Below are 212,256 nucleotides of genomic sequence, written 5' to 3' on the forward strand. Positions count from 1 at the left end.
GCCTAGTATTTGCTTAAACCTAATAGGGTCACCAATAACCATGCGGTTATCGACTAAATGTGTTTCCAATAAAAGTTCAAGGCCCTTATCATGAGCTGCATGGGCATGCGTCTTTATCAAAGCGGCACCTTGCTCGACAACATCAAATTCAACTTTATCGATTTCCAACCGACCAGCTTCTATTTTTGAGAAGTCTAAAATATCATTTATCACGACCATTAACGCATCTGCACTGGACTTAGCGGTTAAGACGTAATTTAGCTGAACTTCCGTGAGGCCCTCTTTTTCAACGAGATCAAGCATGCCTATGACACCATTCATTGGCGTTCTTATTTCGTGGCTCATATTCGCTAAAAACTCGGACTTATGCCGCGAAGCCTCCTCCGCTTTTTTCTTGGCAAGCCCGAGTTCATAGTTTGAATTAAGTAATGCCTGCCTAGATTGTTTATTCGCGAAGTTGTGTAGCTCCCCCACCATAATTGCAAAGCCAAAATTAAAAATGAGTTGAGCAACCATAATAGTTATAAAGAACAGTTGGATATAAATACTGGTATCATCAAGAATACTTGAAGCGTTTTGACTAATCGGCGCACTTACTCTGAAAATACCTGCCGTATTTAGGCAACCAAGTCCCAATACGACTAAAGCACCAGAAACCTCAAACCGGTTTCTGCGATGCTCGACCAAAATAGCCACAATCCAAGCTGAAGTAATAAAGATCATTGATACAGCAAGCTTCAGTCGATAAGTATAGGAGTCGTGCCAATAAGTAAATAAAGACAGCAGTATGAGAAAGGCGGTCAAATAACCAGCCAATACTCGCCACGGAGGTCGCCGCTCTACGGCATAATAAAGACCAATAAGCATCATGATTAAAGAGAGTTGGCCACAGAAGTTCGACGCTATATGCTTAAAAAAATAAGGCAGTGATTTTTGAGCAGCAAACAAGCCAAAGTTTGCGACTAGTAACCATGGACCAACGGCCCAAAAGACCGTTGCTTTTATGTCCCTGTTTGCCATCCATAAAAAAGTCAAGGCAGTTGCTGACGCTACAATCCCCACGGCACACATAAGAAGTATTGTCTGGGTTGAAAGAACTAACATCGCCACCTGCTTATTTTTTTCATTGCAAACCTCTGGATTTTCCTTACTAAAAAGTAGGAGACAGGTGCTTTAAAGTAAAGTGTGAACACCTGAAACTTCAATAAATTAGTGGTCTTCAGTCCTTCAAGTTAACTTACGTAAAATCGAAACATATCCCAGTTAATATAGGTATCGCGCAGCCCGAAAGTCTCTAACAATATGATCTACTGGCGTCCAAACTGTCACCCTTTGAATTGGGTATGTCCACTGACTGCTGGGACATTTCAAGGCACCCACCTAACTATATCGACAGCTTCATAGCCTCTTGTTACTCAAACTAGTCCGCCAACAACCTCGTTGCATAACTGTGCATAATCCTAAATTACGCACTATGATAATTTGACAACTGCGTTAGCAAACTTAAAAAATGGACCTAATTGAACTTATTTATATTAGTACTGTGACTAAGCCCCTTTGCGATGAAGAGCTAGAGCTTTTACGTAGGCAATGTGCAGCAGCTAACCAGCTACAAGGCATTTCTGGGATGCTGCTATATGACAGACATCACTTTATGCAGGTTATTGAAGGAGATAAACAAAAAGTTGACGACTTGTTCGAGCGAATAAAAAAAGACCACAGGCATAGTGACGTTTCTGCGTTGATTTGCAACCCGATAGAAAAGAGAAACTTTCGGCGCTGGGCGATGGGTTTAATCGATTTGGATAAAAATGAAGCATACCGAAAAGTTCGGAAAAGCCGCCCACATAGAAGACTTCCGTTAAGTTATAAATTGCTAAAATCTTTTCGCAATCACGAATTTGAAATAGAGGATCACATCGATAAATCCTTCGGAAACTAGCGATGCTTTTCCTTAATGAAACCTTAGAAACTGTCGCGATTATTGTTCCAAGCACAAGACTAAAAGTTGAACTAGTGTAATTGCCTGTAATGGAAAAACATGAGTTTTAGGAGAAAAACACATATTTCGTCCATTTTTGTGGTTTCTAATCTAATCCGTACATTTCCCAACTATTTTTCTTTTATGAACAATATTTATTTAAGCATCGCAATAATTGTTGCAGCGATGAGCTTCATCGCACTGATAAGGACCAATCAATTACGTAAAAAGGATTTGAAGGTCTTAAATGAAATCAAAAAAGCTAAAGATGCGCTGAGCAAGTCGGTCCTTTATCATGGCAAGAGTGATATACCTAACTACATGTTTTTTATGCAGAGGTTGATGAAAGTAGATCGCAAATTTTCTCGCTTTCATGTCTCACTGATAAAGTTAGGACGTACACCTGTGTTTGATTCAATCGAAGGGAACATTGATTCACTTTCGGAGTTGTTTAAGGACATAAGCAAGGCTTGTCAGCCGTTTGCTTTGGCATTACATGACTCAGAATACCTTGTTATGGCTTTTGTAACGCATGATACCGACTCGAGCCAACAAGAGGCACAATCAAAACAACTTGAGATTTTAGACAAGTTACCTAAACAAGTGTGGGTCAATAACACTCAAGTACCTATTGATTATGCGATTTCTTCTATGAGCTTGACTGGTCAGTCATCCCTGTACGGCATCGACAAAGTGCAACGCCGATTAACCTTCTCAATGAAGTTTGCACTCGAGTCTGAAAATGGCGCTTTTAACCACAATGAAAAGCTGTACCAAGCAGAAATGTATCGAAAGCATGTACTTTTGAAGCTAATGAACAGTATTTCTTTTAACCCTGATGATTTTTATCTCGTATTTCAACCTATGTTTAAAACCTCAAACCTCGATCAACCCAAACGTTATGAGGCACTTGTGAGGTGGAGAAATACTAAAAATGTGGGACCTAAAATGTTTATGCCAATGATCCAAGATAAACCAGAGCTGCAAAGTGAGCTAACCAGGATTGTTGTTAATCAGGTTTACTCAATGCTAAAAATTAAGCTAGATGCACAGGAAAAGCTAAAACCCATCCACTTGAATATTTCCGTTGCCATGCTTGAAAACGAGCAATTGCTAGATTATTTGAAAAAGGTCATTCGCGATACACCATCCCTCGCAGCTTTTATAACTTTTGAGATAACCGAAGGAAGTGACCTTAATTTAAGTGCCAATGCTCAGAATACACTCAGAAAAATGTCAAACTTAGGGTTTAGTTTTGCTATTGATGATTTCGGGAAAAGTACGTCTGACACCGAAATACTAAATAGCAGATATTTCAACTCTGTTAAAATTGATAAGGCGTATATTTCGGACGTTCAAAGCAAGTCAGATCAAGCACCAAAACTAGACGCAATAGTCAAACTAGCTAAAGCAAGTAAAAAGACAGTAATCGTGGAAGGCATTGAAAATCGTCATCAATATGAATATGTTAAACGATTTCCGAATATTTACTTACAAGGTTATTACGCATCAGTGCCGCTGACAATGAATGAGTTTCTTTCAAACGAGGCAGCTTAACCCTTCTCTTGCTTCCTCGCAGTCATTACATGCGAGGAAAGCAACCATATCAGTCACTTGACTTAAGCCAAAATAAACCACCATTAACAGAACACCATGCCTTTTTTCCACCTCGATTAATATATTCATTAACCGATTCTGCACACAATTTGGAAAAGCCTTCCTCACATCCCTTATGTGGGTCAAATAACAATTCAATAGCTGGATATGTGGCCTTCAACTCTGTTTTTAACTGTCGTGCACTGTGTGTGTCTCCTTCTTTTGCAAAGGTCAACAATGCGCGTGTCGCCAAATCCCCAAAACTGCCCTCACTTTTGGACATCAAGAGTTCATCTAAAGAGCACCAACTTTTTTGTTTAATATAACAATTATAAAGTTGATATCTATTTTTATATGTATCGTTTAATGTAAGTGTTAACAGAGTCTCTAACTCATCTGTCGCGGCTTCAATATCTCCCATATTGAAATGTATTTGTGCTTTTCGACTACGCAAAATTAAATAAGGCTGAGTTTCATACAACTTGTCAAACTCAGACATATGCTGAACCTTGAATTGCTCTGTAATTAGCTCTCGTTCAATAACTAAAATCAGATCATTTATCAATGACAGCGTAGATTCATCATCTCTATTGAGGATACTTTGCAGGTGCGATTCAACTTCTTCGCGGTTCACCTCTTCAATGTTCGCCGAGTTCTGTGCTTGCGCTATACATTCATCAGAAAACCGCATCTCATGTATCGTGCTACTTAGCCTCTTTGTTAAGGCTTGCTCAGCTTTTTGGGCTTCTTTTTCAAAATCACACGGACCATGACCGAACACATTGCGCGCATTTATATAACTGCTGAACCCTTTCAAAATAAGGCACAACCAATCGAGCTCTTGTAATTGTTCTTGTCTCAGTGCATCTCTGTCAATAAAGGCTAACGCTGCAAGCATCCCTTTGCAATAACTTGGTAATGGCATATGGTCTTGAAGTGCCGCTTGAAGATCTGATGATGGCAATACACATTTTTTAGGTAATTCAAATGTATTACACATTATGCGATCCATACATAAATTGTAGAAATCCATCAGAGACTTAAGCTGTGCGTCATGCTCTGCTGACATTTCACCGAACAACCTATTTATCCATAAACTAGGGAGAACTGTTTGAGGTGTGACTCCAAGCCCCATTATATAGCCTTCAATAAAAAACATATTAGGCTGGAGCTCTGACTGGAATGAGAGCTGTGTTATGATTTTTTTAATGCTCTGCAATAGTACAAACCACTATATTCTATGTATATATTAATAGCATACATGATCCTTAATAAGGTTCATACATAAAAATAACGAGGGAAGTTTATTTATATTCATTTTTTTTACACGAAATCAAAAAGCATACATAAGAAAAAAAACGAAAAAAGCGAAGTCTAGAAAAACAAAAGCAAATACACATCAAATAGTTAAAAAAGATTCAAAGGTAAACTCCTAACCTAGCACCATACTTTATTTCTGAAAAACGATTTGATGATCAAAGATAATCAACATTACCCTCTTAAAATAAACGCTTTAAGAAATTAGTTTAATCCACAGCCTGCTTAACTATTCTATTTTTGTAAACACTGACCCCATCATAAATAGCAAAAACACCGCACATGAGTCGTTTTTTTGTATTTTAGTAACAGTAAAAAATCTGGTAACTTACTAATTTTAATTGTATAAAATTATTTAAATAAAAATAAATAACAACATAAACATATAAGCTTGTTTGGTATCAGGTATTATTTTTATTTAAAACAACTGAAAAAAGCGGTTAATTTTCGTACGAAAAAACGGAGGCGCTCTCTTCCAATTCCATCATTGCAGCCTCATGGCCGCTCAGTGCGGCCTCTTTGAGCCATTTAGCCGCCTCTGGCGTTAATTGATTACTATTTTGTTTTTTAAGCAGCATAGCAAGTTGATACATACCTTCAGGTAACCTGACATCGGCCGCCAATTGCAGCCACTTTGCCGCCTCTATTTGTGATGCACTGTTAGCACTATGGCTCGCATAATATTTACCAAGTAATAGGAAACTTTGAGAATAATTCTGATTTGCAGCTTTTAATAACCATTCCAAACCAATTGAAGTTTGATCTAACTGCAAGTTTAAAGCTCCGAAGTTATACATTGCATCTGCAAGCCCTAACTCAGCAGAGCGTTTAAAGTAATCAAGCGCACGAGCTGTATCCACTTTTACTCTCAATCCGTCACGATAAATGACACCTAGGTTATTCAACGCGATATCATCATTTTGTTTTGCGGCTAGCAAAAAATACTGCCGCGCTTTACTAATGTCCTCATCTATATTGACCCCATAGTAGTAATGCTCACCAACAAACGATGCCACATTGTAATTTCTCGCTTCAGCCAATTGCGAGATAGCTTGCACTGCACTTTGTTCGTCGCGACTAGTACCTTTACCATACCAATGAAACTCAGCAACCTTATTTAGTGCATCCACTTGCCCGTTTTTTACGGCTTGATGATACCAATATAGCGCTGTTTTATACTCTTGCTCTATTCGTCCACCAGCTTCGTATAGTTGTGCCAGCTTAACAGATGCTTCTGCATTACCCTGTTCGCTTGCTTGTTGTAAAATTTGTATCGCATCTTGTTCAGTTTTATCGTCAAGTTTCCCAGCAAGTACGATTTCTGCTTGCTTGACAACACATGCATCGCACCCTTTTTGCAACCCTCCTTCAAGCAGCCTGTAAGCAGCTTGCGGGTCTCGGTCTAATTGAGTTAAACACTGGCTATATTTCGTTATCACGTCATCATAATTCAGTGCATAGGCTTTTTTGTATAGCTCACATGCACGTTGAGACAGTGCATGTGACTTTTTCTCCCAAAAAATGTCCGCGAGATTCACCATCGCAAACACATTGCCGCCATTGGCTGCGAGTTCATAGAGTTCAATGGCCTTGGGAATATCTTGTTCAAACACGATTCCTTTTGAGTAAAAGGAGGCTAAGTTATTTTGCCCTAACGCTGACCCCTGTTCGACGGATTTAACATACATAGACGCTGCAATTTGAAGATCCTGAGCAACGAGTTTACCTTCTTCATAGATATAGCCTAAGTTGGCATATGCCATCCCCTCACCTAATTCACCAGCACGTAGGTAATTCTCTTTGGCCTTCAAAAAATTAACTTCCTCTCCAAACCCGCCATAGTGGTAAATAATACCCAACTCACGATATGCCAGCGCAATTCCCCTATTCGCAAGGGAGATGAGCAAAGTCACTATTGGTAGATCTCGTTCGTTTCGAATACGCATGTAGTTTGTCAATTTTTCAGCGCATATGCCTGCACCTAACTTTGCGCCTTCAAAGTAATAGGACTTTGCTTTTGGCCAGTCATTTGCTAACTCCAAATCAGCCACTTGGCAAAAAGCCGCCGCATACCCCTGATTTGCTGACTTTAAATAATACTCTATCGCTCGCTCATTGCTCTGCTCTTTACCCTCACCATAAAGATAAGCATTCCCTAGATTGAATGCAGAAAAGCGGTTACCTCGCAAAGTCGCTTGCTCAAAGAGCGCTAGCGCTCTTTGACGGTTTTTTTCGACGCCACTTCCTTCATTAATCATACTGCCTAAGTTATGCATCGATTGAGCATCACCAAGTTCAACGCCTCGCTCGTAGTACTTAATCGCTTGTTCAATGTCTTGCTTGACGCCCTTGCCTTGCTCATACAAACGGCCTAGGTTTCCAAAACTCAAAGCGCTGCCAAATTCAGATGCTTTTTTGAAGTATTGCTGAGCTTTTACAAAATCTATCTCCGCTCCTTCACCATTGTTGTGCATCATACCTAGATTATTCAACGCATCGGCAGAGCCAGCAGAAGCCGCTTTGCCATACCAATGGTGCGCCAGCTCAAAATCAATGGCCACCTTGTGATACAAATAACCTAATTCAAATGCACAGGCTTTATACCCTCTAATATAACTGACCTCAAAGTACTCAGCTGCTTTAACTATATTTTTTAACTTGCTGGCATTTTGATAGACTCGCCCAAGGCCACACAACGCTTTGGCCTCGCCGTAATATGCTGCATTTGCAAGTAGCGCCTGTGCTGTCTCATATCCTTTATCGGTTCTCCAATGATTGAGAAAAATATAACCCAGCTCGGTCGCTGCACTGGGATCTCCCAAATCAATTGCTTTTGCATAAAGCTCCATCGCTTTTATCAGGTCGGCTTCAACGCCTTCCCCGCCATGTTGGTACCATTTAGCTAGATATAAAATTGCTGGGATATACTCGTTGTCAACAGCCTTTTGAGCCCACTCCAGTGCGGTGCCATCTACATATTCAGCACCATGCCCTGAAATGAGTTTTTTGGATATTGCTAGTTGTGCTGGCGCGTATTGATGCTCGGCCAGTTCGTTTAAAAGTGCAAATTCCTGATCATGGTTGTTTAGGCGATTCGCTTCTTGAGATAACAACAGGTAGCTCTGTGCAACTAAAGCATCACCTGAAATGTCACTTTCTTGAACAAACATCAAGTCAGGCTCAACATGATTAGATAGCGATTTACAGCCTGAAAAAAGGACAATAACTAAAGCTAAGGTGAAGAATTTCATATAAAAATCTAATAAGTGCACAAAAAACAAAGACTGCCAGCAATAATATAACCTTGCAAGTCACCTCACTAAATTCTAGTCAAGACCTTCAACATTAGCAGCCCTTTTTATAACCTGATAGACAATTTGCAGGAATAGACAATTTGATTACAATGGGATTAGTGTTCAACACTTGGACAATTAAATGGATTTTTCTATAAAAATAAACGCTAAAAGACCGTACAAAGAGCACGATAACTTATTTATAAGTGTAGAAAGCGACCGTGGGCGAATACTAAATTGCGCGGCGCTTCGCAGGCTGCAACAAAAAACTCAGGTATTCCCGCTGGAGAGAAATGCCGCTGTTAGGTCGAGGCTGACACACTCTCTAGAAGTACAACAAAATGGCCGCTTTATCGCTCAGTCGATTATTAGAGAGCTCAGTCAACAAAGCAATCAACCTCAATTGCTAGACTCCCAGCATGCCGATGCACTAATAAGTTTGGTCGAAATGGCGTGTATCATGCACGATATCGGTAATCCGGCTTTCGGCCACTTTGGTGAGGCTGCGATTAATGATTGGTTTAATAATTACTTTTCAACTCATCCAAGGTTTTCATCAGCATACAAACACAGTCAACACAGTGAATATAACGGTAAAGATTTTGCGCCTTTTTTAATTCGAGATTTATGTCAATTTGAAGGTAATGCACAGGCTATCCGTATCATAAAAACCCTGTCCAACCTTAACTTAACTTATTGCCAAACAGCTTCAATCTTGAAATACACGCGTTGCGGGATAGAAGCTAAACCATCAAAAGCGCGAGAGAAAAATTACCTTAAAAATAAGGTTGGCTATTACTATAGTGAGCAAAGCTTTATAGACGAACTTTGTGACAAACTGAATATAACGCAGGGCAATCGACACCCTATTGCTTATATCATGGAAGCCGCTGACGATATTGCTTACTGCCTAGCGGATATCGAAGATGCCGTTGAAAAAGGGTTGCTCAGTGTAGAAACAGTGATTAATTTACTTAAAGATGAATACATAAAACAATTACATAGCTTTCAAATAGAATTGCACGAGGACTTTCTCGTTAAAGCATGTCAATCAGCTCAAAAACGCGCATGGACTAACCCCGATAACTACGCCACTGAGTTTTTTATCTATCTTCGTGTCGAGCTCATCCACCCTCTTGTTAAGCATGCGACAACACGCTTTATCGATAATATTGAGGCGATATACCACGGTAGTTTTAATGCCGCACTGTTAGAAGATAACAGCTATCAACATGCAATTACCAACGCATTAAAACAAGTGGCATTGAAGCATGTTTTCTGCCACGGGGAAGTCGAAGAGCTGGAGCTGCAAGGATACAAAATTACTTCAGGTATTTTAAATGAATACCAACGACTATTGGATTTACCAGAAGAACAATTTAAATATATTTTGAGCTTCAGTCGTCACTACCCAATTGAAGTCAGGCTATTGAAGCGAATTCCTGGCCAATTTATCGGGGCTTATAGCAAGTCTGTAAATCAGCTTACCCGCGCGCAATCAGCACAGCCAATTTACGAGTTTTATTATCGCTGTCGCCTAATACAGGATTTTATTAGTGGGATGACTGACCAACTCGCATACGATACCTACAGAACTTTGTTGGTCATTGATTAAGGCCTTTTAGTGCAAACGCTATCTCAAATTTTAAAATACAGAGGTAGTATGCATTGCACGGTGAACTCATCGTCGTATCAATGGCGACGCACCAAGTGTTTTTAGTGCATACCAAAATCTCAGTTGCACTACGTACTTGTTATAGGTACATTTGGTTGCCGCCTCAGTATCTCCGAAAAAAGTCGGTAATACTGTTATGCTTGGGAAGCGACTCAAAAAAGCAAAAATGTTTATAAGGAAAATTATGATAAAACAGACAGCAATAACATGCGTACTGCTCGCAACGCTGAGTGCTTGCACACAAACCAATCAATCGGCAAACGAATCGGGCTACACACAGCCAGTAGCAAACTTCAACACATACTCAGCTGAAACCTTTTACAACACCACCAGCATCGTTGGCAGCGCGTTCAGCCCTGATGGAAAGCGTATTCTAGTAAGTTCAGACAAATCGGGCATATTTAACCTATATGAGGTCGATGTAAAAACTGGCGATAAAGTGCAATTGACCGATGCGTCGGACTCCATCTATCCACTTAGGTATTTTCCTAACGATAACCGTATTTTATTCACGCAAGACAAAGGCGGCAATGAGTTGATGCATGTCTTTGTTCGTCATGAAAACGCTAAGGTACAAGATTTAACACCGGGTGAAAATGTCAGAGCTCGCTTTATCGGCTTCTCTAAAGATGCCAGTGCTTTTTATATACTGAGCAACCAGCGTGATCAGCGCTTTATGGACCTCTATCGCTATGATGCGAAAACACATGCCAGTGAGCTAGTCTACAAAAATGATAAAAATCTAAATGTTCAAAGTGTGAGCGAAACTGACCGGTATCTCGCCCTCATCAACTCGCAAGGTAATAAAGACAGCGACTTGTTCTTGCTCGACTTAACAGATCCCAAAGCTCAACTTATTGAAATTTCAAACGTGTCTCACGAAGCTAACTTCTCAGCCTCTGCGTTTTCTAAAGATGATAAATACCTATATTACGGCACTGACGCCCATGGTGAGTTTTACCAAAATTGGCGCTACGAAATTGCAACGGGTCAACACACGCCATACATTGAAAAAGACTGGGACGTTCGATTTTTATATTTTTCAGACTCAGACAGGTACCGAGTAATCGGGGTAAATGAAGACTCTAGCATCAAAGTGACAGTCACGGACTTGAGAACCAATCAAGATATACAGCTCCCGAAGTTACCTGCTGGCAGCATCAAACGCGTCGATTTCTCTGACGATGAAAAGCAAATGTCTTTTTATCTCAATTCAGATACCTCTCCAAATAACCTCTATGTGTGGCAGGTTGGTTCAGACTCAGTTAAACAGCTAACCTCAACTTTGAGTGACAAAATCAATCCAGATCATTTGGTTGAAAGTACCATTGCTCGATTTAAGAGTTTTGATGGCCTAGAAGTACCTGGCGTGCTATACAAACCCAAGCTAGCAAGCTCTGCCACTAAAGTTCCTGCTTTGATATACGTACATGGCGGTCCAGGTGGGCAAAGTATGACAGGCTATAGCGCACGCGTTCAGCATTTGGTGAATCAAGGATATGCTATTTTTGCAGTAAACAATCGTGGCAGCTCAGGTTATGGTAAAACATTTTATCATTTAGATGACAAACGCCATGGCGAAGATGATTTGCAAGATATTGTTTGGAGTAAAAAATATCTTCAAGAGTTAGACTGGATAGATCCTGATCGTATCGGCATTATGGGGGGCAGTTACGGAGGCTATATGACAGCCGCGGCGCTGGCTTTTGAACCTGACGAATTTAAAGTCGGCATCAATGTGTTTGGTGTCACTAACTGGGTAAGAACCTTAGAGTCTATTCCACCTTGGTGGGAGGCATATAGAAAGGCGCTGTATGAAGAGCTTGGTGACCCAGCCGTAGATGGTGAGCGTTTACGTCGTATCTCTCCTCTTTTCCACGCGAAAAATATAACTAAGCCACTCATGGTTGTTCAAGGCGCTAATGATCCTAGAGTGCTTCAAGTTGAAAGTGACGAGCTAGTAGAAGCAGTACGCTCAAACAATGTGCCTGTTGAGTATGTTTTGTTTGAAGATGAAGGACATGGTTTCACGAAAAAAGAAAATCGCGTCGAAGCATCGCAAGCGTATTTAGACTTCCTTAGAAAACATCTCTAGTCATGCATTAAAATCAATATGACAAAGCACAGTTCACAATTTAATTAAGGATCTGTGCTTTTTAACTCATTGATTATCCAGTTTCTGAAGGCCTTTATTTTTGGCCATTCGAAATGCCGCTCTGGTGCAACTAAGTAGTATCTATACTCACATTTCCACGCAAACTCGGGATGAATTTCTAACTGGCCTAACGCTAGCGATTGCGCCACCAAGCGCCTGCGTACTAGTGAAAACCCCTGCCCAGCAACAGTGGCCTGTTGGACTAGTGCCGCATTATCTATTTTGAGATTGCTAGATGCTTGGCCACTTAGCCCCAATTGATCACAAAGCTCAAACCAAGCTAATTCGTTATCTCGACCTTCGTCATAAATAAAATTGTGCTTGGACAGTTGAGCACGCAAGGGTTTGTTAGGGTCGATTAACCCTGGCTGATAGGCAATCACGAGCTCATCTTCGGCAATTAACTCGCTTTTTAAACCACTATAGTCACCAAGACCAAAGCGGATCCCTATATCGATATCATCTTCATTGAAGTCAGCCAATTGCTCGGTTGGGTCAATGCGTAGCTGGTAGTCTGGCAACGCATTATTAAATTGAGCAAGCCTTGGTAGCAACCAACAAGAGGCAAAAGAAGGTAACACCGAAAGGCTAATCGTACTTGGATTTGGGTCTGCTTTTAGCGTCGACAGGCCCATATCTATTTGTCCAAATGCTTTGTGTAAATAAGGCAGTAGATCTTGCCCTTGTTGTGTCAGTACCACTTTTCTCGTTTGTCTTTCAAACAGCGTACAGCCAAGTTGTTGCTCTAAAATTCGGATCTGCTGACTCACTGCCGCTTGCGTGATAAATAACGCCTCAGCAGCTTGCTTAAAACTACCTAACTGCGCGGCAGTTTTAAAATACCAGAGTCCTTTTAATGGTGGTGATTTCATGACATTTATACTTAATAAAAACTTAACTATAAGCCAGATTTTCTCGTTTGTCAGTTTTCACTAAGCACACAATACTTAGCGATGAATACAGACACACAAGGACTATTTATCATGAAATATGCAATTATCTTCGCTTTTTCCACTATCGCATTTACTTCATCAGCTCAGCAGGTACAAACAGAAAAAGTATTCACTAATGCAGGATACCCCTATAAAAACTTAATTATGAAGGCGGAGCGAGTCGAGCTAATTTATTCAGAAGATGAGGATAAAACAAGCTGCCGAGTGAAAGTTTACAAATCTGGAAATCTTCATGAAAGTGCACCTATTGAAGTATCCACTAAAGCATTTTCTAGTGATCCTGTTCAAAGTTGCTTGGCGAGACAAAATGCGAAACAGATATTAAGCCAACTGTGAATTTTTCGCTCTGAATTTTCGGCTGTGTATCAACCAAAAGCTTTTACTTGTTCATGTACAAAGCTTTTGGTCAGATACTACAACCGCTGAGGCTTGGCCTGAGCATTTAAAAACATGGCGTATGCGCTTTGCATATTTGGGTAACTGCCGTTTAAAACACGCTTAACATTGGCGTAATCCAATGAGCTACATGGCTCTTTTTGCTCCTGTAGCATCAGCGCTTTGAGACTTTGTTTTCCATGACTAGAAGACATTAAAAAGTGTACAAAAGCCCAGCTGCTTCTATATAGGGTGGCAGGGTCTGAGGATTGCCATGTGTCCTCGGCTCCAATAAGTTGGCTTGGTCTAAGCACTTGACCTTTGATGTATCCGCTCTTTGCAATGTGATTATTCGGTTTAACTTCCCCTACCTGCATCGATACTTCTACGGTTTCAAAGTATTCAGCGAGTCCTTCATTCAACCAACGTGGTGAAAAACCTATCACCGCTTGATTGATAGCATGTACGGCCTCGTGTATTGCGGTCTGCATTGTGGCTTCATATGAGGTTTGCTCGACAAAAGCGGTATTCTTAGTCCCGAAATACACTCCAGCCGTGCCGCTTGGCTCTCCACCATAGGCTTTAACCGTCCGCTCATAAAGCCCTCGTGAAGGCAGTACCTGAATCCTAAGTGTGACTTTTCGCATCGCTTTAAGTCCAACAATGCCGGTATAACCTCTAAAAATGGCGTTCAGCCTAGAGCTAAGCGTATTTTTGAACTGGTTTGAAATGGTTTGTCCGCTTATTTCAAGATCAAAGTAGTCCAATACTCGACTACTGCGTGGTTGATACGTTTTTGCTCCGCGGGCAGGCTTTTGATCTGAGTAATTTGTGACGCCATTACTGTCAACCCAAGTGTAAATCCCTTGCTCAACTCGGTATTTTACGCGCTCTCCGACGTGAGGCTGGCATCGACCGAAACGCCGAAGTGCATGTTGGTGGTCACCACGTGCTTGGTGCGTATATTGATCAGCTTGCTTTTGAGGCGTCCTAGATTGTACTTTCGTATAAGATGAATCAGTCTGGCTATCCGGCTTTGATGCTGTGTTCGCTTGTTGTGACAAATAAGGCTTAACCTCTTCTAACCAAAACTGCCGTCCATCAAAAAAGAGGTATAATAATGCTGAAAATACAACCAAACACGCCTTAAAAATAGGCCCCGTCCATGTGTTCCTACTGTGTTTCATTCCTTTACTTTTAATCCTTTATTTAACTTGTATTCACGCGCACATCAAATTAAGTCTTAATTAAAGTTTTTATGCATGCTGCGACAATGTAAGCGGTGAACATTATCACTTTTAGCAGACCAAAAACACGACCTAGCGCAATATTTCTCCAATATGCTTTTTATGCCAAATGGTGCATGCCATGAGCGTGAGCAGCCCGCTCGTATAGGTGATATACAACGGCAGTGACGTCGCGGCATCTTCTGCATACATAAATACACTCGACAACACCCATGCGGTAATCGCGCCGACAATCAGCCAAATTGCGGCTGACAACAGTTTAAATCGAGGCGCACTCACATAAGCAGAGAAAACCACGCACGCTGCGGCAACAGCACCAATCATCGGCTTTTTCCAAAGCCCAAGCGTCTCGGCAAATAGTCCCGCCGCAATAGCAGATACAATGAACACGATAATGACAATAAAAATTGAGATCAAAAAGCCAAGTGTCTGATTCATATAAAGCCCCATAGTTAAATACTGGTATTAGTCATTTAGATTTGACACTCGCCTAGTAAAAAGCGGATATCCCTTAGTTAATATAGTCAACAACCGATACTGATCTGAAATTAAGATGTTTTTCTTGATGTTGCCGCGACTCCATCACCACTGATAAATACGGTGCTAACCGCATTTTTTCATCTGAAGACAATGCAAATTCCAGCTTAAACTTGCGTTTACTGCCCAAAGGCACAGTAAAATAATCTGAAGTTCTAAAACTATACCGTTGCTCACCAATATAAAATGCGTTTACTCTGGCATGACTGTCTTTGTGATCAATTGCATAGCTATCTGAGTCAATTCTAAACTCATTGTCTTTGGGCAGCAGGTTAATCGCATAAAATGAACAGGTGAGATTTTTACCGCGCTTCTCGCACGCCTCCTGCTTTACTTCAAACCCCGCATAATTTTGAAATGTTCGCACCGGGCCATGGTATTCATCATTGAGCATTGAAAGCGACAACCAAGGGTCTTTTAGAAACATACCAGCAGTAAAAAACGCAATGCAGACACTAGCCGTAAAGATTGATTTAAACATTTTCTTTAAAGTGCTATCTGTCGACTTTTCATAACGGTAATATAAATAGCCCACGAGGCTTGTACCGAGTAAAACGATTGGCAAAAACCTGATCACACTACTCCCAGAATAAAGCACATACGCTTTGAGTGTTTCGACAATGTCTGTCGCATACGCGCCAATAATGATGCTGATTGTAAAAACGCTCAGTGCCAAAAGCTTTTTAAATGAAAACAAGGCCGCTTTTTTAATTTGACTAGGTTGTTGCGGTGCTGACTCTTCCATAGGTTTCCTTCCTAAGTGTAACGCCCTATTTAGACCTGCAGGGTTGAATTGGGACAGTAAATTTACATTTCAATTACATTTAGTGCAAGTAGGTTGATGGATTTATACCATCGCCATTCCATAAATATTGGTACAAATCGGTGGATAAGGACCTGGTTCAAAATAACAAAAAGCGCTAAGATACAATGGCTTTCATAGACTTAAGAATAAAAACAACAGGACTTGGCCATGCAGCAAATTGGCATTTATGAACAACTTATAACGCAAGTTGTTGAGCAAAATTTAAATCGAGAGCAGTTTTACATTGGTGAACGCCAACTTGAGGTGGCTGAAGCTTCGATTTGGCTCTCTCGATTTTTATCCAAACTCATTTCTCATGCGATTGATGCCATACCAAGCTCAGACGACAATCGCATTGCCAAGCAAATTGAGCTGGCCAACAAACTGGTATTTTGGCTCAAAGATCACATCAAAGACGAACAACTTATTGATGAAAACCTTATCGATTCTCAAGGCCGTATTCTGACTGCGCTCTTTGATAAGCAAAACCCTATTTCTAGCGATCTGCCAACTTATAGCAAAGACATTTTTCCTCAAACGGGCCTCAGTCAAAGTGAGCTGTTTTCTGGCGCTAATGCGGGCATTTCGCTCGAAAGCGAATTGAAACGAGAGATTCTCTCTAGCGATACAATTTATTGGCTGGTGTCTTTTGTGCGTTGGACTGGCCTGCGTATATTCAAAGACGAGTTAAAAAGGTATGTGCAGAGCGGGAAAAAGCTCAAAGTCATAACGACATCTTACATGGGGGCGACCGAGCAAAGAGCAATCGACTTTTTAGCAAGCCTGCCAAACACACAAATTAAAATTAGCTACAACAATAACAGTCAGCGATTGCATGCCAAATCCTACTTGTTTCTGCGTAACAATGGCTTTCATACCGGTTATATCGGTTCGTCAAACTTGTCAAAAGCTGCGCTTTCCAACGGCCTTGAGTGGAACCTAAAAGTCACAAATCAAGAGGTCCCGCATATAATTCAAAAAGCCTTGAGTACCTTTGAGACCTACTGGGAGTCTGACGACTTTGAGCTATATACAGGTAAGCAGGAGTGTCAAAATAGACTAGGTCAAGCGCTTAATGCGGCAAAAGATAAGCCGGCGGATAGCAATCACTTTTATCTCGATATTCAACCAAAACCGCATCAAAAAGCCATGCTTGAGCAGCTCGTAGCCGAGCGAAACGTTCATGGTCGATACAAAAACCTAGTTGTAGCCGCAACAGGCACTGGCAAAACCTTGATATCTGCATTTGATTTTGCGCGCTTTATTAAGCACAACCCAAATGCCAAATTACTATTTGTTGCACACCGAGAAGAGCTTTTAAAACAAGCGCGAGCTGCATACCAAGCCGTACTCAAAAATAACCAGTTTGGCGAACTTTGGGTTGGCCAGCATAAACCGAGTAACTTCAATCAACTGTTTGCATCCATTCAAACGCTTAATAACAATTTGAATGCGCTCAACCTGACTCATGACTTTTATGACTACATCGTTATCGACGAAGTGCATCATATTGCTGCAAACAGTTACCGGGGAGTAATTCAACACTTCAACCCGCGTATATTACTCGGGCTCACTGCAACACCTGAGCGCCAAGATGGAGGAGATATTCTCAGTGACTTTGATAATGTTATCGCTGCAGAATTGCGCCTGCCGGAGGCCATCAACAATCGTTTCCTTATCCCGTTTCAGTACTTTGCGATTGATGACGATACTGACCTTAGCCGTGTTTCGTGGCAACGTGGCCGCTACGACATCGGTGCACTCACTCGAATTTACACACAAAGCGATCACCGAGCATTTAAAATCATGCAAACATTGGCTGACATTGTCACAGATGTGCACGCCATTAAAGCACTGGCCTTTTGCGTGAGTAAACAGCATGCAGAGTTTATGGCTAAGCAATTTAACATAAAAGGGATCAGCAGCGATGTATTGACCAGTGACAATGCCAAAGACCGATATGATAAACAGCTAGCACTTAGACAAGGCGAGATACAAATACTCTGTGTGGTAGATATTTTTAACGAAGGTGTCGATATTCCAGAGGTCGACACCCTACTATTTTTACGCCCAACAGAAAGCTTAACTTTGTTTTTGCAGCAGCTTGGTCGCGGCTTGCGTCTAACTCAAGACAAAGAATGCTGCACCGTCTTAGACTTTGTGGGTAATGCACGACCAGAATATGACTTTGCCAATAAGTTTCGAGCCCTTGTCGGTAAAACCAATACTTCAATCAGCCAAGAGATTGAAAGCGGATTTGCACATCTGCCTTTAGGGTGTCGCATTGAATTACAAAAGCAAAGTAAAGACATCATTCTTAAAAATATTAAAGGTGCAATTAACAACAAACGTCGATTACAAGCGCTGCTCAACCGCTATCATCAAGACACTAATTTACCGCTCACACTCGCTCACTTTTTACAGGTTAACCCCAGCGTGACCTTGGAGGATGTATATAAACTCTCTCAAGGTAAATTAGGAGGATGGCATTGGCTAACCAATCAATGCACCGTAATGACGGAGCTTGAGCAAGTCCAAATACAAGCCTATTATCGCGCCATCAACACCCAGTTAATTACATGCAACTCGCTCAGTTACTTGCAGTTTTTACAGTCTTTATGTAACCATGATTTTGATTTGACTGAGCTTAAAAGCACGTCAAACAGCGCTGCATTTACCTTAATGACGCACTATAACTTTTGGGAAAAATCAGGTAAGCAAACAGGGCAAAAAGACATTACCACCAGCTTAAAAGCACTTGCCAATAAGCAACTACAAGCTGAGCTCAGCGACGTGCTCAACATTTTAATAAACCGTATTCATCACCAAGAGCAATCACTGTCGGGCTTACCAAATACAGCCTTACAGTTACATAGCCGATATTCCCGTGAGCAAATACTCGCCGCGATTGGCGCAAGCACCTTTGAGAAAAAATCACCCGCGCGTGAAGGCGTATTAGAGCTTAAAAGCCACAATATCGAGCTGTTATTTGTGACCCTCACTAAATGCGAGAAAACCTATTCCCCAACCACACTATACAAAGACTTTGCCATCAGCCCCACTCGCTTTCATTGGCAGTCACAAAACAGCGCAAGGCCGGAGCGAGGTAAAGGCTTGAGCTATATTACCCACCAAAAAACTGGCAAGCGCATCTATTTATTTGTACGAGAGCAAAACAAAGACGAAAACGGTCGCACTATGGGCTTTGTTAATTTCGGTGAGGTGCAATATGTGACGCATACAGGCAGTCAGCCAATGGACATTACGTGGGATTTTCACCACCCCATGCCAAGTGAGTTATGGCATGAGGCTGGGAAGTTGGCGGTTGGTTAAGCTAACATTGAAAATTACCTAAGATTTTAGCTGCGCTGATTCATCGCGCGCAAACACAAAACTGTACTGCAGATACCAGTACACTAGATTCAAAGTAACCCTTATTAGGCAGATCACTAAGAAGTACAAATTGGCAATAACCTAAAAAAGCCCACATACGTGGGCTTTGCGACATAACATCTAATTGCCAGATTAGATTAGTTGCATGAGATGGTGTTACCGTCTTTGTTGTAACATTGCTGGCTTTGGCCGATTTGCCAAACGCAACTATAGGCAACGTTGTCCTCCATACAGTGAGTGTATGTACCATACACGCCATTACCTGGATTAAACGACACTTTCCACTCGTAATATGACCAAGGCGTTGTGGCACGATTGTCTAACCAGCGGTAAAACACCGATGATGAAACGATATCGTACAGGGCGTGAGGCTTTTGGTTTTCCTTGTAGCTACGCCAGCCGTTTTTAAAACCAGTGTGTGAACCGTCCATTTCTACTACAGCATCGGCAGCGTCAAAGTATGGGTTTTTAAAGTTACTGCGCTTATCCACTTTTGACAGCAAGCCTTGGTAGTCATCTACCCAAGTTGTGCCTTCGCATTTATCTAGTAAGAACATGCCCTTGTCATTGCCTTGACCGCACGAACCTTGTGGTGCACTGTCGCCAGTCCAAATGTAGTCGCCGTTTTTGCCGCCTTCAATTTTGGCATCATACCCAGTTGAAAGCGCGATGATCACATCGTTTCCTTTACCCCCTTCTTGATCGGAGAACTCGCCGTTGGTCACGAGGATATCGTCTCCGTCATTACCCCATGCTTTGTGCCAACGCTTGTTGTTTGAGTTGCCGTCGCCATCTTCAAACAACGCATCATCGCCGTCGCCACCATGCAAGCGGTCTTCACGGCCTTCGTTGCCCGCTAGGTAATCGTCGCCGTCATCACCATATAAAGTATCACTCCCTCTACCACCGCTTAGCACGTCATGACCATTACCGCCGTAGAGTTTATCTGCGCCATCTTTGCTGTGGTCACAGTGCGGTGCGTCGTAAATGTCGCCGCCATTGGCGTTCTCAAGCACGCAACCACCACCAATGTAGTCGTTGTCATTGCCACCATAAAGCCGGTCTTCACCTTGACCACCCATGATTAGGTCGCCGCCGTTGTCACCTAAAATCGTGTCATTGTTGTACGAGCCCAGTAGTTTGTCATGGCCACTGCCACCACGAATGGAGTCGTTGCCATAGCCACCATCCACTTCGTCATTACCATTGTCACCTAAAATAGTGTCGTTGCCGCTGTTACCAAAAATCGTATCGTTATTATTTCCACCGCGAATATAATCGTTCTGACGACCTGTGGTAATGTGATCATTCCCATCTCCGCCATAGACTTTTTGAATGACGTTCACGTCTTTACCATTGTAGGTATCGTTACCACTGTTAAGCACGGCATAAATATCGTCAATTTGGCTCAAATAAAAACTATCGCAGCTACTGCTGTTGCCAACTCTTCTTGTTACTTTTAAGTTGTCACCGGACACACTCAATGTAAATTTCTCGCTGCTGTTTGTACCATTGATCTTAAGCGTGTCGCCATCAATGTAAGCCGATGCTCCATCGCTTAGGCCACCGCATCCCGCCATTGCATAATTAGACAGCCCAAGAGCTAAAGCCGCGCAGAGTGCACTTTTATTAAATGTCATTTTTATATCCTCAAAGTGATTGATTAAAAGGCACTTTTACTCCTTCATATGCCCGTCTTTGAGGAGACTAGAAAGCAAATAAGTAAGAAAAGTGGAGAGACTTTGCGTGCAAGAGAGGTTGGCACCATCGGTATGCATTTTGGCGCGATGGGCTGGTTTAGCCCCTATTTTACTGCCTGTTTTGATTTTGCGAAAAGCCCTTTCTATTTTGCAAATTGCGAATCAAATCGTCGTTTTGCGCGTTTGCAAAATGCAAAAACTGTTCAATTTATAGCTGTGCCTTTAATTAAAGCTAATTATTAATATCTGTTTTTACGGGCATTTAAGCTTAAAACTCGCAATAAACTATGATTTGGAGTCATTCTTGCAGCGTATGAGTAAATAAACTCAAGACGCGTGGCTATCTATGGTGGAACAAGTAACAGACAAAGCAGTTTCTCTACTCGAAAAAAAGCTTCAGCGAGCGCTTGCAGGAAAAGCGCTTGCAGAGAATTTATTAGAGTCAAAATCACGCAGTTTGTATAAATCTAACGACGAACTGTCTAATGCAATCAAGTCGTTAAAAAGCCAGGAGGCGCAATTGATACAACAGGAAAAAATGGCTTCACTCGGTCAGCTATCTGCTGGTATTGCACACGAGCTGAACACGCCCGCGGGTTACGCTCGGTCTAACATTGAAACGCTCAAAATGTATTTAGTTACGCTATTGGCTTATCAAAAAGATTTAGAAAGCATGGTCAGTGATGAACAAGCCATGCTTGATTTGAAGTCCAGCTATGATGTTGCAATTATTCAAGAAGATATACCCGCATTAATGGATGAATCTATCTGCGGATTAAACAAAATCGCCTCAATTGTCTCAGAGCTCAGAAATTACACCCACGTCGACAACGAAGATATGGAGCTTGAAGATTTAAACTTAGTACTAGATCAGGCAATAAACCTTGCCCACAGCAGCTTTAAACATCATGCAACTTTAGACACCAATTTGAGCCAACTGCCAAAGTTAATGTGTAATCCAAATAGGCTTTGCCAAGTGTTTGTAAACCTCTTAGTAAATGCTGGCCAAGCCACTGAGAAAAACGGGAAGATCACTATCACCAGTGCTTATGACGACAACTACATTTACTGTACCGTTGAAGACAACGGTGCTGGCATATCGCCAGTTAACATGCGCAATATCTTCGATCCTTTTTTTACCACTAAACCGGTTGGCAAAGGCACAGGCCTCGGGCTTTCTATTTCATACAAAATCATTGAGCAGCACAATGGCCATATCTCAGTTGAGAGCGAGGAAGGCTGTGGCACGACTTTTACCATTACTCTGCCAAGAACAACGGAGAGCAATGAATGAAGGGGCACATTTTTATGTTACTAGAAGACTTCATCTCTGAAGTGGCGGGGGATGAGGTTTTGTATGAAGCTTTAGAAGAATGTTCGTTTGATTCGAGTAAAGGGTTTGTGCGAACGGAAAACTACCCCGACGAACAGCTTGTAGAGCTGGTAAATATTGTTGTGGGCAAAATGGGCATTTCAATATCAGAGGCGCATTTTAGTTTTGGCCAGTGGCTATATCCAAAACTCTCTAACCTACTACCGTCTCAATTTACACAATACCCTCACCCGGCACATGTACTTAAACAATTGGATGACCTTCATCACGTCGAGTTAAAAAAGCTCTACCCTGACGCGCAACCACCTGCTTTTCAATATAACGTGACCGGTCCCTACACAGCACAATTGATTTATACCTCACCTAGAAGGCTCTTTGATTTAGTAAAGGGGGTGCTTGCAGGAATGAGTAGCTACTATGCTGTAAACATTGAAGTTGAGGTACAACACAATTGGCAAGGCAACAACAACTGCGCAAATTTTTTGCTGAAATATAGCGAAAGTTGTGACCTTTAGGAGATCTGTGGTCTTCTATTTGCTTTTTTAATTCTCTGATAGACAGACTTAACAGGGAAAGAGACGAATATAAAACAACATATTGTTGCGTAAAGGCTGATCATGAATCTAAAGTTTTCAGACGTTATGAGCGTTACATCATAATAGCCCCGTGAAATCAGTTGGATCAAATAGAGCGTTATGGGTATCAACCCCAGACAATAAGCACTGCGTGTTATCATCGAGAAAGAACACCCACGCATTACATGCAAAGCATACAGTGATACGTACAGTAAAATGAAAAAGAATATTTTACTTAAATAAAACAGCTTTCTTCGCAGCAGGTAATCTGTATCTAGCGAGATAATTAAGCCTGTCATTATCGTATCTATATAGTTAAACAGTGTGTAAACGATCAGTGTAAAGCACCAAGAGATAAAGTCATGATCGCGCTTACTTTTTAGCTTATATCCACGATGATAAAACACGCGAATACCTGTTTCTTTGACACGAAAGACAAGATAAACAAATGATATGAATAAAACAACATCAACAGCTATGTAGGCCACATTTGCATATAACTCAACTAACGACTGCATCAACTACCTACCGCAATATACTACGTCCATTAAGAACTAGATCTTAAGGTCTCACTGTAAACTATTGATCGATATTAACTAAAAAAGGTAAACAACACATCATTAACTCAAAATAAATTTAACTTCACCCCTATAAGTCCTCATTTATGGATAGGTTCGGAGCACGTCTCAATTCTCACGAATTATTTGGACACAATAACCAACAATCTTCAAACGCAGGTGCAATGCCTTTAATTTTTTCACCCGAGTCAACGGAATCAAGACACGTTAACTGATAGTCTGGCCTGTAATATTTCCCAATCGTAATTTCATCGATGGAAAACGGTGGACCGGGCACTAAGCTCTGATCATAGCGATACCCTACCAAAAGCTGAGGTGCTGTCTGAGAAAGCGCCATAAGCTTGCGACTGTAATTACGCAACATGGAAGCAGGTAACGCAATAAACGCGGCTCTGTCATACACCGCATCTACACTATGAACATGCGCAGTCGTTAAGTTAAAATAATCACCAACATATACCGTTAAGTTTAAACTTTTATAAACCTTAAACCCAAGAAAATTATCAACTAAAGGCTCAACATGTAACTCTTCAAAAAGCTCTTTAACTGCCTCTTCACTTAATTCAGCACCCGTAACTTTGTACCCCTTATGCAATAGCCAAGCAATGTCTTTTGTTTTTCCACACAGTGGCACAAAAACATGTGATCCATCTCGTAATTTTAAAGTGTCAATATGCTTTTCAAGTAGCTTATTTACTTTGCCTTCATGGAATGCGATATCTCGTGCCTGCCATTTTTCAAACCAAAATGATGCTTTCATAATTAGACCTGTTTAACTAAAACTCCTCGCCAGCTTACTACTTAAAGTCGACTTTAAGTCAAGCTTTTAGTTGAGTTACTTAGATACTTAACAATGCTTAGTTTATATGCCAAGGTAAAGATGGAAGACAGGCTATTAATCAGGTAGGTAACATGCTCGACATTGGAAAAGTAACAAAAATGACTGGAATAAACGCTTCGGCATTGCGTTACTATGAATCTAAAGGACTAATTCAACCGGCAGGGCGTAACGGTATTCGGCGTTACTATAGTGAGGATGTCATCGAGCAACTATCTATTATTGCTTTGGGGCAACTCGCAGGTTTCTCTCTCGATGAAATAGCCACTATTTTTACAAAAGATGGCGTAAATATTAGTCGAGAAAAGTTAATAAAAAAGTCCCACGAAATAGAAACAAAAATTAAACAACTCCAAGCTATACAAAATGGTTTAAAAAAGGCTGCAAACTGCCCACATTCTAACCACTTAGACTGCAACAACTTTAGAAGGTTAATGAAAGTTGCCATTAATGGTAACAGTTAATAAAAGAATTTATTGATAAAATTAAAATTTGTGATAAGTTTATTACAGAAGTAAATAAGGATATGAGTATGAAAATAAAGATTATAAAAAAGTCCACAAGGCTCCTATCACCTCGGACTAAACATCTTCCTGTATTTCAGACTCCCTATGTTGGCAGCCGTATATGCATAATCAAATCAATCAACACGATGCTTGGACTGAGTAGCCCCAAGCTAAAATTTAACATATCCTTATTTTATTCATGACCTTACAACCCCACTCCCTGGAATGAGTGCCCCAAATCGCTGGTGGTATGGGGCACTTGTTTTTCCTTTTTTATTCTTATTTGGAGTCAATACTCATTGTCTTAGATATTTTAAATATCACCAATGAAGAGTAAAAAACTTAATTAGTTCAATTTTCAACCACACCTAATTTATAATTACGTATATTAAACGTATGTTTATATAAATTCATTAACATTACAGTTTAAAAAAACAGCTGTAACATCCTGTTTAGCGTGATTAATCTGCTCTCCTTAATTTATTTAAACCTGAGCAAGCTTTGCGCTTTTTCATCAACCAATAACAACTTGGTACAAAGAAAAAAGACAATACTGTTGTCAGTACTGTTCCTCCCGCAATAGCAATTGCAAATGGTGGCCAGAAACTCCCGCCAGCTAAGATCAAAGGCAAGAAACCGCCAACGGTCGTGATTGTTGTCGAGGTGATGTGTCTCGCGCAGGTCATTACAGAGGTGACAATCTCTTCCATTTCAGTGGCATCGTTAGCTCGTAATTCCGATAAAATTACAATTGCCGCATTAATCGCCAGCCCCATTAAACCAAGCAAACCAATGATGACGGTAAAGCCAAATGGGTGCCCAGCGATGTAAACACTTAAAATCCCTAACATAGCAGATTGAAAAGCTGTAATTAAAATCAGCCCGGTCGTGGTAAATGAATTGAAAGTTAAAACTAAAACTGTGATAAGCAACACGAAAATCACCCCAACTTTACCCAGTAAACTGCCTACTGCCTGATCCCTTTGTTGAGATTCTCCCCCTATTTCCAACCTATAACCTACTGGCAATGAAAGTTGCGACAGCTCTAGTTGCTGCTGAATATCTTTCAGTACTTTAGCTGGCAAGACATCGGTGCGCAAAAAGGCTTCAACCACATTCACTCTCTCACCATTTCGGCGATGGATCGTACTTTGTTCAGGCACGATTCTGCTCGTTGCAAACGCAGACAACAACAGTGGTTGACTACCCATAACTTCTACATCTGCCAATCCGTCTAAATCTGCACGGTAATGGTCATCGAATCTGACTCTAACTGGCACAGTTTCCGTCCCCTCCAGCACGCTTGCTACATCAACACCCTGAGACTGTGCTTGCAACTGCGCAGCAACACGTTGCGCTTGAGCGCCTGCATGCGTTAATTGGGACTCCAATGCAAGCACTTCTACTTTCGCTGCGCCAGATTGTAAGGTCGTTCGTGTGTGTGTTACATCTGGATGAGCAATCACTGTTTGCTTCACTTTTTTCCCAATCTCCGACAGCTGATTTAGTTCAGGGCCAAAGATCCGGATCTCGATAGGTGCGTTGAATGGTGGGCCTTGCTCCAGTTTTCTGACTAAAGTTTGTGCCTCAGGAAACGCCCTGTCTAATTCAATCTGCAAGGTTTTTATTAGTTCATTGGCGCGCTCAAAATCAGTTACTTTTACCATTGCCTGCGCGTAGTTTCGTGCGCCTTTATCTCTTTGCAATAAGTTGTAGTAAAAAATGGGAATATTGCGGCCAACCATCCAATCAAGCCTCTCAATCCCCTCATGCTTGAGGATCTGCTGCTCCATTTTTTCTACTAATCTTTTAGTCGCCTGAATACTCGCATTGTCTGACAATCGGACTTCAATATGGAACATGTCTCTATCAGCTGGTGGGAAAAATTGCTCAGTCAGCTGCCCCGCACTGATAAACCCCAGTACAGGTAAAACCATCACGCCCACAATTGTGACCAATGGTCTTTTAAGCGCCCGTTTCAAAATGTTCTCAAAACCAGAGCTTAGCTTTGAAATTGTGAGTCCTTGTGCTAATAAACCATGGTCTTTCGTATCTCCAACTATTACATATTTACCAGCAAACACCGCAATCAAAGTATGTGAAATCAAATAGGAGCCTATCAAAGCGAAAATTACACTTAGGGCAATCCCACCCACAAACTCACCAGACGGTCCTGGCATTAACACAATCGGCATAAATGCCAAAATGGTCGTCAAGGTAGAGCTCATTAAAGGCATCCAAAAGTGATTAACCGCTTTTGTTACGGCCTCTAGCGCTTTCATACCCTGTTGCCGATACCGTTGCACCGCATCGGTAATAACAATAGCGTTGTCCACCATAATACCTAATGCCACAACAAGCCCAGTGACTGATATTTGATGGATCGGTAGCCCATATATATTCATGCACGCTAACGTAAACATCACTGTCAGTGGCAATGCCAAGCCAACAATGAGTGCTGCACGTAACCCTAAAGTCAAAAACAGCACCGCCAATATGAGCCCAAAGCCAACTAAAATGTTGTTGAGCAATCCACCGAGTCTTTCTTCGGTATATCCTTTTTGGTCAAATAAACTATGCAATTGAATATTGTTGGGCAGCGTTTGACTGAATTTCGTTAATTCTTCATCAATCTGATCCGAAAACTTATCAATACGTACATCTGGCAGCATCCTAATACCTAAGTACGCTCCGGGCATGCCATCTATCCAAGCAATCTCAGGCTGAGGGTCAACCAAGGTACGCTCTATGGTAGCGATATCCCTTAGGAGCACTTGGCCAAAATGCACATCGCTTTGGATTGGAATAGCAGCTATTCTTTGCACAGATGTGAACTCGCCGCTTAGCTCTACTTGCATCTGAATTTGTTGATTACTCAGTATGCCCGCCGCCACTTTCGCGTCTGCATTTTTAATCGCTTGCGCAACTTGCTCAAAAGAAAGGCCTGCTAATTTTAGCTTGGCAGGTTCTAGCGTGATCCTGATTTCTTCGTCAGCCACCCCAAACAAGTGTACGACCTCAACGCCCGACTGATTTCGCAGCCGATTGCGCAACTCTTTTGTATATCGGTTAACCGCCACTTGTTTAGCTTGCTGAAGTGACATTGAACCAGCCTCTTCGGGTTCAATGGTCAATGCCACAATCTTGGTGTAAGCATAACCTCTATCATCCTCTAACAGCGGAGAAGAGGCTTCTTGAGGCAATTCAATTTGCACATCTGCCAGTAAGTCTCTCAACCTTGACCATACTGGTAAACTATTAGTGATATCATCGCCTAACTCGATGCTAAGCACAGATATACCCGAGCGAGACATGCCGACAAGCGTTTTAATTTCCGACTGCTGCTTTAGTTTTTGTTCAATTTTTTCTGTAATTTGCGCCTCAACACGCGCAGCAGATGCACCGGGCAAATAAGTGGTCACAAACGCAAAACGATTATTGATTCTGGGATCTTCTGTTCTTGGCAAACTATTTAACGCGGCGAACCCAGAGACCAACAATAAAGCGACAAGCAGCGCTTGAAATCGCGCGTTGTTCAGCAAGTACGAAATCATCGTTGCTCACCTCGGGTTGCCACCGATTGTACAATATCCACTTTTATATTCGCAGCAACCTTATGTGTGCCATTGGCTAGAATCGGCATTCCATTTTGCAAATCGCCGTCGATATACGCATATTGGCCGTCACTATGTAACAACTCAACGGCGGTTGGCCTAAGGTGTCCAGATACGATTTGATATACCTGCCAAGTACCTCGGGTACCGTTCGTCAATGCGCTCATCGGGATCCAATACCCCGCTTTATCTTGTCTTTTTGAAATGGTCATTAATGCCATTTGTCCAGAAAAAACCCGCGCATCATTTGGCAGGGAAAAGCGCAATTGTAGTGTTCTAGAGATAGGGTTTAAATTGGTGCCACCTGAGCGCTTAATCGCCTTGTAAACACGGCCTCCAATGTTTATTGGCATCTCATCTTGAATATTTGCCAACAACCCCTGCGGTACACCAATTTTTACTTCGGAATTTCCTTGCTCTAATACGCGAATTGCGATTTGTCCGGGTCCAACAATTTCACCTACAGCAATCTCTCTTGAAGCAATTACCCCATCAAAAGGCGCTTTTAACTGAGCTTTATCTAAACGTACGTCCATTCCTCTCAACTTAACGTTTAAAACCTGTTGCTCCGCTTTCAATACAGCGATTTGAGATCGATTCTGATCCAGTTGCTGCTGAGCTGAATAGTTAGATTTACTCAACTTTACCAGTCTTTCACTGTCTTGCTGCGCAAGCGTTAGCTGTGCTTTGACCTTATCAAGATTGGCCAATAATTCTAACTTTTCTATTTCCAACAGCTGAGTATCTTGTTTTGCGAGCACTTGTCCACGCTGCACTGAATCCCCTTGATCAACGTAAAATGACGCGACGACGCCATTAAACTCGAACCCGATCTCAGCCTCTTGACGTTTAACAACTTGACCGGTTACTTGTCTCGTTTGATAAAAACCAGTGGCTTGTTGCAAGCTGTACGCAGCAACAGGCAAGCCCTTACTCTGGGCATCATCATTGCCCTGTGCCAATACCCCTAAGGCATTCACCAGTAGAAACAAACTCAAAAACACTTTCATACAAAATCCTTGCGATCTTCTTTACCCTTTATACTTCTGTAACCAGCCAAAAGTTCGTATTTGGCACAATCTCACTCTAGAAACACTTAGCGTACTGTAATCAAAATGAATAAAGCGGGCTAACCAAACAGCCCGCATTTTATTCCAGCGTTTTTTTTAGTCTAGAATAAATACCCTAGCTTTCATTGTAACGCTGTACAGCTTATATACTACAAATATCTATTAATAAGACTTTAGATTATTTCATTTTTCCACCGGCAGACTGACATCTCCTTTAGAAAAACGCTTTAATGCGGCCCCCAATACCCAACGCCAGCGAATCATTTTTAATGATTTACTCAGCGTTTTAAGGTGAGCTTTGTTTGGATAAGAATAATAGCTGCCCGCTTCACTTTGCGGCAAAGCAACACCGTCCCCAACAGCGATTTTGCCGATTACACAATCATACATCTTTGGTAGCCAGTTACTTACCTGCCTATCTATGTCTAACAAGCAGGTGGCATGTGGCACTTCAATCTGTTGCTGAGCAATAATAGGGCCAGCATCTATCTCTGTATTTTCTATCCAGTGTGCCGAGATACCGTATTGTCTATCGTTATACAAATAACTGAACATGATCGGAAATAGGCCTCGACAACTAGGTAGTAATGCAGGGTGAAAGTTCACGACCCCTTTACGGGGTGCCGCTATCACATCCGCTTGCAGTATTTGGTCGAAGTAAAAAATAGTCAACAAATCGATTTTTTTACTTTTCAACATGGCGACAACTTCACTGGTATTGATATCTTTAACGTGAATATAGCTAATGCCAAGTTCTTCGCAGCGCTGCTCAATACTCGGCAACACTTGCAATCCAAATAGCTTGAGTAAAGGCCTAAACACATTTAAGAACACCATTTTCACAAATAGGTACTCCGTAAACCGATAACCACGAAAACATATGTTTTGGTAAGCTTGGCGCAAAAATCCTCCATTTTTTGCTGAGTACGGGTTACTGGTGATCACCAGTGAAATCGCGTCTTTATGATTTTCAATCACTTCTAAAATAGCCGGCTGAGTTGCCATATTTTCGATATTGCACAGCGCTAAACGCATTACACCATCTCCAACTGTTCGCCACTAAAATACTGATTTAACGGGCTATACATTGCTTGCTTAGCTGGAGGGTGAAAATTGAAAGCATGCACAATTTGGGCAATGGTGCCGAAATACCCCTCGTTTATGTAGTTAATCCCCCCCACTAAACTGAGCGTACTTTGGGTTACCTGTGCGAGCACATCTTGCAGTTGATAGCGTATAGCTAAAATCTGCGCTAACGTATCTTGTGTTTGATTGTCCATCTCACCTGCGACAGCCTTCAGTGATAACGCACTGGCCTCTAACTGAATATACGCTCGAGCCATATCGTCTCCGCTCAAACGTCCTTGGTCACACGCTCTGCTCACCAGTCCGTACACCATGCCCAGATATGATGCGCACGTGACCAGTTCAAACCACACAAATCCAGCAATATGCGATTGGTAAGCTGATTTTTCGTCTACATTAACGATCATTGAATGGGGAACAAACACATTATCGAGTATGACAGCCTCACTTTGACTCGCTTGCAAAAACGGCGCTTGCCAGAACTTTTCAACTGAGATCCCTTCAGTGGCTTTATGGATCATCGCCACCGCGAAATAAGGCTCCCCGTGCTTAGGTTCTACTTGGACACTGGCCGTTAATAAGTCCATGCAATACGCCAAACTACACGGTTTTTTTATACCTGATATGACGTAACCTTTGTCCACTTCTTTAGCTTTGATTTGACTTTTCAAAATGCTCTTTGAAATTTGACCTTCACTAAACGCAGAAGAGACTAATAAATTAGAACGAGAAATACCTTCAAGCATCAAAGATTCTAAGCCGTTGCCAACTTTGGCCATTTCTTGCAAAGTCGCGATTGAAAACTGATGCATTCCAGCCGCTATGGCAAGTGACGGAGACGCGCCACCGATAGCTAATTGCAACAGCACACCTTCCCACGCTGAAAGCCCTTTCCCGCCGTATTTTTCTTTGACAAGGGTTGCAACCCCGCCTGCATCACGAAACACGTCTATCGCCTTACTTTGCGCCCCTTCCAACACCTCAAAAGGCGTTTCTTGCAAGTAACAAGCTAAATCGGGCAAAGTATCTCGTAACAGCTGTTGCGCATGTTGATAAATACTCATGCCACAGCCTTATCATTCGACGTAAAAAGCTCACTCAACATTTGCTCTACGTTCTGTTTTATCGCCGACTCCGCAATGGGTTCTAAAATATCAGCGAGTGTTGGGATCCCCATGCAAAAGCGTGCATCAAACGTCACCTTAGACTCAGACTCATTCACAGTTTCAATCGTCCAACGGCCCTCGAATACATCAGCATCTCCCTCAATTTGGACAAAGTCGATGGTGAGCGCTTGCACATCAAAGATATCTCGCTCGCTCCAAGACATCTTGCCATCGTGAAAATGTACAAGCCAGGTTGATTCAGACTCATTGTCTGAAATGGCTTTTACGTCTACAGAAATGACCGCTTGGCAATGACTCTCAAACGATTTAAAGTCCGCTATTTTCTCGAAAGCGACTTGTGCTGAGGCTGCAACAGTTTGTGTGTAGTTAACTTGTCTCATGATATTTCCTTAAATTTTTTCCAGAGCGACTGCAAACGCGTCATATAAATGGGTCAATTGTTGGTCAGATAAAAATGCACATGGCGTCAACCTTACTGTTGATGCATTGCTAAGGGAGTGGCTAGTTAAAACATGCTGACTCAGCAGAGACAATGTGAGTTGACCTGCCCGAGAGGGTGTTTGAACATCAATCCCAATCAATAACCCTTGAGCCCGAATAGTTACTTTTTGCGGATGTGTTGTATTATACTTTTCGGCGATTTGGGTTAACCGAGCTGCGATTTTTTTACCCAATGCCTTCACGCGATCTGTGACTTTTTCATTAACAAGCACATCAATGGTGGCTTCAGCCGCAGCCAGTGCGATGGGTGAACCACCGAATGTACTGGAGTGGAGCATAAAATCCTGATTGAGAGGCGCAAAAGCGGCCTCTGTAGCGACAACTGCGGCACAAGGTACCACACCACCGCTTAACCCCTTGCCAACCAACATCACATCTGGCGTGATATCAAATTTATCAATCGCCCACATAGAGCCCGTTCTAGCCAAACCTGATTGGATTTCGTCACAGATAAATAGCCCCTGAGATTGTACGCAAAGTGCTTTTGCTTTATGCATAAATTCATAACTCAGCGCATAAACACCGCCCTCCCCCTGCACAGGCTCCGCGATAAAAGCCACTTTCCCCGTACAGCTATCAAAAGCCGCTTCAAGTGCGCTTACATTGTCTCTTTCTACAAATCTAACATTGTTAAAGAGAGGCATAAATGGCGCTCTAAATTCATCTCGATGCGTGACAGAGAGCGCACCCAAAGATTTTCCGTGATAGCTGCCTGTAACTGCAATAACATGTTCGCAGCCATTAGCACGCGCTAATTTCAAAGCAAGTTCTGTTGATTCAGCCCCTGAGTTTGTAAAAAAAGCATACTCCAGTGAGTCAGGGCAAATATCCACCAATTTCTTACTTGCGCTGGCCAGTACTGGGTTAATCAAGGTGCGCGAGCTCATGGGCATACAATCAATTTGCGCCTTAACGGCAGACACCACTTGGGGATGACGATGACCCAGAATGAAGACGCCAAAGCCACCACAGTCTAAGTACGCTTGGCCGTTTTCATCAATTATTTCAGCACCTTTGGCACTTGTCTCGATTGGCAAATTCATTAAACTAGAAAGCCTTGCCTTGGATCGATTACTATGCGCTTTTAATATTTCTAATGTTTCAGATCGCACCTCAACACTCTCCCTCTAGCGCTGCAATGAGCGGGTGTTGATGGTCATAAGCAACCAAGTTTTTCGCCAAAGTATGGCGAATGTCATAGTGATAACTTTCTCCAGCTACTTCCGCGAGGGTGTTAATATCAGATTGGAAGCCTTCTGACATATCAAGGTATTTAAGATAGATAGATGTTTCCTCAAACATTCGTTTGAAACGTTTGGGTAACGCTGGCATAAAGACTGGTTTTACAAGCCTTTCAAAAGTCGTGGGACTCATTAGCTTGGGCGCTTTAAAACCAATGTCATAGAGGGATTTTAGCTCTTCATCTTCTCCTAATGTCAGTAAATCGCCGAGCGTTTTTGCCAAACCACCCGCAGTTAACCAAAACTCACCTTTTAGATTTTTATCTACCACTGTCAAAATGCATTTGGCTACAATATCTCTTGGGATTACATCCACTAAAGTATTGGCGTCCCCTGGTACAATTGGTATGACTTCTTTCGTTGCCAGTTTTAGCATGTTGTGGATCCCTTGCTTTTTCGGCATTAATCCAGTGACACTATCACCGACAATCACCGAAGGACGGATCACGGTAATATTATCACTAAGACATGCTTCGGCTTCGCGTTTACTCTGCTCATAATTGTTAAAATCATGGCCGTTACGCCCCTTTACAAAAGCAGTGCTAATATGGATCAGAGGGACATTGAGTTGTTCAGATAAATCAATGGCATGTTTTAAGCCGGCCACATTGATTTCAGCCAAGACTTGTGGATCAGCAGTAAAATCTGTCAGTGCTGCACTGTGTACTATGCACTGAATCCCCTTTAACGCTTCAATTTGGTCTGCGTCTAATCCAAACTTTTCTTTACGAATATCGCCTTGAATTTGACGACTCACTCCAACTGGTAACTCTTTGAAAGATCGTTGATTAACTAGAATAACAATCTCATCATTGGGTGATAAAAGCTCTATCATTGAGAGCCCCACGACACCAGTCGCGCCAGTCAATAAAAATCTACGAGACATAATTACTCCTTAATCATTAAACGTATAAGCGTCACTTAAAATACCAAAAGTACCTTATACAGGTAATAATGATAATGATTTTCAATTTGATATCAAACAATTAATTTACTAAATTTTAACCTTGGTAATTCGTTTAATATCAATACGGGAAATTGTGTGTAAACGTTTGCCTAAACGTTTTACGCAAAGAAAGTGCAAACTTTATGTATAAGGGAGAAAAATGAGATGGGAATTTTGTACCAAGCAAATCGGTTACTGAATACCAATATGTCGCTAAAAGTGGACCAGATAATGGGTTATCAGAGTCCACTTTTTGATTGTGAGCTTTCTGTCTGGTTATTTGTTCACAACTAATGTGTAATCACCTGCGCCAGAATAAGAGTATACGATGATGCGATAGTAGCCACTTGTTGCGCTGTAAGAAATAGACTCTACCGATGTAGGAGTCTCAGAAATAGCGACTTGCTGCCACGACCCACCCTGCCAGCGTTCAAGTTTTAAATCGAAGTCGGCTGAACTTGGACCTGTAAGATCCAATTTGAGCTGCCCTCCGCCATACTGAAACCAACTACCATTCGGCTGAATTTGTTGCGCTCTATTTGCGAGTGTGCCTTTATATATATCTCCTTTTGGTGGCTCAATAACAGAAGAATCGAGGTCGAAATATATCGTCTTCGCAGGATCCGAAACGCCTGAAATCGACAACCCAGAATCACTGCCATTCCACCAAAGTGCGTTAGTTCCTCGAGACGTCAGCGCATTGGGTAACACACTGCTAAACTCTCCATTAACGCCGTAAAGATCTGTACTATCGCCGCGATTTCGGTCATATTCAGGATCGCGATTGCCATCCGCATGTTCCATTTGAATATAAGGGTACCACTCGTTTGAGTTGTTGCCGCGACTATCAACATGCCAAATCGCGAGGCCTTGGCCTGGCTGCTCTGAATGTTGCCCTGATTTATGAATCGCCTCAATGTAAAAGGCTTCATTATTGTTGCTTGGATTCGTCCATTTGTATGACGTATGTGTACCAGAGGTATGACTCAATCGCCCTGTCGGTGCGTTGGAATTAATTGCAGGGTTGAGTTCAGTTACCGTATCCCAACCAGCGACGGCTCTAAAATGAGCAACAGGTGGCGTTGGTCGAAACTTATTAGTTGCGCCAATTGCACCAAAGCCCATAACGCCATAACTCGCGACAGAACCTTCTGAACTGCCATCATAATCATACAAATCAGGCCAGTTTGTAATCAAGTGCCCAGACTCGTGAACAAAAGTCCCGATGGACAAACTCGCTCGCATATCTGTGATCTGATAACGGTCAGTACATACCCCGTCGGCACAAAACCGTGGGCTCAATCTCGCCATATGAGGCCAGAGACCCTTCGACCATGAACTATCAGAATTACCAGCATAAAAAATGTTAAGTCCACGAATCTGACCGCTACTATTTGTCGTCAGTGTTGAGAAATTAAAGCCTTGCTGATACTCGAGCCAATCCAAAGCTTCTTTGATAAGCTCCTGAGACCGGACGGTAGAGCTCAAGCTGGAGTCTGCATAATACGCTTTATTTTTCTTTGCCGTATAATATGCTGTCACTGTATTTGTATAATCTAATTTCTCGCCTGACACCTCTATAAAGTAGCCCCTCACAGACTGCGCATTGCCAAACTCAGTGTAATCCCTATCATTTAAAAAGCGCTCAACTTGAGATTTTGAGATTGTGCCTCGCTCATCTGGAAAGTCGATGATGATCGTCAGCCCTTTAACCTCTCCGCTAATTTGCGTATTTACAGAGCTCGTCTGCATACGGGTCATTAATGGGGTTTCTATGGCTGGCATCAACTCTTGTTGTTTTTGTAAAACCAGTGATTGAACTGCTTGTTGTGAGAGGCCTTGTTGCTTTATCACAGCAGCGTTTATGGTATTCGCTTGAACAGCACTTAGTTCAGAAGCAAGTTTGCCTGTTGACACAAGATGTGTACCATCATCGCTGACTTTCGCATAAGCCATCCCTTTGAGCTTCGCATCAAACACCAATAACGCGCCTGATTTAGTTCTTTGTTCAGCATAATAGGTATTACCATTCAAATATACAGAGAGCACTTCACCGTTCGGCTGAGTAAACTGATACTCTTCGTTTTGATATGGAATTGCAGCTTGCGAAAGCATCGGGAGGGTTAGCGTAGATATCGCCAACATGGTTTTTATTAACTTCATTATAGTTTCCTTTACAAGTTTTCCTGATACGGAAACTGAAGTATTGACCTTTTTTTAACCAAATACAAATAAATTTAATAATCTGAAAAATATTTTCTTGCTACCGAGTTGTTAGAACACCATTTATCTAACCGCACTCTTATGCCTGTAGGATTTTTTATATCTTTGATATTTGGTGTTTTTTCTAATTGTTCTTGAAGAGCTTTTTGAAGTTGTTGGTTTTTATAAAGTCTTGTGTATAACTCTAAAGAAGGACCCAATTCACTCTTTAGCAATAATGGTATTGACTCAATTAATTGTTTTGCAATTTCACCTGAAAGTTCAGTACCATTTTGAATAAAATCATATAGGTGCCACTGCCACTTATAAAACGCGTTAAACACAGGCTGATTACTCGACTTAATTTCTAGTGCCACAGAGCTTTTATATCTCATAAAGCTTTGCCAATCTCCTAAAAATATTTGAGTATTAAGCAAATTTAGACCTGTACCAGCAGCATAGCCTGATTGACCTACCTCTGAATGAAACCGAAACGCTCGCCGATACATGAGTTGTGCATTGCGATATTTCTTTTGATCAAAGTAGATGTTACCTAGGTTATTCTTTATATTCGCGACGATTTCTCGATCATCTGCCAATAACAAAGACTCTTTGAGAATTTTACTGGCTTTCGGCAGTTGGTCACTGTACCGATAGACAACAGCCATATTGTTTGCAACTCTCGCGAATTCTTTGGGATCTGTCGCATATGAAATCGCGCATTCATTCAGTATTTCGGCTTGCTTATAGTCATGGATACGTCGATGATAAATTGCAACTGAACTGACAATATCAAGTTCCCCACCCTCGACCACACTTTGCCAAGGAGTTGAAGCAAGAACAGCAACGATACCACTGACAATGTCAGGGTCTTGAACACGCACACCAGATTCCAAGCCAATTCGATATAGCTCGTATAATCCCCTACTGGGCTTCCTAGGTAACCGCTTTTCAACAGAGCGATACAATTCAGCGGCTTGAAGAGGGTTTTTAATGTTAAGGTCTTTTAGCTGGTTTAATGTTTTAAACATCTCACTTGGCGACAAAGCCACTGTGACTGAAAACCAAATCGCTGTTAGCATATCTTTGAAATCTTTCTAACTCCCGAGTAAGCATGGTATATAAAGTGGTTTATTCCAAGCTAATCAAAACGGAATTTTGTGGGTGCGACATGATCACAGCCTAGATTTTTTAGTTTGTTTCTCGGACTCCGCTCATTCCCCCCAAGAAAAAATAAACACATTTCATTAACATTTAAAGTGATTAGTAGAACGAAATCAAAATTCAGCAAGAAAACGATACACACATAAACATCTAATTTTTTTGAATATTAATTTCTTACCAATAATTTGGATTGATAAAGGTACAAAAATAATCACCTTTACGAAATCACTTATCTAACTGTAAGTATTAAGTTTTAAAATCATTATATGAATTAATACATATAAAGTATTATTTTGAACACATTTTATACATATAAATTACATGTGAACTTTTTTACCCCAAAAGTATTTACAAATAAAAAACATAAGTGTAGGATGGCGTTGTTCCTTTGGAGAGTACACTTAGTTTCAAGTACCTCCTAGAACTCCCGAGAAGTAGAGCTTACTGATAAGGATGTTGGTTTATTGGGTATTTCCTTTGCACAGAATGTTGCTATTGGAGATTGGGCAGGCGTTTTGCCTGCCTTTTTTTTGCCTATCATTCAGTCTCTTAATAACTTCACTTCAAACTAATCAAAAAACAACGCGCTTTCGTACCAATTTGGTACACTATATTTGATTTATAAAACTACCGGGATTGGACTATGCTACGCCAACCAGCTTCTGTGCTAGTTGTTATTTACAATGAAAATAGACAGTTTTTGCTATTACAAAGAAAAGACGACTGTGAGTTTTGGCAATCTGTAACTGGGGGGATAGATTTAGGTGAATCCTCAATAGAAACCGCATACAGAGAACTAAAGGAAGAAACAGGCATTGATGCCAAAGCACTTAATATCGAGATAAAACAGCACCATACAGAAAATCACTACGAAATCAGGCCGCAGTGGCGACATAGGTATGTAGAAGGTGCACTTATAAATACAGAGCATGTATTTAGCGTGTGCGTGCCGACTCAAATTGAAGTTAAACTGTGTGATGAAGAGCACACGGACTTTGTATGGTTAGAGCAAACAGAAGCTGCTAAGAAAGTTTGGTCAGATAGTAATCGCCAGGAAATATTAGCCATTTGACCTGCTAGTGGTACTAAGCGTGCACCGCACGCCTAGCAGCATGACGTTAAATTGGTCTAAATAATATGGTTTGCCACTTAGTGTGATGGCGGCCTTGTGCGTCATCTTCTTTTGGAGTGATCTCATAGCAGATCAAATCCGCACTCTTTGCCATCTCATCTAATCGTTTGGCTTCTATATTGACTAAACCTCTTTTTTGCAACTCAGCGTCATCTTCGCAGTGACGCAATTTCACTATAAACAACCCTTTGGGCTTTAATAAATTGCGTATTGTTAGCAATGCCTGAATGCTGGCGTGTTCATCTAAATAATTAAATACTGAGCTTACGAGTATGACATCAAACTGTTCACAGTGCTTTTTTACTTTATATAGGCACGGCAACTGATCTCTGTACCAATCAATTGGTAAATCTCTTGTGTAGGCTTGGCCAAGACGATTTAAGGAACTGATCGGCTCTACGGCTACCACCTTTGCTTGTTCGACATTTTCCGCAATGAATTTTGCATCTCGGCCTGCACCTGCTCCAATGTCGAGAAAGGTCATTCCTTTTATAGATAAGAAAGGTTCTAAATGGGTAAGCCAATTCGCGTGTAAAGATTCAAAACAGTGAGACTGGTAAATTTTTGCCAGCTCCAACGCATTGTTTTCATAATATTGCGTTGCCATAGTGCCAATGCTTCCTTTTTTAGGTTTGCTCACTGTACGCATGATAGGTAATTTGGATAACAATAATATGACAGTTAAATATCTTAAAATTATAACCAGTCCAAGATTTGTTATTAGCAATATTAGTACAAAATAACTGAACAGTTAGTATTCTTTACCTAACTACATTCTACTCTCAAACACAACGTGCTATGTTAGGCATTCACAAGCATTAAATGGAAATTATTAACATGGACCCAATATCCTCAATCCTAGAGCTGCTCTTCTCAGTAGAAGCCGTACTATTAATTTTTGTCGTCGTCATTTTAAAAGGCTCAATCAAATTTGTTCCGCAAAACCGGGCTTGGATTATTGAAAGGTTTGGAAAATACCAGTCTACAAAAGAAGCAGGCCTTAATTTCATAATCCCATTTATCGATCGCGTTGCAGCCGATCGCAGTTTAAAAGAGCAAGCTACAGATGTGCCCTCTCAATCGGCTATCACCAGAGACAATATCTCGCTTGTAGTTGACGGCGTATTGTATTTTAGAGTGCTCGACCCCTATAAAGCCACTTATGGCGTCGACGACTATGTTTTTGCGGTAACGCAACTGGCACAAACCACGATGAGAAGTGAGCTTGGTAAGATGGAGCTTGATAAAACCTTTGAAGAAAGGGATATGCTCAACACCAATATTGTGACTGCAATTAACGCTGCCTCAGAACCTTGGGGTATTCAAGTATTACGCTATGAAATTAAAGACATTGTACCGCCTAACTCTGTTATGGAAGCAATGGAAGCACAGATGAAAGCCGAGCGTGTAAAGCGTGCTCAAATTCTTGAATCTGAGGGTGATAGGCAAGCCGCTATTAATGTAGCCGAAGGTAAAAAGCAGGCGCAAGTACTCGCAGCGGAGGCAGAAAAAGCAGAGCAAATTCTTAGCGCAGAAGGTGAAGCCAAGGCCATAATCGCGGTTGCAGAAGCCCAAGCAGATGCACTTAGAAAAGTTGGTGAAGCAGCGAATACCGAAGAAGGACAAAAAGCAATTCAACTTGATTTAGCCACCAAGGCAATTTCTGCAAAAGAAGCCATTGCAAAAGAATCATCGGTTGTTTTACTCCCTGACAATGCGACCGATGCAAGTTCTCTTGTTGCTCAAGGCATGTCTATCATTAATACATTAAATAGCAAAAAAAGTGGTAGCTAAACATGGAGCTTTTATCTAGCAATTTACCTCAAACACTCATTGTCATGGGCTTAATAGCACTCTGTGTGGAAGTCATTGTTTTAGGTTTTGCCACTTTTGTACTGTTTTTCCTTGGTTTATCTTTAATCATCAGTGGTACATTCATGCATTTTGGGGTTTTCGAACCAACGTTGCTAAACGCACTGTGGATTAATGCGTTAATTACGTCTGTGCTCGCTGCAGTTTTATGGAAACCTCTAAAAAATATGCAAGAGCAACAGGAGTCAAAGTCTGTAAACAGTGATTTTGCCGACCTGCAATTTACGCTGGAGCAAAACCTGAGCACAGACAGCCAAGTCTACTATCAATATTCAGGTATTGAATGGCAGCTCAAAAGCAAATCAGACATTCCAAAAGGCACACACGTCAAGGTAGTCGAAAAGTCAGTAGGAATATTATGGGTTGAAAAATCAGAGTAACGCACAGCCCAAAATTAATTTAACTGCAACCTTTCAATAAGATGCGAGCAAGATATACAGCTCGCATCTCGTCTACTCACCTCATAAGCAAGCTTTAAGAAAAACTGAAAGTGCCATTTTAAGTTTCTGGAAAACACCTCGTAAATGATTACCGTATTCCCCGACTTACCTTACTCAATCACATTTAACACCAGGGATTCATTTTAAATTTTGACTTTATTTGGTCATAAAACAGAGACAAAATAACGACTCGCTTAGCACTTATAAAGCTAGCTCACCCAAATTACAAATGTGAACTTGAAATTAATTAAATGATAATTAATTGTAATTCATTTTGGCTTTAGTTACATTAATAGCCGTCAAATCGACATTATATTTTAAGGAAAAAGTAAATTATGAAATTGACATCTATAGCTATGAAACTATTCACAAGCGCCGTCATTTGTGCAGCTTCTTTATCTGCACACGCAGGATATAAACAGACTGGTAATGTAGAAGTTTCAAGTACCACAATCAAAGGCTCGTTTGGTTCTGCTAGAAATTCAAGTGATAGCAAACAAATCTTATCGATATCTGACTACGGTAATTTTGTGCTGATTTTTGCTAAAAATTCTGCAGGTTCAATTAAAACTTGTACGACAAGTGACCAAACTAAAAAAGAGCAATTACGTGGAGCTACTTCTGATTCATATTTGATCATTGGTTTATCTGGTAGCACGTGCTCAAGCGTTTATGTGGACAATTCTTCTAAACATGAAGCAAAGCGGTAATCACTTTATGCAACGTTCATTAATCGGTTTATATCTGGGCGTTGGATTTATTGCTGGACTACAGGTGTTTCACCTGTGGTCCGGTTGCAATAGCCACAACTCGAATCAAATCGCCACACCGCAAAGTCAGGAACAAAATAATATAGTTAGCTTGGCAGAGCCAGCCAACGATAACAGTAAAGACCTCCCATCCAATCAATTGTTACAAGAATATATCCAAGCGGAAATCGCACATCAGTTTGCTCTACAAACGGAAGAGATCAAGCACTTAATTAGTCAGTTAGAAACACGGCCAGCATTAATTCCCGGACAAACGTTTGAAGAAAATGAAGCGGATGCTAGGCAACAAGAGACATACATACTCTCCGTCAATACCTTAGACGCCAGCATTGCAGCCGAGTATTTTGACGAAGCAACAGCCACTGAGGTTATGTCCGGCTTTAATAGCCTTTCGGATGATCAAAAGCACCAACTTATCACCATATATTCAGATGCAATAAATGCTGGAAAAATATATTTCGAAAAGCCATTAATTGAGTTTATAAACTAAAAACAGGTTAGATCTTAATTGCATAACCCAGCTGAACTGCAGCAAAACAACACTTCTTGGCCAATATCACTTTACAGTATCCAACAGTGAAATTGCAAGGTAATATCAATTACTCTAATAACTCATGCTGACTAATAAATTTACTGAGCTTAGTCGCAATATCTAAGTGCTCTGCACGTGTTGGATGCCAAATACACCCTTCTAGAGGAGAAATAAACGTATGGGAATACAGCTCCTCAATACCGGCTTCTTCTAATTTCGTTTTGGCTTCTAAGGTTGCAGGTATAATAAAGTCATAAGGGTATGCTGGTCTTGGCATAAAAACGATTGGCGCATCAGGATAACGATAGCGAAGCTTACTGGTAAACTCTATCATTGTATTTATCCAGTCAGCTTTTACATCTTGAATCGTGTCCCATGGCTCATGAGGCTGCGGATCGGTACTAAAATCGTTGGTCCCTACCTCCAATACAATCAGATTGGGGTGAGTATCTTCAAATCCTTGATTATCTCCAAATACTGCCGAAACTTTGTCGTAGTAAGTACGTAAATCATGGTGGCTGTCGTTGCCGTTCCAATTGCGGATGAGGCCAAGACCCGAGTAAGAAACCTGAGTGAAACTCGCATTAAGTTGAGTCGCAGTGACATATGGAAAAGCCACTCGAGCATTACTACTATTTACAATTTCGGGCCATGTACATTGCCGCTTAGTTGACTCACTGCCAAACCCTGCACTGATAGAGTCACCGATAAATAAGATGTGAGGCTGTTGCTGCCAAATACCTTCTATTCGACCATCAGCACTGAAACTCAGTACTTTCGTGTTGTTGCTGTAGTTTTCCCAGCGTTTAACAACCTCAATTGTTACTGCTTTAGGCTCGTTTTGCTGGTAAATAATATGCTCTTCAAAATTACCGCTTTGACTCGTAACTAAACGTTTATGTAGTTTGCCATCCACTAATACGTCAAATTGGTCACCAAACCCAGCCATTGTCATTTTTAAAGACTTACCAATGAGTTTTGTTTTCAGTTGGGTACCGGGCCAATTGAACTCAACTTGCCCTTTACCATAATGCTTGCTGACTCTGCCTTCATACACAATAGCATGGTGTGTCGCCTGATAATTTTTACCTATAACTGTGAGTGGAAAAAGTGCGCCGATAATACTCGTTATGAATACTACCGTAGATAGCTTGATTGAAAGTAACCTTAACATGTGTCATTCCTTAATGTTGTTGTATCCAAGACTGTACTTTTTCTTGCCACTATGGGGGCGAAACCTAAACGCTCGCCGCTTCAATACAAATTCATTACAACTACATTAGCGACTAGGGTTTGAAATAAATTCATACAACACACATCGGTTCATTTCTCGACCATGTCACTATTGTAAAGACAAGAACGATGGCTATAAAATACAATCATTCTCATTTTAGAAGACCCTTGCCAGTGAACAACCATATATTAGTCGTAGAAGATGACATCACGCTCAACCAACAAGTTTGTGCATTATTGAGTAATAGAGGCTATCAAGTGGATTGTATCCACGATGGAGAGCAAGGGCTTAGCCAAGCACTGGCTGTTGACTACGACTTAATCATCCTAGATATACGATTGCCAACAATGGAAGGGTACGAAATTCTAGCACAGCTCAGAAAAGTGAAGCACACACCTGTGCTTATTTTATCGGCGTGTGGTGCTGAGCAGGAACGTATTAAAGGGCTCAGTTTAGGGGCTGATGATTACTTATCTAAACCCTTCAATCTAGATGAGTTAGTACTTCGAATTGAAGCAATATTGAGACGTGTGCATGCACTGCACACTCAAGCCAAAACACCATTTGAAATAACACTATTAGACCTTCATTTAAATAGGCTGCAGCAGCAAGCCTACTTTAAATCAGAACCTGTGGACATTACTGCAATTCAATTTAAATTGCTGTGGCAACTGGCGCAAAACCACAAAGAAACCCTGAGCAAAGCCTTTTTATATCAAAGCGTGTTAGAACGTCAATTTAGCCGCTATGACAGAAGCTTAGATATGCACCTAAGTCGGCTGCGTAAAAAGCTGGTTGCCGTTGGTTTAAGCGCAGAATCAATCAGTACTGTGCACGGAAAAGGCTACAAGTTACATGTTTCAGTTTAACGCTTCTTACTTTTTTCGCCTCTGTACGTTAGTGATAGTGGGATCAATCATTTTATTTGGGGTAATTGACTACCTAGTTAATCACACCGAAATTAGAATGAGTCAAATCAAAGCGGAAGACCAGCAAACGCTTATTGAGATTGGCGCTCAAGCAGAACAATTGTATCTAGCAGGCGACATGGAGGCTCTGAGCAATTACATCAAGCAAATTGAGCAGCAACATAATACATGGATTGCCATTGTTAAACGGGAGTTAACACCTCTAGCCGGCACGCACTTAAAGCAATACTATTTGGATGAGTTCGTACTTGGCCGTGATGTAAGGTGGAAAATCCACCTGTATTTTGCACGAAACCCCGTGATGGACATTCCTTTTGCTGAAAATGGTACCCACTTTATCATTCAATTACCGAACAGCATGCGCCCAGGTAATTACTGGCAAATCACTTACCTCATGTTACAGTTTGGGATCCCTTTAATTGTACTCGCTGGAATATGTTTAGTCCTGTACCGTGCAATCATGAAGCCACTCAAACAACTAGAACAAGTCACTCGCGCATTTGCTGAGGGAGATTTGGATAGTAGGATTGGCGATCGTATCTCAAGTAGAGACTTTGAATTTAAACAAATTGCCGCAACCTTTGACAAAATGGCCGACTGTACCGCAAATACCATCCGTGCACAAAGGCAGTTTATTGCGGACTTTTCCCATGAAATACGTACCCCAATAGCACGTATAGAAACCGCCATTGATTGTCATAAGTCTGGGTTATCAGAGACCGAAATGTTAGAGCGCGTTGCAAAAGACACGGCGACGATGCGTGAACTCGCCGAAAATACCCTGACTTTAACATGGCTTGAGAATGAACGGTTCTGTCCAAACACAGATACAGATAACGCCGACTTTGACGTAGTCGATTTGGTAGAGTGCATTGTTGATGAGGTTAAATTTGAAGCACCTCACATAGAATTCAACTTAATGCTACCGGATACACAAGGAATAACCTCAGATGCAAGAGTGTTAGGACAAGTAATTGAAAATGTTCTAAGAAACGCAAGCCGTTACGCGACACAACACATCAATATTCAATATCAAAATAACCAACTTTCGATTTGGGATGACGGGCCCGGTGTGCCAGACGGCGAGCTTAAGTGTATTTTCAATCCATTTTATCGCAGCCATGGATATTCTCACACACAGCCAGACAGTCACTCTTTTGGACTGGGCTTGGCGTTGTGCAAAAGGCAAATGGAGCGAATTAATGGCGGGATATACGCGCGCAATATGCCTAAAGCAGGACTGTGCATTTTGATCCAACTTTAGGCCTTTCAACCTCAATTCAATTAAGTGTCATACGAGTGAAAATCAAAGTGTCACTGTAAATGTAACAGTTGTAAAAGTACTTTGGTTTCCACAGATTTTGTGAATAATACGCATCGTATTGATAACTATTTTCATTTAAGATAAAGGAACACACCAATGCAGTTTGGTTTTTCTCGCTCAGCAATCGCACTTGCCGTGGCTTGCGCAACGGTTAGCTCACCAATCGTTTTTGCAGACGATCAACAACAAAAAATCGAAGTCATCGAAGTACATGGTAAAGTGTCTGATGCAGACATGATCATCGACCAAACTGACCTAACACAGCTTCAAGCCAATGACTTGTCAGATATTTTTAGATCTCTGCCTCAAGTCTCAGTTGGAGGGTCAAACCCGATTGCACAAAAAATTTATGTGCGAGGCTTAGAAGACACTATGCTCAATGTCAGCATAGACGGTGCACTGCAAGCGGGTTATTTGTTCCACCACCAAGGTCGTTTATCAATTGAACCTGAGCTCTTAAAACAAGTAGATGTTGTCGCAGGCGCTGGTGATGCAACGTCTGGCTCAGGCGCTTTAGGGGGTGCGCTTAGATTCAAAACCAAAAGTGCTGACGACCTACTTGCACCAGATGAGCGTTTCGGAGCACTTTTCAAACTAGGTTACTACGGAAATAGTGATGGCTTCAAAGCGAGTTCAACTCTATATGGACGAGCCACCGACGACATTGACGTCCTGTTATCTTTAATCAAGCGCGATACTAAAGACATGGAAGATGGTCATGGTCAGGAAATTCCATATTCGGCGTCCGAACAAGAAGTTGGTTTTGCCAAGATAAGTGGAGACTTAACTGGCACACAATCGTTCAGTTTTAGCCACGACGTACGCCATGATGATGGAACTCGCTTATTGCGTGCTCATTGGCACCCAAGTAAAAAGAACTTCCCACTGGCTCAAGAAAGCGAACGCAATACGAGCACATTGAATTATTACTATGCCCCAAAAGGCGATTTAATCGACCTTGAAGTAAGTGCTTACAGAACACAGAATTCGATCACACACACTCACCCTAAAGGAACAGACCGAGCAGGTAATGTTGCCCAAAACACTTACTTTGCAGAGTATGACTCAACAGGGTTTGATGCACGCAACACGTCTATTTTTGACGCGCATAAAATTGTTGCGGGGCTTGATTATCGCAGTGACGAAGCAATGCTTGAAGACCAAGGACTCGTATATGAGCTTTCAGGTGTAGAAGAAGGTAAAGTATACGGGGTTTACATACAAGATTACTTCCAAGTAACCGAACAGTTTCAGCTTAGCGCTGGTGTTCGCTATGATAAATATGAACTGACTGACGATGATAAACAGGATTTTGACTCTAGCGGATTTAGTCCTAATTTAAACTTAACATATGAGATTACTCGCGAGTTTTCAGTAAATACAGGCTATGCAAAAGCCATTCGAGGCCAAAAAGTAAAAGAGTTATTTGTACTTGGTTACTATGACAACGATAAAAATATGCGCAAAGAAGTCGCAGAAAACGTCGAACTTGGTTTCAAGTATTTGGGAGATAACCTCGTTGTTCAAGCAGATATATTCCAATCTACCATTGATGATGCAGTATCAACGGCTAAAAACCTAGAAACACAGTCACCTTATTTATTTAGCAATGTCGGTGATTTAGAAAATAAAGGTTTTAACATTAACGGTCGTTATAGCTTTGACCAAGCAGCTGTTTCTTTCGCTTACAATAGCAGCAGACCAAAATGGAAGTCACACATCAACCCAGCGCTTGTTGGCACTGCAATCTCTGACCAGGATTGGTCTATTGGTACCTCTGTGGGTGACACGCTGACACTTGGCGTTGATTACTCGCTGACTGATGCACTGGAAGTAGCATGGCAAGCTCGTTTCGTTAAAAGGCTAGATGACGCAGGCACATATGTATGGGACAACACACAGCTTCCTGAAAAAGCTGGCTATAGTGTGCATGACTTGAAAGCCACTTGGTACATAACGGATAACGAAAAGGTCAAACTGGACGTTGCTATCAAAAATATCTTCGACAAGTTTTACTACGATCATGCGACTTACGCAGCACTTGGACCGATTGATACCGGAGTTGCTGAGCCTGGTAGAGATATTCGTGCCACAATTACTTGGCAACTATAAACCATCACTTAGCGGGACTCGTTAATGAGTCCCGCTCGCCATTTCACCCTTTTGCATTTTCAAGGTCTTCAAGTATCTATGAATTCTTAAAATAACATCGCTTTACTTTTTGCTGTAATACGTTGAAAGATACTTTTCTACTAGGGCATACTAAAATTCCTTTTGGTATTTTAGATAAAGGAACACATTACATGCGGCACAAAATTCACGTCATTAACAATAAAAAAGTCCTCGCACAGTTTTCATCTGTCGCCTTCGGAGTTTTAGCTCTGTCAGCATGCTCATCTATCAATTTAACATCTCATGAGATTGCAAGTCAGCACGTCACTGCTCAGTGTAGGGGTCAGATTGAACAGCACGCTGAGTTGCAACTTCTCCCCAATGCACAAATACCACAAGGTGTCGTTCAGCCAGTCGGCAAAGGCGGTTTATGCAAAGCACAGGTCTTTATTGCTAAAGAAGATATCACGATATGGCGTGCTTGGAACAGTGAATACAGTGGTTCAAAACTTGGAAAGTGGTGGACTTTTAATAAGCCACTAGGCTCTATTTCAAAGTACCGCAGAGAGAATGTAATTTGCCCAAGTTATTCTCCTTTAGATATGTTGGTGAGCTGTAAATTGAAAGCGGGTACTCAAGTTGTTATCGGCCCCGGTCAAAGTGCACAATGTAGCGAATATTTTACCTACCCAGCCTCAAAAACAAATCAAATCTATGTCGCGGATGCAACAAATGTAGTGTCAGAGTGCCAAACCTATGACGGGCGATTTTCTTGGCAAACCGAACCCACACAAAAAGTACAAGCAACGGACTCACAACTACAATAAGCAAGTCTGGTGCTGCACTTTTGTTTCGGCCCCAATACAGCGAGTAACCCATAAAAGTTACTTGCTAATCAAGCTCGCAAATCAGCTTAGTGCAAGATTTACGCACAAACATTGTCCATAAGTTCACATGCCAAGCGTCGTCTTTATGTCCACTTGGTAATTATGACTTACATGCAATATTTAATTTATTCAGTTAAAACTCATGGTTGATGAATTATTTTTGTGTTTTACAATTAAAGAAAGCTACAAATTCATAACTATACGGCCAATCTCAACATTGAAATTAAAAGAACGTTTTGGTGCTTTGACTAAAGCACAACCTATCCTAATCAATCGTTACCCTATGTACGCGGCATATCTCTTGCTGCTGACTTCTGCATTCTTGTGCTACTACCCAATCCATTATGTGATGCAACAAAAATATGCATTAGGTATGGCTGTGGTGATTGTCATTGCCGTTCTGGTTTTAACAGCAGCAAGATTAATTCAAGGTAAATTGAGTGTTTGGAAGTGCTTTTTGATTTGTGCCGTTGAAGGCGCAATGTTGATATACCTATCCATACAATCACCACTCATTTCCGTCATTTGGCTACCAGCCTTTCTGGTCGGCATGTTTATGATGTTTCCTTTTAAAATGGCTTGCGTTATCACTTCTGGGTTTTGGCTAGTACTGACCTATCTGGGCTTTTTACAACTAGATGTTGAACTCGCACTGCGATCTGCGATGTCATCTTGTCTTGTCATGATGCTGTGCGCGGTGATAGTAAAAACCTACAATGATGCCATAACGATAGCGGAGAGCGTGGCTGTGAAAGATCCGCTCACAGGCGCACTTAATCGAAGAACCTTGGTTGAACAAGTCGAATTAGAATCAGAGCGTGTCAGCCGCTATGCACAAGTGTGTTCAATCATCATGATAGATCTAGATAACTTCAAGACTTTAAACGATAAGTTAGGACACGGTGTCGGTGATGAAATGCTCGTTGGATTTGTAGAGCTTATCAATGAGTATACACGCCGCAATGACAAGCTGTTTCGCTTAGGTGGCGACGAATTTATGCTTTTATTACCGGGTATGAATGAAGAAAACGCCAATGCATTTGTCGCACGTCTACAAAATTTAGTTCCTAGTAAGTTAACAATGGATTCGGTTTCTTTAGGAATGAGCTTTGGTGTATGCGAGATTACCGCAAATACTTCAGTAGAGGCACTGTTAGAAAAAGCAGATAAAGCCCTTTATGAAAATAAACACCAAAGAAAACAAGAAAAATAAATTTTCAGTTTAAAGTTAGATACCCATGAATTTTATACTTTTAATTTTCAATCATGAAACTTAAATTACAAAGATAAATAACATATAGAATTTTTTAGTTTACTTTCAAAAAACATAGTTCTAACCTGAAAGAGCAGTTTATCTTGCATAAGGAAATAAAAAATGAAAGTACAATTAAAAAAGAAAAGCCTAAAAAAGCTCAATGAAAATAACCAACTCGGCAATCAAGCAACACCGCAAGTTGCTGGCGGCGGTACCGAGTACTCTGTATTCCCACAATGTAGACCATCGAACCCAGTTATCTGCTATACCGAAGGCGGTTGGCAAGGCTGTGTTCCAAAATAAGATACTATCGCTTCTAAAAGCTTAACCAAGGGAGTGATACTCTGTATCGCCCCCTTCAACCAAGCGCTTTTACTCGTTAAATTCGGTTCTGTTTTCCTAAACGCAATTCTTGATTTAACTGCTCAAACCCTATTTCACTTATTTTAAGTACCAGACTTTGACGCTTAACACTTAGCTGAGATACTTGCCTTGAAACTACATCGTAAATACGCCATTGACCTGCTTCACTTTGCCTGAACTTTAGGATCAATTGAGCATCGCTCTGATTAGCCCTATTTATTTTTATTGCAGCCTCCGCAAACTTGCGGCCTTTATTGGTTTGTAATGTGCTGAGTGCAATTTTAGAATCTTTATATTCAATTAAAATTTTTGCATACATTTTAATAAGTTGGTTTTCTATTAACCCCGTAAACTCATCCATCTGTTGCTTATCTAAGTGACGCACATGTTTACCTAGTAACTTTAAAGATGAAAATCGCAAATCTAAATAAGGGGCAAGTTCATTGCTCACGATTTGTCGGGCTAACGCTTCTTGTTCAACTTCAGGCGCTAGATTTAAATCTTCGATTCCATTCATAAGCTGTGAGCTCAGTTTGTGAGCCAATACAGAAAACGGCTCTTGATCGTGCGTTTCAACGGGTTGCTGAGCAAACACCTTTGCGCTTGTAGCTAAACTCCACAGTAACAAAGCAGTAATAATCAACTGGCTGTTCATACGCGCCTTCCTATTCAATAAGCTTTTTATGATTTACATCATACAGCGTAATTAACCATTAAAAAGACATCAATTAGCACATTATTGATTCCTTTTAGGCACCAATAAAATTCGTTAATAAAATCAAAAAGCTATTATATAAGTGCCAAATTGACACTAATGAATTGAGTTTTTATATACATAAATCAACAGAAAAACGAAGGAGAATACGCAAAAACATTAGGTACGGCCAATATGAAAAAGATCTCTGCTATTATTCTTTCATTGCTAATCTCAAGTTCTGCAGTGGCGTCAAACAGTCATGGTTATGGCATACATTATATTCATGGTGAAGGGGATGTTCGTGGTATAAAACTCGCCTACGAATACCATGCTGCTGAATTATTACCAAGGGACTGGCACAATCTCAGTCTGTACTTTGAATCAAGCGTCAACTTTTGGCGGTTTGGAGACAGTGGTGACTATGACCAAAATCTTGTATTAGCTATGTCACCTGTATTCAGATACCCAATCGCAATGTATCACGACAGGCCTTTACAAGTTGAGTTTGGAATCGGCGTTGCCCTACTTGAAGATACGCAATTTGCTGGGAAGAATGTCAGTACCCATTATCAATTTGAAGACCGAGTAGGGTTAGTTTATGAACTCGGCCAAGCTAATGTGGCACTTAGGTATATCCACTACTCTAATGCAGGTTTTAAAAGCCCAAATCCGGGACTCGACTTTTTATCCCTTTCATACTCTTCAAAATTTTGATGTCACTGTTGGAATGAAAATGAACGTATAAGCTGTCAGCTCCCTCAACTTTTTTGTGCTATCAAGTCTAAACGCCAAAACCTTAAGAACGCACCTTCAAAGCGACATACCGCACGCAACTTTGGGGTACCGGCAGCAAGTAATGAATACACAGTGAGCGAAGATGGCTCAGATAATGAGCGCTGCTAATTTCAGCAAATTGAAAAGTTAGAAGACGATTCCAAAAAGCTGAACCGTTAGCATTCAATTAAAAAGCCACATTAATATGTGGCTTTTTAATTGAGCTATTTATGCTCTATTTTGATGACTGGTCGCTTCTGCCTTGCACTTGTTAACAGTGAAGCCAATGCCTCTTTGACACAGTCAGCATCAAACTCAATTAGCTCTATATCTGGTACTTTAATTTGCCCAGAGGTAACATCCGCCAGCAACTTTTGCCCCATAAAACTTAAGTGCTGTTGCGCGCATAAACTGTTTGCAAGCCAAGCACCACCAATTGAAACAACCCCAATATTAGGCGCTTTTTCAAATAAAAGATCCTCAGGAATATGGCCAAAACCATTAAGGCAAGCCATACGGCCGCAAAATCTTAGATGCTTCAAATCTTCTATAAATGACTCGCCACCTGGCGTATTGAGCATGCAATCAAATCCACCTGCACCGATTTCGCGCTTAACCTGATCACATACATTGTCTGACTCACAATCAAATGCGAAGTCTGCACCAAGCTTACGCAGCCTTTTGTGATGCTGTTTTTGAGCAAAAGCAAACACTTGAGCACCTTTTTGCTTCGCATACTGAATCGCAAAATGGGCAACAGCGCCTTGTGCACTATTAATCGCCAGCGAGTCCCCTTCTTCTAGCTTTAACTTTTCTATTGCTAATAGTGCTGCCATTCCTGCATTGGGTAATATAACGGCCACTTCTGGCGCGATATCATCAGGCAACTCACACACCGCATGGTTTGGTACTACAGCGAACTCTTTTAACATGCCTTTTTGTGCCAAATTAGCATTAAAAAGCACCCGACTACCTGCTTTTGGAAATACACCTTTGCCCGCTTTCATTACGGTGCCAACTGCATCGAGGCCAAGAATATGAGGATATTCCCACTGACTAAAACCATCTCTAGCCATACGTGCATCCAAGTGATTCAAAGCAACGTACTCAATCGCCACAAGCAATTCATTATTGCTTGGCTCTGGCATAGCGTGCTGGGTCATGACTAAGTTAAACTCAGCACCCGGTTTTAGTAATTCTATTGCCTTCATACTCGCTTTTTCAATAGACATAATTACACGTTTCTCCGCAATTGGCGCAATGTGCGAGTATTAAATACTCGCAATAAGTGCCTGTGACCATTGACCGTTGAGCTCACCGTATACGTCAACCGATGCATTCAGTAGCTTATTTCGAATGGCCATTTGTGATTGTTGCGCTATTAAAACATCTTGACGCGCATCCAACAACTCAAGATACCCTAACTGCCCTTCTTGGTAGCCAGCACTCGCCTGTAAATACGCCTTATTTGCTGCATTCACTTGAGCATCAACATACCTAAGTTGTAACTTTGTTTGTGCCAATGCTCGAAGAGAATACTCGGTCTGAGCGAGCACCTTGGTCAATGTCTGACGGTACTCATAGTAGCTCGCTTCTGTTATCGCTTCTTGCCTATCCATTTGCGCTAACAACTGAGGATAGCTAAACAATGACCAGTTTAAGCTAGGCGTAACTTGCCAGCTAGACTGCGTATCATTGAAATTCGCACCTGTCGGGTTAAGTACGCCAGCAAACGCAGAAAAACTGATGTCTGGATATAAGGCACGTTCAGCACTTTGCGTTAACAAGCTCTGCTGTTTTAAGCGTGCAACCGCACTTTTAACATCACCCCGTTGCATTAATGCATCTGAGGCAGATTTTACACTGACCGATATAGACAACTCTTCAAACTGCGGCTTAGTCAGTACCACTAAATTTAGTGCGTCAACTTGCTTGTTAACTAACACCGCAATGGTTTGCTCCACAGCAGCAAGTTCAGTTGCAATTTCTGGCAACCTCTGTTTATGCTCAAAGTACTGGGATTTAGTCCGATTGAGTTCAAGTTCAGTCGCGACACCTTCTGCCACACGCACTTCAATGATTTTTATCGACTCTTCTAAAGCATTTAACTGTTCAACAGTTAGTTGACGAGTTTGCTGTAACGCCTGCCAATTTAAGTAACTTTGAATACTGGCGGTAACCAGCTCTCCAACCAACGCTTGGTACTGCGCTTGACTAGACTCTGCGCTGGCTGCGGCGGCATCTGCAAGCTTGGCAATACGCCCTGATAAGTCGACTTGCCAACTCAGCTCGCCTCCCGCAGTGATTGATTCCTGCACACCGCCTTGAGGTGTTAGGAGACTTGGGGTATTTGTGCGCTGCGCACTTACATTCAGGTTACCTTGTGGCAATCTTGCGCGCTGCGCTTCAGATAACCCAGCTGCGGCGGCGCGCAACCGCGCCGCTGAAGCCTTTAAATTTTGATTCTCGGTTAGCACTCCTTTAACCAAATTATTAAGCGCAGCGTCTTCGAGCTGTTGCCACCACAGGGCTTCGTCCGCTTTTGCTACTGACGTTAAACGCGCCATGTTGATTACTTGGTTGTTAAACGAATTTTGGCTTAGTGCTACTTGTCGCTCATAAGAAGTACTTGTACATCCAATTACACTCGCCATTGCCAGACCTAGCATTGAGATTTTAATCAGTTGCATTTTATTGCTCCTTTGGTGTGACTAGGCGATAAAAAACAGGTGTAAACAGCAGACCGAATACGGTCACACCAATCATGCCAAAGAATACGGCATTACCCATTGCCTGACGCATTTCTGCACCCGCGCCCGATGCTAATACTAGCGGTACGACCCCTGCTGTAAATGCAATGGAAGTCATCAGAATAGGACGCAATCTCAAACGACATGCTTCAATAATGGCTTCTAGGTGTGTTGCACCTTGTACATGCTTGTCTCTTGCAAACTCCACCATTAAGATTGCGTTCTTCGACGCCAATGCGACCAGTACAATCAAAGCAATTTGCGTAAATATGTTGTTGTCGCCACCTAACATATAAACCCCTGCGAGTGCTGAGAAAATAGTCATAGGCACAATCAAAATAATCGCCAGTGGCAAACGCATACTTTCATACTGTGCCGCCAGCACCATAAATACTAAGACCACAACCAGAGGGAACACATAAACCATTGTATTACCGGCTAAGATTTGCTGATAGGTTACTTCTGTCCACTCAAAAGCCATGCCGTCAGGCAGTGTTTTTGCCAGTACTTTCTCAATCGCTTGCTGCGCTTGATCTGAGCTGTAACCCGGAGCTGGGCTGCCATTTAATTCAGCCGTAACATAACCGTTGTAGTGCATAACTCGGTCAGGACCCGTTGTCGCTTCAACCGTCACTACCGAACCTAGCGGTACCATGTTACCAGCAGCATTGCGGACTTTTAGGTTATTTATTTGTTCTTTCTTGGCTCTAAATTCTGCGTCAGCTTGCGCTTTAACCTGATAGGTTCTGCCAAACAAGTTGAAATCATTTACGTAAACCGAACCTAGATATACTTGCAGTGCATCAAAAACCTCTTGAAGTGGTATGCCTTGTATCAGCGCCTGTTCACGGTCGATATTAATGTCCATTTGCGGTACTTGAACTCTAAAGCTTGAGTAAATACCCGTTAATGCAGGGTCCTGCTGCGCAGCACCAATGGTTGCCTGCAATGCTGCGAATAACGCTTCGAACCCTTGGTTTGCACGGTCTTGAATTTGCAATTTGAATCCACCCGTTGTACCCAAACCTAGGATTGGTGGCGGCGGAAATACCGCAACAAACGCTTCATCAATGGCCGCAAAGCGCATGTTTAACTGCATGGCAATTGCCTGAGCCGACAAGCTTGGATCATTACGTAGCGCAAAGTCATCCAATGGCGTAAATACAATGCCGCTGTTAGTACTGTTTGTAAAACCGTTTACTGACAGCCCTGGGAATGCCACCGTATTTGCAACACCCGGCACTTCAAGAGCAATTTCTTGCATTTGACGTATCACTTCTTCAGTTCTGTCTAAACTTGCTGCATCAGGAAGCTGAGCTACTGCCACCAAATACTGTTTATCTTGCTGCGGAATAAACCCACCCGGAACCGAGTTAAACAAACCAATGGTTGAGCCAACAAGGCCTAGATACACCACGCCCACAAGGACGCTCATGCGGATTAGCTTTTTAACAAGCGCTTCATACCCTTTTGCACCTTTGTCAAACATACGATTGAACGGTTTAAACAACCAAGCGCCAAATAGCTTGTCTAACACGCGTGTTAGTCGATCTTTCGGTGCATCGTGTGATTTAAGTAAAATGGCTGACAATGCCGGAGATAGCGTCAATGAATTAAATGCTGAGATTAAAGTCGAAATGGTAATCGTCAACGCAAATTGCTTATAAAACTGACCTGATAAGCCGGTGATAAATGCTGTTGGGATGAATACCGCACATAATACAAACGCAATGGCAATGATTGGGCCAGTAACTTCAGTCATGGCAATTTTAGTGGCCTCATATGGGCTGTGGCCATCGGCGATATTACGCTCAACGTTTTCAACTACAACGATGGCGTCATCAACGACGATACCGATCGCAAGTACTAAGCCAAATAGAGACAGTGTATTAATGGACACACCTAATAGTTGCATCACTGCAAAAGTACCGACTAAAGAAACAGGCACCGCAATTAATGGAATAATAGACGCACGCCATGTTTGTAAGAATACAACCACGACCACAACCACAAGCAGAATGGCCTCAAGCAGCGTTTTAATTACCGCATCAATTGAACCACGTACAAATACTGTTGGGTCGTAAGCAATCTCGTAAGTCATACCTGCAGGGAAGCTTTTTTCAAGACGCTGCATCGTGTCACGTACATCGTCCGAAAGCTCTATCGCATTGGTCCCCGGACGCTGAAATACCGGCATCGCAAGTGCAGGCTGATTATCTAACATCGCACGCAGTGCGTAGTTTTCTTGGCCAAGTTCAACACGCGCAATGTCTTTTAAGCGAGTTAGCGCACCGTTTTCACCAACTTTAATGATGACTTTTTCAAACTCTTCGATGCTTTCTAAACGACCCTTTACATTTAGAAGAATCTGAAATTGGTTTTCTTCCGGCGTAGGCTGTGCACCTAATGAACCCGCCGCAACCTGTTGGTTTTGTGTACGCAGGGCGTTTACGACGTCTGATGCAGTTAAGTTGCGCGCAGCAAGTGCGTCTGGATCAAGCCATACACGCATCGAGTACTTCGCGCCACCAAATAGTTGTAAGTCACCAACGCCAGGTAAGCGTTTTAACTCATCTTTAATGTAAAGATCAGCATAGTTTGCCATATACGCCGTGTCTTGCTCACCATTAGGAGATACCAAGTGTACAACCAATGCTAAGTTTGGAGAGGATTTTTGGGCAGTCACACCTAAACGTTGTACCTCTTGTGGTAAACGAGGCAACGCATTGTTTACACGGTTTTGAACCTGTACCTGAGCTTGGTCAAGATCTGTACCTAACGCAAATGTCACAGTCAGTGTTAAACGGCCATCACTGGTTGCTTGCGAACCATGGTATAGCATGTTTTCTAGCCCATTGAGCTCTTGCTCAAGCGGGGTAGCCACAGTTTGCGCAATGACTTTCGGGTTTGCACCAGGGTATGTTGCATTCACAACAACCGTTGGCGGTACAACTTCTGGATATTCGCTGATCGGTAATTGAAACAGTGAAATCGCGCCGGTGATGATAAAAATCATCGACAGCATGGCCGCGAATATCGGCCGATTTATAAAAAAGTGGGAAAATTTCATGACGTTCTCTTAGTTTACAGCGCTTAATAAAACAGGTGAAGAATCAGACTGCTTCAGTACAAATTGCGTATTTTCAAACGCTAGGCTCACAGAGTTTGGCGTGATAGGCATACCAGGTCCTACTCTTGCTGGGCCATTTACCGCAATACGGTCGCCTTCCACTAAGCCGGCTTTAATAGCGCGATATGCACCGTATCGCTCGCCAAGCTCCACTAAGCGATATTGCAATACGTTGTTTTCATCTATGGTCAATACAAAACGATTTTTAAGATCTGTACCAATGGCACGCTCTGGGACAATTGCCATGATTTGTGGGTCTTGTGCACCAATAGAAATACGCGCAAACGCACCCGGTTTTAGATTATGTTGCTGTGCATCGAAAACTGCTCGCACGCGCAAAGTGCCCGTTGTCGGGTTGATTTCGTTATCGATGAAGTCTAACTTACCTGCGATTTGCTTTGTTTCACCTAGACGTTGTAGCTGCACCGTCACTTCATCTTGCGCAGTGACGCCAGCAAATTGGCGGCTCCAAGTGCGCTCATCCACATCGAAATAGGCGTAGATCTCTTCATCCGAAACAATCGTCGTTAGCTCAGTCTCGCCGCCTTTGACATAGTTACCTTTGGTGACAACTGCGCGCGAGATTTTACCTGTGATTGGTGCTGAGACTTGGCTGAACTCTAGATCAAGCAACGCGTTTTGCAGCTGTGCCTCAATGGCGTTTTTGTTGGCGATTGCACTGCGTAGTGTTGCATTACGCTGCTCCGCTTCTTCTGTAGAAATCGCCTTTTTTGTAACTAAACGATTAGCACGCTGCGCTTCGCCTCGCGCCTGCTCTAACGTAGCTTCTGCGCTGCCAAGCTGGGCTTTAAGCGTGTCAATTTGCGCTTCAAAAGGCCTAGCGTCTAGACTGAACAATAACTGGCCTTTATTAACTCTTTCACCTTCGGTGAACGCCATTTTTTCAATTTGGCCAGATACGCGAGGTTTCAAAACAACGCGCTCGGGGGCTTCTAAACGTGTAGTAAACGTGTGCCAAGACTGAACTTGTTCCAATTGTACATTGGCAACATCAATGGTTAGCGGTGGCGGCTGCTGTCCTTGCTGTGCATTAGACTGACCACAACCACTTAACACAAGTGCGAGGGCCACTGCACTTAGAGTAAAACCTAACTTTTTCATTTTTTGCTCCGCTGGGAATTTGGTATATAACGATCCTACAGCGGTAATTAATGTCGAAAAATAGTAGTTTTTTAAAAACATTAATGCCAATATGGCACCAATAAAACACAACTTAATGTCAATCCATGGATACAACTAGTCGCTTAATCATGCTTTTAGAAGTGGTTGAACAAGGCTCTTTTTCCAAAGCAGCAGAACTTAGAAATATAGATCGCTCTGTAATTTCAAAACAAATCAGCAAGTTAGAAGAAGAGTTGGGTGTGAGGCTACTTAACCGAACTACACGCTCTTTTTCGCTGACAGCGGCTGGCGCTGAAATGGTTAAAAAAGCGGCTGAGCTGAGATTGTTACTTCAAGATACTGTGCAGATGGCAGAGAATTATCACCAAGAGCCAAGAGGCTTATTGAGGATCACTTCATCTAGCTACATTGGTAAATACTATTTGCTTCCCGTGATCAATGATTTTCAAAAACGATTTCCGCAAGTAAATATTGAGCTGAGATTAGATGATAGGGTCATAGACATGGTCTCGGAGGGGTTCGATCTGGCGTTTCGAGTTGGTGAACCTAGGGACTCTTCGCTTATTGCACGCAAAATTGCACGCAACCGAATGCTCATTTTAGCCACACCTCAGTTTATCGAGACCTATGGTGAGCCCCGAACAATGTCTGATCTAGCTGAGCTTCCAGCAGCGGCTTATACCAGTAACCATATTCGCTTTGAATCCATTAGTTACATTGATGACAAAGGCAAGCATCAAGAGCAACCGATTAACCCAGTATTTAGGTCCAACGACGGAGAAGCTTTGCTAGAGAAAGTGCTCTCGCACACCGCCTTTTGCACATCGCCCGCATTTTTCTTTGCCGATCATATAGATCACACACAATTGGTACCGCTGCTCACGCATGTCAACTTACCTGACTACAGCGCCATGTATGCGGTCTATCCGCATAGGGATTTACCCGTTAGAACAAGATTATTTTTGGATGCGGCGAGACATTACATTGGCGAATCAGTACCGAGGTGGGAGCACAATATCCCCGGAATTAATGAAATTTATCAACCGTCAAAATAGATGCTGTGCTGTATTGACGTTTTATATAAATTTTAACGTTTACGAACAAAGCGATTTTGGCAGATCCCATTGCCATATACCTCAGATGAGATGCAAGCAAAACGCAACGACTGGCCCATTTCACCAAACAAACTTATTCCCCCACCTAACACGATCGGGATGGTTGTAATGATCATCTCGTCGATTAAATCTTGCTTTAAGAAGTTTTGAATTGTGATACCACCATCTATATATAACTGCTGAAATCCTTCATTATTCAGTTGTAGTACAATCTCTTTTAAATCTCCTCTCACTAAATTCACTTTTCCTTCGTAGCCCTTAGGTATTTCAGCCATTGTATTACTGAGCAAAAAAACAGGCTTGGTATAAGGCCAGTCGCAGTCAAAGCTGCAAACAAGTTCAAAAGTATTGCGCCCCATTACTAATGCATCAGTTGACGCTATGTGTTTGTCGTACCCTAAGTCCAAACCTTCCGTTTCTGGGATTGAGTGTAACCAATCAACACCATTGTTTTTGTCTGCGATATAACCATCTAAACTAGTTGCAATAAATACGATATTGGACATAGTAACCTCATGATTGAATAGAATAACGAAAACAATTATTCTACACCGTAGAATTAATTCGTCAAATAATGAGTTTTTAAATGACTAGCGAAGTTAAAAAGCGCGGCCGCCCACAAAAAGTGCAAAATGGCTTGAACAAGTCTCTAATAGTCACAACCGCAAAAAAAATGATGGCGCAAAATGGGAGCATACCAAGTATCCGAAAGTTATCGGCACAATTAAATGTCGATGCTATGGCTATTTACTATTATTTTAAAAATAAAGATGCATTGCTCGAGGCAATCACGACTTCATTGATTGAGGATATCCACACACCAGCAGACTCAGGAGATTGGAGAAAAGAGCTATTGACTCTATCTAAAAGTTACTTGGCAACACTGAGCAAATACGATGGATTACTTCAAACGCTGTTAAGCATGAAATCCGACAGCCCAGCCGAGGTATTTATTGGTAGATTCGAGAAAATTATTACTCCATTAAAACTTGAAAAAAAGCAACAGAAAGCTTTTTTAGACCTGCTAGTAGACTATTTGCATGGCTTCTCTTTGGCTATGAGTTGCGACAAGTCGAATACACTCACCATCGATGATATCGATATATCTATTTCGTTTTTATTTAATGGATTGGATTTTCAGAATGACTGAAAACATAGGTGCTGGTTAGATATTGGAACCAACAAGCACCTATGCTAATAGACTTTAATCGTTTATAACAAGGTAATTAAGCGTCTGCAAGCCAATGCCACAACACGGTTTTTTAGCAGGTCTAACTGATAGATACTTTAACGATGCCTAGCTTTATAAGCAGAAAATAGACCACCTCACTCACCACAATTAGGGGTAGTACAACCTTTAACCAATATCCTTCAATCCCATAAAAGGCATACAGTATCAAACCTATCAAAGCGAATATGATTGCCACCGCTACCCAACCAGTCACACCATGAATTTTTATACCTTCTTTACAATTACTGCACTTAAGCCTCAACGGATTTGGGGAATTCAGCACGGACATAAAAGTGATATTTGCATCACATTTGCTACATTTACTCATTATTTACTCTCAACATCATTAAAGAAATCCTTTGCATCACTCATATACAGCCCCCACGCAACGAGTAGTGGGAAAACAGCTTTATCAAACACAATTTTAGATGTGAGTAAGAGTTCTCCGCCCTCGAAATAAGTTACAAGTACATCACTCAACCATAGAATGACATGTAATGCCATGATACTAAAAAAGATATTTAATCCTTTGAGCCTTCTTTTAAAAATGTGCCACATCGCATATATCTGCACAATCACAGCAATTCCCCACAAAGTTGTTGATATTGCCGCTGTTGATTTATCTTCTGACAACCAAAGTACAATCGCGGACAATTTAAAGGGCAAAGCCGTGTATAACCAAAAACACACAGGTACAATCATTAGTACAAAAAGTTTATTCATTTAGATGCTCTACTACAAAGTTCAATACTCACGTAAACTTTCAGCCGAAAAGGTGATTTAAATAATCTTGACGAAATTTAAAGTCATAAATATCAGAGGTGTTTTAGATTTCTGATTGCTCTTATTCAGGTCTATGGAAAGCTGTACAAATTTCAGTCGTACAGTATATCGAAAATAGTAATGTAAAAACACGCAAAGCGGGGCTTGCGCCCCTTTTTATTTAGTAACTAGCATGTATAACCATTCACTGAACGTGGACAAGAGTAGTCAGGATCTGAGATCGGGCCACAGCCATAAGCTGAATAACCACCCGCGATTTGGCGCGTTTTATCTTGGTTTAGCATGTTTGAGTTTTTAGATAAGCTTTTAACGCTTTTTTTGTTGAACTGAAGTTTCATGATTTTTCCTTTACAGTGTTGAACCAAAATTGGTTACACTGAGTTTGTCTCGATTTTAAGGATAAAAACACTAGACAAAAGTATAAAAAATATACAACTTCATAAATGTGTCATATTACGTATTGCTAGATAATGAAAGGTTTGCTTTGTTCTGATGACACAACTCCCTGTGATAATTCCATGCACTAAATACGAATAATAGTGGCATGTAACCTCCTTTAAACCTCAGACCTCGTAACAATAGTTTTCTTGTTCATTTAGGTGATAATGAATGGTGATTTAATTATCTGATTTATCACTTATAGAGAGAAAAAAGAGCCAGAAAGCTGGCTCTTTGGTCCTATTTCAAAGGGAAATTATTTACACTCACCAAGGTGCTTCCACACAGCCCAGCGACTTGAGTATTGCGCAGGGTTTTGATTGCGAGTCCACCATTTTGCTTGGTATAACTGACCGTCAAGGCTCGCCTGCTTACCAGCTGTATACACTCGACTTGCCTGCCACGCTTCTACCTCACAACTAGGCTTACTGCCGGTAACTTTGAAGCTGTGAGTTTGCGATTGTGTGCTCAGGCCTTCTGCATCTGTTGCGATTGCAAAGATACTGTAGTTGCCGCTTTTAGCTGTATAAGAGGCGCTATAAGGGACGGAGCTCGAAACAGCAACTTGTTTACCATTGACGAAATACGCCACCTGTTTCAGATCATTGTCTTTATCACTGGCGATCACTGAAAGCGTAATTTTATCACCGCTACTAAAACTACTGCCATTCGCTGGGCTGGTTAAATTCACGCTCGGTGCTTCTGGTGTAGGCTGTGGCAGCGGCTCATTCACTGTAATCGTACGGCTCACTTTGGCGGATTGTGCACCGTCATTATCAGTTGCAACCGCGCTCAAGTGATACGTTCCAACTTCTAATGGCTGATAATTGAATGCATACGGTGTGCGCGTTAATTCTGTGAGAGACTTACCATTAACACTCACATTAACCTTGGCAATCTCACCGTCACTGTCATTGGCAACAAACCTTACAGATACTGGTTGTCCAAGTTCAATCGAAACATTGTTGGTTGGTGCGGTCATACTCAAAGTCGGTGCTTGGTTTGGCTTATCACTAGCGCCACCACACTCAAGCCCTTTTTTCCATACACCCCAAGATCCCGAGTTGCTCGCTGGGCTTTGATCTCTGTTCCACCACTTGGCTTCATATTCAAACCCGTCAAATGCCACCTTGTTACCTTGGGTATAAACCTTACCACCCTGCCATGGTGCAGTTTGACACTGGCTCGGATCTATAAGGTTAAAAGATATCGCCGAAGCGTCTGTTGATGCCCCTTCATTATCAGTAACACGTGCAGTCACTGTGTATTTGCCAGTATTTTTGCTATTAAATCTAGCTTCAAAAGGCGCAGCTAACACAGTGTCATGCAGCTTGTCATTGATGAAAAACTCGACCTTTTCTACGGCACCATATTCATCCTGTGCATTCGCTTTAAGGGTAATGTCTGTGCCAATCATATAACGGCCGTTATTGTCTGGGCTGGTAATCGAAATCGTTGGCGCTTTGTTCTCAGTACACGCAAATACCCCTACGACTTTGAATGCCTCACCAACAGCTTTGGTATCATAGCCTAAATCCGCAGCCGCATCTGTCACACCACATGCCAATGATTCAAATTTTCCGTTGTATACCCAAAAGTTTTTATTGGCGTGAAGCATCACTTCATAGGCTTTTTTTACACCCCAGCCTTCAGTATTAGCAAGTGTATAAAAAGCTCGGTTAAATACACCTGAACTGTGGTGTACACCCATACCTATTTCAAACTTGCTTGCATGACCAATCGAGCGTCCATCGCGCTCTGGGTTTTCCATGTAGCGCAGTGCTGTTCGATTTTTGAAAATGCTCGCGCCGATTAACCAGTCGACTTCACAAGTGCCGTCTGGCTTTTGATTCATGAAACACTCGAGCGCCTCTGAAGTCATATCTGAAAATGACTCGTTCACACCACCCGACATGTTGCTGTACACTAACTTTGAATTTTGATGCGTAACACCATGACCGATTTCGTGGGCGACAACACCCAGTGAAGTGAACGGGTAAACACCGTATTTATCGAGATCACCATCGCCAAACGTGACTTCTTTACCATTCCAAAAGGCATTTAAGTAGTCTTTTCGGTAATGAATTCGCATGACTAAGTCACCAGACAATGCACGGCTGTCAAACCAATCATTGAACATATCTATCGTCGCTTGACCATAGAACATCGCATCATTGAGCGGCGAGTAAGCCCCATTCACATGTTTGTGCGTATTCTCGTGACATGGAAACTGATAAGTCTCTGTATTTGTTGTGCCATGTTCCATATCTATCACACGAATATCTGTATGTGACATTTCACAATTACCATTGCCCAGCTCCTTTGCATGAAACTTTGGCATGTCCTCACCATAATAGTGCTTACCTATTTTCTCGTTGCCACCTGGGCCCATCCCTATTTTCGAGTGGTTAAGTGTTTCAACGCGCGAAAGTACTTCACCCGTATGCGCATCGATAGCAAATTCCGGACGAAGTGGTGCATGCTCGGTTTCAGCAAAAAGCGTGACCAAATAGGCCAACTTCGGAGTACCATTGTGTGGGAAAATCACAAGTTCAACGTGCTCATCTGACGATGAATGCAACTCGGCAATTTGCTCCTTTGCAAATTCAATGGCTTTTTTCTCTGAAAAACTTGGCTTTACCGTATCCAAAGATAAGTTGGGTACGACCGAGCCACTCATTGAGGTTATTTCTCCTTCTGGCTTAAACCAGACACTTAGAAAACTTTGCTCGTCATGATGCGTGACGATTTCACCGCCATATACTCGTACACCTTTATAAAATTGGCTACGACGCATATGTCTACCATCTTCAGTTTTATGGTGGGTCCTAAACTCCAGTTCTGACTGTGCGTCAGTAGCAGTAGACCTGAAAATACTTTGATTTTGAGACAGCTGTGATTTAATTGTCGCCTTCAGTTGTGCGTTGTTATGCAAACTCACCGGTTCTTGTGCTAAAGCTGCAATACTCGAAAACACACCAACACTTGCTGCGACCAATACAGCGATTTTTTTTGCTCTTAACATGGATATTTACTCTGTACTTGTTGTTTTTTTCGTTGTTAGAAAGGTGCCTCCATGCACCTGATTTGAACTTTTTTGATTCAGTTTGTTATAGCTTGCGCCACACAGAACTGCTGCCCGGTGCTTGGCCACGCGTCCACCAGCGGGCTTGATACGTTTCGCCGTTATGCACGACTTTGTCACCACCGGTGTAAACTAAATCACTGCGCCAATCGCGTACCTTGCCATCATCTGGAATGATCTCAGCCCACACGCCGCCATTGCTTGGAATAGCACCACGGGTCCACCAACGCGCTTTGTATTGAACACCCTTGTACCAAACAGTATTGCCGCCGGTGTAAACCTTGTTGGCATCCCATGTTGTTTTACCATCGCCCGGTGTTGGCTCAGGACTCGTCTCAACATTTTTCACCGTAACGTTGAATTGACGCGTCACACTGTTCACGCCGTCAGAAACCACAACCGTACCAGTAATTGTTTGTGTTTTTGTCACCTCAGCCGCTTTTATAGTCACCGTACTGCCTCTGCCAACCACTGTGTGGCCTGGCACTTTCCAAGCAAAACTCAGCGTTTTTCCTTCAGGGTCGGTCGCTGAAATACTGACTGATTGACTGGTGTTTTCGTCTAGAGAGATTGCAGAAATGCTGCCCACTACCGGCGCTTTATTTTCAACAACAGGTGCTTTTACAACCACTTTAACTGTGCGATTTACAGTGTTCACACCATCGCTTACTGCTAGGTTTACAGTATAAACGGAGTCGTTTGTCACACTCGGCGCAGTGACGATAACGCTGTCATTTTCACTTTGAAGATTTAATGCAGCATCACCTTGCCATGAAAATGAAAGCGCTTTACCTTCAGGATCAGACGCTTGCGCCGTTAAAACATGAATATCACCGGCATTTAACGTAATCTCACCAGCCACAGATACCACGGGTGCCTTGTTTACTGGTTTAGGAGGTGTCACTTTGCCAGCCAGACCTTCGTGCATCGCATTGAGAATGTCACCGTTATCCGCGTCAATTTCCCATGCGAATAGGCCACCTAAATTATGCTCACGTACATAACGACCTTTTGCACGCACAGAGCGAGGGCTATCGTAGGTAACCAAGGTGCCTTTTTGGCGATTCCAAACATATGCAGCTTCAGCTTGTTCATCGTACCCTACTTCAAAACCGTTAATGCCTTGCTCATCATGACCTATCATATGAGCCTTAAGTCCCTTGTAGTCGATAACGCCTGCTTCCCAAACACCCTGAGACGTTGACCCGCGCAGCTTACCATTGGCGGGTGCCGTCATTGGGTTGTCCGCAATTTGTGCGTTTTGTGGGTAAACGCCTTCCCAACCTCGACCGTACATCGCAGTACCAACAACGAGCTTTTCACTTGGTACACCCTGTGCGAGCAGCAATTTGATTGCATTATCGAGCGTGTAGGCTGGCCCTTTTCTCGCCTCACCATTTTCGTCAACACCTGTTCCGTTGCATTCATCTGTAGACATATGCGTGCCACAGTAAATTGCCGTTTGGTGCCCTGTTACATTGTTCCAGCCGCCAGCAAAGTCATAAGTCATGGCAAAGATGTAATCCATGTACTGAGCTGCTTGCTGGTAATCAACGTCTTCTATTTTGTCGTAGCCTGTTCCAATCGCGGATGTCAGCTCAAACTCACGACCCATTTCAATTTCAAGCTCGTCTAGCATCGCGCGGAGCTCTTTCATTAGAATGATATAAACTTCGCCATCTTTGTCTGAGCCCAAGTTTGGATTTGCGCCATCACCTCCTGGGAATTCCCAATCAATATCAATACCATCGTAAAACTTCCACGTCTTTAAGAACTCACGCATTGAATTAACAAACGTGTCGCGGTTCTCTTTTACATCAAAGTCAAAGAACGGGTCTGACAGAGTCCAACCCCCTACCGAAGGTAAGATCTTCAGATCAGGGTTACGCTGTTTAAGTGCCATTAGCTGTGCATAAGTCCCACGAATTGGGTCTTTAGCGCTGATCCCTGGCAGTGCTTTTTGCACGGCTGCCCATGGGTCATGTATCACAACTTCATAATCTTTTGAGCTACCACACGCTAATTTAAGCGCGCGTAAGCTATTGCCATTTTCTATCTCTGCAAGAGAATCATTGGGACCACATACTGGGATAAATCCGTATAGTAAATGCGTTAGATTGTCCGCAGGGATCTGAGTGACATCGAACTTACGACCGTAAATGCCCCACTCAACAAAATAAGCACCAACCACTGTATTTGGATCTGTTTCAAACTTTTTGTTGTTTGGATTCACGTTCAGTTTGAGTGGCTCTAAATGACCGCCATCCGTATCTGCAATTACAATTGGTTTAGAGGCTGACATTGCGCAACCTGACGCATCACATAAGGCTATTTTTAATTCGTGACGTCCTGACTTGTGATAAGGAAAGCGGATTGTGCCACCTGTGGTGCCTTCTGCCAGTGTGCCTTCATTGACGACTTCATTGTCAAAATACACTTTATAGCTGTTGCCGCCTTTTCCGGACCATGCATTCCACTCAATTTGAATGTCTACAACGTCTTTTGCCTGAATTAACTGTTTGTATGAACCTCGACCATAGATATTCACGTCTACAAACGAATAGTTCTGCGGTTTCCAGTTAATACTCGGTGTTGAAGGTGCTGCGACCGCAGCGACACTTGCAAGCGCAGCACCGACCGCTGCAGCAGTTGTTAAATACTTAAACATGATTAGATTACCTCTTAGATTTATTTATAGTTTTTTCCAAACCGAGTGTTGGTCTGGTTGTTGATTACGCGTCCACCAGCGGGCTTGATATCGCGCGCCATTAAACGTGACGATTTCACCGCCTCGATAAGCTTTATTCGCCTGCCATGATGTGTTGCCTGCATCTGAATCATCGCCCGTTTTTACAAGCTCCCAAGCATGACTTGATGTTGGTAATTGACCACGCACCCACCACTTGGCGCGATACGTTTTACCTTGGTACACAACGGTGTCGCCTGCTGTGTATACTTTGCTAGGCTCCCAAGTATCATCGTTTGGCGTATCTGGGCCTGTTTCGATGTTTTTCACATTGATAACCAACGGTACCGATTTGCTTAGGCTACCGTCAGACACGGTCACTTTGCCGTCAAAGCGCGTATCAATGTCCACCTGAGGCGCGGTTATTGTGATGGTGGAACCCACTCCAGAGAAGCTCAGCGCACTGGGTAATTGCCAGTCAAATTCCAGCGTTGCTTGCTCATCGTCAAAGGCATGTACATGTAAATGTTTGTTTTGGCCTTCATCAATTGTCAGCGGTGCAGGCGTGTGTACTGTTGGCGCTGTGTTTTTAGGTTTAGAAATGACCGTTAAGTTATAACTGTTGGCTTTATCAGCTAAAAACACCTGATTACTGCTAATCGTATCTGGGTCAAAAACAATATTGCCTTGCGCATCTTTGACACCAATGCGAACCGTTTCTGCAAATTGTTGGTTTAGTCTAGAAGCAAATAGAGACTGCCAATGTGTTACATTGCTATCAGTAATATCCAGTTTCTCTTGAACAATTTCGTTGCCATTGCCGTTAAAGACACGTACCCAAACAGTATCACCCGCTTTGGCGTCTTGCCCTTGATTGACAAAGTACCCAGCTGAGTGCCATGTATCAGGCGTAGGAGCAGGGTCCGTGCTGCGTAGAATGGTCACGTCGCTACAGTTATAAAACCCTTCCCCGACCACATCATCACGCTGCCAGCGGCTATATAAAATAGCGTCGCCGTTGAACTTTTCAGGAATTGCAACTTCCATTTCATAGTAGCGCTTGCCATCTGGTGCCATAAAAAATGGGATGTTGCCATGTTCTTGCACGAGCTCTAGATCATGCCAAGCAAGTGGGTTTTGTTCGAAATCCACACCTGGCTTAGTTAAATAAAACTGCCAAAAACTTGGGTTATGCGGGGTTGTTGCACGATAACGGATTTTCACTTTGCCATCGGCATTTGGTGTGATTTCCGTTTTTTGCCAATCTTTGGAAGGTATGTTCATACCTGCTTTTTGAGCGTCGCCTGCACCACATAATGTGCCATTTGGAATATTTGCTTCTACCGCTGTTTGATTGCGAAAGTCTGCGGTATTTGTTGCAAACTCATGTTTTTGAATAAACTGCACATGTTCAGATTGCACATACGCTGCGCGGCACGCAGTATTTGGGATTTTAGAACCATCTTTTGGCCACCAAAATCCACCCTGCTCCTGACAAATTGCCTGCCTCGCCTTTGGAAAATCCATGTATCCATGTGCGTTCACTTTGCCAATGACGCCCACGCCTATGGCTACGCCCAGCGCGCATAAGGTTACTTGTTGTCTCATAGTTTTCTCGTTTATTGATTGTATGAGTGATCCGCAGATCACTCTGGTTGGGAATATTGAACCTAGTTACAGGCTACATACCTTTTGCCATGCACCACCGTCACTCGGAGTGCCATTAGTCCACCACTTAGCCTTGTAAACCGCACCGTTGTGGATCAGCATATCGCCACCTACAGCATGGCTAGGGTCGCCAGCCCAGTTAGTGCGCGGCCAATTTGGATAGGTGTTGATGTTTTCAATTTTTACGCCTTCACACTGCGTGCCGCTTGGCGGGGTTTTGTCACCATCTCCGGGGGTTGGAACGTGTTTTTTAGCCACGGGTAGTTCAGGGTATTCAAACGTAAACGCATACTCTTTACCGTCTTTTTCAACGACAAAGTTCACAGGGCCCGTGATCGGCATGTAGTACATCACTTGCGCATTGACGGTCTCACCAGGTTTAAATGACTCAAGCTGGCCGCCCCATTCATTTTTGAAGGTGATAGAGAAACGGTGAAATTCGTTCTCGAAGCCACCAATATTGTTGCCTGCACTGTTAGAAGCATCATGTGTCACTTTCATACCGAGCTTCTTGCGCGCATTCCAATTTGACTTAAAGATGGCAGACGTTGAAGTTGGCACATTGAACGTGATCGTGGCACCAGTTAGGTCAATCTCAGAGTTGTTGGTAAAGGCAAACGTCGGGCGAATTGGGTAGTTTTGGTCACCCACTGGAAAATCTTTTGCTTCGAATGCAATGTCCACCGCTTCGCTTGGTACAGCAAACTCATCGTCACCAATATGTGCATCATACACCACACCACTTTGGTTAAATGTGTCATATGCCAACGCTGTCATTGTCGAGCCCATGAAGTACTCGCCTTTGTCAGCGTGGTAGTCAAAATCACCCGCCAGCTCCCAGAACATTACGCCACCAAGTCCCTTATCAACTACGTAATTTAACTTGGTTTTCATAGACTCGGTGTCTTCCATTGATAGGAAAACCTTTTTCTCGGCGTTATATAACCAAGGCGCGACAGCAACTTCATCGTAGTGTCGAACATAATCACCGCGAAGTACGTCGTCTGCATCAGTTTCAGGGGTTAAACCATATACTTCTAAATAGCTTGGATTAATTCCGTGTTCCAAGTTTTTAGCGTGCCAAAGAGGGTTAGAGCCCGCCGCTACCTCTTGACCATTTTCTATGTCATGCCATAGGTTATCGATACCAATTGCGCCGTTACCACACTTGTTCTTTTCCCCAATACCTGTGCCTTTTGGACAGTTATTTTGGTTAGGCAGTGGCGCACGTCCCCAAAGGCCATTTTCACCGCCGCGCACATCTCTAAAACCACGGGTATAGTATGGAATACCAATATTGATTCGGCCCGCCGGCAGTGCACCTCGGAAATAGTTCACAGCCCAATCGGTATTCAAATAGCCAATTCCGCCAAACTCTTTAGTCCCGTATACATTCCAAACTTTAAGCTCGGTATCTTTGCCGGTGTCGTAGAGCGGCGCGTTGTGACCAACATGATCGTTCCATGCACCGTGAAGGTCGTACGACATGATGTTCACAAAATCTAAGTACTGAGCAGTTTGAAAGGTTTCCATACCACGCAGCAGGTAACCTGATGACGGAGACGCGATAGTCAGCATGTAATGCTTACCATCTTGTTCACCCGCCTTATCAAGTGCCTCGCGCAGATCTTTCATTAAGACTTGGTAAGATTTATTCAAGCCTGCTCGTCGTGCATTACTCACAGGAAAGTCTTCTGGGTGGCCAGAATCTTTCATTGAAGAAGGATATTCATAGTCAACATCCAAGCCATCAAACCCATAAGTTCTTAAGAACTCAACAGAGCTTTTAACGAACTGATCGATGCCTGCTTGATTTACGCTGCCATCAGCATTTGTGGTCATCGTATAAAAACCACCACTGTTTACACGTTTACCGCTCTCATCAAAGTAGCCACCAGTTTCGGCCCAGCCACCTACGGAAATCATGGTTTTTACATGCGGATACTGTTTTTTGTATTTATTCAGTAGGTTGAAGTGACCTTTATATGGCAAGCTTGGGTCCATCTCTGCACCAGCAACACCCGGCCAAGTCATATTTGTCGCTGCGTTACCTTCTGCATTTGGGTTGCCAATGCTAATTTCATTTTGGCTGTTGACATGGGCAAACGCATAATTGATATGGGTGATTTTGTCCCATGGAATGTCTTTAACGAGGTAACTAGGTTGATCATTTTTACCATGACGCCAGCTGGTGAAATAACCGATCACACGCCTTGGATGATCAGCCCCCATTTTTTCTCGACCTTCGCTATCATAAATATCACAGTAAGCAGGTGTCACACCGGGCGTTTGGTATAAGCCCGCAGGCCGACAATCTTCATGGCTCGTTTGCGTGTCATCTGTCGCCTTCACTGTGAACGTACGAGTGACGGTTTCAGACTCTAGGCCGTGCTCATCTTTCGCTACCAAAGTAAATGTTTGCTGACCTTTTGCTTTTGCCGTCCACACAAATTCGTATTCATTTTGTACGGTTGAGACTAGCTCCACACCATTCAACGAGAGTGATTGAGTAAGCTGATCCGACTCTTTGTCATTGGCTATTAATGTAAATACGATTTGGCTACCCACTTCCAGCTCACTGGGTAATTGGGCCGCTAGTCGCGCAATTGGTGCTGTATTAACATCAACAGGGGGTAGCGCTTCAACGCGCACTTTTCGGCTCACCGACTTAGCCGTCGCACCGTCATCGTCGAGTGCCACTCCATGAAACTCATGGCTACCCTGCTTTGCTTGCCATGTGAATCTATAAGGTGCTTCATTTAAGACTTTAACTAATTGATCATTATGATAAATAGCCACATGCCTTACTTCACCGTCGCTATCCTGTGCTGAGAAATCGATAACGACTTCTTCATTTTCAACTACCGTGATATCCGCAATGGGTTTAAGCAGTTTAATCGACGGTGCTAGGTTTACGGGTTCTACTCCTTTACACTCCCCGAGTTTACTCCACTCTTGCCACTGGCCAGAACGAGCTTGCGGTGAGGATCTATTCCACCAGTTAGCTCGGTATGCAACGTTATCTTGTTGCACCTTGTTGCCGCCAACATATATTTTTCCTGATTGCCACTGGGCAAGATTACTACAATCAACATTTGCAAGTGCTGATGCACTGAATAGACCCATAGTTATGGCACTGAGTTTAAGTGCTCTATTGGGTAGGATTGACACGCTCATTATTATTTTCCTAACTTATTTGATTTTATATTCACAAAATTACATTCGGTAACATATGTACCTAATGCAATACTGAGCGAAAGCGATTGTACCGATCCAAAAAATCACCACAAGGGATTGGTTGAAATTTAAAAACACATACTAAATAACCATAAAAATAGCTAACGGTAAGAAAGGTAAGAAATTGTAAGCCATTGATACACCTGTACTTGTTGATTTAAACACAACAAATATCACGCTATATATATTAACAAAATTAACACTCATTTTGTTTACCTTCGTTTACATTACAAAAAGGTCCAACCAGAAAATACAAACTTTATAATTGGCTATTTTTTAATTGATAATACTTTTTCATCTAAATAAACATCAAAACCCAATGTAAAACGAGGCGGAACTATAAAATAAAAACACCAGCATTAAGTTCATAAAATTGAATAAATTAGTAAAAACAGTAGATTGGCAATCAATAAAGGAAAGGTAGAGTTGCAAAAAAGAGAATTAAAAATATCAATACGAATTTTTACCTACTTACAGCGTGGTTTTTTTAAATAAATGTGCCACACAAATGAATTTAACAAAAATAAAACATTCTTAAGTTGACACGACTATTTGCCACGCTAAGGTTAGGAAAATAACTTCAGATTAGAGATCCGTATTTCATGCGATTTTTGTTTAAATTAATGTTTACAGTGTTGGTTTTTTGTTTTGGGTTTGCGATGGGCGTCTATTCTTTGCCCATTATGATGGCTCCACCAGCGCCAACTCAAACTGCGCTTTCGGATGTGGCGAATGGTGCAAAATTTACCGCGCAGTTTACAAAAGACTTGCAAGGATCTGACTTTTTGCACTTTGGAGAAGGTGACGTATTTATAGGGGATCAGAGTATAGGCTTTGAAGGAAGACTTGCACCAGGGCCAGATTATCGCCTCTATTTATCTCCTACTTTCGTCGAAACTGAGCAAGAATTTGAAAAACACAAAAGCTCGATGCAGTTTGTCGCTCCGATTTCCAGCTTTAACGGCTTTATTGTTGATGTACCCCAATCTATCGAGATAGACAGATACTCGACGGTGGTGGTCTGGTGTGAGTCATTTGGTGAGTTTATTACTGCCGCAAAATATCAGTAACGACTTATTCTCATAAAGTGTTAGTGTAGACCTCCCTCAGTGCATAGCTTAGGGGGCTCAGCATTTCTTGACAACCATTGCGCTAGAGATGATAGCATTAGTAGTTAGCCCCTAAGCTATTGGCAATATCATTATCACTGCTTTTGTATAGTCTTCTTGAAGTATATTGGTTGTGCCCATCGTAGAAGCTGTGTACGGATCCCCAATCACAGCTTCATAGTAATTTCATTACTCGTACTAAAGTAACAAACTACAGTAGCAGTCTAAGGGAGTGCAAAGTAATACTCCCGATTTATGCTAGATGGGTTTAATACTGGCCCAAGTACGAAGCACAGCCTTCTAACTCATACGCTTCCATTCCTTTGTAATAGGCTCGAATATCCCCGACTTTCTCTTTGCCACGTTGTGCTTCGCCATAGAATTCAAAACTCGACGTATCATTGCCTTTAAATAGAGTAATTCGCTCTACTTTAGACTCTTTGTAATGCTGTAGGTTTAGCTTCAGAACCGCATAGTCTTTTGCCCCTTGATAGCTCGCTTTATAGGTGCCCTTACCCATGAATTCAATACCTTTGTACATTCCATCATAAAGCGAGTTGGAAGCAATCACAATGCGCTTAGTCGACTTTACACACACCTTAAGGTATTGCTCAAATGTTCCAAAAAATGGATTGTCGCTCTTTTCGATGTATAACACACCTTGATGCATTCGATTGCCATTAATTGGGTTCAAGTCCGTTGTAGGGAATGGAACAAAATCAGAAGGTCGCCCGTCATTTGGAGCGCCGGCATCACTTGAATCACCTGCACCGAATGAATCACCTGCACCGAATGAATCACCTGCACCGAATGAATCACCTGCACCGAATGAATCGCCTGCACCGAATGAATCGCCTGCACCGAATGAATCGCCTGCACCGAATGAATCACCTGCACCGAATGAATCGCCTGCACTTTGGAAGCTGTTAAACTCTGAACTATTAAAGCCTTGACCAACTTGGGCTGGTTTTTGGTCGTCAGTGTAGTATTCAATCGTTTGTGAAATCGCTTTGCCCGAGTGAGCTGCAACTAACGCGATTGGCAAAACTGTTTTTAAATTAAACTTCATTAATTTCCCTTAATTTAAGTTACTATTGGAGAGAGTTTTTGTAGGACTTCAGCAAGCATAGTGTCTATGTAGTCACGCGTTTTTGATACATACTGAGGCCACAAATTAGTAGGCAAATGATTGATATGACTGGCAATCGTTGCCGCTACATATTTAATTGTTCCGCTTAAAAGTAGCTTATTTATTTGATTATGACTGGTATATAAGGCTTGAACGGCCAAGTTCAACTCATTAAGAATGTCAACAATGGACAGCGCTGACTGAACAGTGTTTTTCAAAGCTTTTATGAACAAAATCGCTTCCCCAAGCAAATCAATATCACTTGTGCGAGCCCTTTCAGCAGTTTGAGTATAAGTGAAAACATCATGCATAACTTTATGTTTTTCAGATGCTTCGATGGCTATGTTGTCATAATCTAAAGGCTTAGCACCTATAATTAAAGCGCCATCACTGGTATTAGACACATCTAATGTCGGGGTTAATTTAATTAACTTTTCCTGAGCAAGTCTAGCTTCATTAAAAATACGAGAGGAATATACATATTCTCTGAAATTGCCCTTAACTTTTAATTCAGCATCAAATTTAGCCTGAGATAAATCACTAGCACTATTAAAATAGTCTGACAACTGACTATGGTGCGCACTTGGATCAACGTAGCCATAATCACACCCCAGTAAAACTAGCTTATTAAACCCTATGCGCGACAGTGCAGCGGCAGCCATATTCGTAACTGTAGGGTTGCAATGAAAAAGCGGTTTAATGGCCGTTAATCCATTTGAAAATAGCTCACTACCCAGATCATTACCTTTGGTAAATACTATTTTATGTTGAAACTGGTTGATAAGCTTTGGAAAGACAGTGCTTAAAGTAATCAAGACCACGTCTTTTAGCCTAGGATCCGTTAACTGGCGCTCTTTCAAATAATAGTTTGCTGGCGTCCGTTCCATCTCTATTTGAAAGTCGGGAATAATTCCCTCTTTCAACAATACACCGAGTGCAGTACCACATGACGCGATAATCATATTCGCTGAGTCTTGTCGTAACTTTTTTAGGTTTTTGTCTAGTGACGGGCCATTTCCAATTACAGCGACCGGTATATTTGAATGGCTATCGAACACATTTTCATGACTACTTACTGCACAGAGCTTGCTATTTTCTATGCTGTGGGTAAGGCCCAATAATTCATCTTCGAAAAAACCCCACATGCTCGCTAAATTATTGCGCCACTGCTTAAATTCTGTATATACCTGATCGAATAAAGGCGTGCTGTAATGCCGATATAAACTGATGTCTACTAATGTATGAGCCCCCCTTTTAATGACATACGCTCTTAATTGGTCAATGAGTTGCTCATAACTAGTCGGGTTGAAAAAAGTGAGAGAGCCATGACGTTTTTTACATTCACGCTCAATGCTGTTTAGATCGATATTTGCACACGCTGTTGCATACTGCTCTATATTAGATTCAACAACGATCACATCCGTATAATGAATTAAAGAAAGCAATTTATGAATATGATATCCAGCGCCAAGCCCGAGCACTATCAAAGTTCCCCTTTGCGGCTTAGAGTTGGGGTTGCAACCTAGTTCTTCTGCAACCAAATTGAGCGCATTGATACATTTTTGATGCGCATTCTTTGTCGCATTATCTGAAACGTAATTTAATCTTAGATGGGTTGGGTGCTTTAAAAAAAGTGAAACTTGCTCTTCGCAGCTTTTTTTAGCGTCCGAGCCATAAAAATTATTTTGAAAGACTTGAGTGTCATTAGTATTTTGGCACAACAGCTGGCGATAAAAATCATGCGACAAATGTTGTTTTAATAATCCATAATTATGATTAATAAATTCCATATCCTTTATTTATTGTAACGCAATTAACGTTGCGCATTCTTCCATAACCATTTTGTATCGTCAATCAGCAAAATCTATTAAAAACAATAAATTGACAATTACATAGTAACCAAATAGTTAAATTTGATAGTAATAGGATATATCTTAGCTAGCTATTATTAGATATAAAATAACTTACGTGAAAATATAAATTATTTCATCAATTGCATTTATGAACTATATAAAAAAAGCCACGCATAAAAGCGTGGCTGGAGACACATTGCATGGGTGTATTGCAATGAATTAAGTCGGGCAAGGTGATGCACCTTACCAAAGGGAATATTTAAGCTGCTTGATTGACTGAATCCTGTGTTCGGATCAAGTAATCAAAGGCACCTAAGCTAGCTGTCGCACCACTCCCCATTGCGATTACAATCTGTTTGAAAGGGCTAATCGTTACATCACCAGCAGCAAATACGCCTTGCATACTAGTAGACCCCTTATTATCAATTTCTATTTCACCAAATCGATTTAATTCTACATCCGAACCTTGTAACCACTCCGAGTTTGGCACCAAACCAATTTGGACAAACACACCTGCAACCGTAATTGAGCGCTGTTGACCTGAATCACGCTCTAGATAGTGAAGCCCTGTTACTTTTTGGTCATCACCCGCTATTTCTGTCGTTTGTACATTGGTATGAATCGTAATGTTAGGGAGACTCTTTGCTTTATCTATCAGAACTTGATCGGCTTTTAACTCACTTGCGAACTCCAAAACCGTGACGTGCTCTGTAATATTTGCGAGATCTATCGCCGCCTCAATACCTGAATTACCGCCACCGATGACTGCCACCGGCTTTCCTTTGAACAAAGGCCCATCACAATGTGGGCAATAAGCAACCCCTCTGCCTTTATATTCTGCTTCACCGGGCACATTCACAGACCTCCAACGCGCGCCTGTGGAGATAACAACGGACTTTGCTTTCAAAGTTGCGCCATTTTCTAATTCAATATCCAAATACTCATTACGCTCGATATTGGCAACCTTATTACTCCCCATAATATCAACGTCGTATTGTTTAACGTGTTGCTCTAACTGCGCGACCAATTTAGGCCCTTCGGTCTCTTTAACGGAAATAAAGTTTTCGATACTCATCGTATCAGCCACTTGACCACCGAATCGCTCTGCTACAACGCCGGTGTTTAACCCTTTTCTTGCCGCATACACGGCCGCAGATGCACCTGCCGGCCCACCACCTATAACCAGCACATCAAAAGGCGCCTTGTCATTGAGCTTTTCGACTTCTTTTTGAGCCGAATTACCATCCAGCTTTTTCAGGATATCAGATAGACTCACTGCACCTTGGCTGAATAGTTCACCATTCAAATACACACTGGGTACCGCCATGATGCTGCGTTCGTCCACTTCATCTTGAAACAGTGCGCCATCTATCATGGTTGTTGAGATGTTGGCATTATTCGCGGCTAAGGTATTGAGTGCTTGAACAACCTGAGGGCAAGTCTGGCAACTAAGTGACACATACACCTCAAAATTCATTGGCTGGTCAATGAAGTGAATAACATCGAGTTCATCTTTACTTAGTTTACTCGGATGTCCACCAGCGTGTAGTAGAGCCAGCACCAAACTGGTAAATTCGTGACCCATTGGCACACCTGCAAAACTAATTTGCGTATTAGTGTCCTTCGCGTTGATAACAAGTGAAGGCCGTCTAGCATTCATATCGTAGTTTTCGACCACCGAAATATGCGCACTCAACGAAACAAGGTCTTGAGCAAGCGAGTTTAGTTCATCGGACTTATTACTGTTATCCAGTGCGATTTTAAGCTCTATGGGTGATTTAATTTGTTTAAAGTGCTCTTGTAATTGACTTTTAATTTGCGCGTCTAACATTTTTAAAATTCCTCATTGAAACGCTAAGCACATGCTTGCTTTGTAACGGAGATGCAAATTTCGCATGGTAGCCCGCTGGTAAAACCAGCAGGCTAAAGGCAATTAGCAAATTAGATTTTGCCAACTAAATCAAGAGAAGGTGCCAATGTCTCTTCGCCCGGCTGCCATGAGGCTGGGCATACTTCACCGTCATGTGTGGCAATGTATTGTGCTGCTTGAACCTTACGAACAAGCTCTTTAGCACTGCGACCAATACCTAAGTCATGCGTTTCTACAACTTTGATCTCACCCTCTGGGTTGATAACAAACGTACCACGTAGTGCCAAACCTTCTTCTTCAATCATTACACCGAAGTTGCGAGTAATTTTGCCCGTAGGGTCGCCAATCATTGGGAATTCGATTTTTTTAATTGTGTCTGACGCATCATGCCAAGCTTTGTGGGTAAAATGCGTATCCGTTGATACTGAATATACTTCTACGCCCATTTCCTGGAGTTGAGCATAGTAATCAGCTAAGTCGCCAAGTTCAGTTGGGCATACAAATGTGAAGTCTGCTGGGTAAAAGAAAACAATGCTCCACTTACCTAACAAGTTTTGCTCAGACACATCTACAAAGTCACCCTTGTGATAAGCTGTCGCGTTAAATGGTAAAAGTTTAGTGTTAATCAATGAAGTGCTCATAACTTTCCTCTTTAAAAAGTATGTAATTTTGTCTACAGCCTTAGCGGCTTTGCTTGAACACAAAGATATAAGCTTGGATGAATTAAATAAAATTGATTAAAACTATCATTGCTATCGAATAATTTGATTGAATAATCTGAACAGCAGATTAAACCTTAGGTATAATCAACACGTAAGAATGAAGGTAACTGTAGAAAACAACAGCTTGCCCGAACAACACGATTGTGCACAGCAAAGAAATTAACCCATATAAGAAAAGAGTATTTATGCATCCATATTTTAACCACATACAGCTAGGCTACATGGGATTTATTCCATTTTTATTGTGTATCGCCTGCACGCTCATGCTAGGCAGTTCTGAAACCTTAGTTGGCGTGTTTAGTTATTACAGTATGGGTATACTTGCGTTTATGGCGGGCACATTATGGCGCGCAGGAGATCAACCAAAGTCACACGCAGTGTTTGCAGTCGCAACGGTAATACCATTTCCATTGCTGTCACTTTTATCTCCAACGCTTATGCTTACCTACTTAGCAATTTGTTTTTGGGTCGTGCTATGGACAGAAAAAGCCATGCCCAAATGGCAAGAAACACACAAAGACTATAAACAAATGCGCTTTATTTTAACATCTGTGGTGTTTGTGTCTCACCTCTTCATGATATCTCAAGCAATTGAATTAACTAGATAGAATAAATCCAACCAAAAGAAAAGAGTTTTACATTTCGACTATTCCTTTAATCTAATGTAAAAAAGCTACAAGTTCTCAACTTGATAGATTACCATGACTGAATAGTAACAGGCATGTGTACCTTGTGGTTGATCACTCACAGGCCACTGAAATAGCCCTAAGCACTCAATTAGGGCTTTCCTGAAATAAAAATAATTATTTTAAGCGACTGAATAATTGTAGTAAGTTTATTTGCAGGCGAGCAAATCAAGGCGATAGCTGCTATAAGTTAGAAAGTAGCGTTGGGAGTGCAATTTATGTATCAAAAGCTGCTTTATGCCGCGATTTGGGTCTTTGTTTTGGGTTTCTATTTCTGGATGCAGGAACAGCCGGGCAACTTACTCGACTCACTGGAAGAGTTATTTTGGTTTAGCATTGCTTCAACCATGATCGTGTATTCTGCCCCCCACCTAAAGAACCGAGTACTTATTTGTGCTTGGGTCATATATTGCTTAGGTCTGTTACTGGATCTACTTGATGACTTTATTGCTGTGGATATACTGCCTGTCATTGTACTTGATACGTCCTTCAAACAACTTGGCTTTCTGCTCATTTGCTATGCACTGTACACCATGATAGTGCGAAAGCGTGAAACCATAACTCAGCTTAATAATGAAATACACCAGCGCAAACAGCTTGAAGACAAACTGAAGTTTGACGCAACACACGATGAGTTAACTAAAATAGGTAATCGCAGAGCCTGTTTTACACAATTTAATAAGCTATGTCAGCAGCACCCTACTCTCTTTTATTTTGATTTAGATGACTTTAAGTACGCGAATGATAAGTTTGGACACAATTGCGGTGACACCATCTTAAAAAAAATAGCGACCTCATTAAACGATGTTTTTGGCAAAGATAACTGCTTCAGAATTGGTGGTGACGAATTTGTCGCGTTTGGCTCTTTGAAGCAGAATAATGATGAGCAACTGAGAAAAAAGCTACTTGAAGAAGTGTTTGAATATGGCGTAGGGATCAGTATCGGGCATACGGAGACTGATCCGCAAACCGCACCTGACAAGCTGCTACATTTGGCTGATGCAGCAATGTACAACAATAAAAGCTTAAAATCGGTGCGCTCACGGCCTCGGCAAAGTTAAATAGTGTACCTCACTATAACCACATGCTTTAGCAACATACCTTATCGACATACCTAGTTGATATACTTTAAATTAAAGAAAATAGTTCTACACCATCACATATAAAATACTTCATAAAAAATTTGTGTCACAATAGCAATCAATGCAATGTATACATTGTTTGAAAATTTGAACGAGCTGTGTAATAACTTTTTGCGACACACTCACGCATAATAAGCGAAAATATAAAGGGGACTAAATCTGTGTTTAATAACTTATTCTCTAACACCGATTTTAAGGAAGAGCTACACCGCACAAAATCAGAGCTTGCTGCACAAGTTCAAGAAAATCAGAGATTGGAAGCTGAGAATCAACGTCTTCAAGAACAACTCGTCGAAGCTCAAGAACAACTCAATGACAACACCGATAACCAACTATTACAATGTGCTTTGTCTGGTATGAACCAAATTCAGGGGATCCGAGAAACCGTACTTCAGAGCTTTTTAAATATTGAACAAGACAGCTCTGCAATTTCAGAGGTCAATCAATCTTTTGAAACATCAGAAGAATCTTTAGCTAAGATACTTACAGGTATGGGTAAACTCTCTGAAAATATGTCTAGTATGACAGACAATATATCGGGTTTATCTCATATGGCAGACAACATTCACACGTTTGTCTCAACCATATCTAAAATCTCAGACCAAACAAATTTATTGGCGCTCAATGCGGCAATAGAAGCAGCAAGAGCCGGTGAAGCTGGGAGAGGATTTAGCGTAGTGGCAGATGAAGTACGTGCGCTGGCAAACAATACCAATGCCTCGGCCAATGAAGTTTCTGATCTTGTGACTAAAATAATCGATACGACTCAACTCACAGTTAAGGATGTATCTGTAATTCAAGACTCTAATAAAGTACTTTCAAGCAGTATTGAGCACTTGAATGATGAGTACGGCCAAATCGTCACAAGCTGCGGTTCAATGAGAAACACTATCTCTAATGCTACACAGCAAACATTTATTCAAACAGTAAAACTTGACCATGTAGTTTGGAAAAGCGAAGTGTATAACGTTATCACTGGCAGTAGTCATAAGGCAGTGACTGATTTTGCGGATCATACCTCATGCAGACTGGGGAAATGGATTTCGGGCGAAGGGGCAAAATTATATTCCGACAACTCTGCTTATCGACGCTTAGAGCAACCACACCGAGAAGTGCATAAAGCAGGTGTTGAAGCCGTAACTAAATTTAAGAATGGCGACAAGCAAGGTGCTGTACAACAACTAAATAGAATGGAGCAAGCGAGTATAGACGTGATGCACCTGCTGGATGAGTTAAAGAACGCATAACCAACACTACTGCGCTGTTAAAATATATAAAGATCACCTAAACAGCGCTTCACCATATAGTTTGGTTTGATATAATCTCTCGTTTTAAATTACCAGTAGTTTTTTATGAAGCTGAACTCACAGTGGCGAATTCTAACAGTAGGAGATGGCGACCTTAGCTTCTCCTATTCCATCCATAAACACCTTAAGCCCAAATCACTCGTTGCAAGCATCTATGACAGTGAATCAGCATTACGTGAAAAGTACCAAGATCATGCTTTGGATAAACTACTTGGCTCTGATGTACCCGTGCTCACAGAGTTCGATGCTACCATTGCGCACTCTTGGCAGCGACTAAAAGGGCAACAATTTGATGCGGTTATTTTTCAGTTTCCTTTAATTCCCGCATTTGCTTCTCATGACGAGTTTAAACAAAATCAGCTAAGTATTAATACACTCAACCGACGTTTGTTACGTTACTTTTTAGTTCACTCCCAACTGTATGCGCTAGATAAACAAGGCCCGATGCTCAGCATAATTACATCAAAAGACGTCAAACCTTATTGTGAATGGAACTTAGAACAAACCTTGAATCAGGGGCTAGACATCAACTACTTGGGGCAAATGGACTTTAAGATAGACCAATTTCCCGACTATAAAATAAGGAATGTAGATAGAGACAAACACGTAAAAGATACTCGTGGTGTAAGCTATTTTTGGTCGCCTAAAGCAAACACAGACCAAACGCTAATATTGGGATTACCAGACTACCTGTCAGATTCACATTGTAGTATGTGCCGAGCTGGGCCATTTTTGACGGAGCAAGATAAAAAAGCGCACTATTCATCAAAAAAGCATAAGCAGATGTCCGCCCATGAAAAATCTTGGCAAGCGTTTTTATCCGCTGAACAAGATTAAACACCAGCACAATTCACTTACCATAATGTTGCAAAAACCAGGATTACAAAACACAAAATCAACCTAAAAAGCACATAAAACACACAAGTTAAACATAAAAAGATGGAAAAAACGCGATAAAGGAATAATGTATACAAAACCATTGAGCGCGGTAGCCTAAAGCATTAGACTACCGCACTCTTAAAGCCAATAGGTGTATCAATGCAAATTCTGGATAAGCGTTTTTTGTATGCGATTGCATGCCTTCTTTTAGCCATGGTGACTATCCAATCTGGCGCATCAATCGCAAAGCAACTATTTCCTTATGTCGGTCCTGAAGGTACAACCGCTTACAGGCTAGGTTTTTCAGCGCTCATTTTGTGTCTCATTTTTAGGCCTTGGAGAAAGCTGCCAGCCAACTGGAGGCCGGTCATCCTTTATGGTTTGTCGTTAGGTATAATGAACTTGACCTTTTATTATGCTATCGAACGAATTCCATTGGGGATCGGGGTTGCACTTGAGTTTACGGGACCATTGGCTGTTGCACTCTTTTCCTCGAAAAGAAAACGAGACTACCTATGGGTGCTACTCGCAATTGCGGGCATTTTGTTACTATTACCAGATATGAATGAAGTTGACGGACTAGATCCTATTGGCGTAATCCTAGCGTTAGTTGCTGGCGCATGTTGGGCAGGTTACATCATCTTTGGAAAAAAGAGCGGTGGGCAAGGTTCCGGCGGTATGACCGTCGCTTTAGGGATGAGTGTAGCCGCTTTTGCTGTTGTGCCTTTTGGTATTGCTTCGCAAGGAATGGCATTATTGGATTGGCAACTAATCCCATTGGGGATAGCAATAGGTCTACTTTCCAGTGCGTTACCTTATAGTCTAGAAATGGTCGCGTTGCGTAATATGCCAGCCCAAGGTTTTAGCATTATGATGAGCCTAGAGCCAGCTATAGCAGCCTTAGCAGGTTTAATGATCTTAGGAGAGCTACTGACACTCTGGCAATGGTTTGCAATCTTTATGGTGATCGCAGCTTCTTTGGGCAGCTCCATCACGCAAAAAGAATAGTTTTAGAGTTACTTAACGTTGACGAGAGGCCCAAAAGGGCCACTCATTATTAATTCCAAGGAGAAGGATATTGAAACTCTTGTTGAGGCTCTGGCAGTTCAAATCTCAAAATCTCAGGTACTGAGTCGGTTTCTTCAACAGTTGGGAGTGGTTCAAAGTGCAGCTTGAGCCATGTTGACTGTTCATAAAGCATATGTAGCACTTCATCATTTTCAGCGTAAATATGGCCACTTTGCGGCAGCATCACCAACTTTACTGATTTACCCAAATCATTCATTGCGCTAAACAACCTCTCCGATTGAACGGGAAAGCTGGCTTCTCCTCTATCTTGATAACCGTGCACTAATAATAGCGATCCAGTCACTTTATCTGCCTTGAATATAACTGAATTATTTAAATACTTCGATTGGTTCTGCCACAAGCTATTGCTGCCTTTACCAAACGCAAATGGCGTAAGCGTAAAGTTGTAAGCACCACTTCTTGCAATACCCGTGACAAACAAGTCCGTACTAGCGAGTAAATTCACAACATTTGTTGCGCCTAGGCCATGTCCGCCAATCGCAATCTTCTCTTTGTCAGCAATACCTTGCGCAATCAGCGTTGAAACAATGGCTTGAGCACTATCACGCAACTGTTTTGTCAGCTCCTCCCCCTGTAGTTTCTCACTAAGTACCGGTAAGTTATGAATATTCAAGACAGCGTAGCCATCATGGACAAAGGGCACTCCACTTAGCGCATCTTGCTGATTAAAACGATATGGTGACCTTAACCCCTTGGTGTTCTTTGGCTCCTGCGAATTAAACCAAATAAGTACAGGGAGTCGTCCATTACTGGGGTCAAAATCATTAGGTAAATAGAAGTCTCCCTCGATGACACGACCGCCACTCACATTGAAGCTCATAAGTTCTTTGCTTATGCTACGCATACTTGGGTATGGATGCGTATTTCTTGTCAGCTGTTCAATCGTGTCAAAAGTTAGGTTTCTCGAAAAGTAATTCGCAGGGTTATCTTTGGACTCTTTTCGCGTGACGAAGCGCATGCCGTCATCAGAAATTACATCGATTACCTGTTCAAAATAGGGTGCGCTAGATTGCCAAATAGAAGTAAATAAATTGCCTTTGGCATCAAATCTGGACAAATAAGGTGTCACTTGGCCATTGTCATGATTGACACCTTTAACAAACAGATATCGGCCCCCTGCGACTTTTAAAACATCAACACCGAGGTCGTTTTTAGTGAAAATTAATTCACGTTTATCACCCGGCTTTAAGTCATCGAATAATTGTAGTTTCACTCGTGAACGATCGGGAGTTAATGGAGAAAAAGCATAATAGGTTTTTTGACCATTTGTTTCGTTCATAACTAAAACGGCTAACTGGTTATCACCCCACAGGATTTGGGATACTCGACCTTCTGTAACAGCATAGAGTCTAGGTGCACGCTTAAATGGTGCAGATATACTGTATAAGCTTTCGTTTTCATCACTGTCTGACGACTCAGCCCAGACCAGCGTAGCGCCTTTGTCTGCGCGCCATTTAAAAGCTCTTTTTATAGTCGGTTGCACAAATGGTTGAGAGAGCCTATCTGTATTTTGTAATGTGTGTTGTGGACGGTAAACTTCATACAGAGGCACGCCGCGCATTCCCCAAATCTGCCAAACGCTATTTCTTTGTTCAATAAAGTCGTCTTTTTGCATTTTCGAAAGCGTTCCTATATCCATCATGGCTACCAATAGATTGGTGGCATCTGGAGAAACTTTGAAATCACTAAAGTAGGCGGGTTGGCCTATCGCGACTGCGTTACCTTGCAGAGAGAGTTTGTACAGCTGCGCCAAAGCATAAGATTTAAACTCATCTTGTTGAACTGGCCCAAACTGTATTTCGTTTACGCTGGCAATACCCGCTGTAGAACTTACGACCAAAGGAGCTTGAATAATTGGGGTACGTTTGCTCGCTTGATCCACACTAGGACGAGTGACTTTGATATTTGCAATTAAGCCTGAACCATCAGCCAACCACTCGAAAGGCTTTTTTTGCGTGAACCCATTTAAAGGGAATTGAGATAAAATACGGCTCTTTTTTTGTTTAATATCAAAAACCCATAAATGGGCTGCCTGCTCTGTTTCCAGTATAAAAGCAAGGTGTCTGCCACTTGCGCTCCAAGAGGGGTGCAGGATTTTACCCTCGGGAATACCTCTCGGCCTAATTACCGCGCCTGTGTCGATGTGCTTAAAAGAGACATGAGCATATCGCGGAATATCTGAATGTAGGGTGCTGAGAGGGTTAAACTCAATGCCCAGTATGCTTTTGGTAACAGCAGGCTGAGATGGTCCGTTTTCTAATAAGGCCATCCAGCGGCCCTTAGGGTCCACCACTGCATCGGGCACACTATATTCATTTACAAATTCAGAAATTGCGTCTGACGGTTGCTTATAGTCCGATGCATTTGCATTGGCACTGTGAAACATGGAAAGTGCAAACCCAAACAGTATTGCTTTAAACAGTAATGAACCGGCAGTATTTATCACTTCTGAAAACCCTATTCTATTTCCCATAGCAGTCCATGATATAATGATTTTATGCTAAGTGCAGTATTTTAGAGACATTTGGCGTTCAAAAATATGATTTTTAGGCTATTGTTTTAGAGAAATGGGGCGCAATTGAATTGTAAGTTGCAGAGTCGAAGATTAAAAGTTTAAACTATGCAACCGTCATCAGCACAATGTATTCGATCAGGCACTTATGAATAACGACAAAAAGCCAGAAAAAATAACAATTTTTGATGTTGCCAAAGAAGCACAAGTCTCCAAATCTACCGTTTCGCTTGTATTAACTCACTCAGATAAAGTCAGCGATAAAAGCAAAGAAAAAGTCTTAAAAGCAATAGAAAAGCTTGGTTATGTCTACAATCGTGACGCCGCAGCACTTAGAAGTAAAAAATCGAACTTAGTTGCAGTTGTCATAAACGACTTAACAAACCCCTACTCAGCACAGTTAGCTGTGGGCTTAGAAAAACACATTTATGCGTTAGGCATGGTCCCAATGCTGGTGAATACCGGGGAAGACTTTCAACGCCAACAGCAAGTCGTTAACACGCTAAAAGAATACAACGTCAGCGCTTTTGTTATGGTGCCTGCACCTGGCACAAGTAAAGAATGGGTCAATCAATTAGTGCACTCTGGTTTTCCCGTAATAAATATAATGCGTGAAATTCAGTTTGCTGATGCACCGTGTATTCTCCCTGATAACCAAAAGGGAACACATTTAGCCACCGAACATCTATTAGAGAAAGGGCTTGATAAGTTGGCATTCTTGGGGGGAACCACTGAGATTTCTGACTATCATGAACGTGTAGCTGGTTTTCGCTCAGCAATTGCAGCGCGCAACTCTGCTTCGCAAACTCATGAGATCACAGCCCCAACAAACCGCCAAGGCGGTCGTGATGCCTTTCACCAATTGTATAAGGTGGCGCCTGATACACAGGCAATCGTTTGTTTCAGTGACGTAATCGCATACGGCGCTATAGAGGCAATGCGTGAACACAACCTAGTTCCAGGTAAAGACATCAAAGTGATCGGCTTCGATGATTTAGCCGACTCTAGGCTTATGCGCCCAGCACTGTCTTCGGTTCGAATTGACGCTGATGACATAGGTAAACGCACCTGTCAGGCACTAAGCGAAATACTTAACAAATCCCAGCCTCCAGTTAGGACACTGGTAGATATTACATTACAAATAAGAGAATCATCTTCTTAATTGCACAAGCCTCTGTGATTAGGTATGTCTGTTCTCTATCCCATTTGGAGCAGACAAAAAAGGGGGTCGCAAAACAATGCTCATGACTCCCCTGTGCCAGACGCTGTCACCACAGCAGAGATAAATACTTCATTGCTATAGCATGGTTTTATCGTACTAATCGAAAAAGAACACGTTTAGGCTGTGGGAGCTTTTAACCTGGCAACACATGGGCGAGAAAGCCTAGAAAAGTGGCTTTATTTTGATGCAAGCAAGTTATAACCACGTCTGGTTAATAGAACAGTTACAAAACAAAATCACTCATAACAGAATACACTCCTGTACAAAGCTGAATAAACAACTTTTATGACTGAATGCTTGGATAACGCACGCTGCGCAGTACTCAATACATGTTACCGAAGAATGAAGAAAAAAACGCAAACAAAATGCGTTGAAAATACAGCAAAACTGGTTAGAATGCGCGACGTAACTTATTATTGATTTTATGGAAATTTGCACCGAGTATGTTCTGGGCAGTTTCTATAAAATTAAACCACTGTTCAATCGTTAAAAATTTAGATTTGGCAAAGTATTTGTCTTTCTTAATTTAATCGTTCAGATTTGTAACATAATTGAGCAGTAACATTACATCATTAAAGTCACGGTATTCAGTGTATTTTGGGGTTTAAGCACTAACGCTTAAATTTTGGGGCTTGGCCCTTAACTACTCAACTAATTAGGTATTGCTCAGTTGAACTCAGCGACGTTTACGCAAAAGCGCAAGTTTATTGTTAAGCTTGGCAAAATGCTTCACCAATATGGCACACCAGCTTTTCGCTTAGAAGCACATTTAATGGAAGTTGCCACACACCTTGGATTAAAATCATCCTTTGTTATGTCACCTACTTCTGTCACTTTTGTGATATGGACTGATGGACATGAAGAAGAATACACGCACGTAGCACGAGTCGAGCCGGGCGATCATGATTTAGGGTCACTGGCAAATACTGATGACGTGGTGAACCGAATGCTGGCAGGTGAGTTGACTATCATTGAAGCCGACGAGAATTTAGACCAAATTCAAACCGCTGAATCCCCATACTCTAGATGGCAAATGGCACTTGCATTTGCCGTTTCTGGTGGGGCTTTTGCCATGCTAATGGGCACCAGCTGGGGCGATGTCATTTGGTCGGGTATCATCTCCATCTTAGTTTATCTCTTTATCTTGTGGTCTGAACACTCAAAGCGTGTCACCCACATGTTAGAGCCAATGGTTGCCATTGCATCCGCTATCGCTGCGTGCGCCGTATCCGCATATATTGATCCGCAGTTAAACATCCGCTTAGTCGTATTGTCTGCCATTATTGTGTTTATCCCAGGCCTTGCACTGGCACTGGGTTTCGCAGAGCTTTCAGCGAGACACCTAGTGTCTGGAACAGCGCGCGTGATGGACGCATTTATGCTGTTGTTTAAACTATACTTCGGTGCTTTTTTAGGCATTAGTATTGGGTTTTATATATTTGGCCAAGCAGATTTTGTTGAACCTGACACGATCCCAAAATGGACAGCGTGGCTGGCGGTATTCCTACTTTGTCTGAGCTTAGTTGTTATATTCAAGACCAAGCTAAAGCATGTTCCTTGGTGTATTACATCTGGATTTATTGCATATGCAGTTTCTGTAAGCGCGGCAATCTACTTTGACTATGCGCTGGGAACATTTGCAGGGGCGTTCGCTGTGGGTATTTTCAGCAATATATTCAACCGAGTTGAAAATGCACCAGCCTCAATCGTAACGATGAAAGGCCTCATTGTTTTGGTCCCTGGTTCCAAAACATATATAGGTCTCAACTCACTTATTGAAGGACAAAGCTTCGTTATGGCGGATCACATCGGGCAGCAGACATTCTTAATATTTATGTCACTCGTTGCAGGTTTGATATTTGCAAACGTTGCACTTCCCCCTAAAAAGAGCCTCTAACCCGGCTCTTTTAATAATATCAATCTATATTAATGCTCAGCGTTAGCAGCGAACTTGCGCTGAGTTTTCAATGCACACACTGTGCGCTCCCCCCCTTCTTCAATTAGGTAAAAGCCCTTTTCTGCAAATTGAAATCGATTTTGTAACCCCCAGCGAGGTCAATTGATAATAATGACTGTTCATTAAAGATCAAAAGCAGCACACATCATTTCCTACCTTATGATTAAATTCCAAACTTTAAACCTTAACCTAAGCGTTATAAGTTGTGAATGTAAACATAATTTTAATAGATGAGCTATAAGTAAATTTACTTTAGTCAGCTAATTTATAGACAAAATTATTTTTATATCATTTAAATACAATGAATTATACTTAACAACTTTTTTGTTTTTACGTTTCACATCAATTCATAGCCATTCAAGATTTAACATTCCTCTCTGTTGTTAAATCTTCACTGCACTAAAGCGATTACGCTTAATTAACATCCAAGGGGATTGGTAAGATGTTCAAAAACAAAAATAGACTCGCGGTAGCTGTTGCCTCGGCACTGATGGGGTCAGCTTTATACACACCTGCTGCTGTTTACGCGGCCCAGAGCAATGCATCACAAAAAGAAGTCGAAGTAATACAGGTTCGCGGTATTAGAGGAAGTGTTGTTAAATCGCTTAATACGAAGCGATACGCAGACGCCATTGTCGATGCAGTAACGGCCGAAGACATCGGTAAGTTTCCTGATCAGAATGTAGCGGAGTCTTTGCAACGTATTACCGGCGTATCATTGACTCGAAATTTTGGTGAAGGTGAACGGGTCAGTATCCGAGGTACTAGCGAAAGTCAAAATAGAACACTATTAAATGGTCAAGCGGTAGGCTCTGCGGATTGGTGGACAAATTCAGCAGCAAGTCGTGGTTTTAATTATACGATGCTTCCCTCTGAAATTGTTGCAGGCCTAGAGGTTTACAAATCACCTGAAGCCGATATTGACGAAGGCTCCATTGGTGGTACCATCATCGTAAAAACCAGAAAACCTCTTGATTTAGAAGCAAATAAAATTGCTGGTTCACTTCTAGCCCAATACAGTGAAGTATCTGGCGAAACAGATCCTCAAGCATCTATCATGTACAACTTTAAAAATGAAGATGAGACATTTGGTGCACTCTTCTCAGTAATTCGACAAGAGCGTAATCTACGTCGGGACGGTATTGAAGCGTGGAGCTGGGCTGATAGAACAATCACAATGAAGGATGGGACTGTTCATGAAGACGTTTATAGTCCTGGTGGTGGAGGTTCTGCTATGTTCTCTCAAGAGCGCGTCAGAACAGGGATCACTTTAGCACTCCAATACCAACCAAGTGATACCACTGACATCACTTTAAATTTACTAGATTCAACTCTCGATGCCGACAATGAAAACCAAAACTTCCTTTGGTTACCAGAGCGAGGCAATTCTAAATACACCGACATCACCATTATTGACCATAACAAGGTTGGCAATATGGTTGTCGGTGGCACTTTAGGACTTTCTCCAGACAGTACAAATATTCTTGATGAGACCAAAGTCAGGAATTCACAGCTTAAAACGAAAGCTTATGACCTAAAAGTCGAACACGAAGGCGAAGTATGGCAGTCCTCTTATCAATTAGGTTATACCGAAGGTACCGGTGGCTCTCAAGCTGACCGTTCAGTTGGCTGGGTTGGCAACTACGTCCATTCATTTGACGCTTCACAAGCTGAAGATATCAAAACGTCATACGGCGCGGATCCTACTGACGGGACTAAATGGGACCTTGGATTCTTGCGCTATGACAGTAATGACGCAAAAGATGACGAAACCTATATTCAAGCAGATTTTAAACGCCCTATCGATATTGCTGTCTTTAGCGAAATAAAAATGGGTGTAAAATACCGAGATCACAGTCGATTCAATACGAAGCATACGACGGATAACCGTACCGACTTAGGCTGGAGTCTTGCTGATTACTCGCTCGCAATGCCAAGTGATTATCTTTCAGGGTTAGGTTCTTCAGGTACATTAAGAGCGTATGCAATCACTGACTCAGATAAAGTTCGTCGCGATGGAGACGCCTTAGCATGGGATTACAGAGTCTTAAAAGCCAGTACTTTTGACATCAACGAAAAAATATTGGCAGGTTATGTTAAAACGACGATAGATGCCGATGGTATGCGTGGTAACTTGGGTGTTAGGCTAGTACACACCAAACAAGAATCTTCAGCATTCTCAGGTGAAACGGGTGCAGAAGTTTGGACAACCCAAGACAAAGACTACTTTGATATTTTACCCAGCATCAACTTGGCCATTGATCTGAGTGATGATCTTCTCATGCGATTCAGCGCAGCAAGGGTTATGTCTAGGCCCGATTATGCCAGTATGACAGCTTCTACATCTTACAATGTGGAAACACAAACAGGCACTGGTGGTAACCCAGATATCGATCCATTCAGAGCAACGCAGTTTGATACCGGTATTGAATGGTATTTTAATGAAGCGGGTTTATTCTCGGCCGTGTTTTTCTATAAAGATATTCAATCATTTTTAGATAGCACACCCGCATTTGAAATACACGACAACACTCGTATTCGCATTAGTCGTCCAAGCAACGGCCGAGCGGGACGTATTCAAGGTTTAGAGTTTGGTTATCAACAAGAGCTACTCGAAGGCTTTGGTGTTTCGGCAAACTACACCTATGTTGATGGCGAAGCAAAAGATAAAGATGGTAACGACGTTACCATCCCAGGAAACTCCGAGCACACCATAAACTTAAGCGCTTATTATGAGAACGACGACTTTAGCGGTCGAATTTCATATAACCACCGTTCTGGTTACGACTCAGGAAACGACTGGCCTGGATACATTGATGCCTATGGACAAGTGGATGCCAACCTCACCTATAACATCAATGAAAATCTTGCAGTTGTACTAGAGGCAATTAACCTAACTGATGAACATACCTTTAGTTATCAAGAGGAAGGCGTTGAGCAAGCACTCACTGGCGTCTACGCTGACGGGCGTCGCTTTGTCGCTGGTATTCGATTCAATTTTTAAGTAGATCCTTGTTATAAATTGCTAGCACAGGATCCACATGGCTATGGATGGCCTCTCCCTGCCCAGGAGACACAAGCTGAAGGCGGTATTGCTGCCCTTCAGCTTTTCTTTTTATCTGTTATCAATATGGTAATTGTTTGTAAAAGCTGTAGAATCGGTCGTTTAGGTGTTGGTTTTAACACTGTTCATTTGGTTATTTAAGGCCTACTTTTTAAGTTTGGTTATCGATACAAGGTGACGTATTAGTTAGCATGTTGCATTTTAGGACTTTTCGAATTCTTTTATTACTTTTGGCTATTTTGCCCAAGGTAAGTTTTGCAGATCTGTTCACCGCGACCCAACACTACCAGCAGGAAAATTACACAGAAGCTTACAATGAGTTTTATAAACTTGCTGAAGTCGGCAATGGCGACGCAATATATAATCTTGCAGTGATGTCACTCTATGGACAAGGAACCGAAAAAAACCTCACCCTCGCCTATGCTTATTTTACAATTGCTGCAGAGTACGGTATTGCAGAATCACAAAAAACAGCACAGCTCATTGCAACTCAATACCAAGATAAACAAGCTCTGAAACAAGTTCTCGAGCAAAAAAGAGCGCTCTTTGGCTACCCGTTCATGAGCCAAAAATACTCCCCAAATTTTACAGAGCTGGCGTTTTCAAATGACCCGATAGAGAAAGTTTATGAAAAAGTACCGGCTTATCCTGAACAAGCTGCAAGGCAAGGATTAGAAGGCTGGGTATGGCTTGAATTTGACGTTGGTGTTACGGGTGCTGTGAAGAATATCAAGGTCATAGATAGCTACCCTAAAAATATTTTTACCAGTGCGCTCCTCAATGCCGTAAGCATTTGGCGTTATAAGGCCAATCACCCAAAAAAGAATCACTCTCTGGTGTATCACTTCACTACTTTCAAAGGCAAGGAGTATCAACGCACACTAGGGTTCCAGCAAAAAGATTATCGCAATGAAATCAAAAGACATATTGACGCAGCTGAACAAGGTAATGCTCAAATTCAATATTACGTTGCCAATTGGCTAAGCTCTGACAAATATAATGCGAGCCAATTGCTAAAATACCACTGGCGTGATGACACTGCACACTTAACAATGCTGTTGGCAGCAGCCAAAAATAACTATCCAATCGCCCAGTACAAACTTGCAATTGAGCTATTATCTAACACCCCTTCGACACACCAATTCAATGTCGCGGTGAATTGGCTGTACAGAAGCGCCAAAACATTTGCACCAGCCCAATATAAACTCGCCACGCTCTATGCAGATTCAAACAACGAAATATTCGCTCCCCATAAAGCGACCAATTGGTATAAACAGGCCGTTGCTCAAGACAATCGAGCCGCAAAAGCGCTTTCTCTGCATCTGTTTAAGTACTCTCCAAATTCACCACAAATCACCAAGTGGCTGGAAACCGCATTAGGAAGGGACCGTGGTGACCCCGAGCTATTGCTACTGAAAGCGAAATTGAGTAAATCAAACGATCCCCAAAAGGCACTGCGCCTCGCAAAAACCGCTTTAAGAAATGCCAAAGAAAGAAACTGGGATGCATCCCCTATTCAAACATTTTTACGCCGGGAATAACGCATAAAATCGCCCTATTTGGTCAGTGTAAAAATTCAGCGAGCGATCGAGTGATTATGAATAGGCGAATTGCAGTGATGAATGACTGAAAAATGCAGTAAACAATCACATTGACCAATAGATGACTAGCTAGACGGTTGCTCTGAAAAGTATCGCTCTAATCGACTTTTTTTAGCTCAATTTGGTTTTCAAGTAATTCAGACCAAGGTATATAAAACGCAGTTTGTTCACCAGTATCCGATGGCAATAAAGCCACTTTTGCGATTTGATGCCCAAAGTAACAATCGAATTCCAAGCTCTCTATAGACTCTACTTTCACCCCCCTAAACGCGTTAACTCTGCCAAATAAAAGCGTATCACCCTCGATTCTTGCGCGACAGGGAACAGTAAAACTTTCAAAAGGAATTGCTGCCATCACACTTTCAGCTGCATATAAAGAACTACTGTCAACAGAAGTGCCTATTTTTCGTAAAAATAGGCTGTATTTTGTTCTTCGGTATACTCCGCCCAAATAGCTAACTAACAAAACAAACAAGCATGAGATAATCACAGCGCTAGTTAAAGAAATGTGTAAGCCAAAGCTTAGTGAAACAGTTGAAAAAACCAACGTTATCAACGATTTAGACATCTTCAATATTGAGAGTTTTACCTTAGGAAAGTTAATCAAATACAAGCCCTTATACATATTAATTTGGTGCTTTTAAACAGGGGAAAAAGCTCAGTGCCTTTTGCAATAAATCACCATTATCATATGTTCATGTCGACAACACAAACTTAACGCTTTCTCACCGCACAGGTGTATTAACGATCGATTTCTCACAATGCACACCCTCATTCAATTGAGAGCCACAGAGTGCCGTATTTATAAAGCCGACATCAATTACGAGGGCACTTATATCTATATTAGGGTACATGCGACTTAGCAATGTTTGGTCGTGTTTCGAATTATCAAAAATTGATAAGCCTATGACGGCTTCGCTCTTCTGCGCTTTTTCAGAAAAATGAAAGCGACCTATGTAGTTTACGTCACCACCTTTACTTAAAAACGTACTGCCGACTTCACTCACGGAGGTAGATGAATAAAGGGTACTTACTTTCCAACCCGTAAGTGTGTATGAACCAGTAGGTAAAGAAAGCGCAAAAATTCCCCCTTTGGCGCCTTCAATTTTAACGAGTTCAGCTCTAACAAAACCAGTTTCACCAGTATGGTTATTTTTATAGTGTAACTGGTAGTCCGCAAACTGACCTTCATATGAAATCGTGCCCCAAACCACACCACGGCTGGTATCACCTTGCACCTTATAATCAGGATCAATACTAGGTGTCGCGCAACCAGCTAATAAAGTTACAACACCAAACAGTATGCACTTGAGTAACAGCCTCATACCCAACACTCCTTTAACAACAATGTATTACTCGCTTTACTGTGCATTTCGTCAGCAAGTTATGCAACACATTTATTGCAAATAATCAGCACTTGTATATTTATGGCTTTGCAAATTTTTGCAAAACGATATCCATCTCTAAGTTTTCAACCCGATTCAAAATAATTTGATTGCCATCTAATGTAGAACTCAGCCCTAAGTCCACATTCATGTTGTAAAGGTGCAAGCCTATATCAGCAACAAACTCATTTTTTTGCATAAAGCTATTAAAATTATAAAGCGATAACTGATGCCCCTGTTTAACGACATAATAAATCCCGTTTGTATGCAAAGCTGGACGGTATAGATCAATAGAGTTTGATAACTGCTCGAGGCTAACTCGACCTTCAAGCACCTTAAAAAGATACTGCTTCAACGCCATGGTAAACCCATCAAAGCTAATATTTTTTTTCAACAATGGGAGCCGTTCATTGTCCGCGTCAGTTAATAAGTAATTTGCAGCGCTTCCCACATCGTATCGCCAATATTTGAATTCTTTCGACTCCATAGTTCGATAATAAATTGATTTACCATCGTCAGCCCAATATATGTTACTCAAACTATTGTTTTCCTTCACAACAGCGACCGGAGTTTTAGCAAATACATTCACGATGTAGAGCGTATTGCTCTCACTTAAAATGGCTAAATACTCCGCGTCCGATGAAAATAACAACAGTTTTGGCTTGTCTGACTTGGGCATTTTAGTCAATAAGCTCGGCGTTGCTTTTAAGCGATGTTTTATCCAGATTTCCACATGATCTATTTGAGGGTCAACCCTCGGAGCAGAAGACACATAGGCCAGCTGCATACCATCAGAGGAGATACTCGCAAGCGTATCTACTCTGGCATTTGACGACACCGCTTGAAACTCAGTTTTGTTCCGATTAAATAAGTAAAGGTTTACTTCAGCAGTGCCCTCAGTGTGAGCCAAATAACCACTTGTTCGCTCAATTGCTAGCTCAGTAATTTTTCCATAGGGTTTATAAATTGAAACGGCTTTTTGAGCGCCTTTATGCAATTGTAAATCTCCGCCGATACTGACTATTTCCCCTTGTTTTAACCCAAAGTAAGGTTGACTAATTTTGTCCAGGTCTGGCAGCTCACCAACCGTGCCATCAAGGCTTGCATATGCTTTAAATACTTCATCACTCGGACTCGAATAGAGTAAGCTATCACCCAGCACATCATAGTGCTGAACGCCCCGCAGAATTTGAGATTCATGCAACGTAAATTGTGCATTTTCATCAATATGCACGTCGTATCGAACCAAAGCTTTTTCCCCAGAAATAGTGCGATTTACAAGTAGACTGTCACTAGAGTGCCATATTATTTTCTCTGGTTCATGCGCACCATCGCACTCCATCAAGTGCTGCTCTTTATTTAATCGCCACAATTCTATGGCATTGTTCACTGGTAGTGCACGCACCTCACAGCTAAAGGGGCCAAAGCGATAATACAGCAACCAATTACCATCCGCTGACCACGCTGGAAGTTGTTCGCTATACCCTGTTGATTTGACGGTGTGCGTAGTTTGGGTCTGCAAATCATACACTGCGAGGTCAAATTGACTCCGACCAGAACCTATCTGGCTGTAAGCTAAATATCGACCATTTGGGGAAAAACTCAGCTGTACTTCAGCACCTGGCGCTGATGTTATCCTCGAAATATATTCTACTTTTCGAGTTTGGTCGTTGCTGCCCCAATCTAGAAATACCAACAGCGCCAGAAAAAAGCCAAAAGCGATACCACCAAACATCCAATTAAAAGGAATATGCTGGTTCGGTGTTTTTGCTTTGTCTATGAGTGAGGGAGTATGTGAGTATGTAGCAATGCATTGATAACCAATTTTGGGGACTGTTTTTATAAATAGGGGCTGTTTGGATGTATCACCCAATACCTTACGCAATTGCACAATGAGCTGACTGACCGAATTATCACTTACAACTAAGTTTGGCCAAAGTTGCTCTATAATTTCGTCTCTTGTAACTGGCTCTGGGGCTTTGTCTATTAGCAGTCGTAATAACGCTAGCTGCTTGTGTTCAATTGGCGTCCACAGCCCCGCCACTTTGACACTCATTTTTTTGGTATCAATTAATACATCATTTAATAAAAAACGTTCAAACTGCATTGATTGATCCAACAAAAATTTGCTACCTATTATTCAGAAAGTCACAAAACAGACATCTATTCCCTTATCATCATACTATGTTATGCTACTTGAAAAAATAATTTACCTATATGTAACCTTGATCCGTTTGTTCTTGCGTTTTAAAACATAAGTGCAAAAAGTGTCACGATAAGTTAAATGCTTTATTGCAGGAGTCGGAAATAATGATTTTTAGCAGTCGTAATAACCAATTTCTGATTACCAGTGGTTTAGTTGGTGCTTTATTACTTACTCAAAACGCCTATTGTTCTACTCAACCCCACAAAGAAACACCGCGCTCAGATAAGGCTTCCGACTCATCAAAAGACCCTTTAATTCATATTCAAATCAGGGGCTTTCATGACAGCGTTGTCAAATCTCTCAATAATAAACGCTATAGTCAACAAATAAGCGATAGTATTAGTGCACAAGAGATTGGGAAATTCCCCGACAAGAATGTTGCCGAGGCTCTGCAAAGGATAACCGGGATATCTTTATCTCGAGTACAAGGCGAAGGTGAACGAATTGGCGTCAGAGGAACAACGCCCGAACAAAACCGCACATACTTAAATGGCCAGTACTTGGCATCGGCAGATTGGTGGATATCCTCTTTGCCGAGTAGAGGGTTTAACTTTACGCTGCTTCCTGCTGATATTGTTTCTAGTTTAGAGATTTATAAAACCCCACAGGCAAATCAAGATGAAGGCTCTTTGGGTGGCGCCATCAACATAAAAACAATTGACCCACTGTATGCAGAGTCAGGAACGGGATCAATTACAACGCAGATTCAATATAATGACTTGTCCAAGCAATATGACCCCCAACTGTCCGGCGTATATAGTTGGAAGAATCAATCGAAAGATTTCGCCTTTTTAATAACGCTTAACCATCTACAGCGCTCTTTAAGACGCGACGGATTAGAGTCGTGGGGCTGGCATGAAAGAAACTTGGATAAAACGTCCAATGGTGAACTTGTAGCATCAACTCACCCTAATGCCACATACAAAAATATATGGACACCTGGAGGTGGTGGCTCCGCGGTATTTTTACAAGACAGAGTACTCACAAGCCTGACATCCAGTTTTACTTATCAACTCGATCATAATTGGGTGCTTCGTTCACACCTACTCCACTCTGAGTTAAGTGCAGATAACAGCAATCAAAACTTCCTTTGGCAGCCAGGAAAAGCACTTGATGCACGCAGCCCAATTCCAGCCTATGAGATCCGAGACAATACGTTGGTATACGGAGAAATAGGCCACGCTACCTCCAAACCCTTTAATACCAGCATGGAAGCAATTTGGAGACAAGCAAAGATCCAAACTCAGAGCTTTCACCTAGACCTAAATTACACTGGCCCATGGTGGGATGCCCAATACCAAGTAGGTTATACACATGGGCAGGGTGGCACCAGTGAGGATAACACGGCACAGTTTTCAGCCAACACTCTGTATTCATTTGATACTCGGGTACCACAAAACATCCAAACACATTATGCCACTTCTCCTCTACAAGCTGACAAATGGTTTATTAGTGAAGCCCGAAGCGACAGTCAAGATGGCAATGACACGGCTTATTTTATACAAAAGGATTTTGCCCGAAATTTGACTACACCAGGCTTAGAAAAATTAAGCTTTGGCGGCAAATACAAGCGCCATAAACGCGATTTTATCAGAATGCGGTCAATTCACGGTGGCCTAGACGGCCTTGCAGCCCAGCTCGGAAGCAGCCTAGCTGATTACCCTGCACCTTTTGTTGATGATTACCTTCACGGTATTGGCAATGAGCAAACTTTAAAACGCTATAGTTTTGCGAATATTTCGGCCCTAGAAAAAGACTTCTCGTCTTTAACATTTGTTCAAAACGAAGAGAAAAATAGTCGATTTTACATCGAAGAGGAAACACTCGCAGGGTATTCCATGCTCACTTTAAGCGGTTCAAGTTATAGCGCAAACCTTGGTCTTAGATTAGTAAAAACATGGCAACAAGCACAGGCTTATGAGCGCATTGCAACATTGCCAGATACCACCGCAGACTACAACTGGCAATCAAATACAAAAAGTTATACTGATTTACTGCCAAGTGTTAATCTCCAAGTCGACTTAACCGAGTCTCTCATTAGTCGTTTCGCCGTAGCAAGAGTCATGTCTCGCGCTCAGTTTCACCATCTCATGCCATCTACAAACTACAACGTGACCCAAGCTCAGGGGCAAGGGGGAAACCCCGATTTAGACCCATATCGCGCAACGCAGTACGACTTAAGTTTGGAGTGGTATTTTGCCGAAGCAGCCCTAGCTTCAATTGCGATATTTAATAAAGATGTTGAGTCCTTTATCGAGTTTAAACGTCAATTAGAGCTGCACGAAGGTGTTCTCATGTCCATTGATAGGCCTATCAATGGCAACGGCGGGACTATTAGGGGTATAGAGCTGAGCTATCAGCAGGCCATAGCTTATGGATTTGGCATTATCGCAAACTATACCTTTGTGGATGGTAGTAGAACATCTCAACTAAGTGGCTTAAAGGATTGGATCCCGGGAACTTCAAGGCACAGTGCTAACCTCACCGCCTACTATGAAAATAATCAACTCAGTATTAGGCTCGCGTACAATTTTAGAACTGAATTCGCGACTGGGGTTGGAGAAACAAAAATGGATGATTATGGGCAGTTAGATGGTAATATCACTTATTCACTCAATGATAACCTTGATCTGGTGTTTGAATTTTTAAACTTAGGTGATGAGACTATTTACACGTATGACCGTAATGAATACGCACCCACTGCGGTTTATAGAAATGGCCGACGCTTTTATCTTGGCGCGCAATATCGTTTCAATACCAACTAAGGTAAAGGGTTTTAAACTAGCTAAGCAGGTATCTCAAAAGCATTTCAACCGATACGAAACATGGCGTGTTTAAACATCACCAATGTGAAAAGGGGGACCACATCAAGTAGCCCCCGCAATTCATTGACGCTTTGGGTTTTTGATTGCGCCTCCCTAGTTCTAATTTGCAAATCACTGGTTCATAAAAGTATGTGTGAATGAACAGTCACCTTTTCGCCTTTTACACAAATCAAGCGCTCCATATATCAATAAATTATCGAACAAAAGTCAGTAGCTAAAACTAATTACGTGATTATTTACTCAACTTTTGCACTGCTTTATGCAGCTAACGCACCACTAATCGCATCACTTATACACTTTGTCGCAAACACTGGTTTTCTGAACTCCCCTACGTAAAATGTGCTAAATTTTATGAGCTAGGCACCTGTGCTCAGCTCAGTTTCTTATTCAAGGTTAGTACAATGAAGTTGATAAAAACGACGCTTGCCCTCGCTATTGGGTTAGCAAGTGCGAGTAGTATCGCCAGCAAAGCTGATACCATTACCATAGAAGATATCCCAAAAATTCAAAAAGTTGTCAGTGCAGCGGTCAGCCCAGATGGTGAGTCAGTTGCATTTACTCGCTCAGTTCCACGTGAGCTGTATGTAGACAAAAATGGTAAAAACTTCACTGAACTTCACCTCGTTGATGAAGATGGTGTGGAGCGCCCCTACATAACCGGCAAAGTCAATATCCGCAACATATCTTGGTCGGCCGACGGTAGCTTCATCTACTTTTTAACGAAAAAGAAAACAGACAAATTTACGTCACTTTACCGTATTGCGGTAAATGGTGGTGAAGCACAAAAGGTATTCTCGCTGGCTGGGACATCAGTATCTGCATACCGTTTAAGTCCAAATGGTAAACACGTTGCTGTGCTTGCCATGCCTGCAAAAGATGCGTCTGAAAAAGAGCTAAAGAAACTGGGCTTTATGGCGGAAGTATACGAGTTAGGCCTTAAAAACAAGCAACTACATATTATCGACTTACACGCCAGTGAAAAGCCACTTAAACCAATAGCAGTGAATATTGAAGGCTATGTGAGTGACGTAAATTGGTCTGATGATGCAAGCAAATTATTGGTTAAAACTCAACCAACGGCATTGATCGATGACCAGTATATGAAATCCCAGTGGCACATCATGGATGCAAACACCCACACGATTACCACCTCTTTTAAAACAGAAGGCAAACTTGGTGAAGCAGAGTTTTCTCATGATGGTAAGTACATTGCGATTTTAGGTGCTGAAGACAAGCATGACCCAGCAAAAGGTCGTTTATATATTGCGAATGCTAAAACAGGTAAAGTCGAAGAGTGGATCCCGAACTTTATGGGCCATATCGGCGACTTTGAATGGTCAAACCGTAAAAATGTCTTGAATTTTGTCGGCCACGTTGGCGCAGAGAGCTTTGTCGGTCAAATCAAGGTTGGATCTCAGAAGTATAAAAAGCTCATTAAAGAAGGTAAGTTGATTGCGGGTAAACTGTCAGTATCTGACTCCGACAAAACAATTGCTTTAACGGCTAATACTGCTCAGCACCCAAATGAAGTATACATGGTAAGGTCTAAACGCCCTACGCGTTTGTCTAACTCAAATGAATGGCTAAACACTAAGCGCTTCGCCAAGCAGGAAGCGCTAACTTTTAAAGCGCGTGATGGTGTAGAGATTGGTGGTGTTTTAATCTACCCACTCGATTACGAAAAAGGCCAGCGTTACCCATTGATCATGTCAGTACATGGTGGACCAGAGTCACATGATAAGAATGGTTGGTTGACTAGCTATTCTGACCCAGGTCAAATGGGCGCAGCAAGAGGGTATGCAGTTTTCTACCCTAACTACCGTGGTTCTACAGGAAAAGGCGTTGATTACTCTAAACTTGGCCAAGGTGATTACGCAGGGAAAGAGTTTGACGATCTAGTAGATATGAAAGAGTACCTTGTGAATATCGGGCTAGTAGATACCAAAAAAGTCGGTATCACTGGCGGTTCATATGGCGGTTACGCATCAGCTTGGGGCGCTACTAAACTAACCGAGCATTTCGCTGCCAGTGTCATGTTTGTAGGCGTTACTAACCAGTTGTCTAAGTTTGGTACTACTGATATTTCAAATGAAATGTTCCTTGTACACGCGCGTTCATATCCATGGCAAAAATGGCAATGGTACTTAGAACGCAGCCCTATTTATTGGGCTGGCCAGTCAAAAACGCCTCTGCTTATAATGCACGGTAAAGATGATCCACGCGTTCATCCTGCGCAGTCAATGGAGCTTTATCGCTACATGAAAGTACAAGGTAAAGATGTACGCTTAGTGTATTACCCTGGTGAGGGGCATGGTAACCGTAAGGTTGCAGCACAGTATGACTATAGTATTAGACTGATGCGTTGGATGGATAACTATCTAATCCATGGTAATAAAGAAATGCCAGATTACGTAATCGATCATGCAGCGAAGCTCAAAGAAGTAAAAGCAGCTCGCAAGTAAACGACTTCCATGTCAAAAGAGTAAAACGACTGAGTCAATGGCTATGTCGTTTTGCTCTTTTATTTAGTAACCAAATCTATATCGCCCAAAAACAAGACTATCTGAGATCCTTCAACCTCGGTAAATTCATTGACCCCGTCCATGCGCCTCAACATTAGTGACCGTATTTAGCAACTTTAGAGGTAGAAAGCAAAGATAGCCTCACTTTTGAGCTGTACCCATATTAAACCAAAAAGAACACAAATAAAACATTTTATTCACAACTAAATTACAGGGTCGAAAAATACTTCAATTGGCTCCGAGCGGCCTTTCAAATTTACCTCCGCAGCCTTCTTTAACGAATCTAACTGTGATTGCTCGACACTCACCTTGCTCACTAGCAACGGCGTTTTGAGGTCTTTGGTTTTGCTTTCAATTCGCGCTGCCACGTTTACTGTATCTCCAATGACGGTGTAATCCATACAGCTAGAACTGCCAACATTACCCGCGATTGCTTCACCACTATGAACACCTATTCCAATCTCTAGTGCTGGTAACCCCTCTTTTAATAGCTCTTTATTTAGCTGCTCAAGTGCTGATAGCATTTCTTTAGATGCTTCGATGGCGTTTCTAGCGCTGTTTCCTTCGTCTTGAGGCGTACCAAAAATTGCCATAATGGCATCTCCAATGAATTTATCAATCATCCCATCATACTTAAAAATGATCGTACTCATCGCCGAAAAATAACGATTCAGCAGAGCCGTAATGACTTCGGGCTCATGCTTTTCACACAAAGAGGTAAAACTTCTAATATCAGCCATTAATACTGTGACATTGCGGCGCTCTCCACCGGGTTCAATATCGACTTTCCCTGTTTCGACTGCACTGACTAACTTTTTTGGAAGGTAACGTAGCAGCCGCTCTCGATGTCTAAGTCGAGTATAAGTATTTGTGATATAGCTTGAAATTGACCACGCCAATAAGCCAGAGAATAAGATAATAATTTGCTCATGTAACTCTATCGCTCGCGCGGTATCACTGTGCTCTAAAATCAACGTGCCTGTTGCTAAGCAACACAATGTGGAATAGTAAATAATTAACTTACCTTGTCTGAATGCACTCATAACATTAAACAGAATTAATGCGCTCATGAGCATCAGTTCAAACTCAGTGTTATGCATATCATGCAAAAAGTGACCAATCTCGGAAAGAAACTCCATCTCTAAAGTAATAATTAAGATAATGAGGTAATCAAACAAAATCGAAATGTACTTTAACCAAGGTTTGTATTCTTTACTCCTAGCCCATTTGGCAACCACAACACACCAAACGGCTGTCAGCGCCATGGTGCCGAGATCCACGGCTATCAAAGTCCAGTCGATTCCGCTATTGAGCAAACCGATAAACAATTCGATAAGAAATAGCGACATCAGGCCGTAAAAACGTATCCGATTTATATGCAGCTCCATCTCCATTTCGCGTTGCTGATAGCAATCAGTCAGCAATGCATCAAACGATTCGTCAATATCCTTCAGCCATTTCATGTTAATTGTTCACCGTTTAAAATTACATATTTACCAATTGGAGCGCTACTAAGTTATGGATAGTAGGCTGACCAATTTCGACAACTATAGTGTAGCTAAGCATTTTTAAATTAACATAACAGCAATAGGCGAATAGATTGTATGTAGTTAAGTCTCAATAATCACATGCCTAACAGGGACTTACTAGGGTTGGCTATATGGAAGGTTGATGGTATGGCTGTACACTTCACATTTGCGAGATATCGTACAGCCATAAAAGGGGTTGTTACTTGTTGCTAGCAGGATATTGCACACCGTAGCGATAAAGGCTTGATGCAAGACCATTTAACTGGCTATCAATTTGGTTTTTACCAAGAATAGCGTCCTCACCATTTGCTAAAATAATCACACCTGTTCTCGTCTCTTTGTTATAAGACATGCTCGCATGTGTGCCTGGATCTCCGCCATTGTGACCAAAGAAAGAGCCGTCCCAATACCAGAACACACCTTGCTTATAAGGGATAGTAAATACATCACTTTGCGCACTAAGCATCTTTTCAACACTGGCTTGTTGCAGAATACGTACATCGTCATATACCCCATTATTCGCAATAGCAATTAATAACTTGCTCAGATCGTGACTACTTACATTCAAATCACCATCATAGAAAGTCGCATAGCTATATTCAGGCAACGCGTGTTGCACACCGTCATTGTCAATACTGTATTGAATCGCTTTAGGGTTATTTTCTTTTAGATTCGTGTGGTACCAATTTGTATTGTCCATTTTAAGCGGTGAGAAAATATGTTTTTGCATATCTTTTGCTAAATCAAGCCCTGTCTTTTGCTCCACGGCATGTACAGCTAAAGCAGATCCTACATTTGAGTACCCTAGTACGCGATTAGGAAAGCCACTTTCCTCATCATAATAGATGCCACTTCCGACATAACGGCCATTCAGGTTAAAATAATCATGGGCCAAAAATGTCTTAAGATCTTGAGTGACTGGCACTGGGTCATCACATAAAGACGTGCCAAATGTCTTTGCCAGTGGTAATCCGGTTTCATGCACATAATAAGTGCACAGAATCATATCGCTATCCTTTATACCCGACGTATGTGTCACCAGATTTCTTAGGGTAATTTGGTCGCCCGAATTTTCGGGGTTGTTTGGGTCAAAAGTGAGATTCATTTCTGCAACACTGTCATCAAGGCTAACGGCACCTTTCTCAATTTGTTGCATTATTGCAACCGCCGACACCGCTTTACTGATTGAACCAACATTGTAGGGGGTATGGACTGTCGCCAGTCGATTTTGAGCAATATCGGCAAAGCCAACGGCTTGCTCGTATACAACTTGGTCACCCGAAATCACAGCAACAGACAAGCTTGGTAACCCCGTATTTTTTAGGGCTTCATGGAGCGATTCTTCCAACATTGCGACATCATATTGGTGTGTGGTCACCTCATCCATTGTTTGAATAACAAACTCTATGGGTGTATCTGTATTTAATTTATGATCAACACTGGCATACGCAGGCATCAAGACATCCGGTGTAACACCTGTCTTTTCTAAAACTTCTCCCGCTTTATTTTTATAAACTTGATGGCTTAGACTCAACTCCCAACCACCGGGTAACTCATGAGTCAAAGAATCTGAAACACTGCCATTTGTCGCTTCACCCACGAGCGTACTCTGCGGTAGTGCTTTAAGTGCCTCTGCTAATACCTCTCCTCCACTGCCCGTGTTTTCGCCCGTCAGCACATAAATAGGTTTTGTAAACCTTTGAGATTCACTGGGTGTAACCGTTAGCTCGATTGGCGTCCCCTGATGGGCTTTGTTAGAGACCTGTTTACTACCAAAGCTATACGCCTCAGCAGTGAAGTACCCAGCAATTTTGCGCGACACATTGTCGTACCCACCTCCGTTATACCTTAAATCGATAATCATCGCCTCAACGTCTGTAAATTCGGTTAAGACTTGTTCCATGATCTTATCAGTGTTCGCAAGGTCGCGCTCCACTGATGGAATAATGCCGTCACTTGAACTGTCCGCCACCATATCCGACACTTTATCAATGCGCACATAACCTAGCCGTTCAGAAATCTTGCCATAAAACAGCGCATCACTATCTTCATAAGTGTGTAACTTCCCATCCTGCATTAGGTGTTTTAGCACTCTAAACTCATTGTGATTCAGTTCTGCCTGCGCCAGTTCCACATTCTCATCATCACGCAGTAACGCCTCTTTTAATAAAGTATCGATTTTATTACCATCCGCACTAAGGCCGTCATCTGAGCTTAGGCTCAAGTGCCCGTCTCCAAATTCAGTAAAAATATCATCCATGATCGCTATAAACTCACTTTGCGCCATAGAGTCCGTCACTTTAGGCTTGTAATCCGTATGAACTTGCTGCCAATCAATCCCTCTTAATTCAAAAAACGCGTAGTACTCATTTAAGGTGAGCCAAACATAATCAAACAATTGCGGGTATGTCATCTCAGTCGTTAATTGACCATCTTGGCAAGGCTCGGGAAGGGATGTCAGCTTACTTAACGTTAAATTAGAAGACGCTGGACTTACAAACGTAAGCTTGTCTTGAGAGTCTGATAAAGACAGGTACTTTAACGCATCTTTTAAATCTTGCGCTGTCTCTGTTTCAGCCTTGATGCAGGTTTTGCTGTTGTAGTTATATGTGGTGAGACTAGACTCATTGATTGACCAAATTTGCCCGTGCCCTCGCATATCCCATTGCCCTGCAAAGTCTGCCAGCACCGCCGGCCTGTCCTTGTCCTGAGTTTTGATAATTTTAACGCCATCACCATTACAACCCGATAACAATATTGCCGAAGCTAAAATACTTAATGTGAACCTTTTCACTTTTCTTTCCTTAATGTTGCAAGTAATTGTGTCTATCTTAGGAAATAGTGAGGCTCAATAGTGTGTTTAACTGAGTACTTGATGTGAGATTCGGTAATCGAATGTAGGTGATTAACTACGGTTTTATAATCTTTCAAACATTAGGCTGATAGTTCAAAAACCATACAGCGCGAGCTTCATTGAGTTTATCGCATAAATCCTGAATTCACGTTTTGGTTGCGGTAGTTTAGTTTGAGCACCCAACATCAAAGGATTCAAATGAATATCATACATAGCCTTGCAATTACCTCTATACTCACCAGCACGTCAGCGTTAGCAAACATCAACCTAACAGCCAAAGACGGTTTCACGCTCAAAGGGCAGTACTTTTCTGCCCCCTCAAGCAGTGACAGTGCGGTATTAATGCTCCATCAATGCAACTACAACCAAACAATGTACAAAAACATTGGAAAGCAACTTGCGAGCAACCGTATCCACGCTTTAAGTATAGATTTTAGAGGATTTGGAGACAGTGCAACCACCCAGTACGACGTGCGAACATTATCGCAATTAAGCACAGAGCAACGCAGAAAAGCATGGCAAGATATGACAGCTCACTGGCCATCAGACGTTCAAATCGCCTATCAGTTTTTAAAAGATAAGGTTGGAGCACAAGGAAAAATTGGCGTAATAGGCGCAAGCTGTGGTGGCTCTCAGGCCATAGAGCTCGCACTGAATAATCAAATCGCCGCGATTGGCTTCTTCTCTTCGGCACAAAATGACAAAAATATTGAGAAGTACACGAATTCATTGTCAGGCAAGCCCACGCTCATTATTGCAGCTGAAGAAGATGGTAGAACCTATACCAGTGCGCAAGCATTATTTATTGAGGCAAAACACAGCAATAGTAAGTTTTTGGCGTACAAAGGGAAAGACCATGGTTACCCGCTATTAGACAAAGACAGCAACCTAACTCCCGCCATCGTGACTTGGTTTTCGCATCAAATTAACTAAGATTTTGGTTTGCTTGAGCATCCCAAAGCTCAAGCCTATCCACTCTCGTTATTTGCGTATAACATGCATCAGAAGCACTTATTAGGAAGCAATCAATTTTGACTCACGCGATCATTGTACTTGGCAATAAGAACGATAATTATGGAAACCTATCACCTATTTCAAAATCCCGCTGTGAACTGGCGTATAGCCTGTTGATTGACAAACCTCACAGTAAGCTGATTTGTACTGGCGGCTTTGGTCGCAATTTTAATCAGTCTCCGCGCTCTCACGCGAGCCTCAATCGCGATTACTTAATTTCTTTAGGCATTGCTGAGCAGGTGTTCTTGGAAGATGCCTTGAGCCGATTTACAATTGAAGATGCCACTTTAACAGCGCCTTTAGTATGCGCACATAATCTGCAATCGGTTGACATTGTGAGCTCTGATTTCCACATGCAGCGAGTCAAATTAATATTTGATTATTTGCAGCCTAGTCTCACAAAGCAGTTCCATTCTTCAAAAGCTTTTATCCCTGAGCGCGAGCACGTGAGGCTTCAATCTCATGAATCCCACGCAATCCAACGAGACTTTAAGTCTTTGCAAACTCATTACCGGCCCTTAGTTTAATCAATTAAGGTCTGTACAATTAGTGCAGTCACAATAAAAACGCAACAAACTAAACTTTAATAACAATACATATCAATTACTTATGATTTAATTTGATTTGATTTCATAAAAAATACCTTTCTTTTGTTATAAATTGAAATTTCTCTCGTTTTATTAATTGACCAATAAAAAAGTCATCAACGAAGGGAAAAAATAATGAGAACTCTGTTAGCTCTATGTCTGGGATTGTCGGCTGTTTCTGCTGGTGTACAGGCTGCACCACAAGAGTGGCAAGGATTTTTTAAAGGTAAGTGTGAGTTAATCGCACCGGGACATGGCTCATTGTATGAGTTTCCAATGTCATTAGAGGTGGGCGCACCGATTGAAAACAAAGCCGATTGGATCATTACATATGGTGAAGGTCCTAATGCACGCCCTCGCAACTACACATTAGTGACGTTAGATGAGAAAAAGGGTCATTTCGCAGTAGACGAAAACAACGGCATTGTGATCGACCAATATCTTTTCGAGAATAAGTTTGTCAGCCTTTTTGAAATTGGTTCGAGCAAATTGAATGCAAGCTACGAATTGCATGGTGATGGTTCACTAGATGTTGAGATCATTACTTACACGTTCGACACCATCCGTGAAGCGCAAGTGGGACCTTACCTAGTAGCAAACTATGGTGGTAAAAGAATTCAAAAATGTAAATTATTTAAATGGTAATTTAGATAATTTACTGAACGATTTTGCATTGCCACTCGCCTACTCGGGAGCAATGTAAAAAAACCAAGAACATGCCCGTCACTTGGTTTTATTGTGTGAGCTGCTTGGTAAGAGCAAATAATGATAATAATAAAAGCTTTTTACCAAGCAGCATCCACACATCTTTATCTACATCAAGATGCATAATTACTCTGTCTGCAACGCAACCTGATTTAACAAAGCTTGAATTAACGGCTCTTTTTCCCGTCTCGCAGATACCACAAAAAATAATGGCAAATCAAAATCTATAATACTGGTTTGATGTACGCTTTCTGGTAACCCAACGAGATCGCTCTCATCCACAAAACTGGCTCCAAAGCCCTGTGAAACCAATTCAATACGCGTTAGCTCATCATAACTGGAATAGTGACTGATTTTTGCTTTAGGTAACCTTGACACCAACTCATTGTCGAACGGACAACTGGTGCCCATACCAATCCAAGTGCCATTTTCAAGCAGCTCAAATTCGCTTTGTTGTGAGTTAATCCACACTTTTGGCATCACAGTCGTAATATTACGGTTAGCGATAAATTTAGCCAAAAATTCACTACCACTTTGGTCAAATGTATAGCCACCATCTAGCTTGCCAGCTTCAATGTCACTGAGAATTTGTGATGAATTACTGGGACTTAACTCAAGGGAGATATTAGGAAACTCGGACTGCATCTGCATAAGCAGATCTTGGCATTTTAGTACTCGAGGAGACAGATTCAATCCTATTTTAAGGTGACCTGTCAAAGCGGTATCGGTGAGACTGGCACTTTGGATAAAATCGTGTGCGCTGTTAAGGGTATTCTGGGCTTTTTCTCTTAATGCGATCCCTTGCGGCGTGAGTAACATGCCTTTGCTGGTACGCTCAAACAAGGTTACATTCAACTCTTGCTCAAGCGCTTTAATATGCGCACTTACCGCTGGAGGCGTGGTGTGTAGCTCCTTTGCTGCCTTGGTTAAGTTTTGAGCTTTTGCAACCGCGACAAATGATTTGAGATGATAAAACTCCAAGCACGCCTCCCAATTTGGTAAGTTAGATTTTATTTGATGCCTAACTTATCTTTTAACCAACGTAATGCCGGACGTCTGTAACGAAAGTCAGCCATTACTTTTGCATCGGTATACAAACACTTACCTTTAAACTCTGCAACTAAGCGCTCAGTTTCTTCAAAAATATACTTACGAGGTTTTTTGTGCCAATAGTGATAAACGCGCTTATGTCCGACCTCACTCAGCGATTCATGGCGACGTAAAATAATACCCAACGCAAACTGTTCAGCCGTATGGATAGTCGTATGCTCATCAATTAAAGGCATTAACCACAAAGCGCTGTCTAGGTGTTTGCAATGCGTGTCACAAATCCCGATTAATCCCGAATTATACATGGGCATACTTGATTCAATCACCCAATCCCCAAACTCAGGATGAGAAAACTTCTTGCCTATCACTCCGGCGTGCTGCTTAGCAAAACGTTTTCCTGTTAAATCACCTTCTTTTTCATGCAACAAGGTATTCTTCTCAGATATTTGAGAAAACAGGTCCATAATAGGTGCCTTGACGAGCGTATCAGTATCTAGAAATATGATTTTTTGCGCATGTTTCTCTAGCAAAAACTTCAAGCCTGCAAGCTTAAGCTTAAAGTGGTAACCATCTTCTCCCATCCACGCTTGTTTCATTTCATCCGTTAATGGAATGACTGTAAGCTGAGGATGCTCGTCAAAGAGCGCGTAGCACTCTGCTAATACACAAACCTGCGCTTCTGGATTGTGAAAAATGAGGCTGGCAATACTGAGTTGTGCTTCGAGATAATGGCGCTCTTGTTTACCATAGATGATGTACACAAAGCTCTGCGCTTTTTTTTCTGAATGTTGTTGTTCCAAGGCAATAATTCTTCCATATAAATCACTGCCCGAAATTTACCATAAAGTGGAATAAAAATCAGCATAAAGCAACCATTAACAGCTGCGTTTTAAAACAAAAAAACAGTCTAAATTTGCATTTAAAATCCATCACATAAAATATAATACCCGCCTATTCATTGGCTCCTTTTTTCCCCAAGTAATACGCTTATTCAGCTACTTGAAATTGGGTATTTAGACTTGATTTACTCTGTTAACTAAATAGTTTAAATTTTCAGCACAAGTCCACATATTACATACAAACATATATCTTAAACGTAATTAGTTTACCTTTCTGTTACTTTAATAGCGCACAAGCTTTTATCCAAAATCAAAACAATAACGGAAGAAGGAAACGAAAATGCAAAAGGCAAAAGGCGAAACCTCCATTGACCATAAAACAATTTACGACCTGATAAAGTGGCAATATGAACTAACGCCCAACAGCATCGCAATAATTGATGGAGAAAATAAAATCACTTATTCACAGCTAATGACTGCTGCTTGGCAAATTACTAAAGAGATTGAAATACAACAAATTCCAAGGTCTTCAATAATTGCAGTATGCATGTCTAGAACATGGCAACTATTAGCTGCCATGATCGGGATTCACAAAGCAGGCTGCGGTTATGTGCCACTGGACCCTAACTACCCTAAAAACCGTGTGGAATACATGCTTTCGCATTCAGGCGCTAAAGCTGCTGTTGTAGATAGTGAGCACACTTTGGCACTTTGTACAGGCGTTGAGACGCATATAAATACTCAGCAGCTAACTGTGCACACCCCATGCAATGAACCCACTACATACCCAGCTGCCGAAGATTTAGCCTATGTTATCTACACTTCAGGCTCCACTGGCAAACCCAAAGGGGTTGCCATCGAACATAAAAACCTCGTTGCAATGAGCCATGCACTGAGCAAGTTGTTTGGTCCGACTGAACTGCAAGGGGTTTTAGCAGCGGCATCCATATGTTTTGACACCTCAGTGATGGAAACGCTCGGGACCCTATCATTAGGAGGAACGGTTATATTGGCTCAAAATGCGCTCGAACTTACCTCACTGCCGTATGCCGACAAGGTTAAAGCTTGCGTTATGGTCCCCTCTTCTATGCAAGCGATACTCAACTCGGGACCCCTGCCGAAAAATATAGAATGCGTGGTATTTGGTGGGGAAGCGCTAAAGTCAGCTTTGGTAGAAAAAGTGCATACACTCACCCCGAGACCACGTGTTGTGAACGCATATGGCCCAACTGAAGACACCGTATTCTCCACATTAAAAGACATTAAAGTGGGTACCAAAACTATCACCATAGGCCGACCTGTGGAAAACTCAAGCGCAGTGATATTAGATGAAAAACTTCAACCCGTTTCTAATGGTATAGCGGGAGAGCTTTGCCTTGGTGGGCACAAATTGGCTAGAGGATACTTAAACGATGCAGAACAAACTGCGGCTCGCTTTATTGAAATACACGTAGGTAATGAAACCACAAAACGACGACTGTATAGAACTGGCGATCTATGTCGCTTTACAGAAGCTGGAGACATCGAGTTTTTAGGCAGAATCGACCAACAAGTGAAAATCCGTGGGTATCGAATCGAGTTGGGTGAAATAGAGTCGGCACTCGAGTCCCTGCCGTTTATAAAAGCTGCTGCGGTAAGTGCTTTGGAAAGTGAAACAGGCCAAAAATCGCTTGTTGCGTATCTTGTCGAACAACCTGACGCCCCAAACCATGACGTATTAAAATCACAACTTCTAGAACATTTACCAAGCTATATGGTGCCGCAACTGTTCATGTCTTTGGACACCCTCCCTTTTCTACCTAATGACAAGCTCGATAGAAGTAAGCTGCCCGACCTAACACAGGTGCGGCTGGCGAATCAAAAAACACATCAGGATGAAGCTACACCTCTTATCAATGATAAATTAGAGATAACGCAATCGATTATCCAACAAGAGGTCGCGGCATTACTCAGCATAGCGGAGCCCACTCTCATAAACCAAGACACCAGTTTTGATAGCTTAGGTATTGACTCACTTAACCTGATGGAACTCTCCAGCAGATTAAGTAATGCGCTAGGTACATCGATATCACCAGCAGTCATCGCGAACTACCCTACATCCGCTTTGCTTGCTGCACACATATTCAAAGACCAAGCAAAGGTAAATGAGCAGCAAACGAAGACACACATCGAAACATTAAGTCAATTTCAATCATTATTACAATCAAGCCATCCGACTTTCGGTTCTGCAAGTGTTCACGCATGGGACATAGATGACAAGAGCCTATTAGTACAAGCAATTTTGCAGATGGTTAATAGAAACGGGCGCAACCCTTACGGCAAAATATTGCGCACAGGTAGTTCAGCTAGAGGCCGCATAGGAGATAGCTACAACGACGATGAACGAGAGTCTATTATATGGTCAACTAACCTGTATTTTGGCTTTAACCGCGACCCTCAAGTTATTGCCCACGCCACAGAAGCATTACAAAATTACGGAACAGGTATGGGGATCTCTGCCGCAGCAACAGGTATGACAGATCAGCATGTCGAGTTTGAAAAAGAGTTTGCTAACTTAGTTGGGAAGCCAAACGCTTGTTTGTTCCCCACAGGTTACACTGCTAATTTGGGCGCTATATCAGGTATACTCGGTCCAAATGATATTGTGGTTATCGATCAACTTTGCCACGCTTCAATTGTTGATGGGGCGAGATTAAGTGGCGCTACAATTCGTACTTTCAAACACAATGATAAAGATGACCTCGCGACGGTTTTAGCCGCTGAGCAATCCCCTTATCGTACGACCTTAGTGGTGTTAGAGAGTGTTTACAGCATGGGTGAAGGCACAGCGCCTGTTGCTGATATCGTTCGCACCGCCAAGCAGTATGGGGCCTTAGTGCTGGTAGATGAAGCGCACTCTTTTGGTTTTTACGGTGAACAAGGCGCAGGCGTTTGCGCTGAGCAAGGCGTTAGCCATCAAGTAGATTTTATCATGACTACATTGAGTAAAGCGCTGGGTAGTATTGGCGGCGTTATTGCAGCCAGTGAAAAGCACGTCAACCTACTCAAATCAGCCTCTAGAGCCTATATCTTTCAAGCTTCCATTAGCCCTGCCGATATCGCTGCGGCGTTGGCTTCTTTGCGCATATTGCAACGTGATGACTCAATGAGAGCGCAGCTTTGGGATCGCACTCGCTATATGCGTCGAAAATTTAAAGAAGCAGGGTTTGACCTTGGTACTGGTGACGGACCAATTGTCACACCTCACTTTGGAGACAAAGAGAAGCTTTACGCCATTGTGCAAAGTTTGTATCAGCGCGGAGTACAAACTTTGGCGGTCACCTATCCCATTGTTGAAAAAGGACGCGGGCGCTTGAGATTCATTTGTTCAGCTTCTCATACCTATGAAGATATTGATTATACGGTAAAAGCACTTATTGAAGCTGAAAAAGAAGTGAATGAAAGTTTCATTCAAAGCACGCAAAATCTAGACTGCTTAGAGGCAGATGGATTAGACAGCGCACTGCCCATGTTGAAAAACTGGGTAAATAATTTTGTCAGCTACCTTACATTACACTTACAAAGCTGCACTGGGCCACAACCAGCTCTTGCCGTTTCGATAAAACTTGGTACCGTTAAAAAACCATTTACGATAAAAGTTGAACAAGAACAAGTTCAATTGGAGCGAAGCTTGAACAACAGCCTACCTTATTGCGAATTGCATTTAACCAGTAACACCGCACTAGAGGCACTGACAAACAACAATGAACAAGCTTTGCTGGAAGCGGTATGCCAAACAGGGTGTGTTTTAAATGGGCAAACTGAAGCATTTGTTTGGTTTATGGCAAGATTGATTGAACATAACCAAGATAAAAGTTTAAGGCCACAAGCGCAATCTTTACAAGTGCCGGTTTAGACTACTCTCACCAATAGAATCTTTCTTAGTTTTTCGTCACTGATAAGCCAAGTTCTCTAAACTTGGCTTTTACAAATTTCAAAAGCTTATTGCGTTAATCATTATTTATTGATAAAAAGCAAAAATATAACTCTTATTTCAAGACAAAGATTTACTATGTCATAATATACTAAACAACCATGCAAACTGCGTATAATCTTAATGGGTATAAAAACGAAGAATTAGTCTTCAGAATCTTATTGTTTTAGACTATTTTAGGTAGTATATCCCCACAGGATTAAATGACGTTTGCTACACATAACACGTCAAGTTTTATACAGAGAAAGAACATGAAGAATTACCTATTAGTAGTAGCCTTACTTTTCATTTATGGCTGCTCAAATATAACGCCAGAATCAATACAACATACGCAAACAAATAGATATTTCATCATTGAAGAAAAGACCGAACAATCTGGTGTATACGGTCTTGGCGTTACTTGGATTGAAGGGTTGGAACCAGGAGTATATAAATCCATTGGAATGGATCATAAGGGAGAGTACTTTTTAGGGCCAAATGCAAGTTTCTACAAATATGGCAAAGGTACCATGCCAGTCCACCATGTCGGCGGAGTCTGGATACCAAATGACCCAGCTAAACCCCCTTATTTTTTTAGGATAGGAGGAGCAGTGCAAAACCTGAACAACGCAGATGGGCTTGCAATAAGCAATTCACTTGGACACAGTCAACATTATGCTGTATCGGGTCTAGGTGCCGGTTTGGGAGTTGGCATTGTAAATATGATAATTGCAGCCGATCATGGGAAATTGGTGCACGACAGAAAAGTACACAGCAAAGAGATTGTAGATCGCATTTTATCATCGCTCGCTACAAAAGAGCCCGAGAGTTAAAACATATTGGGCACTCGCTTCGGTTGTTACTCAATCTTTTGATAAAGACAGCTTAATATATAAATTAAGAGGTTTAACAGTCAAATTAAGTTGCATTTATCAACTTAGTTTGACTGTTTTAAAAATCGACTAAACAGAAAAAATAACTTACTCTGGCCTCAGAGGCCACTCAGGAAACGGGTCAGGTAATTTCGCCCAAAATGCCTGACCTTGAGCAAGTTCCTCTGGGGCCAACAAACATTTATCCAATCTACTGGTAATGTCTTCTTTATCTAACCCTTGGCCAATAAACACCAGCTCTTGTCGCATATCGCCAAATGGTTCTTCCCACATATCTGCGATTGCTTCAAGATATTCAGGGTCTTCAGGCCATTGTTCTTTAGGCACCGCTTTCCAAAAAAGTCCGGCCATACCATATCTCGCCATTCCACCAGCTTGACTCCAGCTACCAGCAATATGTGGGCGTGTTGCTAACCAAAAAAAACCTTTTGAACGCACTAACTTGCCGCTAATCTCTTTACAGTGAAGAAAGTCGTAAAACTTTTTTGGATGAAACGGGATTCTCGCGCTGTAGACAAACGCACTGATCCCATACTCTTCAGTTTCGGGTATATGCTCTCCCCGCAACTCTTTGAGCCACCCCGGTGCCAATTGTGCTTTTTCAAAATCAAATAAGCCTGTTGCGAGGACTTCTTTGATAGGTACTTGGCCATTTTGAATTGCAACTTGCTTAGCTTGGGTATTCAGGGTTTTTAATATTCCTTGCAATCGCTTTAGGTCGTTTTCGGATACGAGGTCAGTCTTACTAATCAACAAAACGTCCGCAAACTCGACTTGCTCAACCAACAAATCAGCAACGCTACGTTGATCTTCTTCTCCTAAACTCTCACCAGTTTCTTGCAACAACTTAGCTTCATCGTAATCTTTTAAAAAATTCAGCGCATCGACCACCGTAACCATCGTATCAAGCTTGGCAATATCTGACAGGCTATTGCCGTTTTCATCTGCAAATGTAAATGTTTCAGCAACGGGTAAAGGCTCTGAGATACCCGTAGATTCTACAACCAGATAATCGTATTTGCCTGCTTGCGCTAAACGTTGAATTTCCTCAAGTAGATCTTCACGCAAAGTACAACAAATACATCCATTACTCATTTCTACCAGCTTTTCTTCGGCACGATTTAAGCTGACTTCGTTTTGCACAATTTCAGCATCGATATTTATCTCGCTCATATCGTTTACAATTACCGCAACTTTCAGTCCTTCTCTGTTGCCAAGAATATGGTTTAACACGGTGGTTTTGCCTGCCCCTAAAAACCCCGACAGAATGGTGACCGGTAACAATGACCTTGACTCAGCCATAAGTACTCCTAAATTAACTTGCTGTTAAATAGAGAAGTTGCCACACCTAAACTTCATGCACCCCAATAGGCAGCAACTTAATGATAAATCTAATCAATGCTTATAGAGATGCTCTCCGACCTCTTTGAGGTTTTTTACATCTGCACAGAATTCTGTGGTAGGTCTAGCTAACAACCTAGGAATACCAATGGGTTCACCTGATTCCATGCAGTAACCATACTCGCCCAAGCGAATACGCTCTAAAGATTGAATAATCTTTGGTAAAAGCTTCTGCTCCCTCTCTACAATGCGCATCGACAGTGCCCACTGTTCCTCCCAAGATGCTCTATCATTAAAGTCAGCTAAATCTGGCTGGTCTTGCATATGCTCTTTGACTTCCCTGATCCTTTCACGTGTTGTGTCATGCAGCTCAATCAATCTTGCTTTGAAAAACGCCAATTGTGCGTCATTCATATAATCTGATTCCGGAGCCTCTAAAATTTGCTGCTCTGTCAACAGAGGTAGTTCTTTATTTTCGCCAGTCATTTAATAACTCAACTCACTATTTTGTTATAGTATAACATAGCACATAAATTTGATTTATGTACTCTCGCAAGGAACAATTCGTGTGGCATATTGCCAATTAACTAACGAAATGTGTCCACGTTTCTAAATTTCATAAATGCGGTTTTACTCTAATTGGCTATAGAATCTCAATCGTGAGTATGACTCAATGGCGAGCCTCATGCTTTGGCAGGTAAACTTCATCGATATGGTGGCGAAATTCACTAAGTTACGACAGGTGCGCCAACACCACATGCTCAATTTGGGTCAGTGCATTTTTCACTGAGTTTGAAGATAAATCGAGTTCAAGCCAACCATCTGTTCCCATGACTTCTACCTTGTGATAAATAATGCCACCTCTTAGCTGTGAATTACCTAACTCCCCCGTTAAACGCAAAATTCCGATGCTCGTTTTCAACCGAGTTATATGAAACGGCTTCACCATTTAGCCTCCTCTTAGCCAGAGCGCCATTAACGCTACCAATTCACTTTAAGATCTATTTTATGAAAAATATAATATATAAATAAACCACCAATAATTACAAAAAATAAATAGCCAATAAAACCATTTTACAACACATAAAAACCACAAAAAACAGTTCAACTAAAATCTAAATGAGTAGTAAAATATCGTTAATAAAATTCAATTTACAACCTTCATAATAAATGGGAGTTTAAATACCGGCCACATAAAAAATGGCCGAGTAATAATACCGGCAAATACAATAAGGAAATACAATGAAGCTTAATATCCAAAAAAAGACGCTAAAGTCACTTCAAAACAAAACCATCTCTGAAAAGCAAACGAATGATGTGGCGGGTGCAACAGCTGCTCCTCCAGGTTATTCGGTACAAGCAATGATGTGCCGCTGGACAAAAGACTTCTGTTAATTGTTTTTTGCAGAGGCTAACGTGCCTCTGCTTTCTTTCACCTTGTAAAACCAGTCAATGAATACAGATTACAGATACTCGTGGGCTTCTCAGCGATTTATGCGAAGGCCAGACCTATTTACCGCAAGTTCTCCGACAATCAATCTAGGTAATCGAGTTAAAGCGACCTCTTTTTTAGTCACCCAGACAGCAACTAGGCTCATTTATTAAATTTACATTTAACTTACCAAGCATTCGAAAAGACACCATAGACTTCTCCGTAAACATAACCTTTAACAACCTGCTTGCTTTAAAAATCAATACCATACTCCAGAATAATGTTGATACTTGTTTCACTTAACATCAAAAAAGTAGTGAATCCACGCAAAAAACCAGCACTTTAAAATTAGAAATACAAAAACACATAATGAAAAAACATTGTTAATTTATCTAATAATGCTATAAATGGGTAAGGCAATATTGAGGAAATCGAAATGAAGTTACTCGCCTTACTTATGGTGTTTACATTTTTACTGTCAGCCTGTGGCGGCGGTAGTGACACGAATAACAGCAATGTGACGAACGAAGACAATAACACAAGCTCTCCCTCCCCCCCAGCAGACACCAATACTGACAATCAAACAGGCGACGACGCTCAAACTCCTGATGCAGGCAATAATGAAGACGAAAACCCGGATGCAGGGGCAGTAGGCACGGCACCTATTGTGGATGTCAGGGCTCCCGGCAGTATTGTTCGTAAAGGCACGACGATTGTGATTGAAAGTGCCATCACTGGCGGTGATGAACAGCTCACCTATTTGTGGGAGCAAATTGCCGGCCCCACAGCAGTTATAGAGAACCATCAATCACCGAGCCTGACTGTAACCTTGCCTGAAACACACTCTTCTACCCAAGATGATTTTGTATTTGCGCTGACAGTAACAAATCGTGAAGGGTTGAGCACCTATACTGAAACCACAATTGAGTCCATCAACGCGATGACCCAAAAACAAGCTGCAACGCTGTTACACCAAGGCACATTGGGACCGACTCATGCAGAGATTCAAGCGGCAACAGGAAAAAGTGAAGAGGAATGGATAAACGCACAATTCGCAAGCGAGACGACTTACCACATGCCTTTTTTGGAAAACTACCCAAATAAAGAGCAACCAAATCATATCAATCGCATCGATGCGTGGTGGAAGGCTAGTTTAAGTGCGCCCGATCAGTTAAGGCAGAGAGTCGCATTTGCGCTCAGTCAAATATTTGTTGTTTCAGACGCCAACAGCGCGCTAAGAGGCGAGCCAGAAGGTATGACAAATTATTACGACATGTTGTTGAAAAATGCGTTTGGGAACTTTCGTACGTTACTTGAGTCAGTCACCTTATCTCCGGTCATGGGGGTTTACTTAAGCCACCTTGGCAACGAAAAGGCCAATTTAGATAAAAACATACGCCCTGATGAGAATTACGCAAGAGAAGTCATGCAGTTGTTCACCATAGGGTTAGATGAGCTAAACCTTGATGGCACAGTAAAGCTAGACGACAACGGTAACACGATCCCGACGTACTCTCAGCTTGAAATTGGCGGATTTGCAAAAGTATTCACCGGCTGGACATTTGCATATTCTGCTCGCTGGAATAGACCGAGTAAAAATTACACTCTGCCAATGCACCCCTTTGAAGATTATCATTCTAATCTTGAAAAGCACTTACTCAATGGTGAAGTAATTCCGGCAGACACAGGCGCTGAGGCGTCAATGAAGTTAGCGCTAGACAACTTATTTATGCACCCAAATGTTGCCCCTTTTATCTCAAAACAGTTAATACAACGATTGGTAAAATCGAATCCAACACCTGCATATGTTGAACGCGTTGCAACTATTTTTAATGATAATGGGCAAGGTGACCGCGGTGATCTTACTGCCGTTGTTAAGGCCATTCTCTTAGATGAAGAAGCGCGAAAGTATTCGGTCGTGTTAGAACATACTGGCAAAATCAAAGAGCCTATACTCACTAAACTGCACTTTTGGCGAACACTCAACGCAGCCTCTCAGGCCAATCGCTATTATACGTGGAATTTATCTACGACATTTGGTCAAGGCCCCTTGCTGTCTCCGTCTGTATTTAATTTCTTTAGACCCGACCACAGACCAAGTGAGCTACTTGATTCAAACTTGGTGGCTCCTGAGCTACAAATAGCCACAGATTCAAATATGATTTCTACGACAAACAGCCATTACAGCGATCTGGTATGGAGAATGGCCGAACGTAAAAGTACTTTGAACCCCAATACCATCTATATGTATGGAGAGGCACATATCTCTTTACTCGAAAACGCAGGGTTAGAAGCTTTGTTGGACCACTATGATGTCGTCTACTTTGCTGGCATCATGTCAGACGAAACGCGTAGTGCGTTAACTGATCTAGACAGCTACTTTGTAAACCGCACACCCGCCGACCGCATATCTCAATTGTTGTACATGATTTCTTTATCGCCAGAATTTAATTATCAAAACTAGGAGCCTGACATGACAACCTACAATGGAAAATCAAGAAGGGCTTTCTTGTCCCTGTGTTTAAAAGGTGGAGCATCCGTTGCGGCCCTAACTAGTTTACAACTACAAGCGCTCAGCAATACTTTAAACAGCGAGCCGCTAAGTGATTATAAAGCGCTCGTCTGCATTTTTTTGCACGGTGGTAGTGACTCTCTCAATATGCTCGTACCGACAAGTGGCCAGCATCGCACCAATTACGAGCAAAGCAGACAAAACTTGGTTGTAAATGACGCAATTAACCTCACGACTAAAACCCAATTTGAAGGAGGTGTTGGCCTACATCCGAGTATGGGAAACCTCACTTCTCTATTTGACAGTGGACAGCTCGCATTTGTGGGAGGAGTGGGAACATTAATCGCGCCAACAACACTCGCTGATTACAAAAACAAAGCGGTTAGCATACCAAGTCACTTATTCTCGCATAATGACCAACAAGCCACATGGATGCACGGGCAAGAAAAGGTTTCTCTGAACACCGGCTGGGGTGCCCGCATGCTGGAGAGACTCAATCAACATAGTGCTTTTACCAGTAACATATCTCTTGCAGGCTCTAACCCTTGGCAGTCAGGCATACAAACCTCGCCATATGCCCTAAGTCGAAATGGTGTGATGAAGATAAACCCCCTGTCTGGTTATCAACCTCAGGTCGACCACGTCAAAAGCATTATGGATCGGCTACTACAAACCAATTCAAACAACCCAATACAAGACGCATATGCCAGCCGATTAAGCCGCTCAATCAGTAATGTTCAAAGTATGAACACCTTACTTGAGCAAGCCCCTGAACTCACTACGCAATTTAGTGATAACAACTTATCACAGCAACTTGCTGCCGTTGCGAAATCTTTGAGTATTAGCAACCAAACAACCTCTCAAAGGCAAATCTTCTTCGTTTCACTTGGCGGCTTTGATACACATGATGAACAGTTGACCACACAGCCTGCGCTATTTTCAACTTTAGCAACCGCGCTTTCTGAGTTTCAAAGCGCGCTCAACGAGCTTGCTCTACAAAATAGTGTCACGACTTTCACTATGTCTGATTTTGGCAGGACCCTCACATCAAATGGAGATGGCACAGATCACGGCTGGGCAGGCAATCAACTCATTATGGGTGGCGCAGTCAATGGCTCAGATGTACACGGTATCATGCTAGACCAACAAGTCGGCGGCCCGTTGGATGTTGGCGGTGGTAGGCTAATCCCTCAGTTTTCAAATGAACAGTACTTTGCTCCCATTGCAAAATGGTTTGGGCTGTCTGAAGCTGACGTTTATGAGTTGTTTCCAAACGCTGGAAATTTTGACGCATTCACTTTGCCGCTATTTAACAGCTAATGTGCTCCACCTAAGTACTGCCCATCAATAACATTTGCACTAAAGTTTAGCGGCTTGCTCAATCACGATGCCATGGCGTTTAGCCAAACGCTCATGGTCCTTGTCATAACCACCACCAATGACTGTCGCCACTGGCACCCCTTTCGATTGACAGGTTTTGAGTACAGTGCGGTCTCTTTTTTCGAGGCCTTGCCAGCTGATATCTAATTTTCCTAACGTATCTTGTTGCCAAACATCAACCCCTGCATCGTACAATACGAGGTCAGGGTTGAATTGCTCGATTAGCTCAGTCAGTGTCGACTCAATGACAGATAAGTAGGCATTGTCATCGGTACCAATAGGTAGCCCAATATCCAGATCACTGGATTGTTTTCTAAACGGAAAGTTCTTTTCGCAATGAATGGAACAGGTAAATACGTATGGATGATGGGCAAGCATTGCAGCTGTACCATCCCCTTGATGAACGTCACAGTCAAAAATTAATACGTTATGTACTTTATTTTCGTTGATTAACCGTGTAGCGGTATAGGCGAGATCATTGACCATGCAATATCCTGAGCCAAAATCATAATGGGCATGGTGCGTACCACCAGCTAAATGACAAGCAATTCCATGCTTTAAGGCAAGCTGAGCTGTCAAGTAAGTGCCAAGTGGCGCGGTAAACGTCCGTGCCATTAATTGTTCTGACCAGGGTATGCCAATGCGACGCATCGCCTTATCACATAACAAATTATGATAAAGATCATGTACATACTGCTCACAATGCACCAACTCTAAGTCATTGTAGTGCCCTTCAGGCCCTTGATATAGGTTGTTTTTTACAAGGCCTTGTGTCTCCAAATAGTGTTTTAGTCGCGCAAACTTGCTGACCACAAAACGATGTTTGGGATCAAAACTAAAAGAATAATTAGGATGATAAACAAGGGGTAAGTTTGGATTGAACATACAAAAGCATCATTATAATTCTCCTTATTAGTATCTCATATTTCAAACCACTTAGGTATCAGTCACATTCTAGTCGACACAAACCCTCCGTTGTACCTATACCGCTTAATCTCAAACCCATACTCCAGAATTAATCAGCTGGTTTAGAGTTTCTCTGTTCAAACTTTAAACACTTGTATTCTTTGCACTATTTCTAAATTCACAGATTAAAACCTCCCACCCGAAAGTAACAAAAATGCAAAAACATACATTATATTGTATACAATTAATTTTCATTGAGGTAAGTTAAAAAGCGCTTAATACACAAAATGTGTAATCAAAGCGCGAATAATCAGCGCATAAGCGATTAATAAAAAACAGAAAAATAAATCACAATCGAGAGGTATAGGCAGCAATGCCAATTGTTAACTTAGATACGGGCGTTAACTGAATACGTATCACCTGTTAACAATCATAACTACAGGAGAACAACATGTATTTGTCTAAGCCGGTGATAACTGCGTCACCAAATAACAAAGCATTAAATTACATTACAGCCGCATTACTAACAGCTTGCGCAACAACCCCTGCTTTTGCTGGTGAAAGTGCCAAGTCGCCATTATCAGCTGTTGATCATGTATCAAGTATCACTGCCCAAACGCACCATACCCATTCAGGGCAAATTTGCGGTACAGATCATAACGCGCAAAGCTGGTCCGCCATTCAAAAAGAGAATGCTCGCCAAGCAAAAATAAGTACCAGCTTCGCCTCACAAATCATGTCAACACTCGCAACACAGGCAGATCCCGCAGCTGAAAATGGAAATGGCGTACCCGGTAGATATTACATCCCTGTCGTCGTGCATGTTTATGGTGACAGGTATAACTGTGAAACAGGCACATACTGTTTAACAGAGCAAAAAATTATTGATGGTCTGAATAAATCCAACCAAGATTTTTTAGGCCTTATAACTGATGATGGCCCCATTGCACCTGAATTTCAGGCGATTAGAAAAAACCTCAATATTGAATTTGTACTCGCAAAAAAAGACCCAAATGGTCAGCCTACAAATGGTATCGTGCGCTACCCAGACAAAGCCGGATATGGTAAAGGCAGTGGTGTCGATGACCAAATCGCAGCGGATGCATGGGACAACTTTAAGTACATGAATATTTATGTTCAGCACGACCTGTACGACGATGGTTCCACAAATAACTCTGGCGTAGCTTGGTACCCGCAGCTTAGCATGTCTCAAAACGGCCTCTCGCGCGTGGTTTATAATGGTGATTACATCGGCGCAAATACCAATGAAAACTTTCGCTCAGTTTTGACCCATGAGTTTGGTCACTGGCTCAATCTTCCGCATACTTTTGATGGTAGTTGTACCGTCCATTCAGAAGCTTTCTGTAATGCAACTGGTGATGGTTCGTGTGACACACCGCAAATGAGTAGCAGCATTTTACAAGACAACGCAAAGAACTGTCTGGGTCAGCCGACCAATACTGAAAACTTCATGCACTACTCAGACAATTATGCCATGTTTACCAAAGATCAAGTTGATCGCATGACAGCGGCGCTTCATGGCCCTGCGCGCGCAACCATTTGGTCAAACGCAAACCTCATTGCAACCGGCTTAGGGGAGTATACCAGTGATGCCGATCACCCATGGGATGGTACGTCAGGAGCGGTTGTGCCACCAAAAGGCACGGTCGTTCAGTCGTTTAGCGACCTGTCAGCACAAAAGGGGGAAATAGATAATTTTGAGATCTCAGTGCCCGAGGGCACGCAAGCCGTAGCTTTCTATCTTGATGGGTATGATGAAGACCCTGATATGTACGTCTCTAAAGGCAAAGCACCAGTTAAAAACGGTGACTCATGGGAGGCCGACTTTATTTCCTTTAGAAGCGCTGGTTCTCCTGAACTTGTGACACTTTCCGCGCCATCGAGCACAGAAACTTACCACACGACAATTGATGCATTCAGTGCATACTCGAATGCCACCTTAAGCATTATTTCGGGCACTGACACTACATTATGCCAAGGCTGTGAGCGTGTGTTTTTATCTGAAGTAAAAGGCCTGAAGTCAGCTAAAGGCGCGGAGCCTAAAACATATCAATTGGATATTCCAGCAGACGCAATTCGTACTGTTGCAGTCATACCTGGAGGCTATCAAGGTGACCCAGATATGTACGCCAGCATGAATAAAGTGCCCACAACTGACAGTTTCGATTGTGGCCCATTCAGTGCGCCAAGGCTCAGTGAGTATTGTGAGTTTTCTGCGGGAGGCGGAACCCTTAACCTGTTGGTCGATCCATTCCTTGAATATAGTGATGCATCACTTGTTGTTTACTATGAAAGAGCGACTGATTCAGAACTACCTGTAGCACAAGCCAATGGTCCGTATAATGGTCTAATTGGTGAGAATATTTCGTTTAGTAGCGCTGGATCTTTCGATAGTAATGGCAGTATAACGAGTTACCTATGGGACTTTGGCGATGGCAATACGTCAACCGATGCCAATCCAATCCATACTTATCAACAAGCTAACACGTACACCGTTAAATTGACGGTGACAGACAACGACAATAACACAGCCAGCGATATGGCCACGGCTCAGATAAAGTCTGAAAACCAAGCTCCTGTAGCTAATGCAAATGGCCCCTACACTGGTCAAGCTGGAAAATCTGTTAGCTTTAGTAGCGCCAACTCCTCAGACCCCGACGGCAATATCGTGAGCTATCAATGGCAGTTTGGCGATGGCCAATCAAGCTCATCTGCAAACCCGACTCATACTTATGCCGAAGCAGGCGACTATACCGCTTCGCTTACTGTTACAGATAACGACGGGTTAAAACACACCGCACAAGCCAGCGTTAACATCGCAGGCATGGATTACTGTGAAGCGGATGGTAATACAAGATATGAGTGGATTGCCAATGTTCAATCTGGTGCTTTTAGTAACCCTTCACAAGCCAATGGTTACAGTGACTTTACATCGCAGGTGATTAATCTAAATGAAGGCGATAATCAGTTCACGCTAACACCTGGTGGCAACTACACAGAACATTGGGTCGCATGGATAGACTTTAATGAAAATGGTCAATTCGAACAATCTGAGCAAGTAATGAGTGGTGTTTCTGGCAAAGGCGCTGTCACGGGCACCGTTTCAGTGCCATCTGGTACTGTGGGTAAAACAGTCAGAATGCGCGTCGCAATGAAATACGATGGCGCACCTACGTCGCCTTGCGGACGCATCGGAGATGGTGAAGTTGAAGACTACACTGTCACGATCAAGCCTAATGATGCTGCTAAGCCAGTACCAAATGCATGTGCGACCCAAACGCCCATCACAGGTGGACGCCTTGAAGCCGGTAAAGCAGCCTGTCTGGGTGGCAATGGTACGCTTTGGTTAAGTATTGGCGATATTAATACCGCACAAAATATCGCCATCACCACAGCGCACGGCCAAAGTAATTTGCATGTTTTATATAAAAACGGTGGTTGGCCCAGTGACAACGATAAAGATGCAGAGTCCAACTCAGGCACCACAACAGAGTGCATCTCAGTGCCAGCTGGCACGCAGTATTGGTCTTACTTAAAAATCACAGGAGATGCAAAAGACACAAGTATTATTGTCGATTTTGATAGCCGTCAATGTAGGCAGTAAATAACGAAAAGTTTCATCCTTATTCTCACCAAAAGCGCTGAATGAAATACGTCGGCGCTTTTTTTATCTTTGAATAATATTCAAAGGTAGCGTGATATCAAAAGTGACACCCTGCTCGGTGCTGTCTCTATAATTAATTTGTCCATCAAGCACAAAATTCACCAGATTAAAGACCATGTATAAACCTAGCCCTACATTTCCCTCACTTCGGGCGGTGGTAAAAAAAGGTTCGAAAATATGCGGCTGCGCGTCAACTCCCATGCCAGTGCCATTATCACTAAAAGTAATTTGCACACCGCCATCATCGACATGCACACTGACATTAATTCGCCCTTTTTCATTGCCAAAGCCATGTTGCAGAGCATTTTTACACAAGTCCTCAAATACCTTACCTAGCGCTTGGGTATCACAATTTACGTGGATCTCTGCAGGGCAAGTTATATCAAAACTTAGCGCTGTTCCTTTGATATTATGTGCAATCATTGCATCTATAAATTCTTTTAACTGCACCGTTGTCGCCGAGCTTACATATTCATGTACCGATGCATGCTTAAACCGCTTCACAAGCTCTGCCGCTCTGCCAATATTGCTCTCTATAAGTTGAGTGCCCGATACAGAGACTTCTATAAAGCTTTTAGTGTCACTCAGTGTTAATTTGCTCGCTTCTAATTTTTCTTTAAATATGGCCAGCTCTTCTTGCAGCACCGAGCTGGCCGTAACCGAGTTGCCCAAAGGGGTGTTAAGCTCATGAGATACACCTGTAACAAGGCGGCCAAGCGATGCCATTTTTTGCGCCTCTAGTAACGACGACTGGGTCGTTGTGAGCTCATCGAGCGTTGACGCTAGCTCATCCCTTGATTGTTGTAGGCTTATCGTGCGTTCTTCCACCCGTTGCTCTAATGTTGCATTTAGTTCAGCAAGTGCGAATTCCGACGCTTTTATTTGAGATATATCCTTTATGGTGCCACTCACGCGCAAGGCTACGCCATCTTCACTACGTGCTGTTACTTTCCCGCGATCCAATACCCAAAGCCAGTCGCCGGTTTGAGTCATCACACGATAACTCACCTCATAAAAATCAATTTTTCCTGCCAAGTGCTGAGAAAAACACGCCTGCAAATGAGTAAAATCATCTGGATGAACGACCGACTTTATCTTATCTAAATCAGTGCCTATATATTCATTAGGTAAACGCAAATCGCGCGCTTGATTATCTCGGGTAATGACACCGGATTGCAGATCCCAGTCCCACAATTCATCCCCACTGCCCCACAAAGCAAACGCTAAACGTTCTTTTGCTTCACTCACTAATTTAAGTGCTGATTGCTTCACTTTTAACTGCTTATTTTTGCTGCGCCAAAAATAAGCAAATGACAAAATACTAAACAACAGTAATAGGCTGATGAATATAAACAGCTGACGCGTCGCTTGTTGTTTAAGCTCAAGATCCTTAATTTGATTCTGTTGCTTCAAACTCGCAATTTCGCGCTTTTTCTCTGCAACATCAAACTCAATGGCCAATGCACTAATTTGAAACTGACTATTAATAGTATCCCACTTAGATTTAAGACGATTGTGCGCTTTTAAAAACTCAAGAGACTGTCCAATATCCCCTTGAGTTTCAAATATCGAAGAGAGCTCAGCGTAATACTCTATCAGCCATGCGTCTCGTTCATGGGCTTTGGCCACTTCTATTGCCAAAAGGTAAGATTGAATGGCCGCTTTTGCATTATTTTTTTGCAGATGTAACTTGGCAAATGCATGGTGAATTTCAGCGAGTCTATCTTCCCAACGGGACCCCTGATACAAAGGTATACTCTTTCGCAAGTAATCTTCGGCCAGTTCCAATTGCCCCGTTTGAATATATAACCTGCCCAAATCAAGAAAGGTGGAGACATTTGGATCGGGCCGTTCGAGCACTTCCTTAAGCGCCAAAGCTTTAAATAGGGACTCTTCTGCTTTTTGGTAATCTCCTATTAATCGATAAACGCTACCGAGCCGATTGTAAGTATGGATAACCCCTAATTCATATCCCAACTTTTTTTTCAAGGACAATGATTTATTATGCATTTCTACAGAGCGCTCATAATCAGAGACCTCTTCCAAATATGTCCCCATATTGCTGTAATATATTGCGAGATTTCTTTCACTGTTCAATGCCAAAGCGTTATCAATTGCTTGATTCTGGTGAAATAACACCTTTTCATATAACCCCATTTTTCTGTATAAAGAAGCTAGCCTTTGATGCAAAGATGCCACACCTGATAGCTTATTCAGCTTTTGGAATAGATCTAAGCTATGTAGATAGTCTGCAAGGGCCGCTTGATAGTCTTTTATTTTGGAATTGAGGCTTCCAGAAATTCGGTATGCAGTTGCAAGGTGTGAATCATGACCAATGGAGGTTGCTAACGAAATGGCACTTTTGGTCAATAAATTTGCTGACTCTACATTGTTCCTTCTGGATTCAATATCAGCATTGACTAGCAACGCTAATAGTTGCCCTTCTGTATTATTACTCTCTTGGGCAATTGCTAAGGCTGTTGTCGCAAGTTCATTTGCCCGCGATAGATCCCCAAACGCAAAATAAGCCTTGGCCAAATAACTGTGCAATTTGGTTGCTTGATCTTTGTTTGCAAACGTATCTAACAGCTTCAACCCCGCCTCACCATGTCTTATAGAAGCTTCAGAATCAAAGTGATAATGCGCTTTTACAAAATCAATGATGGCAGCCACTTTCGCCGCCCCTTCACGACGTTCAATATTACTATGCATAGCCTCTACGCTATCTTGCGTGCTTGCAAGACAGCTTTCAAAAGACAAGAAAAGGCTCATTATAAGTAGGAGAGTTTTAATTATTAGATTTGGACTTAGCATTATACGACCCGAACTACCTACCGCGAAGACTACCACTCTTTATAGTCCCTTAAATGAAAAATGCCTAGTTTTAATGCGCTAATCTGGTTGCAGAGCAGACTAAAAAGCTAAACAAAGTCATAAATTTATTAGCAGTAAATGAGCGGGTGAACGCACTAAGTTCAGAGGTCAAAAAATGCAAGCGGATGGCTGAGGCGCGTCGAAGTCACTGTATGTGAAAACCAAAAACATAAAGGCTGTACAAACAGTTTCATACAGCCTTTATAATTTTAGAATTAGCCTTTTGAAAAAACGGACATTTAAATCAATGGCAGTCCACCGATAAATAAATGTAGCGCGCCAAGCGCAATGGCTGCTAGCCCGACGACTTCTTCGTGTGGCGTCAACGCATTTTTGGCCTTTACAAACAATTCAATTTGATTGAGTTTAGGCTCATTTTTCAGAAGTAAAACCCCACCAGCAAGCGCGACTGCTTGAGCCAGGCCACCACCAATTATCGGAGCAAAAGACAATAAGTCAGTTAAAAAATCTAAGATCCCTAATCCAACCACAGCATATCCCACATAGAGTGACTTGCCTTCAATGGCTGAAACCGTTTGGCCAATTTGTGGCACTTTCGCCAAGACACGGCTTTTTGCAATGAGCAAGCCTGAAGACATCATAGCAAGTGCTAGCAAAAGTTGATTTAAGCTAAAAGCAACAGATCCGGAGTTCGCTTGCAATGCCTCCTCTCTTGCCTGTTTCATTTGGGCTTCTGTCTCAAGTCGCTGCTCTCGTGCTTTTGCTTGTTGCTCTTCTCTTTGGGCTTCTCTTTGCGCTTTTAGTTCAGCCTGTTGCTGCTCTCGCTCTAGTCGAGCTTGCTCTTTCTTTTGCTCAGCTTCTAGCTTAGCCTGCTCTTTTTTGGCTTGAGCTTCTTCCCGCGCTATACGCTGCTGCTCTTTGCGTTGTGCCGCCTCTTTGGCTCTCTGTTCTCTCTCAGCTTTTTTCTTAGCTTCCGCAGCGAGGCGTTGTTTCTCTCGCTCTCTTTTGCGAATTTCTTCAGGATCTTCTGGGTAAATCGCACTTTTGGCCAACGTGTCTAAATTGTCAGTGCTTTTTAAAAACCAATTCATTCCCGTATCACTGTAGATATTGTCTACATCATCACTCAGCTGACGACCTGATCTAACAATTTTTCCATCTTTTACCTCAAACGTGTAGGACTCGACTGGAATATTCGTCTCTTTATAAGCAATTATGTGATATTCACCATCTTCCATGCTAGTGATTGCAATGCGCCCACCTTTTTCTTCATGCGGCTTAGAAAACGAAACACCAGTAAACTTTAGGCGGCCAGGATAGGCCTTCATTGAACCGCGTCCCTCACCAATTACTTTATCTTTATATATAAGGTGAAAGTTTAGGCGTGTCCCACCAGGCGCGCTATCTTGCGTGTTTGGTACTGGTTTGATTAATTCCAACGAACTTGCTTGCCAAATATCCATCCGCGCTTCACCAATCGCGGCATAGTCATCCCATAAACTGGCAACTTTTAGATTTCTTGATCCTTTAACAAATTCATTCTTTTCAAGCGCAAACTCGTAAGACTGAAAAAGCGTACCTTTATGGTAAAAGTTCATGGTATACGCTCTTGGTTCCATGTCTATATACTGGTAACCATGCATCGAGCCCTCTCCGGTACAGCTCAAAAAGCGCGTGTTTCTAGGCTCATCTTTAGAGTAATCTACATTCGTGTTGCACAACCAAGCGGCATGTTTTTTACCACCTTGGTCCAGTAGCTTAACTTCAACCGTATTTTTACCTTCTTTAATGTTGGTTACTTTAATATCACCAATTGACAGCCTGAATTTATTGGCATTGGTTGATTGATCATTTTGTTGAAATGAGATGCCATCAAAGTAACTGTAAAGGTCAACTTGAGAAGAAGCTGCCAAAACACTGTTGCTGTTTAATGTAGAAAATGCAGCTAAGCCGCATAGTGACGAGAGTAATAGCTTTTTCACTGTGAGTCCCTTTCGTAAATATATTAGCTAAGACGTTAATTAAACCTCAATACTAAATTACAAATACCAAAAAAGTCCACAACAAAAATTAACAACCGAGAATATATAAATATAATAATAAAAAATTAAATTCATTATTTAAATAATTGGCAACAATCAAAAATAACACAATAAATATAAATCATTTCATATAACCTAAAGCATGCACCACCTTCACTCATCAAATAACAACAGAGACACATATTAGCCACTTCATGACAAGCCTCATAGTTAACTGAACACGCCTTTAAAATCCTTAATAAAAATACACCTCAAGTAATAACTCATAATTATTAAAAAAATAATAATATCGAGAGTTCATAATTTCATTACCCCCAAGTATCACCAACCACGTTACACCCTAGCATTTAGAGCGATTAAAAACAGAGCTACTGCTCAAACTAAAATTACCCAGAAAGAATATAAAATAATTTTTAATTTATACTTTAACCCTATAATAATATGGGCCTATCTGTACTTCCTAAAACAGCGCGACATTGTTTAAGCGGGATACATCGTTAAGATCTGATGCAGTGAAATCAACCAGTATCAATTACATGCTAAATGTGGGACTAAGTGCATACATCATTCGAAATTATTCATCGTAGCGCGTTTACTGAAATACGGGATCATGTCAGTTCCCATAATTACTCAAAAAGAGCGTTGCCTTATGATGTAAAGTCGCTCTTAGCCTGTCGCAATACACGTGTGTAATTATCAATAGTGTCGTGTGATCACTAGATAAAACTTAGCCCTAGCAACACGTATCCACACACGGCCAGAAGTAAACCCCCAGTGAGCCGATTTAAACAGGTTATATAACGTGAAAGAGCAAAGGTATCGGACATTTTTTTGCCCACAATGGCCCATAAACTTAAACTTAGAAAACAAATGATGGCGTATAAGCTCACAAATACAATAAGCCCCGATAAGTGCCCCTCTTCGACAAACAAACTTGTGCCAGCAATCGCAGCTAACCATGCTTTCGGATTTAAAACCATTAAAGCAGCGCCAGACCAAAACCCAATTTGCGATTTCGATGAAGACTGTAAAGGTGAGTCTGATTTAAAAAACTGTATTGCCAAGTAGCAGATAAAACCACAGCCAAGTAGTGCAATTAGGTTTGTCAGCCAAACATATTGTTGAATAAGCAAACTGAGCCCAACCCCGGCACTAAACAGTACACCACTAAAACCCAACGTGGCACCAAGCACAAAAGGTATTGTGCGGCCCACCCCCACTTTTACAGCACGTGAAAATATGATGATATTGACTGGACCTGGCGTAATTGACATCGAAAAAGCATACAGACCCATAGCGAGTAAAGCTGACATTTTTCTCTCCTTTTCTAAATACAGGTTCAGTGTACACTTGCGCTTTTTATATGATTAGATGGTATAAATGAATTTAACTGTTCTAAAAACTTACTCAATATGATTGATGATTTAAAAAGTATCGCCATTTTCGCCGCGGTAGTGGAGCAAGGCTCTTTTCGAGGGGCTGCAAGAAAATTAAAACTGTCTCCTTCAGTAGTCAGCTACCATATTACTGAGCTTGAACAAAAGCTTGATGTGGCACTGTTATATCGCTCGACCCGCAAGTTATCTCTGACAGCTCAAGGGGAGAAACTGCACCAAGTCAGTGAAAAAATGCTTGCCACTGTTGAGCATGGGCTGCTATCGATTACCGAGCAAAGTGATGTATTAAGAGGTAAGTTAAGTATCAGTTTACCAACGGCATTAACTCGCTCAAAATATGCCCATACACTGGCCGACTTTTGCAAAAGCCATCCACACCTTGAAATCAGCATTATTTATAGTGATGTGTTTGAAAACCTGATAGAAAAAGGAATTGATTTGGCGATACGTGTTGGTAACTTACCAAATAGTGACCTGAAGAGTAAACGACTGGGCGAAATCGAGAGAAAACTGGTCTGCACGAGTGACTTTTTAGCACAATATGCTGTCCCATCACACCCTCGAGAGCTTGCACACATTCCGTGGGTGAAACTTGCTAGTTTGCCAGCAAAACGTAGCCTCTTTCACTCAAAGTTAGGACATATTGATATTGAGTTTCCCTATCAAGTAACGGCCAATAGTGTTGAGGGGATGACGCAGCTATGCAAGGACGGCCTTGGTATTGCTACACCACCGGCATATTTAGTGAATGATTGTTTGCAAAGCGGCGCATTAGTTGAACTCTTACCGGGTTGGCGAGTATCTCCGATCCCTGTGTTCGCCATCTGGCCTAATAATGCAACGAAAAAGAGCGCGACCATGCGATTGGTCGCGCATCTTGCAAAGGCTATAACTTAAAAGAACCCTAAAGGACTTTCACTATAGCTGACTAGAAGGTTTTTGGTTTGCTGGTAATGATCGAGTGCTTTTTTGTGGGTTTCCCGGCCAATGCCTGAGCGCTTGTAACCACCAAACGCCGCATGAGCTGGATACATATGGTAGCAATTTGTCCACACTCGACCCGCCTCAATTTTACGACCAAATTGATATGCGCGGTTCATATTCCGAGTCCAAACTCCAGCACCAAGACCAAACTCACTGCTATTAGCCATTGCTAACGCTTCTGCCTCGTCTTTAAATGTACAAAGAGAAATCACAGGTCCAAATATTTCCTCTTGGAACACACGCATGTCATTATGACCTTTGAGCAAAGTTGGTTGAATATAGTAGCCCTGCTCTAATTCATTATCGAGCTTTTCAACCTCTCCACCTAAGAGTACTTGTGCACCTTCTTGCTTACCAATATCAATATAACTCAATATTTTATCAAACTGCGCTTGCGAGGCCTGTGCCCCCACCATTGTGTCAGTATCGAGCGGATTGCCACGTTTAATTTGCTGCGTCCGCTCGATTACTTTGGCAATAAACTCATCATAGATATCTTCTTGAACGAATAACCTCGACGGACATGTGCACACTTCACCCTGATTAAAGTAAGCAAGTACAGCGCCCTCAATACACTTACTTAAATACTCGTCATCTTTTTCCATAACATCACTAAAGTAGATGTTTGGCGACTTGCCTCCTAACTCTACCGTGGAAGGAATGATATTGTCAGCCGCACATTTCAGAATATGTGAGCCCACTGGCGTAGATCCAGTAAATGCGATTTTTGCAATTCGATTACTTGTCGCGAGTGCCTCACCCGCTTCTTTACCAAACCCATTAACAATATTCAGCACCCCAGATGGCAGCAAATCTTCGATCAATTCCACCAACACTAAAATTGACACGGGTGTTTGTTCCGCGGGTTTTAAGACAACACAGTTACCAGCAGCAAGTGCAGGAGCAAGTTTCCATGCAGCCATCAGCAATGGGAAGTTCCATGGAATGATTTGCCCTACAACACCTAAAGGTTCATGAAAGTGATAAGCAACGGTGTGTTCATCGATCTCTCCGATACTGCCTTCTTGGGCACGAATACAGCCTGCAAAATAACGAAAATGGTCCGCTGCCAGCGGTACATCCGCAGCCAATGTTTCACGAATGGCCTTGCCGTTATCCCATGTCTCCGCCACAGCTAAGTATTCGAGATTTTCTTCGATACGATCAGCAATTTTCAGTAAAATATTACTGCGCTGAGTAACCGACGTTGTTCCCCACTCTTCTTTTGCCTGATGAGCCGCGTCGAGCGCAAGCGTGATATCTTTTTCATTAGAGCGCGCAACTTGGCAAAAACGTTTACCATTCACAGGGCTGATGTTTTCAAAGTATGCGCCATCCACAGGAGGAGTCCATTTACCACCAATATAGTTCTCATACTGAGGTTTAAAATTAACAATGGCTTCTGGTGAATTAGGATTAGCATAAATCATAGGTGCCTCTTCAACTTAATGTTGTCATTATTTACTGGCCACATTCTCGTGGTCTTTTTTTCATTTGATTGACATTAATCAAAAGGCAGATTAAAAACTTAACAATCCGTACAAAAAGTTTGCGCAAGAGTCCAAACAAGGAAAATACATAAATGCTAGAACAACTAAACAAGCAAAGACAAAAAGTCTCTTCGCTGGTTGAAAATCGAGTTCATTTTGCTGCCAAAGATGTCGAGCTGAGTATTTATGATACCTATGAGAATGCAGAACATATCCGCCTTTGTTCCAGTGAGATTTTATTTTGCGGGATGTTAACGGGTAAAAAAGTAATGCACGTCAATAGCTGTGACTATCACAAACCTTTTTTGCCAAACGAAAGCTTTGTACTTGCACCCAAACAGGCTGTTTATATTGATTTTCCAACGGCTTGTCTGGACAAGCCCACGACGTGTCTAGCAATTGAAATAAGCAAAGACAAAATTACATCCGTGGCAGACAAACTAAACTATGAACACCATGCACATCAGCAAAATCACTTTGAGTACCACAGTGAGCTTGTACACAATGAGCATAATGCACAAACCCAGCAGTTACTAAATCGGCTTATCCTGCTCTTTAGCGAAAATGACCCACAGCGCGCATTTTATATCGATTTGGCGTTAAACGAATTAGTCGCAAGACTCTTACAGCAGCAAAGTCGGGACTTCTTGTTTAAACAAATCAGCCAAGGCCATTTGAATACTGGGATACACGCCGCGATTGATCATATGCAAAAAGACTTGTCACAGCATTTGGATATCGAGCAACTCTCAAAAATAGCCTGTATGAGTCGCAGTAAGTTCTTTGAACAATTTAAAACCATGATGGGCACGACACCACAGCAATGGCTGCATGGGCAGAAATTGATGTCTGCCCGCAATCAACTCAAACAAGGTCAAAATGTAACGAGTGTTGCTTTTTCATTGGGGTTCAGTCATCCCAGTCAATTAAGTCGAGTTTTAAAAAAGCATTTAACCAAACTCCAAAGCAATATCAAACGCAGCACATCAATCGCCACCAAGATTAAGGCTGTGCTTGAAATTGTCGATGATGAGCCCCTTTGAGTGTCATTCCTAAGTATTCAAAGGTTTTTTGTAGCATATCGATAAATGCACTTGGGGCATCTTTATGAATGGATGTAGATAAAATCGAAAACTGTTTATTGCGCAGTCCCCTGAGTTCAGGCTGAAGCTCTGCATCGTCCATAAATTCAGTAATGCGGTCTATAAAAGCTTTCATTCTCGGTGTGACAGCGTACCAGTATACAGGGGATGCAAATATCACGTGATCAAACTTGAGTACCTCTCTGAACAAGCCTCTAAAATCATCGTCTTTATTGGTATGTTCGTAGCTATAGTCATGAATTAGATAGTCGTCTAGAAATAACGTCTGGGCATCACATTCGCTCGCCAACTCCTCTACTGCTTGAGCTGTATTACCATGTTTACTTGCACTTGAGTACACAATTATTGTCTTCAAAGTTGTTCTCCTATCGTTGATTTGCTGATAGGCTAAAACCTCAACCAAGCTTTAGGTAAAGATTTTTTTAAGCATTTTTTCAAGGGGCTATAAAATGACTTTGGCAAGTGAAAGAGATGAACCCAGGCTCAGTGTTGGGCAAGTGGCAAAACGTGCAGACGTCGCCGTTTCAACATTGCACTTTTATGAAACGAAAGGACTAATCCGCAGTTGGCGCAACGCGGGAAATCAAAGAAGATACAAAAAAGACGTTTTACGGCGTATTGCTGTAATAAAAGCAGGGCAAAAAATGGGCATTTCATTAGTTGAGATAAAAGAGACCCTATCAACCCTACCTGAAAGTCGCACCCCAAACAAAGAAGATTGGGCGAGAATGTCGCGCTTTTGGCAGGCACAGCTTGATGAAAAAATTGCATACATGATGCGTGTTAGAGAAATGGTCGATGGCTGTATCGGTTGCGGGTGTTTGTCGATGAAATCATGCCCAATGTATAACCCAGAGGATATTGTAGCTACAGAAGCGAATGGCGCAGTCTGGCTTGACCACCCTGAGCAAGCCAAGGCGGCAAAAAATTGCTATGATAGCCAAAATTAAAAAATAGGAACAAGTGAATGAAAAAAACTGCGCTTACCCTTGCCGTCGCAGCTGCTCTCACATTAGCTGGTTGTAGTACAAGCAATACAACGACAGAAGTTGAATCAAAACCTGTAGTACAAGCCACTCAAAACCAAGCATTTAAGGCATTTTCAGAACAATTTATTGAAGACTTATGGCGTCAATACCCTGAACGCTCTCAGTACGCTGGCTATGGTAAATATGATGATGTCATCACAATTCCAAACTCAGCAACGCGCAAAAGCAATGCCAAATTCAGTAAAGAAAAGCTCGCTGAGCTATACAATTTTGATCTCAATACGCTAAGTGGTAACCAAAAAACTGATTACTACCTTATCGAAAACAGCTTGAAAAAGGCGATTTGGGACATCGAAAAGTTTAAGAGCTGGCAATGGAATCCGTCTAATTACAACGTATCATACGGCTTTGCAAGTATCTTAAACAGCCGCTTCAAATCAGAAGCTGAAAAGTACAACGCGGTATTAGAGCGATTAAAGTATGTGCCAGATTATTATGCTGCAGCCCAGCAAAACATTGACACACCGACACTTGAATACACTCAATTGGCTATTGCACAGAATCAAGGTGCCTTCTCCGTTTTAAAAGATGACTTGCTTTCGCAAGTCGATGCATCTGAGGTACTAACCGCTGCAGAAAAAGCATTGTTTAAAACTCGTTTTGCAGACGCAAAAACGGCCATCAATGGGTATATTGACTTTCTGACTAAACTTGAGAAAGAACTGACAGAAAATGGCAATGCGCGTAGCTTTAGGATCGGTGAAGAGCTGTACGAAGAGAAGTTTGCATTTGATATCCAGTCAGGTTACACAGCCAAAAAGATGTATGAGAAAGCGCTTGCAGACAAGGCTCGAGTTACCAAAGAAATGGTTAAACTCACCGACCAGCTTTGGCCTAAGTACTTTCCAGAGACTCAAAGGCCCGCTGATGATACACAAGCGATTTCAAAACTTATCAAGCACCTATCACAAAATCATGTTGCAAAAGAAAATTTCGTAGCAGAAATAAAGCGTCAGATCCCATTACTAGAAAAGTTTGTCATGGAAAAAGACTTGATCACGCTTGATCCAGAGCGTCCGCTTGTTGTGCGTGAGACGCCAGAATACATGCGCGGATTTGCAATGGCATCGATTTCTTCGCCAGGCCCTTACGACAGCAAAGAAAATACCTATTACAACGTTGAGCCGTTGGAATTGCAAAGTGAGGAGCAAGCAAGCTCAATATTGAGAGAGTATAACCACTGGATTTTACAGATCCTCAATATTCATGAGGCCGTTCCAGGTCACTATACGCAGCTTGTATATGCCAACAAATCTCCTTCATTGGTTAAAAGCATCTTACGTAATGGGGCGATGATCGAAGGTTGGGCGGTATACACTGAGCGCATGATGCTAGAAGAAGGCTATGGTGATCATGAGCCTGAAATGTGGCTCATGTACTACAAGTGGAACTTACGTGTTATCTGTAACACCATTTTAGATTACGGCATTCAAGTAAAAGGCATTAGCCGTGATGAGGGCCTTGACCTGTTGATGAATGGTGCATTCCAAGAACGTGCTGAGGCCGAAGGTAAATGGCGTCGTGCAACATTAAGCCAAGTGCAATTAACCAGTTATTACAGCGGCTATCGTGAAATCTATGATTTACGCGAAAAGCAAAAAGAGAAGCTAGGTAAAGACTTTGATTTAAAAGCTTTCCACGAAGAGTTTTTAAGCTTTGGTAGTGCACCAGTCAAATACATCAATCAGCTTATGAACGACTAAGCACAAATACACAGAGCCCCTTCATGGGGCTTTGTTTCATCTGTGTCACGAACGTCCCTTTCTCATCCCATCCATTTAAAGCTGACTGAAACCTCTACCGTTAGCCTTATTAAAAAGCTCTGACATCTCCAACAGTTAAGCACTTTTGATTCATAATAAAGTTGTCATAAATAAAATTATAAATTAGCTAAATATTTAAAAAACGTCGCCGTCTTTATTCTCAGTAAGTCAACAAGGAACCATTATGAAATACGTATCACACTTACTTGGCGGTGTCGCATTAGCGGTATCTGCAACTGCCAATGCTTCTGTTTTTCCAGATCCACAAAACCTACTTACTCATTACTTGAGCGGTCAACCTACAGACGGGGATGCTCCGTTGACGGCAAGTATGGGCTACTTTGAAGCGCACGATCAAGCGCTAAGAGAAATGCTTAACACTCAATCTCCTGAGATTGAACGCATTTTACGCGGCGCAAGTTATTGCTATGCCGCAGTCGCCACTAAACCAGCTGTTACTCAACTTCCCAAACTGTTCAGTCAAGATGGACAATGTAAAGAAGTACCGGCACATACGGCGACAAGAGGCTGGTACTATACTGACGCACAGTGCACCAGCGCAATTGAATATAAAAATGAATCAGACACTGCATTTTGTCTTAGAGAGTTTGACTACAAAGCCCAAAAATACGGCAGCAGTGAAGATTTAAACTATGTGCGCGATGCATGGATGCCCGGTTATAGTGCAACACTACCGGTAACTACCCGTCCGCAAAACTTCTCTGAAGTGCCTTTGGTGCAGCGTACCACTTACAAAACGACATACAGTGAGCGAGGTGCTTGCCACTTAGAAATGCGTGTTTATAAAAATGCTAACAATCATAATGCCACGCCTCTTATGATGATCCATGGTGGTGGTTGGTTAGAAAGGTTGGGCACTGCGCGCACAGCTGAAGCGCAAATAGCGCAATTTACAGATGCTGGATTTGTGGTCTATATGCCTTATTATCGCCTCGTTGAAGATAGAGAAGCTGGACCTGCATGTAACCAAGTTAATATCGAAGACAGCAAACGCGATATTCGTGATGCCTACCTTTGGGCCCTGTTTAATAACTACAAATATACCCACAGTAATAAGTCTATTCGCTTAACCGGTCAATCGGCTGGCGGCCATATGTCAGTTTGGTTATCTCAGCAATTTCCGTTTATGATAGAAAAAATCGCGCCCATGTTTCCGGTACCTGATTTTGCACACCAGCTAAAAGAAGTGCAAGACGGTACGTATGTTCATGGCTACATTGAAAGAATGATTGCTATCTTGTCTGGTAAGTCAGACTGGAGAGAGTTAACCGGTAATGAAGCGGTCATCGTCAATAATAGCTTGCTTGAATACATTGAAGATTACCCGTTTTTGGCACCTGATATGTTCATTAGCCATGGTATGGCGGACACCATCGTATCCCCTAGTCAATCATTGAGACTGTGTAACGCGCTAGCGGGTGACATCCTACATGGTCCAGCACAGGCCAATGAATTAGCGTTTACGAAACAATATGCGCAGATCCAGTGCCGCGCTGGCAGTGAGCTGCATTTACTGGAAAAAGCCAATCACCATTTTGACGGTTGCGGCTTAGGTTTATGTGATGTAGGTGGTGCGGACGGTCTAGCCTCCACACAAGCGCTCATCGGCAATATGATCGAATGGTTAAAATAATCTAGCACGGTTAAAAATTCGCCTCCGTTTGCATACGGGGCATCCTCACTGGGCCACACAGTTTAAAGTGGCAAAACAATGATACCTACCAAAGCAAGGCTTCGCCTTGCTTTTTTGTTGGCAACTATCTAGCTTGTTAGAGCTCACCTTTGCCTACGGTCATTAAGATGAACCATACACTCCAACCAATAAACAAACTCAAGCTCGACAAGCCAAACGCGTAGGTACGGCGTCTAATGTTTGTACCACTTACATGCTCATAACAATGCCAATACCTTGCTAAGACGAAGGCAGCCGATAACACATACCACCCCACTCCCGAGACACCCTCAACATGCAATAATAGTAATAAACAGATAAACAAGACGGGCTGTTGGTACTGATTATCATAACTGTTACCCAGTAATCGTGTTCGCGTACTCATTTCTTCTTTTAGTACAAAATTCACTGCATTTAAAGACAGCTCTTTGCGTCGAACCGCTTTGATACGCATGCAAGCAGTCGCCAACCAAAGCCAGAGAAACAGTATAATCAGAGTAAAAATTGGGTATTGAATCCACATCAGTTATTTCCTTTTGTTAAGTGTATAACTACTTTACAAGTACTATCTCGCCCCCTAAAGTGGCGCTAGTGACATATTCAGAGGTAAAAGTGACATGAAAGTAGCGCTTCTATGCCAAAAAGGCGTTATGGCCAGTGCCCTAACCGGCATCGTTGATGTACTCAATGTGACCAACCATGTGATTAAGAAGGAGTTCTATCAGTGGCAAATCGTTGCTCTGGAAGACAAAGAGATAACGAGCAGCCAAGGGCTTGTTTTTAAAGCTGACTGTCTATTAAATGAATTAGCTGACTTTGATGTTTTAGTCATTATTGGCAGCCAGTATCAAAATGACAAACAGCTATGGCAAGAGTGCCTGTTATTCTCAGAATATAAAAAGTTGTTACACGGTAAGCTGAACAATAAATCTCAATCAACACTCGTAGCGGGATGTTGTGGCGTCGCCTATGCTGCGGCACTAGATCTATTGAGCGACCAGAAATTCACTGCGAGCTGGTGGCTCGAAGCGTTTTTTAATCGCTATTATCCTCACTTAAAACTAGACACGAAACCAATTTACCTGTGCGATCAAAACTTATATACCGCAGGGGCAGCGCATAGCTACATGTATGTTGTTCTGGCTTTGATCACTCAACAAATCGGCAGTAATGTGGCAAATAAGGTTGCAAACTGGCTTGCAATACCTGAACCCCAACTTCACCAAACTGCATTTTTGATGAGCAGCGCACTCGAGCAGCACAAAGACGCTACAGTACTTAAGGTGCAGCAACATATTAAGAATCAACTTAAGGCTCACCATTCACTCCAGCAATTGTCTATATTAGCCTGTGTTTCTGAGCGTACGCTCATTCGGCGTTTTAAATCTGCTATCGGTATGACACCATTTGAATATATCCGCTTACTGCGGTTAGAAAGAGCCAAAGAAGAACTGATCTATTCAAACAAGCGCATTGGTGACATTGCAGCATCGGTTGGTTACCAAGACACTCAGGCCCTCGCAAAACAGTTTAAAAGACACTTTGGGAAATCTATTAACGAAATACGAGCTCAACTAGCAGTCTAGCCACCACATTTAGGCACCTTTACCTAAAAACAGCCAAACAATATTTATGGTTTGGAAATAATTTACTTATAATTTGTTAAGGAAATTCATCAATAGGCTGCAAGGATTGAAGTGTGGCAACAACACATAGACTGACTTCACTGGATATTTTACGTGGTATCATCATCGTTTTAATGGCATTGGATCATACTCGCCATTACTGGGCGATCACGCCTTTTTCGCCAACCGATCTAGAGCACACCACACCCGCATGGTTTTTTACCCGCTGGATAACCCATTTTTGTGCTCCTCTATTTGTATTCTTAACGGGTATCAGCGCGTATATGTACGGGGCAAAGGTTCAGTCAAAATTGTTGCTGCGCAATTATTTGTTGAGTCGAGGACTATGGCTGGTTTTTTTAGAGATAACAGTAATCAGCTTCAGTTGGCAATTTGCTTTTGATTTTGTATTTTTGCAGGTCATTTGGGTTATCGGCTGGTCTATGATCCTGCTAGCAGGGTTAATTTACCTGCCTTTAAAGTTGCTAGCCGCCGTAGCATTGTCTGTCATCTCACTTCATAACCTACTAAATGATACAGAGATTCTTAATATTCTTGGGCCTCAGCTTGCCTGGCTTTGGCATTTATTACATGTGCCAATGGTCGCGGGTCAAGATACTCAATTACAAGTTTTTATTGTCTATCCACTCATTCCTTGGTTTGCGGTCATGGTGCTTGGTTATTGTATCGCCCCTATTTTTAAGGCCCCCAAAGCACTGAGATATAAGGCACTCGCAAGCTGTGGACTCCTCTCTATCGCGCTTTTTATATTACTAAAAATCAGCAATATCTACGGGGACCCTATTCAATTTTATGTTCAGAATAGTTTGATTAAATCGCTTATGTCATTGCTCAACAATACCAAGTACCCGCCATCCCTACTTTATTTGCTGATGACGATAGGACCGGGGCTACTATTACTCATCGCCATAGAAAAAGTGAGCAATGCCTACCCCAGAACACCTTGGATAAATTGGTTACAAGTATTTGGTGGCGTACCATTGTTCTACTATTTGCTCCACATCCCCGTTATCAACTTGAGCGCACAACTGTTCGCATGGCTTCAATATGGACGCACAGTAAACTTTCTTGAAGGCCCAGAATCATGGCCTGCCCTATATCAGCCTAATCTATGGCTTGCATACCTAATGTGGGTAATACTGACCCTAGCTTTGTATTTACCGTGTAAGTATTACCTTAACACCAAACGCACGAGCCAAAGTTGGTTCGTTAAGTATCTGTAGCGGTGTTTGACTGAAGTGGTGAAATGGAAGGCAGCCACTTCAGTGCTAAGAAAGTGAATACGCCACAGGCAAACCAGAGAACACTCGCTACCACACTAAACAAAGTGACAAGCTCCGGTAATACAAAACTTCCCCCAATACCTGCTAAACCGCGCAATGTACACAGTGTTGCGATAGTCATTAACGCCAACTTTGTTAATGGTAGCCGTTTCATATAGCCAGCCCCAGCTAATGCGTATGCAGCGCAAAGAGCAAATAACCCCGACACGAATACAGTCGCGATGGGCGCCAACAATGTGCCTTGCCTCGCAGATTCAATTAAAAATTCTGGTGCCAATTGCGCTCGGTAACACGCTTCCCCCAAAGGAATACACGCCATATGGGCGACGACTGTAATAACAGCCATGAGTGCTACAAATAATAAACCGAATATTGCTACTTTTTCTTTATTCATGACTTCTCTCAAGTAACCTATCTTTTAAACGAAAATACACCCTTTTAGATACAACACCCCTTCACCAACTAAAGTAACTCGGGCTGAGTCAATGTCCACATCACAAATCAAATTCCCGCCACGGGCTGATGCTTGGTAGGCGTTCAATGTGCGCTTGTTGAGTTGCTCTGCCCAAAATGGCGCAAGTCCAGTGTGGATAGATCCTGTAACAGGGTCCTCATCTCCTCCGTTAGCTGGCCAAAAATACCGTGACACAAAATCTGCGTCATCACCTTTTGCTGTCACGACGACATCAAAAGGCGCCAGTTGCTTCAATAAATCAGATTGATATGTCACCTGTTCAACGTCGTATTGCGTGTTATACACAACGAAATAAGCTTGGCTATTTTTAAGCACCTTATTTGGTGCAATTGAGAGCCCGGCTAGTAGCGCTTCTGGCACATTTAAAATTGGCTCAGGTTTTTGCATTGGAAAATTCATCACAATTTTCCCATCGTTTTGAGACGTAACAGAGAGGCTGCCTACTTTATCAGTTGTAAACTCAATCTCGTTATTTACACCTAGGTGATTGAATAACACAAACGCCGTAGCAAGTGTTGCATGGCCACAAAAATCGATTTCGGTTAGGGGTGAGAACCAGCGAATATGATAGCTGTTACTTGAGTTTTTAACGATGAATGCGGTTTCAGAGAGGTTATTTTCTGACGCAATTTTTTGCATCAACGCATCGTTAATCCAGTGTTCTAGCGGCACAATAGCAGCTGAGTTACCTTTAAATTGTGTATCGGTAAACGCATCCACGATAAAAATATCAAGCTTCATTTTATTCTCACTGTAGGGGGAACTGTTACTGTGAATGTACCGAAATAAGCTGCTGAAATATAGCTCAAAAATAAACTTTATCTATCGTAATTTTCAATTCGTCACTTCGAAAAAAACAAGAAAAGCCATATTGTCTAGGTGGAGCGTATCTGTGATAAACAAATTGAGTATTGCCATCTGCCATAACAGGTCAGAGATACTTCCCGACAGGAGTGTGTTTTTCAGATAAAGGTTTTAAAAAAAGAAAAGGAGATGATTGAGATTTATCAATTGAGAGAGGGTTCATTGGGTGTGATTTAGCAACCACACCCAAACATAACTATTTATACAACAGTTACGTTTTCAGCCTGAGGACCTTTAGCGCCCTGAGATACTGTGAAGCTAACTTTTTGACCTTCAGTCAAAGAGCGGAAGCCTTCAGATTGAATTGCTCTGTAGTGAACGAATACGTCAGGTTGACCATTTTCTTGAGCGATAAAGCCAAAACCTTTTGACTCGTTAAACCATTTTACAGTGCCTGTTACTTGAGACATAATTGAACCTATTTAGTTAAAATTTAAAAAAGATGTACAGTATTGGAAGTAAAGTGAGTGACTAAAATTAGGTTTTACGAACAAAACAGAAACTAAAGCAAACAACAAATAAATCAAATATCTTCATACACGGCGTAGGATACACTGAATAAAACAGTTGTCGAGTACTTTTCAATAGTTTTTTCGCAGATTTACACAATCTGACAGCCTGAGTCATTGATTAATAATTAAACATTCCGAAAAAACACAATTCTGAATGGATAGATTGTCTATTTTCCTTTATCTTTTGCGTCTTTTAGCGCGAAACGAGCCGTATTGATTACGCACTTGTTCATCATAAGTATTAAACAAAAGACCGAGGCGATGCGTGTAAAGCTGAGCAGAGAAACAATGCTTTCAACAAGAAATGCGGTTACTGAGAGTATAAACAAGCAGAAACAAATACGTATAACCAAATAGACCCTTTAAACACCACGGTTTATTTACTTCATATCTGTACACACTGGCCATATAAATTACTTAATATTTTTTCAGCTACCATCATTTGTCAAGCACCTTCGTGATAGACTATGCATGACCCTCCAGATATACCACTTCGTATAATCAATGCATATTTCAACTTTAGATAAACTAGGAGTACAAAGTTGATAGATAATAACGCAGCTTTACAAGCATTTATTGAGCAGGGAAATAGCCCTAAATTCGTTTATTTCTGGGGCCATCAAAAATCTAAAAACGGCATCTCTAAATCATGTTTTAGTCAATGGTTTGATGCGCCATTTACAGACAAAAACAAGCGCTTCGCAACGGCCGAACATTACATGATGTACGCTAAAGCAACCCTGTTTAATGATCATGATATCGCAGCTAAGGTGTTAACCTGTCGTCACCCAAATGAAGCCAAAAAGCTTGGTAGGCAAGTAAAAAACTTTGACGAACAATTGTGGAATGCAGAGCACTTCAATATCGTTGTTAAAGCAAATTTACTCAAGTTTGCGCAAAACCCAGAGTTAAAAGCCTATTTGTTAGGAACGTCAAATCGCGTGATCGTTGAGGCAAGTCCGGTCGATAAGATTTGGGGCGTTGGGCTTGCTGAAGACAACCCTTTGATAGTGGACCCTAAGAATTGGCAAGGACTTAACTTATTGGGATACGCACTGATGGTTGTACGAGAAGAGCTTGCATAAGCGTACCCTGTACACACTAAATAACCTTACGCGTCTACCGTGTTTTGCCAGCGCATAATCAACTGCTGCTGGCCTGTTACCTGCTCTAACTCCTCACCAGCAATCACAAAACCTTGCTTTTTATAAAATGCCACGCTAGCAATATTGCGCTTATACACCGCCAACTGAAGGCTGCTACATCTAGCCTTAGCATCGGCTATTAATTGTTTACCAATACCCTGACCTTGGCTTTCAGGCAGTACAAAAATAGCCGCAAGCGTATTATCAACCAAAGCATAAAACCCCACGATTTTATTCTCTTTTACATAGACATAGTTTTTTGAGCTCGGCAAATAAACATCTTTCATCGTATCTAATTGTTCTCGCCAAAATGCCGCAGGCACAAAATGGTGGGCTCGCTCAGAAGCCGCTAGCCAAACAAGTAAAACTGACTCTAAATCGGCTTTAGCGCTTTTTCGTATCATGTGCCTCTCCAATACTCATACTTACCTGCATTCTTTTAACGTTACTCTCTAGTAAAGCGTATTAAAGTTTAATGTCTATTTTTTTGCGTTCAGTGTTAAATGCAACGGCGTAATAACGTAGTCTCGGGTGCTCAACATTCCACAGGTTTAAAAACTCTTCATACGTTTGCACCACACGTTTAGCACCTTTTGCATCATTGAGATAAACAAGACGTTTTGCTTCATCAAAACCAACAACTACGCGATAGTGACTTTGAGATTTGGGCAGCTCCCAATACTGAAATACAATGACAGGAATTCCATTAGCAACATACGCCTTTACATGGTTAAAAAGTTTTGCACGCTTTGCATCTATTTCACTTATAGGTGGTTTGTTGGAGTTTATGCTGAGCGTTTTGCCAAAGCGTTGTAAAAAACCTTCTAAATAAGTCATTTTGATACCTGGATAACTGGTCCAGTTACGGGGGTAGTTGTTTAAAATACCAGATTCAATAAATACGGGCGTATCTTCGTACTGATGAAGTATAGATTCCGCAATATCATATTGACTGTACTGCTTTACCCCCCAGTACTTAAAGATCATCTCTATCGTTGCAGGGCCGCATAGCTTTTCCCCCTGCTCTACAAGTGGCACATTTAAGATTATTTTTTGGGTAGTTTGTGCAATTGAAAATAAAGGCAGTACAAATATCAAAAAAGCAATACACCTGTTCACGTTTCTTCCTTGCTATTTTTCGCAGATAAATGATTAATAAACGCGCTATATTTCGCCGTAAACTAACCATAGGAACTCGATTGTACAGAATAAAAGCGACAAATGTCGGTATAAAACGCCCCTTCATTCGGGCTTGAAGTTTCATTATTAGTTTTATTCAATTTAGTGACTTATAAATGAAATAAGACGGGCCTTAAATCAAGACTCGCCTTTCAGGTTCACTATACAGTTGATTAAAATATTAAATAAACTCATTGAGAGTTAAAGTTAATAAAGATTCATTCACCTTGAGTAACTTAAGATAGCTTGAATTGCTCAACGCTGGTTTTAAGACCATGAGCTAACTCACTGATCTCATGACAAGCTTGTGAGGTCTGGTTTGCACCTTCGGTCATTTCTACCGCTGCACCGTTGATGTTTTCAATATTGCGATTCAACTCTTCCGATACAACTGACTGCTCATTGCAGGCAGCAGCTATTTGAGTGCTCATTGCTGCAATGCTATCAATCTCTTGCTCAATCTTGTTAATTGTCTCGCTGACCGTTTCGGTTTGCTTGACACAAATATCAATTCCCTTTTGGCAGGTCCTTGTTGCTTCGCCAGTCTCTTTAGACTTCTGCTGTAAATCACTCACTATTTCGACGATCTGAGTCGTCGAATCTTGAGTACGCTGTGCCAAAGAGCGAACTTCATCTGCAACGACAGCAAAGCCTCGACCCTGCGCGCCAGCCCTTGCCGCTTCAATTGCAGCATTGAGCGCCAGTAAATTAGTCTGCTCTGCGATTTCGCGAATAACATCAACAACCACATTAATATTTTGCGAGTTCTTTTCAAGATTAGCAGCAAGTTCACCCGCATGCGTTACTGTCTGTGCCACACTTGAAATCTGGGTAATATTGCTCTTTAAAGCCGTGCTACCTTCTCGTGACTTCATGTTTGCTTGATTTGCAGATTCAGCGCCCATTTCAGTACTTTTCGCAACCTCTGACACCGCGGCTTGCATCTCGGTCATTGCAGACGCGACAGATTGCAATTCGTTTTGTTGATTTTGCATACCCGACGCATTTTGAGCTGAGATCATATTAACTTCTTCAACAGCCGTGGTCAGTTGGATAGCGCTGTCATTTATCTGTACTACAAGTCCGTTAAGTTGCTGGCGCATCTGCTCTAAGGAAGTTAACAAAGAGCCAAGTTCGTTCCCACCAACTTGGCGTATATCGATACTCGTACTCAAATCACCATTTGCAATATTTTTTGCCAAATGCATTGCTTTGCTAAGCGGTGTTTTAATTGCTCCACTTAGTACAAAGCAAATCAGCGCTATCATAATCGCTGACACAATCGTACAAATCACGATCACCGTGATGACTGTTTGCACTGCGTTAATTGCTGAAGTTTCTGCATTACCTACATTATCACTGTTAATCTTAACGAGTTCAGTTAACTCATCCATGGCGTCTGAAAAATGCGGGTAACTGTCTAATACAATTTGATTTGCTCTACTGACTTCATCGTTTCTAACAAGCTGATTAAATGAAGAAGTTGCAAATGTATACTTACGCCACGCACTTTCAAACGCGTCAAATTGGCGTTTCTCTTGGGCTGAAACATTGAGCGCGCTATACAAAGACACCTTTTCGTTTACAGCTGATTTCAACTCATCCAAAGTTACCAGCCATGAATCCAGTTCTGGGTGATTGGGGTTTGTTGCCACACCAAATTCGTCTTTTCTTATGGTTGTCAGATCAACTTGTATGCCTTTGACAATCTCTACAGAAGGTATGCTCGTTTGAACAATAAATCCGAGATCGTCACTGATCCCTTTTAAGCCTTGGTAAGTCATAAGACTCACACCTAAGAAAACTAAAAATACCGACGTAAAACTTATGCCGATCTGTTTAGGTATAGACAAATCTTTTAATGCCATATTTATTTATAAATCCCTAAAATTACAATGACTGAGTACCATACCTCCGACATAATGACGCGGTAATATGTGTCACTATGAGTAAATAAAGGCTGGTATTTAAATAATTAAGTGAGCGATAAAATGGTAATCTCGAACACTAGAACACATGTGATCAGCTGCTTCAGGATGAGTGACAGCTTATTTCGCAAAGCCGCCTCAGCTAGATGAAAGGTTCATATAATAGAAAACTTGAACATTTTAGTACGATGATCAAGCCAGCAGTATTATATTGGAAACAAAACTCAGTTGGAATAATTTAATTATTAAAAGTTGGTTTTTTATTGTTATTAAATTATATTTTAAAATCGCAACTTTGATCACAAAAAGATCAAACTCATTAATGCAAAATGAAGTTTGGTTTATTTTCATATATATCTATTGTTAAAATAAAACATATGAAACGAGTAAAGTTACAATTCAAGGTAATAGTGGCCTGAAAAAAATAACCAGACTAAGATTATAATAGGTGAATATTAAGCTTCAGAGGAAATACGAATTTACCATTCTAGCGAGACTATTTATTAAAAGCCCTTTGTTCACGCCTTAAACGATTGAGCTCTAATATTAACCAATCTTGACTACGAATGGCTTCTTTGCCCGAACAATGAATTTTGTAATACTTTCCAGACAATGCGCTTTTGCTTGCCGCATAATGTATAAAGTCCTCTGTCGAATCAATATCATCCTGATAGTACTCGTACTTCTTCATTATGTGCGCTCGAGCATCTGCTGCCGAATGAAAGCGCCCATTTCTCTCATATTCACAGCCTGATTGTTCAACGTACTCCAGCAAATGTGTTATTTCCGAGGGTATCTCAGCAGCAACACTTGCAGAGATTAATAGTGTGGTGATAATGGCAAGTTTGTTAGCTTTCATAGCACTCCTTGTCGTCATTTTATATATAGTTTGCTCCCCAATGAGACGTCGTCAAACATAAAAAGGTTTCAATATAAATTAAAAAAGCGACTTTTATCGCTAAAAGTCGCCATCATATCGATAAAGTCAAAGGTTATTCTACTGTCACTATGCCAGTTTTTGTGTCGTATAGTATCTTACCGGCCTCGCCAGACGCATATCCGTACTCACAGACACCTTTTCTAGCTCTTATTACTTTGTAAGCACCATCTGCCGTCGAAAAATACCACTTGGTGCTCCCATCACTTTTCTTTCTTCCTTTACCATTTCTGTTTAACGTATATTGATGGTCTAAAAAGTTATTCCACATCCGTGCACACCGGTTGGCATTTGGATGCTTGGTAAACTTGTTGTGTTTATTGAGCTTGTCTTTCGCTTCAACAGGGAAACCCGCATCATTAAAGTTTACGCTGTTGTCTTTAAACCCTGCTAGGTTTGCAACTTTTCCTGTTTGACCATCTCCAAGCCAGTACTGATTCGCCTTATTGACCTCAAGCTGCAATGCGTGTGCAATAACGGGTAATGTGTTTCCACAGCCTTGAGAATAACTTAAGTCAGCAATATGTTCCGGCCCATCCATGTGATATGTCGCTTGCGCCGTTTGCGGGTCTAATGTGTAAATTTTCGCATTTTCACCTCGTTCCCTTGCGGACACATAGATAACCCCCTGATCATCTACGGCGAGCCCCGAAGCCCAGTGCAAGTTGTGATCGCCAATTTTATCTAGCGTCATATCGCCATCATTTAATACGTATAACGCCTTGGCGTTGAGAACATAAATCAGATTGCCGTCAGCAGAGTACGCGATGTCACCGTGGTCAAAGTCGTCATATACGGCGTCACTCGCTTTCATTTTTCCCATAATGGTTTTTTCACCCGACGATAGGTCGAACTTGTACATATAAGTCTGGCTCGTGGCGAGCAAGTATGCACCATCCGGTGAAACTGCCGAGCGCTTAATCGGATAACTCGTTGTCGTCGCTATTTCGCTTTGCTGCATTGTAGCTGTATCAAACGCATAAATTTTCGACGCGTTGCTGTTTTTGTCATGCCGTTTAATTGTATATAGCTTATCACCACTGCCTGCTAAATTACTTGCAGGCATGCTAGCACCCGGTATTGCTCTGACGCCTTTACTGGAGGGGTCAATATGATATAGAACGCTCTCGTCTGTGCTTGCGTACCTATCGATGGCGAACAGGCCACTTAAACATGATGAAGAGGCTGATGCTGTTGTGCTGCTGACAGCCGCAACCATCATCACGCTCAAAAAACCTAATTTATGAATCGTTTGCTTCATGGGCACACCCGAGTTAACTTTGCTTACCGTAATCAAGCAAATAACAAGCCAAGAAATTTAAATTCAAAGCAATCAATATATTGAGAATATAATTTGATATCGAGCGTGTTTTTGTCTCCTTTAAAGAGCGCTCGCGTCAAAGAACTATTGCAAATTGCAAAACATTTTGCGAAATGCCGCTCGCCAAGGCACAGCGAAAACTTGATTTCCTTAGAACTGGCGTGTGTTGCGCCCACTCACCACCTTTTCTATTTTGCAAAATCGTTATTTTGCAAAATACGAATGTCACTCACCACTGGTAATTACAAGCGCCACAAACCTGTTTGAAGTTATCTTGTGAAGACGAAAGGCTACCTTCTGATAAGGTAGCCTTGTCCGGTCTTATTTAATCGACCAAATGGCTAGCCGCAAAATACATCGCGATAGTCTGTGCCCGCAATTCAGGTGGAGATAAATTAAATTGCTCTAACCATTGCCAAGTTTTTTGACTACTAATCGGAGCAAACCCAGTATCAGTATTTGCCATCATGTCGCCAGTAAGATTGCGCATATCATCGATGAATAGATATTCTCCATCGACTCTATTCCCTGAACATTTGAAATCCACAAGTGACTCAATGAACCGAGTATAACTTGTCAGCTCAATCGGCGTATCAGATACCTTATTTCTGGCCCTGACTAGATCGGCAAAATATATATCTTGAGAATTCGCTAAATGATACACAGGAAGTACGCTCGGCTGCATGGCCAATGTCGTCAGCGCTTTAGCAACATAGTCCACAGGTAAAATGCTTGTCTGAAAGCGATTATCCTCAAAACACATTCCTAGATTAGACGTTAGCTTCATAAGCATCGTCAGCCATTGCTCTTCATCACTTAGCCCTGTTTTCTGGCACCCTGATGTCAGTCCAAGCCTGACAACACTAATATCAAACCCTCGCTGTTGCGCTTGCTTGATCAAAAGTTCCGATGCCCACTTAGTTGCGATATACCCTTGCCCCTGAACATGTTTTTGTGTGTCCAAAGGCGTATTTTCATCAGCCAATCCAGGTTGTTTTAGTACAGCGGTGGTTGATACAAAAACCATCCGTTTAGGCACCCCATGCTGTTGTAGTGCTATTAACTCTACCGTACTGCTTACGTTTGCCGCCTTCATTTGGTCAAATTGAGCTAAATGGTCCATATACGTCGCACAATGAATTATCAGATCTACTTTGTTCGCTATCATTTGATAATTCTCATCACTAAGACCAAGTCGACTTTTCGCCAAATCTCCTATTACCACCCTTATCCGGTGCTCAAACTCTACATCCCACAAACGTGCTTTTTGAAGGCTTTGCTTAACTTTCAAAGAAGCATGCGCTTGATTGTCAGCCCTCACTAAGCAGTACACGGTGAGGTCTGTCTCTTTTAATAATTGAGCTAGGGTATAACGCCCTACAAACCCCGATGCACCGGTTAGTAATATCGATTCAAATCCACCACTTTTTGGTAAGGTAGCACTAGTTAGCGCCACTGGTAGAATAAACTGAGCCGGGTCAATAAAGTCCGGTTGTTCTGGTTTAAACTCCGCAAGCTGTCTCACCGTTCGATGGCTGTATAAATTTCGTAATGTAAAGTTTTGCCCTGTTAGTCCCTCAATTTGATGAGCGAGTTGCATGGCGAGCATAGAATGTCCACCCAGCTCAAAAAAGTCATCATCAATGCCCACTTTTCGCACACTGAGTAACCGCTCAAACACTGAGCAAAGCTGTCTTTCAAACTCGTCTCTTGGCCCTGTGTAACCTCGTTTGGATTCAAATACTGGGACTGGTAATTTGTCAGTATCTAACTTGCCATTGAATGTCAGCGGTAAGTCCGCAACTTCAATGTATACACTTGGGTGCATAAACGAGGGTAATTGGCTTTCAATATGTAATTGAACCTCATGTACTTGATCTTGGCTTTTTGACATCTGAACATAGGCCACTAAGAGAGTTTGACCTTGATGTTTGAAGTCTATAACCGCAGCATTCTTAACATGTTTATGCACCAGCAACACACTTTCAATCTCACCTAATTCAACTCTAAATCCACGTATTTTTACTTGCCCGTCATTACGCCCGCAAAACTCTAACTCACCATCATTTCGCCATCGTACTAAATCGCCTGTTTTGTACATCATAGCGCCGGAATGTTTACCAAAAGGGTCTGGAATAAATCGATCTTTTGTGAGCTCAGCCCTGTTTAAATACCCCATAGCCACCCCCGCTCCTGCGACATAAAGCTCCCCTTGCACTCCCTTGGGTACCAAGCGCTGAAACTGATCAAGAACATACACGCGTCGCGTATTCACGGGCTTTCCTATGGGGACATTAGAGCCATCAAAGCTGTTGCAACGGTAGGTTGTCACAATCGTACTTTCGGAAGGTCCATAACCATTTATTAGGTTTTGTGGACAAGCATTTGACGCCCGTATTTGTCGAATCGTTTCACTGTTTGCCGCTTCTCCACCAAATATGAGATATTTCAAATTGGCAAAGCAGTGCGGGGCATGGCTATATAAACTGTCCAGTAATGATGTTGTTAGCCACAGTGTTGTGATCTTCTCTTGCCTTAAAATAGTGAGAATATCTGAAATACTTGGCTGTATTTTATCTGGGATAAACAATGTCGCCCCATGGCAGAGCGCGCCCCAGATTTCAAACAGCGCCATATCAAAGTTGGGATTTGCCAATTGAACCAGTCTGTCTTCCGCACAAAATTCAACATATCCATTATTCTGGATCAAAGACACAACGCCGCGATGTGTCGTTTGCACCCCCTTTGGCGTGCCCGTGGTACCAGATGTGTAAATTAAATACGCAAGAGCGTCGGCACTTCCAGCTATATTTAAGTCATCACATGCACTGTTTTTTCCAAAAAAATTGCTATAGCAAACGGCCTCATAATGATGCTGATTTAGCGTTTTTATGTTGTCTTTATCCGAAATCACGAATAAAGGGCGACTGTCCTCTAACATCGCCTTTACACGCACAGAGGGGTACTCCGGCGAAATCATCACAACGACAGCGCCCAGTTTAAGAATCGCCAGTGTACTTACAATCATCTCTACACCTCGCGACTGAAATACCCCGATATGCTGCTGTTGCAAATTCATCGACTGTGCGTACTGTAATAGAAGACCGTGTGCAAGCTGATTGGCGCGTTTGTTTAGCTCCCTATAACTGACTTCAACGTCTTTGAATTTGAGCGCAGATTGGTCACCTCGCGTGTTAACCTGTTCTTCAAAGAGCTCATGTATTCGTAACTTTCGCAGTGGTACGGTGTTTGAGGGCCCGCTCCACTTATTTAACAACATATCTCTTTCATTTTCAGGGAGCACATCTAGATCATTCAACAAAGTGTGCGGCATCGTGGTTAACTGCTCTAAAACAATTTGATACATGAGCGCAAATCGACCTATGGTCTCACACTCAAAAAGCGAGGTCGCATAATTCCAATCAATCACAATGTTATCGTCACTGTCATCAATAAGAATGGTCATATCATATTTCGCAGCGGTATGAAGGTGCTGGGGAATTATTCGCATTCCTTGCGGTAAGTCTTTTTGCTCCGTAAAGGCTTGCACACTAAATAATACTTGAAAAATTGGCGAGCGAGATGGGTCAAAATCCGCGCCAACCGCTTGAACAATGTCATCCAATGGCAACGCTTGATGCACTCGTACTTTCGCAACGCTGGCGATGGTCAATTTAAGTAATTCCAACATCGTCACATCGCCCTTTTCGATTTTCACGCGTATTGGCAACGAATTCACAAAAAAGCCAATTAATGACTGCGTTTGCTGCACATAACGATTTTCAAAAGGCGTCCCGATTATTAAGTCATCTTGTTGAGATAGTTTTTGGCACAATGCAAAAAACGCACTGAGCATTACATGGTAAAGCGTGGTGTTATGCGTTTGAGCAAAAGTTTTGAGCCGACTCGACAGCCCTGCGTCCAAAGTGACAAACTGGCTTTTTCCAATGTAATCAAAGTTTTTTCGCCTTACCATGTCATAAGGAAGCATCATATTTTCTGAGCCGGCTAAGTAACCCCGCCAAAATGCATGCAGATCAAGGCGTTTTTCTCCTGCAAGCGCATTACGCTGCCAACTTGCATAATCTCGATAGGTGACATTGAGTGAGGGTAACGCACCTTGCAGATGATAAAAGTGAGCTAACTCTTTAAATAAAATACTTAGGGACCACCCATCAACCACAATATGATGAATGTTGAGCACCAAATACCGCTCTTGTTCTTTCTCAACAATGGTCAACTTAACCGGCAGCTCATTCGCTAGGTTAAATACTTCATTGGCGTATTTCACCTGCTTGTCATAAAGCGCCTCATCCGAACTGACCTTGACACGCCGAAGCGCAAAACTTTGCCCTGACACCCAAGGAAACGGTTGTCTATTGCGATTCCAGCGATACTGAGTTTTCAAAATGGTATGTCTTGAGGCAACCTTCTCCATTGCCCGCATAAATGCGGTACACTTGAAATCTGTGCTCAATTCAAATAATAAAGGTGCATTGTAGGCCGTTTCTGCGCCTTTGATTGATTGAATGAACAACAACCGCTGCTCTGCAAAAGAGAGCACCTGCTCATTCACATGCGGAATATCAACAGCCTGATTGCTGTTTACGAGTTTGGATAAAGACAAAACGGTAGGGTCTTCAAACAATGCATTCAAAGAAAAGTCTAGGCCCAATTCTTGTTGGCAAAGCGACTGAAATTTAAGCAGCTTTACGGAGTTTCCGCCAAGGTGCAAAAAGTTGTCTTCTATGCCAACATCAGCCACTTCAAGAACCTGCTCAATCAGGGAGCATAGCGCTTTTTGAACAGGTGTGCAGGGGGCTACAAATGACCTTTGAGGACGCCTCTGGTACTGAGATACAAGCGATTTGTCATCTACTTTACCATTGAGCGTCAGAGGAATTTCTCCAACGCCAACCAGATCACTGGGCACCATGTGCGCAGGAAGTTTAAGCTCTAACACATTGAATAAAGACGCTTTAGAATCTACATCCAGTCCTTTAAAGCAGTCTTCCAACTGTACAAAACTCACCAATTTTTGGCCTGAGTTTTCCCCGATAGCAAGCGTGTGCGCATTTTTCACATTTAACTGGCTCAATAAAGCCTGATTGATAGCAGCAAGCTCTACGCGATAGCCATTGACTTTAACCTGCCCATCCCGCCGCCCCAAAAACCGAAGTGCACCTTGGCTATCAAAATAACCGAGGTCACCTGTTTTATAGGCTCTCAACCTGCCTTGCTCTGTATCAATTTCAAAAAACGATCCTGTCTCTTGCTGTTTATTTAAATAACCGACCGCTAGCCCCGAACCAAAAGTGATAACCTCGCCAACACAGCCTTTGGGAAGAAGCGAGCCTTGGTGTGTTGCAACGATGACACCAGTGCCATTAATTGCCTGCCCAATAGGAAGTGGGATCTCACTAGGCCAATTTCTGGGTATCAAAAAGCAGCTTGTGAAAACCGTGTTTTCGGTGGGGCCATAACCATTAGTAATTTGGATTTGAGCGTTGTGCTCATAGACTTGTGCAACATGGGTAGGTAACACAACATCTCCACCCACGATGAGCTGTTCAAGCCCGTTAAAAATACTCGGTTCTATTTCAACTAAGGCATGAAATAAGGCCGCAGTCAAAAATGCAGTGTTCACTTGGCGATTAAAAAGTTCGCGCAGGTACTCTGGCCTAAACTTGGCCTCTGGCACCATATGCACGCAACCGCCGTTAAGTAATGCTCCCCAAAACTCAAACACAAATGCATCAAAACTTTGATTGGCTGCGCAAAGCATCTCTGTATCACGGCCCAAAGCAATATAATTTGGATTTATCACTAACCGCGTTACACCTCGGTGCGCGCAAACAATCCCTTTTGGTTGTCCGGTAGAACCAGATGAAAAATTGATATAAAGAGGCAACTGAGCAAACAGGTTAACGCGCCGATAAGATGCCGCCTCTGACTCTGTTAGTTGAGTTAGTGAAAATCTCGCAACTTTACTATTTTGCTCGTGACGTTCGCCAATAATCACGCGCGCTTCACTTTGCGCTACGATAGTTTGTATGCGTGAAGCCGATTCTTTTGGCGAAATCGGCACATAAACGCCACCAGCATATACAACACCAAGTATTGCTTGTGCCAGCGCAATACTTCGTGAAAGCGCGATAACCACTTTGTCGCCAGGCTCTACGCCAACAGACTGTAAAGACGATGCGATACGCATTGCTGCGCACGCCAACGCTTGATAACAGAGCTCTTCACCATCGCATCTGAGTGCGATTTTTTGTGGGAGTTGATTCGCGACTCTTTCAAAAGCGCTTAAAACGTCCAGCTCATTGTCTGATGTACTCAGTAACTTTTCAGGTAATTTATGACATGCCAAAGCGTGCTGAAGCAAATTAGACTCAAAGATATCTGCGATGGTTTTTAGTGAGTTTTCACTCATAGATTTACCAAACCAGTGCCAAGTTAAACTCAAACCTTGTTCGTTTAACTGGATAAAAATGAGCGCTTTACTCTTTGAGTTTGAGGCAATTCTTTGCTTTAGTTCGGCGTTATCATTATTTTTCAACCATATGACTTCTATGGCCTCTAACGGACAATCGGCTCCATTAATACCCAACGACTTGTATATCTTTTCAACGTCCACATAGCCTGTAGCCAAGTCTTGTTGCAGCTGGATGTGAAATGTCGGCGCAGATACCAGCACTCCAGATTGGCTTAAACGAATAGGACGCTTAAGCGAACCACCTTCTTGTTCCAATGACACATATAAAACGACATCAGACTGCCCACAATAGGTCGAGATGGCCTCACCCAAACGATACAAAATGGCGGTTTGCATAGACAGTTTTTGACTACTGAGCGAGGACTCAAACCGCGTAAACTCTTCACCATCAATACATCGAGTGAAGCAACCATTATCATTGTTTGGCATACACATGTTATGCAAAAGAGCAGGCTCATACCCCAAAAACCGAGAATGCCAATAAGCATTGTGTGACTGGATATAATCACTTAGGATTTGCTCATAGTTACGCACGAGCAAAGTGATTTCATCAGATACTGGCACGGGTGATTGGCAGGTAATTTCGTCATTTTGGAGAGATAGTGTGACTCCCTCAGCATATAATTTCTTTAACACATTTTTAGCGTTCATAATTAACCACTGTATTGTTTTTCCTTGTTGATTTTTGTTTTCACGCACCACAATGTTGAGCTTTCAAAGAGGTCTCTGACCTTTGAATAAAAACATTTGCGCAACAATAATGTAATTAGTTGCTTTCAGTAAAAACAAGTAAAAAACAATAAAGTATTACTATTAAGTAGGTGTTTAGGTAATTCGTTAGTAGGGGATATTATCGATTAGCGACTAGAAGGAGGCTTAAACTGCTTAAAATATACTATGCCCTCACCCGCAATTAGCGCTTTAGATTATTGAAAATAGTGAATATAAAGCTGATACAGCAATGTAGAGGCCTACATTGCTGCGTTCAAGCGTCGGTTACCCTCGTTGCTCTAGTAAATTTGTTACGCTTTGCTTGAGCTGCTTTCGGCTTAAGCAAATGCCACCAAAAGCAATCACGAGTACAATGGTCAGCGCTTCTAAAAATAACATCAGGTTGTTTGGTCTATAGGTGAAGCCAAACCCCTCTTGATAGATCTGCCCAATAAACAAATATACTGAGGCAAGCGCACAAGCCACCGGTACAATGGTCAAAATAGCCCATTCAACTATCAACATATTTCGACCTTGCCGTTCGCTTAAGCCAAAGCTCAATAACAACCCATTTTTAAGCTTATCTCTTTGTAAATGTGTCTGAATTGACGCAATGACCAGCAAGTTACTCATCAAGCTAATAAAAAAGCCGTAAGCCAGCATAAGGTACATAAAGGTTTCGATCGTACCGCGTACTCGAGAGAGCAGCTCTTCTACCCTCAGCATTCTGATACTAGGGTGTGCTTGCCAAATTTCACCTAAGTGCTCAAGTCCTTCTTGGGACAAGTCAACACTGCCCATGTATAACGTTTGTTCGCTGGGGACAGGTACATCAACCTGATGCACAACAAACCAAAACGTAATCGAATCCTTGCCAGAACGGTAGTGGTGTACTGTGGCAATGTTAAATTTCTGGCTGTGGTTACCAATTTGCATTGTAATTATATCGCCCATCGACAAGTTAAGCTCTTCGAACACCTCTTGTTCCATTGAAATTGCTGGAATGTCTTGTCTCTCATACTGCCAACTTCCCTCTACAACCTTAATATTGTCAGGTTGGTCCTGCTGCCAATGTAGGTTGATATTACGCTCCAATCGCGTCCGAGAATCACTCGGCGGCGCATCTATTTCAGAAAGCACTACATCATTAATATGTGTTACACGTGCACTTTGAAATGCCTTAAATTTTTTAGCTTCACCACCATGTTTAACTGCAAATGCTTCCATGGCTTGTTTTTGAGCAAGATCCGCCTGCGTAACAAAAACGTTCCCTTGGTCCTCAAACAATGCGCGCTCTAGTGCACTATTCACATCTTGACCTATGCGCAAGCACAGCAAAAGTAAGGTCGCACTGAGGCCTAACGCCAATATTTGAACCATTTTCACGTTCAACCTTTGCTTCATAAGCAATAGTACAAAAGCTACGACTCCTCCCTTATTGGCAAAGAAGCGATTAGCTAATCCCAGTAGTCCCCAAGTGAGAGCCAGCAGCATAATAAGACACACTCCCAGACCAGCTAAAAGCAGACCAGTTAACACCCAATTGTCGGTATTTATTAATACGACAACCAATAGTGACAACAATGGACATAGCCCACTAACAATAAAGGTAACCGCATCGCTCTCTCGCTTTTCGAGTAAGTCTCTAACCGTACTTTTTAGCAGTTTGACCCAACTTGGAATGGTCAATAAACCGTACAAAACTACACTCATCAGCAGAGCCTGACCAACGCCAGTCATGTCCCACATAAGCTCGAAGGTTTCAAACATATTTTGCTGAACAAGTTGCTCAATAACGACCGCAAGAATTAATGCTAGGGCCATCGCAGGCAAAAAACTGATCAGTAGAATGCAGGCAATAAGTGTTAACACTAACACTGGGATTTGCTTATGCGTTACTCCATTTGCCAGCATCACAGCAAGCACCGATTGAATCGGTTCAACATGACTACGCTGGCTTAACCATAAGCATAAACACGTAAGTAGCACTATCACAAAACTGATAAGTCCCATAAAGTTTTGTACACGCTGCCAAGCATGTGCCATTGGATAATTGTTTAGCAACTTACTCACAACACGCATATCTGCGCTACTGGTTTGCAGCTGTTGTAGAATAGCTGGAGACAATGTACTGGTATGATTGATCAATACCTGTCTCTCTGATGGCTGTATATTTAGGCCCTGCAAACTTTGCTCAGAAACGAGTGCTCGCCTATCACTGCTATAACCTTGAATGATTCTATCAGGTTCATTTAATAGCAGCCCGCTCACCAATAGTGTAGTGGTGCCTAGATTGACTTTATCACCGACTTCGACTTTCAATGCCCGAGCTAAATGCGGTTCTAACCAAACTTCCCCTTTTTTAGGCCCCGTTGACATCAAAGTAGGTGTAAGTTGTTGATCGGTAGAGATCGTTATATGGCCATTTAGTGGGTATGTTTGCCCCACTGCTTTTAACTTCGTATGGCTGTATGTTCCATTGCCGCTCAGAGTGATGTCATAACTCTCGATATAACTGTGTTCAACTGCATTCGTTTTTACCCAGTCAATCTCATCATGATGCCAATCTCGACTCACACTAAGTTGTGTATCCGCACCGAGCATTGTTTGTAGATTGTGATTTAAATACTTATCCACCCCTTGTCCGAGCACGCTGGTCAAGCTTAAATACAAAAATAACAGTGCTAAACTGAGCAAAGGAATTAAATGCTTCCCTTTTCGAACTTGCACGAAAAAGATTTTGGTCAACAACCAGCTCGCGCTAGTGCTGCTCAAGGTAGATCGAGGCTTGTGCACGTCCTTTGGAATATAATCATCCATCATAACCTAAGCTCTCCATTTTCTAAGTGATAGATTTTGTCTAGCTTTGCCGCTAAATTCAGGTCATGCGTCACCACGACCATTGTCGTGCCAGACTGTTTAGCACCGATTTGCATATGCTCGAACACCTGCTCTGCGGTAGATTGGTCTAAGTTTCCGGTGGGCTCATCAGCAAAGATGATTTTTGGCTCACTGCACAATGCTCTGGCTATTGCGACCCGCTGTTGTTCACCACCACTTAGCTTGGTCACTGGCTGCAAGGCTTGATCTTCCATTTTTACAATACGTAGTTTTTCAAGCGCTCGTTCCTCGGCGCTCTTTTCGCCTCTTAGTAACAGCGGTAATGCCACATTTTGTAATGCGTTTAACTCGGGTAGTAAATGAAAATGCTGAAATACAAAGCCAGAGACATGATTGATTTCATTTAGTTGCTGATTATCATGTTGATAGTCAATGCGTCCATGTTGCTTATTTTCAAGTCCCGCTAACAATGACAACAAAGTAGATTTTCCAGAACCAGATGCACCTACAATAGCGATTTGCTCACCCGGCTCTACCGCCATCGAAATAGCTTTTAGCAAGTGTAGCTGGTTTCCATTTACCAATTGAACCGTGTGATCTAAACGGCTTACATCCAACTTAATACCCATGCTCACTCCTTAAATAATCTTTTACTGATTTGATAAGTGCAGCTTGAACGTCTGGACGTGAAAAGAGTGTGAAGCGCGATTTAAAGCTAAGAAGACGGCGATGATAGAAGCGATGCAATAAGCAATGTGTTGCAGCTCTAATCATCAAAAAACATATTTGTTTAAATTGGCAATTGGAGTACTGATAAAACTAACGCTAATATTGGCGTAATGGACAGAGTAAAACTCTAAAATTTGTTTTACAGCTAACACTTAGCTAGCTAAGTATTAGCCTTTATTAAACCGACACACCTAGAAGGAATAGGGCAAGTGATTTCACATCTAACACTGGGTACAAATAACCTCGAATTAGCAATAAAATACTATGATCAATTGCTTAAGCTGTTTGGCGCTAAGCAAATTGCTAAAACCGACCAAGTTGTGTTTTACGCATTTGCAGACTCCAGTACTAAATTCGCAATTACTAAACCCTATGATGGGCATGTCGCAACATCTGGTAATGGGACGATGCTGGCACTGAAAGCACCGAATGAGCAGCTTGTAAATGAAGCTTACAACCTAGCCATTAATCTTGGCTCTGAATGTGAAGGCCAACCTGGGCCCAGAGACAATGGCGCGTACACTGCTGCGTATTTTCGTGATTTAGATGGAAACAAACTCGTTGTATTTTACCGCCCAGATAAATAATACGATGGCTAATAATGATGACAGAGAAGCGTCCACTCTCCGGTAACCTTAGTACACTTGGTTTTGGTACTGGGCTGGTGTTTGGCCCACTTTTTTTGGCGTGTTGAGTCAGTGCACAAAACTGCGTGAGTTGTATACAAATTAACGAACAGAATTTCGTAGTCGCCACTTCAGCTTCTCACTGAGAATTGAATATCTGGTATCCAACGAATTACACTGAGTAAGTCGTTTTGTTGAAAGGCTATAATTTTCTCGTAGGTGACTGTCAGATCTAATAATCCCAATTATCAGAAGCCAACAGTCCGTATTAAAACTGATGCAATACTCAAACTAGTTTGAGCATTGCAAATTTGGCAGCTTAATGTCGACCCAAACTAATCGGTGATCTGAAGACGCACCGCGGTTTGCCACAAGTTCTGCGCCTTCACTGCCTTCTTTGGGCCAAAAAACACCGCTGTTCAGCACAGTTAAATCTGCCGAAGGGAGTACATAATCAGCTCGCATGCCCCAATGTGCCGTGTGGGTAGAGCCATTCACATTTTCTGGCTTGTTAAATTTACCGCCCAGTGACTCTGGTGCTGCATAACTATTAATGCGTTTATGCTTTAATAACTGATTAATTGCATTTGGATGTGCGTCACCATCGACAGCGCTAGCATTCAAATCGCCCAAAATAACAAATGATTGATTGATTATTCCACCTCGCTGACCTTTATCATCGTATAAATAACCATTACCTAAGTCACTAATGTAGTCTTTCCATAGACGAATTTCGTCGTGGTTTCGTCTGCCATTCCTGTCTTCAGGCCCATCAAAGACCGGAGGTGTCGGATGACTGGCCAGCACATTGATTTGCTTATCACACACATTAACGGGGATGTCCCAATGAGATTTAGATGACAATCTCATAATTTCGTGTGCTTGCTCACCAAACCAACTGCCACCTTTATCATCAACTGGCATCAAGTTGTTAGGCATATCTTTCCACAAAAAGTTTTGGAAGGTGCGCACTTGATTTGTATCTATTGGGTATCTAGACAGTAGCACCATACCGTATTGCCCAGGGTATTTACCAAAGCCAAAGTGCGTTAAGCGAGACTCTTTACCTGATAGATGGGTTTTAACACCTGTATTGACTGGCGCAAGATATACATAAGGATATTCAATAGACGCAAACCCATTTTGAGGCACTTCAAGATAGGCTTTTTTGAATAGCTCAATCCCCTGTTTAGGGTCTGCTATATAGTCAAACTCATTGAGCAAAATGACATCTGGACGTGTTCTTTGAATGATCTGGGCGATGTTATTGATCTGTTGGATTTTGCCACTTTTTAAAGCATTGGTCAGCGCATTTCCTGAAACATCAATGTCGGCATCACTATTGTAATTAGTGGCTTCCATACTGACATTAAAAGTCGCAATTCTGATAGTTTTTTCATTTTTATTTGCGACTTCAGGTGATTGCATAGAGGTTTGCTGACACCCTGCGCCAAATAGCGAGGCAGCCAAAACAACTGATAAAGAGAAAGGTTTCATAGATAACCTAGTATAAACTGATAAGGCCCCTATTCTAGCGCCCTATATTCAAAACAGGTGTTAATAATATATTATTTCTTTGGGTAAAAGAATAACTTAAAGGTTCCTTCATAGTTAACTCAACGAGTCTACAAATAGCCACTAAGACGTCAACAGGTTTTGCTAAAGCGACGGTTAGGCAATGTCAAACTGGATTTAAAGTGTGATATGTTTGTTTATACTAACCAAGCTGAGGGGCCTATTAGCAATACTAGGGTCAACTGAGTGCATTACATCAACCTATTGGAACACATCAGTTTAATAAAATATGGAACTCCTGACTCTGACCATTGTTATCACCGCCTTTTTGTGTGTTTTTACCTTGGAGGTGGTTGCGCCTGCATCAAAAAATGCCTGTGACCGTCGATGGATGATACTGGCTTCTTGTATTAGCCTGTTTCAGTCAGTCACTGCGATTGTGGCAGGCCTTGTATTTATTGATGTACTCCAGGCAACCTCTCTCTTTAATCTAAAAACAGAGCATGTGCTCATTCAAGGTGGACTGGGGTTTTTACTTACCAGCTTTATCGCTTACTGGTGGCACAGAGCCATGCATAAGTTTGATTTACTGTGGCGTATTTTTCATCAGCTCCACCACAGCCCTAGACGAATTGAAGCGCTAACTGCATTTTATTTACATCCATTTGATGGCATTGCAGCAACGTTTTTAAATGCACTTTGTTGCTACTTGCTACTAGGCTTAGACGCCTATGGGACTGGAGTCAGTTTAATTATTGCTGCTTTGTACAACATTTACATTCATGCAGACCTAAAAACACCCTATTGGCTCGGGTATATTATACAAAGGCCTGAGATGCACAGAGTCCATCACAAACATATGCATCATGCTCAAAACTATGGCCTAGCAATTTGGGATTTGCTTTTTGGGACTTTTTCAAACCCTAAAAAATACGTAGACGAAGTAGGTTTTGATAAAGCAAGAGAAAATAGAGTTTACGAGATGCTTAAGACAAAAGATGTTTATAAGCAGTAGCCTACCTCTTTCTCTGAGTCGATTGGCAAGCTACAAGTTGACTAAGGTAAGCGAAAAGCAAAGCTCAGCTCATGTGCTTCGGCTTCACAAGCAATATGCCCCTTTTTATTAGATATGAGACGATATTTGGAGCCCTTAATCATGTCTTTAATTGCACTTTCAGGTATTCCTTCAGGATAAACTTCAGTTATTTTAAGGTTACTGAGTTTGTTGTGACCAATGTCTGCAATAAAAGTGACATAGCCTTTTCTCTCATCAAAAGAATGTGATTTTTCAAGTACAATCGAAGCTTGCTTCAAAACGAAAACCTCCACGTCTTTTGAACAGGGCCTACAAGCTTCTGCGTTGATACTCACAAATATCATAGTTAATAACGAAAATGTTATAAGCGCTTGTTTCAAACTAACTCCTTGTGTAAGTCTAAGCGGTGATTATTTTAGCCAAACATGGTCTTTACTGTTTCGCATGTTTAGTTGCCAGTTTTAATTAGAACATCGAGCACATACTATTTCAATGTGGCACTCAACAATTATAATGAGACAATCACGTCACCGGTGTTAACTAATGCGATTATCGCGACACCAATTAGACCAATAACCATGCCAATTAATTTAGCTTTAATACCCTTTAATACAGTCCCGGAACTTTTGACCCCATTACTTACTACAATTTGCAGTTTAACCTCTCCTTTTAATAGGATGTAGACTCCAAAAATAATCAGTGCTAAGCCAAATAAATCATCAGTTGTTATATTCATATGTGTAGACCGTCAAGTTGTTTCGGTAGTTGTTAAAATGTCTCGAGACGAATCAGTTAAAATTCTGTAGGCAACTCAAAATGCTTTCGTGAATATCACAAAGATCGCCCTTCCCTGCAACTTCAAGCAAGTAGGGAGTTCTCGCGTTTTTTCCCATGAAAACCTTCACCTGCGACAAAGTTGGGGGACAGTTTTATTCTCAGCTCATCGCCCCCTTGCCACAAGGCGTACTCCCCTCACCATCCACTTTGTCTATTGGATAATTCAATAGAGAATGCGTGCGCTAGCTGAGCTTTCAACCTTACGTAACTCATGTTTTTCGTGGCATACAACAGCTCTTCAACTAGTGTAGTAACCACCAAAAGTTAATCTCTTCTACTCACTAGAACCCATAAATTTTCGGTTTGCATACAACTGTTTAGCGACGTTCCGAACGCGTCTATTTATGCCATTTTCTTGTAGCCAAATTACGTGTTTGGGTAAAAGGCTATCTAGTGTAAGAATATACCCCTGAACATAAGAATCGCGCGTTTCTTTTATTTCGAAAAAACAATCATCAATAGAGGTGCGATTGACTTTTCGAATTAGCAGCTCTCGAAAGTACCGTTTTTGTATAGGCTTTTTCAAAACTTCTGGATATATTTCTAGCAAATTCAGTTGGTCATCACTAAGAATATTGACATGTATAAGTTGTATAATACGATCTTCATGCAAGTTGCAGTTGTCGGGACCATTATCCCGCAGCTTAAATACGTTGTGTACTTCGAAGTCGGTTAGTTCTTTTTTAGAATTTAAATAATCTGTAAAAGCACCACATCGATAGTGTTCAGCATTTTTGTCTTCAGAGTTTTCAATTTCAGCATATTGCGCCAAGATATAGTCTTCTGTAAGTATTCCCAAAGAGAGCCATTCAACTGAATACCCCAACCTACTCATTGCTGACTCTACACTCATGATGTCTTGTACCTTAACTCTAGTCGCACAAATGTTTGCTACTTTTTAAATAACCGAGACAAAAAACCACTCACACCTTTTTTGACTTTGGCGTTTTCCCAATCAATCTCTCGATAGCGGTCAATTATATCTAATTGGCCATCATAAAAGTATATTTTTGAGCTTGGATATTTCACGCTTAAATAGCTTGTCAGTGACTGATACATATCTTGACTGTCTGTAAATATCTCTGTCACTCCCTGAGATATAGCCTGCTCTAAAAGCGTGTTCATTGGCTGAGTATGTTGATGTATAAAAAGAGGCTTTTTAAATTTGATAGACGCTTCTAATATGGTTTCCCAATGTAATAGCAATGCCCTAAGTTCAAACTCAATGCACTCTTCATTTACTAATTCACATCCGTTATTAAGTTCTATTTTTGTATAAGAGTCTAATGCTTGCTTGCCTGATGCCTTAATATTTTGCGCAAGTTTTGCTAAATTACTCTTTCGAAGCTCAACTTTTTCGTTCTTACTTAAGGTGATTGTTAAATACTCACCAACAAGCCGTATTGTTGAGCTCAAAACAAGGTCTTTATCATCTTCAATAACCTGAACAAGTACTAGATCACCAACCTTGATTTCACGATGGTTTAAAGGTTCTCGACTTATCAGTTTGTGACTGGTTCCCCCACCAATATCTGCCATCATGCACTCAGCACTCATGGATGTAATTTTTCAATTGTAAATATCCAGTTTTCGATCGATGTCTAAATGCACTGGCCGATAAAGAGCCCCTTCTAGTACACCCATTCGCAACGAGGTGTCTTTCTGCTGAGCGCTTATTAGTAATCTTTTCATACTCATCTCATTTGAAAATTGATCTTTTGCGCGCTCTAAGCCCGTCAAATTAAGGCACTGTGCGTACTTGCCGTAAACAGTACTCTCGATGGTGAAGGAGTTTGGGTTTTCACCATCGAGATGATTACAACTATCTAAACCACAACAAAGCCGAACGTGTACCGTTTGAATTTGTCCCATTACACAAACCCGACCCAGTTCCGCCAGCGTAATCTCCTAATGCAACCCAACAAGCAGCGTTGTAGATATTTCTCTGCCAGCCCACTACTGTGGGGTTTTTATACGCGACATTCGAAACACAAGCAGGGTAATTCGCATTATAGTTGGTATAAGAAGTAGAGCAATTAGGTACAACATCACCATTGTCGTATTGCGCTTGTTGCTCCGTATACGCCCACGAACGTCTGATTATTTCTAGCTCGTTTTGTGTTAGGTTCAAGCCATATACACTCTTACAATCAGACGCTGCGCAACCGACTTGCTCTCTGACTGATGAAAATGCAGATAGAACACCTTTATACATACCCGTAGCACTTGGGTCATGCGGCGTGATATCAGGAAGGTCGTCATACTGACTCAAATAGGCCTTTCCACCCGGAGTCGATTTGGCATATGTGCCGATTAGTGTCCACCCCCCATCATCAGTTACCATGTCACAGTACGCCTGAAATGGATCCACACCATTTTTCTCACCGTCAGGATCAATGGTATAAACACCAGAAGGTGACGATGGATTATTGTCTAGTATTTCCTTACACGTAGCGCCTTGCGCACCAAATACCTTCTTATTTAAAGCATCAATTTCTGCACGTTGCTGATTTACAAGCGCAACTAAGCTGTCAATCTGAGCTTGTAGATTGCTCTGAGTGTTGGCATTTTGAGTGTCAGAGTAACCTTTGGTCACCAAGTGATTATACTGAATTGGTGGATGAGCAATGGCATGACCAATAACCTCTAATGCAGCTGCCGGAGCACTAGTACCAATCCCTACTTTAACTGTCGTTGTTACTTCGCTTGCTCCATCATTCCAATGACTCGTACCGGCTACACCTTGAGGGCCTTGTGGGCCCTGTAACCCTTGAATTCCTTGGGGACCACGAACTCCTTGAATACCTTGCAGACCCACTGCACCATCCAAACCTCGCTCACCCTGCGGCCCCTGAGCTCCCGCTACTCCTTGAAGCCCCTGCTCGCCCCGTAACCCTTGTAGACCTTGCTCTCCTTTAAACTCACGCCATGTTGCGCCATCACAAATTAAGATCTGATTTTGGCTTGTATCAAAGTACATAGCACCAGCATGATTAGCCACACAATTGACGGGGGCAGCTGACTTAGGTGTTAAGCGTAAAGCGCCTTGGATTTCGGTATTACCATTATTTGTATATGGATAATCGGTCAAAATGGGGGATTGAATTAATGATACATCGTCAAAAAAAACGGTACTTGTAGATGAACTTGTATTGGTCAACTCCACATGAACATTAGTGCCAGAGTCAACTAAAGCTTGATGGCTTGCATTGATTGAAATCGCACCCGACACTGAGGTGAAATTGCCTTGACTCGGCGTACCTGAGATTGTTATTGGTAAATAGCGGCCATTAACGCGCAATCCCGCGGCATAGCTACCTAAAGTTGATAAATGGCTTTCTCCCACTGCAAAGTTAATAATGTATTGAGTATTTGCTTGAAGCGAGACACCTAAGTCTTGAGATAGCGCCTCCCCTTGTTCAGCAAAGCCCACATTGCCAATGCCCGTCTCATTTGTAAAATCGCTAATTGTAGGGTTGTATAAACCAGCTCCATTCGTTGCGACCCAATCATTTACACTGTTTGACTTGTGGCTTTCATTTAAAATGTTATGTTCGAAATTTCCATTGTTAATCAGCTCTTTTGCACTTATATGAGTTGAAAGTAGCGCAGACGAGATAAGCGTGAGAGCCCAATAAGGCTTTACTGTTGGATTCATTGCTTAGATTTCCTTTAAGGTAGTTTCTGTAGCTAAATGGTGAGTCGCAACATTTTAACGCGCCATAAAGAAAACACCACGAACCATTTAAATAAGACCGAATATTATTAAATAAATAATAAACTAGCTCAATTGACACCACTCACTCAAAAAGCCGTTAACACTACAGCTAAACTAAAATAAAAACTCTAACAATTTAAACATAAAAACCATTGAAAAACATATTGCACACAATTAAAACACGCTAAAGACCAAGGAATTATTTAGCAGAATTAAATACATCCAACTTTTGCCAATCTAACAACAAACCTCCTCGCAATGAGTAAAAGCTCTAACTCATAGCCATAAAAAATCAACTGCAATAATTGCTATTAATCTGTAAAACCATTTTATAAATTGGGTTCTGCATCTAACTGAAAGCCTGATTAATTTACCTTTTAAAGAAACACCAAACACTGAATTCAGAAGCTACCTTCGAGCTAAAACAATGGGAAACACGGAAGGCACTTACAATTGTTAAATTTTGGTTTTTAAAACGCTAATTTAGATAAAACCCTCAAACCATAGAAAACAACCAAGAGCATTGATAAGCATAACCTTTACTGATAACTTACCACTCAAAAGAGAAGCTGATTAAAGGCATTTAAATGTTAACAGGTGCAATCTGTTGATGTTTTTACAATAAAAATAAGCTTAGCGCAAAACATCAGCTGGAATAACTTTTTAGATGTATCCGAGTTTTAAATACTAGGCTATAGGCAATCACCTTATTTCATACTAACCTAGAATCTTAAATTTGATTTTATATTAAGCCAGAGAGTTAATTTTTATAAAAAATGTAATTTTAATTTAATTAATAAGGAGAAATTTAATGAAAAAATTAATCGCCCTGTCAATCGTTGCGGCTTCTTTTAGCACTTTTGCTACCAATGCTGACTCTATTTCTACTGTTGAAGTAGAAGCAGCTCAAAAAGGTTGGGGAGAAGGCATTGTAAAAATTGGAAAAGCAAAAGACCCACGCGCAGCAGCAGTAAAACACTTAGAAGAGTTTTATGCTTTTGGCCAAGGTCAAGTTTTGTTCAAGCCAACTTTAGCTTCGGTTGACCAGTTTCGTGGTACACAAAAAGAAGCTTTATCTTATTTTGTAGGTCAAGACCTTGCTGAAGACAAAGGGTTTGCATTGGCACCTTATACAAAAGTACGTTGGGAAAACGAAGGGATCATTACCGACGGTAATTCAGCGATGTCGATGGGTAATTACTACTTTACTAAAACCAATGGCGAAGAGATAAAGGTAGAATACTCATTCGGATATATTAAAGGCAAAGATGGTAAACTGAAAATCAATTTACATCATTCTTCTTTACCATTTAACCTTCAATAAGGTTAATAATATAGCGCAGCAAGACTGCGCTATAAAAAAACAATTAAATGTAAATATCATCTTAATCATATCCACTTTGCCACTTACCACTTTCTGACTAATTAATATCACTAAAACTTAGAAAATATATTTCTAGGTTATATACTATAAATCTCTGCGGGCTTAGATATACAGAAAAGAAGAGGAAGTTATGTCGCAATTGTCACATTTTAAACTTTTGGCGAAATACAACTTATGGATGAATAAAAAGATCTACGAAACCGCTGACACACTGCCAGAACCGGTGTTAGAGAAAGATCGTGGGGCATTCTTTGGTTCAATTATAGCTACCCTAAACCATATTCTTGTCGGCGACACCATTTGGCTTAAACGCTTTTCAAACCACTCTACCCCATTGCCTTCACTTGAATATATGAAGTGTATCGAGTACCCAAAAGCACTTAATCAAGTAATCCACCCTCATTTTAACGATTTAATGCAAGCTCGCTATAAAATGGACAGGCTCATTGAAGAGTTTGCTTCAGAGCTTACTCACGACATGCTTAACGCTACTTTAGCTTATCAAAGCACAACAGGAGCGCACTTTAACAAAAATTTCGGGCACTTAGTCCAACACTTTTTTAATCATCAAACACACCATCGGGGTCAGGTGTCTGCACTACTTTATCAAGCAGGTGTAAACATTGGCGACACGGATTTATTGCTTTTGATCCCTGAACAATCGCCAATATGAACCGTTTTGAGTTTTACTTTCCCTCAAGTAAAAAGAGACAACTGAAGATTGTAAAGGCTCGCTTTAATTTAACTGGCTCAAAGATACTCAGTCTCTAGCGCGCATGTTATAATCCGCTTTTATTCCACAAAAGATGATATTTGTTTTGTCACAGCCGCTATTTTCAACTTTACCACTTTCGAACGCCCTATTGGACAACCTTGATTCTCTTGGCTATACCGCCATGACTGAAATCCAAGCTCAGACACTGCCCAAAATTTTGACTGGCATTGACCTTATCGGACAAGGGAAAACAGGTTCAGGTAAGACCGCTGCATTTTCTCTCGGCTTGTTGCATAACCTCAATGTTAAACGCTTTCGCGTGCAAGCTCTGGTCGTTTGCCCTACCCGAGAATTGGCGGACCAAGTTGCGGTTGAAATACGAAAACTTGCGCGTGCAATTCATAATATCAAAGTGTTAGCGCTATGTGGTGGCGCACCAATGGGGCCTCAGATTGGTTCATTGGAGCATGGTGCTCATATCATTGTTGGGACGCCTGGTCGAATCGAGGAACACTTACGAAAAGGTAGGCTGTGTCTTGATGAAGTAAATACATTTGTCCTTGATGAAGCTGACCGAATGCTCGAAATGGGCTTCGAGGACTCAATACAGTGTATCTTAGAACACTGCCCTCGCAATCGCCAAAACTTACTTTTCAGCGCTACATACCCGCCAAAAATTGAACAACTGGCAAAGCACATTATGGACAATGCCGAAAAAGTTACGGTGACTGCCACACACGATCATGCTTCCATTGAGCAGTACTTTTATGAAGTTGAGAGTAATGATGTGCGCTTGGATGCCGCACAAAAACTACTCTTAAAATTCCAGCCAAGCTCTGCCGTTATATTTTGTAATACCAAAGCAGAGTGCCAAACAGTATGCGATAGCCTCAAACAACTAGGCTTCGACAGTGCCGCATTGCATGGTGACTTGGAACAAAAAGACAGAGACCGCACCCTAGTGCGTTTTGCCAACAAAAGTTTAACCATCTTGGTTGCAACTGATGTTGCAGCACGAGGTATTGATGTTGACCATGTCGATATGGTGCTTAACTATCATATTGCGCATGATCCAGAAGTCCATGTTCACCGCGTCGGTAGAACTGGCCGTGCTGGTAATAAAGGTATCGCGTGTTCACTGATGAGCTATAAAGAGTCTCACAAGGTTAATGCACTAGAAGACTACTTAGATAAGCGCATTGAGCCAAATGACTTACCCGCTGATGATGTGCTGAACAACCAAATAGCACGCGCGCCCATGGTAACATTACAAATTGATGGTGGAAAAAAAGCAAAGCTGAGACCTGGCGATATTTTAGGCGCACTTACAGCGGACAAAACCATACCCGGTTCCCAAATCGGTAAAATTAAAGTCACAGCCATGACTTCTTACGTTGCAGTAGAAAGAAAAGTAGCAAATAAAGCTCTGAAAATGATTACAGAAGGCAAAATGAAGGGCCGTAATTTTAGAGCGAGAAAAGCCACGCAATAGTGGATTAAACATCACCGCATAGTGATCGCTCTAAGATCACTATGCTTTCTCCGGTTTATCATTTATGGTCACTTTAAACTTCAGGCCAGAAATGTTCTGGTTGGTAGGATATACAGTAGACCCAGTTAAGGTATCAAACGCCCACGATAAGCATTTTCCCTTGCGCCATGCCTTCTCTCTCACAGCTTAAATCCATGCGGCTGTCCAATGGATATTTGTATAGAAGCTCAAGTTTGGGGTGAATGCTATAGACACATTTACAGCTTCTCACATACAAACTCATCTTACTTTGATTGTCTAAAAACGCATACGCAGTTTTGCTCAAAGCCTCTTCACATGCAGACATAATCTCTTCATTGATTTGATTCATATGAATTGCTTGTAACGCTTCTTCATTCGGTATAATTTTTACGCTGCTTGCTAGCACACATGCCGCATACACGTCCAATACCCCGATAACGCGTACTTTTTGACTACCTCTTTCAGCATAAACCACCATTACACAAGGCAATTTGCTTTCATCTAGCACCTGAGAGCGTATGGGCTTTAACGTTAAACTATCGCTGATGTTCTTTTGCATTAATCGTTCAAGTGCATCTGTTTTTGGTAAAGCTAGGCCATCTTTTAGTGGTACCTCTTGTTCGGTAATAAACTCTTGAGCTTCTAATTCCAAAACTAATGGTTTAATAGCATCCAATAACTCGTCATCTGTAAATGGCTTCGACAAAAAAAACGCGCAACCAAACGACTTTGCATAGGAGATTTGCTCTTCATCATCAATGGTCGAGATCATGCCCACGGGAATTTCTGGATGTTCATCTACCACAGCTTGTACAAGATCAATACCTGTTTTCTCGGGCATTTGCCAATCTGTTAGCACAATATTTGGCTGCCAATCTTTCACCAAGGCCAGCGCATCATCAACACAGCTCGCACATGACACGAATAATTTTCTATATTCAAACTGTTGAAGTGCACGCCGGATGATTTCGCAGGTCGCATGGCTGTCGTCAACTATCAGAACCTTCACATACACCTCGAAATTAAATTTTCATATTCAGTATAGGCAGATTTTTGTACTAAAACTAAACTTATCTTATTGATAATAAATGAAGCGAAGAATTTTGAGCATGCTTCCAATTGAAGTTTACCAATATATTGCCCTGAATTTCGGGCTGCTTATACTCGCAGCTTGGTTCTATATCTTGTTATTGATTTTGCGGGAATTCCGTAAATTCGCGGGAATATTCATGTCAGGTCAGACTACAAATGCGGGGTCAGAAGAAGTCATGGCGCTATGTAAAGATTCGGTCGATAGAGCAAGCCAGTTTAATATCCAGCATGAACAAACTATTTCAGAACTACTGCATGTTCAAGCAAACTTGGAAAACCAACTTGCTCAAATACGCGCTTCAACCGCAGATCACATAACTAAAGAAGAACAAGCTTCAATCAATGAACTGAATAAAAAATTATCGCGCTCCCATAAGTTAATTAGACGTTTGAAAGGCGATCTAGACGTCAGTGGTAAAAAACTCAAGTACGCGAAATCAAAACTCGAAGACCAATTTCAGTCGGTCGGTAACTTACAAGAACAAAACAGCAGCCTACAGAGAGAGATTGAACAGCTTAAAGTTGAAATTAAAACCGTACACCAGTCTTCCGGCCCTGCCAATGACCAAGAAATACAAGCCATCGTGCAGCAGTATGAAAGGCAAATAGAAGAGCAAAACCAGCTCATTGACCAACTTTCGGTTGACCTTCCACAGCAAGAAGGCGGCAATACCGAGGCACTTAAAGAAGAACTTCATCACGCTAAACAAAAAATCAAACACTTATCAAAAGAGAATAAGTTTATAGAAAGTCGCTATTTGGAGGCCGTAAAGCAAGCTGATGCAGATAAAAAAAGGACTAAAAGTAGTGACGCTTAGCTCGCTGTTTATTTTGAGCGAAAGCGAACGCTTGATTTCAAATGGCCCAAAGCGTGTTTAACTGCCTTAGGCCATATTGAACAACAGAAACTAAAGGGCTATTTTGCCACCCGACATGACCGTGATTAAGAAAGGTGTAAACCCTAGCATCCCAACCAACATGAGCACCGTTAGCATGCATAGGCAGCCTGACGCTATCCACTTTATTAAAGGACGTTTCGTTTCACCCGCCAGAAAATACAGCTCGGCCATGGCCAAAGGAATCGCAAAACAACCAAAGGTCCACATTGGAAAAAATGGGTCGCCAAATTTTGGGTCTAGGCCCAACGTCGTGCCAGTTACAAGATAGCTAAAGACACCCAATCTCAAAAACCACTGTGCATTTGAAACAAGAAACAACCTCACCGCCCATTTTCTATGATTTCGAATATCTTTTTTAATGGCTGTGCGTGCACAGAAGAATGTAAATGTAAGGATCAAGATACCATTAATACTTGTTCCAACACCGTCTAAAGTAATGGGGTTTTGGTCTCTTATCCAAACCAAGTAAAAGCCAGATACAGAGAGTGCAAATACGGTTAAAAGATAAAGGTAGCCATTGGCTTTATGAAACTTAGGAAAATAACGACGCATTTGCGGCAATAACTGTAAAGCCCCACCAAATGCAACGAAACCTGCACCTATCGCGTGCGCAGCAAAAGCTAAATTACCAGCGAAATCTCCTACCTTATAGGGCGTTTTTCCAAAAACTTCCCAGCGATTCCAAATCTCCATATTGTCATTAATTACCGAAAATCCATAAAATGCGATTATGTAGTAAAAGAAAAACCACTGACCCGCTAACACGGCTACAAACCAAAACGCAGTAGAATACTTTAACCCTTGATTTGCTGCTTTTAATGACGTTCTCGTTTTAGCGTCTGTGTGTTTTATGTCTTTTGTTGTCGTGGCTTCATACATACCTAATGCTGTTCTTTCCATTGTGCCCGCCTTCATAAATGTGGAAACTGAGAGCAATATTACCCCCCCTCTTGATAAAGGTCGTTCCACTGGGCCTATTCACACCTTTTTATACAAAAAGACAAAGACTCAACTTTATAAGCATAAATATCAGAAACTTATAAAAACCGTTAAATTGGACGAATTAAGTAAAGTGGGGCTATTCGAACGCTTTTTTTAGAATATCGTTAAACTTAAGAGCCCATTTTTGATTGGCAAAGCACCGTAATGTAGAGATAGGTGATGGCTGAAAACGTATTGTCTGTGTGTACAAAAACAAAGCCATTAATCACGTAGCAGCAGGATCATTCAAACTCGCTTTTTATTGTTTTCACCACGATTGATTTATGACGAATTCGAATGAGTACGTGCTGTACCATCAGTATAAGTTGCTGGCTCAATGTCGTCTTGCCACATATCCGCAATGAAGTCGATAAACGCCCTCACAACGGGAAGCTGGTAACTGCGCGACAAGTATACAGCCCATAGTTGGCTGCTATTGATATGATAGTTACCAAGTACTGGAACCAACACATTTTCTTTAATGTATTTACGCGCAATATCATAGGGCAATAGAGCAACACCACTTCCATTGATCGCTGCTGCAACAATGGTGGTAACGTCATTACATACCAAAGATCCTGACACTTTAACCTCATGCACTTCGTCTCCACGCACTAACTGCCAGGTATCGTTGGCCAGATGTACCAAGCAATTATGGTTGAGTAAATCTGTTGGTGTCATAGGCTCAGATTGCTCAGTTAGGTATTGCGGGGAGGCACATAAACAAGCCCCAATTTTCATCAGCGGTCGAGCAATTAAGCTTTCATCAGGTGTGTTTGTATAACGCAACGCTATATCAATTCGTTCTTCAACAAGGTTAGAAAAGCTATCACTGGCATGAATATCAATTTTGACACCTTTGTGCTGTGCGATAAATTGACTGACCGCCTCAATCAACATGGTCTGTGAGAACCCAATTGGACTTGTGATTCTTATAGTGCCAGCTAGTTCAGTTTTATCTTGATAACTTTGCGCGATTAATGCGCTGGCCTCATCTAAGATTCTCTCAAAGCGTATCAAGGCTTTGTCACCTTGTTGAGTCAAGCTTACTTTTCGTGTTGTACGATGTAGTAAACGCTGCTTTAACCATTGCTCTAATTCTTGAACATGACGTGATACTTGCAAGCGACTCAAGCCCAGCTTCTCTGCGGCTTTAGTAAAGCTAGACAAATGCGCTACTTCAACAAAACTCTTAATCGCTGTAATTCGGTCCATTATATTAGCTCAATTATAGATACAATATGCATCAATTAATGGTGATTATCTCATATTAGTTTTCTTTTAATCTGAGCACAACTCAACATAGTTCAATAAAAGAGGAAAAATTATGAAAGTCGTTGTTTTAGGCGCTTCAGGTTGGATTGGCAGCCATATTGTTGCTCAGGTAAAGTCTAGAGGCCATGAAGTTACTGCATTAGTTCGCAATTCGGATAAGTACGATACGTCAGGTGTGACGGTGAAAAGCTTTGACTTAAATAACCATGACCAAGACCTATCGTCCATTATTTCTGATGAAACAATTTTTGTTGCTGCTATCGGTGGACGAGCGCTTGGAAATCATGAAATCGTCGCTAACACAGCTTCAACGCTATTGGCGCAACTGCCAAATACCAGTATTGAGCGTTTGGTTTGGGTTGGTGGCGCCGGTTCATTAGAAGTCGCCCCTAACTTAAAGTTGATCGATACCCCAGAATTTCCTGCAGAATACAAAGATGAGGCAATTGCACAAAGTCAGGCACTTACAGTGTTTAAATCGACACAAAGTCCTTTAAACTGGACTTATATCAGCCCTGCAGCCGAGATTTTTCCTGGAGATAAAATGCAAGCTTACCGTGTTGGATTCGAGCAATTATTGTTAGATGATGACGGGAATAGTCGCATTTCGGTTGCCGATTATGCTACCGCCCTTGTAGATGAAATCGAAAAAGGTGAGCATATCAATAAACGTATTGGCATCGCTTATTAATCGCAGTTTTTGAAAAATTGGGGCTGTAATCTACAAGCCCCTTGCTCACTTAATTACATATTTCTATTACTGAAAAGCTGTTTCCACTTGGGTCAATTATATGAGTCATCTTTGCGCCCCAAAGTTGTATTTCTGGCATGCCAGTAAAACAAATGCCCAGCGCTTTTTTTTGCTGGTAAAACACATCAATATTTGTAACTTCTACACTGAACCCCAAGTACCGACTTGCTTCAAACTCCCCCTTTTCTTCAGGTTCCAAAATCAAATCAATCTCACCTAGCTTAAAACCGATTACAGCATCAACTACCCCACCAAAAGCCCACTTAAGCCCTAATTGATGTTGGTAAAATTCGACAGATTCGCCAAGGTTTGTGCATGGGATCCGTATGGCGTTTAACTTCATGGTGACTTCCGTTACTTTTGTGCCAAAACAAAGGAGCCCTTGGCTCCTTTATCATTTTAGTGTGCTCGCTTGTTACCGAGTACGCTCACCAATAGCGCGGGTAAAAACGTTAAACTTAGGAACGTTGAGAACACTATGCCACATAATACGATTATACCAACACCGCGATAGAGCTCCGTCCCATCACCCGGTATAAGCACTAAAGGCGCAAGACCAAACAAGGTGGTTGCCGTAGACATGAGTATAGGCTTGAGGCGTGTGGCGACCGCTTGCTTCACCGCAGCGACCACTTCCATACCCTGATCGACGATCAACTTACGAGTTTGGTCCACAATTAAAATTGGATTATTGACCACTGTTCCCAACAAAATAAGGAAGCCCAGCATGGTGATCATATCAAACGGTTGATGAAACGGGGTCATGCCAAAGTTGGCAAGCAGCGCGTTGATACCGTTTACGGATATCAAACCAAGTAGCCCACCAGCCATGCCCAAAGGGACAGTGGCTAAAATAAACAGTGGATAGCGCCAATGCGTAAATATCGCAACTAGCAGCAGATAACTCAGTACCAAGGCCACAATAAAGTTGCTCGATAAGGATGCCTGAGTCGCTTCTAATTGATCCGCAGCCCCGCTAATTGATAACTTAGTACCTTGTGCAATTTTGCCCTGTTGCCAAAGTGTCGGTAACAACTCTGTTCTAACCATTTCTTCCGCGGTTTCAAGTGCAACGTCTCTAGGAGGAATAATATAAACAGTCACCGTTCTCTTACCATCGACGCGGCGAAGACTGTCACTATTTTTACTTTCTACCAGATCAGCTAATGCACTCAACGGTAAAACATCGCCTGAAGGGGTTACGATTGGCGAAGTTGCCAGTTGCTCTATAGTTTGCTGCTGTTTTTGATGGCTAAAGATGAACATATCAATCTTGTCATCATTGAGAATAAATTCATCGACATAGGCGCCATCACTCAACGATGAAATGGTATAACCAAACTCATTGGGGCTGATGCCTAGCTCAGCCAGTCGCTGCCACTTTGGCTTTATCTCGATCAACGGTTGATCTAAACTCAATGCGCGAGGATCAGAGTTAATTTGAGGGTTGTCGAACGTAACCTGTGCTTGCTGATATACAGCTTCTGCTGCGCGATATAAATCAGTTAAGTTATTGCCTGCAATATCTACCGCTACAGCACGTGTACCGCCATCGTTGCTAGAAATAATTGAACCTCGAGCCGAAAAAGCACGCATATTGTCATAGCTTCTAAACTTAGCTGTAATTGCATCCATCATTGCTTGGATATTATTGGGATCCGTGGGTGCACTTAAAAACCAAATGCGGCCGATAGACACCGACATTGAGTAATACGCCAACGGTGGCATATCCGTTTCACCCTTGTCAAACGCGTCGCTGGACGCATTAACATGGCCATTAAAGTAAACCCGCAACTCATCGCCAATTTCTTTCATTTCGGACAAGTTATAACTCGGCGGTGCAATCATCATTGAAAATGCTTTTGGTTCCTCACCCTCAGGCAAATACTCAGCGGCTGGCATAAGTGTATAAGCCGCGCCCAAAGTTAGCACAACAAATCCAGCGGTAATAGCCGTTGCCCGTGTTCTCGTCGCAACACAAAACGCCACTAACCCCAGCCAACGTTTTGAAAGAGAAACGGTTTTTATTTCTTCTTTGCGATTAGGCAGATTTGCCAAAGTGGTCGGTACAATAAAGATGGCCACTAACATGGATGCAATAATTGCAGATGAAACCGCTATTGCGATGTCTGAGTAAAGCTGACCTGCTTCTTGTTCAACAAATAAAATAGGTGCAAATACCAATACCGTTGTCGCTGTTGAAGCGAGCACCGCAGGCCAAACTTCCTTCACCCCTTTTATCGCTGCATGCAGTTTACTCGTGCCACGTCTGTTTGCTTGCACAATTGCTTCAAGCACGACAATGGTGTTGTCGACTGTCATACCAATCGCGAAGGCAACTCCTGCTAATGAGATAACATTAATCGTTCTGTCGAATAGCATTAATCCCAAAAATGCTGCAACGGTACAAATAGGAATGCCTATCACGCCAACAAGTGTTGCGCGACCCGAACGTAAAAACCAAAACATAACGAGCGTGGCGAGCAAAGCACCCAAAGCTAGATTCGTCCATACATTTTTTAGGGAGCTCTCAACATACTGGACATCATCGCTCATCAGCAGCAACTCAAGGCCATTCTGCGCGAGTAACTCTTGGTTTATTTGCTCAATAACCGGGAGCAATTGTTGCTTGATATCAATAACATTTGAACCACTTTCACGTCTTACCGACAGCCTCAAAGTACGTTCACCATCGGAGTAGGAAATACCTCGTAGCTCAAAGTGATCTAAAGAAACAACCGCAACGTCTTTAAGTTGAGTTGTAATGCCGCCTTGTTCAGAAATAATTAGATCTTCCAACTCATTTAATTGCTCAAAGCGACCCACCATGCGCAGTAAATAACGGCTAGAACCACTTTCGATGTCACCAGCTGAGGCATCGCGGTTACGTGCTCTAATTGCACTCCGTAAGTCTGTAACACTTAATCCTCGCTGGGCTAAGCGGCTAGGATCAACATTAATTTGAACCTGTCTGGCGGCTCCACCACCAACACGTACCTCAGACACTCCCGTTACACTTTCCATGCGTGGTCGCACGAAATCTTCAGCAAAGTCTCTCAGCATATCAACGTCAAGATCTAAGGGATTGCCCTGCTGCGGCTTTAAAACAAAATGCATGAATGCGTTAGAGGAAAATGAGCTGGAATAGAGCCTAGGTTGGTCGACGTTTTCAGGGTAACTCGGCACTTGGCTCAACGCATTGTTTACGCGAATAAGCGCGTCATTCACATCGACACCAAATGGGAACTCAAGCTCAATTCTCGCAGAGCCCATTTGTGAATAGGACACCATGCGCTTCAAGTTCGGTAAGCTTCGCAAATAACGTTCTTGCTCTACCAAAATTTCTTTTTCTACGTCTTGCGGAGTAGCTCCTGGCCACCCTGTTTGCACGGTGATGGTTCTCACTTCGAGATCTGGGATCATCTGCACAGGGATTTTCAGTGCCGTGACCAAACCCAATATACAGACAATTAAAGAGATTACGGCAACTAGAGTACCGCGTTTAACGGCGCTTTCTATCATCTTCTTCAGCCCTTATTAACCACAATCTCACTGCCATTTTTGAGCAGTTGTACCGCAGTCACAATAATTGGCGTGGTCAACACATCGTTATTACCAGAAACTGCTGTAATCATGACTTGCTCACCACGTTGCTCGAGAATTCTAACCGTGTGCCTTTGCGCCTTATTGTTATCTGCGACAAAAACACTCAGCGCACCGTCTGGATGATATTTCAGCGCCGATTTAGGCACCCACACCGCTCGCATACCTGTATTTGGAAGCACAAACCCAACTTGAGCTGACATACCCGCCACAAAGCCAGCCTGAGCAGGCACTTTAACGTGAACTGTAAAACTCCGTGTTGATGCATTAATTACTGGGACCACTGCCTGAATGTGCCCTTTAATCAGTGTGCTCTGCTCATTGTCAGGTTGAATGTCTAATTCTGTTACCATGCTATTTGAAAACGCGCGAATGTACTCCTGAGGCACGGCGACACTGAGTCTCAACTCGTCGGCAGATACAAGTGTCAGAGTATGCGTTTGCGTTGTAACCCACTCTCCCAAGTCCACATCTCGCTTCATTACAATGCCTGAAAAAGGCGCGAATAATGTTTGTCTTCTTAAGGTTTCTTTATTAACGGCTAATGTCGCTCCCGCTTTTGCTAATTCAGCTTGAGCGGCTGCCACACCAGCTCTGCGTTCAGCCAGTAATGTAGGAGCAACAAATTGCTTCTTAGAAAGAGACTCTACTTCTTCCAATTGACGCTTCGCTTCCAGCAAAGCAACTTTAGCAGCTGAAACAGAAGCCTCACTTTGTTCTAATTCTAATTGAGCCAAAGTTGGGTCAAGCTTCAGTAGCGCCTGCCCCTTGGTTACGGCATCACCCACTTCAACTAAGAGGGCATTCACAACACCCGCCTCTAAACTTGCCAGTGTTGCATTTTGTTTTGCTTCTACCGTGCCACTGAGCACCAGTTTATTTTTATATTGAAGATCCTGGGCTTCAAAAACCGCGACTTCTACTGGCGCGCTCCAAGTTGCTGTTGACCAACTTAGTAATAGGAATGTGGCCAATGCTGATACCGATGCAGACATACAGCGCATTTTTACACCTCAAATGATAATTGTTTTTAGTAAGATACTATGAATGAATCTACCGAACGTGCTAATTGCGACAAACCCACTGTTCTAGAAGTTAACGGTCAAAAAGTGCATAGGATTTCATTTTAAAACACTCTGTTATTTACTTTTTGACCGACGACTAAGACGCAGCAATTCTAATATACGCTATGTGTAAAAGATGTGAATTCCCCCAGTTGCTGCCGAGAATACTATTTGAATGAGTGAGTTATTTTACTAGCGCCGGCGTCAATGTTTTGCCATCACCATCAATCTTTGACAATAATTTTAGGCCCAAGATATTTGCAATTGTTGGGTAAATATCAAGGTTATTCACCTCCGATAGCTTCACACCTTGTTTAAAAGCGGGACCATGCGCAACAAACATCGCAGCCATGTCTTTACTGTAAGGGTAACCATGAGCACCTTTAGACGTAATCTGCTTATTTGTACCAAATGCATAAGGCGGTGTAGCCTCGATAATAATCTCTGCGGTGGTATTGTCGATCACAACGCCCCTTTCTTCCAATATATCATGACTCAGCACCTCAAAACGCTTACCTCCGACTTTCGAAAAATACTTTTTGAGTTGTGCAATATCAACGTTTGAATGTGGCTTTTTGTATAAATGTACCCGCGTAGTCCCGTTTTTCACTTCAAAATCGTCAAAGTCAAAATCAAGCTCGCTAAGCACAATTGTTTTGTTTGGCTCTACCGAGACCATGCCATGATCGGACACCAAAATAAGATTTACATCATGCGCTACTTCTGTTTGCGATCGTGTCCAGAGTTGTCCTATTAATTTATCAACGACCTGCACTGCATCGTAAGTCTCTTTTGCATCTGGACCAAAATCATGTCCCATATCGTCGACAAGTGAAAAGTACCCGGCAATAAACTTTGGTCTTTGTGTGCTTTCCAATTGTAGCCAAGCAATGATTTGATCAACGCGTTTTTGATAACTTCCGTGTTTTGAGTAATGCATATAATAACTCGGTGTCCTGCCATTAAAACGCGCATCTGACTCCGGCCAAAAATAAGTGGCCGCTTTTACACCTTGTAGTTCAGCAAGGTTCCATAACGGTATGCCATTTAGCCAAGTGCTATCTTGCAGCCCATTACCCATTTTATAACACGCTTCTCTGCGCTTATTGCAAAAGTAGTTATCAATAATGCCGTGGTTAGAAGGCAACAACCCCGTAATAATAGAGAGGTGGTTGGGAAAGGTTTTTGTAGGATAAACAGGACGCATATGACTCGCTCTGACACCTTTGTTGGCAATTTGAGCTATGGTTTTAGCGTCATGCTTTTCAATATAGTCCCACCTAAAACCATCAAGAGAAATTAATACAACACTTTGCTCATCTTTAATATCAGATGAAAAAGCATTAAAAGAAAAAAACGTCAAAATCAAAAATACAACTACAGTGTAATAATACTTCATTATTATTCTCGAGAATTTAAAATTTTCGATACTGTATATTTTAAATATTTCAAATTGGAAGGGCTATTGACCCCCAAAGGCAATATTTGAGGTATATAACTTAAATATAAGACAAACGACGATATGAAGTTGGAGCGTGGCATTGCCACCTCCAATTAAATCAATGTTTGGGTAATACTTCCTTGAGTTTGTGTCAGCTCAACCTCGGCTAAAGCGCCATTAACTAAAGTTAAGTTAGGCGCTAGGTGACCAATATCTACATCATAGACCACAGGAATTGGAAGATCGCCAAGTGCCATGGTTAATGCCTCAGTGCCACTCACTGGATCTGCGTCGTTATCTAATACAGCATTACGGCCAATTAATATGCCTGATGCATTTTCAAAAGCGCCTTGCAGTTTTAGCCCTTGCAGTGCTCTGAAGTATTGTGTTGGTGATAATTCTGCATTTTCAAAGTATAAAATAAATGGCTCATTGTCGCGGGCTATTGGGTTAAAGAACTCAGAGCCATAAAGCATCATATGAATATCTAAACAGCCGCCAGATAAGCGTCCTGAAAACGTGACTAAGCCCTCTTCTTTTATGTCTTTATTCAATACCTTCCATTTTACGGGTTCAGTTAAGTTAAAAGCTGCTTTAGGATCTTTGCTGTAATCTGCATATTGCGCTTCATAAAAACTAGCATTGACCTGCTTAAAGCCACTACCTTCGGCCAAGCTCAAAAAATCAAACACTTTTGATGTTAGCGCATCGGTTTGATTCAAACTTAATTGCATTAAGTTGGTGCCATGGCAAGTCGCCCACCCCAATTTAGAAAAGACAGCTGTCAGTATTGTACTGATGTCTGAAAAGCCAAGTATCCACTTGGGTTTGACATTTTGTAATCGCGCCCAGTCCAACATAGGCAGCAAGTCCATAGCCATTTCACCGCCCCAAGGCGCCAGTATCGCGTCAATACTCTCATCACATAAGAATTGCATGAGCTCACTGGCTCGCTCTTCAATACGCGCGCTCACATGCTTGGTATTCTCTCTCAGGCATTTGCCCTCAAGTACTTCAAACCCTCGAATACGTAAATCATTTAACACCACATCAAGTCGCGGATGCAAAGCAGCTGGCACGCCAGAAGAAAACGCCGTAATTGCGACTTTACTGCCACGAGATAAGGGAGCTGGGTACAACATAAAAACTCCTTCCTTATAATAAATACGAAATTTCGGCCTAAAAAAACCTAAATACCCCTGATTATCAAAGGCGCATCAACCTATTTAAACAATATATAAACTCAGCGTACCAGTTAAAGTATCAACAAAGTGTTAATAAGATGATTTTGCAATTTAAAAGCCAAGTCAAGAATGCTTCTAAGCCGCTGAAAATAATAAAAACATCATCGGTAAACACTACTTCAAAATATATAAGATTTGCAACATAAAAATGCCACTAACTTAATTGCCAAATTGGCTGTACGAATTACGACCATTTACTATGCTTTAGTGAGCGAAACATTAAACCATACATAATCTGCACAGATTGTATCGTGCGTTTCAAGAGGAACAATAATATGTTTTATTCATGCAAACGGATGCATCTTGTCAGTACTTTGGTGCTAAGTATGCTTGTTGCTAGTTGTGGCGGTTCGTCAGGTGGAGACTCCGGTTCTCCATCCACTCCAACCCCGACGCCAACACCCACACAGCCACAAAACAATGCACCAACGGTTTCAATTAGTGGCGAGAACTCCATCCAAGAAAAAAAAGAGATTTCACTTACTGCTCAAGCCAGTGATAGTGATGGTTCGGTTGAATCATTTTCGTGGCAAATTGTGTCAGGCCCGACAGCAACCCTGACAAACTCCACGACACAAACAGTTACGTTTACAACGCCTGATATCACAGAAGATACAACGATGACACTTCGCGTCACCGTTACTGATGATGATAATGCGACAGCAAGTGCAGATTTTAATTTAAGTGTGTCACGGATTGTCAAATCAGTCACCATTACTGGATTGGTGACTGATGGGCCAATCCCCAACGCAGCTTTAACCGTCATAATCGGCGACAAGAATTTTGAACTAGTTGCTGATGCTGAGGGCAAATATACTTACACACTGGATGTGGACGAGTCTATGGACAATGATTTAGTTCGGATCAGAGCTAAAGGGGGTACCACGCAGTCAGAAGTCGAGTTTTACTCGCAACTACCTAGCTTCGCTTCCATACAGTCACAAGCAGGTGAAGACGGTATACTCGACAAAGATGACAACTTTGGTGTAAATATCACAAACGTCACCACATCAGAATATGCACTGATCACCAAGGAAGTTGGCGTACCGCAATCTCAGAGTGCGCTAAACCAAGCACTCGTGGGCATAGATGCTGATGAAAAGCTCACGCTGGCAGCACTTATCAAAATCGTGGTAGATGGCGAAGGTGATGACGCATTTAGCTTGCCCCCAGGTGTAAACTCAACATTTGACTTAGTCTCGAGTCAATCTGCGGTTGACGATCTGACTAACACCATTAATGAGCAAAACCCAAACCTGATTGACAGCACGAAAAACGAGATAAAAGACGATGGCGACCTAGTAGATAGCGGCCCATCTGGTATTACTGGCGACTTTTTAATCGGCTCAACCAGTCGCTATGAAGACTTATTTTTAGAAGCTACGTTCAACGCCGACAACACGGGGACTTTTGCCGACTATTCTAGCGGCAATATTTCTTGGAGTCAGAACGAGCAAGGTCTTGTAAACATTACATTTGTTGGTGACGTCCGTAGCAACGGTTTTCCATGCACCGACAGCGGCGGCATGCAACTCGTATGTCAATTCAAGTATAAGAGCGCAACTTTTACTATTGTCGATGAAAACCCGGTTGCTAAAGCCATTAGCATTAACTTCATTGGGGACGAAATAACAGTCGTTAGCGAAGGTGAAGGCACTGTATTACGTAGTGATATCTCTCGCCCAGCCGAACTTTCAATGATTGATAAAAACAACACAATCATGCCTGATGACAGTAAGTTCAGTGGCGATTGGTATATTAATGCGCTGTATTATATTGATACAGGCACCTATGCGAGTAAAGTCACCTTTAACAGCGACGGTACAGGCAGTGCACAAACACCATCTGGCGAATCTCGCACTCTATCATGGGCAATCAATAATAATGTTTTGACTATAACTTTGGCGGCGACTGACTCACTTGCAGCAAAATCATTCACCTATTGGATGATTAAGAGCGTGCACACAGGGTATCAGTTCTGGGCTACCACCGAGAAAACAGAGTCTGAAAGCCATAGAAGGCGCAGTGGCTTAATGCTGCCAGAGCAACAAATTACACTGACTGAAAGTGATGCTTTAGGGCGCTTTAGAGAACATTATGGTTCGTCTGAATTACGCAATAATTTTATCGACAATTATGTAAATGGCGCTTCTTATTACTTCTTGAGTAACTTAAGAGATGCATGGCATGTCTCTGGCCGAACGCTTGATATGGTGAACTACCTTGATAGCTCTTCAGGCACTAGCATGTCGGTTCGCCAATGTTCTGAAAATGCCACTAGCGAACAATGTACACTCCAGTGGCACCAAAGAATTGAAGTGATATCGCGCAATAACAACGCGTGGTTTGCACGTGTTAGTTACCCTGCGTCCAACCAAAACAACTCAAGGGTTGTGCAGTACCTTAAAGGCCAATCAACCTTGGCGCAATTTGACTATTTTTGGTTAGACAATAGGTTTATGTATTTTATTGAAGACAGCCAAGTGCTCTCCAATCAATTCACAACAAAAACCAATGAGGATAACTCAACATCTCGCGTCGTTTTAACTAACGGCAATGAAATAGGCAGTTACTCCATTGATCAGGGGCATTTGAAAATAGATCAAATGGGCGCTGTTGGGGTTACCGAGCTAAATATGTTCGATAGAGACTATCTCAATGTTTGTGGCTACCCAGAAGGTACCAGTTGTGATTCAGGCGAGGTTCGAAATCTATACTTTGATTTTGCCTTGGCATCTCGAGCTCTGTCGACCACTCCGCCCACAACCACGCCAATGGCCATAGATGGTACTTGGTATATGCCCAGCTCACCAGATTTTGTCATTGTGATCCGTGATGGCGTATGGGTGCATATGGAATTGAAGACAGATCAAGATCCGCAAGGATTTGCTGGGCTAGAAATTGGCAGTCTAACTTGGAACGAGTCTACTGGAGAATTGATGGTATCTAAGGTCATTGATACTAATGGCGTTTATGGTTTTGATTCCAACCTCATGCACGTTGCCACTGTTGCAAACAATCAACTTACACTCGACGTTCAAGGGGAGAGTCCCACCGTTTTAGAACGCTTAGTAGACGCAAACGAGCCGAGAGTGGGTGGCTTTATAGAATATCCACTTAGCACCGACAAAATCTTTGTAAACGCATTTCTACCTGGTAATAAATTCTTTGAAGCAGAATACAACCCTGCAATGTCGGATGGCCCTGGAATTAACTATGGCTCCTATGTGTACAATGCTGATTCAGGTCTTACCCAGCTAACTTATGAATTAAACCAGCTGAATACCGATGACACGACCTTCTTCTTGTATCAAGCAGGTCCTGATGTATTGCATTGGAAAGATACCGATGAAGTGGGAGCAGTAGTTCGTGTTAAGCCTAATAGCACTCAGCCTTACTTGGACCCATACAAACTCAAATATGAGCGATTTGCGCTTAAAGATGGCGATGTAACCCACTACATTGATATGTACAGTAATGGTACAGCAGATTTCATATCAAATGGCCAAACCCGCTCCTTCACATGGACAGTGACGCTTGGTCAACTTAACTTGAAAGCAGTCACCCCCAGTGCAGGCCTTGCAGTTGAGGCTTATGTCATTACTGCGACATCTAAAATAGACGATGGCTGGAATGTGGATGTGATTAAGCTATCGCACCCAACTGTGCTTGATAATGAAGATAGCCCTGACCATCACTCGAGGTTCAGTGGCACGCTTCGAAGATAACACACAACAAGTCGGCGCTGTTTTATAACAGCGCGTTTAATTTCATAAATCGCAACAAAATGGTATGTATATTGCTGAGTATTTACATACTTACTCGGGTGAGTTGTGAGCGATGAAATTAACGCAAGACGAATTGGACTACATACATGAAATTGTAGAGCGACCCTACTTGGAAAAAATGAGTAGCCAAGTAGTTTCTGATTCACAGCAAAGGAATAAGATAAAAGGGCTATTGGCGCAGCTGATACTGTTCGATCCGCTTAGTCTATTGCTGTCTCATGATCAACATATTGCGCTACAATCATTTGACACCAACAGCCTACTGACACTGTTTGCTAGAGGTATGCCTCAAAAGCTGCCACATGAAGCAAACGAGAATGAAATGGCTTTGCTCACCCTCATCGACCAATTGCCGAATATCATTGACGACCATGGTTTTCCACGTAACTGGCGCTTTCATCCATCCCCTAGAATTTCAATGAAACTGGCTAGTAATAGTGAGAGCCCCAAGCTTACATTTACTGTAGACAGCCTTTCACTGTCAGGGGCTTGCGTTATTACCTTTCCTCTAAACAGCTATATGTGTGTCGAACTATTCTTGCATGGGCAAGCCTGCCTAGAACTCACTTGTGGGTTAGAAATTAATATTCAAGTAGAACGTGCAGTTTCTAGAGCGAAACACCAAGTCGCCCTGGAGTTTTCTAAAACTACTCGTGATAATCCTGTACTTAAATTGCTCATATTGAGTCAATATGTAAAGAGCCGCTCTAAAGGCGCTAGCTTTTGAGCGGCAAAAGGCTGCCTATAAAATCTTTGCGGTTAAATAAGTCATCTTAGATTAGAAAGTTTGATATAGAACTCTTGCTGCTAGCAGTAAAAAAGCAGCGCCCAATACTTTTGAGATAACAGACTGGCGAGACTGTAAATTTAGCTTTTCATTGGCTGACGATGTAGCAATCGACACAAAAATAAACCATATCGCATCAATGGCAAATACTGTAAAACACATCAAGAAAGCCAAAGCTACCGTCATAGCTTCAGGATCAATAAACTGAGAAAACAATGCGACAAAAAAGATTGCTGTTTTAGGATTGATAAACGCCACCATAAACCCTTCTTTCGCAGCGGTTAGCCAATTGCTTGCCACCCGCTCATTTTGCGTGTCGTTGCTACCAGTCGATTTACTTGTAAGGATTTTGAACCCTAGATAAGCTAAATATGCAGCCCCCAAGTACAATAGCCCCGTATACAATACTGGAAACTGAGAGATTAAACTGGCAAGACCCAAAATAGACAGTGCCGCATAGCTACCTACGCCGAGCGCGTGTGCCACGCTGGCTGCAATGCCAGATTTAGCTCCCCCATTGATACTATGTCGAACAACGACAGCTAGACTAGGGCCCGGCGACATTGCCCCTAAGGTACAAATCAATGCCAAGCTCAACCATGCAGATAATTCCATATTCACCTCTTTGAAATTGTGAACGGCGAGTTTACCTAAGTTTCGTAAGCTTAGCTAACACAATTAGGCGTCTTAAAAAGTTTAAACAATACCCTACAGGCCTTGCCCATGAAACAGATGCTACATGACTAAGATCTCTGGAGCCTAAGCCATGACTATCCACATTGTGGGCAGGCTAATTTTATCAATGAAAAAGCTTGTCTATTTCCATTTATTCGCGACTTCTATATTATTTCGAGTGCTGGCGTCACATTAAATTAAGTAGAGTAAAGCGCATTGACCAATTTAACTATCAATAAAAAAGTCCTGATATTACTCCTCATTTTTATTGCACTGTCAGTAATGGTCTCTCTTCGCTTTTTGCCAAAAGAGATACCGCAATACCAACCCGCAGTTGCACATACTGAGCGTAATAAAATCGCTCTTTTACCCCAACCAAATAACAACCTGACATCACCACATGAGCACGTCGAGCCTGTAAACATCGAAGGCGAAACTGACGCACGAACAAACGATTCAGGTCAACTTAGAGTCATGGACAAACCTCAATGGAAGTTACCCGATAACTTTTATAGTGTATTCACGGCTTTAAAAATCGCTGCGGAAAATGGAGATGCAGAGGCAAAATACGTCATCGCAATGAATTTAGAATATTGTCTTTCCGTACCGCTAGACGACACTGCCCTGCAAAAAAAGCTGGATGAATACGCCAGCGATGGTTACGGCACGTCATCTATGGACACCGTAATTGAGCAGTTCAATTATTGTAATTACATATCTCAGTCAGAGCGCAGCCAGTTTTTCTCATACTTGGAGGATGCCGCAAACAGCGGGTCGGTCGCAGCGCAAGCGCACTTCTCCAAGATAAGACCTGAGTTTTATATGGAACTTCAAGGATATAAATCGCTAGCGCGAGATGAGTATATACATAAACGAGATACCTACATGGAGCAAAGAGTCTCTTTTTTGAAACAAGCGGGTTTGCACGGCAGTGAGCAAGCACTAAAATATTTATCTTATTTATACCACTCACATCAACTAAGCCAGAATAGCCTTGCGAACGCTTATGCCTTGAACAAATTAATTGCGCAGATCACTGACAATAGCGACACACATAACCGCTACGCAAAATATGAGCAAAACCAATATCTACAACTAACAGCTGAAGAGCTAGACACTGCCAATGAAATTTATGAACGCTGGATTTCGACCATTCGGGCTAACGGAACCTATTACCCAAGTAAATATTGATATCTTGCATACTCTGTTTTTGCAACCGCCCCAAAACACAGACTGCATCACTAAATACGACGAGGCTCCTTTTAATAAGCAAATACAATGTTGCTCAGAAGCCCCGTATAATGCGGGTTATTTACCAGAGTACAAGCACTCAGTACTAAGCGCTGCTTTACTCGACTGCGCTTTTATTAACACTTTCTCTCTCTACGTACTGCGCCACTTTACTTGTAATTTGCCACTTTTTACCATCAAAGATTAAATTCAAATAGTCGACATAACCGTGCTGTTTATTGTCACCCCAAGTGAACTCGACAGTTGCATTAGCTGCATTTTTAGTTCTCAGAAGCTGAGTGATTTCAATCTTGGCATTCCACGTATTTCCAGTATCGACCATTTTAACAAATTGGTTTCGATCATAATTATGAAACTTGTTTCGCCCATCAAAAAATTGAATTGTCGCTGTTTCCTGAAATGCCGCTTCTACTCGCTTACCAACGCCTTCACTCACCCCTTTAATGTATGAGTTAACGGCTGCTTGTGGTGTCGTAAATTCTTGTGCACTCACATTAAACACAGTGCTTGATAAAAACGTTAGGCCTGTTGCTAAAATAAGCGTTCTAATCATTATTCTCCCCAATTTTTGTTGTTACTTGTGATACTGTTGACGTATACGAGTAAAATTTATTTTGAAACTTTTCAACCCTTCCGATTAATAAGAAGCAGGTGTTCAGTTAGACATATTTCTATTAATCGGTGCAATTTGCAACTTTTAAAAGTCAATTGTCCCTGTTTTGATATTGGAATTATTTCTTATCATTAAAGTCCATGAGTTTAGCTCTATTTAAGCTAAAAATGGGTAAGTAAAAAAGCAAAAGTGCATTAAATTAAACATAAAATGTATATAGATAGGTACCAAAATATTATTGGTTTTCTGATAAGCATAAGCGCAACCTAAACCTAACAGCGAAGCGATCACAGTGTACGCCAATCCCCCGGGTAAGTGCACAATCCCAAATAAAAGGCCTGAAAACACGACTGTAATACTTTGCCCAAATCGATGGTGCAGTTCAATTTTTTGCATTTGTGATTGCAAAAACCCTCGGAAGAAAGCCTCTTCGGCGTAACAAGTAATAAACAAGTTTGTTATCACCCAGCCTACCAATATTGGGCTCAATTTAGGGTCCCACTCAACTAAACCAGAAAGAACACCACCCGCTAGCCCTAAGAGAATAACAAGCGTTGATACAGAAAATACCTGCTTTGTTTTTGCATTTTTAGGTGACTTACAGCGTGGGACAACCAGAGCCATGAGCGCAATGGCCACCATCAGTTTGTCGAAATTTAAATGCTTAGAAAAGGGCACTGCATTTTCACTCACTAAATACGACTCAATCACTAAAGGGTTATTAAACCCCGGAAATGCATGTATAAAAAATAAGATTGTAAAAACAAATATGCCGATCCCTAGTATCCATCGTACAGCTATGTGCTTGAAATAGTTAAAACCAAAACACATTAAAAACAAACTGGCGACCCCAGCTACACCGAAGGCATCAACAATATTAAAGTGATAGGCAAATATGAGTGACAACACAGCTAAGGCTAGCGAAGTTCGACGCATTAAAATAGTAAGGGCACAAATGGCCAACAATGCAGGGAGAAAAGCAATCACTATGCCCGCATTTAGCGTTAAGCCAAATAGTTCAAAAGGTGAATTCATTTCAAATACTACTTATTCCATGGTTTTCACACACAACTGCGTAAAAATAATAATTTTTACAACATTGTACGTTAAAGCTGTCGATGAATTGCACAAGTTTTTATCTTAAATTTTAGCGCTGGCTGGTGAATGTAAATAGAGTTTGCTTAGTGCTCGTGCTACAAACAATAAAATTGTTCGAAAAACGCCCCCTCGATTACAAGCCAGACTAAATTTCAAATTTAACTAAGCTGACAACGCATTATCGATATATTGCTGAAATAAGTTAATGCAGAGGGGTACAGTTATGATATCGACTGCCCTTTTAGGTCCCACAAAACCTTCATCAAAAACACTTTTGGTAGCACATTAAATAAGTACCGAAACAAGGCCAATGAACGTTAGACATAACACTCACTCTAGCCTTTAACGCATTTAAAAAAGTGTTATGTCTATTTCAACTCAGATAGAACAAGTAACTGTTAAGTTTTTTCTGAATTAATGTCCTGCAAAAACTTTTGTATCGCTTCGCTGTCGTATCGAGATAGCTCTTTTGCAGCGAGTTGCGCTTCATACGTATTCGGGTTTTGCTCTATTACGGTTTTTAAGTAGTCAAAACTGAGTTCTTCTGGATATTGCCCTATTGCCGCAATAGCTGCTCGCTTGAGTGCAATATCATCACCGTTCAAAAACTGAGTTATATCTTTGATTAATTTAGGGTCACGGCTATTTCCCATCGCAGTAACTATATAATCTTGACTCATATTTGGGTGCTCTTTAGCCAACGAACGTAATTTGAGTCTAATCGTTTCTTTGTAACTATCAGACTCCTTCAATTCAGCCCCAACGCCTGCATATGTTAATAAAGCAGTTTCGTATAACTCTGACGTATTATCGTCCAAGTCTGTCTCGATTAAACTCCGCTCTACCATCATTTCCAGACCACCTAACAGTTCAAAAGAAGGTGTTTGTATGCTTATAGACGAAGCTAGTGCATGTAATCGCGAATAATTATCGAGATCCTCATCTAAGAAAACTTGAGTCAACAGTCGCTGAGCAGGTTCTGATTGATTGTCTCCTAGCACAGCAAGTGTTGCTCCTTTTTGCCAATCAGGTACTGCCTCGTCTCCAAATAGCTCATACAGGGCTAAAGCTTCTTCTGGATTTTGGCTTAAAACGCCAGTGAGAATGGACATGTAGCTACCCACCATCTCTCTGTCGCCACCTTGTGCGAGCTTAGTTTTCATTTCGTTAAGTAGCTCATTGATAGATATAGTACTTTCTTGATTATTGCGTTTATATTGTCGGTAGCTACTCGCAACTTGTTCACCCGGTTTGTCAAAATATGCATTCAACATCGTGGGTAAGTCTACTTTCCCTGTATGCCAAGGTGTATCTTTAGCATAGTGAGCATCAACCTCCTTCACTAAGTGAATATGATTTTTTAGTTTGGAGACAAGCTCACCTTCACGATAAAAGGAGTACATATCTAAAGCGGTGAGTTCAGCAAGTTGATGCGCGTCAAAGTGATACTCGGCGTGTGAATTTGTGGGGTTTGCTTCAATCCCCGGAACTGCAAATTGCGTCGATAAAACCTGTGCAACCGACTTAGTAACGAGACTGCCTTGTGCTGAATAATTTACACTAACCAGCCCCATATCTCTCTCTTCTTCAGCATACCAAGTTGTGGTAGGTTTTGTATCCGGTTCGATAAACTGTGCTGTAGAAAAAAAGGAATAAAAGCGGTTGTAATCACTTGGTGATAATTGCTTTTCTGTATATAAAGCAGATAATTTTCCTTGCTTGTCAAAGCCTACAATGACGGGCGTACTAAATACTTCTTTTAACTCTGCGGCAGATTGACCGTCAAATAAGGATTCTTGCACCGAAAAATACGCCCCAGCGTAAGACAATTGTTGTAACTGACCCAATGGCTGCATCTGTAAGTTTGCATGGACTTGATACGAAGTCACTTTTTTTTGACTAGCTTGACTATTCATACCTGTATTTGTAGTTCGATATTTTGTTCTATGTTTGCTAAATAGCTCGCTTTAGTCAAAAACGGAAGCTGACTACCATCTTGGTTGATTTGTTCATTAGGTTGGTAATTTGCAGTTTGTTGCTGTGAAAACTGAGTTCCTATGACTAATGCCCCAATAATGGCTCCACTTGCCAGTATCGCGAATGCTGTTAAGCGTAATTTTTTCGAGTTCATTGAGAGTCGTCGTATCCTTAAAGCTCTTTACCAGAAAGGAGGGGAATCCCCTCCCAATTTTTAGTCAAATATTACCAGTACCAATCGGTTTCATAGAGTTTCTTGTGTTTCCAGGAGCCTCTTTCTTCCCATAGATCAGCACATATGAATCCATAACAGCCTTCGACTTTACCTGACGGAGTATGGTATCTAAGGCTTGCTTCAGCCCATACCTCATGTTCACTCGCGTCATATCCAATGCCAACGTCTAGCTTTGCTTCAATGAGCGGATCAGCTTTACCTTCTAGGTCAATGCTGCCAAACGAGCCATTTACGTCAAACCAAGTCTTTACGTATGGGTCGAAATTAGCATACATTTGCTGCTTCCAAACAAGCGCATCCAGCGAGAGCGCAGCTTTGTAGCCGTAGTTTGCTTTTAGTTTAAAGTCAGCCGTTACGTCACCCCATTTTGTGTCAACGGTAGTATCATGCTGCCACTGCTCAAAATAGTCCTTTTCAAAACGTTTTGACCAACGCAGGCCAGGCTGTATTGAGTCATGCGCAAACTCGTCCGACAAACCACCTTGATAGTAAGCAATTCGGCTTCTTAAACTCGGTGCACAGGTGTTAATCGTGCCACTGATTGCATTATCAAGAATTAGGCGCTTTATGCTACGCGTACTGCGACTCTTGAACATACCGAACCAAGAGTGCTCGCCCTTCATCGCTTTTTTATGACTAACTTGAACCTGATCTCTAAAACATTGTTTTGCTCGGCTTGTATAACGAGCCATTTCACTAAACATGCCATTGAGTTCACTTAGGTGGAAGTTAACACCCACTTTCTGGTTTTCGCCGTGGCTCCAGTCATTTCTCCAAATAACCTTACCATCATGATTTTTAAGGTTCGCGTCAATTTGACTTTGCTGAAGCTTATAACCGATAAATAGTTTGTTGCCACTGACCAAGTCAGTTTGAATAACGGCTTTATGAGTTTGGTCGATATTAGCTTGAGCTAAGTCTCTTAAACGCGCTTTCCAAAGACGAATGTCCAAAGAGGCGTTGCGATTTGCAGTATAAGAACGGCTTTTACAACCTACAGAGTCCTTGTCACACCAGTCGCGATAACCTTGTGTAACTTTAATGTTTCCATAGACTTTACTACTGCCGCCAATTTTGTAGTCCGATTTTTTTGTTCTATCTGAATAAACTTGTTGCTGTGCCATTGCGTTGCTAGACAACACACCAACTAAAATAGCTGCACTACTTAATACAACTTTATTACTGTACTTCATTTTAAATTAATCCTTTTAGGTCAAAAGTAACCGGGGCACATACTAATGACAAATTATGAAAAATGTAATAGTAACAATAATAATTTTTATTTATAAATGTAACAAATTATTTCATATTTTATTCTCATTTCAACTTGGTTAAACATTTATTAAACCAAAACACTCAATCACCCCTTAAAAAATATCTTTCATACAATCAAAACGTTAATTTAGTTTCATGAAAAAATTAGTAGACTAATTAGCAACTAAGCTGTTTTATCAAGGCAAGTTCAGTCATACCATTTGCTGTAAATACTGAGTGAAAATTACACTAATTAGCGGACTGTGTACTTCTAAGCATTGTCGGTCACTGGACATTCTTAGGTGATCAACATACCTGTTGCACACTCCTGACACTCCCTGACATGACCTTTTGTTTTAATAAAGCCTCCAAACACAAGGAGCTATAAAATGAAACAGAACATAATTGAAATCGTAACATTCAAGTTAAATGCCGGCGTATCGACTGAGCAAATGTTGGAGAAAAGTGCAGCTTTTGAGGAATTTGCAGCCAAACAATCTGGTTTTTTATATCGTTCATTGGCTCATCAAGCGGATACTGATACATTCATTGACATCAGCTACTGGGAAACAATAGAAGATAACAAGAAAATGCAGGCTGCATTTGAGGAAGTGGACGTATGCCAAGCATTCTGTGCTTTGGTCGATAAAGAATCAGTTGGGATCAGCCATCATTCTGTATTAGCTAAAAGCTGCGATGCTTAAATAAAAGGGGTAGATTGTGCATAAATCAGAGCGATTATTTCAACTTGTCAACTTGCTAAAAGGGCGCAAAGTTGCAGTAACAGCAAGGCAGTTAGCTGAAAAGCTCGACGTGTCTGAACGCACAATCTACCGCGATATCCAAAATCTACAAACTTCCGGTGTCCCAGTTGAAGGAGAAGCGGGAATAGGCTATTTAATTAGCGACTGTGATTTACCCCCTTTGATGTTCTCCATGCAAGAGCTCCAAGCCTTGCTGATTGGCAGTCGTATGCTCAGTGCATGGACCGATCCCGAACAAGCTAAACATGCACAATCTGCAATCGCCAAGATCGAAGCTGTTTTACCCACCCAACTGAAGCAGCTCAATGACGCACTTCCCTATTATGCGCTGGGCTTTAAGCATGATGAAACATGTCAGGCACACAACAAAGTATTGCGCGAAGCCATTGAAGCTAAGAATCATCTATCCATGACTTACATAGATGTGAAACAAGATACAAGCGAAAGGACAATTGAACCGCTAGGACTCGTTTATTGGGGTGGAAAGTGGACTGTTATTGCATACTGTTTACTCAGGCAAGCTTATCGAGAGTTCAGGCTTGACAGAATCGTTGCGTTGTCAACGCTTGATTCGCATTTTGAACACGCGGTAGATAAAAACTTAGCTCACTATATTGAACTCGTAAAAACTGCAGCATGTGAAAAAGAAAATACCTAGTTTTCAAGCTCATATGACCAGTAGCCTGTATTTTAACTAAATATACATTGATTACATTATAAATTATTTATTCAACTTAAATTATAAATAAAGAAACAAACACAAACCATTCAAGCACACCAAAACAACATATAGAAAATTTATTAACACTCCGTAACTTTAGCAACTTTTATTAAACGCAAATGAGAGTTGTTATCATTTGCCATCACTGTTAGTATGCGCGCTCTCTGCGAATAAACAATCATATTGCGTAGTATGGAGTGTAATATGCAATTCTCTCGTTCACTAAATTCAAAAAGTGTCGTCGCAACTGCGGTTAAAGTTGCCTTGCTTGGTGGTGTTGTTGCAACAGCACATGCTGCCGATAAAGCACAAGCTGACATTGAGCGCATCAGCGTATATAACAAACACAATGCATTGATTTTAGAATCAGGCACTGCGACTAAATCGAACATGGCGTTAATGCAAACGCCTGCTGCAGTTGTTGTTGTAGACAAAGAGCTACTAGACTCACAAACCGCAAACACCTTACAAGATGCAATCCGCAATGTGAGTGGTTTTAGCCAAGCGGGTAACAACTACGGTATTGGTGACAACCTAGCCATCCGAGGCCTTGGCGTAAATTACACCTACGACGGTATGTACGGTGGCGCAAGCTTGGGTAACAACTACAACCCTACTCGCTCAATGACCAACATTGAGAGCATGGAAGTACTAAAAGGGCCTGCTACAGGTCTATACGGTATTGGTGCTGCGGGTGGTGTCGTTAACTTAATCGAGAAAAAGCCTCAGTTTGAAGAAGTTTATGAAGTAAGTACCAAAGTAGGTAGCTGGAACACATACGGCATCATGCTTGATGCAACTAATGCAATTACTGACGATTTAGCGTATCGAGTAGTGGTCAACCACGAACGCAGCGATGGCTACCGTGACTTGCAACAAGATCGCGATGAAGTATATGCAAGTGTTAAATTTGTCGCATCAAGAGATCATGAATTCCTGTTCTCTTCAGCTTACATTGATGATGCTGTTCAGGTTGATTCAGTTGGCGACCCGGTAAGAATCGTAAATTGGGACAGCATCAAAGGTGCACCAAGAGCGCTAACAGGTGACGATGTACCTAACGACCCTAAATTCATTATTGATAAAGATGGTAATAAGAAATACCTAGGTATTCAACTTTCTGAAGCACAGCGTGAACAGCTGGCAAAGTCAATTTCAATGACGGATGGCTTAAGACCATATGACTTGGGCGACACAAGCTTAATCTCACCGCTTTCTACACCAAATGAAGGTCAAGAGCTGCGCTTTAAAGTCCGTCATGATTGGCATATAGATGAAGACTCGACGCTTACTCAGCAAGTTTTGTGGCGTAAGTATGAGTCAGATTTAGTACGCCAAACAGGTGCATATAATTATGTATATTGGGATCGCGCTGACAGAACCCATGGTTCAATCATCAACGCAGACCCTCGTGGCCCACTTGTTACTGAAGATGGGGAACTGCATCCATTTGCGGCACGTCGTCAAGAGTACCGTCGTGCAGTCTCTGATGAAAAAACTTGGCAATACTTTGCTGATCTTCAGCTGGGTTGGAGCTATGGCGATATCAGCGGTGAGCACCTAGTTAGCGCTAATTATGAAAACCGTAGCATGGCATTTAAGCAATGGTCTGCTTACGATGGCGACGGTAATAAGACAGGTAATGCCATTCCATACATCCTAGACATTCGCAACCCAAACTGGGGAACCGGCGAATTTATGGATTACGACCCAATTGTAAGAAGTAATTACAATAAATCAGTACAAGCATACGGCATTGGTGTACAAGAAGTTCTGTACCTAACCGACGCGCTTACTATGAGAGCTGGTTTTGCATATACGGGTATAGAGCAAGAATACCAGCATTTAGGTACAGCACGCACCAAAGAAATTCTACCAGAAAATGACACTGATGATGCGGGTACTACCTATACATTTGGTGTTAACTACCAAATCATGCCTGAACTATCAGCGTTTGTGAATGTAGGTAAGGGACGCACAGCTTTCGGTATCCTTAACTCTGTAACCGACGGCGTAAAAACGCCAAATCCACCTGATTCAGAATCAGAAACACTTGACCTAGGTATCCGTTTTACAGCATTTGACGAAGACCTACTTGGTTCACTTGTAGTATTTGAAACAAAGCGTACAAACTTGAGATATTCAAATCCTGAATATGACGAGCAAAAAGGTCCGGAGTTCAATGCTGGTATTCCTCAATACAAATACGATAACAACGAAACAACTAAGGGCGTAGAACTAGACTTAAACTTAGCGCTTGCTGATGCTTGGAAACTAAACGTCAATGCCACGTATCAAGACGCCGTAACAATCAAGAAACAAGAAAGCGACCCTGCCAAACGCGAAGCAGCTAAAAAAGGTGTGCCCGAAAAGATGGGTGGCGCTTGGCTAAGCTACACAGTACCACACTTTACATCTGGCGATTTCGAGATCAGCCTTGGCGTAAATTATGTCGGTGAGCGTACGGTAAACCATCCTTCATTTGGTCTACCAACAGCTAAAGTCGACAGCTGTACACGCTGGGATATGGCTGCGGCATACCACTTTGATGCCTACCATGTTCAGTTTAATGTTGAAAACTTAACTGATGAAACTTACTACAGTAAAGCACTATTTTTAGGTGGTTTACCGGGTGATGAGCGTAATTACAAGCTGACTTTCAACTATCAGTTCTAAACTACGTTAACTGAGGCGGCAAATTGCCGCCTTTTTTTCGAGTCACCTTTTTACCGCCCACCTTACATTCTCCCTTTTATCTATTATTTTCAGGCATTGTTGTAGCCTCAGAGTCCATCTTTAGCTCTATGACTAAGTTGGTTTGCTTATTGCTTAAATTTGTTTAGATAAACGCGCGATTTGCTTGCGCGCTTAGCATGCCTCAAAAGGATATATTGATGAACATCGTTACAACACAAACTAACAACCAACTAGAAAAAATACAGCAATCAGTCACTCAAAGTAGTATTGATAAGCACGCCGCATTTGCAAAAGAACTGCAAAACGCATTGGTTGCTGAGCCTCAAAATACCAACCCTGATTATGTAACGCCAATTTCACTCAACACCAACTACAAAGAAATTTCGGTGCAAGCCAAAAACTACTACAACCAAGCCATTGAAACTGCTAAAGAGCGAGTAGATTCAAGTGCTGACTTGCGCGTACAAGAGCGACAACTATACCGAGAAACTATGATAGAAATTATGGATATGCCCATTGAAGTTGAAATAGAGCCCCATGAGGTAAATGAGGCCCTATTGTTTGGTAGTCTTGGTATTGATTTCTTAGAGTACAAAGAGGCTGGGATTCGCATAGAAATGCTAGACCTAGCTGAAAAAGATATCATGAACTCTCAAGTTTTGACGACGTCTGACAAAGAAAAGCTGAAAAAGCTTATCGACGAGCAAAGAAGTACTTTGGAGCTACAGCGAGAGGAAATGCTCGCAGGCACTTTCATCAAAGAAAAGACCGATCACCGAGCTAACATAGAGCAGCAATATCACAACCTCAAATTCGATCAGTAAGTCAAGGTGAAAGCAGCCCACACCTTAACCGCAAAATTGTTGTTAAAGAAAAAATAAAAAATTCAGTATCCATTCTAACACCCTTTAAAAATGGAATTGATATACATTATCGTTTTTATTATCATACCAATAAATTCAACTATCTAACTTAGTTACGAATTAACCACACTTTGTCGCACCAAAACTCAATCAACAAGCGAACATCATGATATCTAAAAAAAAGCTGCACAAATTGCATGGCTGGCTAGGGTTTATTTGCCTATTACCATTTGTTCTAATTAGCTTTACTGGCAGTGTTTTAGTGTTTAAAAAAGAGTTAGACATGTTGCTGATGCCTAATTTTACTCAGGTAATACCCAGTAGTGAAAGGCTCGATGTAAACACGCTGATTAAGCATATCAACACGCAATTGCCCGATTACGAGCTTGGAAGCTGGGAAATTCTCAGTGAAGCTCATTCTGCCTATACGGAAGCTGATCGAATATACCTTATTAAAAAAGGCACTGATCAGTGGTACAAATCCCATTTAAACCCATTTTCAGGTCAAGTAATTAGCGCGCCCGTTACACTTAATCACTATCTAACAGACTGGTTGTTAGAGCTTCATTACACGCTACTTTTAAATGATATAAAGGGTTTAGACAAAGACTTGGGCACAGCTTTCACCAGTATATTTGCGCTGGTACTGATCTTTTTAGGTATTTCAGGGCTAATTATTTATCGACATTTTTGGCGTCGTGTTTTCACCTTACGATGGAATGCTAGATTGTTAGTCGTATTCAGCGATGTACATAAGATGGCAGGCACACTCGCATCCCCTATTCTGCTTATTCTTGGTATTACTGGTGGCTACTACAATATCGCGATCTATCTACATGAATGGCAAGAGCATCAAGACGGAGACGATCATCATCATGTTGTTGAACGGCTCTATAATGACGCCATTGATTTCGATAGACTGTTTTCTCAAGCAACCAATCATATACCAAGCTTTGAAACGACATATGTATTGATGCCCAGTGAACCCAATCAGCCAATCACTTTGTATGGCAGAGTAAATCACAGCAACCCATTAATTAGTGATTACGCAAGCACGGTTTCTTATGATGCGCTTAGCGGCGGTTTTGTCTTCGCATATGACATTCGCGATCAGGCATTTTTACCAGTAATGGTCGACACTTTTAGAAAACTACATTTTGGCAATTTTGGCGGCTATTACTCAAAAGTCTTCTGGGCCTTCTTTGGCTTTATGCCTGTAATACTCGCCTGCACCGGTGGGTATATTTGGCTATCAAGAAGGAATAAGCGCAATCGATAAGTGATAGTCTCGTTTATTACGTTGCAGTCTATAACCAAAGTAGCCTGCAACTTTCATTTCTCGCCAATGCCCTAACCTATTAATTTATTGTCTTTTAATTTCTCTCGTTCAATTCGATTTACTATAAATAACAAACAAATAACAACGTCCTCTCGCGAGGAATTCTAAACTTGTAATAGAGAAGCCGATGATTAGAGGTGCGTATGCTGAAAAAGTTACTGGTCATTTTAGTCTTGCTTCCTTTGCTTGCGTGGTTGGTGTGGCTGCAAATTAAAGTTCCGAGTGAAGACAGAAAGTTCGCGGTACAAAACAAAGCAGTGCCTGAAGACAACTTTCTGCTGAGTACCACTCCTCATATATCTTTGATAGAAAGACCAGTGGAGCACTTTCAGTTTCCCATCGCAGTTGGTGAGGTTGGACCTAAACAAAGCCTCTACTCAGGTCCCAATCAATATCCATTCTATTGCATGGCTAGAGATTCCCTGCTTGGCCAACCTGAGGTAGACAACCAACAGGGCCTCGGTGTGCCAGTATACCGAAATGAGAAAACCGTAGGTTACAGCAAAGATTGCTCAGTAAAAACGACTATCAGCTACTACACGCTTGTGAAACATGGCGAGGAATTTAGAGCAACGAAACTTGATAACCCTTCAGCAGCTAGGCAATCCCACTTGCCACTTTTTAGAGTAGAGCAAGGCTCCATCAATCGTTTTATTTATACCATCGTTATGCCAGTTAGTACGCGAGAAGTTGGGGATAGACTAGCTCAGTCTAAATGGAATAAGCGGCTAATTTATCAATTTAATGGTGGTTCAGGTATTGGATTTCGGCAAGGTAGACAAAAAGCATCTAGGGTAATGACTCGCCAAGCAAACCAATTGCTGGCGGGCTATGCTGTGGTCAGCTCCAGTGGCAATAAAACCAGTTACACCTACAATATGCTGTTGGCTGAAGATACTGCTAGGCGAGTCAAGAAACAGTTTGTAAGCCTTTATGGAAACCCCCTTTACACGGTTGGTGTTGGGGGCTCTGGCGGCGGATTAGCACAATATTTGATTGCTCAAAACAGCAAAGGGATCCTAGATGGATTAATTCCTCTTTATAGTTACCCCGATATGATTACGCAGACTACCTATGCCCTTGATTGCGACCTGTTGAATAATTACTTCACTTTCAGGGCGAATGATAGAAAAGCGTGGCGCAACTGGGAAAGGCGCAGACTTATTGAAGGCATGAACGCCATAAATGACTTCCCCCAAAAAGCCGGTTTTTTGCAACCTCTAAATCAATTGATGTCAGGATTTGTGCCTAGCTTCCCAGAGGGAAATAGTGAATGTATCAATGGCTACTTTGGTTTATCTGCTTTTATTAATAATCCCAGACAGGGATTCATCAGAGAGTTGTTTGCTGAACATGTTGTAGACTCGACTAATTGGAGCTATTGGCAAGATATGTCTCATGTGTTTGGTACCGATGAAAGTGGTCTGGGACTCAGTACTTGGGACAATGTAGGCGTACAATATGGCTTAAATGCGCTTAAAAACAAGCAAATATCGATTGAAGAATTTTTGCATATAAATGCCAACATTGGGAGTTGGAAACCGCAAGCACAGATGCAACAAGAAAGTATTGCGGTGCCATTTGGTCATAAAATTCCCATATGGCTGACATTATGGGGCAATCATAATATTACTACACCAGAAAACCTCGTTGCCCCTAGACATCAAGGTTCGATTCATGCGATGAATAAAGCCTATCAATCAGGACAAGTGTTTATTGGTCGAGTCAATATCCCGATAATAGATGCGAGACACTATCTTGAAAATGAGTTAGACATGCATCATATGTCCGCCTCTTTTTACAGTCGACTAAGAATAAAGCACGCGAATGGTCATGACAATAATCATATCATTTGGGTTGCTCACAAAGATCATGACCCGACTCAACATGCATTTGATATGATGGATCAATGGCTAATGGCATTGCACTCTTCAAAAAACAAAACGGTTGCCTCCTCCAAGCCCCCTTCACTTCAAGACAGCTGTTTTAACGCAGACGGTTCAATATATGCCTCGGGAGATCAAGTGTTTAACGGTGCTTGGAATAATCAACCAAATGGTGAGTGTCAAACCCGATTTCCGATGTTTAGTACAAGTCGTATTGAAGCCGGGGGCAATTGGGCTGGCACGATGTTCAAGTGTCCTTTGATTCCAGTAGATCAAGCGATTGCCAGAGGCGTATATGCGCCTATTGATATGCGCAAAAATATCGCGGACCTAACCAGAACCTTTCCAGAAGGGGTATGCGACTACCAAGGAATTGACCTAGGAATTCCAAACCATCCAATATTTATTAAAAATCAGGAAAACAGTGATAATAGAGTTGTAAATTTATCATATTAATTTAATAAAAACAGCTGGTTACCAACCAGTTTCAACCATGTTAGATTGCTTCTCTAAATAACATTTTAAGGAAGCTTATTCTATGCATGCCCTTTTTAGTTATGGCACCTTGCAACAACAACAAGTGCAAATAGATACGTTTGGCAGAGAGCTCGAGGGATTTTCCGATAAACTCATTGGCTATGAGTTAGGTGAAGTAGAAATCACGGATGAACAAGTGATTGCATCTAGCGGCAAAAGGTTTCACCCCATCCTAAAACAGTCTTCAAATAAGCACAGTGTCGTATCAGGCACTGTCTTTATGATTACAGACGATGAACTCAAGCAAGCAGACAATTATGAAGCCGATTGCTATAAACGCATAGTGGCACCTCTTGCTTCAGGTAATTCATGCTGGATATACGCAGAAAAATAATCAACTTATACCACGTATTCATTCCCTAAAAATCCATTTTGTATTCATATTGTTTCAATATTATGTACGGGATTTTTACGGAGAACATGGACGTTCTATTCTCTAATGAAACCTGCCGTATACCTTGACTCACCTTTTATGTAAAAGTGCTTACGATTTTGTTTAAAATTGTTAAGTGTTATTTCAGTTTAAAGTGATTATTACTAAGATTAGGTACACATCTCAACCATGGGTACCAATATGAAACCAATCAAACTCTCAGCTTGTGCACTCGCCATTTCTGCTTTGTTAGTTGGCTGCTCAACGTCGACAACAGAATCAGAAAATGTAAAAACGGAAGCAATTTGGGCTGACATTTACGTCACGTCACAAGGAGAAAGCAGCAGAGTCATTGCCGAACTGAATGTTAGCAGTCGCAATGGTAACAACATACAGCTGTCTGACAAAGATAAGCTTGAAGCAACCGCTGCTGGTGTTACAAAAGAGCTCGAACAAGACGATGACTTTTTTGATATCGACTATCGCGCTATTTTCAATACAGCTGAAGAAGACACACAGTTCACCGTGCGCTTTGTGCGCAGCGAGACCAATGAAACATTAGAAACAACGCTTAAGCTTCCTGCTCCAATTAAAATAATCACGCCACAAAAAAACCAGTCCTTTTATAGAAAAGAAACCGTGGAGATTAACTGGACCCCTGATGATGCGACGGACACGATACTCGATTTAAGGCTAACAATCACATGTAAAAACAATGCAGGTGATAATACCAGCACTGGCACCACCGTCAGAAGCATCGACGATGATGGGAGTTACAGCATCAATTTAGAAACCTTGGATGGCCTTGTCGACCCACAAATAAACCCAAAGAAAGCATGTGAAGGTGAGGTTTTCATGGAACGAGTTAGGCATGGCGTACTAGACAGTAAGTTTGCAGAAAGTAGTCGTGCGCGCGCGATTCAAGAGCGCTATTCCGATAAATTTGAGGTTAGACTAGAGCAGTAACTTTTACTTATCAATATTCAAAGGTTTTGACTAAGCAGCGAGTTGCCAAGTAGTACACAGATTCTGGCAGCTCTACCTTATATGTATTCACAGTATACACAACCGAAAATCTATACTATTGACATACACCTATTTCCCATTTTTATTGTGGTTCGAATACAGGCCACAAATCATCCATTTAAATTTCAGATATAAAAAACCCACTCTTTAAAATTAGAGTGGGTTTTTAAATTAACTACAAACTTGTTTATTACTGCTGAACACAGTATAAACGCGCTGATAGAGAGCAGTTCTGGTTTGTTTTGCTAAACCAACCAGAAAATGTAATATCGCTCGAATCTCCAACTTTTGGTCCATTGAAACTATAAGGGTCGTTTTGAAATGCGCCTGTAAAGCCATAACAAGCAGAATAATTATCAACATAACCCGTACTCTTAGTGTTTGTCCAAACTGGACCACTCACTGTTTGACCCTGCGCATTCATATTCAAAGGAGATAGTAAATTACTTACACTAAATATGTTAATAATACCTTTATCTGCCACCATTGTTCCATCTACTTTGTGGTATGAATAGGAATTGCTAATTACATCTCTAGCATGCGATCCTCCAATAGACAACAATGCTTTGTACGTGCCTGCCGGTGCATGATCGCTTGCATCGGCTTCTTGTTGGCAAATTGCATGGGCTCCATTGATTCCCCCAAGTGCACCTGTATGGGTACTTTGTGTGGTAAAGATAACTTTTTTGTTCGTATTTGCGGTTGGATTGCCATTTAGCAGGAAAGCCCAATGCTCTGTATCAATCGAAGGAGCCGAGTTGCCAGAGCCACTTATCGCTTTAATGGCTACGTAAAGATCACCTGTGAATTCAAACCTTGCAACTTCACCTATTTCATAAGTATGATTTGCAGCCCATACAAGCTTGCTAGTATTGAACTTAAGTGCGCTTTGCATCGCAGTATCTACTGAAGTTTGATCTGCTTTTGCCGCCAGCTGTGTATTCACTGTCGCCGTGTCTGCTTTTGCATTAAGTGCCGTTGTCATTGCCGTCTGATCTGCTTTTGCCGCCAGCTGCGTATTCACAGTCGCTGTGTCTGCTTTTGCATTAAGTGCCGTTGTCATTGCCGTCTGATCTGCTTTTGCCGCCAGCTGTGTAT

The 212,256-nt window shown here is 41.8% G+C and carries 159 protein-coding genes (1 of these 159 cut by a window edge); 71 read left to right on the forward strand and 88 right to left on the reverse strand.

Annotation, left to right across the window (positions count from 1 at the left end; genetic code table 11):
• Positions 1 to 1,104: the 5' portion of a response regulator gene (locus tag A7985_RS10105; protein ID WP_081310497.1), read on the reverse strand. It extends 1,146 nt beyond the left edge of the window; 1,104 of the gene's 2,250 nt are visible here — the first part of the coding sequence; its start codon is at positions 1,102 to 1,104; its stop codon lies off the left edge, out of view.
• Positions 1,105 to 1,510: 406 nt separating this feature from the next.
• On the opposite strand from A7985_RS10105, the gene A7985_RS10110 reads away from it, so the two are divergent.
• Both A7985_RS10110 and A7985_RS10115 read left to right on the forward strand, forming a co-directional pair.
• Positions 1,511 to 1,942, forward strand: coding sequence for a BLUF domain-containing protein (locus A7985_RS10110; RefSeq protein ID WP_065790333.1), 432 nt, complete (start codon positions 1,511 to 1,513; stop codon positions 1,940 to 1,942).
• 99 nt (positions 1,943 to 2,041) lie between these two features.
• Entirely contained in the window at positions 2,042 to 3,538 is a 1,497-nt protein-coding gene (locus A7985_RS10115) for an EAL domain-containing protein (protein ID WP_081310498.1), read from the forward strand.
• 49 nt (positions 3,539 to 3,587) lie between these two features.
• On the opposite strand, the gene A7985_RS10120 is transcribed toward A7985_RS10115, so the two are convergent.
• Both A7985_RS10120 and A7985_RS10125 read right to left on the reverse strand, forming a co-directional pair.
• Positions 3,588 to 4,577, reverse strand: a complete 990-nt coding sequence (locus tag A7985_RS10120) for a hypothetical protein (protein ID WP_370671164.1) — start codon at positions 4,575 to 4,577, stop codon at positions 3,588 to 3,590.
• Between the two features lie 757 nt (positions 4,578 to 5,334).
• On the reverse strand, positions 5,335 to 8,145 hold the full coding sequence (locus tag A7985_RS10125; protein WP_065790336.1) for a tetratricopeptide repeat protein: 2,811 nt from the start codon (positions 8,143 to 8,145) through the stop codon (positions 5,335 to 5,337).
• 184 nt (positions 8,146 to 8,329) lie between these two features.
• Here A7985_RS10125 and dgt point away from each other — a divergent pair, with 184 nt between their 5' ends.
• Positions 8,330 to 9,802: a dGTPase gene (dgt, locus tag A7985_RS10130; protein ID WP_065790337.1), complete on the forward strand. Its 1,473-nt coding sequence runs from the start codon at positions 8,330 to 8,332 to the stop codon at positions 9,800 to 9,802.
• Between the two features lie 244 nt (positions 9,803 to 10,046).
• Positions 10,047 to 11,957, forward strand: a complete 1,911-nt coding sequence (locus A7985_RS10135; protein WP_065790338.1) for a S9 family peptidase — start codon at positions 10,047 to 10,049, stop codon at positions 11,955 to 11,957.
• Positions 11,958 to 12,001: 44 nt separating this feature from the next.
• Here the strand turns inward: A7985_RS10135 and A7985_RS10140 are convergent, their stop codons facing one another.
• Positions 12,002 to 12,889 (reverse strand): LysR substrate-binding domain-containing protein, encoded by an 888-nt coding sequence (locus A7985_RS10140; RefSeq protein WP_065790339.1) that lies wholly within the window; start codon positions 12,887 to 12,889, stop codon positions 12,002 to 12,004.
• Positions 12,890 to 13,000: 111 nt separating this feature from the next.
• Between A7985_RS10140 and A7985_RS10145 the strand changes: the two genes are divergently transcribed.
• Entirely contained in the window at positions 13,001 to 13,306 is a 306-nt protein-coding gene (locus tag A7985_RS10145; RefSeq protein ID WP_065790340.1) for a hypothetical protein, read from the forward strand.
• Positions 13,307 to 13,383: 77 nt separating this feature from the next.
• Here A7985_RS10145 and A7985_RS10150 read toward each other — a convergent pair whose 3' ends face one another.
• From A7985_RS10150 to A7985_RS10160, 3 genes are all read right to left on the reverse strand, one after another.
• On the reverse strand, positions 13,384 to 14,532 hold the full coding sequence (locus A7985_RS10150; RefSeq protein WP_081310500.1) for a DUF1570 domain-containing protein: 1,149 nt from the start codon (positions 14,530 to 14,532) through the stop codon (positions 13,384 to 13,386).
• A gap of 132 nt (positions 14,533 to 14,664) precedes the next feature.
• Positions 14,665 to 15,030, reverse strand: coding sequence for a hypothetical protein (locus tag A7985_RS10155; RefSeq protein ID WP_065790342.1), 366 nt, complete (start codon positions 15,028 to 15,030; stop codon positions 14,665 to 14,667).
• Positions 15,031 to 15,103: 73 nt separating this feature from the next.
• Positions 15,104 to 15,874, reverse strand: a complete 771-nt coding sequence (locus A7985_RS10160) for a hypothetical protein (RefSeq protein WP_065790343.1) — start codon at positions 15,872 to 15,874, stop codon at positions 15,104 to 15,106.
• A 228-nt stretch (positions 15,875 to 16,102) separates the two neighbouring features.
• On the opposite strand from A7985_RS10160, the gene A7985_RS10165 reads away from it, so the two are divergent.
• Entirely contained in the window at positions 16,103 to 19,267 is a 3,165-nt protein-coding gene (locus A7985_RS10165) for a DUF3427 domain-containing protein (RefSeq protein ID WP_065790344.1), read from the forward strand.
• Positions 19,268 to 19,464: 197 nt separating this feature from the next.
• Here the strand turns inward: A7985_RS10165 and A7985_RS10170 are convergent, their stop codons facing one another.
• Positions 19,465 to 20,967, reverse strand: a complete 1,503-nt coding sequence (locus A7985_RS10170) for a calcium-binding protein (RefSeq protein ID WP_065790345.1) — start codon at positions 20,965 to 20,967, stop codon at positions 19,465 to 19,467.
• Between the two features lie 102 nt (positions 20,968 to 21,069).
• Between A7985_RS10170 and A7985_RS10175 the strand changes: the two genes are divergently transcribed.
• From A7985_RS10175 to A7985_RS10185, 3 genes are all read left to right on the forward strand, one after another.
• Positions 21,070 to 21,270, forward strand: coding sequence for a hypothetical protein (locus tag A7985_RS10175; protein WP_141685317.1), 201 nt, complete (start codon positions 21,070 to 21,072; stop codon positions 21,268 to 21,270).
• Between the two features lie 103 nt (positions 21,271 to 21,373).
• Positions 21,374 to 22,321, forward strand: a complete 948-nt coding sequence (locus tag A7985_RS10180; protein WP_081310501.1) for a sensor histidine kinase — start codon at positions 21,374 to 21,376, stop codon at positions 22,319 to 22,321.
• Complete coding sequence (locus tag A7985_RS10185; protein ID WP_065790347.1) at positions 22,318 to 22,875, forward strand: heme NO-binding domain-containing protein; 558 nt, start codon at positions 22,318 to 22,320, stop codon at positions 22,873 to 22,875. Before A7985_RS10180 ends, A7985_RS10185 begins: the two co-directional genes overlap by 4 nt.
• Here the strand turns inward: A7985_RS10185 and A7985_RS10190 are convergent.
• Together A7985_RS10190 and tmpT are read right to left on the reverse strand one after the other, a co-directional pair.
• Complete coding sequence (locus A7985_RS10190) at positions 22,872 to 23,453, reverse strand: hypothetical protein (RefSeq protein WP_065790348.1); 582 nt, start codon at positions 23,451 to 23,453, stop codon at positions 22,872 to 22,874. The genes A7985_RS10185 and A7985_RS10190 overlap by 4 nt on opposite strands.
• Positions 23,454 to 23,628: 175 nt before the next feature.
• Positions 23,629 to 24,273, reverse strand: coding sequence for a thiopurine S-methyltransferase (tmpT, locus tag A7985_RS10195; RefSeq protein WP_065790349.1), 645 nt, complete (start codon positions 24,271 to 24,273; stop codon positions 23,629 to 23,631).
• A gap of 152 nt (positions 24,274 to 24,425) precedes the next feature.
• Between tmpT and A7985_RS10200 the strand changes: the two genes are divergently transcribed.
• Positions 24,426 to 24,815 carry a helix-turn-helix domain-containing protein gene (locus A7985_RS10200; RefSeq protein ID WP_065790350.1) on the forward strand — a complete coding sequence of 130 codons (390 nt, stop codon included), beginning with the start codon at positions 24,426 to 24,428 and terminating at the stop codon, positions 24,813 to 24,815.
• A 503-nt stretch (positions 24,816 to 25,318) separates the two neighbouring features.
• On the opposite strand, the gene A7985_RS10205 is transcribed toward A7985_RS10200, so the two are convergent.
• The 9 genes from A7985_RS10205 to A7985_RS10245 form a co-directional block, all read right to left on the reverse strand.
• Positions 25,319 to 28,411 (reverse strand): efflux RND transporter permease subunit, encoded by a 3,093-nt coding sequence (locus A7985_RS10205; RefSeq protein WP_065790351.1) that lies wholly within the window; start codon positions 28,409 to 28,411, stop codon positions 25,319 to 25,321.
• The gene (locus A7985_RS10210; RefSeq protein ID WP_065790352.1) at positions 28,408 to 29,481 is read right to left on the reverse strand and encodes an efflux RND transporter periplasmic adaptor subunit; all 1,074 of its coding nucleotides are present in this window, start codon (positions 29,479 to 29,481) and stop codon (positions 28,408 to 28,410) included. The genes A7985_RS10205 and A7985_RS10210 overlap by 4 nt, the downstream gene beginning before the upstream one ends.
• A 243-nt stretch (positions 29,482 to 29,724) precedes the next feature.
• On the reverse strand, positions 29,725 to 30,576 hold the full coding sequence (locus A7985_RS10215; RefSeq protein WP_065790353.1) for a formyltransferase family protein: 852 nt from the start codon (positions 30,574 to 30,576) through the stop codon (positions 29,725 to 29,727).
• Positions 30,576 to 31,691, reverse strand: a complete 1,116-nt coding sequence (locus tag A7985_RS10220; RefSeq protein WP_065790354.1) for an acyl-CoA dehydrogenase family protein — start codon at positions 31,689 to 31,691, stop codon at positions 30,576 to 30,578. Before A7985_RS10220 ends, A7985_RS10215 begins: the two co-directional genes overlap by 1 nt.
• A complete protein-coding gene (locus A7985_RS10225; protein ID WP_065790355.1) occupies positions 31,688 to 32,134 on the reverse strand; it encodes a type II toxin-antitoxin system RatA family toxin in 447 nt (148 codons plus the stop codon). Before A7985_RS10225 ends, A7985_RS10220 begins: the two co-directional genes overlap by 4 nt.
• Before the next feature lie 9 nt (positions 32,135 to 32,143).
• Positions 32,144 to 33,298 (reverse strand): aspartate aminotransferase family protein, encoded by a 1,155-nt coding sequence (locus A7985_RS10230; RefSeq protein ID WP_081310502.1) that lies wholly within the window; start codon positions 33,296 to 33,298, stop codon positions 32,144 to 32,146.
• A 70-nt stretch (positions 33,299 to 33,368) separates the two neighbouring features.
• Positions 33,369 to 34,382 (reverse strand): SDR family oxidoreductase, encoded by a 1,014-nt coding sequence (locus A7985_RS10235; protein ID WP_065790357.1) that lies wholly within the window; start codon positions 34,380 to 34,382, stop codon positions 33,369 to 33,371.
• 336 nt (positions 34,383 to 34,718) lie between these two features.
• A complete protein-coding gene (locus tag A7985_RS10240; protein ID WP_065790358.1) occupies positions 34,719 to 36,605 on the reverse strand; it encodes a M6 family metalloprotease domain-containing protein in 1,887 nt (628 codons plus the stop codon).
• Between the two features lie 74 nt (positions 36,606 to 36,679).
• Entirely contained in the window at positions 36,680 to 37,726 is a 1,047-nt protein-coding gene (locus tag A7985_RS10245) for a tetratricopeptide repeat protein (protein WP_065790359.1), read from the reverse strand.
• Positions 37,727 to 38,451: 725 nt separating this feature from the next.
• On the opposite strand from A7985_RS10245, the gene nudB reads away from it, so the two are divergent.
• The gene (nudB, locus tag A7985_RS10250) at positions 38,452 to 38,880 is read left to right on the forward strand and encodes a dihydroneopterin triphosphate diphosphatase (protein ID WP_065790360.1); all 429 of its coding nucleotides are present in this window, start codon (positions 38,452 to 38,454) and stop codon (positions 38,878 to 38,880) included.
• A 46-nt stretch (positions 38,881 to 38,926) separates the two neighbouring features.
• Here the strand turns inward: nudB and A7985_RS10255 are convergent, their stop codons facing one another.
• Entirely contained in the window at positions 38,927 to 39,547 is a 621-nt protein-coding gene (locus A7985_RS10255; protein WP_065790361.1) for a class I SAM-dependent methyltransferase, read from the reverse strand.
• A 230-nt stretch (positions 39,548 to 39,777) separates the two neighbouring features.
• On the opposite strand from A7985_RS10255, the gene A7985_RS10260 reads away from it, so the two are divergent.
• The 4 genes from A7985_RS10260 (at position 39,778) to A7985_RS10275 (ending at position 42,512) form a co-directional block, all read left to right on the forward strand.
• Positions 39,778 to 40,734, forward strand: coding sequence for a slipin family protein (locus tag A7985_RS10260; RefSeq protein ID WP_065790362.1), 957 nt, complete (start codon positions 39,778 to 39,780; stop codon positions 40,732 to 40,734).
• A gap of 2 nt (positions 40,735 to 40,736) precedes the next feature.
• Entirely contained in the window at positions 40,737 to 41,192 is a 456-nt protein-coding gene (locus A7985_RS10265; protein ID WP_065790363.1) for an NfeD family protein, read from the forward strand.
• A gap of 395 nt (positions 41,193 to 41,587) precedes the next feature.
• Positions 41,588 to 41,962: a hypothetical protein gene (locus tag A7985_RS10270; protein ID WP_065790364.1), complete on the forward strand. Its 375-nt coding sequence runs from the start codon at positions 41,588 to 41,590 to the stop codon at positions 41,960 to 41,962.
• Positions 41,963 to 41,969: 7 nt separating this feature from the next.
• Positions 41,970 to 42,512, forward strand: coding sequence for a hypothetical protein (locus A7985_RS10275; protein WP_141685319.1), 543 nt, complete (start codon positions 41,970 to 41,972; stop codon positions 42,510 to 42,512).
• Positions 42,513 to 42,621: 109 nt separating this feature from the next.
• Here A7985_RS10275 and A7985_RS10280 read toward each other — a convergent pair whose 3' ends face one another.
• The gene (locus A7985_RS10280) at positions 42,622 to 43,728 is read right to left on the reverse strand and encodes an SGNH/GDSL hydrolase family protein (RefSeq protein WP_081310504.1); all 1,107 of its coding nucleotides are present in this window, start codon (positions 43,726 to 43,728) and stop codon (positions 42,622 to 42,624) included.
• A 188-nt stretch (positions 43,729 to 43,916) separates the two neighbouring features.
• On the opposite strand from A7985_RS10280, the gene A7985_RS10285 reads away from it, so the two are divergent.
• From A7985_RS10285 to A7985_RS10310, 6 genes are all read left to right on the forward strand, one after another.
• The gene (locus A7985_RS10285) at positions 43,917 to 44,657 is read left to right on the forward strand and encodes a response regulator transcription factor (RefSeq protein ID WP_065790366.1); all 741 of its coding nucleotides are present in this window, start codon (positions 43,917 to 43,919) and stop codon (positions 44,655 to 44,657) included.
• A complete protein-coding gene (locus A7985_RS10290) occupies positions 44,644 to 45,981 on the forward strand; it encodes a HAMP domain-containing histidine kinase (protein WP_065790367.1) in 1,338 nt (445 codons plus the stop codon). The genes A7985_RS10285 and A7985_RS10290 overlap by 14 nt, the downstream gene beginning before the upstream one ends.
• Positions 45,982 to 46,137: 156 nt before the next feature.
• Complete coding sequence (locus A7985_RS10295; RefSeq protein WP_065790368.1) at positions 46,138 to 48,153, forward strand: TonB-dependent receptor domain-containing protein; 2,016 nt, start codon at positions 46,138 to 46,140, stop codon at positions 48,151 to 48,153.
• Positions 48,154 to 48,344: 191 nt separating this feature from the next.
• Entirely contained in the window at positions 48,345 to 48,980 is a 636-nt protein-coding gene (locus A7985_RS10300; RefSeq protein WP_065790369.1) for a hypothetical protein, read from the forward strand.
• Positions 48,981 to 49,257: 277 nt separating this feature from the next.
• Positions 49,258 to 50,253, forward strand: coding sequence for a GGDEF domain-containing protein (locus tag A7985_RS10305; protein ID WP_176716722.1), 996 nt, complete (start codon positions 49,258 to 49,260; stop codon positions 50,251 to 50,253).
• Between the two features lie 162 nt (positions 50,254 to 50,415).
• A complete protein-coding gene (locus A7985_RS10310) occupies positions 50,416 to 50,598 on the forward strand; it encodes a hypothetical protein (RefSeq protein ID WP_065790371.1) in 183 nt (60 codons plus the stop codon).
• Between the two features lie 76 nt (positions 50,599 to 50,674).
• On the opposite strand, the gene A7985_RS10315 is transcribed toward A7985_RS10310, so the two are convergent.
• Positions 50,675 to 51,313, reverse strand: coding sequence for an MlaC/ttg2D family ABC transporter substrate-binding protein (locus tag A7985_RS10315; RefSeq protein WP_065790372.1), 639 nt, complete (start codon positions 51,311 to 51,313; stop codon positions 50,675 to 50,677).
• A gap of 234 nt (positions 51,314 to 51,547) precedes the next feature.
• Between A7985_RS10315 and A7985_RS10320 the strand changes: the two genes are divergently transcribed.
• Entirely contained in the window at positions 51,548 to 52,069 is a 522-nt protein-coding gene (locus tag A7985_RS10320; protein WP_065790373.1) for an acyloxyacyl hydrolase, read from the forward strand.
• A 284-nt stretch (positions 52,070 to 52,353) separates the two neighbouring features.
• Here the strand turns inward: A7985_RS10320 and A7985_RS10325 are convergent, their stop codons facing one another.
• From A7985_RS10325 to A7985_RS10340, 4 genes are read right to left on the reverse strand one after another with little or no spacing between them, the layout of a single operon-like run.
• Positions 52,354 to 53,361 (reverse strand): zinc-binding dehydrogenase, encoded by a 1,008-nt coding sequence (locus A7985_RS10325; RefSeq protein ID WP_065790374.1) that lies wholly within the window; start codon positions 53,359 to 53,361, stop codon positions 52,354 to 52,356.
• 39 nt (positions 53,362 to 53,400) lie between these two features.
• Positions 53,401 to 54,819: a TolC family protein gene (locus A7985_RS10330; protein ID WP_065790375.1), complete on the reverse strand. Its 1,419-nt coding sequence runs from the start codon at positions 54,817 to 54,819 to the stop codon at positions 53,401 to 53,403.
• Position 54,820: 1 nt separating this feature from the next.
• Positions 54,821 to 57,949, reverse strand: coding sequence for an efflux RND transporter permease subunit (locus A7985_RS10335; RefSeq protein ID WP_065790376.1), 3,129 nt, complete (start codon positions 57,947 to 57,949; stop codon positions 54,821 to 54,823).
• A gap of 9 nt (positions 57,950 to 57,958) precedes the next feature.
• Entirely contained in the window at positions 57,959 to 59,131 is a 1,173-nt protein-coding gene (locus tag A7985_RS10340; RefSeq protein ID WP_065790502.1) for an efflux RND transporter periplasmic adaptor subunit, read from the reverse strand.
• Between the two features lie 125 nt (positions 59,132 to 59,256).
• Between A7985_RS10340 and A7985_RS10345 the strand changes: the two genes are divergently transcribed.
• On the forward strand, positions 59,257 to 60,207 hold the full coding sequence (locus tag A7985_RS10345; protein ID WP_065790377.1) for a LysR family transcriptional regulator: 951 nt from the start codon (positions 59,257 to 59,259) through the stop codon (positions 60,205 to 60,207).
• A 32-nt stretch (positions 60,208 to 60,239) separates the two neighbouring features.
• Here A7985_RS10345 and A7985_RS10350 read toward each other — a convergent pair whose 3' ends face one another.
• Entirely contained in the window at positions 60,240 to 60,773 is a 534-nt protein-coding gene (locus A7985_RS10350) for a dihydrofolate reductase family protein (RefSeq protein ID WP_065790378.1), read from the reverse strand.
• 80 nt (positions 60,774 to 60,853) lie between these two features.
• On the opposite strand from A7985_RS10350, the gene A7985_RS10355 reads away from it, so the two are divergent.
• Complete coding sequence (locus A7985_RS10355; RefSeq protein ID WP_065790379.1) at positions 60,854 to 61,417, forward strand: TetR/AcrR family transcriptional regulator; 564 nt, start codon at positions 60,854 to 60,856, stop codon at positions 61,415 to 61,417.
• 408 nt (positions 61,418 to 61,825) lie between these two features.
• Here the strand turns inward: A7985_RS10355 and A7985_RS10365 are convergent, their stop codons facing one another.
• From A7985_RS10365 to A7985_RS10385, 6 genes are all read right to left on the reverse strand, one after another.
• Positions 61,826 to 62,221 (reverse strand): hypothetical protein, encoded by a 396-nt coding sequence (locus tag A7985_RS10365; protein WP_065790381.1) that lies wholly within the window; start codon positions 62,219 to 62,221, stop codon positions 61,826 to 61,828.
• Positions 62,222 to 62,448: 227 nt separating this feature from the next.
• Positions 62,449 to 62,619: a hypothetical protein gene (locus tag A7985_RS26455; protein WP_155732753.1), complete on the reverse strand. Its 171-nt coding sequence runs from the start codon at positions 62,617 to 62,619 to the stop codon at positions 62,449 to 62,451.
• A gap of 356 nt (positions 62,620 to 62,975) precedes the next feature.
• On the reverse strand, positions 62,976 to 65,744 hold the full coding sequence (locus A7985_RS10370; protein WP_065790382.1) for an Ig-like domain-containing protein: 2,769 nt from the start codon (positions 65,742 to 65,744) through the stop codon (positions 62,976 to 62,978).
• 85 nt (positions 65,745 to 65,829) lie between these two features.
• On the reverse strand, positions 65,830 to 68,472 hold the full coding sequence (locus A7985_RS10375) for a glycosyl hydrolase family 18 protein (RefSeq protein WP_065790383.1): 2,643 nt from the start codon (positions 68,470 to 68,472) through the stop codon (positions 65,830 to 65,832).
• 24 nt (positions 68,473 to 68,496) lie between these two features.
• Positions 68,497 to 70,098 (reverse strand): lytic polysaccharide monooxygenase, encoded by a 1,602-nt coding sequence (locus tag A7985_RS10380; RefSeq protein ID WP_065790384.1) that lies wholly within the window; start codon positions 70,096 to 70,098, stop codon positions 68,497 to 68,499.
• Between the two features lie 66 nt (positions 70,099 to 70,164).
• A complete protein-coding gene (locus tag A7985_RS10385; protein WP_065790385.1) occupies positions 70,165 to 73,335 on the reverse strand; it encodes a glycosyl hydrolase family 18 protein in 3,171 nt (1,056 codons plus the stop codon).
• 719 nt (positions 73,336 to 74,054) lie between these two features.
• Here A7985_RS10385 and A7985_RS10390 point away from each other — a divergent pair.
• Entirely contained in the window at positions 74,055 to 74,465 is a 411-nt protein-coding gene (locus tag A7985_RS10390; RefSeq protein WP_256096713.1) for a DM13 domain-containing protein, read from the forward strand.
• A 307-nt stretch (positions 74,466 to 74,772) separates the two neighbouring features.
• On the opposite strand, the gene A7985_RS10395 is transcribed toward A7985_RS10390, so the two are convergent.
• From A7985_RS10395 to ahpC, 4 genes are all read right to left on the reverse strand, one after another.
• The gene (locus A7985_RS10395) at positions 74,773 to 75,573 is read right to left on the reverse strand and encodes a hypothetical protein (RefSeq protein WP_065790387.1); all 801 of its coding nucleotides are present in this window, start codon (positions 75,571 to 75,573) and stop codon (positions 74,773 to 74,775) included.
• 14 nt (positions 75,574 to 75,587) lie between these two features.
• Positions 75,588 to 77,423, reverse strand: a complete 1,836-nt coding sequence (locus A7985_RS10400) for a motility associated factor glycosyltransferase family protein (RefSeq protein WP_065790388.1) — start codon at positions 77,421 to 77,423, stop codon at positions 75,588 to 75,590.
• Positions 77,424 to 77,745: 322 nt separating this feature from the next.
• Positions 77,746 to 79,317: an alkyl hydroperoxide reductase subunit F gene (gene ahpF / locus A7985_RS10405; RefSeq protein WP_065790389.1), complete on the reverse strand. Its 1,572-nt coding sequence runs from the start codon at positions 79,315 to 79,317 to the stop codon at positions 77,746 to 77,748.
• A 110-nt stretch (positions 79,318 to 79,427) separates the two neighbouring features.
• Positions 79,428 to 79,997: an alkyl hydroperoxide reductase subunit C gene (gene ahpC, locus A7985_RS10410; RefSeq protein ID WP_063378354.1), complete on the reverse strand. Its 570-nt coding sequence runs from the start codon at positions 79,995 to 79,997 to the stop codon at positions 79,428 to 79,430.
• A 266-nt stretch (positions 79,998 to 80,263) separates the two neighbouring features.
• Between ahpC and A7985_RS10415 the strand changes: the two genes are divergently transcribed.
• From A7985_RS10415 to A7985_RS10435, 5 genes are all read left to right on the forward strand, one after another.
• Positions 80,264 to 80,686: a DUF3429 domain-containing protein gene (locus A7985_RS10415; protein ID WP_065790390.1), complete on the forward strand. Its 423-nt coding sequence runs from the start codon at positions 80,264 to 80,266 to the stop codon at positions 80,684 to 80,686.
• Between the two features lie 296 nt (positions 80,687 to 80,982).
• Entirely contained in the window at positions 80,983 to 81,825 is an 843-nt protein-coding gene (locus A7985_RS10420) for a GGDEF domain-containing protein (protein ID WP_081310505.1), read from the forward strand.
• 242 nt (positions 81,826 to 82,067) lie between these two features.
• Positions 82,068 to 83,153 carry a methyl-accepting chemotaxis protein gene (locus A7985_RS10425; protein ID WP_065790391.1) on the forward strand — a complete coding sequence of 362 codons (1,086 nt, stop codon included), beginning with the start codon at positions 82,068 to 82,070 and terminating at the stop codon, positions 83,151 to 83,153.
• Positions 83,154 to 83,258: 105 nt separating this feature from the next.
• A complete protein-coding gene (locus A7985_RS10430) occupies positions 83,259 to 84,050 on the forward strand; it encodes a class I SAM-dependent methyltransferase (protein WP_065790392.1) in 792 nt (263 codons plus the stop codon).
• A 201-nt stretch (positions 84,051 to 84,251) separates the two neighbouring features.
• A complete protein-coding gene (locus A7985_RS10435) occupies positions 84,252 to 85,100 on the forward strand; it encodes an EamA family transporter (RefSeq protein WP_065790393.1) in 849 nt (282 codons plus the stop codon).
• Positions 85,101 to 85,149: 49 nt separating this feature from the next.
• Here the strand turns inward: A7985_RS10435 and A7985_RS10440 are convergent, their stop codons facing one another.
• Positions 85,150 to 87,654: a S9 family peptidase gene (locus A7985_RS10440; RefSeq protein WP_065790394.1), complete on the reverse strand. Its 2,505-nt coding sequence runs from the start codon at positions 87,652 to 87,654 to the stop codon at positions 85,150 to 85,152.
• Positions 87,655 to 87,841: 187 nt separating this feature from the next.
• On the opposite strand from A7985_RS10440, the gene A7985_RS10445 reads away from it, so the two are divergent.
• The 4 genes from A7985_RS10445 to A7985_RS10460 all read left to right on the forward strand — a co-directional run bounded on the left by A7985_RS10445 (position 87,842) and on the right by A7985_RS10460 (position 95,477).
• Positions 87,842 to 88,855 carry a LacI family DNA-binding transcriptional regulator gene (locus A7985_RS10445; protein ID WP_065790395.1) on the forward strand — a complete coding sequence of 338 codons (1,014 nt, stop codon included), beginning with the start codon at positions 87,842 to 87,844 and terminating at the stop codon, positions 88,853 to 88,855.
• A 730-nt stretch (positions 88,856 to 89,585) separates the two neighbouring features.
• On the forward strand, positions 89,586 to 90,812 hold the full coding sequence (locus tag A7985_RS10450) for a threonine/serine ThrE exporter family protein (protein ID WP_081310506.1): 1,227 nt from the start codon (positions 89,586 to 89,588) through the stop codon (positions 90,810 to 90,812).
• Positions 90,813 to 91,314: 502 nt separating this feature from the next.
• Positions 91,315 to 93,876 (forward strand): TonB-dependent receptor, encoded by a 2,562-nt coding sequence (locus tag A7985_RS10455; RefSeq protein ID WP_065790396.1) that lies wholly within the window; start codon positions 91,315 to 91,317, stop codon positions 93,874 to 93,876.
• 299 nt (positions 93,877 to 94,175) lie between these two features.
• Positions 94,176 to 95,477, forward strand: a complete 1,302-nt coding sequence (locus A7985_RS10460) for a TonB family protein (protein ID WP_176716723.1) — start codon at positions 94,176 to 94,178, stop codon at positions 95,475 to 95,477.
• Positions 95,478 to 95,634: 157 nt separating this feature from the next.
• Here A7985_RS10460 and A7985_RS26235 read toward each other — a convergent pair whose 3' ends face one another.
• The 3 genes from A7985_RS26235 to A7985_RS10475 form a co-directional block, all read right to left on the reverse strand.
• A complete protein-coding gene (locus tag A7985_RS26235) occupies positions 95,635 to 95,892 on the reverse strand; it encodes a hypothetical protein (RefSeq protein ID WP_176716724.1) in 258 nt (85 codons plus the stop codon).
• 370 nt (positions 95,893 to 96,262) lie between these two features.
• On the reverse strand, positions 96,263 to 96,862 hold the full coding sequence (locus A7985_RS10470; RefSeq protein WP_065790399.1) for a hypothetical protein: 600 nt from the start codon (positions 96,860 to 96,862) through the stop codon (positions 96,263 to 96,265).
• A 100-nt stretch (positions 96,863 to 96,962) separates the two neighbouring features.
• Positions 96,963 to 99,029: a winged helix-turn-helix domain-containing protein gene (locus tag A7985_RS10475; protein WP_065790400.1), complete on the reverse strand. Its 2,067-nt coding sequence runs from the start codon at positions 99,027 to 99,029 to the stop codon at positions 96,963 to 96,965.
• A 203-nt stretch (positions 99,030 to 99,232) separates the two neighbouring features.
• Between A7985_RS10475 and A7985_RS10480 the strand changes: the two genes are divergently transcribed.
• Both A7985_RS10480 and A7985_RS10485 read left to right on the forward strand, forming a co-directional pair.
• Positions 99,233 to 101,893, forward strand: coding sequence for a TonB-dependent receptor (locus tag A7985_RS10480; RefSeq protein ID WP_065790401.1), 2,661 nt, complete (start codon positions 99,233 to 99,235; stop codon positions 101,891 to 101,893).
• 461 nt (positions 101,894 to 102,354) lie between these two features.
• Complete coding sequence (locus A7985_RS10485; protein ID WP_081310507.1) at positions 102,355 to 104,415, forward strand: alpha/beta hydrolase family protein; 2,061 nt, start codon at positions 102,355 to 102,357, stop codon at positions 104,413 to 104,415.
• A gap of 263 nt (positions 104,416 to 104,678) precedes the next feature.
• Here the strand turns inward: A7985_RS10485 and A7985_RS10490 are convergent, their stop codons facing one another.
• On the reverse strand, positions 104,679 to 105,938 hold the full coding sequence (locus A7985_RS10490) for an adenylate/guanylate cyclase domain-containing protein (RefSeq protein WP_065790402.1): 1,260 nt from the start codon (positions 105,936 to 105,938) through the stop codon (positions 104,679 to 104,681).
• Positions 105,939 to 106,203: 265 nt separating this feature from the next.
• Positions 106,204 to 108,798: a serine hydrolase gene (locus tag A7985_RS10495; protein ID WP_065790403.1), complete on the reverse strand. Its 2,595-nt coding sequence runs from the start codon at positions 108,796 to 108,798 to the stop codon at positions 106,204 to 106,206.
• Positions 108,799 to 109,056: 258 nt separating this feature from the next.
• Here A7985_RS10495 and A7985_RS10500 point away from each other — a divergent pair, with 258 nt between their 5' ends.
• From A7985_RS10500 to A7985_RS10510, 3 genes are all read left to right on the forward strand, one after another.
• A complete protein-coding gene (locus A7985_RS10500; RefSeq protein ID WP_065790404.1) occupies positions 109,057 to 109,791 on the forward strand; it encodes a dienelactone hydrolase family protein in 735 nt (244 codons plus the stop codon).
• A gap of 98 nt (positions 109,792 to 109,889) precedes the next feature.
• Complete coding sequence (locus tag A7985_RS10505) at positions 109,890 to 110,399, forward strand: YdcF family protein (RefSeq protein WP_065790405.1); 510 nt, start codon at positions 109,890 to 109,892, stop codon at positions 110,397 to 110,399.
• A gap of 195 nt (positions 110,400 to 110,594) precedes the next feature.
• On the forward strand, positions 110,595 to 111,104 hold the full coding sequence (locus A7985_RS10510; protein ID WP_065790406.1) for a hypothetical protein: 510 nt from the start codon (positions 110,595 to 110,597) through the stop codon (positions 111,102 to 111,104).
• Between the two features lie 186 nt (positions 111,105 to 111,290).
• On the opposite strand, the gene A7985_RS10515 is transcribed toward A7985_RS10510, so the two are convergent.
• Positions 111,291 to 112,145, reverse strand: a complete 855-nt coding sequence (locus A7985_RS10515) for a LysR family transcriptional regulator (protein WP_065790407.1) — start codon at positions 112,143 to 112,145, stop codon at positions 111,291 to 111,293.
• Positions 112,146 to 112,174: 29 nt separating this feature from the next.
• Positions 112,175 to 113,014: a hypothetical protein gene (locus A7985_RS10520; RefSeq protein WP_065790408.1), complete on the reverse strand. Its 840-nt coding sequence runs from the start codon at positions 113,012 to 113,014 to the stop codon at positions 112,175 to 112,177.
• Between the two features lie 379 nt (positions 113,015 to 113,393).
• Here A7985_RS10520 and A7985_RS10525 point away from each other — a divergent pair, with 379 nt between their 5' ends.
• On the forward strand, positions 113,394 to 116,948 hold the full coding sequence (locus A7985_RS10525) for an amino acid adenylation domain-containing protein (RefSeq protein ID WP_065790409.1): 3,555 nt from the start codon (positions 113,394 to 113,396) through the stop codon (positions 116,946 to 116,948).
• 329 nt (positions 116,949 to 117,277) lie between these two features.
• On the forward strand, positions 117,278 to 117,838 hold the full coding sequence (locus A7985_RS10530; protein WP_065790410.1) for a hypothetical protein: 561 nt from the start codon (positions 117,278 to 117,280) through the stop codon (positions 117,836 to 117,838).
• A 147-nt stretch (positions 117,839 to 117,985) separates the two neighbouring features.
• Here A7985_RS10530 and zigA read toward each other — a convergent pair whose 3' ends face one another.
• The 3 genes from zigA to A7985_RS10545 all read right to left on the reverse strand — a co-directional run bounded on the left by zigA (position 117,986) and on the right by A7985_RS10545 (position 120,188).
• A complete protein-coding gene (gene zigA, locus A7985_RS10535; RefSeq protein ID WP_065790411.1) occupies positions 117,986 to 119,200 on the reverse strand; it encodes a zinc metallochaperone GTPase ZigA in 1,215 nt (404 codons plus the stop codon).
• A 93-nt stretch (positions 119,201 to 119,293) separates the two neighbouring features.
• On the reverse strand, positions 119,294 to 119,725 hold the full coding sequence (locus A7985_RS10540; RefSeq protein ID WP_065790412.1) for a TraR/DksA C4-type zinc finger protein: 432 nt from the start codon (positions 119,723 to 119,725) through the stop codon (positions 119,294 to 119,296).
• Between the two features lie 247 nt (positions 119,726 to 119,972).
• Positions 119,973 to 120,188 (reverse strand): hypothetical protein, encoded by a 216-nt coding sequence (locus A7985_RS10545; RefSeq protein WP_065790413.1) that lies wholly within the window; start codon positions 120,186 to 120,188, stop codon positions 119,973 to 119,975.
• A gap of 293 nt (positions 120,189 to 120,481) precedes the next feature.
• Here A7985_RS10545 and A7985_RS26460 point away from each other — a divergent pair, with 293 nt between their 5' ends.
• The 3 genes from A7985_RS26460 (at position 120,482) to A7985_RS10555 (ending at position 124,503) form a co-directional block, all read left to right on the forward strand.
• Positions 120,482 to 120,634, forward strand: a complete 153-nt coding sequence (locus A7985_RS26460; RefSeq protein WP_176716725.1) for a hypothetical protein — start codon at positions 120,482 to 120,484, stop codon at positions 120,632 to 120,634.
• 473 nt (positions 120,635 to 121,107) lie between these two features.
• Complete coding sequence (locus tag A7985_RS10550; RefSeq protein WP_081310509.1) at positions 121,108 to 123,135, forward strand: DUF1800 domain-containing protein; 2,028 nt, start codon at positions 121,108 to 121,110, stop codon at positions 123,133 to 123,135.
• A gap of 9 nt (positions 123,136 to 123,144) precedes the next feature.
• Positions 123,145 to 124,503 (forward strand): DUF1501 domain-containing protein, encoded by a 1,359-nt coding sequence (locus tag A7985_RS10555; protein ID WP_065790414.1) that lies wholly within the window; start codon positions 123,145 to 123,147, stop codon positions 124,501 to 124,503.
• A 39-nt stretch (positions 124,504 to 124,542) separates the two neighbouring features.
• Here the strand turns inward: A7985_RS10555 and A7985_RS10560 are convergent, their stop codons facing one another.
• On the reverse strand, positions 124,543 to 125,448 hold the full coding sequence (locus A7985_RS10560) for a histone deacetylase family protein (protein WP_065790415.1): 906 nt from the start codon (positions 125,446 to 125,448) through the stop codon (positions 124,543 to 124,545).
• Between the two features lie 472 nt (positions 125,449 to 125,920).
• On the opposite strand from A7985_RS10560, the gene A7985_RS10565 reads away from it, so the two are divergent.
• Positions 125,921 to 129,094 (forward strand): M43 family zinc metalloprotease, encoded by a 3,174-nt coding sequence (locus A7985_RS10565; protein ID WP_065790416.1) that lies wholly within the window; start codon positions 125,921 to 125,923, stop codon positions 129,092 to 129,094.
• Between the two features lie 63 nt (positions 129,095 to 129,157).
• Here the strand turns inward: A7985_RS10565 and A7985_RS10570 are convergent, their stop codons facing one another.
• The 3 genes from A7985_RS10570 to A7985_RS10580 form a co-directional block, all read right to left on the reverse strand.
• Positions 129,158 to 131,866: a tetratricopeptide repeat protein gene (locus A7985_RS10570; protein WP_176716726.1), complete on the reverse strand. Its 2,709-nt coding sequence runs from the start codon at positions 131,864 to 131,866 to the stop codon at positions 129,158 to 129,160.
• Positions 131,867 to 132,267: 401 nt separating this feature from the next.
• On the reverse strand, positions 132,268 to 133,971 hold the full coding sequence (locus tag A7985_RS10575; RefSeq protein ID WP_065790418.1) for an MAP7 domain-containing protein: 1,704 nt from the start codon (positions 133,969 to 133,971) through the stop codon (positions 132,268 to 132,270).
• 776 nt (positions 133,972 to 134,747) lie between these two features.
• Entirely contained in the window at positions 134,748 to 135,344 is a 597-nt protein-coding gene (locus A7985_RS10580; RefSeq protein WP_065790419.1) for a LysE family translocator, read from the reverse strand.
• Positions 135,345 to 135,443: 99 nt separating this feature from the next.
• Here A7985_RS10580 and A7985_RS10585 point away from each other — a divergent pair, with 99 nt between their 5' ends.
• Positions 135,444 to 136,325 (forward strand): LysR family transcriptional regulator, encoded by an 882-nt coding sequence (locus A7985_RS10585; protein WP_065790420.1) that lies wholly within the window; start codon positions 135,444 to 135,446, stop codon positions 136,323 to 136,325.
• Here A7985_RS10585 and exaC read toward each other — a convergent pair.
• Positions 136,322 to 137,842, reverse strand: coding sequence for an acetaldehyde dehydrogenase ExaC (gene exaC, locus A7985_RS10590; RefSeq protein WP_065790421.1), 1,521 nt, complete (start codon positions 137,840 to 137,842; stop codon positions 136,322 to 136,324). The two genes, A7985_RS10585 and exaC, sit on opposite strands and share 4 nt — an antisense overlap.
• A 152-nt stretch (positions 137,843 to 137,994) precedes the next feature.
• Between exaC and A7985_RS10595 the strand changes: the two genes are divergently transcribed.
• A complete protein-coding gene (locus A7985_RS10595) occupies positions 137,995 to 138,945 on the forward strand; it encodes an AraC family transcriptional regulator N-terminal domain-containing protein (RefSeq protein WP_081310511.1) in 951 nt (316 codons plus the stop codon).
• On the opposite strand, the gene A7985_RS10600 is transcribed toward A7985_RS10595, so the two are convergent.
• Positions 138,905 to 139,360 (reverse strand): flavodoxin family protein, encoded by a 456-nt coding sequence (locus A7985_RS10600; RefSeq protein ID WP_065790422.1) that lies wholly within the window; start codon positions 139,358 to 139,360, stop codon positions 138,905 to 138,907. The genes A7985_RS10595 and A7985_RS10600 overlap by 41 nt on opposite strands.
• A gap of 94 nt (positions 139,361 to 139,454) precedes the next feature.
• Here A7985_RS10600 and soxR point away from each other — a divergent pair, with 94 nt between their 5' ends.
• The 3 genes from soxR (at position 139,455) to A7985_RS10615 (ending at position 143,471) form a co-directional block, all read left to right on the forward strand.
• Complete coding sequence (gene soxR / locus A7985_RS10605; RefSeq protein WP_065790423.1) at positions 139,455 to 139,955, forward strand: redox-sensitive transcriptional activator SoxR; 501 nt, start codon at positions 139,455 to 139,457, stop codon at positions 139,953 to 139,955.
• Between the two features lie 17 nt (positions 139,956 to 139,972).
• A complete protein-coding gene (locus A7985_RS10610; protein ID WP_065790424.1) occupies positions 139,973 to 141,757 on the forward strand; it encodes a DUF885 domain-containing protein in 1,785 nt (594 codons plus the stop codon).
• A gap of 244 nt (positions 141,758 to 142,001) precedes the next feature.
• The gene (locus tag A7985_RS10615) at positions 142,002 to 143,471 is read left to right on the forward strand and encodes an alpha/beta hydrolase (protein WP_065790425.1); all 1,470 of its coding nucleotides are present in this window, start codon (positions 142,002 to 142,004) and stop codon (positions 143,469 to 143,471) included.
• Positions 143,472 to 143,607: 136 nt separating this feature from the next.
• Here A7985_RS10615 and A7985_RS10620 read toward each other — a convergent pair whose 3' ends face one another.
• On the reverse strand, positions 143,608 to 144,033 hold the full coding sequence (locus tag A7985_RS10620; RefSeq protein ID WP_065790426.1) for an MAPEG family protein: 426 nt from the start codon (positions 144,031 to 144,033) through the stop codon (positions 143,608 to 143,610).
• Positions 144,034 to 144,127: 94 nt separating this feature from the next.
• Here A7985_RS10620 and A7985_RS10625 point away from each other — a divergent pair, with 94 nt between their 5' ends.
• Entirely contained in the window at positions 144,128 to 145,096 is a 969-nt protein-coding gene (locus A7985_RS10625) for a GlxA family transcriptional regulator (RefSeq protein ID WP_065790427.1), read from the forward strand.
• Positions 145,097 to 145,209: 113 nt separating this feature from the next.
• Positions 145,210 to 146,379, forward strand: coding sequence for a DUF1624 domain-containing protein (locus A7985_RS10630; protein WP_065790428.1), 1,170 nt, complete (start codon positions 145,210 to 145,212; stop codon positions 146,377 to 146,379).
• Here A7985_RS10630 and A7985_RS10635 read toward each other — a convergent pair.
• The 3 genes from A7985_RS10635 to cspE form a co-directional block, all read right to left on the reverse strand.
• The gene (locus A7985_RS10635; protein WP_065790429.1) at positions 146,366 to 146,833 is read right to left on the reverse strand and encodes a hypothetical protein; all 468 of its coding nucleotides are present in this window, start codon (positions 146,831 to 146,833) and stop codon (positions 146,366 to 146,368) included. The genes A7985_RS10630 and A7985_RS10635 overlap by 14 nt on opposite strands.
• Before the next feature lie 24 nt (positions 146,834 to 146,857).
• Positions 146,858 to 147,655 (reverse strand): PhzF family phenazine biosynthesis protein, encoded by a 798-nt coding sequence (locus A7985_RS10640; RefSeq protein ID WP_065790430.1) that lies wholly within the window; start codon positions 147,653 to 147,655, stop codon positions 146,858 to 146,860.
• Between the two features lie 323 nt (positions 147,656 to 147,978).
• Positions 147,979 to 148,188, reverse strand: a complete 210-nt coding sequence (gene cspE, locus A7985_RS10645) for a transcription antiterminator/RNA stability regulator CspE (protein ID WP_063372227.1) — start codon at positions 148,186 to 148,188, stop codon at positions 147,979 to 147,981.
• Between the two features lie 644 nt (positions 148,189 to 148,832).
• Between cspE and A7985_RS10650 the strand changes: the two genes are divergently transcribed.
• On the forward strand, positions 148,833 to 149,375 hold the full coding sequence (locus A7985_RS10650) for an NADAR family protein (RefSeq protein ID WP_065790431.1): 543 nt from the start codon (positions 148,833 to 148,835) through the stop codon (positions 149,373 to 149,375).
• Positions 149,376 to 149,401: 26 nt separating this feature from the next.
• Here A7985_RS10650 and A7985_RS10655 read toward each other — a convergent pair whose 3' ends face one another.
• The 8 genes from A7985_RS10655 to A7985_RS10695 form a co-directional block, all read right to left on the reverse strand.
• The gene (locus A7985_RS10655) at positions 149,402 to 149,839 is read right to left on the reverse strand and encodes an N-acetyltransferase (protein ID WP_065790432.1); all 438 of its coding nucleotides are present in this window, start codon (positions 149,837 to 149,839) and stop codon (positions 149,402 to 149,404) included.
• A gap of 61 nt (positions 149,840 to 149,900) precedes the next feature.
• Positions 149,901 to 150,554, reverse strand: coding sequence for a C39 family peptidase (locus tag A7985_RS10660; RefSeq protein ID WP_065790433.1), 654 nt, complete (start codon positions 150,552 to 150,554; stop codon positions 149,901 to 149,903).
• A gap of 296 nt (positions 150,555 to 150,850) precedes the next feature.
• On the reverse strand, positions 150,851 to 152,482 hold the full coding sequence (locus A7985_RS10665) for a methyl-accepting chemotaxis protein (RefSeq protein ID WP_065790434.1): 1,632 nt from the start codon (positions 152,480 to 152,482) through the stop codon (positions 150,851 to 150,853).
• Positions 152,483 to 153,038: 556 nt separating this feature from the next.
• Positions 153,039 to 153,401, reverse strand: a complete 363-nt coding sequence (locus A7985_RS10670; protein WP_065790435.1) for a DUF5329 family protein — start codon at positions 153,399 to 153,401, stop codon at positions 153,039 to 153,041.
• Between the two features lie 133 nt (positions 153,402 to 153,534).
• A complete protein-coding gene (locus A7985_RS10675) occupies positions 153,535 to 154,740 on the reverse strand; it encodes a YncE family protein (RefSeq protein WP_065790436.1) in 1,206 nt (401 codons plus the stop codon).
• Positions 154,741 to 155,125: 385 nt separating this feature from the next.
• Positions 155,126 to 161,950 carry a non-ribosomal peptide synthetase gene (locus A7985_RS10685; protein ID WP_141685321.1) on the reverse strand — a complete coding sequence of 2,275 codons (6,825 nt, stop codon included), beginning with the start codon at positions 161,948 to 161,950 and terminating at the stop codon, positions 155,126 to 155,128.
• A gap of 345 nt (positions 161,951 to 162,295) precedes the next feature.
• The gene (locus tag A7985_RS10690) at positions 162,296 to 164,833 is read right to left on the reverse strand and encodes an ABC transporter permease (protein ID WP_065790439.1); all 2,538 of its coding nucleotides are present in this window, start codon (positions 164,831 to 164,833) and stop codon (positions 162,296 to 162,298) included.
• Entirely contained in the window at positions 164,830 to 165,480 is a 651-nt protein-coding gene (locus tag A7985_RS10695) for an ABC transporter ATP-binding protein (protein WP_065790440.1), read from the reverse strand. The genes A7985_RS10690 and A7985_RS10695 overlap by 4 nt, the downstream gene beginning before the upstream one ends.
• 309 nt (positions 165,481 to 165,789) lie before the next feature.
• On the opposite strand from A7985_RS10695, the gene A7985_RS10700 reads away from it, so the two are divergent.
• On the forward strand, positions 165,790 to 166,167 hold the full coding sequence (locus A7985_RS10700; RefSeq protein ID WP_065790441.1) for a VOC family protein: 378 nt from the start codon (positions 165,790 to 165,792) through the stop codon (positions 166,165 to 166,167).
• A gap of 330 nt (positions 166,168 to 166,497) precedes the next feature.
• Here the strand turns inward: A7985_RS10700 and A7985_RS10705 are convergent, their stop codons facing one another.
• On the reverse strand, positions 166,498 to 167,703 hold the full coding sequence (locus A7985_RS10705) for an endonuclease/exonuclease/phosphatase family protein (RefSeq protein ID WP_081310512.1): 1,206 nt from the start codon (positions 167,701 to 167,703) through the stop codon (positions 166,498 to 166,500).
• Positions 167,704 to 168,010: 307 nt separating this feature from the next.
• On the opposite strand from A7985_RS10705, the gene A7985_RS10710 reads away from it, so the two are divergent.
• Positions 168,011 to 168,736, forward strand: a complete 726-nt coding sequence (locus A7985_RS10710) for a sterol desaturase family protein (RefSeq protein ID WP_065790442.1) — start codon at positions 168,011 to 168,013, stop codon at positions 168,734 to 168,736.
• Positions 168,737 to 168,777: 41 nt separating this feature from the next.
• Here the strand turns inward: A7985_RS10710 and A7985_RS10715 are convergent, their stop codons facing one another.
• The 6 genes from A7985_RS10715 to A7985_RS27080 all read right to left on the reverse strand — a co-directional run bounded on the left by A7985_RS10715 (position 168,778) and on the right by A7985_RS27080 (position 173,252).
• Positions 168,778 to 169,137 carry a hypothetical protein gene (locus tag A7985_RS10715; protein WP_065790443.1) on the reverse strand — a complete coding sequence of 120 codons (360 nt, stop codon included), beginning with the start codon at positions 169,135 to 169,137 and terminating at the stop codon, positions 168,778 to 168,780.
• A 128-nt stretch (positions 169,138 to 169,265) separates the two neighbouring features.
• Entirely contained in the window at positions 169,266 to 169,493 is a 228-nt protein-coding gene (locus A7985_RS10720; RefSeq protein ID WP_065790444.1) for a hypothetical protein, read from the reverse strand.
• A 375-nt stretch (positions 169,494 to 169,868) separates the two neighbouring features.
• Positions 169,869 to 170,447, reverse strand: a complete 579-nt coding sequence (locus A7985_RS10725) for a hypothetical protein (RefSeq protein ID WP_065790445.1) — start codon at positions 170,445 to 170,447, stop codon at positions 169,869 to 169,871.
• Positions 170,448 to 170,485: 38 nt separating this feature from the next.
• The gene (locus tag A7985_RS10730) at positions 170,486 to 171,136 is read right to left on the reverse strand and encodes a ribonuclease E/G (protein WP_176716727.1); all 651 of its coding nucleotides are present in this window, start codon (positions 171,134 to 171,136) and stop codon (positions 170,486 to 170,488) included.
• A gap of 27 nt (positions 171,137 to 171,163) precedes the next feature.
• Positions 171,164 to 171,286, reverse strand: coding sequence for a hypothetical protein (locus A7985_RS26895; protein WP_256096720.1), 123 nt, complete (start codon positions 171,284 to 171,286; stop codon positions 171,164 to 171,166).
• Positions 171,287 to 171,416: 130 nt separating this feature from the next.
• Positions 171,417 to 173,252, reverse strand: a complete 1,836-nt coding sequence (locus tag A7985_RS27080; RefSeq protein WP_065790448.1) for a fibrinogen-like YCDxxxxGGGW domain-containing protein — start codon at positions 173,250 to 173,252, stop codon at positions 171,417 to 171,419.
• An 871-nt stretch (positions 173,253 to 174,123) separates the two neighbouring features.
• Between A7985_RS27080 and A7985_RS10745 the strand changes: the two genes are divergently transcribed.
• From A7985_RS10745 to dbpA, 3 genes are all read left to right on the forward strand, one after another.
• Positions 174,124 to 174,636: a hypothetical protein gene (locus tag A7985_RS10745; protein WP_065790449.1), complete on the forward strand. Its 513-nt coding sequence runs from the start codon at positions 174,124 to 174,126 to the stop codon at positions 174,634 to 174,636.
• A gap of 190 nt (positions 174,637 to 174,826) precedes the next feature.
• Complete coding sequence (locus A7985_RS10750) at positions 174,827 to 175,369, forward strand: DinB family protein (protein ID WP_065790450.1); 543 nt, start codon at positions 174,827 to 174,829, stop codon at positions 175,367 to 175,369.
• Between the two features lie 133 nt (positions 175,370 to 175,502).
• Complete coding sequence (dbpA, locus tag A7985_RS10755) at positions 175,503 to 176,903, forward strand: ATP-dependent RNA helicase DbpA (RefSeq protein ID WP_211032311.1); 1,401 nt, start codon at positions 175,503 to 175,505, stop codon at positions 176,901 to 176,903.
• A 133-nt stretch (positions 176,904 to 177,036) separates the two neighbouring features.
• On the opposite strand, the gene A7985_RS10760 is transcribed toward dbpA, so the two are convergent.
• A complete protein-coding gene (locus A7985_RS10760) occupies positions 177,037 to 177,933 on the reverse strand; it encodes a response regulator (RefSeq protein ID WP_065790451.1) in 897 nt (298 codons plus the stop codon).
• A gap of 220 nt (positions 177,934 to 178,153) precedes the next feature.
• Between A7985_RS10760 and A7985_RS10765 the strand changes: the two genes are divergently transcribed.
• Positions 178,154 to 178,834, forward strand: a complete 681-nt coding sequence (locus A7985_RS10765; protein WP_247684619.1) for a chromosome partitioning protein ParA — start codon at positions 178,154 to 178,156, stop codon at positions 178,832 to 178,834.
• Positions 178,835 to 178,924: 90 nt separating this feature from the next.
• Here A7985_RS10765 and A7985_RS10770 read toward each other — a convergent pair whose 3' ends face one another.
• Together A7985_RS10770 and A7985_RS10775 are read right to left on the reverse strand one after the other, a co-directional pair.
• Positions 178,925 to 179,815 (reverse strand): DUF2306 domain-containing protein, encoded by an 891-nt coding sequence (locus A7985_RS10770; protein ID WP_065790453.1) that lies wholly within the window; start codon positions 179,813 to 179,815, stop codon positions 178,925 to 178,927.
• A gap of 363 nt (positions 179,816 to 180,178) precedes the next feature.
• Positions 180,179 to 181,111: a LysR family transcriptional regulator gene (locus tag A7985_RS10775; protein WP_065790454.1), complete on the reverse strand. Its 933-nt coding sequence runs from the start codon at positions 181,109 to 181,111 to the stop codon at positions 180,179 to 180,181.
• Between the two features lie 112 nt (positions 181,112 to 181,223).
• On the opposite strand from A7985_RS10775, the gene A7985_RS10780 reads away from it, so the two are divergent.
• Positions 181,224 to 181,862 carry an NAD(P)-dependent oxidoreductase gene (locus A7985_RS10780; RefSeq protein ID WP_065790455.1) on the forward strand — a complete coding sequence of 213 codons (639 nt, stop codon included), beginning with the start codon at positions 181,224 to 181,226 and terminating at the stop codon, positions 181,860 to 181,862.
• A 49-nt stretch (positions 181,863 to 181,911) separates the two neighbouring features.
• Here A7985_RS10780 and A7985_RS10785 read toward each other — a convergent pair whose 3' ends face one another.
• From A7985_RS10785 to A7985_RS10805, 5 genes are all read right to left on the reverse strand, one after another.
• On the reverse strand, positions 181,912 to 182,265 hold the full coding sequence (locus A7985_RS10785) for a VOC family protein (RefSeq protein WP_065790456.1): 354 nt from the start codon (positions 182,263 to 182,265) through the stop codon (positions 181,912 to 181,914).
• A 56-nt stretch (positions 182,266 to 182,321) separates the two neighbouring features.
• Entirely contained in the window at positions 182,322 to 185,444 is a 3,123-nt protein-coding gene (locus A7985_RS10790; protein ID WP_065790457.1) for an efflux RND transporter permease subunit, read from the reverse strand.
• A gap of 5 nt (positions 185,445 to 185,449) precedes the next feature.
• Positions 185,450 to 186,529, reverse strand: coding sequence for an efflux RND transporter periplasmic adaptor subunit (locus tag A7985_RS10795; RefSeq protein ID WP_081310513.1), 1,080 nt, complete (start codon positions 186,527 to 186,529; stop codon positions 185,450 to 185,452).
• 244 nt (positions 186,530 to 186,773) lie between these two features.
• Positions 186,774 to 187,988, reverse strand: coding sequence for an alkaline phosphatase family protein (locus tag A7985_RS10800; RefSeq protein ID WP_065790458.1), 1,215 nt, complete (start codon positions 187,986 to 187,988; stop codon positions 186,774 to 186,776).
• Positions 187,989 to 188,143: 155 nt separating this feature from the next.
• Entirely contained in the window at positions 188,144 to 189,172 is a 1,029-nt protein-coding gene (locus A7985_RS10805; RefSeq protein WP_065790459.1) for a S66 family peptidase, read from the reverse strand.
• 428 nt (positions 189,173 to 189,600) lie between these two features.
• On the opposite strand from A7985_RS10805, the gene A7985_RS10810 reads away from it, so the two are divergent.
• Together A7985_RS10810 and A7985_RS10815 are read left to right on the forward strand one after the other, a co-directional pair.
• The gene (locus tag A7985_RS10810; protein WP_065790460.1) at positions 189,601 to 193,002 is read left to right on the forward strand and encodes a PKD domain-containing protein; all 3,402 of its coding nucleotides are present in this window, start codon (positions 189,601 to 189,603) and stop codon (positions 193,000 to 193,002) included.
• 112 nt (positions 193,003 to 193,114) lie between these two features.
• Entirely contained in the window at positions 193,115 to 193,789 is a 675-nt protein-coding gene (locus tag A7985_RS10815) for a hypothetical protein (RefSeq protein WP_065790461.1), read from the forward strand.
• A gap of 51 nt (positions 193,790 to 193,840) precedes the next feature.
• Here the strand turns inward: A7985_RS10815 and A7985_RS10820 are convergent, their stop codons facing one another.
• A complete protein-coding gene (locus tag A7985_RS10820) occupies positions 193,841 to 194,464 on the reverse strand; it encodes a LysE family translocator (protein WP_065790462.1) in 624 nt (207 codons plus the stop codon).
• A gap of 276 nt (positions 194,465 to 194,740) precedes the next feature.
• Here A7985_RS10820 and A7985_RS10825 point away from each other — a divergent pair, with 276 nt between their 5' ends.
• Positions 194,741 to 195,715: a hypothetical protein gene (locus A7985_RS10825; protein WP_065790463.1), complete on the forward strand. Its 975-nt coding sequence runs from the start codon at positions 194,741 to 194,743 to the stop codon at positions 195,713 to 195,715.
• A gap of 157 nt (positions 195,716 to 195,872) precedes the next feature.
• Here A7985_RS10825 and A7985_RS10830 read toward each other — a convergent pair whose 3' ends face one another.
• From A7985_RS10830 to A7985_RS26465, 5 genes are all read right to left on the reverse strand, one after another.
• Positions 195,873 to 196,328: a nuclear transport factor 2 family protein gene (locus tag A7985_RS10830; RefSeq protein ID WP_065790464.1), complete on the reverse strand. Its 456-nt coding sequence runs from the start codon at positions 196,326 to 196,328 to the stop codon at positions 195,873 to 195,875.
• Positions 196,329 to 196,544: 216 nt separating this feature from the next.
• Positions 196,545 to 197,423 (reverse strand): CPBP family intramembrane glutamic endopeptidase, encoded by an 879-nt coding sequence (locus tag A7985_RS10835; RefSeq protein ID WP_065790465.1) that lies wholly within the window; start codon positions 197,421 to 197,423, stop codon positions 196,545 to 196,547.
• A gap of 461 nt (positions 197,424 to 197,884) precedes the next feature.
• Complete coding sequence (locus A7985_RS10840) at positions 197,885 to 199,402, reverse strand: HEAT repeat domain-containing protein (RefSeq protein ID WP_065790466.1); 1,518 nt, start codon at positions 199,400 to 199,402, stop codon at positions 197,885 to 197,887.
• The gene (locus tag A7985_RS10845; RefSeq protein WP_065790467.1) at positions 199,399 to 199,617 is read right to left on the reverse strand and encodes a hypothetical protein; all 219 of its coding nucleotides are present in this window, start codon (positions 199,615 to 199,617) and stop codon (positions 199,399 to 199,401) included. The genes A7985_RS10840 and A7985_RS10845 overlap by 4 nt, the downstream gene beginning before the upstream one ends.
• A gap of 71 nt (positions 199,618 to 199,688) precedes the next feature.
• Complete coding sequence (locus A7985_RS26465; protein WP_065790468.1) at positions 199,689 to 200,891, reverse strand: hypothetical protein; 1,203 nt, start codon at positions 200,889 to 200,891, stop codon at positions 199,689 to 199,691.
• A 450-nt stretch (positions 200,892 to 201,341) separates the two neighbouring features.
• On the opposite strand from A7985_RS26465, the gene A7985_RS10855 reads away from it, so the two are divergent.
• The 8 genes from A7985_RS10855 (at position 201,342) to A7985_RS10890 (ending at position 211,098) form a co-directional block, all read left to right on the forward strand.
• Positions 201,342 to 201,656: an antibiotic biosynthesis monooxygenase family protein gene (locus A7985_RS10855; RefSeq protein ID WP_065790469.1), complete on the forward strand. Its 315-nt coding sequence runs from the start codon at positions 201,342 to 201,344 to the stop codon at positions 201,654 to 201,656.
• Between the two features lie 16 nt (positions 201,657 to 201,672).
• Positions 201,673 to 202,374, forward strand: coding sequence for a helix-turn-helix transcriptional regulator (locus A7985_RS10860; protein ID WP_065790470.1), 702 nt, complete (start codon positions 201,673 to 201,675; stop codon positions 202,372 to 202,374).
• 267 nt (positions 202,375 to 202,641) lie between these two features.
• Positions 202,642 to 205,113, forward strand: coding sequence for a TonB-dependent receptor (locus tag A7985_RS10865; protein ID WP_065790471.1), 2,472 nt, complete (start codon positions 202,642 to 202,644; stop codon positions 205,111 to 205,113).
• Between the two features lie 218 nt (positions 205,114 to 205,331).
• Positions 205,332 to 205,958: a hypothetical protein gene (locus A7985_RS10870; protein ID WP_065790472.1), complete on the forward strand. Its 627-nt coding sequence runs from the start codon at positions 205,332 to 205,334 to the stop codon at positions 205,956 to 205,958.
• Between the two features lie 205 nt (positions 205,959 to 206,163).
• Positions 206,164 to 207,276: a PepSY-associated TM helix domain-containing protein gene (locus tag A7985_RS10875; protein ID WP_065790473.1), complete on the forward strand. Its 1,113-nt coding sequence runs from the start codon at positions 206,164 to 206,166 to the stop codon at positions 207,274 to 207,276.
• A gap of 203 nt (positions 207,277 to 207,479) precedes the next feature.
• Positions 207,480 to 209,678, forward strand: a complete 2,199-nt coding sequence (locus A7985_RS10880; protein ID WP_065790474.1) for a DUF6351 family protein — start codon at positions 207,480 to 207,482, stop codon at positions 209,676 to 209,678.
• Positions 209,679 to 209,760: 82 nt separating this feature from the next.
• Positions 209,761 to 210,093, forward strand: coding sequence for a gamma-glutamylcyclotransferase family protein (locus A7985_RS10885; protein ID WP_065790475.1), 333 nt, complete (start codon positions 209,761 to 209,763; stop codon positions 210,091 to 210,093).
• A gap of 240 nt (positions 210,094 to 210,333) precedes the next feature.
• A complete protein-coding gene (locus A7985_RS10890) occupies positions 210,334 to 211,098 on the forward strand; it encodes a hypothetical protein (protein ID WP_065790510.1) in 765 nt (254 codons plus the stop codon).
• Positions 211,099 to 211,348: 250 nt separating this feature from the next.
• Here A7985_RS10890 and A7985_RS10895 read toward each other — a convergent pair.
• Positions 211,349 to 212,256 (reverse strand): DUF1554 domain-containing protein (locus tag A7985_RS10895; RefSeq protein ID WP_141685322.1); only part of this gene is annotated, 908 nt, incomplete at its 5' end.

The sequence above is a fragment of the Pseudoalteromonas luteoviolacea genome (assembly GCF_001696455.1).
In the GTDB taxonomy this organism is placed as follows: Bacteria; Pseudomonadota; Gammaproteobacteria; order Enterobacterales; family Alteromonadaceae; genus Pseudoalteromonas; species Pseudoalteromonas luteoviolacea_C.

What these genes read in the sequence shown, in the direction of transcription:
- A7985_RS10340 (WP_065790502.1), bottom strand. Translation starts at nt 59,131, where the DNA reads ATGAAAAAGTTAGGTTTTACTCTAAGTGCAGTGGCCCTCGCACTTGTG.
- A7985_RS10170 (WP_065790345.1), bottom strand. Translation starts at nt 20,967, where the DNA reads ATGACATTTAATAAAAGTGCACTCTGCGCGGCTTTAGCTCTTGGGCTG.
- A7985_RS10110 (WP_065790333.1), top strand. Translation starts at nt 1,511, where the DNA reads ATGGACCTAATTGAACTTATTTATATTAGTACTGTGACTAAGCCCCTT.
- A7985_RS10395 (WP_065790387.1), bottom strand. Translation starts at nt 75,573, where the DNA reads ATGAAGTTTAATTTAAAAACAGTTTTGCCAATCGCGTTAGTTGCAGCT.
- A7985_RS10155 (WP_065790342.1), bottom strand. Translation starts at nt 15,030, where the DNA reads ATGAATCAGACACTTGGCTTTTTGATCTCAATTTTTATTGTCATTATC.
- A7985_RS10625 (WP_065790427.1), top strand. Translation starts at nt 144,128, where the DNA reads ATGAAAGTAGCGCTTCTATGCCAAAAAGGCGTTATGGCCAGTGCCCTA.
- A7985_RS10125 (WP_065790336.1), bottom strand. Translation starts at nt 8,145, where the DNA reads ATGAAATTCTTCACCTTAGCTTTAGTTATTGTCCTTTTTTCAGGCTGT.
- A7985_RS10615 (WP_065790425.1), top strand. Translation starts at nt 142,002, where the DNA reads ATGAAATACGTATCACACTTACTTGGCGGTGTCGCATTAGCGGTATCT.
- A7985_RS10335 (WP_065790376.1), bottom strand. Translation starts at nt 57,949, where the DNA reads ATGAAATTTTCCCACTTTTTTATAAATCGGCCGATATTCGCGGCCATG.
- A7985_RS10670 (WP_065790435.1), bottom strand. Translation starts at nt 153,401, where the DNA reads ATGAAAGCTAACAAACTTGCCATTATCACCACACTATTAATCTCTGCA.
- A7985_RS10220 (WP_065790354.1), bottom strand. Translation starts at nt 31,691, where the DNA reads ATGAGTATTTATCAACATGCGCAACAGCTGTTACGAGATACTTTGCCC.
- A7985_RS10225 (WP_065790355.1), bottom strand. Translation starts at nt 32,134, where the DNA reads ATGAGACAAGTTAACTACACACAAACTGTTGCAGCCTCAGCACAAGTC.
- A7985_RS10290 (WP_065790367.1), top strand. Translation starts at nt 44,644, where the DNA reads ATGTTTCAGTTTAACGCTTCTTACTTTTTTCGCCTCTGTACGTTAGTG.
- A7985_RS26465 (WP_065790468.1), bottom strand. Translation starts at nt 200,891, where the DNA reads ATGAAGTACAGTAATAAAGTTGTATTAAGTAGTGCAGCTATTTTAGTT.
- A7985_RS10390 (WP_256096713.1), top strand. Translation starts at nt 74,055, where the DNA reads ATGGGCGTCTATTCTTTGCCCATTATGATGGCTCCACCAGCGCCAACT.
- A7985_RS10830 (WP_065790464.1), bottom strand. Translation starts at nt 196,328, where the DNA reads ATGATTAGAACGCTTATTTTAGCAACAGGCCTAACGTTTTTATCAAGC.
- A7985_RS10205 (WP_065790351.1), bottom strand. Translation starts at nt 28,411, where the DNA reads ATGATTTCGTACTTGCTGAACAACGCGCGATTTCAAGCGCTGCTTGTC.
- A7985_RS10890 (WP_065790510.1), top strand. Translation starts at nt 210,334, where the DNA reads ATGAAACCAATCAAACTCTCAGCTTGTGCACTCGCCATTTCTGCTTTG.
- A7985_RS10280 (WP_081310504.1), bottom strand. Translation starts at nt 43,728, where the DNA reads ATGTTAAGGTTACTTTCAATCAAGCTATCTACGGTAGTATTCATAACG.
- A7985_RS10865 (WP_065790471.1), top strand. Translation starts at nt 202,642, where the DNA reads ATGCAATTCTCTCGTTCACTAAATTCAAAAAGTGTCGTCGCAACTGCG.
- A7985_RS10730 (WP_176716727.1), bottom strand. Translation starts at nt 171,136, where the DNA reads ATGATGGCAGATATTGGTGGGGGAACCAGTCACAAACTGATAAGTCGA.
- A7985_RS10610 (WP_065790424.1), top strand. Translation starts at nt 139,973, where the DNA reads ATGAAAAAAACTGCGCTTACCCTTGCCGTCGCAGCTGCTCTCACATTA.
- A7985_RS10490 (WP_065790402.1), bottom strand. Translation starts at nt 105,938, where the DNA reads ATGAAATGGCTGAAGGATATTGACGAATCGTTTGATGCATTGCTGACT.
- A7985_RS10550 (WP_081310509.1), top strand. Translation starts at nt 121,108, where the DNA reads ATGAAGTTACTCGCCTTACTTATGGTGTTTACATTTTTACTGTCAGCC.
- A7985_RS10585 (WP_065790420.1), top strand. Translation starts at nt 135,444, where the DNA reads ATGATTGATGATTTAAAAAGTATCGCCATTTTCGCCGCGGTAGTGGAG.
- exaC (WP_065790421.1), bottom strand. Translation starts at nt 137,842, where the DNA reads ATGATTTATGCTAATCCTAATTCACCAGAAGCCATTGTTAATTTTAAA.
- A7985_RS10705 (WP_081310512.1), bottom strand. Translation starts at nt 167,703, where the DNA reads ATGAAACCTTTCTCTTTATCAGTTGTTTTGGCTGCCTCGCTATTTGGC.
- A7985_RS10765 (WP_247684619.1), top strand. Translation starts at nt 178,154, where the DNA reads ATGTCAGGTCAGACTACAAATGCGGGGTCAGAAGAAGTCATGGCGCTA.
- dgt (WP_065790337.1), top strand. Translation starts at nt 8,330, where the DNA reads ATGGATTTTTCTATAAAAATAAACGCTAAAAGACCGTACAAAGAGCAC.
- A7985_RS10485 (WP_081310507.1), top strand. Translation starts at nt 102,355, where the DNA reads ATGAAGTTGATAAAAACGACGCTTGCCCTCGCTATTGGGTTAGCAAGT.
- A7985_RS10685 (WP_141685321.1), bottom strand. Translation starts at nt 161,950, where the DNA reads ATGAACGCTAAAAATGTGTTAAAGAAATTATATGCTGAGGGAGTCACA.
- A7985_RS10775 (WP_065790454.1), bottom strand. Translation starts at nt 181,111, where the DNA reads ATGGACCGAATTACAGCGATTAAGAGTTTTGTTGAAGTAGCGCATTTG.
- A7985_RS10620 (WP_065790426.1), bottom strand. Translation starts at nt 144,033, where the DNA reads ATGTGGATTCAATACCCAATTTTTACTCTGATTATACTGTTTCTCTGG.
- A7985_RS10690 (WP_065790439.1), bottom strand. Translation starts at nt 164,833, where the DNA reads ATGATGGATGATTATATTCCAAAGGACGTGCACAAGCCTCGATCTACC.
- soxR (WP_065790423.1), top strand. Translation starts at nt 139,455, where the DNA reads ATGACTTTGGCAAGTGAAAGAGATGAACCCAGGCTCAGTGTTGGGCAA.
- A7985_RS27080 (WP_065790448.1), bottom strand. Translation starts at nt 173,252, where the DNA reads ATGAATCCAACAGTAAAGCCTTATTGGGCTCTCACGCTTATCTCGTCT.
- A7985_RS10300 (WP_065790369.1), top strand. Translation starts at nt 48,345, where the DNA reads ATGCGGCACAAAATTCACGTCATTAACAATAAAAAAGTCCTCGCACAG.
- A7985_RS26235 (WP_176716724.1), bottom strand. Translation starts at nt 95,892, where the DNA reads ATGGCAGCAATTCCTTTTGAAAGTTTTACTGTTCCCTGTCGCGCAAGA.
- A7985_RS10840 (WP_065790466.1), bottom strand. Translation starts at nt 199,402, where the DNA reads ATGAATAGTCAAGCTAGTCAAAAAAAAGTGACTTCGTATCAAGTCCAT.
- A7985_RS10565 (WP_065790416.1), top strand. Translation starts at nt 125,921, where the DNA reads ATGTATTTGTCTAAGCCGGTGATAACTGCGTCACCAAATAACAAAGCA.
- A7985_RS10810 (WP_065790460.1), top strand. Translation starts at nt 189,601, where the DNA reads ATGCTTGTTGCTAGTTGTGGCGGTTCGTCAGGTGGAGACTCCGGTTCT.
- A7985_RS10135 (WP_065790338.1), top strand. Translation starts at nt 10,047, where the DNA reads ATGATAAAACAGACAGCAATAACATGCGTACTGCTCGCAACGCTGAGT.
- A7985_RS10365 (WP_065790381.1), bottom strand. Translation starts at nt 62,221, where the DNA reads ATGAATAAACTTTTTGTACTAATGATTGTACCTGTGTGTTTTTGGTTA.
- A7985_RS10475 (WP_065790400.1), bottom strand. Translation starts at nt 99,029, where the DNA reads ATGCAGTTTGAACGTTTTTTATTAAATGATGTATTAATTGATACCAAA.
- A7985_RS10510 (WP_065790406.1), top strand. Translation starts at nt 110,595, where the DNA reads ATGAGAACTCTGTTAGCTCTATGTCTGGGATTGTCGGCTGTTTCTGCT.
- A7985_RS10675 (WP_065790436.1), bottom strand. Translation starts at nt 154,740, where the DNA reads ATGAAGCAAACGATTCATAAATTAGGTTTTTTGAGCGTGATGATGGTT.
- A7985_RS10150 (WP_081310500.1), bottom strand. Translation starts at nt 14,532, where the DNA reads ATGAAACACAGTAGGAACACATGGACGGGGCCTATTTTTAAGGCGTGT.
- A7985_RS10545 (WP_065790413.1), bottom strand. Translation starts at nt 120,188, where the DNA reads ATGGTGAAGCCGTTTCATATAACTCGGTTGAAAACGAGCATCGGAATT.
- A7985_RS10235 (WP_065790357.1), bottom strand. Translation starts at nt 34,382, where the DNA reads ATGTCTCGTAGATTTTTATTGACTGGCGCGACTGGTGTCGTGGGGCTC.
- A7985_RS10785 (WP_065790456.1), bottom strand. Translation starts at nt 182,265, where the DNA reads ATGAAGTTAAACGCCATACGGATCCCATGCACAAACCTTGGCGAATCT.
- A7985_RS10875 (WP_065790473.1), top strand. Translation starts at nt 206,164, where the DNA reads ATGATATCTAAAAAAAAGCTGCACAAATTGCATGGCTGGCTAGGGTTT.
- A7985_RS10720 (WP_065790444.1), bottom strand. Translation starts at nt 169,493, where the DNA reads ATGAATATAACAACTGATGATTTATTTGGCTTAGCACTGATTATTTTT.
- A7985_RS10525 (WP_065790409.1), top strand. Translation starts at nt 113,394, where the DNA reads ATGCAAAAGGCAAAAGGCGAAACCTCCATTGACCATAAAACAATTTAC.
- A7985_RS10260 (WP_065790362.1), top strand. Translation starts at nt 39,778, where the DNA reads ATGGACCCAATATCCTCAATCCTAGAGCTGCTCTTCTCAGTAGAAGCC.
- A7985_RS10745 (WP_065790449.1), top strand. Translation starts at nt 174,124, where the DNA reads ATGAAAAAATTAATCGCCCTGTCAATCGTTGCGGCTTCTTTTAGCACT.
- cspE (WP_063372227.1), bottom strand. Translation starts at nt 148,188, where the DNA reads ATGTCTCAAGTAACAGGCACTGTAAAATGGTTTAACGAGTCAAAAGGT.
- A7985_RS10400 (WP_065790388.1), bottom strand. Translation starts at nt 77,423, where the DNA reads ATGGAATTTATTAATCATAATTATGGATTATTAAAACAACATTTGTCG.
- A7985_RS10180 (WP_081310501.1), top strand. Translation starts at nt 21,374, where the DNA reads ATGGTGGAACAAGTAACAGACAAAGCAGTTTCTCTACTCGAAAAAAAG.
- A7985_RS10285 (WP_065790366.1), top strand. Translation starts at nt 43,917, where the DNA reads ATGGCTATAAAATACAATCATTCTCATTTTAGAAGACCCTTGCCAGTG.
- A7985_RS10265 (WP_065790363.1), top strand. Translation starts at nt 40,737, where the DNA reads ATGGAGCTTTTATCTAGCAATTTACCTCAAACACTCATTGTCATGGGC.
- A7985_RS10530 (WP_065790410.1), top strand. Translation starts at nt 117,278, where the DNA reads ATGAAGAATTACCTATTAGTAGTAGCCTTACTTTTCATTTATGGCTGC.
- A7985_RS10790 (WP_065790457.1), bottom strand. Translation starts at nt 185,444, where the DNA reads ATGATAGAAAGCGCCGTTAAACGCGGTACTCTAGTTGCCGTAATCTCT.
- A7985_RS10430 (WP_065790392.1), top strand. Translation starts at nt 83,259, where the DNA reads ATGAAGCTGAACTCACAGTGGCGAATTCTAACAGTAGGAGATGGCGAC.
- A7985_RS10885 (WP_065790475.1), top strand. Translation starts at nt 209,761, where the DNA reads ATGCATGCCCTTTTTAGTTATGGCACCTTGCAACAACAACAAGTGCAA.
- A7985_RS10120 (WP_370671164.1), bottom strand. Translation starts at nt 4,577, where the DNA reads ATGTGTAATACATTTGAATTACCTAAAAAATGTGTATTGCCATCATCA.
- A7985_RS10655 (WP_065790432.1), bottom strand. Translation starts at nt 149,839, where the DNA reads ATGATACGAAAAAGCGCTAAAGCCGATTTAGAGTCAGTTTTACTTGTT.
- A7985_RS10710 (WP_065790442.1), top strand. Translation starts at nt 168,011, where the DNA reads ATGGAACTCCTGACTCTGACCATTGTTATCACCGCCTTTTTGTGTGTT.
- A7985_RS10470 (WP_065790399.1), bottom strand. Translation starts at nt 96,862, where the DNA reads ATGAGGCTGTTACTCAAGTGCATACTGTTTGGTGTTGTAACTTTATTA.
- ahpC (WP_063378354.1), bottom strand. Translation starts at nt 79,997, where the DNA reads ATGAGCACTTCATTGATTAACACTAAACTTTTACCATTTAACGCGACA.
- A7985_RS10330 (WP_065790375.1), bottom strand. Translation starts at nt 54,819, where the DNA reads ATGCAACTGATTAAAATCTCAATGCTAGGTCTGGCAATGGCGAGTGTA.
- A7985_RS10845 (WP_065790467.1), bottom strand. Translation starts at nt 199,617, where the DNA reads ATGAACTCGAAAAAATTACGCTTAACAGCATTCGCGATACTGGCAAGT.
- A7985_RS10570 (WP_176716726.1), bottom strand. Translation starts at nt 131,866, where the DNA reads ATGCATAGTAATATTGAACGTCGTGAAGGGGCGGCGAAAGTGGCTGCC.
- A7985_RS26460 (WP_176716725.1), top strand. Translation starts at nt 120,482, where the DNA reads ATGAAGCTTAATATCCAAAAAAAGACGCTAAAGTCACTTCAAAACAAA.
- A7985_RS10200 (WP_065790350.1), top strand. Translation starts at nt 24,426, where the DNA reads ATGCTCGACATTGGAAAAGTAACAAAAATGACTGGAATAAACGCTTCG.
- A7985_RS10165 (WP_065790344.1), top strand. Translation starts at nt 16,103, where the DNA reads ATGCAGCAAATTGGCATTTATGAACAACTTATAACGCAAGTTGTTGAG.
- A7985_RS10185 (WP_065790347.1), top strand. Translation starts at nt 22,318, where the DNA reads ATGAAGGGGCACATTTTTATGTTACTAGAAGACTTCATCTCTGAAGTG.
- A7985_RS10595 (WP_081310511.1), top strand. Translation starts at nt 137,995, where the DNA reads ATGCTAGAACAACTAAACAAGCAAAGACAAAAAGTCTCTTCGCTGGTT.
- A7985_RS10540 (WP_065790412.1), bottom strand. Translation starts at nt 119,725, where the DNA reads ATGACTGGCGAAAATAAAGAACTACCTCTGTTGACAGAGCAGCAAATT.
- A7985_RS10815 (WP_065790461.1), top strand. Translation starts at nt 193,115, where the DNA reads ATGAAATTAACGCAAGACGAATTGGACTACATACATGAAATTGTAGAG.
- A7985_RS10215 (WP_065790353.1), bottom strand. Translation starts at nt 30,576, where the DNA reads ATGCGTTTAGCGCTGTGCAATATCGAAAATATGGCAACTCAGCCGGCT.
- A7985_RS10440 (WP_065790394.1), bottom strand. Translation starts at nt 87,654, where the DNA reads ATGGGAAATAGAATAGGGTTTTCAGAAGTGATAAATACTGCCGGTTCA.
- A7985_RS10640 (WP_065790430.1), bottom strand. Translation starts at nt 147,655, where the DNA reads ATGAAGCTTGATATTTTTATCGTGGATGCGTTTACCGATACACAATTT.
- A7985_RS10500 (WP_065790404.1), top strand. Translation starts at nt 109,057, where the DNA reads ATGAATATCATACATAGCCTTGCAATTACCTCTATACTCACCAGCACG.
- tmpT (WP_065790349.1), bottom strand. Translation starts at nt 24,273, where the DNA reads ATGAAAGCATCATTTTGGTTTGAAAAATGGCAGGCACGAGATATCGCA.
- A7985_RS10370 (WP_065790382.1), bottom strand. Translation starts at nt 65,744, where the DNA reads ATGTTAAGAGCAAAAAAAATCGCTGTATTGGTCGCAGCAAGTGTTGGT.
- A7985_RS10820 (WP_065790462.1), bottom strand. Translation starts at nt 194,464, where the DNA reads ATGGAATTATCTGCATGGTTGAGCTTGGCATTGATTTGTACCTTAGGG.
- A7985_RS10375 (WP_065790383.1), bottom strand. Translation starts at nt 68,472, where the DNA reads ATGTTTAAGTATTTAACAACTGCTGCAGCGGTCGGTGCTGCGCTTGCA.
- A7985_RS10380 (WP_065790384.1), bottom strand. Translation starts at nt 70,098, where the DNA reads ATGAGACAACAAGTAACCTTATGCGCGCTGGGCGTAGCCATAGGCGTG.
- A7985_RS10310 (WP_065790371.1), top strand. Translation starts at nt 50,416, where the DNA reads ATGAAAGTACAATTAAAAAAGAAAAGCCTAAAAAAGCTCAATGAAAAT.
- A7985_RS10880 (WP_065790474.1), top strand. Translation starts at nt 207,480, where the DNA reads ATGCTGAAAAAGTTACTGGTCATTTTAGTCTTGCTTCCTTTGCTTGCG.
- A7985_RS10725 (WP_065790445.1), bottom strand. Translation starts at nt 170,447, where the DNA reads ATGAGTGTAGAGTCAGCAATGAGTAGGTTGGGGTATTCAGTTGAATGG.
- A7985_RS10635 (WP_065790429.1), bottom strand. Translation starts at nt 146,833, where the DNA reads ATGAATAAAGAAAAAGTAGCAATATTCGGTTTATTATTTGTAGCACTC.
- A7985_RS10695 (WP_065790440.1), bottom strand. Translation starts at nt 165,480, where the DNA reads ATGGGTATTAAGTTGGATGTAAGCCGTTTAGATCACACGGTTCAATTG.
- A7985_RS10665 (WP_065790434.1), bottom strand. Translation starts at nt 152,482, where the DNA reads ATGGCATTAAAAGATTTGTCTATACCTAAACAGATCGGCATAAGTTTT.
- A7985_RS10795 (WP_081310513.1), bottom strand. Translation starts at nt 186,529, where the DNA reads ATGCGCTGTATGTCTGCATCGGTATCAGCATTGGCCACATTCCTATTA.
- A7985_RS10435 (WP_065790393.1), top strand. Translation starts at nt 84,252, where the DNA reads ATGCAAATTCTGGATAAGCGTTTTTTGTATGCGATTGCATGCCTTCTT.
- zigA (WP_065790411.1), bottom strand. Translation starts at nt 119,200, where the DNA reads ATGGCTGAGTCAAGGTCATTGTTACCGGTCACCATTCTGTCGGGGTTT.
- A7985_RS10835 (WP_065790465.1), bottom strand. Translation starts at nt 197,423, where the DNA reads ATGAATTCACCTTTTGAACTATTTGGCTTAACGCTAAATGCGGGCATA.
- A7985_RS10315 (WP_065790372.1), bottom strand. Translation starts at nt 51,313, where the DNA reads ATGAACAGCCAGTTGATTATTACTGCTTTGTTACTGTGGAGTTTAGCT.
- A7985_RS10555 (WP_065790414.1), top strand. Translation starts at nt 123,145, where the DNA reads ATGACAACCTACAATGGAAAATCAAGAAGGGCTTTCTTGTCCCTGTGT.
- A7985_RS10115 (WP_081310498.1), top strand. Translation starts at nt 2,042, where the DNA reads ATGAGTTTTAGGAGAAAAACACATATTTCGTCCATTTTTGTGGTTTCT.
- A7985_RS10805 (WP_065790459.1), bottom strand. Translation starts at nt 189,172, where the DNA reads ATGTTGTACCCAGCTCCCTTATCTCGTGGCAGTAAAGTCGCAATTACG.
- A7985_RS10320 (WP_065790373.1), top strand. Translation starts at nt 51,548, where the DNA reads ATGAAAAAGATCTCTGCTATTATTCTTTCATTGCTAATCTCAAGTTCT.
- A7985_RS10295 (WP_065790368.1), top strand. Translation starts at nt 46,138, where the DNA reads ATGCAGTTTGGTTTTTCTCGCTCAGCAATCGCACTTGCCGTGGCTTGC.
- A7985_RS10455 (WP_065790396.1), top strand. Translation starts at nt 91,315, where the DNA reads ATGTTCAAAAACAAAAATAGACTCGCGGTAGCTGTTGCCTCGGCACTG.
- A7985_RS10560 (WP_065790415.1), bottom strand. Translation starts at nt 125,448, where the DNA reads ATGTTCAATCCAAACTTACCCCTTGTTTATCATCCTAATTATTCTTTT.
- A7985_RS10750 (WP_065790450.1), top strand. Translation starts at nt 174,827, where the DNA reads ATGTCGCAATTGTCACATTTTAAACTTTTGGCGAAATACAACTTATGG.
- A7985_RS10385 (WP_065790385.1), bottom strand. Translation starts at nt 73,335, where the DNA reads ATGAGCGTGTCAATCCTACCCAATAGAGCACTTAAACTCAGTGCCATA.
- A7985_RS10415 (WP_065790390.1), top strand. Translation starts at nt 80,264, where the DNA reads ATGCATCCATATTTTAACCACATACAGCTAGGCTACATGGGATTTATT.
- A7985_RS10160 (WP_065790343.1), bottom strand. Translation starts at nt 15,874, where the DNA reads ATGGAAGAGTCAGCACCGCAACAACCTAGTCAAATTAAAAAAGCGGCC.
- A7985_RS10420 (WP_081310505.1), top strand. Translation starts at nt 80,983, where the DNA reads ATGTATCAAAAGCTGCTTTATGCCGCGATTTGGGTCTTTGTTTTGGGT.
- ahpF (WP_065790389.1), bottom strand. Translation starts at nt 79,317, where the DNA reads ATGTTAGACGCGCAAATTAAAAGTCAATTACAAGAGCACTTTAAACAA.
- A7985_RS10855 (WP_065790469.1), top strand. Translation starts at nt 201,342, where the DNA reads ATGAAACAGAACATAATTGAAATCGTAACATTCAAGTTAAATGCCGGC.
- A7985_RS10140 (WP_065790339.1), bottom strand. Translation starts at nt 12,889, where the DNA reads ATGAAATCACCACCATTAAAAGGACTCTGGTATTTTAAAACTGCCGCG.
- A7985_RS10445 (WP_065790395.1), top strand. Translation starts at nt 87,842, where the DNA reads ATGAATAACGACAAAAAGCCAGAAAAAATAACAATTTTTGATGTTGCC.
- A7985_RS10780 (WP_065790455.1), top strand. Translation starts at nt 181,224, where the DNA reads ATGAAAGTCGTTGTTTTAGGCGCTTCAGGTTGGATTGGCAGCCATATT.
- A7985_RS10480 (WP_065790401.1), top strand. Translation starts at nt 99,233, where the DNA reads ATGATTTTTAGCAGTCGTAATAACCAATTTCTGATTACCAGTGGTTTA.
- A7985_RS26455 (WP_155732753.1), bottom strand. Translation starts at nt 62,619, where the DNA reads ATGAAACTTCAGTTCAACAAAAAAAGCGTTAAAAGCTTATCTAAAAAC.
- A7985_RS10870 (WP_065790472.1), top strand. Translation starts at nt 205,332, where the DNA reads ATGAACATCGTTACAACACAAACTAACAACCAACTAGAAAAAATACAG.
- A7985_RS10350 (WP_065790378.1), bottom strand. Translation starts at nt 60,773, where the DNA reads ATGTCCAATATCGTATTTATTGCAACTAGTTTAGATGGTTATATCGCA.
- A7985_RS10770 (WP_065790453.1), bottom strand. Translation starts at nt 179,815, where the DNA reads ATGGAAAGAACAGCATTAGGTATGTATGAAGCCACGACAACAAAAGAC.
- A7985_RS10355 (WP_065790379.1), top strand. Translation starts at nt 60,854, where the DNA reads ATGACTAGCGAAGTTAAAAAGCGCGGCCGCCCACAAAAAGTGCAAAAT.
- A7985_RS10580 (WP_065790419.1), bottom strand. Translation starts at nt 135,344, where the DNA reads ATGTCAGCTTTACTCGCTATGGGTCTGTATGCTTTTTCGATGTCAATT.
- A7985_RS10255 (WP_065790361.1), bottom strand. Translation starts at nt 39,547, where the DNA reads ATGGCAACGCAATATTATGAAAACAATGCGTTGGAGCTGGCAAAAATT.
- A7985_RS26895 (WP_256096720.1), bottom strand. Translation starts at nt 171,286, where the DNA reads ATGAAAAGATTACTAATAAGCGCTCAGCAGAAAGACACCTCGTTGCGA.
- A7985_RS10270 (WP_065790364.1), top strand. Translation starts at nt 41,588, where the DNA reads ATGAAATTGACATCTATAGCTATGAAACTATTCACAAGCGCCGTCATT.
- A7985_RS10325 (WP_065790374.1), bottom strand. Translation starts at nt 53,361, where the DNA reads ATGTCTATTGAAAAAGCGAGTATGAAGGCAATAGAATTACTAAAACCG.
- A7985_RS10240 (WP_065790358.1), bottom strand. Translation starts at nt 36,605, where the DNA reads ATGAAGTTAATAAAAACCATGTTGGCGATATCTACGCTAACCCTCCCG.
- dbpA (WP_211032311.1), top strand. Translation starts at nt 175,503, where the DNA reads ATGATATTTGTTTTGTCACAGCCGCTATTTTCAACTTTACCACTTTCG.
- A7985_RS10345 (WP_065790377.1), top strand. Translation starts at nt 59,257, where the DNA reads ATGGATACAACTAGTCGCTTAATCATGCTTTTAGAAGTGGTTGAACAA.
- nudB (WP_065790360.1), top strand. Translation starts at nt 38,452, where the DNA reads ATGCTACGCCAACCAGCTTCTGTGCTAGTTGTTATTTACAATGAAAAT.
- A7985_RS10210 (WP_065790352.1), bottom strand. Translation starts at nt 29,481, where the DNA reads ATGAAAGTGTTTTTGAGTTTGTTTCTACTGGTGAATGCCTTAGGGGTA.
- A7985_RS10230 (WP_081310502.1), bottom strand. Translation starts at nt 33,298, where the DNA reads ATGAATTTGCCAATCGAGACAAGTGCCAAAGGTGCTGAAATAATTGAT.
- A7985_RS10245 (WP_065790359.1), bottom strand. Translation starts at nt 37,726, where the DNA reads ATGCTAACAGCGATTTGGTTTTCAGTCACAGTGGCTTTGTCGCCAAGT.
- A7985_RS10145 (WP_065790340.1), top strand. Translation starts at nt 13,001, where the DNA reads ATGAAATATGCAATTATCTTCGCTTTTTCCACTATCGCATTTACTTCA.
- A7985_RS10190 (WP_065790348.1), bottom strand. Translation starts at nt 23,453, where the DNA reads ATGCAGTCGTTAGTTGAGTTATATGCAAATGTGGCCTACATAGCTGTT.
- A7985_RS10275 (WP_141685319.1), top strand. Translation starts at nt 41,970, where the DNA reads ATGCAACGTTCATTAATCGGTTTATATCTGGGCGTTGGATTTATTGCT.
- A7985_RS10800 (WP_065790458.1), bottom strand. Translation starts at nt 187,988, where the DNA reads ATGAAGTATTATTACACTGTAGTTGTATTTTTGATTTTGACGTTTTTT.